The organism is Enterobacter cloacae complex sp. P40C2, assembly GCF_014930695.1.
Classification (GTDB): Bacteria; Pseudomonadota; Gammaproteobacteria; order Enterobacterales; family Enterobacteriaceae; genus Enterobacter; species Enterobacter pasteurii.
Map to the genome: position 1 here is coordinate 230,687 of NZ_JADBRP010000002.1, position 227,396 is coordinate 458,082.

At 56.9% G+C, this 227,396-nt stretch carries 216 protein-coding genes, 2 tRNA genes and 4 pseudogenes (2 of these 222 running past the window's edge); 108 read left to right on the forward strand and 114 right to left on the reverse strand.

Annotated features, from left to right (window positions below):
• Both deoA and deoC read right to left on the reverse strand, forming a co-directional pair.
• Positions 1 to 350: the 5' portion of a thymidine phosphorylase gene (deoA, locus tag IM304_RS06305; protein WP_193354769.1), read on the reverse strand. 973 nt of this gene lie to the left of the window's left edge; 350 of the gene's 1,323 nt are visible here — the first part of the coding sequence; the start codon lies at positions 348 to 350; the stop codon falls past the left edge of the window.
• 99 nt (positions 351 to 449) lie between these two features.
• Positions 450 to 1,229, reverse strand: a complete 780-nt coding sequence (gene deoC / locus IM304_RS06310; RefSeq protein ID WP_218104860.1) for a deoxyribose-phosphate aldolase — start codon at positions 1,227 to 1,229, stop codon at positions 450 to 452.
• A gap of 262 nt (positions 1,230 to 1,491) precedes the next feature.
• Here deoC and IM304_RS06315 point away from each other — a divergent pair, with 262 nt between their 5' ends.
• A complete protein-coding gene (locus tag IM304_RS06315) occupies positions 1,492 to 3,027 on the forward strand; it encodes a YjjI family glycine radical enzyme (RefSeq protein WP_193354770.1) in 1,536 nt (511 codons plus the stop codon).
• Positions 3,002 to 3,862 carry a YjjW family glycine radical enzyme activase gene (locus IM304_RS06320; RefSeq protein WP_193354771.1) on the forward strand — a complete coding sequence of 287 codons (861 nt, stop codon included), beginning with the start codon at positions 3,002 to 3,004 and terminating at the stop codon, positions 3,860 to 3,862. The genes IM304_RS06315 and IM304_RS06320 overlap by 26 nt, the downstream gene beginning before the upstream one ends.
• Here IM304_RS06320 and IM304_RS06325 read toward each other — a convergent pair.
• From IM304_RS06325 to IM304_RS06360, 8 genes are all read right to left on the reverse strand, one after another.
• Positions 3,857 to 4,639, reverse strand: coding sequence for a TatD family hydrolase (locus IM304_RS06325; RefSeq protein ID WP_193354772.1), 783 nt, complete (start codon positions 4,637 to 4,639; stop codon positions 3,857 to 3,859). The two genes, IM304_RS06320 and IM304_RS06325, sit on opposite strands and share 6 nt — an antisense overlap.
• Entirely contained in the window at positions 4,636 to 5,688 is a 1,053-nt protein-coding gene (locus IM304_RS06330) for a patatin family protein (RefSeq protein WP_176608762.1), read from the reverse strand. The genes IM304_RS06325 and IM304_RS06330 overlap by 4 nt, the downstream gene beginning before the upstream one ends.
• Before the next feature lie 122 nt (positions 5,689 to 5,810).
• Positions 5,811 to 5,972, reverse strand: coding sequence for a DUF1328 domain-containing protein (locus tag IM304_RS06335; RefSeq protein WP_003856556.1), 162 nt, complete (start codon positions 5,970 to 5,972; stop codon positions 5,811 to 5,813).
• A gap of 127 nt (positions 5,973 to 6,099) precedes the next feature.
• The gene (gene osmY, locus IM304_RS06340) at positions 6,100 to 6,717 is read right to left on the reverse strand and encodes a molecular chaperone OsmY (protein WP_148421982.1); all 618 of its coding nucleotides are present in this window, start codon (positions 6,715 to 6,717) and stop codon (positions 6,100 to 6,102) included.
• Positions 6,718 to 7,021: 304 nt separating this feature from the next.
• Positions 7,022 to 8,611 carry a peptide chain release factor 3 gene (gene prfC, locus IM304_RS06345; RefSeq protein ID WP_148421984.1) on the reverse strand — a complete coding sequence of 530 codons (1,590 nt, stop codon included), beginning with the start codon at positions 8,609 to 8,611 and terminating at the stop codon, positions 7,022 to 7,024.
• 92 nt (positions 8,612 to 8,703) lie between these two features.
• Positions 8,704 to 9,381 (reverse strand): pyrimidine 5'-nucleotidase, encoded by a 678-nt coding sequence (gene yjjG / locus IM304_RS06350; protein ID WP_193354773.1) that lies wholly within the window; start codon positions 9,379 to 9,381, stop codon positions 8,704 to 8,706.
• A gap of 20 nt (positions 9,382 to 9,401) precedes the next feature.
• Positions 9,402 to 9,845 (reverse strand): ribosomal protein S18-alanine N-acetyltransferase, encoded by a 444-nt coding sequence (gene rimI, locus IM304_RS06355; protein WP_176608765.1) that lies wholly within the window; start codon positions 9,843 to 9,845, stop codon positions 9,402 to 9,404.
• Entirely contained in the window at positions 9,814 to 10,227 is a 414-nt protein-coding gene (locus IM304_RS06360) for a DNA polymerase III subunit psi (RefSeq protein WP_148421989.1), read from the reverse strand. Before IM304_RS06360 ends, rimI begins: the two co-directional genes overlap by 32 nt.
• A 102-nt stretch (positions 10,228 to 10,329) precedes the next feature.
• On the opposite strand from IM304_RS06360, the gene rsmC reads away from it, so the two are divergent.
• Positions 10,330 to 11,358: a 16S rRNA (guanine(1207)-N(2))-methyltransferase RsmC gene (gene rsmC, locus IM304_RS06365; protein ID WP_193354774.1), complete on the forward strand. Its 1,029-nt coding sequence runs from the start codon at positions 10,330 to 10,332 to the stop codon at positions 11,356 to 11,358.
• Positions 11,359 to 11,506: 148 nt separating this feature from the next.
• Positions 11,507 to 11,593 (forward strand) — tRNA-Leu (locus IM304_RS06370).
• 41 nt (positions 11,594 to 11,634) lie between these two features.
• Here the strand turns inward: IM304_RS06370 and IM304_RS06375 are convergent.
• Positions 11,635 to 11,865: a DUF1435 domain-containing protein gene (locus tag IM304_RS06375; RefSeq protein ID WP_176608767.1), complete on the reverse strand. Its 231-nt coding sequence runs from the start codon at positions 11,863 to 11,865 to the stop codon at positions 11,635 to 11,637.
• A gap of 256 nt (positions 11,866 to 12,121) precedes the next feature.
• On the opposite strand from IM304_RS06375, the gene IM304_RS06380 reads away from it, so the two are divergent.
• Complete coding sequence (locus tag IM304_RS06380) at positions 12,122 to 13,186, forward strand: GGDEF domain-containing protein (RefSeq protein WP_193354775.1); 1,065 nt, start codon at positions 12,122 to 12,124, stop codon at positions 13,184 to 13,186.
• Positions 13,187 to 13,281: 95 nt separating this feature from the next.
• Complete coding sequence (gene fhuF / locus IM304_RS06385; protein ID WP_193354776.1) at positions 13,282 to 14,070, forward strand: siderophore-iron reductase FhuF; 789 nt, start codon at positions 13,282 to 13,284, stop codon at positions 14,068 to 14,070.
• A 72-nt stretch (positions 14,071 to 14,142) separates the two neighbouring features.
• Here fhuF and IM304_RS06390 read toward each other — a convergent pair whose 3' ends face one another.
• Positions 14,143 to 15,489, reverse strand: coding sequence for a PTS sugar transporter subunit IIC (locus IM304_RS06390; RefSeq protein WP_148421998.1), 1,347 nt, complete (start codon positions 15,487 to 15,489; stop codon positions 14,143 to 14,145).
• Between the two features lie 328 nt (positions 15,490 to 15,817).
• On the opposite strand from IM304_RS06390, the gene IM304_RS06395 reads away from it, so the two are divergent.
• Positions 15,818 to 16,276, forward strand: coding sequence for a YbaK/EbsC family protein (locus tag IM304_RS06395; RefSeq protein ID WP_148421999.1), 459 nt, complete (start codon positions 15,818 to 15,820; stop codon positions 16,274 to 16,276).
• Positions 16,277 to 16,313: 37 nt separating this feature from the next.
• Here IM304_RS06395 and bglJ read toward each other — a convergent pair whose 3' ends face one another.
• On the reverse strand, positions 16,314 to 16,949 hold the full coding sequence (bglJ, locus tag IM304_RS06400) for a DNA-binding transcriptional activator BglJ (protein ID WP_193354892.1): 636 nt from the start codon (positions 16,947 to 16,949) through the stop codon (positions 16,314 to 16,316).
• A complete protein-coding gene (locus tag IM304_RS06405; RefSeq protein WP_148422001.1) occupies positions 16,946 to 17,683 on the reverse strand; it encodes a LuxR C-terminal-related transcriptional regulator in 738 nt (245 codons plus the stop codon). The genes bglJ and IM304_RS06405 overlap by 4 nt, the downstream gene beginning before the upstream one ends.
• A 389-nt stretch (positions 17,684 to 18,072) precedes the next feature.
• Between IM304_RS06405 and IM304_RS06410 the strand changes: the two genes are divergently transcribed.
• From IM304_RS06410 to IM304_RS06490, 17 genes are all read left to right on the forward strand, one after another.
• A complete protein-coding gene (locus tag IM304_RS06410) occupies positions 18,073 to 18,849 on the forward strand; it encodes a threonine/serine exporter ThrE family protein (protein ID WP_193354777.1) in 777 nt (258 codons plus the stop codon).
• The gene (locus tag IM304_RS06415; protein ID WP_176608772.1) at positions 18,840 to 19,313 is read left to right on the forward strand and encodes a threonine/serine exporter; all 474 of its coding nucleotides are present in this window, start codon (positions 18,840 to 18,842) and stop codon (positions 19,311 to 19,313) included. Before IM304_RS06410 ends, IM304_RS06415 begins: the two co-directional genes overlap by 10 nt.
• 44 nt (positions 19,314 to 19,357) lie before the next feature.
• Positions 19,358 to 19,810, forward strand: a complete 453-nt coding sequence (locus IM304_RS06420; protein ID WP_193354778.1) for a MarR family winged helix-turn-helix transcriptional regulator — start codon at positions 19,358 to 19,360, stop codon at positions 19,808 to 19,810.
• An 84-nt stretch (positions 19,811 to 19,894) separates the two neighbouring features.
• Positions 19,895 to 20,323, forward strand: coding sequence for an organic hydroperoxide resistance protein (locus tag IM304_RS06425; RefSeq protein WP_003856578.1), 429 nt, complete (start codon positions 19,895 to 19,897; stop codon positions 20,321 to 20,323).
• 124 nt (positions 20,324 to 20,447) lie between these two features.
• Complete coding sequence (gene dnaT / locus IM304_RS06430) at positions 20,448 to 20,993, forward strand: primosomal protein DnaT (RefSeq protein WP_193354779.1); 546 nt, start codon at positions 20,448 to 20,450, stop codon at positions 20,991 to 20,993.
• The gene (dnaC, locus tag IM304_RS06435) at positions 20,990 to 21,727 is read left to right on the forward strand and encodes a DNA replication protein DnaC (RefSeq protein ID WP_148422010.1); all 738 of its coding nucleotides are present in this window, start codon (positions 20,990 to 20,992) and stop codon (positions 21,725 to 21,727) included. The genes dnaT and dnaC overlap by 4 nt, the downstream gene beginning before the upstream one ends.
• A gap of 84 nt (positions 21,728 to 21,811) precedes the next feature.
• On the forward strand, positions 21,812 to 22,294 hold the full coding sequence (locus IM304_RS06440) for a DUF2501 domain-containing protein (RefSeq protein WP_193354780.1): 483 nt from the start codon (positions 21,812 to 21,814) through the stop codon (positions 22,292 to 22,294).
• Between the two features lie 267 nt (positions 22,295 to 22,561).
• A complete protein-coding gene (opgB, locus tag IM304_RS06445; protein WP_193354781.1) occupies positions 22,562 to 24,853 on the forward strand; it encodes a phosphatidylglycerol--membrane-oligosaccharide glycerophosphotransferase in 2,292 nt (763 codons plus the stop codon).
• A 179-nt stretch (positions 24,854 to 25,032) separates the two neighbouring features.
• Positions 25,033 to 25,671 carry an EAL domain-containing protein gene (locus IM304_RS06450; protein WP_193354782.1) on the forward strand — a complete coding sequence of 213 codons (639 nt, stop codon included), beginning with the start codon at positions 25,033 to 25,035 and terminating at the stop codon, positions 25,669 to 25,671.
• The gene (locus IM304_RS06455; protein WP_193354783.1) at positions 25,668 to 26,210 is read left to right on the forward strand and encodes a LuxR C-terminal-related transcriptional regulator; all 543 of its coding nucleotides are present in this window, start codon (positions 25,668 to 25,670) and stop codon (positions 26,208 to 26,210) included. The genes IM304_RS06450 and IM304_RS06455 overlap by 4 nt, the downstream gene beginning before the upstream one ends.
• Positions 26,211 to 26,242: 32 nt before the next feature.
• Positions 26,243 to 26,740 (forward strand): spore coat protein U domain-containing protein, encoded by a 498-nt coding sequence (locus IM304_RS06460; protein WP_148422018.1) that lies wholly within the window; start codon positions 26,243 to 26,245, stop codon positions 26,738 to 26,740.
• A gap of 2 nt (positions 26,741 to 26,742) precedes the next feature.
• Entirely contained in the window at positions 26,743 to 27,519 is a 777-nt protein-coding gene (locus tag IM304_RS06465) for a molecular chaperone (protein ID WP_148422020.1), read from the forward strand.
• Positions 27,440 to 29,731 carry a fimbria/pilus outer membrane usher protein gene (locus tag IM304_RS06470; RefSeq protein ID WP_227009527.1) on the forward strand — a complete coding sequence of 764 codons (2,292 nt, stop codon included), beginning with the start codon at positions 27,440 to 27,442 and terminating at the stop codon, positions 29,729 to 29,731. The genes IM304_RS06465 and IM304_RS06470 overlap by 80 nt, the downstream gene beginning before the upstream one ends.
• Positions 29,722 to 30,678 carry a spore coat U domain-containing protein gene (locus tag IM304_RS06475; RefSeq protein WP_193354784.1) on the forward strand — a complete coding sequence of 319 codons (957 nt, stop codon included), beginning with the start codon at positions 29,722 to 29,724 and terminating at the stop codon, positions 30,676 to 30,678. The genes IM304_RS06470 and IM304_RS06475 overlap by 10 nt, the downstream gene beginning before the upstream one ends.
• A gap of 130 nt (positions 30,679 to 30,808) precedes the next feature.
• Positions 30,809 to 31,549, forward strand: a complete 741-nt coding sequence (locus tag IM304_RS06480; RefSeq protein ID WP_193354785.1) for a winged helix-turn-helix domain-containing protein — start codon at positions 30,809 to 30,811, stop codon at positions 31,547 to 31,549.
• Position 31,550: 1 nt separating this feature from the next.
• Complete coding sequence (locus IM304_RS06485) at positions 31,551 to 32,024, forward strand: hypothetical protein (RefSeq protein WP_148422025.1); 474 nt, start codon at positions 31,551 to 31,553, stop codon at positions 32,022 to 32,024.
• A gap of 29 nt (positions 32,025 to 32,053) precedes the next feature.
• On the forward strand, positions 32,054 to 32,560 hold the full coding sequence (locus IM304_RS06490) for a GNAT family N-acetyltransferase (RefSeq protein WP_176608781.1): 507 nt from the start codon (positions 32,054 to 32,056) through the stop codon (positions 32,558 to 32,560).
• A 70-nt stretch (positions 32,561 to 32,630) separates the two neighbouring features.
• Here the strand turns inward: IM304_RS06490 and tsr are convergent, their stop codons facing one another.
• Together tsr and hpaR are read right to left on the reverse strand one after the other, a co-directional pair.
• Positions 32,631 to 34,295, reverse strand: a complete 1,665-nt coding sequence (tsr, locus tag IM304_RS06495) for a methyl-accepting chemotaxis protein (RefSeq protein WP_193354786.1) — start codon at positions 34,293 to 34,295, stop codon at positions 32,631 to 32,633.
• Positions 34,296 to 34,379: 84 nt separating this feature from the next.
• Positions 34,380 to 34,820 carry a homoprotocatechuate degradation operon regulator HpaR gene (hpaR, locus tag IM304_RS06500; RefSeq protein ID WP_148422030.1) on the reverse strand — a complete coding sequence of 147 codons (441 nt, stop codon included), beginning with the start codon at positions 34,818 to 34,820 and terminating at the stop codon, positions 34,380 to 34,382.
• Between the two features lie 268 nt (positions 34,821 to 35,088).
• Between hpaR and hpaG the strand changes: the two genes are divergently transcribed.
• The 13 genes from hpaG (at position 35,089) to yjiA (ending at position 49,054) form a co-directional block, all read left to right on the forward strand.
• Positions 35,089 to 36,366 carry a 4-hydroxyphenylacetate degradation bifunctional isomerase/decarboxylase gene (gene hpaG, locus IM304_RS06505; RefSeq protein ID WP_193354787.1) on the forward strand — a complete coding sequence of 426 codons (1,278 nt, stop codon included), beginning with the start codon at positions 35,089 to 35,091 and terminating at the stop codon, positions 36,364 to 36,366.
• On the forward strand, positions 36,363 to 37,829 hold the full coding sequence (hpaE, locus tag IM304_RS06510; protein WP_176608784.1) for a 5-carboxymethyl-2-hydroxymuconate semialdehyde dehydrogenase: 1,467 nt from the start codon (positions 36,363 to 36,365) through the stop codon (positions 37,827 to 37,829). Before hpaG ends, hpaE begins: the two co-directional genes overlap by 4 nt.
• Before the next feature lie 2 nt (positions 37,830 to 37,831).
• Complete coding sequence (hpaD, locus tag IM304_RS06515; RefSeq protein WP_193354788.1) at positions 37,832 to 38,683, forward strand: 3,4-dihydroxyphenylacetate 2,3-dioxygenase; 852 nt, start codon at positions 37,832 to 37,834, stop codon at positions 38,681 to 38,683.
• A 9-nt stretch (positions 38,684 to 38,692) separates the two neighbouring features.
• The gene (locus IM304_RS06520) at positions 38,693 to 39,073 is read left to right on the forward strand and encodes a 5-carboxymethyl-2-hydroxymuconate Delta-isomerase (protein ID WP_193354789.1); all 381 of its coding nucleotides are present in this window, start codon (positions 38,693 to 38,695) and stop codon (positions 39,071 to 39,073) included.
• A 130-nt stretch (positions 39,074 to 39,203) separates the two neighbouring features.
• On the forward strand, positions 39,204 to 40,007 hold the full coding sequence (gene hpaH, locus IM304_RS06525; RefSeq protein ID WP_193354790.1) for a 2-oxo-hept-4-ene-1,7-dioate hydratase: 804 nt from the start codon (positions 39,204 to 39,206) through the stop codon (positions 40,005 to 40,007).
• A 10-nt stretch (positions 40,008 to 40,017) separates the two neighbouring features.
• Positions 40,018 to 40,812, forward strand: coding sequence for a 4-hydroxy-2-oxoheptanedioate aldolase (gene hpaI / locus IM304_RS06530; RefSeq protein WP_193354791.1), 795 nt, complete (start codon positions 40,018 to 40,020; stop codon positions 40,810 to 40,812).
• A gap of 21 nt (positions 40,813 to 40,833) precedes the next feature.
• On the forward strand, positions 40,834 to 42,177 hold the full coding sequence (hpaX, locus tag IM304_RS06535) for a 4-hydroxyphenylacetate permease (protein ID WP_193354792.1): 1,344 nt from the start codon (positions 40,834 to 40,836) through the stop codon (positions 42,175 to 42,177).
• Positions 42,149 to 43,075, forward strand: coding sequence for a 4-hydroxyphenylacetate catabolism regulatory protein HpaA (gene hpaA / locus IM304_RS06540; protein ID WP_193354793.1), 927 nt, complete (start codon positions 42,149 to 42,151; stop codon positions 43,073 to 43,075). Before hpaX ends, hpaA begins: the two co-directional genes overlap by 29 nt.
• 184 nt (positions 43,076 to 43,259) lie before the next feature.
• Positions 43,260 to 44,822, forward strand: a complete 1,563-nt coding sequence (hpaB, locus tag IM304_RS06545; protein ID WP_148422045.1) for a 4-hydroxyphenylacetate 3-monooxygenase, oxygenase component — start codon at positions 43,260 to 43,262, stop codon at positions 44,820 to 44,822.
• 17 nt (positions 44,823 to 44,839) lie between these two features.
• Positions 44,840 to 45,349, forward strand: a complete 510-nt coding sequence (locus tag IM304_RS06550) for a 4-hydroxyphenylacetate 3-monooxygenase reductase subunit (RefSeq protein ID WP_148422047.1) — start codon at positions 44,840 to 44,842, stop codon at positions 45,347 to 45,349.
• A 283-nt stretch (positions 45,350 to 45,632) separates the two neighbouring features.
• Complete coding sequence (locus IM304_RS06555) at positions 45,633 to 47,786, forward strand: carbon starvation CstA family protein (protein ID WP_193354794.1); 2,154 nt, start codon at positions 45,633 to 45,635, stop codon at positions 47,784 to 47,786.
• Between the two features lie 100 nt (positions 47,787 to 47,886).
• Positions 47,887 to 48,090, forward strand: coding sequence for a YbdD/YjiX family protein (locus tag IM304_RS06560; RefSeq protein ID WP_003856610.1), 204 nt, complete (start codon positions 47,887 to 47,889; stop codon positions 48,088 to 48,090).
• 10 nt (positions 48,091 to 48,100) lie between these two features.
• Positions 48,101 to 49,054, forward strand: coding sequence for a GTPase (gene yjiA, locus IM304_RS06565; RefSeq protein WP_148422050.1), 954 nt, complete (start codon positions 48,101 to 48,103; stop codon positions 49,052 to 49,054).
• Between the two features lie 78 nt (positions 49,055 to 49,132).
• Here the strand turns inward: yjiA and IM304_RS06570 are convergent, their stop codons facing one another.
• Positions 49,133 to 50,491 carry an esterase-like activity of phytase family protein gene (locus tag IM304_RS06570; RefSeq protein WP_193354795.1) on the reverse strand — a complete coding sequence of 453 codons (1,359 nt, stop codon included), beginning with the start codon at positions 50,489 to 50,491 and terminating at the stop codon, positions 49,133 to 49,135.
• Positions 50,492 to 50,902: 411 nt separating this feature from the next.
• Between IM304_RS06570 and IM304_RS06575 the strand changes: the two genes are divergently transcribed.
• Together IM304_RS06575 and IM304_RS06580 are read left to right on the forward strand one after the other, a co-directional pair.
• Entirely contained in the window at positions 50,903 to 51,448 is a 546-nt protein-coding gene (locus IM304_RS06575; RefSeq protein ID WP_193354796.1) for a YfaZ family outer membrane protein, read from the forward strand.
• Positions 51,448 to 51,768, forward strand: a complete 321-nt coding sequence (locus IM304_RS06580) for a hypothetical protein (RefSeq protein ID WP_148422055.1) — start codon at positions 51,448 to 51,450, stop codon at positions 51,766 to 51,768. The genes IM304_RS06575 and IM304_RS06580 overlap by 1 nt, the downstream gene beginning before the upstream one ends.
• Positions 51,769 to 51,815: 47 nt before the next feature.
• Here IM304_RS06580 and IM304_RS06585 read toward each other — a convergent pair whose 3' ends face one another.
• Complete coding sequence (locus IM304_RS06585) at positions 51,816 to 53,186, reverse strand: NAD-dependent succinate-semialdehyde dehydrogenase (RefSeq protein WP_193354797.1); 1,371 nt, start codon at positions 53,184 to 53,186, stop codon at positions 51,816 to 51,818.
• 138 nt (positions 53,187 to 53,324) lie between these two features.
• Between IM304_RS06585 and IM304_RS06590 the strand changes: the two genes are divergently transcribed.
• From IM304_RS06590 to IM304_RS06610, 5 genes and pseudogenes are all read left to right on the forward strand, one after another.
• A complete protein-coding gene (locus tag IM304_RS06590; protein WP_193354798.1) occupies positions 53,325 to 54,077 on the forward strand; it encodes an AraC family transcriptional regulator in 753 nt (250 codons plus the stop codon).
• 38 nt (positions 54,078 to 54,115) lie between these two features.
• Entirely contained in the window at positions 54,116 to 54,763 is a 648-nt protein-coding gene (locus IM304_RS06595) for a LysE family translocator (protein ID WP_193354799.1), read from the forward strand.
• Positions 54,764 to 54,864: 101 nt separating this feature from the next.
• Positions 54,865 to 56,046, forward strand: a pseudogene (locus IM304_RS06600) (restriction endonuclease).
• A gap of 54 nt (positions 56,047 to 56,100) precedes the next feature.
• Positions 56,101 to 56,277 (forward strand): annotated as a pseudogene (locus IM304_RS06605) (type I restriction-modification system subunit M N-terminal domain-containing protein); the annotation flags it as partial.
• Positions 56,267 to 56,677 (forward strand): hypothetical protein, encoded by a 411-nt coding sequence (locus IM304_RS06610; RefSeq protein WP_193354800.1) that lies wholly within the window; start codon positions 56,267 to 56,269, stop codon positions 56,675 to 56,677. The pseudogene IM304_RS06605 and the gene IM304_RS06610, both read left to right, overlap by 11 nt.
• A 59-nt stretch (positions 56,678 to 56,736) precedes the next feature.
• Here IM304_RS06610 and tssD read toward each other — a convergent pair whose 3' ends face one another.
• From tssD to IM304_RS06625, 3 genes are read right to left on the reverse strand one after another with little or no spacing between them, the layout of a single operon-like run.
• The gene (gene tssD / locus IM304_RS06615; RefSeq protein ID WP_193354801.1) at positions 56,737 to 57,228 is read right to left on the reverse strand and encodes a type VI secretion system tube protein TssD; all 492 of its coding nucleotides are present in this window, start codon (positions 57,226 to 57,228) and stop codon (positions 56,737 to 56,739) included.
• The gene (locus tag IM304_RS06620) at positions 57,229 to 57,735 is read right to left on the reverse strand and encodes a hypothetical protein (protein WP_193354802.1); all 507 of its coding nucleotides are present in this window, start codon (positions 57,733 to 57,735) and stop codon (positions 57,229 to 57,231) included.
• Positions 57,735 to 58,097: a tlde1 domain-containing protein gene (locus IM304_RS06625; RefSeq protein ID WP_193354803.1), complete on the reverse strand. Its 363-nt coding sequence runs from the start codon at positions 58,095 to 58,097 to the stop codon at positions 57,735 to 57,737. Before IM304_RS06625 ends, IM304_RS06620 begins: the two co-directional genes overlap by 1 nt.
• A 245-nt stretch (positions 58,098 to 58,342) precedes the next feature.
• Between IM304_RS06625 and IM304_RS06630 the strand changes: the two genes are divergently transcribed.
• Entirely contained in the window at positions 58,343 to 59,614 is a 1,272-nt protein-coding gene (locus IM304_RS06630; protein ID WP_148422062.1) for a DUF445 domain-containing protein, read from the forward strand.
• Here the strand turns inward: IM304_RS06630 and IM304_RS06635 are convergent.
• From IM304_RS06635 to IM304_RS06665, 7 genes are all read right to left on the reverse strand, one after another.
• Complete coding sequence (locus tag IM304_RS06635) at positions 59,611 to 60,687, reverse strand: DUF2955 domain-containing protein (protein ID WP_148422064.1); 1,077 nt, start codon at positions 60,685 to 60,687, stop codon at positions 59,611 to 59,613. The genes IM304_RS06630 and IM304_RS06635 overlap by 4 nt on opposite strands.
• Positions 60,677 to 61,744 (reverse strand): HlyD family secretion protein, encoded by a 1,068-nt coding sequence (locus tag IM304_RS06640; protein ID WP_148422066.1) that lies wholly within the window; start codon positions 61,742 to 61,744, stop codon positions 60,677 to 60,679. The genes IM304_RS06635 and IM304_RS06640 overlap by 11 nt, the downstream gene beginning before the upstream one ends.
• Positions 61,741 to 62,211, reverse strand: coding sequence for a MarR family winged helix-turn-helix transcriptional regulator (locus tag IM304_RS06645; RefSeq protein ID WP_193354804.1), 471 nt, complete (start codon positions 62,209 to 62,211; stop codon positions 61,741 to 61,743). Before IM304_RS06645 ends, IM304_RS06640 begins: the two co-directional genes overlap by 4 nt.
• Positions 62,212 to 62,347: 136 nt before the next feature.
• A complete protein-coding gene (locus IM304_RS06650; RefSeq protein WP_193354805.1) occupies positions 62,348 to 63,043 on the reverse strand; it encodes a helix-turn-helix transcriptional regulator in 696 nt (231 codons plus the stop codon).
• Entirely contained in the window at positions 63,018 to 63,413 is a 396-nt protein-coding gene (locus tag IM304_RS06655) for an amino acid-binding protein (protein WP_193354806.1), read from the reverse strand. The genes IM304_RS06650 and IM304_RS06655 overlap by 26 nt, the downstream gene beginning before the upstream one ends.
• Positions 63,406 to 63,729, reverse strand: a complete 324-nt coding sequence (locus tag IM304_RS06660; RefSeq protein WP_148422074.1) for an antibiotic biosynthesis monooxygenase — start codon at positions 63,727 to 63,729, stop codon at positions 63,406 to 63,408. The genes IM304_RS06655 and IM304_RS06660 overlap by 8 nt, the downstream gene beginning before the upstream one ends.
• Positions 63,730 to 63,861: 132 nt before the next feature.
• Positions 63,862 to 64,341 carry a carboxymuconolactone decarboxylase family protein gene (locus tag IM304_RS06665; protein ID WP_176608798.1) on the reverse strand — a complete coding sequence of 160 codons (480 nt, stop codon included), beginning with the start codon at positions 64,339 to 64,341 and terminating at the stop codon, positions 63,862 to 63,864.
• Between the two features lie 102 nt (positions 64,342 to 64,443).
• On the opposite strand from IM304_RS06665, the gene IM304_RS06670 reads away from it, so the two are divergent.
• Entirely contained in the window at positions 64,444 to 65,832 is a 1,389-nt protein-coding gene (locus tag IM304_RS06670; RefSeq protein ID WP_193354807.1) for a PLP-dependent aminotransferase family protein, read from the forward strand.
• A 40-nt stretch (positions 65,833 to 65,872) separates the two neighbouring features.
• On the opposite strand, the gene IM304_RS06675 is transcribed toward IM304_RS06670, so the two are convergent.
• On the reverse strand, positions 65,873 to 66,034 hold the full coding sequence (locus IM304_RS06675) for a DUF1127 domain-containing protein (protein WP_148422134.1): 162 nt from the start codon (positions 66,032 to 66,034) through the stop codon (positions 65,873 to 65,875).
• Between the two features lie 176 nt (positions 66,035 to 66,210).
• Between IM304_RS06675 and IM304_RS06680 the strand changes: the two genes are divergently transcribed.
• Positions 66,211 to 67,626, forward strand: a complete 1,416-nt coding sequence (locus tag IM304_RS06680; RefSeq protein WP_193354808.1) for a PLP-dependent aminotransferase family protein — start codon at positions 66,211 to 66,213, stop codon at positions 67,624 to 67,626.
• A 63-nt stretch (positions 67,627 to 67,689) separates the two neighbouring features.
• On the opposite strand, the gene foxA is transcribed toward IM304_RS06680, so the two are convergent.
• The 3 genes from foxA to IM304_RS06695 all read right to left on the reverse strand — a co-directional run bounded on the left by foxA (position 67,690) and on the right by IM304_RS06695 (position 71,255).
• Positions 67,690 to 69,798, reverse strand: a complete 2,109-nt coding sequence (foxA, locus tag IM304_RS06685) for a ferrioxamine B receptor FoxA (RefSeq protein WP_193354809.1) — start codon at positions 69,796 to 69,798, stop codon at positions 67,690 to 67,692.
• A 121-nt stretch (positions 69,799 to 69,919) separates the two neighbouring features.
• Positions 69,920 to 70,870 carry a helix-turn-helix transcriptional regulator gene (locus tag IM304_RS06690; protein WP_193354810.1) on the reverse strand — a complete coding sequence of 317 codons (951 nt, stop codon included), beginning with the start codon at positions 70,868 to 70,870 and terminating at the stop codon, positions 69,920 to 69,922.
• A gap of 151 nt (positions 70,871 to 71,021) precedes the next feature.
• Entirely contained in the window at positions 71,022 to 71,255 is a 234-nt protein-coding gene (locus IM304_RS06695) for a DUF2171 domain-containing protein (protein WP_148422084.1), read from the reverse strand.
• Positions 71,256 to 71,483: 228 nt separating this feature from the next.
• On the opposite strand from IM304_RS06695, the gene IM304_RS06700 reads away from it, so the two are divergent.
• Positions 71,484 to 71,669, forward strand: coding sequence for a DUF2767 family protein (locus IM304_RS06700; protein ID WP_148422086.1), 186 nt, complete (start codon positions 71,484 to 71,486; stop codon positions 71,667 to 71,669).
• 38 nt (positions 71,670 to 71,707) lie between these two features.
• Here IM304_RS06700 and IM304_RS06705 read toward each other — a convergent pair whose 3' ends face one another.
• A complete protein-coding gene (locus IM304_RS06705; protein ID WP_193354811.1) occupies positions 71,708 to 72,829 on the reverse strand; it encodes a cupin domain-containing protein in 1,122 nt (373 codons plus the stop codon).
• 132 nt (positions 72,830 to 72,961) lie between these two features.
• Entirely contained in the window at positions 72,962 to 73,564 is a 603-nt protein-coding gene (locus IM304_RS06710; protein ID WP_148422090.1) for an ATP-dependent Clp protease proteolytic subunit, read from the reverse strand.
• A gap of 88 nt (positions 73,565 to 73,652) precedes the next feature.
• Here IM304_RS06710 and IM304_RS06715 point away from each other — a divergent pair, with 88 nt between their 5' ends.
• Entirely contained in the window at positions 73,653 to 74,039 is a 387-nt protein-coding gene (locus IM304_RS06715) for a VOC family protein (protein ID WP_193354812.1), read from the forward strand.
• Positions 74,040 to 74,220: 181 nt separating this feature from the next.
• Positions 74,221 to 74,838: a response regulator transcription factor gene (locus tag IM304_RS06720; protein ID WP_148422094.1), complete on the forward strand. Its 618-nt coding sequence runs from the start codon at positions 74,221 to 74,223 to the stop codon at positions 74,836 to 74,838.
• A 3-nt stretch (positions 74,839 to 74,841) separates the two neighbouring features.
• Here IM304_RS06720 and IM304_RS06725 read toward each other — a convergent pair whose 3' ends face one another.
• Genes IM304_RS06725 through IM304_RS06745 form a run of 5 tightly spaced genes read right to left on the reverse strand, consistent with a single transcriptional unit; the run spans position 74,842 to position 82,059 of the window.
• Entirely contained in the window at positions 74,842 to 80,430 is a 5,589-nt protein-coding gene (locus IM304_RS06725) for an ATP-binding protein (protein ID WP_193354813.1), read from the reverse strand.
• Positions 80,431 to 80,439: 9 nt separating this feature from the next.
• Complete coding sequence (locus tag IM304_RS06730; RefSeq protein ID WP_193354814.1) at positions 80,440 to 80,820, reverse strand: response regulator transcription factor; 381 nt, start codon at positions 80,818 to 80,820, stop codon at positions 80,440 to 80,442.
• Between the two features lie 22 nt (positions 80,821 to 80,842).
• Positions 80,843 to 81,103: a XapX domain-containing protein gene (locus IM304_RS06735; RefSeq protein WP_193354815.1), complete on the reverse strand. Its 261-nt coding sequence runs from the start codon at positions 81,101 to 81,103 to the stop codon at positions 80,843 to 80,845.
• A complete protein-coding gene (locus tag IM304_RS06740; protein WP_193354816.1) occupies positions 81,100 to 81,312 on the reverse strand; it encodes a DUF1427 family protein in 213 nt (70 codons plus the stop codon). The genes IM304_RS06735 and IM304_RS06740 overlap by 4 nt, the downstream gene beginning before the upstream one ends.
• A 60-nt stretch (positions 81,313 to 81,372) precedes the next feature.
• Positions 81,373 to 82,059 (reverse strand): hydrolase, encoded by a 687-nt coding sequence (locus IM304_RS06745; RefSeq protein ID WP_193354817.1) that lies wholly within the window; start codon positions 82,057 to 82,059, stop codon positions 81,373 to 81,375.
• A 217-nt stretch (positions 82,060 to 82,276) separates the two neighbouring features.
• Between IM304_RS06745 and IM304_RS06750 the strand changes: the two genes are divergently transcribed.
• The 5 genes from IM304_RS06750 to IM304_RS22235 all read left to right on the forward strand — a co-directional run bounded on the left by IM304_RS06750 (position 82,277) and on the right by IM304_RS22235 (position 88,390).
• Positions 82,277 to 84,148 (forward strand): amidohydrolase, encoded by a 1,872-nt coding sequence (locus IM304_RS06750; RefSeq protein WP_193354818.1) that lies wholly within the window; start codon positions 82,277 to 82,279, stop codon positions 84,146 to 84,148.
• Entirely contained in the window at positions 84,148 to 84,555 is a 408-nt protein-coding gene (locus tag IM304_RS06755; RefSeq protein ID WP_193354819.1) for a DoxX family protein, read from the forward strand. Before IM304_RS06750 ends, IM304_RS06755 begins: the two co-directional genes overlap by 1 nt.
• A complete protein-coding gene (locus IM304_RS06760) occupies positions 84,552 to 86,171 on the forward strand; it encodes an MFS transporter (protein WP_193354820.1) in 1,620 nt (539 codons plus the stop codon). Before IM304_RS06755 ends, IM304_RS06760 begins: the two co-directional genes overlap by 4 nt.
• 30 nt (positions 86,172 to 86,201) lie before the next feature.
• Entirely contained in the window at positions 86,202 to 87,023 is an 822-nt protein-coding gene (locus tag IM304_RS06765; protein WP_193354821.1) for an alpha/beta fold hydrolase, read from the forward strand.
• Positions 87,024 to 87,148: 125 nt separating this feature from the next.
• The gene (locus IM304_RS22235) at positions 87,149 to 88,390 is read left to right on the forward strand and encodes a hypothetical protein (RefSeq protein ID WP_227009529.1); all 1,242 of its coding nucleotides are present in this window, start codon (positions 87,149 to 87,151) and stop codon (positions 88,388 to 88,390) included.
• A gap of 37 nt (positions 88,391 to 88,427) precedes the next feature.
• Here the strand turns inward: IM304_RS22235 and IM304_RS06775 are convergent, their stop codons facing one another.
• Entirely contained in the window at positions 88,428 to 89,822 is a 1,395-nt protein-coding gene (locus IM304_RS06775) for an MFS transporter (RefSeq protein ID WP_193354822.1), read from the reverse strand.
• Positions 89,823 to 89,872: 50 nt separating this feature from the next.
• Positions 89,873 to 90,961: a cellulase family glycosylhydrolase gene (locus IM304_RS06780; RefSeq protein WP_193354823.1), complete on the reverse strand. Its 1,089-nt coding sequence runs from the start codon at positions 90,959 to 90,961 to the stop codon at positions 89,873 to 89,875.
• 185 nt (positions 90,962 to 91,146) lie between these two features.
• Between IM304_RS06780 and IM304_RS06785 the strand changes: the two genes are divergently transcribed.
• The gene (locus IM304_RS06785; protein ID WP_193354824.1) at positions 91,147 to 92,154 is read left to right on the forward strand and encodes a LacI family DNA-binding transcriptional regulator; all 1,008 of its coding nucleotides are present in this window, start codon (positions 91,147 to 91,149) and stop codon (positions 92,152 to 92,154) included.
• Here the strand turns inward: IM304_RS06785 and fosA are convergent.
• Positions 92,140 to 92,565, reverse strand: coding sequence for a FosA/FosA2 family fosfomycin resistance glutathione transferase (gene fosA / locus IM304_RS06790; RefSeq protein WP_193354895.1), 426 nt, complete (start codon positions 92,563 to 92,565; stop codon positions 92,140 to 92,142). The two genes, IM304_RS06785 and fosA, sit on opposite strands and share 15 nt — an antisense overlap.
• Positions 92,566 to 92,764: 199 nt before the next feature.
• Here fosA and trpS point away from each other — a divergent pair, with 199 nt between their 5' ends.
• From trpS to IM304_RS06815, 5 genes are all read left to right on the forward strand, one after another.
• The gene (gene trpS / locus IM304_RS06795) at positions 92,765 to 93,766 is read left to right on the forward strand and encodes a tryptophan--tRNA ligase (protein ID WP_193354825.1); all 1,002 of its coding nucleotides are present in this window, start codon (positions 92,765 to 92,767) and stop codon (positions 93,764 to 93,766) included.
• A gap of 186 nt (positions 93,767 to 93,952) precedes the next feature.
• On the forward strand, positions 93,953 to 94,636 hold the full coding sequence (locus IM304_RS06800) for a hypothetical protein (RefSeq protein ID WP_193354826.1): 684 nt from the start codon (positions 93,953 to 93,955) through the stop codon (positions 94,634 to 94,636).
• Positions 94,629 to 94,976 (forward strand): hypothetical protein, encoded by a 348-nt coding sequence (locus tag IM304_RS06805; protein WP_193354827.1) that lies wholly within the window; start codon positions 94,629 to 94,631, stop codon positions 94,974 to 94,976. Before IM304_RS06800 ends, IM304_RS06805 begins: the two co-directional genes overlap by 8 nt.
• Positions 94,977 to 94,978: 2 nt before the next feature.
• Positions 94,979 to 95,458, forward strand: a complete 480-nt coding sequence (locus tag IM304_RS06810) for a type VI secretion system tube protein TssD (RefSeq protein WP_193354828.1) — start codon at positions 94,979 to 94,981, stop codon at positions 95,456 to 95,458.
• Positions 95,459 to 95,572: 114 nt separating this feature from the next.
• A complete protein-coding gene (locus tag IM304_RS06815) occupies positions 95,573 to 95,944 on the forward strand; it encodes a hypothetical protein (RefSeq protein WP_193354829.1) in 372 nt (123 codons plus the stop codon).
• Between the two features lie 77 nt (positions 95,945 to 96,021).
• Here the strand turns inward: IM304_RS06815 and IM304_RS06820 are convergent, their stop codons facing one another.
• The gene (locus IM304_RS06820) at positions 96,022 to 96,495 is read right to left on the reverse strand and encodes a SymE family type I addiction module toxin (protein WP_193354830.1); all 474 of its coding nucleotides are present in this window, start codon (positions 96,493 to 96,495) and stop codon (positions 96,022 to 96,024) included.
• 448 nt (positions 96,496 to 96,943) lie between these two features.
• On the opposite strand from IM304_RS06820, the gene IM304_RS06825 reads away from it, so the two are divergent.
• Both IM304_RS06825 and IM304_RS06830 read left to right on the forward strand, forming a co-directional pair.
• Entirely contained in the window at positions 96,944 to 97,957 is a 1,014-nt protein-coding gene (locus IM304_RS06825; protein WP_193354831.1) for an HNH endonuclease domain-containing protein, read from the forward strand.
• Positions 97,957 to 98,556, forward strand: a complete 600-nt coding sequence (locus tag IM304_RS06830) for a bifunctional 2-polyprenyl-6-hydroxyphenol methylase/3-demethylubiquinol 3-O-methyltransferase UbiG (RefSeq protein WP_193354832.1) — start codon at positions 97,957 to 97,959, stop codon at positions 98,554 to 98,556. Before IM304_RS06825 ends, IM304_RS06830 begins: the two co-directional genes overlap by 1 nt.
• A gap of 189 nt (positions 98,557 to 98,745) precedes the next feature.
• Here IM304_RS06830 and IM304_RS06835 read toward each other — a convergent pair whose 3' ends face one another.
• The 5 genes from IM304_RS06835 to IM304_RS06855 all read right to left on the reverse strand — a co-directional run bounded on the left by IM304_RS06835 (position 98,746) and on the right by IM304_RS06855 (position 110,933).
• Complete coding sequence (locus tag IM304_RS06835) at positions 98,746 to 98,970, reverse strand: hypothetical protein (protein WP_227009530.1); 225 nt, start codon at positions 98,968 to 98,970, stop codon at positions 98,746 to 98,748.
• 208 nt (positions 98,971 to 99,178) lie between these two features.
• Positions 99,179 to 105,016, reverse strand: a complete 5,838-nt coding sequence (locus IM304_RS06840) for a DEAD/DEAH box helicase (RefSeq protein WP_193354833.1) — start codon at positions 105,014 to 105,016, stop codon at positions 99,179 to 99,181.
• A 38-nt stretch (positions 105,017 to 105,054) separates the two neighbouring features.
• The gene (locus tag IM304_RS06845) at positions 105,055 to 107,127 is read right to left on the reverse strand and encodes a hypothetical protein (RefSeq protein ID WP_193354834.1); all 2,073 of its coding nucleotides are present in this window, start codon (positions 107,125 to 107,127) and stop codon (positions 105,055 to 105,057) included.
• Between the two features lie 21 nt (positions 107,128 to 107,148).
• Entirely contained in the window at positions 107,149 to 109,701 is a 2,553-nt protein-coding gene (locus tag IM304_RS06850) for a hypothetical protein (RefSeq protein WP_193354835.1), read from the reverse strand.
• A complete protein-coding gene (locus IM304_RS06855; protein WP_193354836.1) occupies positions 109,698 to 110,933 on the reverse strand; it encodes a DNA cytosine methyltransferase in 1,236 nt (411 codons plus the stop codon). The genes IM304_RS06850 and IM304_RS06855 overlap by 4 nt, the downstream gene beginning before the upstream one ends.
• 278 nt (positions 110,934 to 111,211) lie before the next feature.
• On the opposite strand from IM304_RS06855, the gene IM304_RS06860 reads away from it, so the two are divergent.
• Positions 111,212 to 112,222 (forward strand): DUF4917 family protein, encoded by a 1,011-nt coding sequence (locus IM304_RS06860; RefSeq protein ID WP_193354837.1) that lies wholly within the window; start codon positions 111,212 to 111,214, stop codon positions 112,220 to 112,222.
• Between the two features lie 456 nt (positions 112,223 to 112,678).
• Here the strand turns inward: IM304_RS06860 and IM304_RS06865 are convergent.
• The 4 genes from IM304_RS06865 to rraB all read right to left on the reverse strand — a co-directional run bounded on the left by IM304_RS06865 (position 112,679) and on the right by rraB (position 114,853).
• Positions 112,679 to 112,763: transfer RNA gene (locus tag IM304_RS06865), tRNA-Leu, on the reverse strand.
• Between the two features lie 106 nt (positions 112,764 to 112,869).
• Positions 112,870 to 113,592, reverse strand: a complete 723-nt coding sequence (locus IM304_RS06870; RefSeq protein ID WP_193354838.1) for a topoisomerase II — start codon at positions 113,590 to 113,592, stop codon at positions 112,870 to 112,872.
• A gap of 30 nt (positions 113,593 to 113,622) precedes the next feature.
• The gene (gene miaE, locus IM304_RS06875; RefSeq protein ID WP_003862942.1) at positions 113,623 to 114,381 is read right to left on the reverse strand and encodes a tRNA isopentenyl-2-thiomethyl-A-37 hydroxylase MiaE; all 759 of its coding nucleotides are present in this window, start codon (positions 114,379 to 114,381) and stop codon (positions 113,623 to 113,625) included.
• Between the two features lie 46 nt (positions 114,382 to 114,427).
• Entirely contained in the window at positions 114,428 to 114,853 is a 426-nt protein-coding gene (rraB, locus tag IM304_RS06880) for a ribonuclease E inhibitor RraB (protein ID WP_039261087.1), read from the reverse strand.
• 99 nt (positions 114,854 to 114,952) lie between these two features.
• Here rraB and IM304_RS22240 point away from each other — a divergent pair, with 99 nt between their 5' ends.
• The 3 genes from IM304_RS22240 to xynR all read left to right on the forward strand — a co-directional run bounded on the left by IM304_RS22240 (position 114,953) and on the right by xynR (position 116,955).
• A complete protein-coding gene (locus IM304_RS22240) occupies positions 114,953 to 115,048 on the forward strand; it encodes a hypothetical protein (RefSeq protein WP_213014347.1) in 96 nt (31 codons plus the stop codon).
• Positions 115,018 to 116,022 (forward strand): ornithine carbamoyltransferase, encoded by a 1,005-nt coding sequence (gene argF / locus IM304_RS06885; protein ID WP_193354839.1) that lies wholly within the window; start codon positions 115,018 to 115,020, stop codon positions 116,020 to 116,022. Before IM304_RS22240 ends, argF (IM304_RS06885) begins: the two co-directional genes overlap by 31 nt.
• Before the next feature lie 174 nt (positions 116,023 to 116,196).
• A complete protein-coding gene (xynR, locus tag IM304_RS06890) occupies positions 116,197 to 116,955 on the forward strand; it encodes a DNA-binding transcriptional repressor XynR (protein WP_193354840.1) in 759 nt (252 codons plus the stop codon).
• Between the two features lie 4 nt (positions 116,956 to 116,959).
• Here the strand turns inward: xynR and IM304_RS06895 are convergent, their stop codons facing one another.
• The 5 genes from IM304_RS06895 to IM304_RS06915 form a co-directional block, all read right to left on the reverse strand.
• A complete protein-coding gene (locus IM304_RS06895; protein ID WP_193354841.1) occupies positions 116,960 to 118,570 on the reverse strand; it encodes a glycoside hydrolase family 43 protein in 1,611 nt (536 codons plus the stop codon).
• A gap of 11 nt (positions 118,571 to 118,581) precedes the next feature.
• A complete protein-coding gene (locus tag IM304_RS06900; protein ID WP_193354842.1) occupies positions 118,582 to 119,964 on the reverse strand; it encodes an MFS transporter in 1,383 nt (460 codons plus the stop codon).
• Between the two features lie 226 nt (positions 119,965 to 120,190).
• A complete protein-coding gene (yagF, locus tag IM304_RS06905; RefSeq protein ID WP_193354843.1) occupies positions 120,191 to 122,158 on the reverse strand; it encodes a xylonate dehydratase YagF in 1,968 nt (655 codons plus the stop codon).
• A gap of 14 nt (positions 122,159 to 122,172) precedes the next feature.
• Positions 122,173 to 123,081 (reverse strand): 2-keto-3-deoxygluconate aldolase, encoded by a 909-nt coding sequence (gene yagE, locus IM304_RS06910; RefSeq protein ID WP_193354844.1) that lies wholly within the window; start codon positions 123,079 to 123,081, stop codon positions 122,173 to 122,175.
• Between the two features lie 243 nt (positions 123,082 to 123,324).
• Positions 123,325 to 123,777: a YhcH/YjgK/YiaL family protein gene (locus IM304_RS06915; RefSeq protein WP_176608849.1), complete on the reverse strand. Its 453-nt coding sequence runs from the start codon at positions 123,775 to 123,777 to the stop codon at positions 123,325 to 123,327.
• Positions 123,778 to 124,452: 675 nt separating this feature from the next.
• Here IM304_RS06915 and arcA point away from each other — a divergent pair.
• The 5 genes from arcA to IM304_RS06940 all read left to right on the forward strand — a co-directional run bounded on the left by arcA (position 124,453) and on the right by IM304_RS06940 (position 129,751).
• A complete protein-coding gene (gene arcA / locus IM304_RS06920) occupies positions 124,453 to 125,673 on the forward strand; it encodes an arginine deiminase (RefSeq protein WP_193354845.1) in 1,221 nt (406 codons plus the stop codon).
• Between the two features lie 9 nt (positions 125,674 to 125,682).
• Positions 125,683 to 126,594 carry a carbamate kinase gene (gene arcC, locus IM304_RS06925; protein ID WP_193354846.1) on the forward strand — a complete coding sequence of 304 codons (912 nt, stop codon included), beginning with the start codon at positions 125,683 to 125,685 and terminating at the stop codon, positions 126,592 to 126,594.
• 141 nt (positions 126,595 to 126,735) lie between these two features.
• Positions 126,736 to 127,740: an ornithine carbamoyltransferase gene (gene argF / locus IM304_RS06930; protein ID WP_193354847.1), complete on the forward strand. Its 1,005-nt coding sequence runs from the start codon at positions 126,736 to 126,738 to the stop codon at positions 127,738 to 127,740.
• A gap of 47 nt (positions 127,741 to 127,787) precedes the next feature.
• On the forward strand, positions 127,788 to 129,191 hold the full coding sequence (locus IM304_RS06935) for a YfcC family protein (protein WP_193354848.1): 1,404 nt from the start codon (positions 127,788 to 127,790) through the stop codon (positions 129,189 to 129,191).
• Positions 129,192 to 129,271: 80 nt separating this feature from the next.
• Positions 129,272 to 129,751, forward strand: coding sequence for an arginine repressor (locus IM304_RS06940; protein WP_042322591.1), 480 nt, complete (start codon positions 129,272 to 129,274; stop codon positions 129,749 to 129,751).
• Positions 129,752 to 129,754: 3 nt separating this feature from the next.
• Here the strand turns inward: IM304_RS06940 and IM304_RS06945 are convergent.
• Positions 129,755 to 129,872: pseudogene (locus tag IM304_RS06945) on the reverse strand (hypothetical protein).
• Between IM304_RS06945 and IM304_RS06950 the strand changes: the two are divergent.
• From IM304_RS06950 to gbpA, 5 genes are all read left to right on the forward strand, one after another.
• Positions 129,852 to 129,956 carry a pyrBI operon leader peptide gene (locus IM304_RS06950; RefSeq protein WP_176608854.1) on the forward strand — a complete coding sequence of 35 codons (105 nt, stop codon included), beginning with the start codon at positions 129,852 to 129,854 and terminating at the stop codon, positions 129,954 to 129,956. The pseudogene IM304_RS06945 and the gene IM304_RS06950 overlap by 21 nt on opposite strands.
• 34 nt (positions 129,957 to 129,990) lie before the next feature.
• A complete protein-coding gene (gene pyrB / locus IM304_RS06955) occupies positions 129,991 to 130,923 on the forward strand; it encodes an aspartate carbamoyltransferase (RefSeq protein ID WP_148422660.1) in 933 nt (310 codons plus the stop codon).
• Between the two features lie 12 nt (positions 130,924 to 130,935).
• Positions 130,936 to 131,397, forward strand: coding sequence for an aspartate carbamoyltransferase regulatory subunit (pyrI, locus tag IM304_RS06960; RefSeq protein ID WP_014830457.1), 462 nt, complete (start codon positions 130,936 to 130,938; stop codon positions 131,395 to 131,397).
• A 73-nt stretch (positions 131,398 to 131,470) separates the two neighbouring features.
• Positions 131,471 to 131,857: a 2-iminobutanoate/2-iminopropanoate deaminase gene (gene ridA, locus IM304_RS06965; protein ID WP_003863373.1), complete on the forward strand. Its 387-nt coding sequence runs from the start codon at positions 131,471 to 131,473 to the stop codon at positions 131,855 to 131,857.
• Between the two features lie 138 nt (positions 131,858 to 131,995).
• Complete coding sequence (gene gbpA / locus IM304_RS06970; RefSeq protein ID WP_193354849.1) at positions 131,996 to 133,447, forward strand: N-acetylglucosamine-binding protein GbpA; 1,452 nt, start codon at positions 131,996 to 131,998, stop codon at positions 133,445 to 133,447.
• A 137-nt stretch (positions 133,448 to 133,584) separates the two neighbouring features.
• Here the strand turns inward: gbpA and IM304_RS06975 are convergent, their stop codons facing one another.
• Together IM304_RS06975 and mgtA are read right to left on the reverse strand one after the other, a co-directional pair.
• Positions 133,585 to 135,969, reverse strand: coding sequence for a beta-N-acetylhexosaminidase (locus tag IM304_RS06975; RefSeq protein ID WP_193354850.1), 2,385 nt, complete (start codon positions 135,967 to 135,969; stop codon positions 133,585 to 133,587).
• Positions 135,970 to 136,304: 335 nt separating this feature from the next.
• Complete coding sequence (gene mgtA / locus IM304_RS06980) at positions 136,305 to 139,013, reverse strand: magnesium-translocating P-type ATPase (RefSeq protein WP_193354851.1); 2,709 nt, start codon at positions 139,011 to 139,013, stop codon at positions 136,305 to 136,307.
• A 387-nt stretch (positions 139,014 to 139,400) separates the two neighbouring features.
• Between mgtA and treR the strand changes: the two genes are divergently transcribed.
• On the forward strand, positions 139,401 to 140,348 hold the full coding sequence (treR, locus tag IM304_RS06985; RefSeq protein ID WP_193354852.1) for a trehalose operon repressor TreR: 948 nt from the start codon (positions 139,401 to 139,403) through the stop codon (positions 140,346 to 140,348).
• Positions 140,349 to 140,359: 11 nt separating this feature from the next.
• Here the strand turns inward: treR and IM304_RS06990 are convergent.
• Positions 140,360 to 140,590 (reverse strand): annotated as a pseudogene (locus IM304_RS06990) (type VI secretion system tube protein Hcp); the annotation flags it as partial.
• 231 nt (positions 140,591 to 140,821) lie between these two features.
• A complete protein-coding gene (locus IM304_RS06995; RefSeq protein ID WP_193354854.1) occupies positions 140,822 to 141,514 on the reverse strand; it encodes a hypothetical protein in 693 nt (230 codons plus the stop codon).
• Between the two features lie 306 nt (positions 141,515 to 141,820).
• Between IM304_RS06995 and treB the strand changes: the two genes are divergently transcribed.
• From treB to nrdG, 4 genes are all read left to right on the forward strand, one after another.
• Positions 141,821 to 143,239, forward strand: coding sequence for a PTS trehalose transporter subunit IIBC (gene treB / locus IM304_RS07000; protein WP_193354896.1), 1,419 nt, complete (start codon positions 141,821 to 141,823; stop codon positions 143,237 to 143,239).
• Between the two features lie 51 nt (positions 143,240 to 143,290).
• On the forward strand, positions 143,291 to 144,934 hold the full coding sequence (treC, locus tag IM304_RS07005) for an alpha,alpha-phosphotrehalase (protein WP_193354855.1): 1,644 nt from the start codon (positions 143,291 to 143,293) through the stop codon (positions 144,932 to 144,934).
• Positions 144,935 to 145,307: 373 nt separating this feature from the next.
• The gene (gene nrdD / locus IM304_RS07010) at positions 145,308 to 147,446 is read left to right on the forward strand and encodes an anaerobic ribonucleoside-triphosphate reductase (protein ID WP_193354856.1); all 2,139 of its coding nucleotides are present in this window, start codon (positions 145,308 to 145,310) and stop codon (positions 147,444 to 147,446) included.
• 126 nt (positions 147,447 to 147,572) lie between these two features.
• Positions 147,573 to 148,037, forward strand: coding sequence for an anaerobic ribonucleoside-triphosphate reductase-activating protein (gene nrdG, locus IM304_RS07015; RefSeq protein WP_176608862.1), 465 nt, complete (start codon positions 147,573 to 147,575; stop codon positions 148,035 to 148,037).
• A gap of 32 nt (positions 148,038 to 148,069) precedes the next feature.
• On the opposite strand, the gene IM304_RS07020 is transcribed toward nrdG, so the two are convergent.
• The 12 genes from IM304_RS07020 to pmbA all read right to left on the reverse strand — a co-directional run bounded on the left by IM304_RS07020 (position 148,070) and on the right by pmbA (position 158,911).
• A complete protein-coding gene (locus IM304_RS07020) occupies positions 148,070 to 149,980 on the reverse strand; it encodes a transcription antiterminator (RefSeq protein WP_193354857.1) in 1,911 nt (636 codons plus the stop codon).
• A gap of 19 nt (positions 149,981 to 149,999) precedes the next feature.
• Complete coding sequence (locus tag IM304_RS07025) at positions 150,000 to 151,136, reverse strand: lactonase family protein (protein ID WP_193354858.1); 1,137 nt, start codon at positions 151,134 to 151,136, stop codon at positions 150,000 to 150,002.
• Between the two features lie 125 nt (positions 151,137 to 151,261).
• Entirely contained in the window at positions 151,262 to 152,002 is a 741-nt protein-coding gene (locus IM304_RS07030; RefSeq protein WP_193354859.1) for a KDGP aldolase family protein, read from the reverse strand.
• Positions 151,999 to 153,117 (reverse strand): DgaE family pyridoxal phosphate-dependent ammonia lyase, encoded by a 1,119-nt coding sequence (locus tag IM304_RS07035; protein WP_193354860.1) that lies wholly within the window; start codon positions 153,115 to 153,117, stop codon positions 151,999 to 152,001. Before IM304_RS07035 ends, IM304_RS07030 begins: the two co-directional genes overlap by 4 nt.
• Complete coding sequence (locus IM304_RS07040) at positions 153,101 to 154,234, reverse strand: amidohydrolase/deacetylase family metallohydrolase (protein ID WP_193354861.1); 1,134 nt, start codon at positions 154,232 to 154,234, stop codon at positions 153,101 to 153,103. The genes IM304_RS07035 and IM304_RS07040 overlap by 17 nt, the downstream gene beginning before the upstream one ends.
• A 42-nt stretch (positions 154,235 to 154,276) precedes the next feature.
• Complete coding sequence (locus tag IM304_RS07045; protein ID WP_003856081.1) at positions 154,277 to 154,918, reverse strand: DUF4310 family protein; 642 nt, start codon at positions 154,916 to 154,918, stop codon at positions 154,277 to 154,279.
• Between the two features lie 12 nt (positions 154,919 to 154,930).
• Entirely contained in the window at positions 154,931 to 155,707 is a 777-nt protein-coding gene (locus tag IM304_RS07050) for a DUF4311 domain-containing protein (protein WP_006810337.1), read from the reverse strand.
• A gap of 22 nt (positions 155,708 to 155,729) precedes the next feature.
• Positions 155,730 to 156,029 (reverse strand): DUF4312 family protein, encoded by a 300-nt coding sequence (locus IM304_RS07055; protein ID WP_006810338.1) that lies wholly within the window; start codon positions 156,027 to 156,029, stop codon positions 155,730 to 155,732.
• Between the two features lie 2 nt (positions 156,030 to 156,031).
• On the reverse strand, positions 156,032 to 156,394 hold the full coding sequence (locus IM304_RS07060) for an SFCGS family glycine-rich protein (protein WP_006810339.1): 363 nt from the start codon (positions 156,392 to 156,394) through the stop codon (positions 156,032 to 156,034).
• 10 nt (positions 156,395 to 156,404) lie between these two features.
• Positions 156,405 to 156,743 carry a glycine dehydrogenase gene (locus IM304_RS07065; RefSeq protein WP_086527803.1) on the reverse strand — a complete coding sequence of 113 codons (339 nt, stop codon included), beginning with the start codon at positions 156,741 to 156,743 and terminating at the stop codon, positions 156,405 to 156,407.
• Between the two features lie 390 nt (positions 156,744 to 157,133).
• On the reverse strand, positions 157,134 to 157,520 hold the full coding sequence (gene cybC / locus IM304_RS07070) for a cytochrome b562 (protein WP_148421948.1): 387 nt from the start codon (positions 157,518 to 157,520) through the stop codon (positions 157,134 to 157,136).
• 38 nt (positions 157,521 to 157,558) lie between these two features.
• Positions 157,559 to 158,911 (reverse strand): metalloprotease PmbA, encoded by a 1,353-nt coding sequence (gene pmbA, locus IM304_RS07075; RefSeq protein WP_193354862.1) that lies wholly within the window; start codon positions 158,909 to 158,911, stop codon positions 157,559 to 157,561.
• Between the two features lie 95 nt (positions 158,912 to 159,006).
• Between pmbA and yjgA the strand changes: the two genes are divergently transcribed.
• Positions 159,007 to 159,558 (forward strand): ribosome biogenesis factor YjgA, encoded by a 552-nt coding sequence (gene yjgA, locus IM304_RS07080; protein WP_148421944.1) that lies wholly within the window; start codon positions 159,007 to 159,009, stop codon positions 159,556 to 159,558.
• A gap of 89 nt (positions 159,559 to 159,647) precedes the next feature.
• On the opposite strand, the gene mpl is transcribed toward yjgA, so the two are convergent.
• Positions 159,648 to 161,024, reverse strand: coding sequence for a UDP-N-acetylmuramate:L-alanyl-gamma-D-glutamyl-meso-diaminopimelate ligase (gene mpl, locus IM304_RS07085; protein WP_148421942.1), 1,377 nt, complete (start codon positions 161,022 to 161,024; stop codon positions 159,648 to 159,650).
• Between the two features lie 179 nt (positions 161,025 to 161,203).
• Between mpl and fbp the strand changes: the two genes are divergently transcribed.
• Complete coding sequence (gene fbp / locus IM304_RS07090; protein ID WP_148421940.1) at positions 161,204 to 162,202, forward strand: class 1 fructose-bisphosphatase; 999 nt, start codon at positions 161,204 to 161,206, stop codon at positions 162,200 to 162,202.
• A gap of 38 nt (positions 162,203 to 162,240) precedes the next feature.
• On the opposite strand, the gene IM304_RS07095 is transcribed toward fbp, so the two are convergent.
• The 5 genes from IM304_RS07095 to ytfQ all read right to left on the reverse strand — a co-directional run bounded on the left by IM304_RS07095 (position 162,241) and on the right by ytfQ (position 168,508).
• Entirely contained in the window at positions 162,241 to 163,809 is a 1,569-nt protein-coding gene (locus IM304_RS07095) for a methyl-accepting chemotaxis protein (RefSeq protein ID WP_193354863.1), read from the reverse strand.
• A gap of 84 nt (positions 163,810 to 163,893) precedes the next feature.
• Positions 163,894 to 164,895, reverse strand: coding sequence for a galactofuranose ABC transporter, permease protein YjfF (yjfF, locus tag IM304_RS07100; RefSeq protein ID WP_176608872.1), 1,002 nt, complete (start codon positions 164,893 to 164,895; stop codon positions 163,894 to 163,896).
• Complete coding sequence (gene ytfT, locus IM304_RS07105) at positions 164,882 to 165,907, reverse strand: galactofuranose ABC transporter, ATP-binding protein YtfT (protein ID WP_176678660.1); 1,026 nt, start codon at positions 165,905 to 165,907, stop codon at positions 164,882 to 164,884. Before ytfT ends, yjfF begins: the two co-directional genes overlap by 14 nt.
• Positions 165,908 to 165,917: 10 nt before the next feature.
• Positions 165,918 to 167,420 carry a galactofuranose ABC transporter, ATP-binding protein YtfR gene (gene ytfR / locus IM304_RS07110; RefSeq protein ID WP_193354864.1) on the reverse strand — a complete coding sequence of 501 codons (1,503 nt, stop codon included), beginning with the start codon at positions 167,418 to 167,420 and terminating at the stop codon, positions 165,918 to 165,920.
• Between the two features lie 131 nt (positions 167,421 to 167,551).
• A complete protein-coding gene (ytfQ, locus tag IM304_RS07115) occupies positions 167,552 to 168,508 on the reverse strand; it encodes a galactofuranose ABC transporter substrate-binding protein YtfQ (protein WP_193354865.1) in 957 nt (318 codons plus the stop codon).
• A 309-nt stretch (positions 168,509 to 168,817) separates the two neighbouring features.
• Here ytfQ and ppa point away from each other — a divergent pair, with 309 nt between their 5' ends.
• From ppa to IM304_RS07130, 3 genes are all read left to right on the forward strand, one after another.
• Complete coding sequence (gene ppa, locus IM304_RS07120; protein WP_006810347.1) at positions 168,818 to 169,348, forward strand: inorganic diphosphatase; 531 nt, start codon at positions 168,818 to 168,820, stop codon at positions 169,346 to 169,348.
• A 503-nt stretch (positions 169,349 to 169,851) separates the two neighbouring features.
• Positions 169,852 to 170,436 (forward strand): hypothetical protein, encoded by a 585-nt coding sequence (locus IM304_RS07125; RefSeq protein WP_176608876.1) that lies wholly within the window; start codon positions 169,852 to 169,854, stop codon positions 170,434 to 170,436.
• Positions 170,433 to 170,903 (forward strand): hypothetical protein, encoded by a 471-nt coding sequence (locus IM304_RS07130; RefSeq protein ID WP_193354866.1) that lies wholly within the window; start codon positions 170,433 to 170,435, stop codon positions 170,901 to 170,903. The genes IM304_RS07125 and IM304_RS07130 overlap by 4 nt, the downstream gene beginning before the upstream one ends.
• 314 nt (positions 170,904 to 171,217) lie before the next feature.
• Here the strand turns inward: IM304_RS07130 and IM304_RS07135 are convergent, their stop codons facing one another.
• From IM304_RS07135 to tamA, 3 genes are read right to left on the reverse strand one after another with little or no spacing between them, the layout of a single operon-like run.
• Entirely contained in the window at positions 171,218 to 171,562 is a 345-nt protein-coding gene (locus tag IM304_RS07135; protein WP_148421929.1) for a gamma-glutamylcyclotransferase, read from the reverse strand.
• A 2-nt stretch (positions 171,563 to 171,564) separates the two neighbouring features.
• A complete protein-coding gene (tamB, locus tag IM304_RS07140) occupies positions 171,565 to 175,341 on the reverse strand; it encodes an autotransporter assembly complex protein TamB (RefSeq protein WP_193354867.1) in 3,777 nt (1,258 codons plus the stop codon).
• Entirely contained in the window at positions 175,338 to 177,071 is a 1,734-nt protein-coding gene (tamA, locus tag IM304_RS07145; RefSeq protein ID WP_148421926.1) for an autotransporter assembly complex protein TamA, read from the reverse strand. The genes tamB and tamA overlap by 4 nt, the downstream gene beginning before the upstream one ends.
• A 224-nt stretch (positions 177,072 to 177,295) precedes the next feature.
• On the opposite strand from tamA, the gene msrA reads away from it, so the two are divergent.
• On the forward strand, positions 177,296 to 177,937 hold the full coding sequence (gene msrA / locus IM304_RS07150; protein WP_148421924.1) for a peptide-methionine (S)-S-oxide reductase MsrA: 642 nt from the start codon (positions 177,296 to 177,298) through the stop codon (positions 177,935 to 177,937).
• On the opposite strand, the gene IM304_RS07155 is transcribed toward msrA, so the two are convergent.
• A complete protein-coding gene (locus tag IM304_RS07155) occupies positions 177,938 to 178,996 on the reverse strand; it encodes a LacI family DNA-binding transcriptional regulator (RefSeq protein WP_193354868.1) in 1,059 nt (352 codons plus the stop codon).
• Between the two features lie 192 nt (positions 178,997 to 179,188).
• On the opposite strand from IM304_RS07155, the gene IM304_RS07160 reads away from it, so the two are divergent.
• The 6 genes from IM304_RS07160 (at position 179,189) to IM304_RS07185 (ending at position 186,785) form a co-directional block, all read left to right on the forward strand.
• Positions 179,189 to 180,340 (forward strand): Gfo/Idh/MocA family protein, encoded by a 1,152-nt coding sequence (locus IM304_RS07160; protein ID WP_193354869.1) that lies wholly within the window; start codon positions 179,189 to 179,191, stop codon positions 180,338 to 180,340.
• Between the two features lie 15 nt (positions 180,341 to 180,355).
• Positions 180,356 to 181,534: a Gfo/Idh/MocA family protein gene (locus IM304_RS07165; RefSeq protein WP_148421919.1), complete on the forward strand. Its 1,179-nt coding sequence runs from the start codon at positions 180,356 to 180,358 to the stop codon at positions 181,532 to 181,534.
• 2 nt (positions 181,535 to 181,536) lie between these two features.
• Positions 181,537 to 182,604, forward strand: coding sequence for a Gfo/Idh/MocA family protein (locus IM304_RS07170; RefSeq protein WP_193354870.1), 1,068 nt, complete (start codon positions 181,537 to 181,539; stop codon positions 182,602 to 182,604).
• Between the two features lie 9 nt (positions 182,605 to 182,613).
• The gene (locus IM304_RS07175; protein ID WP_193354871.1) at positions 182,614 to 183,666 is read left to right on the forward strand and encodes a Gfo/Idh/MocA family protein; all 1,053 of its coding nucleotides are present in this window, start codon (positions 182,614 to 182,616) and stop codon (positions 183,664 to 183,666) included.
• 39 nt (positions 183,667 to 183,705) lie between these two features.
• Entirely contained in the window at positions 183,706 to 185,253 is a 1,548-nt protein-coding gene (locus IM304_RS07180; RefSeq protein WP_193354872.1) for an MFS transporter, read from the forward strand.
• Between the two features lie 194 nt (positions 185,254 to 185,447).
• Complete coding sequence (locus tag IM304_RS07185; RefSeq protein WP_148421912.1) at positions 185,448 to 186,785, forward strand: hemolysin family protein; 1,338 nt, start codon at positions 185,448 to 185,450, stop codon at positions 186,783 to 186,785.
• 83 nt (positions 186,786 to 186,868) lie between these two features.
• On the opposite strand, the gene IM304_RS07190 is transcribed toward IM304_RS07185, so the two are convergent.
• Both IM304_RS07190 and IM304_RS07195 read right to left on the reverse strand, forming a co-directional pair.
• Positions 186,869 to 187,279, reverse strand: coding sequence for a hypothetical protein (locus tag IM304_RS07190; protein WP_193354873.1), 411 nt, complete (start codon positions 187,277 to 187,279; stop codon positions 186,869 to 186,871).
• 329 nt (positions 187,280 to 187,608) lie between these two features.
• Complete coding sequence (locus IM304_RS07195) at positions 187,609 to 187,815, reverse strand: DUF1107 domain-containing protein (protein WP_003856054.1); 207 nt, start codon at positions 187,813 to 187,815, stop codon at positions 187,609 to 187,611.
• Positions 187,816 to 188,138: 323 nt separating this feature from the next.
• Between IM304_RS07195 and IM304_RS07200 the strand changes: the two genes are divergently transcribed.
• A complete protein-coding gene (locus IM304_RS07200; RefSeq protein ID WP_176608883.1) occupies positions 188,139 to 188,696 on the forward strand; it encodes a YtfJ family protein in 558 nt (185 codons plus the stop codon).
• Here IM304_RS07200 and cysQ read toward each other — a convergent pair.
• Positions 188,690 to 189,430 (reverse strand): 3'(2'),5'-bisphosphate nucleotidase CysQ, encoded by a 741-nt coding sequence (gene cysQ / locus IM304_RS07205; protein WP_148421904.1) that lies wholly within the window; start codon positions 189,428 to 189,430, stop codon positions 188,690 to 188,692. The two genes, IM304_RS07200 and cysQ, sit on opposite strands and share 7 nt — an antisense overlap.
• Positions 189,431 to 189,620: 190 nt before the next feature.
• Between cysQ and IM304_RS07210 the strand changes: the two genes are divergently transcribed.
• Positions 189,621 to 191,564 carry a bifunctional 2',3'-cyclic-nucleotide 2'-phosphodiesterase/3'-nucleotidase gene (locus IM304_RS07210; RefSeq protein ID WP_193354874.1) on the forward strand — a complete coding sequence of 648 codons (1,944 nt, stop codon included), beginning with the start codon at positions 189,621 to 189,623 and terminating at the stop codon, positions 191,562 to 191,564.
• Between the two features lie 75 nt (positions 191,565 to 191,639).
• Here the strand turns inward: IM304_RS07210 and IM304_RS07215 are convergent, their stop codons facing one another.
• The gene (locus IM304_RS07215; RefSeq protein ID WP_148421901.1) at positions 191,640 to 192,020 is read right to left on the reverse strand and encodes a helix-turn-helix domain-containing protein; all 381 of its coding nucleotides are present in this window, start codon (positions 192,018 to 192,020) and stop codon (positions 191,640 to 191,642) included.
• Positions 192,021 to 192,110: 90 nt separating this feature from the next.
• Here IM304_RS07215 and IM304_RS07220 point away from each other — a divergent pair, with 90 nt between their 5' ends.
• The 3 genes from IM304_RS07220 to IM304_RS07230 all read left to right on the forward strand — a co-directional run bounded on the left by IM304_RS07220 (position 192,111) and on the right by IM304_RS07230 (position 194,906).
• Entirely contained in the window at positions 192,111 to 192,959 is an 849-nt protein-coding gene (locus IM304_RS07220) for an SDR family oxidoreductase (protein WP_193354875.1), read from the forward strand.
• 81 nt (positions 192,960 to 193,040) lie between these two features.
• Positions 193,041 to 193,865 (forward strand): AraC family transcriptional regulator, encoded by an 825-nt coding sequence (locus IM304_RS07225; RefSeq protein ID WP_193354876.1) that lies wholly within the window; start codon positions 193,041 to 193,043, stop codon positions 193,863 to 193,865.
• 75 nt (positions 193,866 to 193,940) lie between these two features.
• Entirely contained in the window at positions 193,941 to 194,906 is a 966-nt protein-coding gene (locus IM304_RS07230) for a DMT family transporter (RefSeq protein ID WP_193354897.1), read from the forward strand.
• Between the two features lie 38 nt (positions 194,907 to 194,944).
• On the opposite strand, the gene IM304_RS07235 is transcribed toward IM304_RS07230, so the two are convergent.
• On the reverse strand, positions 194,945 to 196,594 hold the full coding sequence (locus IM304_RS07235; protein ID WP_193354877.1) for a methyl-accepting chemotaxis protein: 1,650 nt from the start codon (positions 196,592 to 196,594) through the stop codon (positions 194,945 to 194,947).
• A gap of 244 nt (positions 196,595 to 196,838) precedes the next feature.
• On the opposite strand from IM304_RS07235, the gene ytfE reads away from it, so the two are divergent.
• Positions 196,839 to 197,501 (forward strand): iron-sulfur cluster repair protein YtfE, encoded by a 663-nt coding sequence (ytfE, locus tag IM304_RS07240; protein ID WP_176608889.1) that lies wholly within the window; start codon positions 196,839 to 196,841, stop codon positions 197,499 to 197,501.
• 84 nt (positions 197,502 to 197,585) lie between these two features.
• Here ytfE and cycA read toward each other — a convergent pair whose 3' ends face one another.
• Together cycA and fklB are read right to left on the reverse strand one after the other, a co-directional pair.
• Positions 197,586 to 198,995 carry a D-serine/D-alanine/glycine transporter gene (gene cycA, locus IM304_RS07245; RefSeq protein ID WP_148421891.1) on the reverse strand — a complete coding sequence of 470 codons (1,410 nt, stop codon included), beginning with the start codon at positions 198,993 to 198,995 and terminating at the stop codon, positions 197,586 to 197,588.
• 314 nt (positions 198,996 to 199,309) lie between these two features.
• Positions 199,310 to 199,930 (reverse strand): FKBP-type peptidyl-prolyl cis-trans isomerase, encoded by a 621-nt coding sequence (fklB, locus tag IM304_RS07250; protein WP_008502892.1) that lies wholly within the window; start codon positions 199,928 to 199,930, stop codon positions 199,310 to 199,312.
• A 231-nt stretch (positions 199,931 to 200,161) separates the two neighbouring features.
• On the opposite strand from fklB, the gene IM304_RS07255 reads away from it, so the two are divergent.
• Positions 200,162 to 200,800, forward strand: a complete 639-nt coding sequence (locus IM304_RS07255; RefSeq protein ID WP_193354878.1) for an OapA family protein — start codon at positions 200,162 to 200,164, stop codon at positions 200,798 to 200,800.
• Between the two features lie 43 nt (positions 200,801 to 200,843).
• On the opposite strand, the gene IM304_RS07260 is transcribed toward IM304_RS07255, so the two are convergent.
• The 5 genes from IM304_RS07260 to rpsF form a co-directional block, all read right to left on the reverse strand.
• Complete coding sequence (locus tag IM304_RS07260; protein WP_148421887.1) at positions 200,844 to 201,773, reverse strand: DMT family transporter; 930 nt, start codon at positions 201,771 to 201,773, stop codon at positions 200,844 to 200,846.
• Between the two features lie 152 nt (positions 201,774 to 201,925).
• Positions 201,926 to 202,375 (reverse strand): 50S ribosomal protein L9, encoded by a 450-nt coding sequence (rplI, locus tag IM304_RS07265; RefSeq protein WP_006810372.1) that lies wholly within the window; start codon positions 202,373 to 202,375, stop codon positions 201,926 to 201,928.
• A 41-nt stretch (positions 202,376 to 202,416) separates the two neighbouring features.
• Positions 202,417 to 202,644: a 30S ribosomal protein S18 gene (gene rpsR / locus IM304_RS07270; RefSeq protein WP_000135199.1), complete on the reverse strand. Its 228-nt coding sequence runs from the start codon at positions 202,642 to 202,644 to the stop codon at positions 202,417 to 202,419.
• Positions 202,645 to 202,648: 4 nt separating this feature from the next.
• Entirely contained in the window at positions 202,649 to 202,963 is a 315-nt protein-coding gene (gene priB / locus IM304_RS07275) for a primosomal replication protein N (protein WP_003856035.1), read from the reverse strand.
• A gap of 6 nt (positions 202,964 to 202,969) precedes the next feature.
• On the reverse strand, positions 202,970 to 203,365 hold the full coding sequence (gene rpsF / locus IM304_RS07280; protein WP_003856034.1) for a 30S ribosomal protein S6: 396 nt from the start codon (positions 203,363 to 203,365) through the stop codon (positions 202,970 to 202,972).
• A 344-nt stretch (positions 203,366 to 203,709) separates the two neighbouring features.
• On the opposite strand from rpsF, the gene yjfY reads away from it, so the two are divergent.
• Entirely contained in the window at positions 203,710 to 203,985 is a 276-nt protein-coding gene (yjfY, locus tag IM304_RS07285; RefSeq protein WP_148421885.1) for a DUF1471 family protein YjfY, read from the forward strand.
• A 132-nt stretch (positions 203,986 to 204,117) separates the two neighbouring features.
• Here the strand turns inward: yjfY and IM304_RS07290 are convergent, their stop codons facing one another.
• Genes IM304_RS07290 through ulaA form a run of 6 tightly spaced genes read right to left on the reverse strand, consistent with a single transcriptional unit; the run spans position 204,118 to position 208,526 of the window.
• Complete coding sequence (locus IM304_RS07290; protein ID WP_193354879.1) at positions 204,118 to 204,804, reverse strand: L-ribulose-5-phosphate 4-epimerase; 687 nt, start codon at positions 204,802 to 204,804, stop codon at positions 204,118 to 204,120.
• Positions 204,797 to 205,657 (reverse strand): L-ribulose-5-phosphate 3-epimerase, encoded by an 861-nt coding sequence (locus IM304_RS07295; RefSeq protein WP_193354880.1) that lies wholly within the window; start codon positions 205,655 to 205,657, stop codon positions 204,797 to 204,799. Before IM304_RS07295 ends, IM304_RS07290 begins: the two co-directional genes overlap by 8 nt.
• A 9-nt stretch (positions 205,658 to 205,666) precedes the next feature.
• Positions 205,667 to 206,317: a 3-keto-L-gulonate-6-phosphate decarboxylase UlaD gene (ulaD, locus tag IM304_RS07300; protein ID WP_028015985.1), complete on the reverse strand. Its 651-nt coding sequence runs from the start codon at positions 206,315 to 206,317 to the stop codon at positions 205,667 to 205,669.
• A gap of 13 nt (positions 206,318 to 206,330) precedes the next feature.
• Positions 206,331 to 206,798 carry a PTS ascorbate transporter subunit IIA gene (ulaC, locus tag IM304_RS07305; RefSeq protein WP_003856024.1) on the reverse strand — a complete coding sequence of 156 codons (468 nt, stop codon included), beginning with the start codon at positions 206,796 to 206,798 and terminating at the stop codon, positions 206,331 to 206,333.
• Positions 206,799 to 206,807: 9 nt separating this feature from the next.
• A complete protein-coding gene (ulaB, locus tag IM304_RS07310) occupies positions 206,808 to 207,113 on the reverse strand; it encodes a PTS ascorbate transporter subunit IIB (protein WP_003856022.1) in 306 nt (101 codons plus the stop codon).
• A gap of 12 nt (positions 207,114 to 207,125) precedes the next feature.
• On the reverse strand, positions 207,126 to 208,526 hold the full coding sequence (ulaA, locus tag IM304_RS07315; protein ID WP_148421881.1) for a PTS ascorbate transporter subunit IIC: 1,401 nt from the start codon (positions 208,524 to 208,526) through the stop codon (positions 207,126 to 207,128).
• 360 nt (positions 208,527 to 208,886) lie between these two features.
• Here ulaA and ulaG point away from each other — a divergent pair, with 360 nt between their 5' ends.
• Both ulaG and ulaR read left to right on the forward strand, forming a co-directional pair.
• A complete protein-coding gene (ulaG, locus tag IM304_RS07320; RefSeq protein WP_023299142.1) occupies positions 208,887 to 209,951 on the forward strand; it encodes an L-ascorbate 6-phosphate lactonase in 1,065 nt (354 codons plus the stop codon).
• Between the two features lie 110 nt (positions 209,952 to 210,061).
• On the forward strand, positions 210,062 to 210,817 hold the full coding sequence (gene ulaR, locus IM304_RS07325; protein ID WP_148421879.1) for an HTH-type transcriptional regulator UlaR: 756 nt from the start codon (positions 210,062 to 210,064) through the stop codon (positions 210,815 to 210,817).
• Here the strand turns inward: ulaR and yjfP are convergent.
• Positions 210,814 to 211,536, reverse strand: coding sequence for an esterase (gene yjfP, locus IM304_RS07330; protein WP_193354881.1), 723 nt, complete (start codon positions 211,534 to 211,536; stop codon positions 210,814 to 210,816). The genes ulaR and yjfP overlap by 4 nt on opposite strands.
• 137 nt (positions 211,537 to 211,673) lie before the next feature.
• On the opposite strand from yjfP, the gene bsmA reads away from it, so the two are divergent.
• The 3 genes from bsmA (at position 211,674) to IM304_RS07345 (ending at position 214,530) form a co-directional block, all read left to right on the forward strand.
• Entirely contained in the window at positions 211,674 to 212,003 is a 330-nt protein-coding gene (gene bsmA / locus IM304_RS07335; RefSeq protein WP_148421875.1) for a biofilm peroxide resistance protein BsmA, read from the forward strand.
• A 148-nt stretch (positions 212,004 to 212,151) separates the two neighbouring features.
• On the forward strand, positions 212,152 to 212,427 hold the full coding sequence (yjfN, locus tag IM304_RS07340) for a DUF1471 family protease activator YjfN (protein WP_148421873.1): 276 nt from the start codon (positions 212,152 to 212,154) through the stop codon (positions 212,425 to 212,427).
• A gap of 171 nt (positions 212,428 to 212,598) precedes the next feature.
• Entirely contained in the window at positions 212,599 to 214,530 is a 1,932-nt protein-coding gene (locus IM304_RS07345; protein WP_193354882.1) for a methyl-accepting chemotaxis protein, read from the forward strand.
• Here the strand turns inward: IM304_RS07345 and IM304_RS07350 are convergent.
• Positions 214,527 to 216,149 (reverse strand): isovaleryl-CoA dehydrogenase, encoded by a 1,623-nt coding sequence (locus IM304_RS07350; protein WP_193354883.1) that lies wholly within the window; start codon positions 216,147 to 216,149, stop codon positions 214,527 to 214,529. The two genes, IM304_RS07345 and IM304_RS07350, sit on opposite strands and share 4 nt — an antisense overlap.
• 195 nt (positions 216,150 to 216,344) lie before the next feature.
• On the opposite strand from IM304_RS07350, the gene IM304_RS07355 reads away from it, so the two are divergent.
• The gene (locus IM304_RS07355; protein ID WP_193354884.1) at positions 216,345 to 217,619 is read left to right on the forward strand and encodes an MFS transporter; all 1,275 of its coding nucleotides are present in this window, start codon (positions 216,345 to 216,347) and stop codon (positions 217,617 to 217,619) included.
• 53 nt (positions 217,620 to 217,672) lie between these two features.
• Here the strand turns inward: IM304_RS07355 and rlmB are convergent, their stop codons facing one another.
• The 10 genes from rlmB to miaA form a co-directional block, all read right to left on the reverse strand.
• Positions 217,673 to 218,407 carry a 23S rRNA (guanosine(2251)-2'-O)-methyltransferase RlmB gene (gene rlmB / locus IM304_RS07360; RefSeq protein WP_148421866.1) on the reverse strand — a complete coding sequence of 245 codons (735 nt, stop codon included), beginning with the start codon at positions 218,405 to 218,407 and terminating at the stop codon, positions 217,673 to 217,675.
• Between the two features lie 65 nt (positions 218,408 to 218,472).
• Positions 218,473 to 220,914, reverse strand: coding sequence for a ribonuclease R (gene rnr / locus IM304_RS07365; protein ID WP_193354885.1), 2,442 nt, complete (start codon positions 220,912 to 220,914; stop codon positions 218,473 to 218,475).
• Positions 220,915 to 220,952: 38 nt separating this feature from the next.
• On the reverse strand, positions 220,953 to 221,378 hold the full coding sequence (gene nsrR / locus IM304_RS07370; protein WP_014882230.1) for a nitric oxide-sensing transcriptional repressor NsrR: 426 nt from the start codon (positions 221,376 to 221,378) through the stop codon (positions 220,953 to 220,955).
• A gap of 201 nt (positions 221,379 to 221,579) precedes the next feature.
• Complete coding sequence (locus tag IM304_RS07375; protein WP_032628076.1) at positions 221,580 to 222,878, reverse strand: adenylosuccinate synthase; 1,299 nt, start codon at positions 222,876 to 222,878, stop codon at positions 221,580 to 221,582.
• Between the two features lie 104 nt (positions 222,879 to 222,982).
• On the reverse strand, positions 222,983 to 223,180 hold the full coding sequence (locus IM304_RS07380; RefSeq protein WP_003855996.1) for a DUF2065 domain-containing protein: 198 nt from the start codon (positions 223,178 to 223,180) through the stop codon (positions 222,983 to 222,985).
• 71 nt (positions 223,181 to 223,251) lie between these two features.
• Positions 223,252 to 224,256, reverse strand: coding sequence for a protease modulator HflC (gene hflC, locus IM304_RS07385; protein ID WP_148421863.1), 1,005 nt, complete (start codon positions 224,254 to 224,256; stop codon positions 223,252 to 223,254).
• A gap of 2 nt (positions 224,257 to 224,258) precedes the next feature.
• On the reverse strand, positions 224,259 to 225,518 hold the full coding sequence (hflK, locus tag IM304_RS07390) for an FtsH protease activity modulator HflK (RefSeq protein WP_176608899.1): 1,260 nt from the start codon (positions 225,516 to 225,518) through the stop codon (positions 224,259 to 224,261).
• A 56-nt stretch (positions 225,519 to 225,574) separates the two neighbouring features.
• Positions 225,575 to 226,855, reverse strand: coding sequence for a ribosome rescue GTPase HflX (gene hflX / locus IM304_RS07395; RefSeq protein ID WP_148421859.1), 1,281 nt, complete (start codon positions 226,853 to 226,855; stop codon positions 225,575 to 225,577).
• A 74-nt stretch (positions 226,856 to 226,929) separates the two neighbouring features.
• Positions 226,930 to 227,241 (reverse strand): RNA chaperone Hfq, encoded by a 312-nt coding sequence (gene hfq, locus IM304_RS07400; protein WP_148421858.1) that lies wholly within the window; start codon positions 227,239 to 227,241, stop codon positions 226,930 to 226,932.
• A gap of 85 nt (positions 227,242 to 227,326) precedes the next feature.
• A protein-coding gene (gene miaA / locus IM304_RS07405) for a tRNA (adenosine(37)-N6)-dimethylallyltransferase MiaA (protein ID WP_148421857.1) crosses the window boundary here: on the reverse strand, positions 227,327 to 227,396 show its 3' end. The gene runs 881 nt beyond the window's last position; only the last 70 of its 951 coding nucleotides appear in the window; its start codon lies beyond the right edge, outside the window; its stop codon occupies positions 227,327 to 227,329.

A 227,396-nucleotide genomic window follows, 5' to 3' on the forward strand; every position in this document is an offset into this window, starting at 1 on the left:
AGGCCACGCCCGGAGATCATCGGGATGTAGCCGCCGCAGGCTGCGACCATAGGGCCAAGCATCAGCGACGTCACGTCACCCACGCCGCCGGTGGAGTGTTTGTCCACAATCGGCCCGTTGAGGTTAAGGCTCTTCCAGTCCAGCACGGTTCCTGAATCTCGCATCGCCATGGTCAGCGACACGCGCTCAGGCATCGACATATCGTGGAAGAAAATGGTCATCGCCAGGGCAGCAATCTGACCTTCAGAGACGGTGTTGTCGCGAATGCCGTTGATAAAGAAGCGGATCTCTTCGTCGCTCAGGGCAAGACCATCACGTTTTTTACGAATAATTTCTTGTGCGAGAAACACGGTAACCCCCATGCGGAATCGGGTGAATTGTGGCGGGCAGCGCCCGCCCTACGTTCCTGTAGGCCGGATAAGCGAATCGCCATCCGGCATTTTTTGCTATTAGTAGCTGCTTGCGCTCTTACCGTCGCCATGGCCCAGCGCTTTCAGCAGGCTCGCCAGCAGGCTGGAGGCGCCGAAGCGGTAGTGGCGGGAGTCCGCCCACTCTGCGCCGAACAGCTCGTCGGCAATCGCCAGGAACTGCTGCGCGTCTTCAGCGGTACGCACGCCGCCCGCGGGTTTGAAGCCAACGGTTTCGGACACGCCCATATCGCGGATCACTTCCATCATGATGCGCGCGCTTTCCGGCGTGGCGTTAACCGGCACTTTACCGGTAGAGGTTTTAATGAAATCAGCCCCGGCTTTGATGGAGATTTCAGACGCTTTACGGATCAGCGCCTCTTCTTTCAGTTCGCCGGTTTCGATGATCACTTTGAGCAGCACATTTGCCGCCGCGCACGCGTCTTTACAGGCCTTCACCAGGTCAAAACCGACCTGCTCGTTGCCGGCGATCAGCGCGCGGTACGGGAACACCACGTCAACTTCGTCTGCGCCGTAAGCAATTGCCGCACGGGTTTCTGCCAGGGCGATCTCGATGTCGTCATTGCCGTGCGGGAAGTTAGTCACGGTTGCAATGCGCACGTCCGGCGTGCCCTGCTCTTTCAGCGTCTTGCGGGCAATCGGAATAAAGCGCGGGTAGATACAAACGGCGGCGGTGTTACCCACTGGCGTTTTCGCCTGATGGCACAGCGCGATGACTTTTTCATTGGTATCGTCATCGTTCAGGGTGGTCAGGTCCATCAGCTTCAACGCGCGCAGGCTGCTTGCAGTTAAATCGGTCATAACATTCTCCAACGGCAGTGCCGTATCAATTTTACCTTGCGGGTCTGTGAGTATTCTAACATTCACCCGCATCCACACTTCGACATTCATCACAGTTAATGAAAACTGCGTGCAAATTTGCATTACTGTAATGAGATCTTCTTCAAACTTTAGCGTACCTGTTGCTGACTAAAGCAGCGATACCCCCTGCCGGATCAAAAGCCCCGCCAGGCTGGCTTCCTACAATTCGTTCACCATCCGCAGAATAATCCAGGAAGTGAACATGCCCGACGCCCTGCAACAACGTTGCCAGCACATTGTGACAAGCCCGGTGTTAACCCCGGAACAAAAACGTCATTTTCTGGCGCTGGAAGCAGAGAACAATCTGCCTTACCCTGCTCTGCCAGAGGCGGCACGCGCCGCGCTGGACGAAGGATTTATCTGCGACATGTTCGAAGGGCATGCGCCCTACAAACCGCGCTACGTGCTTCCGGACTACGCTAAATTCCTGGCAAACGGCTCAGAGTGGCTGGAGCTGGAAGGGGCGAAAGATCTGGATGATGCCCTCTCGCTGCTCGCTATCCTCTACCATCATGTTCCGTCCGTCACATCAATGCCGGTCTATCTGGGCCAGCTCGATGAAATCCTCACTCCGTATGTTAAAATTCTAACACAGGATGAAATCGATAGCCGAATAAAACGTTTCTGGCGCTATCTCGACAGAACCCTGCCTGATGCCTTTATGCATGCCAATATCGGCCCGGCGAATACGCCCGTTACGCATGCCGTTTTGCGAGCGGACGCAGAGCTGAAGCAGGTCGCGCCGAACCTGACCTTTATTTACGACCCGGACGTTACCCCTGACGACCTGCTGCTGAGCGTTGCGAAAAACATTTGCGAGTGCAGTAAACCGCATATTTCCAATGGCCCGCTGAATGATAAAATTTTCACAAAAGGCCGCTATGGCGTGGTGAGCTGCTACAACTCCCTGCCGCTGGCGGGCGGCGGCAGCACGCTGGTGCGCCTTAACCTGAAAGCGATTGCAGAGCACAGCCACTCTCCCGAAGACTTTTTCGCCCGTACCCTGCCGCACTACTGTCAGCAGCAAATGGCGATCGTTAACGCGCGCTGCGATTTTTTATATGAACAATCCGGCTTCTTTGAGAATAGCTTCCTCGTAAAAGAGGGGCTGATTGATGCCGATCGTTTCGTGCCGATGTTCGGCATGTACGGGCTGGCCGAAGCGGTGAACGTGCTGTGCGAAAAAGCAGGTATTGCGGGGCGTTACGGAAAAGACGAGCAGGCCAACGCGCTGGGCTACCGCATCAGTGAACAGCTTGCGGCATTTGTTGAGAACACGCCGGTGAAGCACGGCTGGAAGCACCGCGCGATGCTGCATGCCCAGTCTGGCATCAGTTCTGATTCAGGCACCACGCCGGGGGCGCGCCTGCCTTACGGCGACGAGCCGGATCCCATCAGCCACCTGCTGGCCGTGGCGCCACATCACCAGCACTATCACTCGGGGATCAGCGATATTCTCACCCTGGATGAGACGGTCAAACGCAATCCTCAGGCGGTGGTGCAGCTTTGTCTGGGGGCGTTTCGCGCCGGTATGCGCGAATTTACCGCCAACGTCGCCGGAAACGACCTGGTGCGCGTCACCGGGTATATGGTGCGGCTCTCCGATCTGGAAAAGTACCGGGAGGCCGGTTCTCGCACCAACACCACCTGGCTCGGCGAGGAGGCCGCGCGCAATACCCGCATTCTGGAACGTCAGCCACGCGTGATTAGCCATGAACAGCAGATGCGCTTTAGTTAGTCAGGTTATTCCCTTCTCCTGCGTGGACGGGCCGGGCAGCCGCCTGGCGCTGTTCCTCCAGGGCTGTAACCTGCGCTGCAAAACCTGCCACAACCCGTGGACCATCGGGCGCTGCAACGACTGCGGCGACTGCGTGCCCCGCTGCCCCCACGATGCGCTGACCATTCAGGCCGGGCGCGTCTGGTGGCAGGAGAGCGACTGCCACCAGTGCGACACCTGCCTGCGCCTGTGCCCGCGGCAGGCCACGCCGATGGCGCAACGCTTTAGCGTAGAGGAGATCCTCATCCAGGTTCGCAAGTCCGCGCCTTTTATTGAAGGCGTGACCGTCAGCGGGGGCGAGGCCACCACGCAGCTGCCGTTTGTGGTTGCGCTATTCAGCGCAATGAAGGCCGATCCGGCCCTGCGGCATCTGACGTGTCTGGTGGACAGCAACGGCCTGTTAAGCGAAACCGGCTGGCAAAAGCTGCTGCCGGTGTTTGACGGCGCGATGGTGGATCTGAAGGCCTGGGGCAATGAGCATCACCGCTTTCTGACCGGGCGCGAAAATACGCAAATCAAGCAGAGCATTCGCTGGCTGGCTGAACATCATCGTCTTGCCGAGCTGCGCCTGCTGGCGATCCCCGAACGGTGCGATTATCTGCAAAATCTGCCTTCACTGACCGCGTTTATCCATAGCCTGGGGAATATTCCGGTGCGGATTAACGCCTTTCACGCTCACGGGGTTTACGGGGAGGCGGCGCTCTGGCGGAGCGCCACGCCGGAGGATATCGAGCCGCTGGCGCTAGCCCTGGAACAGCAGCAGATTACGGTGATCCGCCCGGCGCTGTATCTATAGCGTGATGCCGAAGACCGCACGGGTATTTTCCAGCAGCGCGCCGGCAATGACGTCCTCAGGCTCCTGGCGCAGCTCACACAGCACGTCAAAAACGCGCGCCGCCTGCTCCGGGCGGTTCGGCTGGCCCTGAAAACCATTCAGGGGCATGTCGGGCGCATCCGTTTCAAGCAGCAGCGAAGACAGCGGGAGTTGCGCCATCACGTCGCGGGTTTTGCTGGCGCGCGGGTAGGTAATGGTGCCGCCGACGCCAATTTTATAGCCCAGGTCGATAAAACGCTGCGCCTGCTGAAGGCTTCCTGCGAAACCGTGCACGACGCCCCTGCGCGGCAGATCGATGCGCTTCAGGTGCATCGCCAGCCTGTCATGGGTGCGTCGGGAATGGAGGATCACCGGCAGATCGTGACGTTTTGCCAGCCTGAGCTGCGCGTCCAGGATCGTCTGCTGGCGTTCAAAGTGCGGATCCTCGCGATAGAGATCGAGGCCGATCTCACCGACGGCAACCAGCTTCTCACCCGCGGCCTGCAGCGCGGCATCAAGCCTGTCGAGGTGTTCATCAAGATGGTGCTCAATCACGATCGGATGCAGCCCCAGCGCCGCATACAGCGCATCGTGATGGCGGGCGAGCGCCAGCACGGTATCAAACCGCGCCGCTTCAATGGCGGGCACAATTATGGCTTTTACGCCTGCCTGCGCCGCCCGTTCGATGGATGATGCTTCCTCGCCGCTGAACGGCGGAAAATCAAAGTGGCAATGGGTATCAATAAAGCCGTGCCTCACGCCAGATCCTCATTATCGAGTAAGCCATCGTTCGCCTGCGGAGCATCCACCAGCGGCATCGCCACCGCGTCATTGGCCACTACCGCAGGCGGCAAAATAATACGCTTATGCCGGTGAAGCGGCGGCTGGCCGGCCAGCATTTTACCCACCGTCGCGAGGAAGTAGCGACCGCAGAGCCGCCCCGTTTTGTAGTCCATACGCAACGCCGGCAGGCGGCTGCCCAGCGCCATGCTTAGCAGCGGCCTGGGCGGATAAATTTCAAAGATGCGCAGCTTGCCCGGCGGCTTTTCGATAAAGCGCTGCATCGCGCCGTAGGTCGTTTCATGCTGTTTTGCGATATTCACCAACGGCTGCAGGCTGCTGTCGCCCAGCCAGCGCTCCATGCGCTTAAACCACTGCGGGGTGTAATACATCTGCGAAGGCACCGTGCGGATCACCACGATAGTTTTGGCCCCACGCCGCGCGGCCTCCTGCACCGGCACCGCGTCGCTGATGCCGCCATCAAGATAGTTAACTCCCTCCAGCAGCGCGCCGGTACGGTAGAAACCGGGGATCGCGCTTGAGGCGCGAATGATATCCAGCCAGTTCTCTTTCTGCGGCGAAAAATAGCCCGGGGAATAGTCGTCGCCACGGCTGGCGCACATCCAGAACGACTTTCCGGCGTCGAACAGCCGCGACGCGGTATCCATTGCCAGCGGCATCTGACTGGAGGTGGCATCCAGTAACCAGTCGAGATCGATCAGGTTCCCGCCGCGCACGAAGCGCACCGGGTTAAAAAATTCTTTGGACGTGGTGTAGCGCATAATAACTTTGCGCGCGTAGCCGGGCTGGTTGCAGACGTAGGCCGAAAGATTCTGCGCCCCGGCAGAAGTACCAAAATAGAGATCGAACGGGTTGAACTGCGCGCGCATAAATTCGTCGAGCACGCCAGCGGTGAAAATACCGCGCTGACCGCCCCCTTCACAGACCAGCGCAAGCTGGCCTGCATGAAACGGTTTTAACGTCAGCGGCGCAATATTGCCGAGCGTAACGGGAATTCGTTGCCCCACCTCTGCCTTCCTGTTTTCATTATTTTGATAAGACACAGTAACGCACATCCCCGCCACTTCTCAAACGAGAAAAAGCCAGTCACAAGGACTGGCTTTAGTTTGTTTAATCAATATTGCGTTTGCTACGGGCGACGTCGGCCCGTAAACAGGCTGACCAGGAACAGAATAATACCTACGACGAAGACAATTTTAGCTGCCCATGCCGCTGTACCCGCCAGTCCACCAAAGCCCAATGCGGCGGCAATTAACGCGATAACCAGAAAAATAATGCCCCAACGAAACATAAGCCTCTCCTTTACCATAGTTAATGTCGGCCGCTAAACGTGAGCGCTCAGGTCACTCACCGGCGATTTTCCAGAGTCGTTTTTATTTCGCCCGCAGGGCTAAGCCTGACGGGCGAGTGGTGTTGCTTTACTTCGTTTTCAGATCGTTTTTGACGCTTTTCACACCATCAATCGCTTTCGCAATTGACTCAGCACGATCGCTTTGTGCCTGGTTCTCTACCGTACCGGACAGCTGTACCACGCCATCGGTGGTTTCAACTTTCACCATACGGGACGGCACGATGTCGTCAGCTAACAGTTTAGCTTTGATTTCGCTGGTGGTTGCTGCATCCCCGGCATAACCCTTCACCGAAGATTCTTTACTGTCACGTACGTGCAGTTTGTCGCTGACGGAGCTTACGCCTTCAACGCCTTTGGCCACTTTCACGGCCTCTTCAGCCTGGGTCTGGCTTTCAACGAAACCACTCAGGGTGACAACTTTGTTGTCGGTTTTGACGGAAATATCGGTGCTCTTGATGGCTTCATGATCCACCAGTGCGGCTTTCACTTTTGCTGTGATAGAGCTGTCATCCATGAAATTACCGACTTTATTCATAGAGCTATCGATTTTTTCCCCTGCGGTATTAGCGGTGTTTTGCGCTTTATCCATGGTGCTGGTTTCCGCCAGAGCAGAACCGCTTACCAGGACGCTACCTAACGTTACAGCCAGCAGAGTTTTAGAAATCTTCAGTCTTGTCATATTCATCGATTTATTCCTGTGTTTTGCCCGTTATTTGGGCGACATACTTCCCTAAATCTTGGTTTTATATATTGCGAATTAACACACGGGCGAAATGGAGAACCAGTGGACATGCATTGAACAGTTAATTCATCCACGCCCGGTGCTAAACACTGAGTTAAATATAGATCACAATTACGGAGGTGCATTCAGAATTGGGGAAAAAACGAACGAATAGCGAAAAATTGCGTTGAATTAAGAACATTCCGCAAGGGTTTAATAACACAGGGATTAAAGCAGAGCACGGCGGCTGCCGTGCTCTGAGAGGGGATTAATGCTCGCGGGTTTTGCGGAACTGAACGTCAGGATAACGCTCTTGCGTCAGGTTCAGGTTAACCATGGTCGGGGCGATATAGGTCAGGTTGTCGCCGCCGTCCAGCGCCAGCTGAATTTCGTTCTTACGCTTAAATTCTTCGAATTTCTTCACGTCTGAACACTCAACCCAGCGCGCGGTCGCCACGTTCACCGATTCGTAAATCGCTTCCACGTTGTACTCGCTCTTCAGGCGGGCAACGACCACGTCAAACTGCAGCACGCCCACCGCCCCAACGATCAGATCGTTGTTGGCGATTGGCCGGAACACCTGGACTGCCCCCTCTTCGGAAAGCTGTACCAGGCCTTTCAGCAGCTGCTTCTGCTTCAGCGGATCGCGCAGGCGAATGCGGCGGAACAGCTCCGGCGCGAAGTTCGGGATACCGGTGAACTTCATCATCTCGCCCTGCGTGAAGGTATCGCCGATCTGAATGGTGCCGTGGTTGTGCAGGCCAATGATGTCGCCCGGATAGGCTTCTTCCACGTGCGAACGATCGCCCGCCATAAAGGTCAGCGCGTCGGAGATCACCACGTCTTTACCGATACGTACCTGACGCAGCTTCATGCCCTTCTCGTACTTACCGGACACCACGCGCATAAAGGCAACGCGGTCGCGGTGTTTCGGGTCCATGTTGGCCTGAATTTTAAAGACGAAGCCGGAGAACTTCTCTTCCTTCGCTTCCACTTCGCGCGTGTCGGTTTTACGCGGCATCGGCTGCGGCGCCCACTCAACCAGGCCGTCGAGCATATGATCGACGCCGAAGTTACCGAGCGCGGTACCGAAGAAGACCGGGGTGATTTCACCGCTCAGGAACAGCTCTCTGTCGAACTCGTGAGACGCGCCTTTAACCAGCTCAAGCTCGTCGCGCAGCTGCGCGGCCAGCTCTTCACCGACGGCGGCGTCCAGCTCCGGGTTATCCAGACCTTTTACAATGCGCACTTCCTGAATGGTGTGGCCTTTACCGGTCTGGTACAGATAGGTTTCGTCTTTATAGAGGTGGTAAACCCCTTTGAACAGCTTACCGCAGCCGATTGGCCAGGTGATTGGCGCACAGGCAATCTTCAGCTCGTTTTCCACTTCATCCATCAGCTCCATCGGATCGCGGATGTCACGGTCGAGTTTGTTCATAAAGGTGAGGATCGGCGTATCGCGCAGGCGGGTAACTTCCATCAGCTTGCGGGTACGATCTTCAACACCTTTTGCGGCGTCGATCACCATCAGGCAGCAGTCGACCGCCGTCAGGGTACGGTAGGTATCTTCGGAGAAGTCTTCGTGGCCCGGGGTGTCCAGCAGGTTCACCAGGCAGTCGTGATACGGGAACTGCATCACGGAGGTGGTAATCGAAATACCACGCTGCTTTTCCATCTCCATCCAGTCGGATTTTGCGTGCTGGCTGGAGCCACGGCCTTTCACCGTACCGGCGGTCTGGATCGCCTGTCCGAACAGCAATACCTTCTCGGTGATGGTCGTTTTACCGGCATCCGGGTGCGAGATAATGGCAAAAGTGCGGCGTTTGGCCACCTCTTGCAGATAAGGAGACAACGTCATAATCAAATCTTCTTAGGTAAGCGCGGCAGCAGGCCGCGCATCATGGAATACGAAAAATGCGGCTATTTTACCCATCAGCAGGGGGCAGGCAATCATTGTTTACACAGGAGCTGCTCCAGTTCGTTCAATGACGTAACGGTCCAGGTCGGCTCGATGCCTTCCGGCAGCACGCGACCGTGCGCATTCAGCCAGACGGTCGACAGACCCGATCTCATACCACCAAGAATATCAGATTCTGCGGTATCCCCCACCATCAGCACGCGATCGCGGTCAGGATTTCCGGCCTGCGCCAGCGCATAATCGAAAATACGCGGATCCGGCTTCGGTACGCCTACCTCTTCGGAGATCACCAGCGCGTCGAAATGATCGCGCAGGCCGGTGCGCTCAAGGCGGATCTGCTGCAGGGCGGTAAAGCCGTTGGTGATGATCCCGAGCTTCACCTTCCCTTTCAGCGAATCCAGCAGAGAAACGACACCGGGTAGCGGCGCGCAGATATCCGCCATTGCGTTGAGGAAGGCCTCGTTCAGCGCTCCCGGGCTGACCTTCAACCGTTCAGCCCACACGTCAAAACGCTGATGCTGAAGCTGTAACGCGGTGATGGCTCCATTCTGGTAATCCACCCAAAGCGGTTTGTTCACCGCCTGATAGTTCTGAAAATCTTCAGCGGTGAAGGTCACGCTATAGTCGAGAAACATCCGCTGCAGGCCACCGAACGAGTCAAACGTAAACAGCGTTTCGTCGGCGTCAAAGAAAATCCAGTCCCATTTCATCGTTACAACCTTATTTTTCGTTATCCAATCGGCAGAGCCATGATAATGGCGTCTTCACGTCCCTCTGCGGTGGGGTAGTAGTTACGGCGGATTGTCGCCTCGTTGAAGCCTAAGCTTTCATAGAGTGCGATGGCGGCGACATTCGACGCGCGCACCTCCAGCCACAGGGTGAAAACGTCACGGGTCTCAAGCTCGCGAATGAGGTGCTCAAGCAGTTCCCTGCCCAACCCGCGGCGTTGATAAGCAGGATCGACCGCAATATTAAACAGCGTCGCCTCGTCCAGAACGACCTGGGTTATGGCAAACGCGGCCATCGTACCGGCTACGTCCAGGCGGAGATTTAAATAGCGGTCGCCCTGATTGCTGGCAAACGTCTTTTCGCTCCACGGAAAGGCATGGGCGCGCGTTTCAATCGCGAACGCGGTGGACAGGTCAGCCGTCGTGAGGGAAGAAATCGTGTTCATATTCGCAAATTTGTTGCCATAGCGCGCAGCGCGCTTTTGGGTTGGCCTTCAGTTCATCCAGCGCCGGGGAGCTGATCTGGCTCCCTTCGAGGGGTAGCGCATCAACCGTCCCGATTCTCCAGCTGTTACAGCGGCTGTCAGGAGGAAGCATCGCGACGCTTTCGGGCGCCAGCTGTAGTACCTGATCGGCCGTCAACTTCAGGCTGCGAAGGACATCTCCGATAAGGGGGTCATTCAGGGCAGGCAGCGCTTCTGCCACCATCACCAGGCGGACATGCGCAGGGATGGAGATTGCGATTTCGCCGCGCAACGCCGTCGGGCGACGCAAAGCCCACTGGGTGATGCCCAGCTGCTGCAACTGCCAGTCTCGTCGGGATGTCATAGCGAAAACTCCTGTCTCTCAGGCGCGCAAATATAGCAAATGTGTCGAAACTGCGCCATCTACCTACTATAATCCCCGCCTGAGTTTATTGAGGAACAATTCATGTCTGCATTTACCCCGGCAAGTGAAGTCTTGCTGCGTCACAGTGATGATTTCGAAGAAAGCCGTATTCTGTTTGCCGGAGATATGCAGGATGACCTGCCCGCGTGTTTCGACTGTGCTGAAAGCCGTGCCCACACCCAATACTATCACCACTGGCAGGTGCTGAGCCGCCAGATGGGAGAGCGCGCGCGCTTTAGCCTGGCGGCGGAGCAGAGCGATATTGCTGACTGCGACACGCTGATTTACTACTGGCCGAAGAACAAACCGGAAGCCCAGTTCCAGCTGATGAACCTGCTTTCTCTGCTGCCGATCGGCTGCGATATTTTCGTTGTCGGTGAGAACCGCAGCGGCGTGCGCAGCGCGGAGCAGATGCTGGAGGAGTACGCGCCGCTGACCAAAATCGACAGCGCCCGCCGCTGCGGCCTGTATCACGGGCGTCTGGAAAAACAGACCGCCTTTGATGCCAACGCCTTCTGGGACGAGTACCAGCTTGACGGCCTGACCATTAAAACCCTGCCGGGCGTATTCAGCCGGGACGCGCTGGATACCGGCAGCAAGCTGCTGCTTTCTACCCTGACGCCACATACCAAAGGCAAGGTGCTGGACGTGGGCTGCGGCGCGGGCGTGCTTTCAACGGTTCTCGCCAGCCACTCGCCAAAAGTTCGTTTAACCCTGTGTGACGTGAGCGCCCCGGCGGTAGAGGCCAGCCGCGCCACGCTTGCAGCTAACGGCATTGAAGGCGACGTGATTGCCAGCAACGTCTTCTCCGACGTGACCGGCCGCTTTGACATGATCATCTCTAACCCACCGTTCCACGACGGAATGGAGACCAGCCTGGAAGCCGCGCAGGCGCTGATCCGCGGTGCGACCCGCCACCTCAACAGCGGCGGTGAGCTGCGTATCGTGGCAAACGCCTTCCTGGCGTACCCGAAAGTGCTGGATGAGACCTTTGGCTTCCACGAAGTGATCGCCCAGACTGGCCGCTTTAAGGTCTATCGCACGGTTATGACACGCCAGGCGAAAAAGTAAGACTCGCACTGCACCGGCGATGGCTGACGCTGCCATCGCCCATTTTTGCAGCAATCAAAACAACGTGCGCATTTTTCTGTTGACGTAAAGCTGAAAACATCTAGAATGCGCCTCCGTGGTTACGATACTTTTACAGTATCGATGGTATGCGAAGGTGGCGGAATTGGTAGACGCGCTAGCTTCAGGTGTTAGTGTCCTTACGGACGTGGGGGTTCAAGTCCCCCCCCTCGCACCAATTATCTTACCTCCCTTCAGCAGCACCTCTGATTTTCCCTTTTATTTCAAACTCATCATAATCACCAGTATTGCACTGACCAGCGCAACGCATGACGGCAGCAGCACGTAATGCCGTAACTGCTTGTGCCATATCATCGCGGACGTCACCAGCAGTCCTGAAACAATCATTGCTTTCCATACATCAATGGGGAGATCGGCGAACGTCAGGCCACCGATGATGGAGCCGGGCAGCAAAATACCCCACCCACTTCCCAGCGCTTTGCTCAACATGGTTTAACCTCTCGCATCGATAATGATAACCAATATCATATGATAGTAATTATCAATTGTCAGCATGCGAAGCAAGAAATAGCACCGACAATTTGCTTTCCTATAATGACAGAGAATGTGTAAGGTGATAAATTGCCCACCTGTTAACTTCTCATAAAGTTTTTCTGATAATAAAAATTCAATTGAGTTGCATCTAATATTACATAACAACACCTTGCTTCTTGTTTTAATTGAGTTTTAATAAAAACGCACGCATATGACATCACAAACCTGGCGGTCTTTAGTCGATAAGAAATATCAGTTATCTTTACGTTTGTTCTTATTTCTGAATGCCGCATCCGCCCTGTTCTCGGTAACAAACCCGCTGTATTCCGTTCGCGTGTTATCCGTTCCCCTGTTTGCGGTATTTATTTTCAGCTCAGGCTTACTTATCTGGCACTGGAAAAACTGCGCGCGAAAAATAAATATCCCTGTTGTTTCAGGTATTTTCGGGTTTTTATGGGCCTGGCAGATCGTCTCTAAATTTTCGTTAATTACGCACGATCACGCGAATTTTTTAATGATGGCCCTATTAACGGTGCTTTTTATAGGGTCTCTGGCGTTTGCCAGTAATATCAAGGCATTTACGCTCCATTCATTTCCCGCTTTTATTGCCTGCCTGTGGCTTAGCGATTCCGAATACTGGCTGAGAATGGCGTATTCTTTCGCCCTGCCGGTGGTGGCCATCGGCATTCATCACGTTCTTCAGCGGCGCAACGACCGTTTCGCCCAGGAACTCCTCTCCGAACTGCTGGAGGAGCGCGAAACCCTGACCGATCTCAGCATGATGGATCCGCTCACCGGCCTGTATAACCGCCGCGGGCTGCAAAGCCGGCTGGAGAATCTTCCCACCCCGGACAGCGGCGAGCACTTTGTGCTGCTGATGGATATCGACCACTTCAAAGCCTACAACGACCATTACGGCCATATGATGGGCGATCAGGCCTTGATCAGGGTCTCGGCTGCGATCCGCGACGCCGTGCGTTCACGCGATATTGTCGCCCGCTTCGGTGGAGAAGAATTTATGGTGCTGCTCAGTAATATCCCGATTGAGCAAGCGCGGCAGACGGCGGAACGCATCCGGCAGAAGGTGTACGACCTTAAGATCCCGCACATGTTTAATGAAAGCGTCGCCACCAACGTGACCATCAGTATCGGCATCGCCATGTTTGAAGGCGAAGACGTTGAAGGGGCGCTGGCGAAGGCGGATAAAGCCCTCTACGAAGCCAAGCATATGGGACGCAACAGCATATTGCTGAGCGAGGAGCTGCACACCGCCTGACGGCGCGTTCACAGAGCCAGGATAAAAGTCTTGCGCTCGGTTTTATCTATAGTTAGGATTGGCAATCATTATCATTTAGATTTGTAATCCACACTATGGCTACTCGTACCGCACACATCGTTGAGCCCTTACTCTGGCGAGCGCCGCTCTCCGCCGGGGAGACAACGCTTGCGGAAGCCATACGCGAAAAAATTGCCGTTACCCGCGCCCACCTGCTGGATTTCATCAAGCTGGATGAAGCGCCTCCACACCATGCGCTGACGCTGGCGCAGTGGCAGCGCCCTGCAGAGCTTCGCTCGCTGCTGGCAACCTATTCCGACCATATTTACCGTAATCAACCGACGCTTGCGCGGGAAAACAAACCGCTGCTCTCCCTCTGGGCGCAGTGGTACATCGGGCTGATGGTTCCCCCGGTCATGCTGGCATTGTTAACCCAGGAAACCGTGCTCGACCTGTCGTCAGAACATTTTCACGTCGAATTTCATGAAACCGGGCGCGCCGCCTGTTTCTGGATCGACGTCCATGAAGATCCGAGCGCCATTCACCTTTCCGCGCAGGCGCGTATGGAAATGCTGATCGCCAGAGCGCTCGTTCCGGTCGTTGACGCGCTGGAAGCGACGGGCGAGATCAACGGCAAGCTGATCTGGAGTAATACCGGGTATCTTATCCACTGGTATTTAACCGAGATGAAGCCGCTGCTTGGCGACGAGAAAGTGGAGGCGCTGCGCCAGAGCTGTTTCTTTGCCAAACAGCTTTCGGATGGGCGCGATAATCCTCTTTACCGCACCGTGGTCCCGCGCGAGGGGCTTCTGGTCCGTCGCACCTGCTGCCAGCGCTATCGCCTGCCGGATGTACAGCAGTGCGGCGACTGCACGCTGAAATAGTCGGGCGGGAGCGTAATCCCTCTCGTTAAACAACGCTGAAAGCGGCAACCGACGCTGCCGCTTTGCGTTTACTCAGGCAATCTGCTGATTTTCCTCTTCCGCGTTACGCTGTGCTTCTTCCGCTTCCTGCTGGAGGAGCTGTTTCTCGTACACCTTGAAGAACGGGAAGTAGATGATGGCTGAAACGCAGGCCAGCACCAGCACCAGAATAGCGGCACGGAAATCCCAACCCAGCGCCCAGGCTGCACCAACCGGAGCCGGCGCCGTCCACGGCACAACGGAAATCACGCGGCCAATCAGATCGAACTTCATCGCCGCCCACGCCAGCACGGCGTTAACCATCGGCGCCAGCAGGAAAGGAATGAAGAATACCGGGTTCATCACAATCGGCGTACCAAAAATGACCGGTTCATTGATGTTGAAAATGCTTGGCACCACGCTCAGGCGGCCAATCGAGCGCAGGTGCGCGGAGCGGCTGCGCAGGTAGCAGAACACCAGCCCCATCGTCGCCCCTGACCCGCCGATCACGATAAAGAACGTCCAGAAGGCTTCCATGAAGATGTGCGGCAAAGGCAGGCTCGCCGCAAGCGCGGTCTGGTTAGCCCCCAGATTTGTCAGCCAGAACATTTGCAGCATCCCGGATACAATCGCGGCGCCGTGGATCCCGGCAAACCACAGCAGGTGCCCAATCAGCACCGCCAGCAGTATCGCAGGCAGAGAGTCAGCGGCGGACACCAGCGGTTTAAAGATCGACATAATCGCCTGCGGGATCAGCATACCGAACTGCGACTGAATCAGCAGGCTCAGCGGATAGAGCGTCAGCACCACCACCAGCACCGGAATCAGCAGATCAAACGAGTTTTTGATCATCGGTGGAACCTGGTCCGGCAGGCGAATCCCGATGTTGTGTGCTTTCAGGAAGCGCATCATCTCAACGCAGTAGATCGCCACCAGAATCGCGGTAAAAATACCGGTTCCGCCGAGGCTATCAACCGGCAGCGTGCCCTTGGTTTTAGGGGCTGCCACCAGCAGAAACGCCATCAGCGACAGCATCGCGCACATAAACGGATCCAGCTGATGCGTTTTAACGTAATGCTTGCCCAGGTTATAGGCGATGGCCGCGCAGATATAAAGGGACATCACGCCCATCGTCATGTCAAACGGCGTCAGAATTTGGCCTTCAAACTGCTTCGCCATATCCAGCCAGGCGCGAGCAAAGCCCCACGTGGTATCAGGCGAAAAAGGTGGATAAGCAAACACTAACAAGAATGAGCCTACAATCATGAACGGCATCGCCGAGATAAATCCGTCACGAATAGCCATAACATGACGCTGGGAAGAGATCCGCCCGGCAATCGGACTGACGTAATTCTCAACGAAACGGAAAATCAGATTAAACGCAGCATGGTTGGCAGACATATCAGATCTCCTTTCAGACGTTCGTTTCAGGCGTGTTCACGCCACACGCTGTGCCATAAATCCACTTCACAACCTTGCCGGATCGTGTACCAGCGGTACTGCTCAAACGGATTGGTTTCATAATTAGCTCTTATTATTAGATACAGGGGAAGTTACACCCTCAGTATTAATCTCTGCATCACGCTCTGCAACCGGTTACTGTAACCGGTTTCCGTGAATGTGAAGGCGATCCAGAAATCGCCCCTGACGGATATTTGTTACTTAAGGGATATTTACAGCGACTAATTTGTTGTGACAGATTACGCAGGATATTTGTCAGGAGGAATCAATGAGTTTGCAGTCTGTACAGCAGTTTTTTGCCGACAACGCTCCGGATATAGAGATCATTGAGCTTAACCAAAGCACGGCAACCGTTGCGCTGGCTGCGGCAGCGCACAACGTTGAGCCAGGCCAAATTGCCAAGACCCTGTCGCTGAAAATTAAGAATGACGTGATTCTGGTGGTCGCCAAAGGGGATGCGCGTCTGGATAACAAAAAGCTCAAAGAGACATTCGGCGCGAAAGCCCGCATGCTCAGCAGTGATGAAGTGGTTACCCTGACGGGCCATCCTGTCGGCGGCGTCTGCCCTTTCGGACTAGAGAATCCTCTTTCGGTTTATTGTGACATCACGTTAAAACAGTACGCGGAAGTGTTACCCGCAGCGGGTGCCATCCACAGTGCGGTGCGAATATCGCCCGACAGGATGGCGGAACTGACTGCGGCAAAATGGGTGGATGTCTGTATCTGAACGTTGCGCCAGAAGTACTCTGGCGCATCACGCGTTTCTACGAGAATGACGGAACGGTGAGAGCGGAACGACGCACTTCCCGCGCGGGAAGATGCGCGAGGATATCCGCCGCATCCAGTAACCCCACGTCAGAATTGACGCCCAGCTTTACCATCGCGTTAAACTTGTGCGCGCGGATGGTTTTGATATTGCGCTCAAGCTGTGCCGCTATTTCAGGTATCGAATAGCCAGACGACATGTAACGCAGTATTGCCCGCTCCGTTGGGCTCAGCATGCGGTTCTGGTTCACGCACCAGTGATTATAAATATTGTCATTCACCCGATGCGTCTCGCTGAGCAGCATCCCAAGCTCCTCAACCAGCTGCTTCAGCGGAACCGATTTACTGATTATCCCATGCAGCTGGGACGGCGACAGATGGCTCACCAGCCTCGCCTCCATCTCATCCGAAACCAGCACGATACGCTGAACGCCGCCGTGAGTGAAGGTAAGGTCACGCAAGCAGGCCAGACAGTTTCGGCGCTCCTCACGCGCATCGGACAAAGAATAGATTACCGCAAAAAATGAGGTATCAGAGAGCGCCGCTTTAAAGCTGTCGAATCCGCTAAACAGGTGCACCTGATAATGGCGCAGGGCCGGCATCGCAAAAAGATGCTTCAGCCCCACGGCGCTCATTGAGCAGCTTTCGATGACGGCGATATGTCCTGGTGCAGTGGTTTTTTCCATTCCTCAAACTCTCCATAAGCCGACATTAAACTGAGTTCTCGCATTCCCTGGGTACTGCTAATCCAGGCGTACATATCGGCATTGCTGCGAAGCGATAAACGGCGCATGGCACTGTTTTTCTGTGCGCTGATCGTTTTATTACTTTTCTTCAGCAGCGTCGCAATTTGGTTAATTCCCCAGCCCTTGCCTAACAGACGCAAAACCTTGCGTTCAGAGTGGGTGAGCGCAATCATTTGCTCACTCTCTTCTTCAATATCGGGATTTTCCGGCATTAATAGCGTCTGGCTTATTCGCTCAGCGCGTTCGCTGCCCGCGCGAATGGCGTTAATCACGCCTTCAATAGGCTCCATATCCGACAGTAAGGTGCTTTCCGGACGCATAAGTAGCTCAACCGCCAGCGGATAAAGAGGACGAGAGACGAGGAAAATCCAGTGAATATCCCTGTATTGATTCATTAATCCATAATATTGCTCAAGCGTGCCGCGCGGATTACGGTACTCCCCTGAAATATCGGCAATCACAACCCCAGCACGACGCAATTGAAGTAGCGTTAACTCCTGCATGGAACGGCAGTACGTCAACTCAAATTCCGGAAAATGGCGGGCCATTAAGCCACCCAGCCCATTTTGCATAACCGGTACTCTACTAATCACCACTCCGTGTTTACCATTCAATGGCAACATAGACCCTCCATGTCATTAATTCATTATTTAAGAACGAGCTAACCCTACGAGATAAAACATATTTGCATCCCTAAGAACAAAACGGCTTAATACTCGTAAACGATAAAAATGTCATATAGGTTAAGAAACGCCCAATACAGGCTTAATATCGCATAAAGACTATCGAAATTTAATTGAAGTTGCCTTAAAAGATCGAAAATATGAAATTAGAAATACTTAATATATTGCTTTTATAAATCCTTATTTCATATTCATTAGGCAAATAACAAGCCTGTCCCCTCCCGGCGCTGGCCGCGCCACCGATCGCATAAAAGTTGATCTGGCCCAGCGCAATGGGCCCTGCACTTTGTGTTAAAAGTAAGCAATCTCTCTTCTCTTCAGGGCATTACATGCAGGCAGATCGGTCTACGCAGCGGGCTACCACGCGGCTATGTATACAGTGCGGGCTTTTTCTCTTACAGCACGGAGCAGAAAGCGCCCTCGTCGAAGAACTTTCCACGCGCCTTGGGCTGGCGCTGGGGATGGACAGCGTCGAAAGCTCCATCTCGTCAAATGCCATTGTGCTGACCACCATTAAAGACGGGCAGTGCCTCACCTCGACCCGTAAGAATCACGACCGCGGCATTAACATGCACGTCGTAACGGAGGTGCAGCACATCGTGATCCTCGCCGAACATAAGCTGCTCGATCTTCAAGAGATTGAAAAACGTTTCAATCAAATCAAGCCGCTTCGCTACCCGCGCTGGCTGGTTGTGCTGATGGTAGGGCTTTCCTGCGCCTGTTTCTGCAAGCTCAATAACGGCGGCTGGGACGGCGCCGTCGTGACCTTCTTTGCCAGCAGCATCGCGATGTATGTCCGCCAGCTGTTAACGCACAGGCAGTTGCATCCGCAGATTAACTTTTGCATAACGGCCTTTGTGGCGACAACCGTCTCCGGCCTGCTCCTGCGCCAGCCCGTCTTCGCCAGCACGCCTACGGTTGCGATGGCCGCCAGCGTGCTGCTGCTGGTGCCGGGGTTTCCCCTCATCAACGCCGTCGCCGATATGTTTAAAGGCCATATCAACACCGGTCTTGCGCGCTGGGCGATAGCCAGCCTGCTGACGCTGGCGACCTGTATTGGGGTAGTAATGGCCATGACGATGTGGGGGTTACGCGGATGGGCGTAATTGATTTTCTGCTCGCACTGGCGCAGGACATGCTCCTGGCAGCCCTACCCGCCGCGGGATTTGCGATGGTGTTTAACGTCCCACAGCGGGCGTTACCCTGGTGCGCGCTGCTCGGCGCCATTGGTCACGGCTCGCGTATGGCGATGATGACCGCTGGCTTTAATATCGAATGGTCGACGTTTATCGCCGCCATGCTGGTCGGAAGCATTGGTATTCAATGGTCCCGCTGGTATCTGGCACACCCGAAAGTGTTCACCGTGGCGGCAGTCATTCCCATGTTTCCCGGCATTTCGGCCTATACCGCGATGATTTCCGCCGTAAAAATCAGCCACTTTGGCTACAGCGAACCGCAAATGATCCTGCTGCTGAGTAACTTCCTCAAAGCCTCGTCAATCGTGGGCGCGCTCTCCATCGGCCTGTCGATCCCCGGCCTGTGGCTTTACCGCAAGCGTCCACGCGTTTAATAAAATCGCTTGCAATTATATCGCGCACTATCTATATTCATCACATGGACGCAAAAAAGAACGACACCACCGACGCGCTACTGCTGGATAACCAGCTCTGCTTCGCCCTTTATTCGGCGAACCTGGCGCTTAACAAGCTGTACCGGCAGCTGCTGGCACCGCTGAACCTGACCTACCCGCAATACCTGGTGATGCTGGTGCTGTGGGAGCAGGATGATATTACGGTGTCAGACATCGGCGAGCGGCTGTTTCTGGATTCCGCCACGCTAACGCCCCTGCTGAAGCGCCTGGAAAGCGCAGGATTGATCCTCCGCCAGCGTTCCCGTCAGGATGAACGTCAGGTTGCCGTGACCCTGAGCGACGCGGGCCGCAAGCTGCAACAGCAGGCCGTGGCCATCCCACACGCCGTGGGTTGTGCCGCGCAGTGTGATACCGACACCATGCTGGCGCTCAAGCAACAGCTCGAACTGCTTCGCCAGCAGCTGCATCGCGCGTAAGGCTATACTTTATGCGTCTTTATTTACCTTAAAACATCGCGCGCTATTTAATAGCGCACTTAAATACAAGATGAGGAACCTGCCATGTCTTTAGAAAAAGTTGTCTACACTGCCAAAGCCAAAGCAACCGGGGGCCGCGACGGCCGCGCCACTTCTTCCGATGGCGTTCTGGACGTCAAGCTGGGCGTGCCAAAAGAGATGGGCGGCATGGGTGGCGAAGTGACTAACCCTGAACAGCTGTTCGCCGCGGGCTACTCCGCCTGCTTCCTGGGTGCGATGAAGTTCGTTGCGGCACGCGATAAGTTCGCGCTGCCAAAAGACGCCTTTATTGAAGGTGAAGTCGGCATTGGCCCGCTGCCAACCGGTTTTGGTATCGAAGCAAAGCTGAACATCCACGTTGAGGGGATGGACGCAGCGGAAGCCAAAAAGCTGGTGGATGCAGCGCACATTGTCTGCCCTTACTCTAACGCGACGCGCGGCAATATCGACGTGACGCTGAACATCATCGCGTAATCAGCCTCCGTGACTGTAGCCCCGGTGCGCGTAGCGCTACCGGGGAAATCCTCTCCTTTCCTGCCCTCTCTCTGTGCTACCATAACCCTCAATCACGCCCGTAGTAATCAGTTGAGAAAGTGTTATGTCCTCCAGAATTCTGACCACCAGCATTGCTGGCATTGATGCCTTTATGCGCGATCCTCGCGGTGTGTTGACGCACGCCGAAGGCGGCACGCTCGCGGTATTTGCCGACAACGCCCCGGCGTTTTACGCGGTTACGCCGGAACGTCTGGCACAGCTTCTGGATATTGAAGCGCGGCTGTCGCGCCCGGCGAGTGACGTCACGCTGGACAATCAGTTTTTTGATGAACCCACCAGCACCCCGGTAGCCGTTCCGATGGGTAAATTCCCCATGTACGCCGGGTGGCAGCCGGACGCCGATTTTCAGCGCCAGGCGGCACTCTGGGGGATTGCCCTCTCGCAGCCCGCGACGCCGGAAGAGCTGGCGGCCTTTACCGCCTACTGGCAGGCTGAAGGGAAAGTATTCCATCACGTTCAGTGGCAGCAAAAGCTCGCACGAAGCCTGCAAATCAACCGCGCCAGCAGCAACGGCCAGCCAAAGCGTGATATTAATGCCTTTTCAGAACCGGATAAAAAAATCCCTGATGGATTCCGAGGTGCGAAATGAAAAACGTCGGCGACCTGATGAAGCGTTTGCAGAAGATGATGCCAGCCAACGTGAAGCCCGCCTTCACCACGGGCGAAGAGCTGCTGGCGTGGCAAAAAGAGCAGGGTGAAATCCGCGCGGCTGCCCTCGCCCGCGAAAACCGCGCGATGAAAATGCAGCGCACCTTTAACCGCTCGGGCATTCGTCCGCTGCACCAGAACTGCTCCTTCGAGAACTACAAGGTTGAGTCGCAGGGGCAGATGAACGCGCTTAGCCAGGCGCGCCAGTACGTGGACGAATTCGACGGCAACATCGCCAGCTTCATCTTTAGCGGAAAACCCGGCACCGGGAAAAATCACCTCGCGGCCGCTATCTGTAACGAGCTGCTGCTGCGCGGGAAGTCGGTGCTGATTATCACCGTGGCCGATATCATGTCCGCCATGAAGGACACCTTCAGCAACCGCGAAACCAGTGAAGAACAGCTGCTGAACGATCTGAGCAACGTAGACCTGCTGGTCATCGACGAGATCGGCGTCCAGACGGAATCCCGCTACGAAAAAGTGATCATTAACCAGATTGTCGATCGCCGTTCATCGTCAAAACGCCCAACCGGCATGCTGACGAACCACAATATCGACGAGATGACCCGGCTCCTGGGCGAGCGGGTTATGGATCGCATGAAGCTGGGCAATAGCCTGTACGTCATCTTCGACTGGGACAGCTACCGCAGCCGCGTCACCGGCAAAGAGTATTAAGATATTTCCAGGGAATACCGGTGGAGCGGAGGTATATACTGGACTCCCCTCCGGCTCAAAACGGACCTTTTCGGGTAAACCATTATGAAAAAACAGTTACTAATCAGCGTTATTTCTGGCGTTCTGCTGGTGACGGGCGCAGCGCAGGCCGCGTCATGGCAGGAGTCGCTCTCCAGCGCAGCAGGTGAGCTAACCAAACAGAGCAGCGGCACCCAGGGCGGCCTTTCCGCGTCATCCCTCACCAGCCTGCTGGGTAACAGCTCCCAGAGCCTGAGCGCCGGTACGATGAACAACGCGGCGGGTATCCTGGAATACTGCGCGAAGCAGAAGCTGGCTTCCGTAACCGATACCGAAAACATCAAAAATCAGGTGTTGGGTAAGCTTGGCCTGGACACCCAGGAGCAGAAGGCGGACACCAACTATATGGACGGCATTCAGGGCCTGCTGAACGCGCAAAACGGCCAGCAGCTTAACCTCAGCACCCTGGGCAACTCCTCTCTGGCGAAACAGGTGAAAACCAAAGCCTGCGATCTGGTGCTGAAACAGGGCGTTAATTTCCTCTCCTGATCCCCCCTTTCGGCCCCTACACGCCCGGTTTCTCAGGTAAGTTTGAAACCGCGGCGTGAAGCGCGCCTTTTTACGCCTCGCCACCGCCTCAGCATCCGTATGCCACCATGCGACGGCTTTCAAATAAACGATTTTATAAACCAAATCCTAACAACAGCACACTTTCGTGACACTAAAATTGCAGCTATACGACATCGCAATTACATTGTCTTACCCAAAAAATAATCAGTTAGCCGGCCGAGCGTCCGGCATGATGAGGATGTGCTGTTGTCAGAGTTAATGTCCCTTGTCCTTTTTCTGGCTTCGGTTGGCGTTTACGCCTGGAAAGCCGGTCGTCACACCTGGTGGTTTGTTGCCACCCTGGCGGTGCTCGGCATTTTTATTATTTTGAACATTACGCTATATGCCAGCGATTACTTTACCGGCGACGGTATTAACGACGCCGTGCTCTACACCCTCACCAACAGCCTGACCGGCGCGGGCGTTGGTAAGTACATACTTCCCGGTCTGGGACTGGTGGTCGCGCTGGTTGGCATCTTCGCCGCGCTGGCCTGGGTGCTGCGCCGTCGACGCCACCGTCCACATCATCATGGCTACAGCCTGCTGGCGCTGTGTCTGGCGCTGGCCTCCGTCGACGCCAGCCCGGCGTTTCATCAGATTACCGAGCTGGTAAAATCTCAGTCGCGCGATGGCGATCCGGACTTTGCCGCGTATTACAAAGAGCCCTCGAAGAAGATCGACAACCCCAGGCTCAACCTGGTCTATATCTATGGCGAGAGCCTGGAGCGCACCTATTTTGATAACGAGGCTTTCCCGAACCTGACGCCGGAACTGGGCGCGCTGAAGAACGAAGGCCTCGACTTCAGCCACACCATGCAGCTGCCCGGTACGGATTACACCATTGCCGGGATGGTGGCCTCCCAGTGCGGCATTCCCCTGTTTGCCCCGTTTGAAGGAAACGCCTCCGCCTCGATGTCGAGCTTCTTCCCGCAAAACGTTTGTCTTGGCGATATCCTGAAAAACTCGGGCTATGAGAACTACTTTATGCAGGGCGCCAACCTGCGCTTTGCCGGGAAAGACGTGTTCCTGAAGTCCCACGGTTTCGATCATCTTTATGGTTCAGAAGAGCTGAAAACCACCGTGGCCGATCCGGCTTACCGCAACGACTGGGGCTTTTACGACGACACCGTGCTGGATGAAACCTGGAAGAAATTCGAGGAGCTTTCCCGCGCCGGTAAACGCTTTTCGCTGTTTGCGCTGACCGTCGACACGCACCACCCGGATGGCTTCGTCTCGCGCACCTGCAAGCGTCAGCGCTACGACATCGACGGCAAAAACAACACCTCGTTCAGCGCCGTGACCTGTAGCCAGGAGCACATCGCGGCGTTCGTTGAGAAAATCAAAGCATCGCCTTACTTCAAAAATACGGTCATCGTCGTCTCGTCAGACCATCTGGCAATGAAAAACAGCGCCTGGGACGAGCTGAGCAAGCGGGATCGCAGCAACCTGTTCTTTGTGCTGCGCGGCGACCAGCCCCGGCAGGAGGTTATCGCCACCAAACGTAACTCGATGGACAACGGCGCGACGGTGCTGGATATTCTGGGCGGCGATAACTTTATTGGCCTGGGCCGCAGCACGCTGTCGGGGCAATCCCTGTCGGAAATCTTCCTCAACATGAAGGAAAAAATCCTTGCCTGGAAGCCGGACATCATCCGTCTGTGGAACTTCCCGAAAGAGATAAAGGATTTCACCATCGATCGGGATAAAAAAACGATCGCCTTTTCCGGCAGCCATTTCCGCCTGCCGCTGCTGCTGCGGGTGTCAGACAAGCGCGTCGAGCCGCTGCCTGAAAGTGAATACTCTGCGCCACTGCGCTTCCAGCTGGCGGATTTCGCCCCGCGCGATAACTTCGTCTGGGTCGACAGGTGCTACAAAATGGGGCAGCTCTGGTCGCCTCAGCTGTCACTCTCCACCGACTGGTGCGTCTCTCAGGGGCAGCTCGGCGGTGAGCAGACCGTACAACACGTCAGTAAACCAGTGTGGCAGGGTAAAACCGCGTTCAGGGATACGGTTATTGATACCGCCCGCTATCAGCGCAACGTCGATCTGCTGAAGGTCGTCGACAACGATATTCGTTACAAAGCGGACAGCTTCATCTTTAACGTGGCCGGCGCGCCGGAGGAGGTGAAGCAGTTCAGCGGTATTTCACGTCCTGAATCGTGGGGGCGCTGGTCCAACGCGCAGTTGGGCGACGAGGTGAAAATCGAATATAACGAGCCGCTGCCGGAGAAATTCGACCTGGTGATCACCGCCCGGGCATTTGGCCCTAACGCCAATAAGCCCGTACCGGTACGCGTGGGCGATCGGGAGCAGACGCTGACGCTTGGGAACGAGGTCAGCACTCACACGCTGCACTTCGAGAACCCCTCGCGCAGCAATACGCTGGTCATTGTGCCGCCAGACCCGCAGGCCACAAACGAAGGGAATATTCTCGGCCACTCTCCGCGCAGGCTGGGCATTGGCATGGTGGAGATCAAAATCGTCAGTAAAGCTGGCTAATGATGCAGCGCCCGGCCAAAAGCCGGGCGCTTATGAAAATAAATAATCCTATAAAAACCTTATAAATTAGCTAAAAACACCATATTTAAGCCTTTTTATTTTATAAATATCCCGCCAAAGCCGTAATTCATAAAATATGCAGCTCCTTAATACACCGCGGGGAGTGACGCACTTTTATCATGCTAACCGGCTATAAGTTCGAATCCATCCGGGCGCTGCGCAGTGAAATAGTGATTGCGTGGGAGGTATTGTCCACGGCCAAGCCTCACGTCAATCTCGAAGACTACTTTTGCGCGATGCCCGCGACGCAGCGTAAAGCGCATTTCTTTGCGCAGCTTCGTCATGCCATGTTGCGCGAAGAAGGTAAAAAATATTATCTCAACGCGACATCGGATTTGCTGCTGGAAACGGACTTCCTCGACAGGCTGAAAGAAGAAACGCCCCGCCCGGAGAGGCTTGCTATCGAAGTTACCGATCTTCATCGCATCGTACAGCTTGATGACGACAAAAGCCGGGCCCTGCGGGTATGCATCGCCACGCTGCATCAGCGGGGTATCGAAGTGTGGGCTGACGACGTCTGCGAAGATCTCATTCCGGCTCTGCTTGCCAGCCAGATCCGCTTCTGCGGCGTCAAAATTGACAAGCATACTTTCTGGAGCGGCCGCGTCGAGCAGGAAAAGTTTCTGCACCTCACCCGCGAGTGCAAGCGTCTCGCCAGTAAGGTGTTGATAGAGGGTATCGAAACCGCGGGTGATTTCGCGCTGGCCCGCGCCAGCGCGGCCGATTACGGCCAGGGCTACCTGTGGGGCAACTCATGACGCCCTGCATTATCAACGCGGGCTTTCGGGTCATCATCCTGAGCGAAAACGCCTATTTATGCCTTGGGCTCAGGTCGATTATCGCTACCGCCGTCGCCCCACGTCCCGAGATTTACTGGATTAACGACGTTAATCCCGAAGGGCTTCTGCACCTGCAGGAGCACCTCCTGAATACCCGCGCCGGGTCAGACTGGCTGGTCTTTACCGATGCGGCCCGCGTTGATGAGATTACCGCTTTCCTGCGCGGCGAGCGCGTCAGAGTGGTGGCGGACAATCTGACGCTTGCTCAGCTGAGCCGCTGCTTTAGCGACACGACATACTCTTTCGAAAACCTCGCCACGCTCACGTATCAGGAGATGCGGGTTTGCATGCTGTTTCATAAAGGATTCAGCCCGGTTCGTATCGCACAGGTCTTTGGTAAGTCACCTAAAACGATTTACACCCACAAGCGTAACGCGATGAACAAATTTTGCTGCCAGAACCTGGCGGAATTCCATCGAAAACTCTGCCTGCTGGACGCTCAGCTCTCATCTCTGTAATTGCACCGTTAACCACGTTAGGAAATAAGATCATGAGAATTATCCCCACTGTTGTATGTTGTTCGGTTCTCCTGCTTCCTGCCGCTGCGATCGCAGCAGACAGCACCGCAAGCGCGACGATGCACGTCTCGCTCGAGGTGGTTAAATCCTGTACCCTCAACGCCAACGACCTTAACTTCTCGCGCCACGGTTCGGATGAAACCAGTGAAATACAGGCCAAAACCCAGGTCGATATCGTCTGTACCAACGGTACGCCGTTCACGCTCTCCGCGACCAGCAATGATAGCAGCGAAAACGGCACCTTCTGGCTGAAGCCGGATAACGGCGAAACGGGCGCCCAGAAAATTGCCTGGAAACTGTTTGCTGACGAGGGCAAACAGACGCAAATCACCGGCACTGACGGGCTCACCGATACCGGCAACGGTATGAAACAGGAAGAGACGCTGTACGGTGTTATTGATGCAGGCGCCCTGACGGCCGCGCAGGCGGGCACCTATAGCGACGATATCACCTTAAACCTGGTGTACTGATCGTGCGACGCTATCTTCCCTGCTTCATTATCTGGCTCATGATGCTGGCGCTGCTGTCACGCTACGCGCTGGCCGCCACGCTTCAGGTCGCCCCTGTAACGCTCGATCTCCAGAGCGGGCAAAGAGCAACGGCCGTTTACCTCACTAACAGCGGGAAATCGGCCATCCATGCGCAGATACGGGTGTACGAGTGGAGCCAGAAAAACGGCAAAGACGTCCTGGCCGCCACCGAGGAGGTGGTCAGCAGCCCGGCGATGACCTCGCTGGCGCCGGGCCAGCAGCAGCTGGTGCGTATTATCGTCATGCGCCCGGGCCTGAATGAACAGGAGCAAAGCTACCGGCTGGTCATCGATGAGCTGCCGGATGCAGCGGCCCGCGCGGCCAGCCCCAACGCGGTGCATTTCCTGCTGCGCTACTCAATTCCGGTCTTCATTGCCGGAAACCAGACAGCGCCCGTCAGCCGCGATGCCCTGAGCTGCGAACAGGCGGATACCCCGGCGACTATCCGCTGCTATAACGCCGGAAACAGCCATATTCGCCTTAGCCACCTTCAGGCCCTGACGGCCAGCGGGCAGGCTGTGGCCTCGATTAAAGGCCTGGCGGGCTACGTACTGCCGGGACAGACCGCCCTTCTGACATTCAGACACGCTCCACGCCATACGCTCAGCGCGCTACGCGCCTACATCAATGACGATCACAATGCCAGCCAGATACCTCTGCGCCCGCTTGCCGCTCGCGCTCCTGCTTTGGCTACCGCTCATGCTGTCAGCCCGGGCTGAATCCACCGCTGACACCGTGCAATGGCTGGCCATCACCGTGAACCACGCCCCGCGTGGCGAGCTGTGGGCCTGCCGGGTAGCGGGTGACGCGTTGTGGATTAGCCGCAGCGACATGCAAAAACTGGGGCTTCGCGCCCCGGATAACCACAACGAGTGGATTGAACTGACGTCCCTGCCGGATCTCAGGGTCAGCCTCGATTTACTTTCTCAGCAGGTGTCAATTACCGCCGGAGCGAAGGCGCTCGCGGGGCAACAGCACCTGGCTTTCGGGAGGCCACCCTCGCCGTACCGCTATCCAGAGGCACAGCCCATCAGCGCGCTGACGCTCGGCTACGCGCTCTATGCCAGCGAGTCAGAGGGGAAACGACAGCTTAACGCCCAGACCATGCTGACCGCCTCCGGAATGCTGCCCGGCACCTTCAGCAGCAGCTTTTCCAGCCATGCCGGAGAGGAAAACAGCGCGGGACGGCCCGCCCACACGCGTCTTGAAACCCGCTGGCAGCGGGACAACACGGACTCGCTCACCAGCCTGGCGCTGGGGGACAGTATCACCACCGGCACCCGCTGGAGCCGACAGGTACGCTTTGGCGGCCTGCACTGGGCGCGTAATTTTGAGCTGAATCCCCAGCTCAACACCGAACCGCGCAGCCGCTACAGCGACACGGCCGTCCTGCCCTCAACGGTCGATCTTTACATCGATGGGCTTAAGCAGAGCAGCCAGCGCGTAACGCCGGGGGATTTTCTGCTGGATACCCTGCCCTCTTTTACCGGCAGCGGGCAGGCGCAGGTGGTCATTACCGACATCAACGGCCAGCGGCGCACCGTCCAGCTCGATCTGTACGGCGTGCCGGGAATGCTGGCGGAAGGGCTGAGCAGTGGCTCACTCGATATCGGCTGGATGCGGCAAAACTACGCCCTGCGCTCCAATGACTATGCCGCCTCGCCTATGCTCGACGCCGGCTGGCGTTATGGCGTGAATAACCAGCTAACGATGGCGCTGCATACGGAACAGCAGCGAAAGCTGCGTAACGCGGGAGTCGGCGCGGACTGGCTGATCTCCCCGGCTACGGGCATCCTCAGCCCGCACATCGCCCTAAGCGACAGCCCCTACGGTAAGGGAATGCAGTGGGGTCTTGGCTGGCAGTGGAGCGGTAACGGGACGGGCATTTCCGCCAGCACCGTTCGTACCGATGCCGCGTTCGCCGATAACGCTCGCATGAGCGGTGCCGTCCCCGTCAGACGCAGCGATAGCGTCTGGGTAAGCCACGCCGTTCCCCACGTCGGTACGCTGGGTGCGGGCTGGGTTCAACAACATTTCCAGGGCAATACCCAGCGCTACCTCAACGCTTCCTGGACCGTCTCGCTGCCGGCCCACCTCTCCAGCACGCTGAGCTACACGCGCTCGTTTACGGACTCGTCGAGTAACGTTCAGCTTATGCTCTCCGTTCCGTTTGGCCATCATGACACGCTTTCCGCTCAGGCTAGCCGGGAGTCCCCGCGCATGGATTATCGCCATCAGCCAGACAATCAGGCTGGCGGCTGGTCCTGGCAGCTGGGACAGGGCTTTGGCAAAAATCGGGAAAGGTATGCAGACGTGGGCTACCTTGGCCGCGCCGGAGAGTGGCACGCCGGGCTGGAGCAGGGCGCTAACACAGGCAGCCAGTACGCCTCCGCCGAAGGCAGCGTAACGCTGCTGGACCACAGCCTGCACGCGCTGCGCTACAACCAGCAGGGACTGGCGCTGGTCTCCACGCGCGGTATCGGCCACGTGCCGGTGATGCTGGAAAACCGCCGGGCAGGCGAAACCGATGAGCGCGGGTACCTTCTGCTGACCGACCTGCCCCGCTATCACAACAGTAAAGTCACCATCGATCCGCTGGATCTGCCCCCCGACGCGATCGCGCCCGTCACCGACATGTATGCCAGGCCGGGCAACGGCAGCGCGGTGAAAGTCGATTTTAACGTCCATTACGCCGTGACGGTTCAGGCCCGGCTGGTGGACGCGCGTCGCCGGCCGCTGCCGCTGGGCAGCGTCGTGTCAACGCCGCACGGCGCCACCATCGTGGGACGCGACGGGTTTATCTGGCTTGAAGATCCGCCCCTGCCCGGTGAGCTGGTGGTGAAAACCGGTGAGGGCGAGTGCCGGGTCACGCTTCCGGCCCCGCGCGCCGCGTCAACCGTAATGAATATTGGAGAACAGCCGTGTCATTAAAAGCGTCGTTACTGCTGCTGCCCGTGCTTTCCATGAAGGCGATGGCGGCGGCATGCTGGATAACCTCGCCCGCCGTCATCAACTTTGGCAATGTCGTGGCGGGCAACGCTGCCTCGACCAGCACCGAGGTAAAATTTAGCTGTCAGGCCGACAACTACGGCACGGCAGAGTATATCAACGTCTGCCTGAGCAGCATTGACGCCCCGCCCTTTCAGATGCTCTCGCTGGGCGACGGGAACGGTAAACAATATACGCTGCTGTTTCGCCTGCTTAACGGCATCGCGCGCGCCCAGGAGCTGGGTCCCGCCAGCAGCGGAAATCTCATCCAGCAGACCGTCATGGCGCAAAGCAATGCCAGCGTCAGCGGCAGCTTTCCGCTTATCGCCACCCTTCCGGCGGGGCAGAGCCAGCTCCCCGCGACCCGCTATTACAACTACAACATGAATCTGCGCATCGCCTGGCACAGCGCCACCCGCCGGGACGCCCTGCAAAGCTGTGCAGACGGCTCCGCGGAGGGGGAACAGGTGCAGGGCGGGAGCAATGCCCAGGCCGAAATCAGCGAAGGGTGCTACATAGAGCGCGTCACCCCGCTCAACTTCGGCACCTTAACCAGCGCCGCCACGCTGCGCCCGACGCGCTCCACGGCAACCCTCACCACGCGCTGTCCGGCCGGAACCGCATTCACGCTCGCCATGGGAAAAGGCAATCATGCCAGCGGCGATCGGCGGCAGCTTTGCAACGATGAGGGACAGTGCCTGCGCTATACGCTCTGGCAGGATGCCGCGGCCACGCAACGCTGGGGCGATAAAAGCAGCGGCGATGCGCTGCAGGTCACCAACCCCGCCGGCGGCACGCAGAACTTCACCGTTTACGGAGAAGTACCGGCCCAGCCCCTGAGCGGTACGGGGGAGTTTATTGACGACGTGATAATTACGCTGACTTATTAAACGACACAAAAAACCGTCTGGATCAATGTTATCGGTAACAATGGCGCTAAAATAACCAGCAGTTCCGCTTAGGAAGGCGTAATGCCTTCTCTTTTTTAATTAATTATCTCTGTCTGCATTACAACAAATTATGAAATACCTGCTCGCTGATGCCCTCGTTTACAACGACGAGGACGGTACCGTTACTCCCGTTAATGCGCCGGAAGAGGATGCGCAGCTCCTCACCTGTACGGCCAATACCATCCTGAAGCTGCTGGTAAAGCATCATGGTAACGTCATCGAACGGGAAACGTTTCTCCGTGAGGTCTGGGATAAGCGCGGGCTTCAGGGATCCAACAACTCGTTAAACCAGTACATCAGCATCCTGCGCAAAATGCTGGCCAGCCTGCTTCCCGACGCGCTGTTTATCGTTACGGTGCCTAAAACGGGCTTTATGCTCTGCGCGGACGTCACGGTAACGGCGCTGGAAGAGGAGTCCCCGGCGGCCGAAACGGCGAAACCCGCCTGTCGCATTCGGCCTGAACTGCTGTTCTGCGGCGCGCTCACGCTCGCTATCGTCGCGCTGTGCGTCTGGATAACGGCCGTCAAGCCAGAAGCCCCGCAGAGCGAAATCCATTTGCTCACCCATATCGGCGCGTGTCCGGTCTACACCTTTACGCCGCTGGCAGACGTGTTTCACGGGAGGGCGGTTGCGCTGGCGCAAACCCTTCAGCGAGACGGTCATTTGCCGTGCCTGAAAAATTCAATCTTCTACATGCACATTCAGAGAACGCTGTTCTACGGTCACGAAGGGCGGCTGGTGCTATCCCAATGCTCCCTTGCCCGGGGTAAAGCCAGCGCCTGCCGGACGCTTTTCTATTACGAGTGGTGATATGAGACAGAAAAAAGTTTGGCTAATACTGGTACTCAACCTGTTGCTTCTGGGCTCCGCGCTGGCGTGGTACTTTTACACGCCTCCGCTCTCGGTGGCCTGCGATGGAAACCTGACGTTCTCCGACAAACGTGACAGCCATGCCTTCACGTTTGACGGCGAGGTTATTATGCGTTTTCAACCCGATAAAACGGGCTACATTACGCTAAACGGTAACGTTGAGAACGCCCCCCAGAGCTGGGAAGTGTCTCGTCAGGAGATGTTTAAGTGGCGCCAGGTGGAGGGAGAACTGTATGAAATCGTCATTCAAAAAGTGGAGCGCTTTAGCCATGACGCCATGCCGCCGGGAGTATTTGAAAAGTATGTCGCCGGCCTGACGCTGGGGAAAAAAAGGCTCCTGACGATAGAGCGCACGCCCCAGGGCGCGCTGGTCATTAGCAATTTTTATTCGCCCGTGCTGATCTGCTCAGTGTAGCGTCGGCCGCTCAGGCTATACTTCCAGCCATGAACATTCGCATTCGCCCCACTTTTGTCAACGACGTTGCCGCCCTGCCCGCCATCGAGCGCGCGGCGGGCCGGCGTTTTCGCGACTATCCGGCGCTGGCCTGGCTGGCCGAAGGCGACGTTATTTCCGTTGAAGTGCACCTCGGTTACGTCGCGCGCGGACTAAGCTGGCTGGCGCTGGCAGACGATCGCCCCGTGGGCTTTATCCTCGCAGAAGCCCATCCAACGTCGCTGTTTATTGAGGAACTTTCGGTCGATCTGGACTGGCAGGGAAAAGGGGCTGGACGCCAGCTCATCGCTCGTGCCGCCGCCCATGCCCGCAGCCTCGGCCTGCGTTCGCTGACGCTAACAACCTTTTGCGAGGTACCGTGGAATGCGCCATTTTATGCCCGGCTGGGCTTTGAAAGGGTGACGACGCTGACGCCAGAGCTGCGCCAGAAAAGGGAAGAAGAGACCGCGCACGGGTTAGCGTCAGACGACCGCTGCGCCATGCGCCTGCCTCTCTAATATCGCCCGGTAGCGCTGCGCTTACCGGGCCTCGGGCACACTCAAACCGTCACCGGCGTAACGCGCGGCGTCAGAACGTTTCCCAGTTATCGCCCGCGTCCGCGGTAGCCGGTTTACGCGCCACTACCGGTGCCGCAACGCTTTTCGCGGAAGCGAACTCGCGCGCTTTCTGCTGCTCCTGCTGAATGCGGAACACCGCCACGGCCTGCGTCAGACGGCTCGCCTGCTCTTCCAGCGCCGCTGCCGCAGCAGCAGACTCCTCTACCAGCGAGGCGTTCTGCTGGGTCACGCGATCCATCTCCGCTACCGCCAGGCCGACCTGGTCGATACCGCGGCTCTGCTCGTCAGACGCAGACGCAATCTCGCCCATGATGTCCGTCACGCGAGTGACCGCATTCACGATTTCACCCATGGTTTCACCGGCGCTTTCCACCAGCGTAGACCCCACTTCGACACGGCCCACGGAGTCTTCAATCAGGCTCTTGATTTCACGGGCGGCCTGGGCGCTGCGCTGCGCCAGGTTACGCACTTCACCCGCAACAACCGCAAAGCCGCGGCCCTGCTCGCCCGCACGCGCCGCTTCTACCGCCGCGTTCAGCGCCAGGATGTTGGTCTGGAAGGCAATACCGTCGATCACGCTGATAATATCGGCGATTTTCTGCGAGCTGCCGGCGATATCACGCATGGTTTGCACCACGTTATCCACTACCTTCCCGCCTTTCTGCGCGGTTTCGGATGCGCTCAGCGCCAGGTTGCTCGCCTGACGGGCGTTCTCGGCGTTTTGCTTCACGGTCGCGGTCAGCTGCTCCATGCTGGCTGCGGTCTCTTCCAGCGACGCCGCCTGCTGCTCGGTACGGGAAGAGAGATCGTTATTGCCCATCGAGATTTCGCTCGCGCCGCTGTAAATGGCGTTCGCGCCGTTACGCACGTCGCCCACGGTGCGGACCAGCTCGCCCTGCATGTGGCGCAGGGAGTCGGCCAGCTCACCCATCTCGTTGGTGCCTTCCACGTCGATGGGCTTCACCAGGTCGCCGCTGGCGATATGGCGAATGCTGTCGATCAGACGGGTCATCGGAGAAATGAGCGCCTGACGAATGCCGAGCCAGACGGCTACAATCACCACCAGCACCGCAATCAGTACGCTAATCAGCACCCAGATAGCCTGGTGATAAGAGCTGTTGCTGTCTTCAACCGCGGTCTGATACAGCGCGTCGTTCTGCTGCAGATAGCTGACGTACTGCTTCTCAAAGCCATCCTGATAGCTCTGGGTCGGCTGGTCGAAGAACTCGTTGATTTTGCCGGCACCCAGCAGCTGGATCAGCTCAGCCAGCGCGCCGTGGTAGATATCGTAGTTACGTTTAATTTCAAGCGCCGCAGCGTCGCTCTGGCGCGGATCGCGCGGCAGCGCTTCGTAATCCGCCCAGTTTTTTTCCGCCTGCTTCAGAGACGCGGAGGCAATCTGCATCAGCTCGGCGACGGTTGAGCCGCTGCCGATATTGTTCTGATCCATCATGTAGCGGATACCCGCGCGGTTCAGGGTATTACGGGTTTGCAGCAGCGCCACCCAGCTGCCGTTCAGGGTGGACTGCTGCTGGCGAATGGTTTGCAGGATGGTGAAATTCTCTTTGTCGTGCTTCAGGGCATTGAAGAAAAGACCACCGGACGTGAGTTGTAAAAGGCCAAATATCGCTAAAACCAGCATTAAGCTGGTGACAATCTTGATACGGTTTAACATGTTTTCGTTTTCCTCAGACAGATAACAGAATTTTCGGCCTGGTAAGGGAAAACTTTACGAAAATCATCCTGGAATTTAGGGTTTTTACTCTTCGTCCCGCGCGGCAATATGCCGGTTTCCGAGTTCAATAAACTCCTCCAGCAGCGCCGTCAGCTGCTTCATCTTCTCCGGCGTATACTCCGCCTCAATCTGCTGGTACGCCTCTTCCACCTGTGCCTGAGCACGCTGGTACAGCGCGTTACCCTCTCTGGTGAGCGACACGTACAGCTTGCGCTGGTCGTTCACCGGCTTTAAGCGCAGCACCAGGCCGTCGCGCTCCATGCGCGTCAGAATGCCGGTCAGGCTCGGGCGCAAAATGCAGGTGCGAAACGCCAGGTCGTGAAAATCCATGGAGGGATGCTCGGCCAGCACGCGCACAATACGCCACTGCTGCTCGGTCAGGTTATGCCGCTTCACAATCGGGCGGAAGTAGCCCATCGCCGCTTCCCGCGCCTGCAGCAGCGCGATGGTTAATGAATCATGCATAGCCTTCCCCTCACATCATTAACAAGTAAACAATCCAAAAAAGACGTTTTTATAAACAACACGTTTTAAGTCAAAAAGTCTAACAGAATCAGCGCCATTTTTTTAACACATTAATTTTATTAGTTTTTAATCCTTATATGTAAATTTATTGTTATTCATATCACAAATTATTCACTTCTGATTGCGAAACGAACAGCAAAAGCATAAAACCAGATCATTAACATATTAATGAAATCCAAACCGGTCATCCGGCCCGAGGAGTATGTCAATGAAAGGTACCGTTTTTGCCGTGGCGCTGAACCACCGAAGCCAGCGAGAAGCCTGGGCTGACGCCTTTGAAAAAGCCCCCTACAACGCGCCGCCACAAACGGCGGTATGGTTTATCAAGCCGCACAACACCGCGATCCGCGCAGGCGAACCGATCCCCTTCCCGCAGGGCGAAACGGTGCTAAGCGGCGCGACGGTCGCGCTGGTGGTGGGTAAAACCGCCAGCAGGGTACGGGTGGAGGATGCCGGAGCGTACATCGCGGGATATGCGCTGGCCAACGAGGTGAGCCTGCCGGAAGAGAGCTTCTACCGCCCGGCCATCAAGGCCAAATGCCGGGACGGGTTTTGCCCGACTGGCGAGCTGGCTGCCGTCGGCAACGTCGATAACCTGACCATCGTCACCGAAATCAACGGCCGTGAAGCGGATCGCTGGAGCACCGCCGATCTGCACCGCGGCGCCGCCGAACTGCTGAGCGCCCTGAGCGAGTTTGCCACCCTGAACCCCGGGGATGCGATATTGCTCGGCACCCCGCAAAACCGCGTTGAGATCCGCCCGGGCGATCGGGTACGCATTCTGGCAGAAGGTTTCCCGCCGCTGGAAAACCCGGTGGTTGATGAACGCGACGTCGCCCTCGCGCAAAGCGCGCGCCCGCACCCCACGCTGTTTGCCCTCGGCCTGAACTATGCCGATCACGCCAGCGAACTGGACTTCAGGCCGCCGACCGAGCCGCTGGTGTTTATCAAAGCGCCGAACACCTTCAACGGCGACAGCCAGACCTCGGTGCGCCCGAACGGCGTTGAATACATGCATTACGAAGCGGAGCTGGTGGTGGTCATCGGCAAAACCGCGCGCAAGGTCAGCGAAGCCGAGGCGATGGACTATGTTGCGGGCTATACGGTCTGCAACGACTACGCCATCCGCGACTACCTGGAAAACTACTACCGCCCGAACCTGCGGGTAAAAAGCCGCGACGGGCTGACGCCCATTTCCCCCAACATCGTGCCGAAAGCGGCGATCCCCGACCCGCACAGCCTCACCCTGCGCACCTTCGTCAACGGCGAGCTGCGTCAGGAAGGCACCACCGCAGATCTCATTTTCAGCATCCCGTACCTGATTGCGTACCTGAGCGATTTCATGACCCTGCAGCCGGGCGACATGATTGCCACCGGCACGCCGAAGGGGCTGTCCAACGTGGTACCGGGCGATGAGGTGGTGGTGGAAGTGGAGGGCGTGGGCCGCCTGGTGAACCGCATTGTCAGCGAGGAGACAACAAAATGAAAAAGATTAACCACTGGATCAACGGTAAAAACGTCGCCGGAAGCGAGTACTTCCACACCACGAATCCGGCCTCCGGCGAGGTATTAGCGGAAGTGGCCTCCGGCGGTGAAGCCGAGGTTCATCAGGCCGTAGCCGCCGCCAAAGAGGCGTTCCCGAAATGGGCCAACCTGCCGATGAAGGAGCGCGCGCGCCTGATGCGTCGCCTGGGCGATCTGATTGACCAGAACGTGCCGGACATTGCCGCGATGGAAACCGCCGATACCGGCCTGCCGATCCACCAGACCAAAAACGTGCTGATCCCCCGCGCCTCGCACAACTTCGAGTTCTTCGCCGAGGTGTGCCAGCAGATGAACGGCAAAACCTACCCGGTCGACGACAAGATGCTTAACTACACCCTCGTGCAGCCGGTGGGCGTCTGCGCGCTGGTGTCGCCGTGGAACGTGCCGTTTATGACCGCCACCTGGAAGGTCGCCCCCTGCCTCGCGCTGGGCAATACCGCGGTGCTGAAGATGTCTGAACTCTCCCCGCTGACCGCCGACCGTCTGGGCGAGCTGGCGCTGGAGGCGGGCATTCCGGCGGGGGTGCTGAACGTGGTTCAGGGCTACGGCGCGACGGCAGGCGATGCGCTGGTGCGCCATCACGACGTGCGGGCCGTCTCCTTCACCGGCGGCACCGCCACCGGGCGCAACATCATGAAAAACGCCGGGCTGAAGAAATACTCCATGGAGCTGGGCGGCAAATCCCCGGTGCTGATTTTTGAGGATGCGGACATCGAGCGCGCGCTGGACGCCGCCCTGTTCACCATCTTCTCCATCAACGGCGAGCGCTGCACCGCGGGCTCGCGCATCTTCATCCAGCAGAGTATCTACCCGGAATTCGTGAAGCGCTTCGCCGAGCGCGCCAGCCGCCTGCGCGTGGGCGATCCGACCGATCCCAACACCCAGATTGGCGCGCTGATTAGCAAGCCACACTGGGAGAAAGTCTCCGGCTATATCCGCCTTGGCATTGAGGAGGGCGCGACCCTGCTGGCGGGCGGCCCGGACAAGCCGACCGATCTGCCCGCGCACCTGAAGGGGGGTAACTTCCTGCGTCCGACCGTGCTGGCGGACGTCGACAACCGCATGCGCGTGGCGCAGGAGGAGATCTTCGGGCCGGTGGCCTGCCTGCTGCCGTTCAGGGACGAAGCGGAAGGCCTGCGCCTTGCCAACGACGTGGAGTACGGCCTGGCGTCGTACATCTGGACCCAGGACGTCAGCAAGGTGCTGCGCCTGGCGCGCAGTATCGAAGCGGGCATGGTGTTCGTGAATACCCAGAACGTGCGCGACCTGCGCCAGCCGTTTGGCGGCGTGAAGGCCTCCGGCACCGGGCGCGAAGGCGGCGAGTACAGCTTTGAAGTCTTCGCGGAGATGAAGAACGTCTGCATCTCCATGGGCGACCATCCGATTCCAAAATGGGGGATCTGACAATGGGCAAGTTAGCGTTAGCGGCGAAAATTACCCACGTACCGTCGATGTATCTTTCTGAACTGCCGGGAAAAAACCACGGCTGCCGCCAGTCGGCCATCGACGGGCATAAGGAGATTAGCAAGCGCTGCCGCGAGCTGGGCGTGGACACCATCATCGTGTTCGACACCCACTGGCTGGTGAACAGCGCGTACCACATCAACTGTGCGGACCATTTTTCAGGCGTCTACACCAGCAACGAGCTGCCGCACTTTATCCGCGACATGGCCTACGACTACGACGGCAACCCGGAGCTGGGCCAGCTGATCGCCGACGAGGCGGTCAAGCTCGGCGTGCGCGCCAAAGCGCACAACATTCCGAGCCTCAAGCTGGAATACGGCACGCTGGTGCCGATGCGCTACATGAACGCGGATAAGCACTTCAGGGTGGTCTCCATCTCGGCGTTCTGCACGGTTCACGACTTCGCCGACAGCCGCAGGCTGGGCGAGGCCATCGTCAGCGCCATTGAGAAATACGACGGCACCGTGGCGGTGCTCGCCAGCGGCTCGCTGTCGCACCGCTTTATCGACGACCAGCGGGCGGAGGAAGGGATGAACAGCTACACCCGCGAGTTCGACCGCCAGATGGACGAGCGGGTAGTGAAGCTGTGGCGCGAGGGCCAGTTTAAGGAGTTTTGCAGCATGCTGCCGGAGTACGCCGACTACTGCTACGGCGAGGGCAACATGCACGACACGGTGATGCTGCTGGGCATGCTCGGCTGGGACAACTACGACGGCAAGGTGGAGTTCCTCACCGAGCTGTTCGCCAGCTCCGGCACCGGCCAGGTCAACGCCGTTTTCCCGCTGCCCGCATAAGGAGCCACCATGCCGCACTTTATAGCCGAATGTACCGACAACATCCGCGAGCAGGCTGACCTGCCGGGGCTGTTCGCCAAAGTGAACGAGGCGCTGGCCGCCACCGGCATTTTCCCCATCGGCGGTATCCGCAGCCGCGCCCACTGGCTGGATACCTGGCAGATGGCCGACGGCAGGCACGATTACGCCTTTGTCCATATGACGCTGAAGATTGGCGCCGGACGCAGCCTGGAGAGCCGCGAGGCCGTGGGGGAGATGCTGTTTGCGCTGATCAAAGCGCATTTTGCCGACCTCATGGCCGCCCGCTATCTGGCGCTGTCGTTTGAGCTCGACGAACTGCACCCGACGCTCAATTACAAACAAAACAACGTGCACGCGCTGTTTACGTAACACGCTCGATCGATCCCCTCTCCCTTTGGGAGAGGGTTAGGGTGAGGGGATACCTCTGCGGCCCGATGCCCTCACCCCGTCCCTCTCCCGTCGGGAGAGGGAGAAACCAAACCTAAAACAGGATATCGCCATGCTCGATAAACACACCCATACCCTGATCGCCCACCGCCTGCATCAGGCGGAGCAGTCCCGGGAGCAGATCCGCGCGATCTCGCTGGAGTACCCGGAGATCACGATTGAAGACGCCTACGCCGTACAGCGCGAATGGGTGAGCCTGAAGATCGCCGAAGGCCGCGTGCTGAAGGGCCACAAGATCGGCCTCACCTCGAAAGCGATGCAGGCCAGCTCGCAGATTAGCGAGCCGGACTACGGCGCGCTGCTGGACGACATGTTCTTCCACGACGGCAGCGACATCCCCGTCGATCGCTTTATCGTTCCGCGCATCGAGGTGGAGCTGGCGTTCGTGCTGGCCAAGCCGCTGCGCGGCCCGAACTGCACCATCTTCGACGTCTACAACGCCACGGATTACGTCATTCCCGCGCTGGAGCTGATCGACGCCCGCTGCCACAACGTCGACCCGGAGACACGGCGCCCGCGCAAGGTGTTCGACACTATTTCCGATAACGCCGCCAACGCGGGCGTGATCCTCGGCGGCCGCCCGATTAAGCCCGACGCGCTGGATCTGCGCTGGATCTCCGCCCTGCTCTACCGCAACGGCGTCATCGAAGAGACCGGCGTCGCCGCGGGGGTGCTCAACCACCCGGCCAACGGCGTGGCGTGGCTGGCGAACAAGCTTGCGCCGTACGACGTGCAGCTTGAGCCGGGGCAGATCATCCTCGGCGGCTCCTTTACCCGCCCGGTGCCCGCCAGCAGAGGCGACACCTTCCACGTGGACTACGGCAATATGGGCTCCATCAGCTGCCGCTTTGTGTAAGGAGACATTCATGCAAAACGCATTCAAAGCGGCGCTGCAGGCAGGCCGCCCGCAAATCGGCTTATGGCTGGGACTGACCAGCAGCTACAGCGCCGAGCTGCTGGCCGGAGCAGGCTTCGACTGGCTGCTTATTGACGGCGAGCACGCGCCGAACAGCGTGCAGACCGTGTTAACCCAGCTGCAGGCCATCGCCCCTTATCCAAGCCAGCCGGTGGTGCGCCCGTCGTGGAACGATCCGGTGCAGATCAAACAGCTGCTGGACGTGGGGGCGCAAACCCTGCTGGTGCCGATGGTACAAAACGCCGAGGAGGCCCGTCTGGCGGTCCGTTCCACGCGCTATCCGCCCGCGGGCATTCGCGGCGTCGGCAGCGCCCTGGCGCGGGCCTCGCGCTGGAACCGCATCCCGGACTACCTGCACCAGGCCAACGACGCCATGTGCGTGCTGGTGCAAATCGAAACCCGCGAGGCGCTGAAAAACCTGCCGCAGATCCTGGACGTGGACGGCGTCGACGGGGTGTTTATCGGCCCGGCGGATCTGAGCGCCGACATGGGCTATGCCGGTAATCCGCAGCACCCGGAAGTGCAGGCGGCCATTGAACAGGCGATCGCGCAGATCCTCGGCGCAGGGAAAGCGCCCGGGATCCTGATGGCCAACGAGCTGCTGGCCAAACGCTATCTCGAACTCGGCGCGCTGTTCGTTGCGGTCGGCGTGGATACCACCCTGCTCGCGCGCGGCGCCGAAGCGCTGGCAGCCCGCTTTACCGACGTCACCACAGCAGTTGATAACAATAAATCCGTCTACTAAACGTACGATGTGGAGCGCAACATGACGACCTCAACCCTGCAAAACAAAGCTGTTGAACATCGCGTTATAAATAAGCTGTTCCGTCGTTTAATCGTGTTTCTCTTTATCCTGTTTGTTTTTTCGTTTCTCGACCGCATCAACATCGGCTTTGCCGGGCTGACGATGGGCAAGGATCTGGGCCTCACCTCGACCATGTTTGGCCTGGCCGCGACGCTCTTTTACGTCACCTACGTGCTGTGCGGGATCCCGAGCAACATCATGCTGGCGAAGATCGGCGCGCGCCGCTGGATCGCCGGGATCATGGTGGTGTGGGGCATCGCCTCCACCTGTACCATGTTCGCCACCAGCCCGGAAACGCTTTACGTGCTGCGTATGCTGGTGGGCATTGCCGAAGCCGGTTTCCTGCCGGGGATCCTGGTCTATCTCACCTGGTGGTTCCCCGCGTATCACCGCGCCCGCGCCAACGCGCTGTTTATGATCGCCATGCCGGTAACCATGATGCTCGGCTCGATCCTCTCCGGGTACATCCTGGCGATGGACGGGCTGTGGAACCTGAAGGGCTGGCAGTGGCTGTTTCTGCTGGAAGGACTGCCGTCGGTGGTGCTCGGCGTGGTGACCTGGTTCTACCTCAACGACACGCCGGATGAGGCTACCTGGCTGGATGATGACGAAAAGCAGGCGCTGAAAACGATGATCGCCCGCGAGCAGGAAATGGCGATTGCGCACGCCGCCACGCCGCGCTCGACGCTTCGCGAGGTACTGACGCCCGCCGTGCTGCTCTACACCCTGGCCTACTTCTGTCTGACCAACACGTTAAGCGCCATCAACATCTGGACGCCGCAGATCCTGCAAAGCTTCAACACCGGCAGCAGCAATATCACCATCGGCCTGCTGGCGGCGATCCCGCAGTTTTGCACCATCCTCGGGATGATCTGGTGGAGCCGCCGCTCCGACAGGCTGAAAGAGCGAAAAAAGCACACCATCCTGCCGTACCTGTTTGCGGCGGCAGGCTGGATGCTGGCCTCGGCGACCGATCACAGCCTGATCCAGCTCCTTGGCATCATCATGGCCTCAACCGGATCGTTTACCGCCATGGCGATATTCTGGACCACGCCGGATCGGGTTATCAGCCTGCAGTCACGCGCGGTAGCCCTGGCGGTGATCAACGCCATCGGTAACGTGGGTTCCGCCGTCAGCCCGTTGCTGATTGGGATCCTGCGCGATGCGACCGGCAGCTTCAGTTCAGGGCTGTGGTTCGTGGCCGGGCTGCTGCTGGTGGGCGCGCTGGTGCTGACGCGCATCCCGATGACGCAGCGGGATCAACAGAGGAACGATCATGTGCCAGAGCCCCATCGCCAACATTGATATCAGCAAGGAGTACGACGAAAGTCTGGGCACCGACGATGTGCACTATCAGTCGTTCGCCCGCATGGCGGCCTTTTTTGGCCGCGACATGCAGGCGCATCGTCACGACCAGTACTTCCAGATGCACTTTCTCGATACCGGGCAGATTGAGCTCCAGCTCGACGATCATCGCTACTCGGTGCAGGCGCCGCTGTTCGTCCTCACGCCGCCGTCGGTGCCGCACGCGTTTATCACCGAATCCGACAGCGACGGCCACGTGCTGACGGTGCAGGAAGATCTGATCTGGCCGCTGCTGGAGGTGCTCTACCCCGGCACGCGGGAAGCGTTCGGCCTGCCGGGGATTTGCCTCTCGATGGCCGACAAGCCTGACGAGCTGGCGGCGCTCAGGCACTACTGGCAGCTGATCGCGCGGGAATCCACCTCCCAGCTGCCGGGGCGTGAGCACACGCTGGTCCTGCTGGCGCAGGCGGTGTTTACCCTGCTGCTGCGCAACGCGAAGCTCGACGACCACGCTTCAGGCGGAATGCGCGGCGAGCTGAAGCTGTTCCAGCGCTTTAACCAACTCATTGATACCCACTATCACCTGCACTGGACGGTGCCGGAATACGCCAGCGAGCTGCACCTCACCGAATCCCGGCTGACGGACATCTGCCGCCGCTTCGCCAACCGCTCACCAAAACGGCTGATCTTCGACCGCCAGCTGCGGGAGGCCAGGCGCCTGCTGCTGTTTTCCGACAGCGCGGTCAGCGAAATAGCCTGGCAGCTGGGGTTTAAGGATCCGGCCTATTTCGCCCGTTTTTTCAATCGCCTGACCGGGTGCTCGCCAAGCGCGTATCGGGCGCAGAAAGTACCGGTTTCCCCTCACCCCGGCCCTCTCCCCAAGGGGGAGAGGGTGTAATTGTTCCCTCTCCCCTTTGGGGAGAGGGTTAGGGTGAGGGGACAACGATCACAAATCCCCTCACCACCCGAAAAGTACCCGCCGTTGTCCCAATCGTCCCTTCACGGTCCGCCCTTCTCACGCTTCAATTAAACAACAAAAACAAAACATAAATTTAACAAACATCTTCCGATACGAGGTCCCTATGAAGCCTGAAGAGTTCCGCGCCGATGCCAAACGTCCGTTAACGGGTGAAGAGTATTTAAAAAGCCTGCAGGACGGTCGTGAGATTTACATCTACGGCGAGCGCGTCAAAGACGTTACCACCCATCCGGCATTCCGCAACGCGGCGGCCTCCATCGCGCAGATGTACGACGCCCTGCACAAGCCGGACATGCAGGATACGCTCTGCTGGGGCACCGACACCGGCAGCGGCGGCTATACCCATAAGTTCTTCCGCGTGGCGAAAAGCGCCGACGACCTGCGCCAGCAGCGCGACGCCATCGCCGAGTGGTCGCGCCTGAGCTACGGCTGGATGGGCCGCACGCCGGACTATAAAGCCGCGTTCGGCTGCGCGCTCGGCGCTAACCCGGCCTTCTACGGCCAGTTCGAGCAGAACGCCCGCAGCTGGTACACCCGCATTCAGGAAACCGGCCTGTACTTCAACCACGCCATCGTTAACCCGCCGATTGACCGCCATAAGCCGGCGGACGAGGTGAAGGACGTCTACATCAAGCTGGAGAAAGAGACCGACGCCGGGATTATCGTCAGCGGCGCAAAAGTGGTGGCCACCAACTCGGCGCTGACCCACTACAACATGATCGGCTTCGGCTCCGCGCAGGTGATGGGCGAAAACCCGGACTTCGCGCTGATGTTCGTCGCGCCAATGGACGCCGAGGGCGTGAAGCTGATCTCCCGCGCCTCTTACGAAATGGTGGCAGGCGCCACCGGCTCCCCGTACGACTATCCGCTCTCCAGCCGCTTCGACGAGAACGACGCGATCCTGGTGATGGATCACGTGCTGATCCCATGGGAAAACGTGCTGATCTACCGTGATTTCGACCGCTGCCGCCGCTGGACGATGGAAGGGGGCTTCGCCCGCATGTACCCGCTTCAGGCCTGCGTGCGTCTGGCGGTGAAGCTCGACTTTATCACCGCCCTGTTGAAGAAATCGCTGGAGTGCACCGGCACCCTCGAGTTCCGCGGCGTGCAGGCGGATCTGGGCGAAGTGGTCGCCTGGCGCAACATGTTCTGGGCGCTGAGCGACTCCATGTGCTCCGAAGCCACGCCGTGGGTCAACGGCGCGTACCTGCCCGATCACGCGGCGCTGCAGACCTACCGCGTAATGGCGCCAATGGCCTACGCGAAGATCAAGAACATCATCGAGCGCAACGTCACCTCCGGGCTGATCTACCTGCCGTCCAGCGCGCGGGATCTGAACAACCCGCAGATCGACCAGTACCTGGCGAAATACGTGCGCGGCTCCAACGGCATGGATCACGTCGAGCGCATCAAGATTTTGAAGCTGATGTGGGATGCCATCGGCAGCGAGTTTGGCGGCCGTCACGAGCTGTACGAAATCAACTACTCCGGGAGCCAGGACGAAATTCGCCTTCAGTGCCTGCGCCAGGCGCAGAGCTCGGGCAACATGGACAAGATGATGGCGATGGTCGACCGCTGCATGTCCGAGTACGACCAGCACGGCTGGACCGTACCGCACCTGCACAACAACACCGATATCAACATGCTGGATAAGCTGCTGAAATAACGCAGCGGGAGGTTTCAATGCAATCAGAAGAACGCCTGCGTTTTCGCGACGCGATGGCCAGCCTGTCGGCGGCGGTCAACGTCATCACCACCGAGGGTGAGGCCGGTCGCTGCGGCATTACCGCCACCGCCGTCTGTTCCGTTACGGACACGCCGCCGTCGCTGATGGTGTGCATCAACGCCAGCAGCGCCATGAACCCGGTCTTTCAGGGCAACGGCAAGCTGTGCGTTAACGTGCTGAACCACGAGCAGGAGATCATGGCCCGCCACTTTGCCGGGATGACGGGCATGGCAATGGAGGAGCGCTTTGCCCTCTCCTGCTGGCAGAAAGGCCCGCTGGCGCAGCCGGTACTGAAAGGGGCGCTGGCAAGCCTGGAAGGGGAGATAGCCCAGGTGCAAACTATCGGCACCCATCTGGTTTACCTCGTTGAAATTAAGAACATCATCCTCAGCGGCGAGGGGCACGGCCTGATCTACTTCAGGCGCCGTTTCCATCCGGTGATGCTGGAGATGGAAGCCGCGGTGTAATGCCGTTGCGCAAAAAACGCTGAGGTTCCGCACGGGTGTGGGCGGCCACGCCCGGCAGTGCTGGATTATTCTTAGTGATCTCAATCACATATTTCCCTCCACTGAGGGCGAGTCCTGACCACTCGCCCTCGCTTTTGACCGCTCACGCATCGCTTTCAACCACTCACCCATTTACCGTCCTTTACGCGCGCGAGGATCTGGCACGATCGCTCCAGCATTAATCAATACCTCCTCACAACGAACCCTGACCCTTTTTTCTTTACATAAAAAACCAGGTCTTACTATGGATACTAAAAAACTACTGAAGCACGTGCCCTGGGCCTTACTCGGGATCCTCGGCGCTTTCTGTCTGGCGGTTGTCGCATTACGCCGGGGCGAGCACGTAAGCGCCCTGTGGATCGTGGTCGCGTCGGTTTCCGTCTACCTTGTGGCTTATCGCTACTACAGCTTATACATCGCGCAGAAGGTCATGAAGCTCGACCCGACGCGCGCTACCCCGGCGGTCATTAACAATGACGGCCTGAACTACGTGCCAACCAACCGCTACGTGCTGTTTGGCCACCACTTTGCCGCCATTGCAGGCGCTGGCCCGCTGGTCGGCCCGGTGCTGGCCGCGCAGATGGGCTACCTGCCGGGTACGCTCTGGCTGCTGGCGGGCGTGGTGCTAGCGGGGGCGGTGCAGGACTTTATGGTGCTGTTTATCTCCTCGCGCCGTAACGGCTCGTCGCTGGGTGAGATGATCAAAGAAGAGATGGGCCGCGTGCCGGGCACTATCGCCCTGTTTGGCTGCTTCCTGATTATGATCATCATCCTGGCGGTGCTGGCGTTAATCGTGGTGAAAGCGCTGGCCGAAAGCCCGTGGGGCGTCTTTACCGTCTGCTCTACCGTACCGATTGCGCTGTTCATGGGCATCTACATGCGCTTCCTGCGCCCTGGCCGCGTGGGCGAGGTGTCGGTTATCGGTATCGTGCTGCTGGTCGCCTCTATCTACTTCGGCGGCGTGATTGCGCACGACCCGTACTGGGGCCCGGCGCTGACCTTTAAGGACACCACCATCACCTTCGCGCTGATCGGTTACGCGTTCATCTCTGCCCTTCTGCCGGTGTGGCTGATTCTGGCACCGCGCGACTACCTGGCGACCTTCCTGAAAATCGGCGTAATCGTCGGGCTGGCAATCGGTATTGTGATCATCAACCCGGAGCTGAAAATGCCGGCGGTGACCCAGTACATTGACGGCACCGGCCCGCTGTGGAAAGGCGCCCTGTTCCCGTTCCTGTTTATTACTATCGCCTGCGGCGCCGTGTCTGGCTTCCACGCGCTGATCGCCTCCGGCACCACGCCGAAGCTGATGGCCAACGAAACCGACGCGCGCTTCATCGGTTACGGCGCGATGCTGATGGAGTCCTTCGTGGCGATCATGGCGCTGGTTGCGGCATCTATTATCGAGCCAGGCCTGTACTTCGCGATGAACACGCCGCCGGCGGGTCTGGGCATCACCATGCCAAACCTGCATGAAATGGGCGGCGAAAATACCGCAATGATTATGGCCCAGCTGAAAGAGGCCAGCGTACACGCGGCGGCGACCGTCAGCTCCTGGGGCTTTGTGATCTCGCCTGAGCAGATCATGCAGACCGCGAAAGACATCGGCGAACCGTCCGTGCTGAACCGCGCAGGTGGCGCACCGACGCTGGCGGTGGGTATCGCTCACGTGTTCCATAAAGTGCTGCCGTGGGCGGACATGGGCTTCTGGTACCACTTCGGTATTCTGTTCGAAGCGCTGTTCATCCTCACCGCGCTGGATGCCGGTACCCGCGCGGGCCGCTTCATGCTGCAGGACCTGCTGGGTAACTTCGTGCCGTTCCTGAAGAAAACCGACTCTCTGGTGGCGGGCGTTCTCGGTACGGCGGGCTGCGTCGGCCTGTGGGGCTACCTGCTGTATCAGGGCGTTGTTGACCCGCTCGGCGGCGTTAAGAGCCTGTGGCCGCTGTTCGGCATCTCTAACCAGATGCTGGCGGCAGTGGCGCTGGTGCTTGGTACCGTTGTGCTGGTGAAGATGAAGCGCACCAAATACATCTGGGTCACCGTGGTGCCTGCGCTGTGGCTGCTGCTCTGCACCACCTGGGCGCTGGGTCTGAAGCTGTTCAGCAGCAACCCGCAGCTGGAAGGCTTCTTCTACATGGCTAACCAGTACAAGGAGAAGATCGCCGCAGGCGGCGCGGATCTGACCGCGCAGCAGATTGCCAACATGAACCATATCGTGGTGAACAACTACACCAACGCGGGCCTGAGCATTCTGTTCCTGGTGGTGGTGTACAGCATCATCTTCTACGGCATCAAAACCTGGATGAAGGTGCGTAACGCTGATGGTCGTACGGATAAAGAGACCCCGTACGTGCCGGTGCCGGAAGGCGGCGTGAAGACCTCTTCCCACCATTAATCCGCAATCCTCCCCCTCTCCCTTTGGGAGAGGGCTGGGGTGAGGAGAACACAAGCCCAGCGGACTCACATCGCCGGGCTTTTTCTTATCAGGACCCGTTATGTTTGGTAACTTAGGCGAAGCAAAAAAATACCTCGGTCAGGCGGCGAAAATGCTGATTGGCATTCCGGACTATGACAACTACGTTGAGCATATGAAGACCAACCATCCGGATAAGCCGTACATGACCTACACCGAATTCTTCCGCGAGCGTCAGGAAGCGCGCTACGGCGGAAGTGGAGAAGGCGGCGTCCGCTGCTGCTAAAGGAGAGACCATGACCCCGATTGCCGTTACCCTGCTGACCGGTTTTCTCGGCGCCGGTAAAACCACCCTGCTGCGCCACATTCTGAACGAGCAGCACGGCTTTAAAATCGCCGTCATTGAAAACGAGTTCGGCGAAGTCTCCGTTGACGACCAGCTGATTGGCGATCGCGCCACCCAGATCAAAACCTTGACCAACGGCTGCATCTGCTGCACCCGCTCCAGCGAGCTGGAAAATGCCCTGCTGGACCTGCTCGACAGCCGCGATCGCGGTGAAATCGACTTTGACCGTCTGGTGATCGAGTGCACCGGCATGGCCGACCCTGGCCCGATCGTTCAGACCTTTTTCTCCCACGATATTCTTTGCCAGCGCTACCTGCTGGACGGCGTCATCGCCCTGGTCGATGCGGCCCACGCCGACGAGCAGATGAACCAGTTCACCATCGCCCAGTCCCAGGTGGGCTACGCCGACCGCATCCTGCTGACCAAAACCGACGTGGCGGGCGACAGCGTTAAGCTGCGCGAGCGCCTGACGCGCATTAACTCCCGCGCGCCGATTTACACCGTGACGCACGGCGATATCGACCTGTCCCGGCTGTTCAACACTAACGGCTTTATGCTGGAAGAGAATATCACCGCGAAACCGCGCTTCCACTTTATGTCCGACAAGCAAAACGACGTGGCGTCGATCGTGGTGGAGCTGGACTACCCGGTAGATATCGGCGAGGTCTCCCGCGTGATGGAGAACCTGCTGCTGTCGTTTGCGGATAAGCTGCTGCGCTATAAGGGCATGCTGTGGATCGACGGCGAACCAAACCGCCTGCTGTTCCAGGGCGTGCAGCGCCTCTACAGCGCCGACTGGGATCGTCCGTGGGGCGAGGAAACGCCGCACAGCGTGATGGTGTTTATCGGAATCCAGCTGCCGGAAGAAGAAATTCGGGCGGCGTTTGCGGGGCTGAAGAAATAACCTCTCCGTTTAACTACGCGCACCGAACAATCCCCTCTCCCTTTGGGAGAGGGTTAGGGTGAGGGGTAAGAGATAAACTTATTTCAACGCCTCCGGCAGCGTCACAATCCACAGCTCGCTGTCTGATTCCGGTTTCTTCAGCGGCTTCACGCTGAGGGTCGTTTCCACCGGCTTATCATCCAGCGTCAGCGCACCCTGCGCGTTCACCCGATAATCCTTGAGCTTCTTGCCCTCGACCGGCTTTTGCATCGCCACCTTCACGCCAAAGTCGTTATCGTTCGCCACCGCCAGCGTTTTACCGTCAATCAGCGCCAGCCCTTCGGCCTTTTCCTGCTGCCAGCCCAGCGCGCGCAGGTCGACCACCTGCGTTTTTTTAGCAAGCGTAATGCCGCGCTGCGCCAGCGTTTTCGCGTCATCAAACTCCGGGTACTCGCCCGGCCTGTCGAACGCCGTCAGGTCGCTCGCGTTGCGCAAATCGACCCTGTAGATGAGGTTGCGCATCGCGTCGTTTTTATCTTCGCCCTGTTCAATCAGCAGGACAGAGTGGTCATCCAGCGCCACGATGTCGCCAATTTTGGCGTCGCTGTTCTTACCGTAAACTTCACTGTCGACGGGGTAGCCGTACATCGCGGTTTTGCCGGTCGCCGGATCGAAGCTCACCAGACGCGTAAACAGCGCCTGCTTTTTGCTCTTACCGTCGATATCCAGCGTGCTTTGCACGGCGGCGATAATACGCCCGTCCGGCATCCGGGTTAGCCCTTCAAAGCCCCGGTTTGCCTGACGCCATTTGATAACGTTGGGCAAACCGCCCGCAATGGATTTCTCCCCTTCTGCCGCCTGCGGGCCGTGGATCGCCAGAATTTTACCCTTGCTGTCGATGTTGATCAGGAACGGGCCGTACTCGTCGCACAGCCAGTAGCCGCCCTTCCCGTCCGGCGTGATGCCTTCCGTATCCAGCCCGCGGTTGTCGCCCTTGAGCACCTTTAAAGCGTCGCTGTACGCCACTTCATTGGTCGAGCCAATCACGCCGTTTTCCAGCGGCAGGCCGTTAATCTCGCCTTTATCGTCATGCAGCGGGCGCGCATCCACGGCCTCCGCTTTGCCGTTTTGCACGCGAATCGTCATCAGCAGCGGGGCGAAATCCGGCGTCACGAAGATCTTGGCGTCGTTTTTCCCCACCTTTGGCGAATCCGCATTGGGGCCGCGATCGGTGACGGTCGCGAAGGTCAGGGTATCGCCCTGCCTGCCGGTGAACAGCAAGCCTGAACCAATCCCCACCGGAAGCCCGTTCGGAAACGCGCCGGCAAACGCACCGCTGTATTTTACGTGCGAGCCGTCGGGAAAGCTGACGACGTAGCGCTCAGCGGTTGGCTGTGCCGCCAGGCCAGAGAAAGAGAGCGCACAGCCGATAAGCACAGGAATGATTTTTCTTTTCATATTGTTAGCATCCATAAAGTGAAGCCAACAACGTAATGAAGAAACGTGTCAGAAAAATGACATGGCGGGCGCACGGATCCGTCCGAAAGGGTGTATATCAATCACCAGAAATGTAAACCTCTGTCTTTATCTGTGACAGTTGAAATACTTTTGGAAATTATTAGAAACCCAATTAATTCACCCTGAATGACTATTTGCGCCTCGTTCATTCACCGTTTAGCCAGAAATATAAACTTTACCTAAACGCGAATTTATTGCGCATTGACGACAGGCCAAACAAACATTCATGCAACATTTAAGATTCAATAAATATACATAATCAGCATAAAACCGCGATATGCATCACATTTGCAGTCATAAACATCGCTTGTTAAGGTGCCCTCAGATTAATTTGATGACGAGGGCATACTCATGAAAAAACTTAACGTTCTGATCCTTTCCGCACTGACCGCCGTATCGGGCTCCGCGCTGGCCATGGGCGGCAGCATCGAGCAGGGTAAAAACTTTACCAACCTGAACGTGGAAATGGGTAAATCCACCTCCGGTCTGTACACCGAAGGCAACTGGCTGAAAAACACCGATGACGGCACCCAGACCGGCGGCGTGGGCGCAGGCTACAACGTCGAAGTCGGCCCGGTGATTCTGAACGCTGGCGCGAAGGCTATCTACATCGGCCCGAAAAAAGGTGATAACGGCGTGGCGTTCCCCATCGGCGGCGGCGTGAACGTTGCCCTGACCGACAGCATCCGCGTGTTTGGTGAAGGTTACGTTGCGCCGGACGGCCTGAACAACAGCGTGAAGAACTACGTTGAAGCCAACGGCGGCGTTAGCTGGACTCCGATCAAACCGGTAACGCTGAAGGTGGGCTACCGCCACGTGAGCGTTGACGGTAAAGACGGCCGTCCAAACCACACGCTGATCGACGGCGCCTACGTGGGCGGTGGAGTGAGTTTCTGATGAAACCCCGCATAGCCGCGCTTTGTGTTTTAAGCATCACGGTCATGCTTGCCGGTTGTGTCCAGTACAAATGGGTTAAGCCAGGCGTCAGTGATGCTGAGATGAATAAGAAGCTCACGGAATGCGAAGCGCAGGCGCTTATCGATCTGCCCCCGGATAACGTCGTGACCGGTTCAAGCTCGGAAAAAACGGACAAGAAGCATAAGAAAAAGGATGTTTCAACGAGCTACACGGTGGAAGACGCGAATGAATATCGCCGGGATACGCTCGTTGACAGCTGCATGTTCAAAAGCGGCTGGGACAAGATTGAAGTGCAATAAATTTCCTGAAAAAAACCTGCCGGATGGCAGGTTTTTTTATTACCGCGTTACTTGCGCACCACCACCAGCTTCTGGTTCACAAACTCTTTGATCCCCAGATCCGACAGCTCGCGTCCGTAGCCGGAACGCTTCACGCCGCCGAACGGCAGCTCGGGCGCGGTGTCGGTGAGCCAGTTGATGTAGACCATCCCCGTCTCAATGCGCGACGCCATCTTCTTCGCCCGCTCGATGTCCTGGCTGAATACCGCCCCGCCCAGACCGTAGTGGGAGTCGTTCGCCAGGGCGACCGCCTCGTCGTCATTTTTCACCACATAGATCTGCGCCACCGGGCCGAAGAACTCTTCGAAATACGCCGGGTTGTCGCGCGAGATGTGGGTCAGGATCGTTGGTTCGAAGAAGCTCCCGTCGCGCTGTACCGGCCTGCCGCCGTAGTGCAGCGTCGCCCCGTTTTTCACCGCTTCGTCGACCTGTTTGGTCAGCGTTTCAAGCGCGTCTTTAGACGATAGCGGCCCCAGCGTGGTGCTTTCATCCAGCGGATCGCCAATCTTCACCTGCTTAAACGCCTCGGTGAATTTGCTCAGGAACGCGTCGGCAATGTTTTCGTGCAGGATAAAGCGCTTCGCCGCGGTACAGACCTGTCCGGCATTGTTGAGCCGCGCGCTAACGCCTGTCTTGACGGCTTTCTCCAGGTCGGCATCGTCCAGCACCACGAACACGTCGTTACCGCCCAGTTCGAGGGTCGATTTTTTAATGTGCTTCGCTGCCTGCGCTGCCACCACGCTCCCCGCTTTTTCGGAACCCGTGAGCGCCGCCCCCTGTACGCGATCGTCGGCGATAATGTTCGCCACCTGTTCAGACGAGATAAACAGGTTGGTCCACGCCCCTTCCGGCGCGCCCGCTTCACGCACCAGCTGCGCAAAGGTCTCGGCACAGTGCGGTACGATGCTGGCGTGCTTGGCCAGAACCGGGTTACCCGCCGCCAGGTTTGGCGCCAGAACGCGCATCAGCTGGTAATACGGGAAGTTCCACGGCTCGACGGCCATCACCACACCGATGGGGTGATGCTCAACCCACGCTTCTCCGAGTTCGGACTGATACTTCACCGGGACAAGGAACTGCTTCGCGTTGTCGGCGTAATAGCGGGCGATTTGCGCGCACAGCTTCACTTCGCCACGGCTTTGTTCGATGAGCTTACCCATCTCCTGGCTGGCAATCTTCGCCAGATCCTCCGCGCGCTCGTCAATCAGATCGGCTAGCTTATGCAGCACCGGCAGACGCTGGCTTATATCGCCCTTCGCCCAGTCGGAATGATAGAGCGCATCGGCTGCCTTCAGCGCCGCCTCAACGTCTGCGTCAGTGTGGGAGGGATATTCTTTGACGAGCTGGTTAGTGGCAGGATTTACTGTCTGGTAAGCCATATCGAATCTCCTTGTTTTACCGCTTAGGGTTTTAAGCGTAGTCAACATGACTGGCGATGGAGGTAAAGTTGGGTATATACGGAGGGTTCTTAGTGGGGCACGGGCATGGTATAAAAAACGTACCCGACAGGAGCGCCTATGACCCATACCCGACACGTCCGCCAGAACTTTAACCGCACCCCGGGCCTTGAGCTGCGCAGCACGTGGCAGAGCACCGTGGCGTATAAACGTCATTGTCATCCCCAGCTCTCGATTGGTGCGATAGTGGAAGGCCAGACCTGCTGCGTGTGTCATGACAGAGAGTACATCCTTCATCCCGGGGACCTCATTGCGATCCCGGCCTATGCGCCGCACAGCTGCAATCCCGTCGCCGGGCAACCGCGCAGCTACCATATGCTCTATATCGACATGGACTTTCCGCTGGCAGAACAGGTCATTCGCGACCGCACGCTATTTGCGCTTTACCTGAACGTTGTTGAGAACATGTCGGCTAACTCCCTGAACGCGCTGATTTCTGCCCTTCCGCGCTGCGCCAGCCGCACGGGTGAGCTACGTTCAACCAGCCAGCACGTTCAGCAGGCTCTGCTTTCCGACCTTGCCGCACCGCCCTCGCTTGATGACCTTGCCCAACGCTTCTCGCTCCGCAAGGAGACGCTGATCCGCACCTTCAGGCAGGACACCGGCCTGACGCCGGGCAGCTTTCTCAACATTTCCCGCGTGGAGTACGCCAAAGCGCGGCTGCGCGCCGGGGACAATATCGCCGACGTTGGCTATCAGAGCGGCTTTGCCGACCAGAGCCATTTCCACAAGACCTTCGTCAGCTATACCGCCGCCACGCCGCGCCAGTACGCCACGGGCCGATCAATATCAGACAATAATCAGGATAAGTAACATCGTAAGGTGGCCTCAGTTAATGCAACGAGGTCACTATGGAAACGTTCTTCCCTTCCGCTTTTTTCGCCCTGGCGCTGGCGCATTTTGTTGCCCTGCTAAGCCCGGGTCCCGATTTTTTCCTGCTGGTGGGCTACGCGGCGCGCTACCGGCTGCGCGGCAGCGCTGGACTGTGCTTCGGCATCGCCGCGGGCAACGGGCTGTATATCCTGCTGGTGATTATCGGCTGGAGCGCGCTGCGCCAGTTTACGTGGCTGTTTATGCTTATCGAACTTTCCGGCGCGCTGTACCTGCTGTGGATCGGCTCGCACCTGGTACGCAGCCGCCCGCAAGCGCTGGTGCTGAATGAAACCCACCAGCGCTTTCCCTCGCTGCGCAAGCAGATCCTGCTGGGGCTCGGCTCGGCGCTGTTAAATCCAAAGAACGCCCTGTTCTATCTGGCGCTGATGACGGCGCTGCTGGGGCCGAACGTCACGCTGCTTCAGCAGGCGACCTGCGGCGTCTGGATGGTGATGGTGGTGCTGGCATGGGATCTGGCGCTGGTGTCGCTGATGGGGCTACCCGCGGTGCAGCAGAAGCTCAGCCGCTCGCTGTGGCTGATTGAGCGCACGGCAGGGGTAGTGCTGATGGCGTTTGGCGGGTGGGTGCTGTGGCGGCTGCTATCAAATAGTGTTTTGCCTATATAGAAATCAACGACTTCATTGCCTTACAAAATAAGTGACTTAGCTATTAGTATTTCTTCCCTGACGTGGCAAGCTAAAGTCACAGCAATCGTTAAGGGAACAACGTGAAAAATTACAAAGTCATCACGCCACTTTTTCCAACCTATGCGCAGGTTCAGGCAATGATGAAAGCCGTCTCCGGCTATTCAGTAAATTCCGTACGTAACATGATCAATGCAATACATGAACAAACCGGCACGCCGCAAAAGCCGGTCGACTGGTCCGAACCCGATATGTGGATCAACGAACGCCTGAAAGGCGAAGATGCCGAGATCGCGCTGAAAATCTGGAACCAGGATAACCACATCCTCAATCCCCGTCATAGTTACGGTAGTTATTTGTTTCTAAACTCTTCTGTCTTCGAACTGATGGAAACGACGCCGAAAGATACATGGGAACCCACCCAGCGCGGGCATCAATTCCTGAATGATGATGACACCACACTACGCGCGCTGGACGATAAAGAAGGGTTACTGCAACTTCTTGAACTGCTTGCTGGACGTGAAATGTCCCGTCGTGCTGACTTACTCCCGGAATGGCAGGCTTTTTTACATCAGCATTCAAAGTTCGCTTCAACCAGTTCTGTCAAAAGCACCCTCTACTCGAGACTCTGTAACCTGATCGATCGCGATATGGTCGCCCGGGAAGGGATGAGTTACTACATCACCGATAGAGGCCGGGCATGGCTGGCGAATGCCTTACCAGCCCGCAAAGCCGATCCGCGAAAAGAACTTCTGGAAGCTGTTAAGCGCTACAACCAGCAGCAAAAAGAGCAGCTTCGCGAACAAATCAGCACCATGAATCCCTACAAGTTTGAGCATTTGATTGGTCAACTTCTGGAGGCAATGGGTTATGAACAGGTGGAAGTGACCAAAGCATCGGGCGATAAGGGTGTCGACGTCGTCGGCAGAGTACAGGTGGGCATTACTACCATTACGGAAGTAGTGCAGGTTAAGCGTATGCAGAGCAACATAACCCGTCCTGTTATCGACCAGTTACGTGGGGCATTGCCTTAACACAGCGCGATCCGGGGCACGCTCATCACCACGGGCCGTTTTGCCGGGAACTGTGAAAAAGCGGCTCTGCATCCCGGAGCGGCTCCTATTACCCTGATTGATGGTGACCGTCTCCTTGAACTGCTGATAGAGAATAATGTCGGCATACGTCGCAGCAATGCGATCGAACTGCTGGACGTGGACATGCAGCTTTTTGATGAACTGGAAGAGGGATTAAAAGGCGAAATTTAGCGTCTTAATCGCTACAATAGACGCCAAATTTTTCCTGATTGAGTTCATTATGGCCAAAAAGCCAAAGCAAAGAAAGGCTTTGAAGACACTTTATGGGATACCGCGAACCAGCTTCGCGGTAGCGTTGAATCCTCCGAGTACAGGCACGTGGTACTGAGCCTCGTGTTCCTGAAATTTATTAGTGATAAATTTGAGTCTCATCGTAAGAAAATGTTCGCCGATGAAGAGCAAAAAATGTTGCAACGGTAAAAAAATTAGCTGGAATGATTTTTTCTATGATGAAGACCGTTATCCCATCTTTTTAAAAAAAACTGATAAAATTACGCATCCTGTCGCAATTCTTATAACTGTTAAACAAGCACAGAAACACATTAATATGGAAAGAGGCAGTTTCTGCTCCCTCAAAGGAGAGTTATGTACATTGGAGCATGAAGATAAAAGCAAAGAGTTCTTCGCTCCTGGTTTAACCTGTAACGATACGACCTTTTTTGAAAACCTCGAAGCTAAAGACGAGATTATAGTCATCGGTAAAGTACGTCCAAGAATAAAACAATGGGGTGAAGGGAAAATCTTTAAAAACTTAAATATTAATGTTTTCAATAAAAAACAAATTACACGGTTAAAAGATTGAAATACAGCAGAAATTTCCCCCCGGCTACGGGAAACCGTCCCTCTCCCGTAGCCAGTTAATCAAGCCCCTAACCGGTAATCCCAGTCGTCCGAATGAATAACGTTACCGTCACGGTAATGCCAGGTAATCTTTTCATAACGAAGCGAAACGAGCTCAAGATGCCCTTGTTTTTCATGGTAAGTATCTTTCACGTCATGCATCACTGAAAATACCGTAACGACCTTCACCGCTTCCAGCATTATCGTAAAATAGGTTTCTTCTTGCCCGGCATCATTGATTCTATACAGGTCGATAGCCGCTTTCCTGAGCGTGCCACCCGTGCTCAATGCTTTGTACAGGTGAACGCTAGAGGCATCAATTTCCTTCTCGATTAGAAATGGACGATGCTGCCGCTTGCTTAACGCTCTGCCATTATGCAGATCAGAGTTATAGCTTACGTTATGATAGAGGCCTAAAACCTCAATCTGATTTTCACGATCTTTAACTCTCACGCTGCCTTTTATGATATTACCCACTTCGTCAGTTAATGACATATATCCTGGAATGGCCATTTAAATATCCTTATCGAATGGAACAGAGTGTTCAATGGTTTCGATCATAACGGCGAGACATCTTTTACCCTCTGTGGTTTTAACCTTAAACATCTCTCTTATTGAATCGACAAAAAGCTTATTGCTCTCTGCTTCCGTCTCCGGGAAATTAGCGAAAGCACAGATTTGGTCAATAGAGAGCAACGGTTTATCGTCTTTTAAGATTGCCAACACACCCGCTGGATTATGTGGAATAGCTTCTGAAAGCGCCGCCTTTAGATCTTCAGCCGTACTGGCATCCACACCAGGTTCAAGTGCACTCGCTACGGCTAACCATGCACGGGAACCTTTACTTATCTCCGGGATGACAAGATTCCACCATTCCGACTCACCGCTATCATTTGAATCCAGTTCCATTACAACTGAACTGGCACCTTTATCATTTATCATTTGCAAAATCTGTTCAGGTCCATGGACCTTAGCAAATAAATACATGGGGAAAAAGATAAATACAATGAGATATTTCATCACCTCACCACCAGTATTGTGTCACCCGAATCATAAATCATATGTCGTTTATCCTGACCGTTCATAATGATGCAGCCTGCAGATGCTGACCCCGGTGGCTGGCCTTTCTTATCGCCATGGATTTGAAAATGATTCCTACCAAAAGTATTGGTCCCCGCTATAGGTTCAAGGATAATTGCCTCTGCGCTTTTGTGATTATTCCACCCGGCAATAAAATAAATACCTCTTGGTATAGGGCCTCTGTTTCGTTGTCGTTCGCATTCTGGTTTATCTTTCGATTCGCCAGCACCGCTATAGCAGTTAGCAACAAACTCGCCATTGTGACTTAATACCCCTGTTGATACTTTATATTCCCATGTCATTAATACCCCCCCCTTTCACGAATAGTTCTTTATCTTATGACTAACAAGAGAGTTAAAATTACCTCAACGGTCACAAAATCTTATGCCCAGGAATAGAGGAGCACAAAAAACATAGAAAAATTAATAATAAATAATTTCAATGCATATATTTTTAATATAATAGCGACCTGTTTACTCAAAGAAGACATCTTCCTCCCTTAACGCCAGCTTTGCACTTTTGGTTCACTTACCTCTATCCTTAACCCATGGAAAAAATAGCTGAACTCAAACGCGCCAAGCTGCTGGCGCTGTCGCTGCTGCTGATTGCCGTCGCGGCGTTTATCACCACCCTCTTCCTGCCGCAAACCTTCTGGGTGCGCGGCGTGAAGGCCATTGCCGAGGCGGCGATGGTCGGCGCGCTGGCGGACTGGTTCGCGGTTGTCGCGCTGTTTCGCCGGGTGCCCATTCCGTTTATCTCGCGCCATACGGCGATTATTCCGCGCAATAAGGACCGTATCGGCGATAACCTCGGCCAGTTCGTGCAGGAGAAGTTTCTCGACACGCAGTCCCTTGTTGCCCTCATCCGCCGCTATGAGCCCGCGCAGATGATTGGCACCTGGTTCAGCCAGCCCGATAACGCCCGGCGCGTGGGGCAGCATCTGGTGCAGGTGATGAGCGGTTTTCTGGAACTGACCGACGACGGGCGCATTCAGCGCCTGCTCAAGCGCGCGGTGCATAAGGCTATCGACAAGGTCGATCTCACCGAAACCAGCGCCGTCATGCTGGAGAGCATGACCAAAAACAACCGCCATCAGGTGCTGCTGGACGCCATCATTAACCGGCTGATTACCCTGATCCAGCGGGAAAGCACGCGGGAATTTATTTCCGACCAGATCGTCCACTGGCTTAAGACCGAGCATCCGCGCAAGGCGATGGTGCTGCCCACCGAGTGGCTGGGCGACCAGAGCGCCGAGATGGTGTCAAACGCGGTAAATACCCTGCTGGACGACATCAGCCACGATCGCACACACCAGATCCGTCAGGCGTTCGACCGCGCCACCATCAGGCTCATCGACAATCTGAAAAACGATCCGGAGATGACGGCAAAAGCCGAAAACATTAAGCACTACCTGAAAAATGACGAGGCCTTTAACCGCTATCTGGGGGAGATGTGGGCCGACCTGCGCCAGTGGCTGAAAAATGACATGCAGAGCGACGACTCCCGCGTGAAGCAGCGCATCGCCAGCGCCGGGCTATGGTTTGGCGAAACGCTGACCAACGACGCCAGCCTGCGCGCGTCCCTGAACGAACATCTGGAGCAGGCCGCGCACCGCGTGGCGCCGGATTTCGCCGCGTTCCTGACGCGACATATCAGCGACACGGTGAAAAGCTGGGACGCCAAAGACATGTCGCGTCAGATTGAGCTCAACATCGGTAAAGATCTTCAGTTCATTCGCGTTAACGGCACCCTGGTGGGCGGAACGATCGGTCTGATCCTGTTTCTGCTCTCGCAACTGCCCGCCGTACTGGGGCATTAATCCGCTTTTGGCGGCGCGATAACGTAGCGCGTCGCCTCGAAGCGGTTGAGGATCAGGTGCACCAGAAAGACCATCGTCAGCGTGACCACCAGCGCGAAGGTGACGGAGGTGATGCGGTACAGATCGCTGAACACCAGGTCGCTGTCCGGGTGCATGTTCTGCCCGAACATAATGCCGATGGTGGTAATACTGGCGAAGCCCACACCGGCGCCAACCTTCTCCATTACGTGCAGACGCGCGCCAAAGGCCAGCCCAAGGCCAATCAGCGGCATCATCAGCAGCATGTGGCTGCTGTGATCGTACAGAATAAGCTGGACGACAAGGATATAAAGACACCCCAGCACCACCCCAACCACGCGCCAGATGGAGCTGATAACCGAGCCGCGATAGTGCATCGGGAACAGAATCAGAATGCCCGCCATCAGCGCCGACAGGGAATCGCTTAAATCGCTAATCTGAAACACCACGAAAATCAGCGTCGCCACGGTGCCGGAGAGCAGCGACTCGTGGCGCACGCGGGCGTCGTTTTTCTCGATCAGCGGCGGCGGCTTGCGCGGCTCCACGTCCGGCAGCAGGTAATTCATCAGCGCGCTCAGGCACACCGCCATCACGCTCGCTTCAATGTTGGAGAATAAAAGCGTGTGCCAGCTGGTCGTGGGATAGCTCATAAAGTTGAGCATCACGCTCTGGCACACCACCCCCATCGAACCGAACAGGAACAGCGGCCCCTTGCTCATAAAGCGAAACCGCATCACGTACAGGGCAAATACCACCAGCGTCATGATGACCGGCCACTGCGACAGATAGCCGATGATAAGCACCATCTCCACGCAGTTTAGCGAAGCGCTGAACACAAACTGCTTCGCCACGTGGCGATTAAACACCGGCACCAGCGACAGCAGCATGATCGGATAAACCACAAAAAACACGCCGTAGCTGGTGTTGTAGAAGCTCGAAACGCTGAGCGCAATCATCCCGGCAAAGACGATGCGCAGGGTCTGGCGAAAGTCGTTTGCCGTATAGACGATGTTGCCGTGCGGGGTAAAGACCCGCGCCAGAGTGCTAATAGACATAGTGAAGCAGGCTCACCAGATGAATTTGCATCCCGGAGAAGAAGCGCGCAAACGGCCCTTCGCTGTTGTAGAGCTGTACGGTAGCGCGCGCGCCGGTCGGCAGCGGCTTCGGTATGGCCTCGTCCAGCGCCACGTGAATGCGCATACGCTGAGCGTCACGCACCCAGCGGTTGGAGGTTTCCGGCTGTGACAGCTGGCCGTTAACGGCCTCCTGTCCGGCGAGGATCCCCGCGTCGCTGCTGGTGACGTGGGCGCGGAACACCTGCCCCGGGAAGGCGTCAAACACCACGGCGGCATCGGTGCCCTGGTGGGTATGGCGCAGGCTTTTCTCGCGGAAATCGGCCACGATATCCGTCTGCGTGTTCACCAGCGCCAGCGCGGCCGAACCGGACGAGGCGTAAAAGCCGGGGCTTAACTGCAGGTTACTGACCGTACCGTCCGCCCCGGCGTAGACCTTCGTCCAGCCCAGATTCAGCTCCGCCTCCTCCAGCGCGTTACGGTATTTTTGCAGCGTCACGTTGCGGTGCTCATCCCGCTCCCCGCGCTGAATGCGCAGGTTATGGATGTTGGCCTGAATCGCGCTGACGGACTGCTCGCTGCTCTGCCAGGCGGTGCGGACTTTGTCCAGATCCGCCTGCGAAACGTTCTGCATCGTGCTCAGCTTCCGGTAGCGGTCGAAGGTCACCTTATCGTTACGCGCCGTCAGCACGGCGGTTTTCAGGCTGGCCTGCGCGGCGGCAATCTGCGCGTCCAGCTGCGCGTTAGACAGGCGGGCCTGCTCCAGCGCGATGCGCGCCGCGTCGACCCGGTTGCGAAACGGCGTGTCGTCGAGCTCAAACAGCAGATCGCCTCTCTTCACCTGGCTGTTGTTATGGACATGGACCGCCGCCACATAGCCGGAGACGCGCGCCGACACTGGCGTCACCACGCGCATCACGGTGGAGTCCGGCGTCAGCGGGATCCAGATATCCGCGACGATAAAGTAGACAAACATCAGCAGGAAAGAGGCAATACTCACCCTTACCCAGCGGGCAAACTTTTGTTCAGGAGTCATTATTTTTCGGTCTTGTTTTCTTCTTCGCGGATTGTCCGCAAATTGCAGGCGATTTGATTTAACGTGGCGCTGAAGATATCGATATGTTCCGGCGCGATGTTTTGCGATACGCGCGCCTGAAGCGTCTCGATCACCCGAGTGAGCCGTTGAAGAATGGCCTTTCCTTCGGGCGTCAGCGTCAGCAGCCGGATGCGCCTGTCGTATGGCGAGACGGTGCGCAGCAGGTAGCCCTGCTTTTCCAGCTGCGTCAGCGTGCGCATCAGCGGGGGCAGTTCAATACCCTGCACCTCCGCCAGCTCGCTGACCGAGACGTTATCCCCAAGCTGATGAAGCTGCATCATCACCGTCCAGCTCGACTGGGTTAACCCGGTGTCGAGAATGGCGTCGTCGATCACCGCGCGCCACTGACGCACGATCATCGCCATCCGCATGCCCATCGGCCTGCGGCTAAACAGATCGTCTTCACTCATGGGGAGTTCCTCTCGTATTACCCCAACACGATAATAGTTATCAGGGTAAGTATCAAGAAACGAGAATCTAAAGCGCAGGAATTGCGAAAGGCTGGCTGCCTCTCCTGTGGGTGAGGGGATCGGGCTGCAATGGCGTTTAGCGGCTAAAGTACTTCCTGACGGCCGCCTTCCCTGCGCCCGTAACCACCACCTCCCTGTAGCCCGCCACCCGCTGGATCCACCCTTTGCTTTCCAGATGCATGAGCAGCGCCGCCCCCGCCTCTCCGCCCAGATGAAACCGCCGCTCGCTCCAGTCCAGGCAGGCGCAGCAGGCTTTCCGGCGCGGATGCGCGCTTAACGGAACGCCGAGCTTCAGGAACTGCTCCCGGCCATACAGCGTCAGCGCGGAGCCGTCCGCCTCAAGCCAGCCTTCCGCCTGCATGAACTCATAGATCTGCACCGCCACCGTTCCGGCAAGATGGTCGTAGCAGGTCCTGGCTTCACGCAGGGCTTTTGGCGCGGAGGTTTCCGGCGGCGTAATGCGGCTCCAGGAGAGCCCCATCATCTGCTCGACCAGCGCCGCCACGTCGTGCCCCGCCAGACGATAATAGCGATGCCGCCCCTGCGACAGGCAGGTAATCAGCCTCCCTTCCACCAGCCGGGCGAGGTGCCCGCTGGCGGTCGACGGCGCCACGTCGGCGGCAGCGCTCAGCTCCGTGGCGGTCCAGGCCCGTCCGTCCATCAGCGCGCAGAGCATCTTCACGCGCGACGGATCGGCCATGGCTGCCGCCACCGCGGCAATGGCCCGCTCCAGCGCCGCGCTGCCGTCAGGAGGTAAGCTCGTCTTTAACATTCGTTGCCCAGGGTTCGGTGATCTCTGCGGCCAGCTTATCATCATCCGTCAGCAGAATAAGGTGATTCGCATGGTCGCTGTACTGGGTAAGGACAGACACGCCCCGTGCGGCCAGCGCGGCAGCCAGCTCGCCCAGCTCGCCGGGTCGCTCCTGCTTGAGTTTTCTGATTACCGGTTTACGTACGGCCAGCACGGAAAACCCACCCTCAGCCAGCACGCGGCGGGCTTTTTCACCATCCTCCACCAGAAAATGAGCATCGGTGCCGAATACGCCGCCGCCTTCCAGCCCCACGCCGTTGCGCCCCAGAAGTTGCCCAAAGCGCGCCAGCTCGCCGGGAGCAGCGTTAAACACGACATGAACGTCATACATCCGCGTGCCCTCCGGTTTCGGAGGCGTACTCCCGCGTGACCTGCGCCACCCGAATACGGTAGTACGCAAAAATCGACTCCCGCCCTTCGGCCTGCGCGGCCTGATGAAAGACGTTCTGCTTCCAGCTGCGGACAGCCGCTTCATCCCGCCACCAGGAGAGCGAGAGGATTTTGCCGTCGGTGGTCAGGCTCTGGAAACGTTCGATATCGATAAACCCGTCGATACCCGCCAGCAGCGGCTTGAGCTCAGCGGCCAGCTGCAGGTAACGCGCCTGATGGACGGGGTTGGCTTTGGCTTCGAAAAGGACTGCGATCATGGTTGTCTCTCCGTTGTGAGGTTACGAAGAGCATGCGGGAACAGAATGGGCGATGCTTCGGCAGGGAGCGAAATGTGGTGGCGCGGCGCTTATCGGTCTACGGCAGGCCCGGTAAGCGCCGCGTTATTGTGATTATTCCAGGTTAGCCTTGTTCAGCCCGTAAGCCGCATCCAGCGAGCCGGGCGCCATGCGCGACGTAATGCCCAGACGGTTCCAGGCGTTGATCGCTGCGATGGCGAAGTTCAGCTCCGAAATCTCCACGTCCGAGAAGTGCTCCGCCACGCTGCGGTACAACGCGTCGCTCACGCCGTGAACGCCAATCTGGGTCAGCGCTTCGGTGAAGGCCAGCGCGGCTTTCTCGCGGGCGCTGAACAGCGGGGATTCGCGCCAGGCCGCCAGATGGTACAGGCGCAGCTCGCGCTCGCCGGCGATTTTTGCCTCTTTCGAGTGCATATCCAGGCAGAAGGTACAGCCGTTCAGCTGCGACACGCGAATGTCGATCAGGTGCTTCAGCGCCGGGTCGATGGAGGTTTTCGCCACCTCCATGCTCAGGGCGGAGAGGGCGTTGGCGAGGGCAGGTGTGGCTTTATGGTGGTTTACGCGGGTGCTCATTGTCTTTCCTCTGTATTGTGCGGTTTATGTCGCGCGATGAGGCAAATCTACGCCGTTCATGACATAGTAAAAAGATACAAAAAGCGTGAAATGAGGTAGGACATGAAGCCAGGCTATCACGACATCTATGCCCGCTATCGCGACAACATCACGCGCGGCGTGCTGAAGCCCGGCGATAAGGTGCCTGCCATCCGCGTGCTGGCTGAGGAGCTGAAGGTGGCGCGCAAAACCGTCGAAACGGCCTATGCCATCCTGACGGGCGAAGGGTACCTGGTAAGCCAGGGCGCCCGCGGCACGCGGGTAAACCCGGATCTCCTGCTTCCGGCTACACCCGCTCCGGCGGAGCAGACCACCGGCACGCTCCCGGCATCGCTTATCAGCCAGCGCGAGCGGGCCGGCTTTCTGCGCCCCGGCATTCCCGCGCTCGACAGCTTCCCGTACAAAAAATGGCTGCTGCTGGCGGGCCAGGCGACGCGCGCCATGCGTCAGGATGAAATGCTCAACCCGCCGGTGTCGGGCTGGTACCCGCTGCGCGAGGCGATCGCCCGCTATCTGAATATCTCCCGCGGGCTCTCCTGCACCGCCGACCAGGTGCTGATCACCAGCGGCTACAGCGGCAGCCTGCGCCTGATCCTCGACGCGCTTGCGAGCCGCAGCGACAAGGTGGTATTTGAAGATCCGGGCTATTTTATGGGCCAGCAGCTGCTCAGGCGGATCGTGCCGCGTCTGCACACCGTGCCGGTCGATCGCAGCGGGATCGACACGGAATACCTGCTCCGTCACCATCGCGACGCCCGCTTTGCCATCGTCACCCCGTCGCACCAGAGCCCGCTGGCGGTAACGCTCTCCCTGCCGCGTAAACAGCAGCTGCTCGACTGGGCTTCGCAGAACGAGGCGTGGATTATTGAAGACGATTACGACGGGGAGTTTCACTACACCCGCAAGGTGCTGCCGTCGCTGAAAAGCCTCGACCGGCATGACCGGGTGATCTTTATGGGCACCTTCAGTAAAACCATTATGCCGTCGCTGCGCATAGGCTACGTGGTCATGCCCGCGCGCACCGTTAGCGCTTTTACCGACTGCGCGGAAATCACCACCAGCGGCCAGCCGGTACTGACGCAAAAGATCCTCACCGCGTTTCTCAACGAGGGGCATTTTTTCCGGCATCTTAAGAAGATGCGCGCCCTCTACCAGACCCGGCGCGACTGGATGATTGCCGCCCTGCGTGAGGTATATGGCGACCTGTTCTTCACCGAGCAAAACGACGGTGGGATGCACATTGTGGCGTTTCTCAGCACAGGAAGCCGTGACCGGGAGGTGGCGCGCTGCTGGCAGGCACACCAGCTACAGGTGAACGCGCTATCCGAGTGGTATTGCGGGTCGGGAAAACGCTACGGGCTGGTAATGGGCTATAACAACGTGCGGTCGTATCAGGAGGCGGTTGAGCTGCTGGAGAGGCCGAAACGGCAGACGCTTGCACTACTGGGCTGAGCCTTGCCCGGTGGCGCTACGCTTGCCGGGCATTAACGGGTCAGAAATCATGCCGCGACAGCCCCACGTCCCTGAGCTGCTCGTCGCTCATTTTACTCAAAATGCGGCGGGTACGATTAATCCGGTACCAGTTACGCAGCGTTTTCGCGATCCAGACAAACGCGATAAAAGGTTGCCTTGCGCGGTTCTCGTTAAATTCCATCATGCTCTCCTCACTGTGCCAGTGAGGCTATCATCGTGCAAATCAGCCCGTGCAATACAGATTCAAAAACACCTTTTGTTTAACATACAGATCCGCTAAAACGGTATCTGCATGCCGTTTGTAACGGCAATCTGTACTGGTTTATTAAACTGTATGGTAATAACAAAGGATACAGCATGACGCGCTACCAGCATCTGGCCAATCTTCTGGCGGAACGCATCGAGCAAGGGCTGTACCGCAGCGGCGAACGTCTGCCGTCGGTGCGCGCGCTGAGCCAGGAGCACGGCGTAAGTATCAGCACCATACAGCAGGCCTATCACATCCTTGAAAACCTCCAGCTCATCACGCCCCGGCCGCGTTCCGGCTATTTTGTTTCAACACGGAAGGCTCAGCCACCCGTACCGGCGATGACGCGCCCGGTGCAGCGCCCCGTGGACGTTACCCAGTGGGATGAGGTGATGATGCTGCTGGACGCCCGCGCCGATAAAGAGATGATCTCCTTCGGCGGCGGCTCGCCGGACGTTAACCAGCCGAGCCTGAAGCCGCTCTGGCGCGAGATGAGCCGCATTGCGCAGCACAATCCGGGCGAGATGCTGAGCTATGACGTGCTCGACGGGCGCCTGGAGCTGCGCGAGCAGATCGCCCGCCTGATGCTGGACGGCGGCTCCACCGTGGCGGCAAACGAGATTGTGATCACCAACGGCTGCCACGGCGCGCTGTCTATCGCCCTGCTGTCGATCTGCAAGCCGGGAGATATCGTGGCGGTCGAGTCCCCGTCGTTTCACGGCACTATGCAGATGCTGCGCGGCTTCGACATCAAGGCGATTGAAATTCCTACCGATCCTGAAACCGGCATCAGCATCGAAGCCCTGGAGCTGGCGCTGGAGCAGTGGCCGATCAAGGCGGCGATCCTGGTGCCCAACTGCAATAACCCGCTCGGCTTTATCATGCCTGAAGCGCGGAAAAAGCAGGTGCTGACGCTCGCCCAGCGGCACGATATTGTGATTGTTGAGGACGATATCTACGGCGAGCTGGCCGCAGAGTACCCGCGTCCGCGCACCATTCACGCCATGGATATCGACGGCCGCGTGATCCTGTGTAGCTCATTTACCAAGACCGTGGCGCCGGGGCTGCGCGTCGGCTGGATTGTTCCGGGCCGTTATTACGACCGGGTGATGCACATGAAGTATGCCGCCGGCGGATTCAACGTGCCGGGTACGCAGATGGCGGTGGCGGCCTTTATTCGCGACGGGCATTACCATCGCCACGTGCGGCGTATGCGCCAGATTTATCAGCAAAATATGGAAACCTATACCTGCTGGGTGCGGCAATATTTTCCGGCAGAGATATGCGTCACGCGGCCTCAGGGAAGCTTCCTGCTTTGGGTCGAGCTGCCGGAGAAGGTAGATATGGTGTGCGTGAGCAAGCAGCTGTGCCGCCTGAAGATCCAGGCGGCGGCCGGGTCGCTGTTTTCCGCCTCCGGCAAGTACCGCAACTGCCTGCGCATCAACGTGGCGTTACCGCCTTCGGAAAAGCATCGCGAGGCGTTGAGGAAAATGGGGGAAGCGATTGTGATTGCGATGGAGGAGTAGCGCGGCCTGATGCCCTCACCCCGGCCCTCTCCCACGGGGAGAGGGCGAAAAGGGGCTAACGCCTCAGAACGTCCAGGAAACGCTGCCCACAATGCTGCGTTCTGCGCCAAAGTAGCAGTACGAAAGCGAGTTACACGCCGCCACGTAGCTTTTGTCCGTGAGGTTATTGACGTTTAGCTGCGCGCTCACGCCCTTCAGCCCCACCTTCGACAGATCGTAGCCCACCACCATATCCACCAGCGTATAGGACGGCAGCGTGTGGGTGTTCTGGCGATCGCTGGTAATACCGTTTACGTAGCGCACGCCGGAGCCGACGGTCAGGCCGTCCAGCGGACCGGTTTTAACGCCGTAGATCAGCCAGGCGGAGGCCATATTGCGCGGGGCATAGACGGCGCGCTTGCCCTCCTCTTCCGGGCTGCTCTTCTTATAGCGAATATCGGTATACGTATACGCCGCCTGCACGCGCAGGCTGTCGGTCAGCTGACCAATCGCCTCCAGCTCAACGCCTTCGGACTCGATTTCACCGATGGAACGATACGGATCGGTCGGCTCCTCTTTGGTGGCGATGTTCTTCTGGTTGATGCGGAACACCGAGGCGCTGAACTGGCTGTTCATCCCCTCCGGCTCGTACTTCACGCCCGCTTCCCACTGCCTGCCCTTCATCGGGTCAAGGATCTTACCCTGCTCGTCGGCAAAGCTGGTCGGCGTAAAGGCGGTAGAGTAGCTCACGTACGGCGCAACGCCGTTATCAAACAGATACAGCAGCGCCGCGCGGCTGCTGAAGTTGTTCTTGTCCAGATCGCTGCGGGTATGGTTGAAGTTGTCGATATTCGACACGCTCACCTGGTCGTACCGTCCGCCCAGCGTCAGGCGCCAGCGGTCAATGGACATCTGATCCTGAAGGTAATACCCGGTCTGGCGCAGCTTGTGCTTTTCCCGGCTGTACTGGGTGATGTAGTCGGGCTTCGCGCCGTACGCCGGATGGAAGGCGTCGATCGGCGGGAAGCCGCCGTAGTAGCCCGTCACGTTGTTGGTGCGATCCTGATAATCCATGCCGATCAGCACCCGGTGGTTCACCGCCCCGGTGTCGAAGCTGCCGTCCACCTGGTTATCCAGGGTGATGGCGTTCATCTTCTCGTCAGAGCCGGAGTAGCCCCGGTTCAGTTCGCTGTCGTTCAGCCAGCCCGCGGCATACACCTGATTCAGCTCCACTTTGGTATGCAGGTAGCGCAGCTTCTGGCGCACTGACCAGCCGCTATCGAACATATGCTCGAAGCTGTAGCCCACCATATTCTCGCGGCGATCGTATTTGTCGTAATCGTCTTCCCCTTCATAGAAGGTGTTGGCGATCTTCCTGCCATGGTGCGGCACGACGGTGCCTTCATACGGCAGACCGGAGTGGCTACCGCCTTCCGGATCCCGGTGCAGGTAGGCCATCAAATCCAGACGGGTGCTGTCGGTGATGCGCCAGGTCAGGCTCGGCATCAGCGCGTAACGCTCCTCCTTCAGCGGGTCGAACTGGGAATCGGCGTAGCGGGTCATGCCGCTGAGGCGCGCCGCCACGCGGTCGTTATCGTCCAGCGGGCCGGTGACGTCAAACATCGCCCCGCGCTGGTCGTTATTCCCGGCAAAGAGCTTGATCTCCCCGCCCGGATCGAACGACGGCTTACGGGAGGTCAGCGCCACGATCCCGCCGGGGGATGAACGGCCATACAGCACGGAGGCCGGGCCGCGGACCACCTCAACGTTTTCCAGGAACCACGGATCGACCACCAGCGAGCTGTGGGAATTGGTGTCCCCCATCATCTTCAGGCCGTCGAGGTAGATATTATCCAGGCTGCCGTCAGAGAAGCCGCGCAGCACGATGTAGTCGAAGCGGTTTGAGGCCCCAATCTGGTTGCTGTACACGCCCGGCGTATAGCTCACCGCCTGACGCACGCTGGTGGCCCCCTGCTCTTCAAACTGCTCGCGGGTGACGACAGAGACCGACTGCGGGGTTTCAATATCCGGCGTTTCAATTTTGGTGGCGGCAGACTGCATCTGCGAGGTGACCACAACGGTTTCGGTTTTTTGGGCATCCTGTGCCAGCAAAGGAAAAGCGACGCTACCGGTAACCCATCCCACCAGCAGTGCCAGACGCGACTTAGCAAACATGATCCTCTCCAAAGGCATTTCTTATTGTTAATAAGAATTATTACCTTTTTCATTCCGCAAACGGCTATGCGCGCCGCCAGGTTTCGTATGCGCGATGGCAAACCGCACGGATCGCGTTCGCAGGAACAGGAAAAATGGGTTAGCGCGGCTGGCGCACTTCGCCGGGAGAGACGCCGTAGCGGCGACGAAACGCGGTCGAGAAATTGGTGGCATGCTGGTAGCCGGACATCCACGCCGCCTGCTGCACGCTGTAGCCTTCAAGAAGGTAGCGGCGCGCCAGCGAAAGGCGGCAGTCGCGCAGGTAATCAAATACCGTACAGCCGTAGCGCTGACGAAACTTGCTGCGCAGGCTGCTCTGGCTCATTGCCGCTAGGGCGGCCAGTTCGGCAAGGGTGTGATTCAGTTCGGGCGACTGTTCCAGCATGCTCCGCACGCGTTCCAGACGCGCATGCTCTGGTCGGCACAGGCCATGCTGCTGGCGCTGGCTCAGGCCGTGTCCCAGCAGCTGATACATCAGCCCTTCCAGAAGCAACCTCCGGGAGAGCGCACTTACCCCCTGCCGTTGCGCATGCTCAATGCCGGAAAGCACGTGGTCCGGCACCTGCCAGACAAACCCCGGAATCTTCTGGTTTTGCCATTCCAGAAGCAGCGACTCCAGCAGCCCTTCACGTCTGGCATCGGAAGGGTAGACGCCGAACGACAGCGTCTTCAGGGTGCAGTCGGCATCGTGTCGCGCGCCCATCACCTGCTCTTCGCTGAGGCGGGCGCTGAACGCCATCCCGGATCGCACCACGTATTCATCATCCCCGAGCGTGAGCGTGACGCATCCCTCCAGCACCACCAGCATATAGAGCGGGCTGCTGTGGCGGGAGGTGGTTTCGTAGGGCTGCAGTACGTGAACGTCGGAATGGGTCAGGGAAATCCCTGAGGAGAGCGTCATCTCCTCCACATCGCCGCGGAGCACCGGGCTGGTGGCCTGCGTCTCCTTGAGCTGCGGAAAATGGTAGTCGATACCGTAGCGCTCGCCAAATACCTCAAAATCCGCCACAAGGTAAAGGCGTTTCGCTGGGGTATTTGCATTCTGGCGCATCGTGAGGGGCCTGCATCGGATAAAAGACGAAGGGAAACAGTACCATTCATTTATCGTGGCGGCAATGCGGCGTTTTTTAATGCGGGTTTAATAGCACAAAGCCCCGGCCTGAGCCGGAGCCTGATAATATATTTTCAGGAAAGAAATATATTTATGCTTCCTGCCATTCAGCAAAGACTGCTTTATGGTCTTTGGTCAGAATAACTTTATTATCATCCACTTTGTCGACCCAGCCGAGCGGAATATAGTGATGCTTGCCGCCGGATTCAGGATCGCTTTTCGCAAGCTTAATGCGCTCGCCGTCCAGATGGTCCACAACGCCCACATGCGTACCGCAGCTGGCTACAACCTGGGTATGATCCTTAATTGCGCTTTTATCTACCATGTTGATTCTCCTGTTTCGGTTATATGGCTGTTGCACGTCATTAACTGTAGCGTATAAAAATCTGCTTGCGGCCTGTATTAGCATTTTGAAACATCATTGACATAACCACTTATTCAGTCTATTTAGCGATTCCTAATTCCGCCGTCCCTAATAAGAATTAGATGAATTATTTCCGGCTCGTTATTTCTCTTTCATAATTTAATTAACGCAAACCACGAGGAGGCATTTATGGCGATTCGTAATAATCGGGCTGAAATTTCACAGGCCCTTGGTGAAGCGGTATTAGATATTGTCCAAAAAGGGCATGAAGTGTCGCGGGAAAATCTGGCGCAGGCGATGAAGATCAAAGCCGAAAAAGAACGCGATGATGAACGGCTTCTGAACTACTGGAAAGCCTGCAATATGCTGGTCTGAACAACGCGGCGTTTAGCGAGGCTAAACGCCGCCCTTCGTCACTCGTCGAAGTACCAGTAGCCCTGGTTAATCAATCCTGTCAGCTCTTCCACAAACGCCGGATTATTCAGTGCATCGCCCAGCTCGGCCTGGCCCAGCTCGGTGTAGCGGCACAGCGCATCCGCGCCCTTCGCGTCCACCGTTTCCAGCTGCTCGCTGTTGATGAAGAAGCTGCCGTTGATGTTCAGCACGCGCAGGCCGCTCAGGCGAGACAGCGTTTCGCCGCCCTGCAGCGCATCCAGCACCTCTTCCGGCGCATACGGCGGTTCAGCGGCGGCGATATCCAGCTCGTGGCGCGGCGTGGAGACGAAGCTGCCAAACCATTTCGTGAAATCTTCGGTTTTGCCGATCGTGTCGATCATCATCTGGCGAATGCGATCCAGCTCGTACTGCTCCACGCGCCCGGGATGTTCGCGACAGGTCAGATCCGGATCGCTGTAGTGTTCCCCGCCCAGATCGTTTTCCAGCACGTAGTCGGCGAAGCTGCTGATCAGATCCCGGCCGTTTGGCCCGCGGAAGCCGACGGAGTAGTTGAGCGCGGTCTCATGGGTAAAGCCGTCGTGCGGGAATCCAGGTGGGATATAGAGGATATCGCCCGGCTCAAGATCTTCGTCGATGATCGGCTCGAACGGATCCACGTGCAGCAGCGCCGGATGCGGGCAGAACTGGCGCATCGGCAGCTTGTCGCCCACGCGCCAGCGGCGGCTGCCCATTCCCTGAATGATAAACACATCGTACTGATCGATATGCGGCCCTACGCCGCCGCCCGGGACGGAGAAGGAGATCATCAGGTCGTCCAGACGCCAGTCCGGCAGCACGCGGAACGGGCGTACCAGCTCCGCCGCAGGCATATGCCAGTGGTTCACCGCCTGCGCCAGCAGTGACCAGCCGGTCTCGCCGAGATGGTCAAAATGCTCAAACGGGCCGTTGCTCGCCTGCCACTTGCCGTTAGCATGGCTCACCAGGCGGCTATCCACTTCCGGCTCCATCGCCAGCCCAGCCAGCTCGTCCGGGGTAATCGGGTCGACAAAGTTCGGGAAGGCATTTTTCAGCACAACGGGTTGTTTTTGCCAGTATTTCTCGAGAAATTCCGGCCAGTTCAGGTTCAGTTGATACGCCATGGTCAGCACCAGTGAGAGGGGAAACAGGCGCGATTATAGGCAAGAAGGCAGAGGGGGAACTTGTCGTGGGTCAAACGCGGGCGCGTAGGTCAGGTAAGGCAACGCCCCACCCGACGCACGCGCGGGCCAAACTTAGTCCAGGTTCAGCTCGTCATAATGGGTGATCAGCTTGCCGACGATGCCGTAGTCCAGCGCTTCTGCCGGAGACATCCAGAAGTTACGGTCGGTGTCTTTTTTCACTTTTTCCAGCGGCTGGCCGGTAGCGTCAGCGATCAGCTTGTTCACGCGATCCAGCATGCGGATGATCTCACGCGCTTCGATCTCAATGTCCGACGCCTGGCCGCGCACGCCGCCCAGCGGCTGGTGGATCATAAAGCGGGTATTCGGCAGAGAGTAGCGGTGCTCTTTTTTCGCCGCCAGGAAGATGGTGATCCCGGCGCTCGCCACCCAGCCGGTGCCAATCACGTGCACTTCCGGACGGATGAACTTGATGAAGTCGTGGATGGTGTCGCCCGCTTCCACGTGGCCGCCCTGGCTGTTGATGTACAGCTTGATCGGATCGTTGCTCACGCTTTGCAGCAGGATCATCTGGGTGATGACCTTCTGCGCCAGCTCCTGGTTGATCTCACCGGAGATAACAATCGAACGGGACTCAAGCAGCTTTTGCTGTAGCGCGCCCGCGCCGTTTGACCCTTCCGCTTTTTCCTTGTCGCTTTCTTTCAGTGTGTAGTGCATTGTTATGTCCTCAGCATTTAGCGCTCAAAACCAGAGTGTAGCCTGTTTTACCGGTGAAAGTCCTCACAGACAAATAACGAGGGATCTTATGAATATTGCACACGTCGCTCTCTGGACCCGCAGCCTCGGGGCACAGGTTCAGTTCTGGGAAACGGTGTTTGGCGGCCGCAGTAACGAACGCTACGTCAGTCAAAACCGCCCGGGGTTTGAATCCCATTTTATTACGCTGGATAACGGGCCGACCATTGAGCTGATGACGCTGCCGGACCTGCCCGGCGCGCCGGCGCACCCGGAGTTCATCGGCTGGGCGCATATCGCCATTAACGTAGGCAGCAGGGCGCAGGTGGACAGCATGGCAGAGCGGGCGCAGGCAAACGGCACGCTGCTCAGCGCCCCGCGCATGACCGGTGACGGTTTTTATGAAGCGGTGATTGCCGATCCGGACGGCAACCGCATTGAGCTGGTCGGTGCATAAAATCAGCGTTTCGTTCCTTAACCGCCCCGCCATGGCTCGCTATACTTCATATGGTTATCATATTGTTAAATGATAATGATATTTAATGTGTTAAGATGAAAGTCAGCATAAACAGTCCCTTACGCAAACGTCGGGGGCTGTTTTTATTCTCGATGATTTACTGATCGCACCGGGGCGGTGAATGGAACACATTGTTTATGTGGTTGATGACGATGACACTGTCAGGCAGTCCGTGGTCGGGCTGCTGGAATCAGCAGATTTACGCGCCCTTGGCTTCTCTTCCGCAGAAGCCTTCCTGAACCATCCCTTTGAGGAGCTGCCCTCCTGCGTGATCCTGGACATGCAGATGCCGACAATCACTGGGTTTGACGTGGCGGACGCGCTGAAGGCCAGCGGGCGGGAAATACCGATTATCTTTCTCACCGGCCACGGCACCATTCCGATGTCCGTCCGGGCGATTAAAGGCGGAGCCTACGAGTTTCTCACCAAGCCCGTTGAGTCCGGCGCGCTGATTGATTCCATCGAATCCGCGCTCAGGCTGGCGGAACACAACGCCGTGCGCAACAAAGAGCATTTCGCCCTGAAGCAGCGGCACAGCTCCCTCACCCCGCGCGAACACGAGGTGCTGACGCTTGCGATTAGCGGCATGCTGAACAAGCAGATTGCCGCCGAGCTTGGCGTCAGTGAGATCACGGTTAAGGTCCATCGCCGCCGCGTGATGGAGAAGATGCAGGTGCGATCCGTCGCGGAGCTGGTCAGGGCCGTTGAGCGCCTGACCAAGGGACAGCCGACGGAGTAGCCGCTACGCCTCCTGCGCGGCAAGCGGCAGCGTAAAGGCAAACACGGTGCCGTGCGGCTCCCGCCGACGCGCGCTCAGCTTCCCGCAGTGGCGCTCAATGATGCTGGCGCTGATGGTCAGCCCCATCCCCATGCCCTGCGCTTTGGTGGAATAGAACGAGTCAAAGATCTTCTCCAGCCGCTCTGGCTCAATACCGCTGCCGGTATCCGCTATTTCCACGAGCACCCTCCCCTCCGCATTGCCGGTAGCGGTAGCGATGGCGATGGTGCAAGGGCGATCTTTCACTTCGGCCATCGCTTCTACCGCATTCATCACCAGGTTAAGCAGCACCTGCTGGATCTGCACGCTGTCGCCGGTGATAAAGCTGTCCTGCGCCTGCAAAAGGTAATCAACGCTTATGTGTCGCTGCTCAAGCTCGCTGCGCGACAGCGCGATGATATGGTGGATCAGGTAGTGCAGATCGATGCGCGAGAAGGTCGGATCCTGCTTGCGCGTCAGGGACTGGATGCTGCGGATGATCTCCCCCGCCCGCGCCCCTTCCGCGGCGATCTCCTCCAGCCCTTCGCGGACCTTATCCAGCCGGGCGGGCTCGCGGCTGAGCCAGCGCAGGCTCGCCCCGGCGTTCGAGACGATCGACATCAGCGGCTGGTTGATCTCGTGGGCGATGGAGGAGGTCAGCTGCCCGACGGTGGTGGCCCGGGACACCCGCGCCAGATCCGCCTGCGCGACCCGCATCGCATCCTCCGCGGCGCGCTGGCTGGTGATGTCGGTGATGATGCCGTAATACTCGTTCACTTCGCTGCCCACGCCCACCGGGTCGCCAATCCCGAGAATATAGCGGGTGGATCCGTCGGTACGCTTAACGCGAAACTCCGCCCGCATGGAGAGCCCGTCACGCACGCTTCCGGTGACGAGTGCGCTGATGCGGGCGTAGTCGTCCTCGTGAACGAAGGTTAAAAACTCCGCCATGGAGATCATTTTCTGCATCTCAGGCAGGCCGAGGATGCGGGCGTACTCCTCGGAGATAAACATCAGATCCTGCTCCAGCTCCCAGCGCCAGCTGCCGGTGTGGCTGATCTGCTCGCCCAGCATCAGCGAGGTCTGGCTGGATCGCAGCTCTTTCTCCACCCGTCGGCGCTGGATGTTTTCCGCCAGCAGCTCGGCGTACAGGCGCGCCGTCTCCAGCGAGACCGCCGCCTGCGCCCCCAGCAGGCTCACCACGCGGGAGTGCTCGGCGGTAAAGACCTCCGGCATGAGGCGATTTTCCAGGTAGAGCACGCCCACCAGCCGCGCCTGTTTGAACATCGGAACGCACATGACGGCCGCCCCCGAGGTCACCAGATAGGGATCCTGGCTGAAGGGGTGAAACTCCTCCGGCTTGCCGGTGCGGATCTCCTGCCCGGTGCGGATCACCGCCGCCAGCACCGACAGCGGCATATCGGTCGCCATCGGGGCTTCCTTCAGGATCCGCACCCGTACCCCCTCGGTGCTGGTCCAGGCGCTGGCCTCGATCTCCGGGATATGGTTGTCGCTCACGCGCAGCAGCAGGCCGCGCTGAGCACCGGCCCGTTCAAGCAGCAGCGTCATCAGGTTTTCAATCAGCCGCTCAAGGTTAATTTCTTCAGACAGCGCGCGCGACGCCTTGATCACGCTTTGCAGATCGCGGATCGTCTCATTCTGCGCAAACGCCACCGTGTCGTAGGCGCTGGCCTGCGCGGAGTTCAGCAGGTGCGGGAAATCCTGCTCAAGCTGACGCACTTTTGCCTGCGCCCCGGTGCGGCCCCAGGCGGCGATCGCCCCGCGGAAGTGGGCGTCCGAGGCGGTCGGATAGCCGCAGGCAAGGGCAAAGCGCCCTGCCAGCTCGTGGGCCAGCGCGTTCAGGGGGTTAAAGCCGCCTTCCCGCGAGAGGCGCACCGCCTTCTCATACTGCTCAAGCGCAATGCTGTTCATGCCGTCCAGGCGCACGATTTCGGCATAAATCAGCGCCTCTTTGTCGGCAAAGGTGCCCGGATTAATGCGCGCCCAGAGGGCGATTTTGTCGTAGTGGGCGTGAATGCTGCGGCGGTGATTTGCCGAGAAGGTCTCCGGCGTCAGCTGTCTGGAAAGCGACAGGGCGCTGTAGAGATGGTAATCCAGCAGGTGAATGTGCCCCGGCGCAGACCACGCGAACCAGCCCGCCTGCTCCAGCTCCGCCTGCGCGGCGGCATACTCCCCGCAGGTGAAGTGCGCCATGCCGCGATACAGCCAGTACCAGAACAGCATGGTCGAGGTATGCTCCGGGGCCTGCTCCGGCGAGGCGGGGAGCAGTGCTTCAGGCAGTACCTGTGACGCGCTCCAGGTGCCGATGGTTGGCGTGCGCAGAAACTCAACGTAGCCGCGCTGGAGCATAAAAATTGTTTCCACGTCCTGGAAGTGGGTTTTGCGCACAAACGCCAGGCCGCGATCGATGCTGGTCAGCACCCCGTCCAGGTGATCGCCCCGCGAGAGGAAGTTGATCACCTGGTGGCAGGCCGCAAAGCAGGCCACCGTCATATCGCCGTGGGTCACGGCGGCGGTAAAGCACGCCTTTGCACACTCGATGGTGAAGGACAGCGGCTGGGTCCAGACGCTGAGCTGGTCGAGCGGCAGCAGGGTTTTGGCTTCAAACGCATCGTAGCCGTGGCGATTGACCAGCTCGCGGGCCAGGGTGCCGTACTGGAACCCGAGGCGGTACTCGGCGTAGCGTTGACCAATCAACACCCCAAACCAGGCCATTGCCGTGGTGGAGGCGCCGGTAATGCCGTGGTCGAGGGTCAGGTGCATCATGCGGCAGAGCAGCAAAAAGTGCAGGCGCGGGCAGATAAAGCTGGCGCAAATGCTGGCGCTGTAGAGCAGGTTCATCACCGCTTCGGTTTGCGGGTTATCCATCTGCGAGAGCTGAACAAAAAGATTTTGCGGCGCGTCGCCCGCGCGGTTGCAGAAGCGCTCCCAGGCCTCGTCACACTCGACGTCTTCCGGATAGTGGCTGATCTGGATGCCAAAAATCCCCAGCCAGCACAGCGCCGCCTCCAGCGCCAGGCGGCTGTCCGACTGTCTTATGTACACTTCCACCAGCAGGTTAGCCGCCAGCGCTTTTTCGGTCAGCCCGCCGGGGCAGCCGAGGATGGCGTCACACAGCTCGCGGGTTCGCGCCAGATGGCCGAGCGCAAATTCGCAGCCCGCCTCTTCGATATCGAGCATAAAATCTGACACTGCCCCGGCGTTGCCCAGCGCCCTGGCGGTCTGAATGTAGCTCAGCGCCGAAGGGTAATCGCCCGTGCGCTTCGCACGCCGCGCGGCCAGCAGGCTCAGCTCGCGGAACATCTGGCGCTGCGGCGCGGGCTGAATGCTGTCCAGGGCTGCCGTCACGTGGTGTACCGCGCGGAACAGGAGTTCGTTGCCCGCCGCCTGCCGCGCGGCCTCGGCCAGCAGGCTGGCGGTGGTCAGGTGCAGGTGACTTTTCTCACCCTGATCCAGCAGGGCGAAAGCGGCCTCCTGAACCCGATCGTGGGTGAAGGCGTACTCTTTTTCCGTCAGCACAATCAGCTGCGCTATCACCGCCGGGTGCAGGGCGTAACGAATTTCCGCGACCGACATCCCGACCACGCGGCACATCATTTCCAGCTCCCCCGTGCCGCCGAGACAGGCAATGCTGCCCAGCAGGCGACGCGTTTCGTCGGGCATCTCTTCGAGCTTTTCCAGCACCAGGGTAACGACGTTCTCGGTGTAATGCCGGGCGCGGATCGCCTGCAGATCGTACTGCCATTTATCCTGATACTTGTTGTGGACCACCAGCCCGTCATCAACAATGCGGCGGAAAAACTCATGCACGAACAGCGGGTTGCCGCCGGTTTTTTCGTGGATCAGCGTGGCGAGGTCGGTCGTCGCCGCGCTGCGGGTGCGAAACACCGTCGCCAGCCAGCGCGCCACCGCTTTAACCGAGAGCGCCTGCGGGACAATTTCCGTCGCGCGTTGCGCCGCCTCCGGCAGGCTCGCCAGCTGCTGCTGTAGCGCCGGGTCGGACAACGAATCAATATCGCGGTGCGCCGCCACCACCAGCAGCGGAATAACGCCGCAGTTCATCAGCAGGTGCTTCAGCGTATGCAGGCTGGCGGCGTCGCTCCACTGGAGATCGTCGAGCACCAGCACCAGCGGACAGCCCTGGGAGGCAAAGGTTTTGACCAGCACCAGCACCATATGGCTAAAGCGCGCCCGGGCATCAATGGAAAACGTATCCGCCGAAAAGCGGGGTTTACTCTCCAGCAGCAGGCCCAGCTCGGGCACCAGGCTGACCGCCAGCGCTTCATACCCCTCAAGGGCGCGCGAGAGGCGGATTTTCCACTTCGCCACCTCTTCAGCGGGCAGCCCGAGCAGGTGCAGCGTCAGGGTGCGAAACGCCGAGCTTAATACGCCGTAGGGCAACGTCGGCGAAAACTGATCGACCTTGCCCACCGCCAGCAGCACCCTGCGCTGCTGCAGCGTTTTTAGCGCCGTGGCGATGATGGAGGATTTACCGATCCCCGACGGCCCGCCGATCGTCACCAGCTCCGGCACAATGTTTTGCCCCACCCGCTCAAACGCGGCGATAACGTCGTTTGCCTGCGGATGCGCCGCAAACAGGGAGTCCGCCAGATGGATCGCCGGCGTCCGGTCCTGCTGGCCGGGCGCAAAGGCGACGATCTCGCCTTCGGAGGTTAACGTCGCCTGACAGCGTCGAAGATCGGCAATCAGCCCGTCGACCGTCTGGTAGCGGTTATCGGGATTCTTCTCCAGCAGCTTGAGGATGATGGTCGACAGCATGCCGGGCACGTCCGGGCGCATCACGGCGGGAGAAAGTGGCTCAGAGGCAATGTGGTAATGCGCCCAGTTGGTCTGCTCCTCCGCGGCCAGCTCAAACGGCAGGCGTCCGGTCAGCAGCTCATAAAGCACGATGCCCAGGCTGTAGAGATCGCTGCGGCAATCAACGGCGCGCCGGGTACGGGTGGTGTGCTCCGGAGACATATAGGCGGGCGTACCGCCCGAGACGGCCAGCCGGGTCTGGGAAAAAGCCCCGGAGATACTGCCTGAAAGGCCGAAGCTGCCCAGACGACAGCTGGAATCGTGATGAACGAAGATGGTGCCGGGTTTGATATCGCCGTGGATCAGGTTTTGCAGGTGCATCTGGCGCAGCGGCGCGCAGATCTGGATCGCCAGCTCGATAAACCGCGCGATCCCCGAGATCGCCCTGCCCGCGCGTCGCGCCAGCAGCTCGAAGGAAAACGGGGCATACACCAGCGCGAAGCGCCCCCGGTACTGGGTGGAGGCCACGGCGCGGATGGCCCAGCCGTCCTGGAGATGGTCTCGCAGCGCAAACTCATTTTTGAGCAGCCGGGTGGCCCGCTCTTCCTCTTCGTCGCTGACCGCGGTGGCAATGATAAAGGAGCCGCCAGAGTGAGGATGCCGCGCGTGCATCCAGGAGATCCCTCCCTCCTGCGCCAGCACGGTAAAAATCACATCCTCTTTAAGGACAAAAACCCGCCCTTCATGGAAATTTCCCTGGGCGGGCCAGAATGCAGGCAGCTCGTTTTCGTTCATCCGCGATCCTTATTGTCGGCGGGCCAGCTCCCGCTGAATATGATCCAGCAGAATATCGATGTTAATGGGCTTACGCAAAAATGCAGCGGCGCCCATATCAAGAGCGTACCGCTGCATATTTTCATCAGCATGACCGGAGATAAAGAGCACGGGGGGAGGCGGGGCGGCCAGCAGCCGCAGCTTTTCAAACAGCTCCAGGCCGCTCATGCCCCGCAGCTTGATATCGGCGATCACCAGCGACGCGCCGGACAGGGCGAACGGGTGGCTCAGAAACACCTCTGCCGAATCAAACGTATCGGTCACATACCCTTCCGACTCCAGGAGGTTACTCAGCCCGCTGCGGACAGAACGTTCGTCATCGATGATGGCAATGCGCCACGGCAGCGTCATGCTGTTATTCCTCAGAAAATCATTAAACGTCGCGGTTTTCCTTCACGGGCGCGGAAGGCGCCGTGCCGCTGATTTTTGACACACACTCGTGACGAAACCAGGCGAGGGTCAGCGGTTCGCGACTCAGTACCCGACGCCCAACCGGGATCAGCTGTTCGCCGACCAGCATGCCAAACAGGCCAAGCAGGGCGACAACCGGCGGTGCCGGAGAATGGACGTTGAGCAGAGCGTAAAGTACCCCAGCCACCACACCGCACACCAGCGAAATTATCCAGGCCTTCATGACGACTCTCCTGCCGGATGGTGAACCACCGCCGGAACGCTCGCCATGCTGTCGCGGGCCAGCAGATGGCGCGTCGCCTGTTCACCCGCCAGCATCCCCAGCAGGCCAACCAGCGCCAGCGCGGGCGGCGCGGGGGAGCGTACCTTCAGCGCGGCATACATCAGGCCGATCAGCACGCCTGCCGCAAGGGATATCAACCCTGTACTCATAGAGAACTCCAGAAAGCAGTCAGTGGCAGGCCGGATGAGGGACCAGCCTGCCGCCGGGGCTTAGCGGGCCGGGACCGGCGCTAAGGTACGGTGCTCGCTCTTCTGGCGAGACGGAGATTTGTGCACCATGGTGTAAGCGTAATCAACGCCCATACCGTACGCGCCGGAGTGCTCGCGAACGATATCCATCACCGCGGTGTAGGTCTCTTTACGCGCCCAGTCGCGCTGCCACTCCAGCATCACCTGCTGCCAGGTCACCGGGATCACGCCCGCCTGGATCATGCGCTGCATCGCAAAGTCGTGAGCTTCTTTGGAGGTGCCGCCGGACGCGTCCGCCACCATATAAATTTCGTAGTCGCCTTCCAGCATCGCGCACAGGGCGAAGCTGTTGTTGCACACTTCGGTCCACAGGCCGGCAACCACCACCTTCTTCTTGCCGCTGGCCTTCAGCGCGTCGCGCACCTTCTGGTCGTCCCAGGAGTTCATGGAGGTACGCTCCAGGATATCCTGGCCCGGGAACACGTCCAGCAGCTCCGGGTAGGTGTTACCGGAGAAGCTTTCGGTCTCAACGGTGGTGATGATGGTCGGGATGTTGAACACTTTTGCCGCTTTCGCCAGCGCCACGGTATTGTTTTTCAGCACCTGACGGTCAATAGACTGCACGCCAAACGCCATCTGTGGCTGGTGGTCGATGAAAATAATCTGACAGTTCGCAGGGGTTAACACTTCGAGCTTTGAAGAGGTCATAGCATTTTCCAGTGGTTAAGGGTGAAATCGCCGCGAGCGCCGCGACGATAAAATCACCTTCATCCTGCGGTTTTTCGTCCCTGCGCGTAATTATCTCTTCGTATAGTTAACCTTAGGTATAGTTATACTTTGGTATACCTATCCTATTGTATAACTGGATCTTTGCCGAAACCGGTTCCCATAATCCTGACCATTCCCCTCTCAGTCAGGAGCAGTTATGGTTACCCTCGGTAAAGCCGATCTCATTCTGGTTAACGGCCAGTTTCACACCGTCGATCGCGAGAACCCTGTCGCGGAAGCCGTTGCCGTGCGCGACGGAAAATTTCTGGAAGTGGGTACCGTCGCCGAGGTGATGCAACACCACTGCGACGGCACTAAGGTGGTAGACTTAAAAGGCCACACCGCCATCCCCGGCCTGAACGACTCGCACCTGCACCTGATCCGCGGCGGGCTGAACTACAACCTCGAGCTGCGCTGGGAAGGCGTGCCGTCTCTGGCCGATGCCCTGCGAATGCTGAAAGAGCAGGCCCTGCGCACGCCGTCGCCCCAGTGGGTGCGCGTGGTGGGCGGCTGGACCGAGTTCCAGTTCGCCGAGCGCCGCATGCCGACCCTGGACGAGATCAACAGCGCCGCGCCGGATACCCCGGTCTTTATCCTGCACCTGTACGACCGCGCCCTGCTCAACCGTGCCGCGCTGAAGGTGGTCGGCTACACCAGAGACACGCCCAACCCGCCGGGCGGCGAGATCCAGCGCGACGCCAACGGCAACCCGACCGGGATGCTGATTGCCCGTCCGAACGCCATGATCCTCTACGCCACGCTGGCGAAAGGGCCAAAGCTGCCGCTGGAGCAGCAGGTTAACTCCACCCGCCAGTTCATGCGCGAGCTGAACCGACTGGGGCTGACCAGCGCCATCGACGCGGGCGGCGGCTTCCAGAACTACCCGGAAGATTACGAGGTGATTGCCGAGCTGCACGAGAAGAAGCAGATGACCATCCGCATCGCCTACAACCTGTTTACCCAGCGTCCGGGCCACGAGCTGGAAGACTTTGAAAAATGGACCGACATGCTCACGCCGGGCCAGGGAAGCGACTTCTTCCGCCACAACGGCGCGGGCGAGATGCTGGTCTTCTCCGCCGCCGATTTTGAAGACTTCCTCGAGCCGCGCCCGGACCTCGCGCCGGGCATGGAGGACGAGCTGGAGCGCGTGGTGCGCCATCTGGTGGAGCACCGCTGGCCGTTCCGCCTGCACGCCACCTACAACGAATCCATCAGCCGCATGCTGGACGTGTTCGAGAAGGTGAACCGCGACATTCCGTTCAACGGCCTGCACTGGTTCTTCGACCATGCGGAAACCGTCACCCAGGCCAACATCGACCGCATCAAAGCGCTCGGTGGCGGCATTGCCGTGCAGCACCGCATGGCCTTCCAGGGCGAATACTTCGCCGAGCGTTACGGCATCGAAGCCACCCGCCATACGCCGCCGGTGGCGAAAATGCTCGAAACCGGCGTGCCGGTGGGCTTAGGCACCGACGCCACCCGCGTGGCGAGCTACAACCCGTGGACCGCGCTCTACTGGCTGGTCTCCGGCCGTACCGTCGGCGGGATGCAGATGTACGATCACAGCGCCCGTCTGGATCGCGACACCGCCCTGATGCTCTGGACCCAGGGCAGCGCGTGGTTCTCCAGCGAACAAAACCAGAAGGGGCAGATCAAGGTTGGCCAGCTCGCCGACCTGGCGGTGCTGAGCAAAGACTACTTCCGCGTGCCGGAAGAGGAGATCAAGGGCATCGAGTCCGTCCTGACGGTGGTCAACGGCGACATCGTCTACGCCGCAGGCAGCTTTGGCCCGCTGGCCCCGCCGGCCATTCCGGTTCTGCCCGAGTGGTCCCCGGTGGTGAAGGTGCCGGGCCACTACCGCAGCGCGCCGCCGCAGGCCGCACGCGTGGGCTTGAGTGCGGTTCACCACTGCAGCGGCCCGTGCGGCGTGCACAGCCACCAGCACGATTTTGCCCGCACGTCAGCAATGCCGGTGTCCGACGATAACGCTTTCTGGGGGGCGCTGGGCTGCAGCTGCTTTGCATTCTGATGAAAAACACCTTTACCCCGCCCCGGGTCGACCTGGGGCTGTTTTTCCTGCGTCTGACCGGCAGCCTGCTGCTGCTGTACGTTCACGGCCTGCCGAAGGTGCTGCACTTCAGCGAAGAGCTGACGCGCATTGAGGATCCGTTCGGCTTCGGGCCGTATGCGAGCCTGATCCCGGCGATTGTCGCCGAGGTGATTTGCCCGCTGTTTATCATTGCGGGCGTCTACACCCGCCTGGCGTGCCTGCCGATTATCGCCGTGCTGCTGGTGGCGATGCTGGTGGTACACCCGGACTGGTCGATTGCCGAAGGGCAATTTGGCTGGCTGCTGCTGATTATTTTCACCACCCTTGCCCTCACCGGGCCGGGCCAGTGGCGCGTGCAGCGTAAGGCTGCGGAGAGGTTCGCATGACCCAGGTTAACGACGTTCGCGACGCCCACGTTGAGCCAGCGCCCGCACCGACGGTTTCCCCCTGGCAGCCGCTGAGCCAGCCGGTGTTCCGCATGCTGTGGATCGCCACGGTGGTCTCTAACGTCGGCTCATGGATGAGCGACGTCGGCGTCAACTGGAGCATGCTGACCCTGAGCGCCGATCCGCTGAATATCGCGCTGGTACAGGCGGCCAGCAGCCTGCCGATGTTCCTCTTCGCCCTGCCCTCAGGCGTGATGGCGGACATCGTCGACCGACGTAAATACCTGCTCTTCTCCCAGCTGTGGGTGTTCATCGCCGCCGCCGGGCTGACGGTGCTCTCCTTCACCGGACACGTTACCCCCACCGTTCTGCTGGTGGCGACGTTTCTGCTGAGCGTGGGGGCAGCGATGAGCTCGCCGCCGTTCCAGGCCGTGGTGCCCGATCTGGTGAGCAAGCCGGAGCTGGGCGCCGCCGTGGCGCTGAACTCGCTTGGGGTAAACATCAGCCGGGCGATTGGCCCCGCGCTGGGCGGTTTTCTGCTGTCGCTCGCCGGGCCGTGGATGGTGTTTGCCCTGAACGCGCTCTCCGTGGTCGGCGTGGCGTGGGTGCTCTGGCGCTGGCGTCCGGCACCGTCCGTACAGCGCCTGCCGCCGGAGCACTTCTTCTCGGCGGTGCGCTCCGGCATTCGCTACGTGCACGCCGCGCCGGTGCTGCGCAACGTGCTGGTGCGTACCGTGGCCTTCTTCGTTTTCGGCAGCGCAGGCTGGGCCCTGCTGCCGCTGGTGGCGCGCCGCGAGCTGGGCTTAGGCCCGGCGGGCTACGGCGTGATGCTGGCCTGCATTGGCCTGGGGGCGATTGCCGGGGCGATCCTGCTGCCGCGGCTGCGCCAGCGGCTGAACGCCGACCGGCTGATGGTGGCCGCCAGCCTGACGTTTGCCCTCACCATGCTGGCGCTGGCGTTCGTGCGCCACTTCTGGCTGCTCAACCTGTTTGAGTTTTTCACCGGCTTCGCGTGGATTGCGGTGCTGTCGACCCTCAACCTCGGCGCGCAGCGCAGCGCCGCCCGCTGGGTGAAGGCCCGCGCGCTGGCGGTGTATCTGACGGTGTTCTTCGGCTCGATGACCGCAGGCAGCGCCATCTGGGGACAGATCGCTTCGCAGTTCGGCACCCCGACCTCGCTGGTGGTCGCCACGCTGGGGATGGTGCTGGCAAGCGCGACGGCGTTCCGCTGGAAGCTGGAGAAAGATCCTGATTTAAATCTCGACCTGAGCGGCCAGCCGCTGGACGGCGTGGAGATCGACCTGCCGAACGAGCGCGGCCCGGTGCTGGTGTCGCACGAGTACATCATCGACCCGCACAACGCGAAAGCGTTTTTGCAGGCGGTGCACGAGCTGCGCCGGGTACGCCGCCGCGCCGGAGCGATGAGCTGGGCGGTGTACGAAGATATTGAGCGCCCCGGACTGTTTATCGAGACCTTCCTGATGGGCTCGTGGATTGAGCATCTGCGCAAGCAGGAGCGCCACACCATGAATGACCTCCTGCTGCAGAGCCGCGTTCTGGCTTTTCATCAGGGCACAACATCACCGGCCATTCGCTACCTGGTCGCGCCGGTATAACCATAACCATCACCTGTACAGGAACACACTATGGCAACGTTTAAGGCAAAAGACGGCACGCAGATTTACTACAAAGATTGCGGCGCGGGCAAACCGGTTCTCTTCAGCCACGGCTGGCCGCTGGACGGCGACATGTGGGACAGCCAGCTGAACTACCTGGCCGAGCGCGGCTTCCGCGCCATCGCCTTTGACCGTCGCGGCTTTGGCCGCTCGGATCAGCCGTGGAACGGCTACGACTACGATACCTTTGCGTCCGACATCAACGACCTGATCACCACCCTGGACCTGCAGGACGTGACGCTGGTGGGCTTCTCCATGGGCGGCGGCGACGTGACCCGCTACATCAACAACTACGGCAGCGCGCGCGTGGCCGGTCTGGCGCTGTTGGGCGCGGTCACGCCGATCTTCGGCAAATCAGACTCCTTCCCGCAGGGCGTGGATCAGAGCGTGTTCGACGGCATTCGCGACGGGCTGCGTAAAGATCGCGCCCAGTTCATCAGCGACTTCGCCACGCCGTTCTACGGCACCAACGCCGGGCAGACCGTCTCTGCCGGTGCCCTGACCCAGACGCTGAACATCGCCCTGCTGGCGTCCCTTAAGGGCACCATCGACTGCGTGACCGCCTTCGCCGAAACCGACTTCCGCCCGGATATGGCGAAAATCGACGTGCCGACGCTGGTGATCCACGGCAGCAACGACCAGATCGTGCCGTTTGAAAGCACCGGCAAGCTGGCGGCGGAGATGATCAAAAACGCCACGCTGAAGGTGTACGACAACGCGCCGCACGGCTTCGCGCTGACCCACCAGGACCAGCTCAACGAAGATCTGCTGGCGTTTGTGAAGTCGCTGTAATGTCCCGGGGCTGACGCCAGCAGGCGTCAGCCTGAATATGCGCTTCCCGGCATACTAAATTTGAGCGTAGAACTCCCTCTCCCTTGTGACTAGTATTCCTTCATTTCAAAGGGAGACTACATAAGATGAATATCCAGTTTCATAAGCGGCTAACCCGAAAGTTTATCTTCGCTATTTTAACATCCTCTTCATTTGTCACAGCCTGTACATTTAGCGTTATATGGTTCTATCTTGCGAATATTGACCGGCTTGATATTTTATACGATGCGTTGAGCGTGAGTAGCGCAGTAGGAATAATATTTGGATTTACCCTTGTATCACTAATTGGCTTCAGCCTTGTCATTTTTATCTCATCTTTCCTTGCTTACTTAATTTACACCGCACATGAGAAAGAGTTTGTTAAATACGAAGGTTTGACACATAGTTTTACCTCAGTCTGTTTTGGTAATAGCTTTGTGATGTGCGTTGTGCTTATCGGAGCGTTTTGCTTACAATTTTTTCTGGATATAAATGGTTTTATCGTTCTTGCCTTAGCGGTAGCCATAATACTGGCCGCATCGTATGGCTTATGCTACAAGCTTATGTTCAACGTTCAGTCATATAAGGATGTTGATAATACGCGTGATGTAAAATATTTGCAGAAAAACGCCGTCAGGAACTGGCTGCCTCTGTTATTGATTGCCCCTGCTTTTACACAAATCTTCCCGCTCATTTTTATCGCGGGCCAGCTAGATTTTAACGAAGAAAGTAATACATTATTACAGGTTATCATTTTTCTTGCGCTCTCGGTCGCGATGATTATTGTAGGCATTTTCCCCGGAATGATCCTGATAAATGAGAAGAAAAACAAAAGTATATTGCAAATAATCATTTATACACTAATCATTATTCCTGTCAGCATGCTTGTCCTGACAATGATTTTCCGCCCCACCCCCAATATGATCATTAACATGACCTTGAACCTTTCCGGCATAAGCGACTGGCGCACGCATCAATATTACATAGATACTCATACTCACCCGCCAGCGATGTTTGATGGTTTAACATGGAACACACGTTACTATAAAGATATACCTTCGAGATTCTTTATCACCGGCGTAAACATTTTCTCGCTTGGAAATATTCAGCTTATTTGCCCTACGCAAATCAATCATGCCAGATCGCTGAGCCTGAAAACTACGCCAGACAATTTTGACGAATATGACCTTCGCATAAAACGATTAAAAAACACCGCTATGAAATGTATCCCGTTTAAGAAAGATGAGATACACCAATGGGATTCGCCTATAGCTGAGCCTGTTTATTTTCAGAAAATAAAATCTACCGGTGATAGCCTTTTATTAAAGTTGCTTCATGATATCAAGTAGCTTGTTAAGAAACGCCCGCAGCGCGGGCGCTACTTAATCAATTCACCGTAAGCGTAGGCTCATGCTTCTGCTCAGGCTGACCGCGTTGCATAACGCCGTGCTCGCGCTCCGCCAGCAGCCGACAAATCTCCGCATGCTTCTCCTCGGTAAAGGTGAAGCGCGACATAAAGCCCATGCGGATCACCGACCCAATCGCCGGCAGCAGGCAAATCCCGAAGAACAGCCCCGACAGCACGCCTTCGCTCTGGAGTTGCGCCTGCGGCACGTAGCCGATCATCGTCAGAAACACGCCGATTAACCCACCGCCTACCGCCACCGACATCTTGCCGGTAAAGGTCTGCCCGGAGAAGGTGATCGCCGCGCAGCGCTTGTGGGTGTGATACTCCGCGTACTCGATGGTGTCGGCAATCATCGACGAGGTGAGGATGTTGGTCATCATTACGAACAGCGTGCTCAGGCCGAGCAGAATAAACAGCATCGTCACCTGCTGATAGCCGATGAACCACATCACCACGCGCACCGCCACGTCCAGCCCGCAGAGGATCATAAACAGCTTCCGCTTCTGCATACGGCGCGTCAGCATCGGGGCGACCAGGCACAGCACCGCCGCCACAATCCCCATCACGCCAATCGCCATCTGCAGGCTGCCGTCGCCCAGGTTGTTGATAAAGAAGTAGATATACAGCCCGCCCGCCACGTTGTGGAACACGCAGAAGAAAAACGACAGCAGGACGATAAACAGCGGCTTGTTCTGGCGCAGGTTGTGGAAGGTGTCGCGGATGGTCACCTTTTCCGGGCTCGGCGGCACGCGCTCTTTAATCTGCATAAAGCCGTTGAGCATCAGCGGCAGGCCCATCAGCATCATCACCAGCGCCGCCATAAAGTAGCCTTTATCATTGCTGTACTGGGCGAAAAACGCCGCCAGCTTCGGGAAGAAGATGTTGGCGCAGGCGATCCCCGCGTTCACCCCCAGCATCGCCGCCGTCACCGCGCGGGTGCGCTGGGCGGAGTCGTTGGTCATCACCGACGACATCGACCAGAACGGGATATCGGAGATGGCGTAAAGCGTCCCCCACAGGATATACGTCACCCCGGCGTAGAGGATTTTGGTGGTCATGTCTGCTTCGATTTTATAGAACGACAGCAGCGTGACGCCGGTGATCAGCAGCGGCGCGATCAGCAAAAAGTGGCGAAACTTGCCGAACCGGCTGTTAATGGTGTCCATAATGCTGGCAAACAGCGGATCGTGAACCGCGTCCCACGCGCGGGCAATCAGGAAGATGGTGCTCGCCGCCAGCGCCGAGATCCCCAGCACGTCGGTGTAAAAATAGTTAATAAACGAACCCACTAAACCAAAGCTAAAACACTGGCCTAATCCATAGCCAAAATAAGACCACAGCTCGCGAGACGGTATTTTCATTGTCGTTGCCATTGATATATGCCTGCCTGGTTGCCCGGCGGTGGACCGCCGGGTCGATATTATTAGCCTTGTGCCTGCGGGGCGATCTTGCGCAGCTGCTGCATCAGAGCGATTTCACGGCGCGAGAACGGAATGCCGTTCTCCTCGAACACGTCGTGGAACCAGAGGCGGCAGTAGTCTGTGGACTCCTTCATCACCACCGGCCACGGCAGCCACGTCTGGGTTTTGCCGCGCACCAGCCCCCACTGGTACGGCGCGACCTTCGCCGCGTATATCAGCGGAAGCTGCTCCTCGATGGTGCTACCCACGTGGCGCGCCAGCCATTCGGTGCAGAACAGCGGCCGACCAAGCTTTTGCAGCTGCTGGATAATCGCCGTCATCCGGCCGGTGTGGGTGTAGGCGTGGAAGCTCACCACGTCCGAGAGCGCCAGCGCGGTCTGGTCCAGCGGATGCCGGAAGAACGTCTCGCCCTCCTCCTCCGGCGGCAGGCGCCACGCGCAAACGGTGAGCGGCTGGGTCGGGTCCTCTTCACGCACCCACTGGAACGCCAGCTTCATCAGTTCGTGAGCGCAGGTCTCCAGCTTCGCGTCGTACTGCACCTCCTGCGTGCCCGTCGCGAAAATGCCGCGGTTGCCCGGCTCGTTATAGAGATCCCACAGCAGCACGCGCTTATCGTCGCGGAACTGGCGGACAACGTCGCGGATATAGCGCTCAATCTGCGGCCAGCAGTCAGGATCGCACACCTTGTCGCGCCCCGGACTCGCCGCCGCCTGACTGTTGTGCTTGCCCGGTACCGGCGGCTTTTGCGGGCCGAGGTACGGCTCGTCGCCGGAGAAGCCGCAGTCGTCCATCAGGGTTAGCATGGTGCTGAAGCCGCGACCGTCGGCAATCGTCAAAAAGCGGTCGATGCGCGCCATCAGCCCGTCGCGGTCGTGCTCCCAGACGATAAACGGCAGGTTGATGCGCAGGGTGTTGTAGCCCGCCTCCGCCGCCCAGCCCAGCTCGCGCTCGATGGTGGAGGCATCGAAGGTCTCTGCCTGCCAGATATCGGTCCAGTTCACCGCCGTCGACGGCAGATAGTTAAACCCGCACAGCCAGCCCTTTTGCTGGTACCACGCCTGTGCCTGCTCCCTGCTCCACTGCTCTTTCATTACGCGTCCTCTTGCTGATAATATTTAGCTAATAAATATTAGCTGCGGGTTAAATGCGCAAATCACGGCGCTCAGAAAAGCGACGGTACTCACAAAGTTCACGCTTCGATGAATGAGAAACGTGATCGACGGCGCTAAAGCGTGCGGTTAGGGTATGATGCGAAATCGCGAAAGGGAGAGGACGGATGAAGCGAAAAACGAAGGTAACGATGAACGATATTGCGCGGGCGGCAGGGGTATCGCAGGCGACGGTATCGCTGGTGCTTAACCAGTCCCGCAACATCAAGCTCAGCGACGACACCCGCCAGCGGGTGATTAACGTGGCCACCGAGCTCGGCTACGACCGCCTCCCCGCCGTTCACGCCCCGCGCAACCAGGAAGAGATCGCCCTGCTGGTGAGCTCCATGCAGAGCTTCGACCCGTTTATCGACGCCATCAGCCAGGCGCGGGAAGCGGCGTGGCGCAATGAAACGTTGCTCACCGTCTACGACTACGGCGACGACATCGAGCTGGCGCTGAACATCATCCGCCAGCTGGAGAAGCGCAACTGCATCGGGATTATTCTCGCCTCTCCGGTCACCACGCTGGTGGACATGACGGCGTTCCAGGACTGCACCCGCATCCCGCTGGTGCTGCTCAACCAGCGCGACCCCGGCTCGCCGCTGCTGCCGTCGTTTATCCCGGACGACTACGCCAACGCCTTCCAGGTGACTAAACACCTCATCGCCTGCGGGGCCACGCGCATCGCCCACATCACCGGCGAGAGCTGGATGGAGGCCTCGCGCCAGCGTCTGGCGGGCTACCAGGCGGCGCTGCAGCAGTCCGGACTCGCGTGCGACGACAGCCTGGTGCGCCAGACCAACTGGCAGTTCAGCGAGTCCTTTACCGCCACCACCTCCCTGCTGGCGCTGGCCGAGCGCCCGGACGCCATCTTCTGCGCCAGCGACTGGCTGGCGATTGGCTGCTATCAGGCGCTGGCGGTGAACGGCGTGCGTATCCCGCAGGATATGCTGCTGGCGGGCTACGACGACCAGAAGATCTCCGAGCAGCTCACCCCGCCGCTGACCAGTATCCAGCTGCCCTACAGCGAGCTGGGACGGCTGGCGGTGGAGTACCTGTGCAATCAGGAAGATGCCGCCACGCACGTGACGCTGGCGGGCAGGCTGAAGGTACGCGCCTCAAGCCTCGTCTGAGGTAAACACCATGCCCGCATACGGCTTCTCGCGACACGCCGCCAGCCGCGCGGCGAGGCTGCCCACGTGCAGCTCCAGCTTGTGCCCGTCCGGGTCGAGAAAATAGAACGACGCCCCCTCGCTTTTGTTCTGCTTCCAGACGGTGACGCCCGCCTGCTCGAGCCTTTGCGAGAACGGTTCAAAATCCTCTTTCGCCACGGTAAACGCGTAGTGGGTGTAGTCGCTCTCCTGCGGCGGCACATACTGCCGCGCCTCGTCGTACGACAGGCAGACCCACAGATCGCCGCAGGTGAGATAGGCCCCGGTATTCCAGCGGGCGTGCAGCGTCAGGCCCAGCAGCTCGTGCCAGAAGGTGACGCTTTTTTGCAGGTCGCTGACCGCGAGGGTCAGGTGGTTGAGAGATTGCAGCATGACGTGCCCTTTTGTTTTTCGCGCCGGACGTGGTACGGTAAAGAGATGAACATAAACCACGCCGTGCTCACCGTAAACCGCTGGTGGCTGCCTTCTTAAAGGCGGCACGGAGTAGTTTTCCCCATTTTCAGATAGCCGCCGAAAGGCGGCTTTCTCACATCTAAGACACCTTTCGGCATTACAACGTTAAGGAGTCTTTATGAACGCACCAACCATCCTCACCGGCGACCGTCCAACCGGCCCGCTGCACCTTGGCCACTTCATCGGATCGCTGCGCCAGCGCGTGGCGCTGCAGCAGACGCACAACCAGTTTGTGCTGATTGCCGACCTGCAGGGGCTGACCGACAACGGCAGTAACCCGCAGAAGATCCGCGACAACATCCCCGAAGTGCTGGCCGACTACCTCGCTGCGGGCATCGACCCGAACCTGACTACCATCTGCCTGCAGTCCGCCCTGCCCGCCCTCGCCGAGCTGACGATGCTGTATATGAACATCGTCACCGTTGCCCGCGTGGAGCGTAACCCGACGGTGAAAAACGAGATTGCGCAGAAGGGCTTTGCCCGCTCTCTGCCGGTCGGGTTTATGGCCTACCCCATCAGCCAGGCGGCGGACATCACCGCGTTTAAGGCCGGGTGCGTGCCCGTCGGCGACGACCAGCTGCCGATGATTGAGCAGACCAACGAGATTGTGCACAAGATGAACAGCCTGTTGCCCGCTCCGGTGCTGCGCCACTGTAAGGCGATGCTGAGCGACACCAGCCGCCTGCCCGGCATCGACGGCAGCGCCAAGATGTCGAAATCGCTCGGCAACACGCTGCACCTGTCGGCCAGCGAAGAGGCCATCCACCGTGCGGTCAGCGCCATGTACACCGACCCGAACCACCTGAAGGTAGGCGACCCGGGGCAGATTGAGGGGAACGTGGTGTTTACGTACCTCGACGCGTTTCATCCGGACAAGGACAAAGTGGCGGCGATGAAGGCGCACTATCAGGCGGGCGGGCTGGGTGACCGGGCGTGTAAGAACGAGCTGGAGGCGTGCCTGCAGGAGCTGATTGCGCCGATGCGGGAGCGGAGGGCGATGTATATGCGTGACAGGGGCGAGTTAATGGCGATGCTGAAGCGCGGGACCGAACGGGCGCAGGGGGTGACGCAGGCGACGTTGAGGGAGGTGAAGGTTGGGCTGGGGGTGCCGGTGTTTTGAATAGATGAAGTGATTGAGGCTGGGCGGCGGAGTGCGTGGTGTTAGCACAAAGCCGCTTATTATCTCATTTAATATAATATTAATTCCGCCAATAATTCTTAATTCGTCGTTTAGATATAATTAATTGCTTTATCTATATTAATATCACATTGATATTACACTTTATAATACATTTAAAGGGATACTATGGCTGATGTAGAAGATATAGCCCGGAGATTATGCAACATAATCGCTTCTCCTGATACAGTTACTGGGCTTATAAATGGAGGGCTATCTGTACCGCTAGATTATGGATATCTAGTTTATGGAATTTTTGACACGGATACCAGGTATGCTCGTGAAACTCAACGTATAAGAATGATGACTGCCATAAAAAACGGCATTTTGAATTACGAGAACATTGTCAATGCAGTTAAAATTATTTTTAAAGAATTCAATAGATATTTAACCGAGGATGAGCAGGATAAAATATACAGATCTGTAATGACTTCAATTGCAGGTAGAATATCAACCAATATTATTGCATCAACAATCGCAAAGCATGTTATTGAAAAAACGTCCTTCACGTTCGTTGTTTTCAAAGGGAAAAATAACCCAATCACGGCACTGAGCACACTCCTTTTGTTTGGGGGAATGGCTGAACGATCAATAAGAACATCTGACAGACTCAAAGCAGAAGCCCCAGAAGTATATCAACTTCTGAGACCAAGAGACTATGACTTACTTTATTTTCTGTTCGCTGATGCCGTCCAGCCTTTCGTAGATGCTATCCATGCAGGTTATTCAGAAGGAAAACCTGTATTTAATCAAATCATGAAGAAAGTTAATGAAAAACTAACTGCACACACTACGGCAGGCGCGTATGAGTAAGTTTATCGCCCCAATTATAAACCTGCTTCTTTGCTCATATTTAGTATTAGCCTATATCCTTAGCTGGGTTGAATTCGAAACCTGGCATGATAAAACAATCGCCTTTTGCATCATTACCCTAAGTGCCTACCTTATTTCATTAGTAATGAATAAATTACTACCAGGAAAGATACATATTTTGGGCGGGATCCTGGATGTGTTATCAGGTCCCTTACTTATCATCGGTGCATTTGCTTGTATAGCTGTCCTTGAACCATGGCCTCTGAAAGTTATTGGCTTATTCATATGGGTCGTGGCGATGTTGCGCCTACCTTCTTTTGTAAAAATAGATGAGGAATAATCATGTCAAATCCAGCATATCTTTGGTTAACCGATGCTAATGGCTCACCAGTCGTAGGAGGTTCCATGGTGTCCGGTCGGCTAGGCGCTATTGAATTAAAGGCGGTCGCTCATCACCTCACCATTCCTGTGAGTGGAAATACAGGCCGACTAACAGGAACTCGTGTACATACACCGATTGCCGTTCAGAAAGAGTTTGATAAAACAACACCCGTTCTCTTCAGGGCACTATGTGAAAATCAAACATTAAAATCGGCTACGATAAAAATGTATCAAATTGATGATGCAGGAATCGAGAGAGAATATTTCAACATTATACTGGAGAATGTAAAAATCACGGGTATCACACCAAATCTGTTCCCGGGTTCTGGAACAGGAACGCATACAGAGACGATCGAGCTAAGATATGAGGCAATCACCTGGAAACACTGTGATGGGAATATAATTTACAGAGATGCCTGGAATCATATGGCAATAGCTTAAATCGACTCATAATTTCGCGGGCCGATATAACTTTGTTCTTGTTGGTCCGCACAAGCGGAGCGCTGCCGGGAAGAGCTAGCGATTATTTCCATCGCTTAAAAGGAGAACATCTTTATGGAACCCACTCTCTCACAAGTCATTGAGGTTGTTCGGAACTCCTCAGGCGAGCACCGTAAACCTATCGATAGCAAAACCTGGATTGAGGCCGATTTGCATATTTGCGGTATGGATGGCGAAGACCTACTGGAAGACTGCGAAAAAGCGTTTGGCGTTCAGCTTGCCACAGGAGAAGATGGCTATAGGAAAACGTTCTCTCTTGCTGATAACGAGTATCTGTTTACGGGTGAAGGCATAGATTTTTTTGGCATCTGTCGGTTTATACGCTGGGTACGTGGCATACCCGAACCTGTGATACGCGATTTAACCGTTGGCGAACTTCATACTGTGCTGGTTAAGGCTGTGAAAGAACAGGTAAAGCACGAGTGATTTTTACTTAAAACGGGCATGGGATGACATGCCCGTATCGTTTTATTGCTCCAGGAATAGAAGGCAGGAGGCCAGAACTACTCAGGCATCGCTTGCCCGATTCCCCGCTTCACAACGGGTATATCCCCCGTATCATTCAACGCGCCCGGAAACGTTTTTAACCACTGCACGACTTTCTGCTTATTTATATTCACCACGCTCATACCCTCCAGGCACCCCCATAATTCTCTTGTATGCTGCGGCGTAATCACAATGCAGTCTTTCATGGCACGGATTTTCACCGGCATACCGTTGATAAAGCCTGCGCGGGTTAACCAGTCGCCGCCCAGAAGAAGGTATTTCATGTCTATGCGCGCATAAAGTTCGCAGCAGGCGGCACTGTCCTGCGGCGTTTCGGCGCGGGGATGGACGGGCGCCGCGTTGGTCTGGTTGCCGTGAAGACGGCGGGCGCTGTTTTTGCGTACCAGCTCGCGGTTTTCAATCATGCCGGTGAAAGCGTCTGATTCTGTTTTGCAAACAGTAAACTCTGGCTTAAAATTCGTCGCAGCCATATACAACTCCTATCAAGTTGGTTGTGGTTAGCGGTATGGGGGTGTTGCAGCACCTTCATATCGCGAATTCCTCGTTAAATTTTCTTTGATACTTCCTTTGCCGTTCGGCGTAATTTCTGGGGCTCATTATACAGGGCTGAATATAAATACAGCGGTTTGATGTGGGGTAAATTTGGAATTTGCGAGGGGGATTCAGGAAATAGGGTTTTAATTCGAGAGATGACAACGCTTCGGCTGGAAATCACTTCAACTCACCTCCTCCAGATATCTGTTCGTCCGCACACCTGGCGCTAATGCCGCATCGGTTGCCTCCACACCTTTCTCACATATCTCTCAAAAATTCATCAAACCTATAGATTAACGATTTACATCACCCTGATTTTGTTATGTGATCCTGTTACAGGCTTTAGTAACGCCCTGCCCAGCCAACCGTAACAGGACTTCATCGATGGAATTTTATCAGGCCGATCCGACGCTTGAGAACTACTGGCGTGGTGTGATCCTCTTTGGAAGGAACGTCGCATCTTACAAATTTGCGCTGGCGTCAGCGTTGTATGAAGTGGATAAGACGGGCAGCGATTTGATTACGCTCGATCAGCTTGCCGTACCGTTCAGCCGCTATCTTTGCGAGCACCTGAAGCACGCGCCAAAACAGATCACCTCCCGCAGCAGCCAATTTCTGGAAACCTGCCTGAAGTTCAACAGAGGTGAAATCACCCACGCTCAGCTCATTGAAGCGACGGTGCGCCTTGGCTTTAACAACGTGATTGATGCCTTTCACTACGTGAACCAGGGCGAGATCGATAAACGTTTTTTCCTTGATGAGCGCAAAACCAACAACGGGATCCGCCTGACGGATAACTTTTATTTACTGGGCGAAAGCCTGCAGTATAAAAACCTCGCCTTTGAAACCAATGCTCGCTGGAACCTGGTGGAACAGGCCTGGTCTATGGGGATTTCACGTAACCTTGTGGGCGTGGAGTTTGACGAAGATAATCAGATGCTGTTCACGAGGGTAAATGCGCGGCGCGTAGACATCACCAGCTGTCGCGACAGCCTGAATGGATACCAGAAAGGACGATGTTTTTACTGCTTTAAACCCATCAGTCTGGTACCGGGAGATGCAGAACTGGCGGACGTCGACCACTTTATTCCCTGGGCTGCCCGCCATGAAGTGAGCAATATTAACGGCGTATGGAACTTAGTGCTGGCCTGCCGGTGTTGTAACCGTGGCGTTGAAGGCAAATCTGCACGCATTCCCGAGCTCAGGCTCCTGCAGCGGTTACACACACGCAATGAGTATTTTATTCAGAGCAAACTGCCGTTACATGAGACGATTGTTCTACAGACAGGGCAGCGTCCTGAAGCACGGAGAAGCTTTCTTCAGCGTAACTGGCAGGCCGCGCTGGACAAACTTATCCATACCTGGAAACCCAACTCGGAAGGCGAGGCAACGTTTTAATGACACTTCACTACTACCAGAACCACGCGCAGGATTTCTTCGATGGCACGGTCAATGTTGATATGACCCCGCTTTACGAGGCCTTTACCCAACACCTGCCTCACGGTGCCCGGGTTCTGGATGCGGGCTGCGGTTCGGGCCGGGACGCAAAAGCATTTCATGAGAGGGGTTATCTGGTGGACGCTTTTGATGCCTCTTCCGCGATGGTGGAGCTGGCAAAGCAACATACCGGGTTACCCGTGCAGTTGATGACGTTTTCAGAGATTGAGGGTAAAGCGCAGTACGATGGGATCTGGTGCTGTGCCTCTTTGTTGCATGTCCCCTCTTCTGAGTTGCCTACGGTGATGCAGAAGCTTGCGGATGCGCTTAAGCCTGGCGGCGTCTGGTACGTGTCCTTTAAGTATGGCAACGGTGAGCGGGTGCAGGGTGAAAGACGGTTTACGGACCTGGATGAAGAGGGGTTGCGGGAGCTGCTGAAGGCGGTTCCGAGCGTATATATAAATAAACTGTGGACCACAAAGGATAATCGCCCAGAGAGGAATGAAATATGGTTGAATGTAATATTAAGTAAAAGTACCTTTTTAAGAAGATCTTCTTAAATTTTTGGAAAAAACATTACTGATTTTGGGCTGAGATGATCAAAGTGGTATGACTTAGCGGATCTTAACCATATCATTACAACATTGATATGGTTATCGACGAAAATTTTAATGAGGATGGCGCTTTTCAGTAAAGATGAACAAGATAACCATGACAGCGATAAAAGCATTAGTACTAAACTTACTATTTCATGCTAATTCCCAAGGTAAATCCCTACGGTTAAATACTGGTTTGAGAACACCCTCATTTCTCAATTGTTGAGCGGCCCAACGGATGTCATATTGCCACGTATATAATATATCCCCAGCATCCTTTAACTCTTTTTCATAATTATCCCATACATATTTTGAGACTTCCCGCGGCCAAGCACTTCCACCCCGCCCCTGAAGACACTCAATGATCCATTGTTTCATTCTATCCCTTGTTACCATCATAACTCCTTATCTTTACCCATTAATCAATACACATTTACACTAACATCATCAATTTCAGATACAAGACAAATTGGCTCAAGCACTTAATGTTTCCTTGAGATAAAAGAGGAGGACAGCGCTTTCGGATACAAAAGCGCCTTAGGCCAAAAAACATCAACCGGTAAATAGCAGCATGATTGTTAACATTTTAACTCCGTTTAAGGTTCGCCAGCGCACGCAGCGGCCGTCTTTCCAGTTCAAACGTATCAATGAACAGAAGAGGCGACTCCCCGTCAGCCAATCCAAAAGAATTAATCAGTGCATCGCGTTTGTCATCTCTCCATTGCCATAAAGGATGCGTTACGGCCGCTCTCCAAAGCTCTTTCCCGTCCTGCATTTCGATAAGCACAGGTAACGAATAATCTTTTAACAATTTGATTGTTGCTGGTCGTAGAGCCTCTACGTCTTCCGCTAATTGGAACGCTCTTTCTCTCCATCCTTTCATCTCTGGCTGATTCCAGTCTGCGGCATTCAGACCACATGCGAATTTGGGCATAACCATCGCCCGTAGATAGGCCATACCTAAACGCCAGTCGAGCAAGCCGTGATATTGCCGATTGCCATAGCGCTGTATGCACTTGTAACACGCGGTTTGGCATTGAATCGGGTGATCTTTGTTTAAAAAATCAATCATCGGCCAGTTGTCATTCTCTTCGAGAATCTCATGTAATAACTTGACTATCAGCGGTAAGCCGTCTGCAGTTGCTGGTTCGGCAAGCCGTCTGCATAATCCTGAGCCGTTGATTAACGCGTCGGCGATTTGCAATCTGGGTTTACCAAGATGCAGTCGGGGTTCAAGCATTTCAAATTCATCTGGCGAAACATCGAGATAGAGTGCTGCCTTATGCGTTAAGATCTGGGTCGCGCTGATAGCCGCCGCGCGCGTAGGCAAATTCATGTACTCGCCGTATCTGGCGACCATATCCAGATTAAGGCGAGTATTGAATTCTGTTATTTCAAGATGAAGAGACTCCGTCTCTTTACTTGATACAAGCCCAAAGCTTTTTTTCTCGCCACGAAACTGCCAGCGCGGGTTATTGTGCGATTTTAGCCAGTCTGAGTCGATAGCCTGATCGCCTTTAACTGACGGGCAATAAGTTGAAAAGGGCATTGGTGCTTTTTGATCGTACACCAAGTCAACATTAAATCGTTCACCTTCCTTTTCCCCATTAATGGGACCATCGTTGAGCCGTAGAATGGTCACTTCGCCGCGTTGAACAGTGAAGGAATCGCATTTTGTTGGAACGCCTTCATGTAACACTGTCGCTGTGGTTTTCAACGACATGCGGATAAAATTTTCCATATCGTCTTTGGGTTTGAAATCCGTACGAAAAGCGGCTGGCGTGATATAAAGCCTGAATTCGTCAGGACTGATAGGCGTGCAGCAATCCTCGCAATTAATGTTGTTTTCAGGTTTATGTAGCTCTAGCTTGGCGGAACCACATGCCGGGCAAACTGCTACATGGCTACAAGACTCCAGCCACGAGCCTACCGTCGAGAGATTCGATATGCGATTGTACTGGACCTGCGGCTCTTGGTAATTACCTGTGAAGCCTATTACCTCATGCTTTTTCTTATCCTTGATTAATACTGAGCCTGGAGCATACTCGAAAACTGCGAGATCAAGATCGCGATCCATCGTCGACCATTCGTATTCTTCTTGTGCATTCAGACCTTTTGTTTTACGCAATCCCAAATAAAGGTTGCGCACCCGAGTCGGCATTCCATACATCGGCAATTTACCATGTTCGGCCAGGAAACGTGCAAGCCCCATATCCTCTTCAGGGATATAAATTTTCAGCTCAGCGATTTCATCAATTATTTTCCCCGCATTTAACAATAAATTAAGCCGTTGTTTTTGCTCTGGATCGAACGTTGCTGCGTTAATAAAGCGATCATATATATTCTGCGTTGCTTTCAACGCTCCCAGCAATCGTTCAGCCCAATTAGTTTCATCGCTATGATAGTAATCATGCGTAGAAACATATTCGCCATGAATATCAGGCGGAACGAGTTTATCCCCAGGGAAAGCTGTACCGTTTTTATGATCCTCTTCACGTAAAAGATTAAATGCAGCTCTAAGCCATACTTTCCGCATAAGTCTTAATGGAATGGCATCATGATCTACCGCCAGAAAAGGTGGCGGCGGTGGATCTCCGGTGATTGCATGAGGATGAGCGAAATAGTAAGCATCATGAGTTCGTCCGCGACAAAATGTGATAACGAAAGAAAAAGCTTGGCCACGTCGCCCAGCTCGACCGACGCGCTGCTGGTAGTTAAACCGCTGAGGTGGCATGTTGGCTTGATAAACCGACTGAAGTGAACCGATATCAATTCCGACTTCCATTGTCGTGGTAACGGCAAGCATGTCTATTTCCGAATCAAGCTTTTCAAGTTCACTCATCTTATCGACAAAAATCCCCTTGAACTTACGCAAACGATCGGAGAAATCATCCGTCTGTCCCGTTAATTCTTCGACGTTCAGCCGGAAACGTTTAACTCCATCTCGCTCTCCACGTACAATGCGCTTACCGAGAAAGTTTTCCTCCCAAAGATCTTCGACAATTCCGCTAGGTTCAAGGTCGAGTTTATTCACACAACGGGTACAATATTTAAATCCTAGATGTAAGTGAATTCGCCCACAATTTCCACATTGCCAGTAATGATCGCCTGGTTTACTTATTTTGAGGAACAACTTACCGATATTGATTAGTCCTGCTTTATGATCAAGCAGAGAAAGTTTATTTAAGATGTTCGTTAAACCATCTTGATACCCGCCATCACCGAACAAGGCTCTGGCGACGCGCTTAACCCTCTCTTTTTCAACATCTTTCCCAACATACCAATCACGTGTACGACTTGCATCGAAATATTTATTCTCTTTAATACGATAGGCACCTGAAAATACCCTTAGCCAGGCATCAATTTCCGGCATATCATCTTTATCTGAGATGCACGGGTATGCCAACCCTGTTTCTTCCAGAGCGAAAAAAGTATTGGCAAAAATAACATCATCTATCAATTCAGATTGATCGTAGGATATTTTTGTTTTTATTTTCATTCGTTCATGAGCAGGAAGCCTTTCACTGAACCTAATATCCCCTCCTTCTTTTATGAAATTTGTATGCCAAACAGAATTATCATTCTCATCTGAATCAGAACGATATTTATAGGGCGATATACCTAGCCCGATGAGCTCAGACGTGATTCTTCCGATTGAGTCACCTTCAGACTCAAGTAATTTGTCGATTTTTATCCGTCGATATTTACAAAGCTCAGTAATTCCATCTTGACTTTTTTGAAGGTCATGCAGTCTGATATACTCATCGTAATCTCCAGATTGTTTGGCTTTGGCTTTCCAGTCTTCAATATCCTCGTCTGAAATATACCTCCTTTCAGCCTCGTTAATCATTGCTCTGGAAGCGGCAACCAAAATTTCCCTGCGTAAATCGCGTAAGTGCAACCGTTCGATTTCCAGCGCCATTGATGCCGCATCCTGTCGACTGTCGGAGAAAACGATACTCTTTGCTTCCGCGCCGATTGCATGGAGTAATTCAAATAGCTCAGTTGCTACCAGTTGGGATGATTTCGTCACACCAGTGCGAAATGCGCGAATGGGCGATCTGGAACGATTGCTGGCAGGTCGACTGGAATAGTCAATCCCACAGTTAGGGCAGCAGAAAGGCTGAGCAGAAGGATTCTTCGCTGGCTCGCCTTTTTTAGGTTTAACAGGATTTTGGAAATAGAGATACCCGCGAACCGCGTCAGTATTCGTCGATGTTTCCTGCCCAATGGTCACAATGCCTGTAACAGGATTAAGCGCCGCTTTTTCCCAGACATCCCACCCTTTTTCGCAGCCTATAGGAGGCCGCCCGGCTATATCGACAGGCCAAAAAACCGCAAACTCCTCCAGCGTCATATCATCGTAATATTCAGCACCGGGACGTTCGGGAAGATTTTCCAGATTGGTCGCCGAAGGTAATAATTCGATTGTTTTACCGTGATTCTGCCCCTTCTGACCACCGAGCAGTAAATCACCGCATGCTTCGCAGTATAGCATTTCAAATAAACGACGACCGCGATCTCCACCCGGGGCCGAAGGCGCGTGAGACAGGCCTCGTTCCATACAAAAATCAGCAAATTTTGCCTTTTGTTCTCCCGGTGCTACTGAGGCGAAGAAACCTTCAATATTTCTGACGAATGTATGTACGCGAAAAGCTGGTGTGACGTTCGCGAGTTGCTCACAATCCATCCCGGATTCCGGCAGTGCGCGTACCAGCATTAATCCGCGTAATGCTAATTCCAATTCATCTTGTTTATCCGTCTCTTCCTTCAGAAAAATCTTATCAATGATGAGTCCCGGCGGCATCGCTCGCGGCGACTCGCTGCCTTCTTCAATACAAGCGTTGGTCAGCAGGGCAGCTGCTTTCTCCGCTGCTTGTTTAATGCCTTGCACATCATTTTGTGCTTTCACGCCCAAAGCTTGGAAGACATTTGACAAAGCTTTACTAAGCGCGTCCGTCATGTTCAGATTGCGAACAACATTTCCCTGCCCCTCAAGGGCAACACGCATCAATGCGGCGAAAGGCCGCACGGCGATTTTTCCTTCTGGTTTCGATGGTATATAAGGTTTTCCCTGAATGACGCAGTTACGCCAAAAATCAGGCTCATCGCTACCGGGATCGAAAGAATCGCGGCAAGTACCGAAGGGCGAAAATAGATCGCGTAGGTATTTCCGTGATTGCTCTCCATCCACACCTTCCATCGGCAGTGATGCTGAAGACGCGAGTAAACGCAGTTTGTAACGATGTTTCGGGTCGTCAAGCCCGAGTCTTACAATCAGCGACTTAATCAACATCGCGGTTTCAGTTCCAGCGGAACCACGTAATAAATGCAGCTCGTCAAATACCAAATAGAAGTATGCGTCGTTGTTATTCATCAACCATTCGCGAGTAGCATCAAATATACCGTCTTCAACTTCGCGCGAAAGCATTGCCCCTAGCATTGAGGCGTTAGTGACGAGAACGTCAGGTGGGGCAGCCTGCATATCCCAGCGAGACATCATTTCCCCACCGTCTGTCGAAGGGAATATATATCGGGTCTTTTCCGAAGGGTTTTCTTTTTCGTCGAATGCGCGCGCAGCCTGCTGATCGCTATCAATTCGCTTCAACGCCTTACGTAATTTTTCAAGATTACGAGCACGGCGACTTTTTTCCGATTTGACTCCGGAAAGACGTGGGTGGTTGGCATAGCCAGTAATTGGTGTTGCGCTAGTATATTGCCCAAAGAAAATTCGATTCCTAGCGAAGCGATGCTCCATCACTTTCCGCGCGTTATCTGAATCTAATGTTTTACGTAAACGCGCCATTTGATCTTCAACCAGGGCGTTCATCGGGTACAGCACCAGAGCTCTGACTGCCGCCTGACGTTTTTCTCCTTCGCGACGAGAAACCCAGCTTGTTTTTTCATCGTTCCACCATCGATTTTGCAGATAACCGTCGCAAGGGGCCGCCCAGCTAACAGCTTCATTCGATAGTGCGGCCAGTATAGGCAACATAAAACTTTCCGTTTTTCCTGAACCTGTTCCCGATGTAACAATACCGGGGCAACCAGGAGAAATACCACGCTCCAGCATTTGAGTCTGGTGGCTATATGGCGCATGGACCGAACGACGCGGCCAGACTTCATCACCAGGTTTTGAATCGAACAGGCCGGATAACGCTAATTCGACGAACGCCTTACGGCCTTTGCGAGATAAACTGTTTAGCGGCCCACCTTCCATCTCGGCCAGAGCTTCAAGCGTTTTATCAGAAGACTCATATCGTAAAACAGGCTCAATGTAGGGCTCCGCAGCAAATTCTCCACTGCTATTCAAAAGATTACGTCTTGAAGCCGAAACTGAAGGATCGGCAATACGAAAGCTGGTTTCTATATATGAAATGAAGAAATCCTGAATACGGCGAAAGCCGCCAATAGGGTCTAACATGATTTCCTTCTCCTGTAATTTATTGAGCGTACATTTCGTTATTCTTTAATTTCGGCGTATAAATCTATTAAATTTTCCTGATACATCGATTTGTTTTGAGCATCAAGCAGCCCGACTTCATGCGCTGTTCTCATCGCCCGTAGTGTATATGCCAGATCCAAACGTCCAGCTGACATTTCATCCGCAATAGCGAGTCTGTCCGGGAGAGAGCCTTGCGATGCCGGGCCGGGATCCAGCTCGCTATGATTTTCTGAAGAAAGATGTAAAGGGGATAACGCAATCGCATTCCGAATGACAACATTTTCCATTCGCAGGCGAAGATGTTGTTCCTTCATTTTCTCCGTTTCTTCACAATCTTCGTTTTCAATCGTGCCGCAAATCAGAAAGCGTCGGGGGAAATCACCACCGTACAATTGTTCTTTCAGTGCTGGCAACCAGAAACGCGCAGCGGAACATTCGACACGCTCAATGACGGCGAGGATCGTTCTGGGATAAGAAGACTCACTCAACAATAAACCCTGGTAAAGCGGCGTCGCCAGATGATTTCCTGCACGAACCCAAAGATCCCCACAGGAAATCATCGTCGGATCGGCAACCAATCGGATGGAGCGGCCTGAAGAAATTAGCGATTCGGCAATAGCAAGGAAGTCTTGTGTTTCTGGGCCATATAGCAACGGACACTCACCAGCCAACATCAACGCAAGAAATTGCGTCATGAGTATCTTTCCATCGGGTGTCAGTAACTTGTTCTCTCTAACGCTATGACCGAATTCTTCACAGGATATTACTCTTGCTTGCGCTGGAAGGCGTACTTCGGGGATTGCTGAGTAAGCCATTCGACGAGCCTTCTCGGCAATGGCGATATCCATTTTTTCGAGTTCATTTTTTGCCTGAGCAGTACATTCTTTGACATCGGTTAAAGATGCCAAACATGATTTATGCTCGCTGATCAGGGTAGTGAGTATCTGATGCTGATTTGCGTTCTGAGCACATAACTCAGCGCAAGCGTCTTTCAAACGGCTAATTTCGTTTTCAAGATACTCTTTTTCCTGTTTGAGCGTTCGTTCTAAGTCCGCTTGCTTTTTTGCAAAATCAATCTGCAGTTTTTCTTCTTCGAGCTGTCGTAATTGTGCAATCTCCTCTTCAAGCTCGCATTTCCTTGTCTTCACAAAAACAGACATTTCCGTTTCAATAACTTCACGACGTCGCAGTCGTTCAGTAGAAAACTCTTTATCAAGCGATCTATACTGTTCGGCACGCAACGCGACTCGCTCTTCTTCCGCGATTTTTTGTATCTGATGCTCGAGAAGCTGGGCGATATACTGGTCCTTCAAGACGGCTTCTGTAAACTGACGAGTCAACGAATCCTCTTCTTCCAGTTTCTTAGCCAACTCTCCTGCCCGGAGCGTTTGAGCTGCAGCCAGAAGGTCATTGACTCCAGAAGTTAATTTTCCGTTTTGCTCATTTGTGTGCACCCGAAGCCATGAAGCAATTGCTGCTGTCGAATCAGCGCAGGAAAGTATTTGAATAACGTTTTCGATGTACTGCTTATCCGGCGTCCAGTCATGGATATAAGCAGGTGACGCATCGACATCAGGCATATAAAACAATTTTCCGCTTTCAGATATGCCAGATACGGAAATTACGACACCTCCATGAAAATCATATTCATATACGTTCTGGCTTTTAGACAGGATCAGACAACCTGATTTCGACTCAGCTAGATTTGCCAAAATCAGGCCATCCGCGCCAAAACGAATAGCCCATAATCCCGGCTCGCCATCTGTTGTTATACCATCGAAACTCAGTTGGCGACGCGTTTCCAATAGTGTCTGGCCAGAAGATAAATCATAATAAGGATAAATACGGCGGGCATGTTTCGCCTGTGCTCTGTTGCGAGTGCCAGGCCCAACATGAAAAGCGGCCCAATCTCCCTTACGAAGCGACAAAGCCACAGCCTCGTTAAACTCAACTTCTCCCGTGCGAGGAAACAGTTTCTTAGGGTTATCGATCGAACGCCAACCAACAGGCGTTTCCTGTGCAATAGCTTTAAGGTAAGACTGATAATTTCTGCGATCAAATTGACCAAGATACCAAGGGATTTTGCCCATATTTAATTTTCCTTATTATCCCTACGTCAGCTTTAGCTGACCATTTCGCCATATCAGACGCACTTTTCCCCCGGAATGGCGACTGGCGGAGATTATGCTGCTCAAATCACCCTCGCCGTTTGGAGAAAGGGAATAGAAACATCCCGGTAGCAGTGACTCTAACCAGAGGAAAGAGACATCATCAACAGGATATGCGTAGCCGGAGTCAAACGGACCTCCGTTTCTAAGCGTATAACGCCGTATTCCCGCAGCTAGTGCGTCGGGAAGGCCGCAATCATTGATAAGACATAGCAGATGATTTTTGGTGACGCGTTCAAAAATGGGTTCCCGATTTTTTGCGCCAGCGGCGATAATAGCTGCAGTTCTAGAAAGATAATGTGTTGTTTTTCTTCCGGAAACAACTCGATAGATATCATGATCCCGTCCGCCAGGGTGAATATGAAGTGACAGCGAAGCAGACTCTTTATCCTTGGAACCATGCTGCTGAAATCTTCCTGAACGCCAGTTCCAGATCGCCACTGACTCGTGTAATTCAGCGGAGCGTTCCGTTGTGACCAGTGAAAGAGGTAATGTATCGGGTGATGATGGGATTTCGATAAGCGGCCATCCTAGACGCTGGGATAACGAATCCGGATTAGCGAGTGCGGCCCCAAATACAGGGGGCGACCAGAGGCTTACGCCGCGACGACGGAAACTTTCTCCGCCCAGTCCGGCGACCGCTTTTTTAAAATCATCGATCAGACTGGCACAGACCGCACCTTCCACAACCACAAGAGAATTTTCTCCATTGCGAATATGAAGCAATGAAGGTTTAACCAGCGTCCATGCCCGACCTTTCCACCCAGAACGCAGGCGTGGCTCGATCAGACCTGCATTTTGTAAACAACGAATCAAATGCCATACGTTGATATTACCGTCCACATGTCTGAGAAGCGCAAATAACTCAGCTTCTTCCCAACCGCTGGCTCCGCTGGCGTAAATCACCTCCAAAAGATGATCGCAGCATTCTTCGCTATCTTCCCACTGAAATTTTTCTTCGAAATTAAACGCCGGCAACTTAAGTGAAGACGTCGACCAGTCACAAAACGGCTCAAACCGGTATCTTGCGCTTTCGCCTAAAGTCGGGTGCGGTACGGCACGAGTGAAAAAACGCGCGCGCCGGCGCCACGGCGGCGTTTTCTCACCTGTATCAAGGGTTGGCTCGATGAAAATTTCACCGTTAAGCGGTACAGAAGAAATCAAACGACCATCTATTACAGAAACGTTTGTCCTTGCATCAACATTCCCGGATGCATATATTCTGTAGCTTCGCGTATCTGACTCAACAAAAGGCAAAAATGCAGGTAATCCTAGCCATCCGCCAGGGACGCGTATTCCCCCATATAGCTGAGGGCGGATAACGTCGTCATCCTGAATACTCGAAGAGGAGCTTATTGAGCGGAATATATCCACCGCTGAAAATCTGTTCAGCGCCTGCGCCGTTAAAATCCACTCGTCTTCTGTAATATATCCATTAAGGCGCTTACTTATTTGTACAGAGTGTTTACTGGATAAAGCGATATGAAAACGTTGAGAATCTACGTCGGGGGACGATGTCGCTCTCCAGCGCCCGTGTCCGATTTCATAAAAAAAGAGTAAGCCTACCTGCGTTGCTTTCCCCAGATTTCCGCTGTTTGCGGCGTCGCGAGCGATAAGGGCTTCGGATAACGTAGAATGAAAAACCCTTTCGTCACTCTCGCCTGCGACGCTGAAATAGCACCGCGAACCGTCGAAGTCGAGGTACATATCAATGATAGTTTGGTGAGTCATTACACAGGACGATATCTGCACTGCTCGTTGGCGCAAGCGCCAGAAGGGCATATCGAACAGTGCGCGACGTCCCAATAACCACGCGTCTCTGAATTCAGTGAAAGCCTCCTTCAGCGCATGAGAAACACCCTGTCTTTGAATAAAAATTTGAAAGTACTCGATTAACTGGCGCGGGTTAGCGGCGGCTTGCGGATAGCTCTCAAGACATTCGCTCATCAGCCGCAGATCGGCTTTATTCGGGAATGCTAGTCGCAAGGTGTGACCGATCTGGACCCAGCCATCCCGTGGCGGCAAGATAAGACGCCTGTAGGGTTCGCCTTCCTGAATACGGTGCCTAAGCCATTCGGCCAATGCCTCCCACATCTTGTTAATGCCGGATAAGTTTTGAAAACTATGAGTGACCTGCAGCCAGTTCTGTAATTTCAGGCGAAAATCATTACGTTCGTCCTGCGCGTCGAATTGACTGCTGATAAGCAGCGTCATGATAAGATAAGTAAAATATCCGGGCGATCGACGAGTCGACTTTTCCATCATACCGCTTTCCAGGCGCTGCGGCAGATCCCGTATTTTCGACATACATTTTCGAAACGCTTCTTCAGCTTCATCCGCGCTAACCCCGCTTTCGGCGAATGCCGCCGCGAGCGTCGTCGGCGTAACTTCAAACCAGCGAATATCCTGCGCGTCGCCGTCAGCGCGGAACCGGAGAAAATAATCAATCAGTTTACTTTCCCAACCATCAGGCGTAACGGGCGGCGTCCAATTCATTCGCGAATATCCTCCGTCCGATGGGTACTAGTTCGGACAGCCATAGCCAGTGGCTCCAAAATACGCTCGGCCAGAAAACGGACGGAAGGAACGGCGAGGCCGTCACCGATCACTTTAAACGCCGATTGATAAGCCGCCGGAAGAATAAAATCATCCGGCAAACCCATCAACGCCCCCGCTTCTTTGACCGATAACAAACGCGTTTTCACCTGGTTGCCCTTAACAACAATAATACGCGGACGTGAAGCCCCGCCTTTTGGTGTTCTAAGACAACCAAGAACGGGCGAGAACGTAATTTCGGTCCGTTGCCTGTTGACACCTTTTTCTTTGCGCATGCGTAAATAAAGGCTGCCTACAATTGCCACGCCAGATGCCTGCGCCTTCGCCAGACGCGACAGATTCGCCGGTGCCATCATACCGATCAGCCGTTGTGTTTCATCGAAAGAATGCCAAAGCGCGTTATCATCCTCAAAATCAATTAAGTCATCTAATTCCTTCGTTCTTGCTCCTGGCATATTGCCTGGCGACCACCAGACCCAGTCATTGCGGTCATCCTTTATAAGCGCTTCGCAGGCTCGAATGAGCGAAGGAGAATGCCATTGCGGCAAAGGTTCTTCTGAAACCAAACATTCGGGAATGGAAACATGGCGACTAATCGCCACAAGAAATACGCGGGGCCTGGACTGTGGAAGAAAATGCTTCGCATCAATGATCATTGCGCCATATCGGTAGCCAGTTTTACTTAACTGATGACATATAGCAGCGAAATGGCTACCTTGATTCAGCGTTAGCAACCCAAGAACATTTTCAAGAACAAGAATCGGCGGCTTACGGTTTTCCTCGCTGAGCCTGCTTATTAAATCGAGGAACGGCCATACTGCGCCGGAACGCGTGGTCTCATCCGCGCTGGAATCTCTTTCGCCAATCCCCAGGCCATTGCCGGCCAGCGATAAATCCTGGCAGGGAAATGAGGCCCAGCTTAAATCGGCATGAAGTGGCAGTTCATCGGGGGCTACTTCGCGTACATCACGCATGTCGAAATGTTCGTCGCCCCAGTTGTCGATGTATGTCGATGCTTTTACCGGGTCCATATCGTTGGCAAACAGACATTGCCAATGTTTTCCCAGCCCAGCCCTGGCCATACCGCCCCCCGCAAAAAACTCATAGAAACTGAATCCCGCTTCGTGAAGTTCCGTTAAATGATTGTCTCTCGTGACGGCTTTAGTGCTCATGACCTGACCATAAAATAGTATTCCTTAATCGGGGCATCGATCATTTTCCTGAAAGGGATATTCTTATCTAGATAGTCTATAAAATCATGAAGATAATATCTATATGGATAAATGTGCTGGCTATGTAGCAAAGTATTGAACTGACTGAAAACAAAGACAATTCCCCCCTTCAGTTAGTGAGATTGTTGAAATGATGACGAAAAAATTCAAACAGTTAGACTTGCGCTGTAAAATGTTTGTTATTTAAAAAAAATTCACTATCGGAGAGGATAGCTAAAATGTCGTTTTCCATTCTTTCTTGGTCTGAGCTAGCACCACAATACGATGGGACTATTTTACTGGGCAACGGCGCAAGCATCGCCGTTAGTCCTCGTTTTGCATATGGATCTCTGTTTGAACATGTAACGCAAAGAGAGAGCCTAGAGGCAGATGTACGCAGACTTTTTGACTTTTTTAAAACTAAAGATTTCGAACTTATTCTGCGTATTGTTTGGCAGGCGTCTAACGTCAATAAATCTTTAGAAATTGAGGATGACCGCACCCATGAGGCCTACCTCCGAATCCGTGAATCCCTCATTGAGGCTGTAAGGGATGTGCATCCTGAGCATGATGAAATTAATGAACAACTGCCATATATTTACGAGTTTCTAAAAAAATTCAACACGGTTATTTCGCTTAACTATGACCTGATCGTCTACTGGGCAATGACATATGGCTTGGATATCAAAGATCATCATCGATTTAAGGACTGCTTTCTTGCCAGAGGTCTTTTTGAGCAGGATTGGCAGCGGTTAAGAGGAATGCTTGGAGATGAACAGTCTAATACGCTTGTTTTTTATCCGCATGGCAGTCTCATATTGTGTCGAAATCGCATTGAACAGGAGAGTAAAATTCATATCCAGAAGGCGGGTTTACTTGAGTCGATTCTGAAACGTTGGCAAAGCGAGGAAGTCGTTCCGCTGTTTGTGAGCGAAGGGACGCATGAACAAAAAGTAAACTCGATTCAAAGCAGTTTCTATCTATCAACGGTTTACCGGGAAGTTCTCGCAGAACAACGTGAGAATCTTGTGATTTTAGGCTGGGGAATGGGCGAGCATGATATACATCTGCTAAAACGAATGGCAGGAACGGGTATAAAGCGAGTCGCGGTATCTGTTTTCAGAAGAGACCAAGCATATTGCAATAGAGCTAATCAATTAATCAAAGATAATCTTGGGCAAAAAACTATGATAGAGTTTTTTGACACTGAAAGTCCGGGCTGCTGGAATCAGCTACCAGAAATTTTATGAGGGGCTCTAACGGTTAACAATGTGGGGACATAGTTCAGGCGGCGCGTTATTAGCGCTATGTTCTTTTAACTATTTAATTAGAATAAATTTCTCATTTTATCAATTGGATAGTTCAGTAATTCGTTATGAACGTCCCGACACTGGATGGGTAGTAATTTCACTTTTGCTTACACTGAGCTTTCGTTAAGCCAGTCCCCGTTAAGTTCAGAACCGCAGGCTCAATTGGACTGACCTCACCTTGGTAACAATCAGGGCCATGATGGCATTCCTTCCATATGCTGCTGTGAGTATATAAGCATTATCGAACCAGCATATATTCGGCTCTATACTCACAAGCTTGTTGATGTAGAGTAACTAAGATTGACGTCGGTTGACTGAAAAGCGGGGCGAAGCCTTGCGGACACTGGATTTTAGAAGCAAAAAAGCCGCCCTTAAGCGACTTTAATTTGCATCTTATGGTGCCGAAGGCCGGACTCGAACCGGCACGTATTTCTACGGTTGATTTTGAATCAACTGCGTCTACCGATTTCGCCACTTCGGCACTGAAGGGGATGCGGAAACGTTGTGGATTATACCTGTCGCGCGCCGCCATGCAAGCGACGACGCGCTAAACCTGCGCTAAGTGCCCAAAAAACCAGCGCCCTTCGTCACTCCAGCTCAGACACCGCCAGCCGAATCACCCTCGCCGCCTTCTGCTCCGGCAGCGCCAGCACCTTGGCCCACATCTCCTGCACCATATCGCAGGAGAGCTTCTCTTTGCCCGCCGCCTTCTCCGGTGTCTGCAGCAGCTGGATGTCCTCGCCGTACTTGTCGGCAAGTTGCTTCATAATCGGTCTCACATCCTCGACAGCCGCCTCGCGCTCGGCCGGAGTCACGGTGTGGCTGTTTTTGCCGTAGGCCGCGCGCATCATGTCGGCGTCGGCCTGCATGCGCCGCGCCATCAGGTCTTTATCCAGCATGCGCATCGGGTTGATGCCGCCCTTCACCATCGGGTAGAGGAAGCGGAAGCAGGCGTCGTCGCTCACCTTCTGGATGGCGGCGGTCTGCTCCATGTTGATGGTCATGTAGTTCACCACGTTGGCGTCCGGGGCGTTCTGCAGGCGCGACATCTGCAGATGCAGGATCTGCGGCTGGATGGTGTCGATAATCTGCTGCTCCGGCTCGCCCGCTTTTTGCAAGGCGGCCATCTGGTCGAGGATACGCTGATGCAGCGCGGGCTCCTGCTCCTTAATCACCTGCCAGGCGGGCATCGCGTTGAGGGCGTTGTCCATCTGCCGTTCCGGGGCTCGCTGCCTGTCGAAAAACACCCAGAAAGCCACGGCGGCAGCCGCAATGACGACAATCACAATACGGGTCCACGTTTTATTCATCTCGCATCCTTATCCTTGAGTTATGCCGGTTTACACCGGCACGCCGCTGTGGAAGCGAAACTCGTTGTCCGGTGTCGAGATAAGTGTGGCTTCAATTTCGCCAAAAAGCTTTATCCGCGGTGAGATATCGTCGTCGCTCACCTGCTGGGCCAGCGTCAGGTAGTCCTGATAATGGCGCGCTTCCGAGCGCAGCAGCGAGAGATAGAACTTCTGCAGGTCGTCGTCGAGGAACGGGGCCAGCGCGGCGAAGCGTTCGCAGGAGCGGGCTTCGATGTAGGCGCCGCAGATGAGCTTGTCGATCAGCGTCAGCGGTTCGTGGGTGCGCACTTCCTTCAGCATCCCTTTGGCGTAGCGGCTGGCGGTGATTTTGACGTACGGAATGTCGCGGGCCAGCATCGCCTCGCGCACCTGCCAAAAGTGGTGCAGCTCCTCTTTAATCAGCAGCACCATGCTGTCGATGAGCGCCTGGCCCCACGGGTCGTCGGTTTTGGGCATCACGCTTTTGCCAATCTGCCTGTGCAGGGCGATGAAGTCCGGCTCCGGGCCGTCGCGGAAGGTGAACTGTTCGTAGGGCTTGAGCCAGTCGAGCAGCGCGTCGGCACCGCTTTCGTCGGCGACGTATTTACGCACTAGCAGCAGAGCAGTCTGGGCGGCCTTGAGCTCGCACACCATGTGGTCGGTGAGCAGCAGCGGCAGGTTCGCCGGGTCGCGGGCTTTATCAATCCATGCTTGCGGGGTCGGGCACTGGAGGAAGTTGAGTACGGGGGCGAGTATCTGCGGGTAATCCATGGTTCTGCCTTGAAAAAGCGGTGGCGCGCGCCACCGCCTGAAACGCTTAGTGACGCACGCCGTCGTCGTCTTCGTCGACGAAATCTTCGTCGTCGCCTTCTTCGCCGTCTTCACCGTTCGGATCTTCGAAGTAGGTTCCCCAGCCGTCGTATTCCACTTCAAACTTCTCGGCCAGGTTCATCAGCTGTTCTACCTGCGCGTCGATCAGCTCCGCCTTCAGCGCGCCTTCGCTCAGGATGTCGCAGCAGATGACGGTATCGCCCTCTTCCACTTCCAGCTCTTCCGGCTCGGTTACTTCGTAGCCCAGCTTGAAGGCCTCTACCGCCAGTTTTTCCAGCGCGTCGAAATCATCCGCAGAGAAATGGTGCTCGATGGTGTACAGCGCGTCCGGATCGCTACCGTCTTCCAGCAGCTCTTCAATAATCAGACGCGTTTCTTCGCGTTGCTCTTCCAGGTGTTCCGGGTTTGCCATGGCTCAATCCTCTTTAAAGTGCGGCAGATACTTCTATTTTCACACACGGACGGGTTTGCCTCCACCTTTGTTGGAAAGATTTGTGAAACGGGGTTGCAAATGAATAATTACACATATAAAGTGAATTTTAATTCAATAAGTGGCGTTCGCCATGTGAGGATAAAATGTCTGATCTGTACAAGAAACACTTTCTGAAATTGCTCGACTTTACCCCTGCACAGTTCAATTCTCTGCTGACTCTTGCCGCACAGCTCAAAGCCGATAAGAAAAATGGCAAGGAAGTACAGAAGCTTACCGGTAAAAACATCGCGCTCATCTTCGAAAAAGACTCAACCCGTACACGATGCTCTTTCGAAGTTGCCGCATTTGACCAGGGCGCGCGCGTTACCTATTTAGGGCCGAGCGGCAGCCAGATTGGGCATAAAGAGTCAATTAAGGACACCGCGCGCGTGCTCGGGCGGATGTACGACGGCATTCAGTATCGCGGTCACGGCCAGGAAGTGGTTGAGACGCTGGCGCAGTACGCGGGCGTGCCGGTGTGGAACGGGCTGACCAACGAGTTCCACCCGACACAGCTGCTGGCGGACCTGCTGACCATGCAGGAGCACCTGCCGGGCAAGGCGTTTAACGAGATGACGCTGGTCTACGCGGGCGACGCGCGCAACAACATGGGCAACTCGATGCTGGAAGCGGCGGCGCTGACCGGGCTGGATCTGCGTCTGGTGGCTCCGAAGGCCTGCTGGCCGGAAGAGAGCCTTGTGGCGGAGTGCAGCGCGCTGGCCCAGAAGCACGGCGGCAAAATCACCCTGACGGAAGACGTGGCGGCGGGCGTGAAGGGCGCGGACTTTATCTATACCGACGTGTGGGTGTCGATGGGCGAAGCCAAAGAGAAGTGGGCGGAGCGTATCGCGCTGCTGCGCGGGTATCAGGTGAACGCGCAGATGATGGCGCTCACCGGCAACCCGGACGTGAAGTTCCTGCACTGTCTGCCCGCGTTCCATGACGACCAGACTACCCTCGGCAAGCAGATGGCGAAAGAGTTCGATCTGCACGGCGGGATGGAAGTGACGGACGAGGTGTTTGAGTCGGCGGCGAGCATCGTGTTTGACCAGGCGGAAAACCGGATGCATACGATTAAGGCGGTGATGGTGGCGACGCTTGGGGAGTGATTGGGTCCTCTGCGCGCTGGTGCCCTCACCCCGGCCCTCTCCCACAGGGAGAGGGGGAAAACACTAAAAAACGACAACCTTGTTGTCGTTTTTGCTTTTACCTCCATTTCATTGATTTTTCACCCTGAAAAAGGTACGTTTTCGCCTTAATTCCAGCGTGGACATACCAGCATTATGCCGATTATTCAGTCTGTTGAACGTGCGTTGCAGATCCTCGACCTGTTCAACGAGCAGGCCACCGAGCTTAAGATCACCGACATCAGCAAACTGATGGGGCTGAGCAAGAGTACCCTCCACTCGCTGCTGAAAACCCTGCAGCTTCATGGCTATATCGATCAGAACCCGGAGAACGGCAAGTATCGCCTCGGCATGAAGCTGGTCGAGCGCGGTCATTTTGTCGTGGGCTCCATCGATATTCGGCAGAAGGCGAAAGGCTGGCTGACGGAGCTGTCCCAGCGGACCGGGCAGACCACCCATCTGGGGATCCTGGACGGGCGTGAAGGGGTTTATATCGAGAAGATCGAAGGCAAGCTGGCCGCCATCGCCTATTCGCGCATTGGCCGCCGCCTGCCGGTTCACGCCACCGCCATCGGCAAGGTGTTAATTGCCTGGCTGGGCGAGGCCGAGCTGAACGCCCTGCTGGAGGGCTATCAGTACACTACCTTTACGCCCGCCACCCTCGCCTCTCGCGAAGCCTTACTGAGCGCCCTGGCGCAGACCCGCGAGCAGGGTTTTGCCCTGGACCGCGAAGAGAACGAGCAGGGCGTGCGCTGCGTGGCGGTGCCGGTGTGGAACCACGAGTCCCGCGTGATTGCCGCCCTGAGCCTGTCGACGCTGACCTCCCGCGTGGACGATGCAGAGCTGGCTAATTTCCGCGAGCAGCTTCAGCAGGCCGGGCTCCAGCTCTCACGCGCGCTGGGCTACCCGGCCTGAGCCGTCAGGCCGGCTCGTAGGTGAAGTAGTCGAAGTCCGCGTGACAGCCGTCGCCGCTGATGTCCTCGCAGTGCAGCCCCACAAACGCGCCGGTGAAGAAGCCGCGCCCACCGATGTAGTCGTCCGACAGCTTCCACGCCTCATACGTTACCGGCACGGCGTGCCACGTCTCGCCGTCGAACGAGTAGCTGTAGCGGTAGGCCAGCGTATCCACATCCACCCGCAGCCAGACGCTCTCCGCACTCTCCGGCACCGGAATGGGCTGCTCGTGCAGCGGCCACGACGGCACGTTGTGGTCGAGCTGAATCACCTTAATCGTTCTCCCCTGCCCCTCCTCGTAGTCCACAAAGCAGTAGCTCCAGTTTTTGCTGTTGTAGTAGCAGGTCAGCCCCGCGCTTTGCTGGAAGTGGACCGGCGAGAACTGCATCCGCGTTTCTGAGCGGAAGGCGAAGTGCTGCCAGCGGCGCGCCACGGTCGACTGGGTAAAGGTCGAGTTGAGCGAGTCGTTGCCGTAGAGCCGTAAGTAGCCCGGCCGCGCGGTGAGCGAGCCGAGGGTGTCGTCGAACGGAATGCGCAGGGTCTGCAGCTCCGGGTCAAGCGAACTGGCGTCGAAATCGTCCCGCCAGATGCCCGGAACGGCAGCAGGCTGCTCCGCCACCTGCGGGCCTTTTACGGCCAGCTGCGCGTGCTTGCCGCCTTCCACGTACGGCCAGCCGTCGCGCCACTCAATGCGGGCGATGCCGGTCTCGCGCCCCAGCGGGCAGTAGCCGCGTCCGCCGGAGGCCAGCAGCGGCACGCCGGGCAGGCGCAGCGGGCGGCTGGTGAGGTAGGCCATGTACCATTCCCCGGTGTGGGTCTGCAGCAGCGAGCCGTGGCCGCTCTTCTGCAGCGGGTTCTCCGGCAGGTGCCAGCTGGTCATCATCGTCACCTCCGGGTGCAGCTCGTACGGCCCGTCGATGGTTTTTGAACGCAGCACCACGACGGCGTGCTCGTAGCTGGTGCCGCCCTCGGCGACCATCAGGTAGTACCATCCCGCGTGGCGGTACAGGTGCGCGCCTTCGGTGTAGCAGAGCGGCGTGCCGGTAAACAAGGTTTTGCGCTCGGGCGAGAGGGTGCCGGTCTGCGGGTCAAACTCCTGCAACACGATGGTGTTGTGCGGGTTGCTGTGGTGGCGCGGCCCCCACGGGCGGTAGAGGTAGTACTTACGGCCATCGTCGTCGTGGAACAGAGACGGGTCAAACCCGCCGTTGCCCATCGGGATTGGCTCGCTCCACGGCCCCTCAATGGAGGGCGCGGTAACGAGAAAGTTGCGGCCGTTTTTCCACGGCGAGTCGACAATCTTCACGTCGGTGTAGAGCAGCCAGAATCTGCCGTCGGCGTAGCTCAGGCACGGCGCCCAGATGCCGCCGGAGTCCGGGTTGCCCTTCATGTCCAGCATCGACACGCGGTCCAGCGGGGTGCTGACCAGCGACCAGTTTTTCAGGTCGCGGGAGTGATAGATGCGCACGCCGGGGAACCACTCGAAGGTCGAGGTGGCGATGTAGTAGTCCTCGCCCTGGCGGCAGAGGGACGGGTCCGGGTTGAAGCCGGTGAGTATCGGGTTAGTGATTTCCATATTGCCTCCGGTTAATGGGATGCGGCTGTCGCAGCGTCGGGAACGGCCTCGCCCTGCGCCGCGCGGTGCCTGATCAGCTGCTGGCTGATGGCCTCCACGCGGGCATCGGTGAGCTTATAGAACGACAGCATGATGAACATGCCCGCGTAGAGCACCACCGGCACCACGCAGAACAGAATTTTGATGGTGGTGAGCACCTCGACCGGCTGCACGCTGCTGCTGGCGGAGTAGTTGACGTACGCGAGGATCCAGCCCACCACCGCCCCGCCAATCGCCAGGCCAATCTTCAGGCTGAACAGGTAGGTGGAGAACACCAGCCCGTCGAGGCGGCGCCCACTGCGGCTCTCCTCGTAGTCCACCACGTCAGAGGCCATCAGCCACTGCAGCGGCGTGGTGGTGTTAAAGACAAACAGGAACAGGATGTTGAGGGCGAAAATCAGCGCGATGTGCTCCGCCGGGGTGACGAAAATAAGCAGGCTGATCAGCGAGTAGGCGACGATGATCCACTTGAAGGCGGTAACGCGGTCGAAGCGCCCCAGCAGACGGGAGGAGCAGAGCGAGCCGAACATGGTGGCGAGGCTACCGTAGAGTAAGAACTGGGTCGCCATCTCCGGGTGATCCATCACGTATTTCACGAAGTAGAGCGTGGCCCCGCCGCGCACCACGTTGGAGCAGGTCGCCATCATCTTGAACGCGCACATGATCCGCCACTGGCCGTTGCCCAGCAGCAGCTTAAGGTCTTTCGCCACCGACGAGCCCGGCTGCACCTCAAAGGTGTAGCGTTCTTTGGTGGTAAAGAAGCAGACGTAGAGCAGCACCACGCCGCTCAGCCCCAGCACGCACATGGCGCCGAAATAGCCCACCTGCTCGTTCCCTTTGCCGATGATGCTCACCAGCGGCAGCGCGATGCCGCTGATGGCGAGCGAGCCCGCCGCCGCCAGGAAGAAGCGCCAGGACTGCAGGGCGTGACGCTCTTTCGGGTCGGCGGTAATGACGCCCGGCATGGCGCAGTACGGGACGTTAACGAAGGTGTAGACCAGGGTCAGGAGAATGTAGGTCACGCAGGCGTAGATGATTTTGCCCTGCGCGGAGAAGTCCGGCGTGTAGAAGGTCAGCACGCAGACGATGCCGAACGGGATGGCGCCCCACAGCAGGAACGGGCGGAACTGGCCGTGCCGCGTGCGGGTGCGGTCCACCAGCAGCCCCATCAGCGGGTCGGTCACGGCGTCAAGCACGCGGGAGACCAAAAACAGCGTGCCCATAATGCCCGCCGACAGGCCAAACACGTCGGTATAAAAGTAGGCCAGCAGGAACATCGTGGCCTGCCAGACGAAGCCGCAGGCGGTGTCACCCAGCCCGTAGCCAATTTTGTCCTTCATGGTTAATTGCGTCATCAGAATTACACCCTTATGTAGTGTGCTGAATTACAACATCGTGTAGGAGGAGTGTAATGAGCTGTTCAATTAACCAGCAATGGTCATATCTTATTTATGAATTACGTTATTTTGCTTTTGTGACGCCAACGATATATCGCAAATTATTGTTTATATTGGAAAATAACAGAAACAAAAAAGCCGCCCGCGGAATATTTTCCGCAGACGGGTTTATCTCAAAAAATAATTAAATGCCGAGCGCTTTTTTACCGGCGTTAATTACCTCAATGATTTTGTCGGTGTCATAAATACAGCCTTTCCAGGTGCCGCCGCTCACCGACTGCAGCGCCGCCCACAGGCGGGTATCGTCCGGCAAAAAATCGTGAGCGTGCAGGTCCGGGTGCGTCTGCCGCACTGCCAGCTCGCGCGCGCCCTCTTCCGGCGTCAGCGGGTTTTCCGCGGTACCGATAAAGTTGACGCAGCCCGTTAACGTCAGGCGATCCACGGCAATCTCAATGATGTCGTTATCGCGCAGCTTGCCAATCGGCCCGCCCGCCAGCGCCTCCGGGGAGACGTGGCCGAAGCAGGCGCCCGTCGACACGCCCGAGAAGCGCGCATCGGTGATTAACGACACCGTCTTGCCCCACGAGATATGCTTCAGCGCCGAGGTGAGCTGGTAGGTCTCTTCCATGCCGGTGCCGGACGGCCCGCCGCCGATCACCACCATGATATCGCCCTGCTTAATCTCTTCCCGCTTGATGGCCTTGATCGCCTGCGCTTCCGAGACAAACACCCGCACCCGGCCGGTGTGGCGGTAAACGCCATCTTCGCCCACCACCGACGGGTCGATCGCCGTGGCCTTGATCACCGATCCTTCCGGCGCGATGTTGCCCGTCGGGAAGCAGACCGTCGAGGTCAGCCCTCTCGCTTTTGCCTTCTCGGGCGGGAGGATCACGTCGTCCGGATCCACGCCGTCCTGCTCGTGCAGGCACTGGCGGAAGCGCGCCCGGCGCTCGGATGCCTGCCACCAGTCGAGGTTCTCGCCGACCGTCTGGCCGGTGACGGTCATTGCATCAAGATGCAGCAGGCCGAGATCGCGCAGGTGGAGCATCACCTCCGGCACGCCGCCCGCGAGGAACGCGCGCACGGTCGGATGATAGTCCGGGCCGTTGGGCAGCACGCTCACCAGGCGCGGCACCCTGCGGTTGACGCGCGTCCAGTGCTCAACGTCCGGAATAGTGCAGCCCGCCGCGTGGGCGATGGCCGGGATGTGCAGCAGTAGATTGGTGGAGCCGCCGAACGCCGCGTGGATCGCCATCGCGTTTTCGATGGCTTTGTCGGTGAGGATATCGCGCGTGGCGATGCCGCGGTTATCCAGCTCGCTCACCGCCCGCGCCGACTGGCGGGCGATCTCCAGCCACACCGCCTGCCCGGACGGCGCCAGCGCGGAGTGCGGCAGCGCCAGGCCCAGCGCCTCCGCCACCACCTGCGAGGTGCCCGCCGTGCCGAGGAACTGACATCCGCCGCCCGGCGACGCGCAGGCGCGACAGCCCAGCTCGGCGGCCTCCTGCAGGGAGAGTTCGTGGTTGGCGAAGCGCGCGCCGATGGTCTGCACCTTGCCCGCGTCTTCCCCCACGGTCGGCGGCAGCGTCGCCCCGCCCGGCACCAGAATGGTCGGCAGATCGTGCATCGCGGCCAGGGCAATCATGGTGGCGGGCAGTCCTTTATCGCAGGTCGCCACGCCGATCACCGCCCGGCGCGTCGGCAGGGAGCGGATCAGGCGGCGAAACACGATCGCCGCGTCGTTGCGGTACGGCAGGGAATCAAACATGCCGTGCGTGCCCTGCGAGCGACCGTCGCACGGATCGCTGACAAAAGCCGCAAACGGGATCCCGCCGTTGCGCGTGATCTCCTTCGCCGCCGCCTGCATCTGCATGCCGATCTCCCAGTGCCCGGTGTGGTAGCCCAGCGCAACCGGGCGTCCGTCTCCGGCGCGGATGCCGCCCTGGGTGCCGATAATCAGCACCTCTTTGCCGGTCAGCTTGTTGGCGTCCCAGCCCATCCCGGCGTTCTGGGTCATGCCGAACAGGTTGCCGCTGGGGGATTCCATCAGCATCTGCGGGGTCAGCGGCAGCGCGCCCTGCGGCCCCGCCGCGTGGGTGATCACCGCATAAAACGCATCGTCCTGCGGGGTGTAAATGTTCTCGATGGTCATGGTTATCGTCCGGCTCAGCAGAGCTTGAGCTGTTGCAGCAGGGTTTTCAGCTGCGCCTTACGCGGCTCGTCCAGCGCGGAGGCGGGCGGCAGCACGTGGGTAGAAACCGGGCGGCCGCAAAGCACTATCGCCTCTTTAATGACGTTCACAAACGGCGTATCCAGCTGATACATCTGCGGTATTTGCAGTAAGGTCTGATGATACTCAGCCGCTTTCGCCACGTCTTTATCCCGCCAGGCTTTCAGAAGATTCACCGACACCTGCGGGGCAAAGTTGCCGCTGGCCGAAATCGCCCCGTCGCCGCCGAGCAGCAGGGTATTAAACAGATGATCGTCGTAGCCGCACAGCACGGTGAAGTGCGGATGGGCGGCTTTGACGGTGTGGATCATGCTGCGCAGGTGGGCGACGGAGTCGATGGTGTCTTTGATGCCGATAATGTTGCTGCGCGAGTCGGCGAGGGCTTTCACCAGCGCCGGGGTCAGATCCTGCCCGGTCAGCGCCGGGAAGTTATAGAGCATCACCGGCAGCGTGACGCTGTCGGCCACCTGCTCGAAGTAGCGGATCAGGTTCGCTTCAGACACCTTCCAGTAGTAGGGGTTGATCACCACGATACCGTCCGCCCCCGCCTGCTGGGCGTGCTGGCTCAGCGCAATGGTTTCCCGGGCGTTGGTGCCGCCGGTGCCGATCAGCACCGGCACCCGACGATCGACGTGTTCAATAGCAAAGCGGGCAATGGTTTTGCGCTCTTCGGCGCTGAGCTGGGAGAACTCGCCGCCGCTGCCCAGGAAGAACAGGCCGTCCACGCCTGCGGCGATCAGATCGTCGATCAGCGCGGCGGTGCCCTGCTTATCGAGCTGGCCGTCGGCGGTAAAGATGGTGGAGACAGGGGGAATGATTCCCGTGAACAACGCGGACTGCGGCATGAGATCTCCTTGCTGAATCATTTTGTTCTACATTATAGAACAGCGTTCATTAATTTAACGATCATACTATGACGCAGAAAAAGCGCAGGTAAATGAGAGATGAGGAGGGAGTGCGGGAAGTTTAAGCTGGATCACATATTAGAGGGTGCGGTCTGTTGCCCTCACCCCGGCCCTCTCCCACGGGGAGAGGGTGTAAAAGTCCCCTCTCCCCTTTGGGGAGAGGGTTAGGGTGAGGGGTAAGGGTTACTCCACCAGCATCTTAACAACCACTTTCCTGACCTTAGCAGGCGCCCCCACCGCGCACAGCGGCTTATGCACCTCGCCCGGCCAGAACACCACGAAATCCCCTTCGCTCAGCACCACGGTTTTCTCCTGCTCGCCTTCCGGCAGGAACGCGATGTCTTTGTCCGCCAGCCAGTCGGTGTCCGGGGTGCCGTGCGGCAACGTACTGAACGTCATCCCTTCCTGACCTTTGAGCACAATCTGAATGTCCAGATAGCGCGCGTGGTACTCCGCGCGGCGCTCGGCAAACGGCTGGGTCATGTCTTCCGATACCAGATAAAACAGGCTGTTGCCGCTGATGTCGTGCTTGCCGATCGGCGTGGCGTCGGTGACGTGTGCCTTAACGTGCTCAATGGCCTGACGCAGCTCGACCGGCAGCCAGGACTGAAGATGATGAATGTTGCCAATAATCATGGTTGAATCCTCAAAGTAAAACATCGTTTCATTTTCATCTTTTATACGAGGATTGTCTCGTTCACACCAGCCCTTTTTAGGCAAGTTTTGCGCGAGCGCATGTTTATCGGTAAATGTGTTAATCCTATGTTAATTACACACCGGCATTTATGCAGCGGTTATGCATAACCTCATTCGGTGCGTTTTACGTGCCCGGCATAATCAGCTGAAATACAACGTTAATTCACAAAACCTGCTGCCGCATCACACTTTATCACTTCGATTATTTTCTTTATAACTCCATATTTATTTATTGATTTTTCTTAAGTCAAAAATAGTTAACCGGCATTTCTGCATAACCATTCTTTATCCATGATTTTATCGTTTAAAATCAAATGCATGACTAAGCATTTCAAAGTATTTAATTCTACAAAATAATAACAACCTAAAATAATGCCAGCGGATCCTGCTTAGCTATTCATCTTTCCATAATATGAAATTAATCATTATCTGATGCGAATCATGCAAATGAAAACAAACCTCTTAATATCCGTTTTCGCGTGAGCGGCATCACAATACGGATTATTTAACCGCCTACTATGAATCACGAAATCAATTGAGCTTAGCCGCCATGGAATTAAATACATCACATGGCGCATGCCCTTTTTATTCTGAAAAAAAGAAAAAGGAATAATTATGGAAAAGCATTACGTCGGTTCTGAAATTGGTCAATTGCGTAGCGTTATGCTGCACCGCCCTAATTTAAGCCTGAAGCGCTTAACGCCATCAAACTGTCAGGAGCTTTTATTTGACGACGTGCTCTCGGTTGAGCGGGCGGGTGAGGAACATGACATTTTCGCAAACACGCTGCGCGAGCAGGGTGTGGAAGTCCTGCTGTTGACCGACATTCTGACACAAACCATTGATATTGCAGAGGCTAAGGCCTGGCTGCTGGAGACGCAAATCTCCGACTACCGCCTCGGGCCAACCTTTGCCGGCGACGTCCGCGGCTGGCTGGCGGATATGCCGCACCGGGAACTGGCGCGCAGATTAAGCGGCGGATTAACCTACGGCGAAATTCCGGCAGCCATTAAAAATATGGTGGTGGATACCCACTCGGCGAATGATTTTATTATGAAGCCGCTGCCGAACCATTTATTTACCCGCGATACCTCGTGCTGGATTTATAACGGCGTCTCCATTAACCCGATGGCCAAACCGGCCCGCCAGCGTGAAACGAATAACCTGCGGGCAATATATCGCTGGCACCCGGCGTTTGCCGACGGCGATTTTATTAAGTACTTCGGCGACGAGAATATTAATTATGACCACGCCACCTTAGAGGGCGGCGACGTATTAGTGATTGGCCGCGGCGCGGTATTAATTGGCATGTCTGAACGCACCACCCCGCAGGGCGTGGAGTTTCTCGCCAACAGCCTGTTCAAACACCGCCAGGCCGAGCGCGTGATTGCCGTTGAGCTACCGAAGCACCGCTCCTGCATGCACCTCGACACCGTGATGACCCACATCGACGTGGATACCTTCTCCGTCTACCCGGAAGTGGTGCGCAAGGACGCCCAGTGCTGGACGCTCACCCCGGACGGACGCGGCGGCCTGCTCCGCACCCAGGAAACCGACCTGCTGCACGCCATCGAGAAGGCGCTCGGCATTAATCAGGTGCGCCTGATCACCACCGGCGGCGACGCCTTTGAGGCCGAGCGCGAGCAGTGGAACGACGCCAACAACGTGCTCACCATTCGCCCGGGCGTGGTGATCGGCTACGAGCGCAACGTCTGGACCAACGAGAAGTACGACAAGGCGGGTATCACCGTGCTGCCCATCCCGGGCGACGAGCTGGGACGCGGTCGCGGCGGCGCGCGCTGCATGAGCTGCCCGCTGGAACGCGACGGAATTTAAGGAGCCATCATGGAACGAAAACCCACTCTGGTTGTGGCCCTGGGCGGCAACGCGCTGCTCAGGCGCGGCGAACCGCTGGAAGCCGACATCCAGCGCCAGAACATCGAGCTGGCCGCCCGCACCATCGCCGGGCTGACTGAACAGTGGCGCGTGGTACTGGTGCACGGCAACGGGCCGCAGGTCGGGCTGCTGGCGCTGCAGAACAGCGCCTACGACAAGGTCGCCCCCTACCCGCTGGACGTTCTCGGCGCGGAAAGCCAGGGAATGATCGGCTACATGCTCCAGCAGGCGCTGAAAAACAACCTGCCGCAGCGCGAGGTGAGCGTCCTGCTCACGCAGGTGGAGGTGGACGCCGCCGACCCGGCCTTCAGCAACCCGACCAAGTACATCGGCCCGGTGTACAGCGAAGCGCAGGCGAAAGCGCTGGCCGCGGAGAAAGGCTGGGTGTTTAAGGCCGACGGCGGCTTCTTCCGCCGCGTGGTGCCCTCTCCGCAGCCGAAGCGCATCGTTGAGCGCGACGCCATCGCGGCGCTTATTCAGCGCGACCACCTGGTGATCTGCAACGGCGGCGGCGGCGTGCCGGTGGTGGAAAACGCCAACGGCTACCGCGGCATTGAGGCGGTAATCGACAAAGACCTCTCCGCCGCCCTGCTGGCGCGCCAGATTGAGGCGGATGCCCTGCTGATTTTGACCGATGCCGACGCGGTGTATATCGACTGGGGCAAACCGACCCAGCGCCCGCTGGCGCAGGTCACGCCGGAGCTGCTCAGGGGCATGCACTTCGACGCCGGCTCGATGGGGCCGAAGGTCGCCGCCTGCCGCGAGTTTGTTGAGGCCTGCAATGGGATAGCCGGGATCGGCGCGCTGGCCGACGGCGCGGAGATCCTCGCGGGCGAGAAAGGCACGTTGATTCGTAACTGAATTACTTCGCACCTCGCCCCTCACCCCTGCCCTCTCCCCAAAGGGGAGAGGGAGCAAACCATCCCCTCGCCCCTTTGGGGAGAGGGTTAGGGTGAGCGGTAAGGAAAGGTCTTAGACATTAATTTTAAAAAGGATTCCCCCATGACCATTAACCTGAAAAACCGCAACTTCCTCAAGCTGCTGGACTACACCCCGGCAGAGATCCAGTACCTGATCGACCTCGCCATCGAGCTGAAGGCGGCCAAAAAAGCCGGGCGCGAGAAGCAAACCCTGGTCGGGAAAAACATCGCCCTGATCTTTGAAAAAACCTCCACCCGCACCCGCTGCGCCTTTGAAGTGGGCGCGTTTGATCAGGGCGCGCAGGTCACCTACCTCGGCCCAAGCGGATCGCAGATTGGCCATAAAGAGTCGATGAAAGACACCGCCCGCGTGCTGGGCAGGATGTACGACGGCATCGAATACCGCGGCTACGGCCAGGCCATCGTCGAAGAGCTGGGCGAGTACGCGGGCGTGCCGGTGTGGAACGGCCTGACCGACGAGTTCCACCCCACCCAAATACTCGCCGACCTGATGACCATGCTGGAGCATGCGCCGGGCAAAGCCCTGCCGGAGCTGAGCTTTGCCTATCTCGGCGACGCGCGGAACAACATGGGCAACTCGCTGATGGTCGGCGCGGCCAAGATGGGCATGGATATCCGCCTGGTGGCGCCGAAATCCTTCTGGCCGGAAGCGGGTCTGGTCGAGCAGTGCCGCGCCATCGCCAAAGAAACCGGCGCGCGCATCACCCTTACCGACGACGTGGAGGAAGGCGTGAAGGGGGCCGATTTCCTCTACACCGACGTGTGGGTCTCCATGGGCGAGCCGAAGGAGGCCTGGGCCGAGCGCGTCAGCCTGATGAAGCCGTATCAAATCAACGCGGGCGTGATGAAGGCCACCGGCAACCCGAACGTCAAGTTTATGCACTGCCTGCCGGCGTTTCACAACGAGCACACCAAAGTGGGCCGCGAGATCGAGATGGCCTACGGCCTGAAGGGGCTGGAGGTGACGGAAGAGGTGTTCGAATCACCGAACTCCATCGTCTTCGACGAAGCGGAGAACCGCATGCACACCATTAAGGCGGTCATGGTGGCGACACTCGGCGACTAATCACCGCCCGGCGCGCCGTTGGGTGCGCCGGGTTTCAGGAGAACATCATGGGCAAGTTCAAGTTTCCCTCCGCTTATACCATCCTCTTTGTGCTGATTGCCGTGGTTGCCGCGCTGACGTGGATTGTTCCGGCGGGGCAGTACCATATGGCAATGAACGAGGCGCTCGGCAAGGACGTGCCGGTTGCCGGCACCTACGCGCACGTGGCGGCGCACCCGCAGGGTCTGGTTTCGGTGCTGATGGCCCCGATTGCCGGGCTATACGATCCGGAGTCCGGCCAGGCCGGGGCCATCGACGTGGCGCTGTTTATCCTGATCATCGGGGGATTTCTCGGGATCGTCACCAGAACCGGGGCGATTGACGCCGGGATCGAGCGCGTCACCACCCGGCTGCGCGGCCGCGAGGAGTGGATGATCCCGATCCTGATGGCGCTGTTTGCCGCAGGCGGCACGATCTACGGCATGGCCGAGGAGTCGCTGCCGTTCTACACCCTGCTGGTGCCGGTAATGCTGGCCGCCCGTTTCGATCCGGTTGTCGCGGCCTCCACCGTGCTGCTCGGCGCGGGGATCGGCACGCTCGGCTCCACCATCAACCCGTTCGCCACGGTGATCGCCGCCAACGCCGCCGGGATCCCCTTCACCAACGGGATCGCCCTGCGCGTGGCGCTGCTGGTCATCGGCTGGGTCATCTGCGTGGCGTGGGTAATGCGTTACGCCCGCAAGGTGCGCCAGGATCCGTCGCTGTCGATCGTGGCGGATAAGCAGGAGGAGAACCGCGCCCACTTCCTCGGCAACAGGGGCGAGCAGACGCTGGAATTTACCCCGGTGCGCAAAATCATCCTCGTGATTTTCGCTCTCGCCTTCGCGGTGATGATTTACGGCGTGGCGGTGCTGGGCTGGTGGATGGCGGAGATCTCCGCGGTGTTTCTCGCCAGCGCCATCATCGTGGGGCTTATCGCCCGCATGAGCGAAGAGGAGCTGACCTCAACCTTTATCAACGGCGCGCGAGATTTGCTGGGCGTCGCGCTGATTATCGGCATCGCGCGCGGTATCGTAGTGATCATGGATAAGGGCATGATTACCCACACCATTTTGCACAGCGCCGAGGGGCTGGTGACCGGGTTGTCGACGGTGGCGTTCATCAACGTGATGTACTGGCTGGAGGTGGTGCTGTCGTTTCTTGTGCCTTCTTCGTCCGGCCTGGCCGTTCTGACGATGCCGATCATGGCGCCCCTTGCCGATTTCGCTAACGTCAACCGCGACCTGGTGGTTACGGCTTACCAGTCGGCGTCCGGCATCGTTAACCTTGTCACTCCTACCTCTGCCGTTGTGATGGGCGGGCTGGCTATCGCCCGCGTGCCCTACGTGCGTTATCTGAAGTGGGTCGCGCCGCTGCTGGGGATATTAACGGTGGTGATTATGGTGGCGTTGAGCCTGGGTGCCTTGTTGTGATTTGCCGGATGGCGCTGCGCGTATCCGGCCTGCGGATCGGTGCGGTGCCACCGGTTATTTCGGGAACTGATATGAGAACTATGATGGATTACGAAGAGTACTCTCCCAAAGAGCAACTACAGCTAACGGTCTGCCAGCGTCTGATCGCGGAAAAGAGCTATCTCTCTCAGGAGGAGATCCGCCGCGACCTGCAGGAGCATGGTTTTGAGACCATCAGCCAGTCCACCGTTTCACGTCTGCTCAAGCTGCTTGGCGTCATAAAAATTCGCAATGCTAAAGGGCTAAAGATTTATTCGCTGAATCCACAGCTGCGCCCTGCCCCCGACGCGGCGCGCACCGTCTCGGAAATGGTGGTAAGCGTGGAGCACAATAGCGAATTTATCCTTATCCATACCGTGGCCGGATATGGCCGCGCGGTGGCGCGTATTCTGGATTATCACCAGTTACCGGAAATATTAGGCGTGGTGGCCGGAAGCAGTATTGTCTGGGTCGCCCCCCGGGTAGTGAAGCGCACCGCGCTGGTGCATAAGCAAATTAATTATTTACTCAGAACGCATTAATATTCACAAAGAACCGTTTGCTTTGAGTAAAGCGTGCATTAAATCGCTTGATCCGAAAAGCGAGCTGCGTATAATGCCCGACAATTTGCCGGGAGGAAGCATGGTCAAGCGTGTACGACATAACGTCTTACCGCGTCTGAAATCAGACGCTGGCCTGCCGTTTTTCTTCCCGTTGCGTAATCTATTCCCAGAGCCCCTCATTTGAGGGGCTTTTTTTTGCCCGGCGTCAGGAGATAAACATGAATCCGCTTTATCAAAAACACATCATTTCCATAAACGACCTCAGCCGCGAAGAGCTGGAACTGGTTCTGGAAACCGCGGCAAAACTGAAGGCCAATCCGCAACCGGAGCTGCTGAAGCACAAGGTGATTGCGAGCTGCTTCTTCGAAGCCTCGACCCGCACCCGCCTCTCCTTTGAAACCTCCATGCACCGCCTGGGCGCGAGCGTGGTGGGCTTCTCGGACAGCAGCAACACGTCGCTGGGCAAAAAAGGCGAGACCCTGGCGGATACCATTTCAGTGATCGGCACCTACGTTGACGCGATTGTGATGCGCCACCCGCAGGAGGGCGCGGCGCGCCTGGCAACCGAATTTTCCGGCGGCATTCCGGTGCTGAACGCCGGTGACGGTGCCAACCAGCACCCGACCCAGACCCTGCTGGATCTGTTCACCATACAGGAGACCCAGGGCACGCTGGAGAACCTGAACATCGCCATGGTCGGCGACCTGAAGTATGGCCGCACCGTCCACTCCCTGACCCAGGCGCTGGCGAAATTTAACGGCAACCGCTTCTTCTTCATCGCCCCGGACGCGCTGGCGATGCCGCAGTACATTCTCGACATGCTGGACGAGAAAGGCATTCAGTGGAGCCTGCACGCCAGCATCGAAGAGGTGGTGGGCAACGTGGATATTCTCTACATGACCCGCGTGCAGAAAGAGCGTCTGGATCCGTCCGAATACGCCAACGTGAAGGCGCAGTTCGTGCTGCGCGCCAGCGACCTCGACGGCGCGCGCGACAACATGAAGGTGCTGCACCCGCTGCCGCGGATCGATGAGATCGCCACCGACGTGGACAAAACGCCGCACGCCTGGTACTTCCAGCAGGCCGGGAACGGCATCTTCGCCCGCCAGGCGTTACTGGCACTGGTTCTGAATCGCGAATTAGCTCTGTAAGGGGAAACGACCATGACACACGATAACAAACTCCAGGTTGAAGCCATCAAGCGCGGCACCGTGATTGACCACATCCCTGCGCAGGTGGGCTTTAAGCTGCTGACGCTGTTCAAGCTGACCGAAACCGACCAGCGCATCACCATCGGCCTGAACCTGCCGTCCGGTGAAATGGGCCGTAAGGATCTGATCAAAATCGAGAATACCTTCCTGACCGACGAGCAGGTTAACCAGCTGTCGCTGTACGCGCCGGACGCGACGGTTAACCGCATCGACGATTACGACGTGGTGGGTAAATCCCGTCCGAGCCTGCCGGAACGCATTGAGAGCGTGCTGGTCTGCCCGAACAGCAACTGCATTAGCCACGCCGAGCCGGTTTCCTCCAGTTTTGCAGTGAAAAAACGCGCCGATGACATTGCGCTCAAATGCAAATACTGCGAAAAAGAGTTTTCTCATTATGTGGTGCTGGCCAACTAATTGAGGTTGGTAATGAAATCCCGGCTGTTATAATGGCCGGGAACATTCTTAACGCTGTAATTCTGGAGAAAAAATGAGCAAAGTACTCGCGACGGAAAATGCACCAGCGGCCATCGGCCCTTACGTTCAGGGCGTTGATCTGGGCAGCATGATCATCACTTCTGGCCAGATCCCGGTGAATCCAAAAACCGGTGAAGTGCCGGCAGACGTGGCGGCGCAGGCGCGTCAGTCGCTGGAAAACGTGCAGGCGATCGTTGAATCCGCCGGCCTGAAGGTGGGCGATATCGTCAAAACCACCGTTTTCGTAAAAGATCTGAACGATTTCGCCACCGTTAACGCTACCTACGAAGCGTTCTTCACCGAACATAACGCCACCTTCCCGGCGCGCTCCTGCGTGGAAGTCGCCCGTCTGCCAAAAGACGTGAAAATTGAAATTGAAGCGATCGCCGTACGTCGTTAATTCATTTCAATAAATAAAGGGTAGCTCAGGCTGCCCTTTATTATTTTGGCTATTTTTACTCTCGACATTCAATGACGCCATACGCGGTCCATTAATAAACTGCAATTGCTTTGTTATCTTCTTTTAAATGGACTAAGAATGAAAATTTCAAAAATTGCGTTGGCGATCGCAACATTAACCGTCGCCTCTTCCGCACTCGCGCATGGATATATTGAATCACCCGCCAGCCGCGCTTATATGTGTAAGCTCGGTCAAAATATTGACTGCGGTTCCGTACAGTACGAACCGCAGAGCGTGGAGAAAAGCTCCGGTTTCCCGACAGGGGCGATGCCGCCTGACGGCCAGCTTGCCAGCGCGGGGATTGCCAATTACTCCCAGCTGGATAAGCAGAGCCTGAACGCATGGACGAAAAACCCTATAACCGCGGGCCCGCATGAGTTTGTCTGGTATCACACCGCGCCGCACAAAACCACCAACTGGCGTTATTACATTACCAAACAAAACTGGGATCCAAATAAGCCCCTGACCCGCGCTCAGTTTGAATTAACGCCGTTCTGTACCATTAATGGAAATGGCCAGGCGCCAGCAATGCGTCAGGCGATGAAATGTAATGTGCCGTCACGTACCGGCTATCAGGTTATTTATGGCGTCTGGGAAATTGCGGATACGTCTAATAGTTTCTACCAGGCCATTGACGTTGATTTCGGTAACGGAGGCAACGTAACGCCGGATGAAAATACAGGTATCGAATCTGAGTGGAGCAAAACGCTCAGCGGCCAGATTGCGGGTAATAACCTGAACGTCGGCGATAAGGTCATTGCCCGCTTCTTCGACGCGCACGGTGAAGTGACTTCCCTGCGCACCGAACTGACGATTGCCACTGCCGCTCAGGGTGATGCCAACCAGTGGTCTTACGATCTGGCGCAGAAAATTAACACCGCTCACGGCGATATCCGCGTCGGGGTGAAGGATGAAGCGGGCGAAATTAGCCCGGTTCACGGCGCGAACAGCGTATTCGTCAAAGATGGCAGCACCCTGCAATCCGTTGCGATTTCATACGAAGAGCAGAAGGCGGACGTCAATGAAACCATCGCCGTTACCGACTTGCACTACAGCAAAATCGAGAACGGCAGCGCGACCGTGACCTTCCACGTGAATACCCACGGCAACGTCGATTTCGAAGCCCACGTCATGAACCATCACGGCGCGGAAAAAGGGTATCTGAAGCAGGAGATGAACAACGCCAATCAGGACGTCACCATGACGCTGACCGGCGTTGAAGCGGGTCACCACATGCTGAAGTACTACGCCACCAATAAAGACGGCACCCTGTTTGCGCAGGACGTACTGAACCTGATGCTGGAAAGCGATGCCGCGGCGGACACCGGCGGCCAGCACGACTTTATCTTCCCGGATAATATCGCGTCCTACAAAGCGGGTACCGTGGTGCTGCAGCCTAAAGACGGTAAGACCTACGAATGTAAGCCATTCCCGTACAGCGGCTACTGCGTGCAGTGGAGCAAGTATGCGACCCAGTTTGAGCCGGGCACAGGTTCACACTGGAAAGAGGCGTGGGTTATTAAGCACTGAGTCGTCTGAGCCCCTCACCCTAACCCTCTCCCCAAAGGGGAGAGGGAACCGATCGAGCCTTCTCTTCATCGGTGAGAGGGGAACGATAGAGCCCCTCGCCCCTTTGGGGAGAGGGGTTGGGGTGAGGGGGTTCTTTACTACTGATTCCGCGTCGCTCTGAGCAGCGTCTCCAGCGGATACACCGCCGCAATCACTACCTCATCCTGAATCTTCGCCGCGTTATCCAGCTCGCTCTGAATCGACGCGATCTCCTTATCGTCCAGCGTCCCCTGACGCGCCACCAGATCGGTGAGCCTCAGGCCAATCGACGCCAGCTTGTCCACCTCCTGAATCACCGGCTTGATCGCCTTCAGCTGATAGCTGTTTTCGCTTAACGCCAGCGCGTCGCTGGTGTTGTTCTGCCAGCGGTTAAACACGTGGCGCAGCGCGTCGGCGCTTTCCGTGTCTTCCGCGTCGCTCACCAGACGGTCCGCCCATTTGCTCATCTGACGCACGGTGGCGCTTTCGGCGTTCAGCGCATCGGCGAGCCTGTTTAGCGGTTCAAACTGATGGTAGTTTCCGGCCTGGAATTTGAGGTGCTGGCGGGTGTAATACTGGGCCGGCTCAAGCGACTGGGCGAGGATTTGCAGCGGCAGCGTATCGGCGTTATTGGCCAGGCGCGTGAACTGCACCTGCTGCTGGGTATGCTGCTGCAGCCCGACCGATACCGTCGACCAGCTGTCCATCGCCTGCAGGCGGGTATACATGTTGTCGACGTCGTTTACGTCCTTCGCCGACCATAGCCGCTCCGCCACCGCAAAGGCGCGCGGCCACAGGCGGATATCCAGCACCGGCGCGACCACGTTTTCTGCCCACAGCGCGGCTTCACCGCCGAGCAGGTTGGCCTCATTCGCCACGTCCGGCACCACCGGCGGGATGCCTTTTGGCACCTCGCTCAGGCGCGTGCCGCTAATCGGGTAGCGGGCATTGCCCACCAGGAAATAGCCGCTCAGCTTATCGTTCTCAACGGAGACGACCGGGCGCGTTTCGCCCATCCAGGTGTCGACGGTAAACGTCACCTGGTTGTCATCACGCCATTCGATATCCTGCACCGCGCGACGCGACTTCCCGGCAAAATCGATAAACCCGCGCCACCCCGACTCCCCTTTCACCAGCGTGAAGCTGCCCTCTACCGGCTTGCCCTTCAGCCGCGGCATGGAGAAGGCCCAGCTCTGAACGCTGTCGGTGTCGGCTATCACATCCACGCCGTTCAGCCCCTGCGGGACAATTTCATTGCGATAGTGATAGGCGGTGGACTGAGGCTGGTCGAGATAGAAGCCCGTTGAGAGAATGCCCCTGTAGCCGTTCTGCGCCACCTGCCCCAGCGCGTCCTGCCCCTGCCAGGACTGGATCAGAATGCTTTTCGGCAGGTCAGGATGGTAGATCTCATCCCAGCCGACCATCTGCCGGTGATGCTTCTCGAGGATCGTCTCCAGCCTGCGGTTAAAGTGAGCCTGCAGCGCGTGGCTGTCCGCCAGCCTGTTATCGCGCATGAACTGCTGAATGGCCGGATTCGCTTTCCACTGGCTGTCGTCGACCTCATCGCCGCCGATGTGCAGATACGGATCCGGGAAGATCGCCGCCAGCTCGCTGACCATCGCGTCGGCAAAGGCGTAGGTTGCCGCTTTGGTGGGATCCAGCACCGGCTTCAGCACGCCCCAGTGGCGCTCCATTTCGTACGGCCCCGGCGCGCTCATCAGCTCCGGGTATGCCACGGCAATCGCCGAGGCGTGGCCCGGCATGTCGATCTCCGGCACCACGCGGATGCCGCGCACGGTAGCGTAACGCACCACCTCGCGCATCTGTTCCGGCGTGTAGAACAGCCCGTCGCTGGCAAGCTGGGTCAGCTTAGGGTAACGCTTCGAACTGAAGCGCCAGCCCTGATCGTCGGTCAGATGCCAGTGCAGAACGTTAAGCTTGGCCGCCGCCATGCCGTCAATCTGGCGTTTGATATCCGGGAGCGGGATGAAGTGGCGCGCCGAATCAAGCAGCAGCCCGCGCCACGGGAAGCGCGGGGAATCTTCAATCGTGACCCACGGCAGCGAGGTGTTTTCCGCCCCGTTCTGAATGAGCTGGAGCAGCGTTTCCATGGCGCGCAGCGCGCCGAAGCGGGTGTTGGCGGAGATAGTTACGCCACTGGCATCCACCGTCAGCCTGTAGCTTTCGTCGCTGTCCGGCAGCGGCTGCGGCTTGACCTTTTTGACGATAGCGATGCGGATGGTTGGCTTTTCCGGCTTGTCGGCCTGCGGCTGCAGGGTCCAGCCGGTTTGCAGGGCGATGCGCTGGCGCAGGCGGTCCACCGCCTCACCCAGATCGTCGCCGCTGACGCTGACGGAAACGTTGTTGCTCAGCACCAGCGCGCCCTGGGTTGTCGGGCGTTCGACCTTCGCAGGCCAGGGCATCAGGGGAAGATCGCCTGCCGGGGCGGCAAACGCGGAGGCGCCGAGCATTAGCCCGGCGGTTAAGAGAGCGTACCGTAACATGAATGTTCCTTATCTGACGGGCCAAATATACCCGTCATACTTCAAGTTGCCTGTGCGTTGGCTGCACTCGTTCACCCCGGTCACTTACTTATGTAAGCTCCCGGGGATTCACTCCCTTGCCGCCTTCATGCAACTCGAATTATTTAGGGTATAAAGGCAAAACATTCTGTTAACATGCGCTCAATTTGTCGTCAAGCGAATGCGCCGACGGAGATCACAGGTTGTTGAATTTGGGAGAAAAGCCAGTCCCCTCACCCCGGCCCTCTCCCCAAAGGGGCGAGGGTGTAATCATCCCCTCTCCCTTCCAGGGAGAGGGTCAGGGTGAGGGTATGTTTTTACTGCCACCCGTACCGGCGCGCATAGAATCCTTTCACCAGCTGCGTCAGCACCATATAGCCCGCGAGGATCGCCACCAGCCACGGGAAGTAGCTCAGCGGCAGCGCCTGGAGCTGCAGATAGCTCGCTAGCGGTGAGAACGGCAGCGCGATCCCAAGCGCCATCACAACCCCGGTCATGATAATCAGCGGCCAGGCGGCACGGCTCTGGATGAACGGAATGCGGCGGGTGCGGATCATATGCACAATCAGCGTCTGCGACAGCAGCCCCACCACGAACCAGCCGGACTGGAACAGGGTCTGGTGTTCCGCAGTGTTGGCGTGGAACACAAACCACATCAGGCAGAAGGTCAGGATGTCGAAGATCGAGCTGATCGGGCCAAAGAACAGCATAAAGCGCACCAGATCGGCGGGGTTCCAGCGCTGCGGCTTCTGGATCTGCTCGTCATCGACGTTATCAAACGGGATCGCCACCTGGGACACGTCGTACATCAGGTTCTGGATCAGCAGGTGCAGCGGCAGCATCGGCAGGAACGGCAGAAACGCGCTCGCCACCAGCACGCTGAAGACGTTACCGAAGTTGGAGCTGGCGGTCATCTTGATGTACTTGAGCATGTTGGCGAAGGTCCGACGCCCTTCGATCACGCCCTCCTCCAGCACCATCAGGCTCTTTTCCAGCAGGATGATGTCTGCCGCTTCACGGGCGATGTCCACCGCCCCGTCCACGGAAATACCGATATCCGCCGCACGCAGGGCGGGCGCGTCGTTGATGCCGTCGCCCATAAAGCCCACCACGTGCCCTTCCCGACGCAGCAGGGTGACGATGCGCTCTTTGTGCATCGGCGTCAGGCGGGCAAACAGCGTGGTGCGCAGGGCAAGCTGCGCCAGCTGGTCGTCTGAGAGCGATTCGATATCGCTTCCCACCACCACGTCGCCCGCGTCCAGCCCCACCTCGTGACACACTTTGGCGGCCACCAGCTCGCTGTCGCCGGTGAGGATTTTCACGGTGATACCGCTCGCCTTCAGCGCCTTCAGCGCGGGGGCGGTGGTCTCTTTCGGCGGATCGAGGAATGCGATGTAACCTTCGAGGATCAAATCGGATTCGTCGATACGCTGATAGTCACCTTCCCGCGCGGGCAGAAACTTGCTCGCCACCGCCACCACGCGCAGCCCCTGACGGTTCAGGTTATCGGTAACGCGTTTGATGCGGCGCAGCATGGTCTCGTCCAGCGGCACGATCTCCCCGTTATGGCGCACCTGCGTTGAAACGTTCAGGATCTCCTGCAACGCCCCTTTGCAGATCAGCTGATGCACGTCCGGCTGTTCGCTTACCACCACCGACATGCGGCGGCGCTCAAAGTCGAACGGGATCTCGTCGACTTTCTGCCAGCGGCCGGAGAGCATGCGGGCCGACTCTTCATCCACGCCTTCCAGCACCGCCACGTCGAGCAGGTTTTTCAGCCCGGTCTGGTAGTGGCTGTTCAGCCACGCGCTGTACAGCACGCGCTCGCTGGTCTTTCCGGCGATGTCGGTATGGTTCTCCAGCACGATTTTGTCCTGGGTCAGCGTGCCGGTTTTATCGGTGCAGAGAATGTCCATCGCGCCAAAGTTCTGAATGGCGTCGAGGTGTTTGACGATCACCTTCTGTTTAGAGAGTTTTACCGCCCCGCGCGCCAGCGTGGAGGTGACAATCATCGGCAGCATTTCCGGCGTCAGGCCGACGGCCACGGAGAGCGCAAACAGCGCCGCTTCCCACCAGTCGCCTTTGGTGTAGCCGTTGATCAGCAGCACGATCGGCGTCATGACCATCATAAAGCGGATCAGCAGCATGCTGACGCGGCCAATGCCCTTCTGAAACGCGTTCGGCTCGCTCTCCTGCTCGCTGACGCGTCCGGCAAGCTGTCCAAACCAGGTATTGCCGCCGGTGGCGGTAACAATCGCCTGCGCGGTGCCGCTGACCACCGTGGTGCCCATAAAGCACAGGGTGTCGCACTCGAGCGGGTTCATCTGCTGCGGATCGCGGGAGCGCGCCACCTTCTCAACGGGCAGAGATTCTCCGGTGAGCGAAGCCTGCGCCACGAACAGATCGCGCGCCTGGATGATGCGCAAATCCGCCGGGATCATGTCCCCGGCCGCCAGCTTCACCAGATCGCCCGGCACCAGCTGGTCAATGGGCAGTTCAACCCAGGCGTTTTCACCGAGTTCGTTAATCACGCGCGAGACCGTCGCGGTGTTGCTGACCATCGCCTTCAGGGCATCCGCGGCTTTGGTGGAGCGCGCTTCCTGAATAAAGTTGAGCAGCGTGGAGATACCCACCATCAGGGCAATAACGCCGGCGGCGAACAGATCTTCGGTAGCGTAAGAGATGATGCCCAGCACCGTCAGCAGCAGGTTGAACGGGTTGCGGTAGCAGAGCCACAGGTGCACCCACCACGGAGAGGGCTTTTGCGCCGGGATCTGGTTGTCGCCGTGCACGGCACGAATTTTTTCAACTTCGGATGCGTTCAGCCCTTCCGGGTGTCCGCCAAAGGCGCGCCAGACTTCGTTTTCATCCATCGCCGCCACGTTAAGGCAGCGCTCGGTCAGGGAGGCGGGAATTGTCGCTCCCGCGATATTTTTGCCGTTCGGCAGCGGATCGCGCGCAATCAGGCGATGCGGCAGATGGCGGCTCAGCTGTGCAAACAGCTGCCGGGTGATATTTTTCAGCATAGTCATTCCCCCGCATCCGCAATGGCGGACGCAGTCTTTCCCGCAGGCGTGGCAAAGCCGCACCTGTCAGGCACTTAAATTTTCAAGCAGGAACGTATGAACGTTGCTGCCTCACGCCGGTGAGACAGCAAAAGGCTGGCTTACCGGAAAGAAGGTTTTCTCCTGGTCAGGAGAGGTGTGGGATCGGGATCCATGTCGCCTCCGGTAAGTAAAAAGTAGGGTGTCGGCACGCAGTATAGCGATTTAACCATACCGTTTGTGTTTAATCGGGCGGTATTATAACGCCCTGCAAATAAACCAAACGTAAACCAGACTTTGCCCATGGCGAATTCGCAGGATAGCATTAGGCTCAACTGACTATTTTATCGTTGTTACAGGGAATACAGCATGCAGAACCGCCTTACGATTAAAGACATCGCGCGTTTAAGCGGCGTGGGGAAATCGACCGTCTCACGCGTGCTGAACAACGAAAGCGGCGTCAGCGAGCGTACGCGCGAGCGCGTTGAGGCGGTCATGAATCAGCACGGTTTCTCCCCTTCCCGCTCCGCGCGCGCCATGCGCGGGCAGAGCGATAAAGTGGTCGCCATTATCGTCTCGCGTCTGGATTCTCTCTCCGAAAACCTCGCCGTGCAGACCATGCTGCCCGCCTTTTACGAGCAGGGTTATGATCCGATCATGATGGAGAGCAAATTCTCGCCGCAGATGGTGGTGGAGCATCTCGGTATGCTTCAGCGACGCAACATTGATGGCGTGGTGCTGTTCGGCTTTACCGGCCTTAAAGAGGATGTCCTCAAGCCCTGGCAGCCGTCACTGGTGCTGCTGGCGCGCGACGCCAGCGGGTTTGCTTCTGTCTGTTACGATGACGAAGGGGCGATTGTGATCCTGATGCAGCGCCTGTATGAGCAGGGCCATCGCTATATCAGTTATCTCGGCGTGCCGCATGCCGACGTCACGACCGGCAAGCGTCGTCATGAGGCGTACCTGGCGTTTTGTAAAAAACATAACCTGCCCGCCGTGGCCGCGCTGCCCGGGCTGGGCATGAAGCAGGGATATGAGCAGGTCGCCAGCGTGCTGACCCCGCAGACCACGGCCCTGGTGTGCGCCACGGATACCCTGGCGCTGGGTGCGAGCAAATATTTGCAGGAGCAGCGCATCGGGGAACTGCAGTTAGCGAGCGTGGGAAACACGCCGCTGATGAAGTTCTTACACCCCGAGATTATCAGCGTCGATCCGGGCTACGCCGAGTCAGGCCGACAGGCGGCCGCGCAGCTGATAGAGCAGATCAACGGGCGCGCTGAGCCGCGCCAGATCGTTATTCCTGCCCTTCTCTCTTAGTCCTTTCGCTTTCATGCGCAACAGCGATCGTTCCATGAATCATGGTACAGGATATTGCCTTCGGTATACTTCCAGGTAATTGCCTCATAGCGCAGCTCCAGCGTTTCCAGGTGGGTACTGGTCATACTGCCGGGGGAGAGATACGGCGCTACCGTTGTGAACTTGACGTTTTCCAGAATAATATTGAAATACTCAGCCTCAATCCCAGACTCAAGAATACGGTACATTTTAATTGTCGACTTCGCCTTATTAGTGGTTATCTGTATTGAAATGTTTGGCCTTTTACCATTTCACATAGCAGCCAAAAACAATCATGACCACAATGAAGAAAAGACCAATTGGCCAGACAGGGCTGCCGGGGAAGAAATGGGCCTGTATCAGGGCAAACAGGATTGTTAACGCGGCCGGGCCGTAAACCGAAAATATAATTCGCGCCTGCCAGCGTAAAAAACGTTTGATGTAATTCATCATTGTTATCTGATCAACCTGGTGATGATATCCGCAATGTCGTCATCAGATGCCCATTGCGCACGTGTCGCGCCCGTCCTGCGAAACACAGGCTCAATGAGAAAATAAAGCATTTCAAGCCCTTGAGCATAAAGTGCCGAGTACCAGGCGGGAAATTCAACGTGCAGACGATACGCGCTATCCGCGGCTTGCTGTACTACCCCATACAGCCAAATAAAAGCAATACCTCGGGAAGCCCATCTTCCGGCAATGGCGCTTAATTCGAGGCTGATATTTAATCCAAGGCGAACGCAGGCGGCAACGGCTAATGTAAACCCGGCACCGGTAAGGCTAACCGCAGCGATGTGGACATTTACAGCCATTAGCCGCTGTTTAATATACTCTAACTGTTCAGGATTTTTGTATTTGAAAACTTCCTCAAAATACAGTCTAAGCATTTCATAGACTACATCCACACCGCTTACTAATTTATAAACGGCATCTCTGAAGCGTAGGTCTTCGCTCTTCTGTCTCAGGCAAACATCATTGTATTCATCAGTGAAACATGAGGCGTAATACAACAGCCGAGTGGCGCCTTCCCCTATCATATTCACCTGTGTTTTGACGTTCTGGCCGACCGCAGTAACAGCATGGTCGAGTTTAAGCGCAAGTATTTTACTGGCCTGTAAATAACTGACGATCTCGTTGTTCCCGTACATTATTGCTCTACGTTTATTTCAGTATATGAAGACAAGCTTATGCCTGAAACCGACTGTAAAGTTCCGGCCAGATCATGTTTAAGATCTTCCCTGTATTTTTAAGATATTGACCTGATATTTTTTAAACACCCTTGAGAAGAAATTGATAAAAACTGCGAGTGAAATGCAATCCAGTGTGCCCTCACACAGCGGATTATTGTGATCTTCGCCTGATTTCGGGAACGTTCCCATTTTCGCCGTCGCGCTCAGGGAGTAGGCTTGCGTTCAGGTCATTCATCCCTTCACCATCTGTCATGAGGTTTCATGATGAGTAAAGTCAAACAAGCCGATATCGATCGGTTGATCGTCCTGGTAGGCGGCCGTGAAAACATTGCCACCGTCAGCCACTGCATTACCCGCCTGCGCTTCGTGCTGAACGATCCGGCTAAAGCTAACCCAAAAGCCATTGAAGAGCTTTCAATGGTCAAAGGCTGCTTCACCAACGCCGGGCAGTTCCAGGTGGTGATTGGTACCGAAGTGGGCGATTACTATCAGGCTCTGCTGGCGACGACCGGGCACGCTTCCGCCGACAAAGAGCAGGCGAAGAAGGCCGCGCGTCAGAATATGAAGTGGCACGAGCAGCTTATCTCCCACTTCGCAGAGATCTTCTTCCCGCTGCTGCCGGCGCTGATCAGCGGGGGCTTAATTTTAGGCTTCCGCAACGTCATCGGCGATGTGCCGATGAGCGACGGCAAAACCCTGGCGCAGATGTACCCGGCGCTGCAAAGCATCTATGACTTCCTGTGGCTGATTGGCGAAGCGATCTTCTTCTACCTGCCCGTCGGGATCTGCTGGTCAGCGGTGCGCAAAATGGGCGGAACGCCGATTCTTGGCATCGTGCTCGGCGTCACGCTGGTCTCTCCGCAGTTAATGAACGCTTACTTACTTGGTCAGCAGGTGCCTGAGGTGTGGAACTTCGGCCTGTTTACCATCGCCAAAGTGGGCTATCAGGCGCAGGTGATCCCCGCGCTGCTGGCCGGGCTGGCGCTGGGCTTTATTGAGACGCGCCTGAAGCGCATCGTGCCGGACTACCTTTATCTGGTGGTGGTGCCGGTCTGCTCGCTGATCCTGGCGGTATTTCTGGCGCACGCCTTTATCGGTCCGTTTGGCCGCATGATTGGTGACGGCGTGGCCTTCGCGGTGCGTCACCTGATGACCGGCAGCTTCGCGCCGGTTGGGGCCGCGCTGTTTGGCTTCCTGTATGCCCCGCTGGTGATCACCGGCGTGCACCAGACGACGCTGGCGATCGATATGCAGATGATCCAGAGCCTGGGCGGCACGCCGGTCTGGCCGATTATCGCCCTGTCTAATATCGCGCAGGCCTCCGCGGTTACCGGCATCATCATCGTCAGCCGTAAGCACAACGAGCGTGAGATCTCCGTTCCGGCAGCTATCTCCGCTTACCTCGGCGTTACCGAACCGGCGATGTACGGTATCAATCTGAAATATCGCTTCCCGATGCTCTGCGCGATGATCGGCTCTGGCCTGGCGGGTTTGCTGTGCGGCCTGAACAACGTGATGGCGAACGGGATTGGCGTGGGCGGCCTGCCGGGAATCCTCTCCATTCAGCCCGCGTTCTGGCAGGTGTTTGCGCTGGCAATGGCGGTGGCGATTATCGTCCCAATGGCGCTGACTACCGTGGTCTACCAGCGTAAGTTCCGTCAGGGCACGCTGCAGATTGTTTAATTCCCTCTTTTGGGGCGCAGTTGCGCCCCTTCGCATTTGCAGGAACGTACTATGAATACCCTTCCTCACTGGTGGCAAAACGGCGTCATCTATCAGATTTACCCAAAGAGTTTCCAGGACACCACCGGCAGCGGCACGGGCGATCTGCGCGGCGTGACGCAGCGCCTGGACTACCTGAAAACCCTCGGCATTGACGCCATCTGGCTGACGCCGTTTTATATCTCGCCGCAGGTGGATAACGGCTACGACGTGGCGAACTACATCGCCATCGACCCGACCTACGGCACGCTGGACGACTTTGACGAGCTGGTCGCCCAGGCGCACGCGCGCGGCATCCGCATCGTGCTGGATATGGTGTTTAACCACACCTCCACGCAGCACGCCTGGTTCCGCGAATCGCTGAACAAAGCGAGCCCGTACCGCCAGTTCTATATCTGGCGCGACGGCACGCCGGACGAGCTTCCCAATAACTGGCGCTCCAAGTTTGGCGGCAACGCCTGGCGCTGGCACGCCGAAAGCGAGCAGTATTACCTGCACCTGTTCGCGCCGGAGCAGGCGGACCTCAACTGGGAGAACCCGGAGGTGCGCGCCGAACTGAAAAAGGTGTGCGAGTTCTGGGCCGATCGCGGCGTGGACGGTTTACGTCTCGACGTGATTAACCTGATTTCGAAAGATTGGTCCTTCCCGGACGATCCCTTCGGCGATGGTCGTCGCTTCTACACCGACGGGCCGCGCATCCATGAATTTCTTCAGGAGATGAGCCGCGACGTCTTTACCCCGCGTAACCTGATGACGGTAGGCGAAATGTCCTCCACCTCGCTGGAAAACTGCCAGCAGTATGCGTCTCTGGACGGGCGCGAGCTGTCGATGACCTTCAACTTCCACCACCTGAAGGTGGATTACCCCGGCGGCGAAAAATGGACGAAGGCGAAGCCGGACTTCGTGGCGCTGAAGACCCTCTTTAACCACTGGCAGCAGGGGATGCACAACAAGGCGTGGAACGCGCTGTTCTGGTGTAACCACGATCAGCCGCGCATCGTGTCGCGCTTTGGCGACGAAGGGGAACACCGCGTGGCGGCGGCGAAAATGCTCGGCATGGTGCTGCACGGCATGCAGGGCACGCCCTATATCTATCAGGGCGAAGAGCTGGGCATGACCAATCCGCACTTCAGCCGCATCACCGACTACCGCGACGTGGAAAGCCTGAACATGTTTGCCGAACTGCGCGCAAACGGCCGCGATGCGGAGGAGCTACTGGCGATTCTGGCATGTAAATCCCGCGATAATGGCCGCACGCCGATGCAGTGGGACGCCTCGCACAATGCGGGCTTTACCGGGGGCGAGCCGTGGATTGGCGTTTGCGATAATTACGAGACGGTGAACGCCCGGGCCGCGCTGGACGACCCGGACTCGGTGTTTTACACCTATCAGTCGCTCATCAGGCTGCGCAAAACCCTGCCGGTGCTGACGTGGGGAGACTATGAAGATTTGCTCCCGACACACCCTTCCCTGTGGTGCTACCGCCGCCGGTGGCAGGGACAAACGCTGATAGTGGTGGCAAACCTGAGCGGCGCATCTCAGGAATGGCACGCAGACGCTCCGGGCGGCGAGGCGCGGATCGTGATGAGTAACTACCCTGCCCCCTATGCGTCTTCGCTCCGTCCGTTTGAAGCCGTGTGGTGGTTACAGGAGTAACTTCCCCGCCGGGCGCCCGTCGCGCCCGGCTTATTTTGCTGTTTTTGTTGAATAATTAAGCAAAATTTTGCCTCTGCGCATTTACAATCGCTCCAGCGCCCGCCGTTTGTACTCTCGTCTTTTTACTTTGTTCTGAATCAAAAAAATCGCAAACATGTTTGATGCAAATCACTATATGTAGCACTTAAAATGCATCCCGACCCAACATATTGTATCTATCGTCTACAATTCCAACAACAAGACGGCGCTTACGCTGGCCGGAATTGTGGATAACACGAACCGGGAACGCGGGAAGTCTTTGGCGTGCCGAGCAATAAGCCCGGTGAATACTTCCCCACCTCTGTGGATAACCTGTTTTTAAAATGGAGTGATCATGACACCGCATGTGATGAAACGTGATGGCTGTAAAGTGCCGTTTAAATCAGAGCGCATCAAAGAAGCCATTCTGCGTGCAGCTAAAGCAGCGGGAGTCGATGACGCAGATTACTGCGCCACCGTCGCAGAAGTCGTTAGCAGCCAGATGCATGAACGCAGCCAGGTGGATATCAACGAGATCCAGACTGCGGTAGAAAACCAGCTGATGTCTGGCCCCTACAAGCAGCTGGCGCGCGCCTACATTGAGTACCGTCACGACCGTGACGTCCAGCGCGAGAAGCGCGGTCGCCTGAACCAGGAGATCCGCGGCCTGGTGGAGCAGACCAACTCCTCGCTGCTCAATGAAAACGCGAATAAAGACAGCAAGGTAATCCCGACCCAGCGCGACCTGCTGGCCGGTATCGTCGCCAAGCACTATGCGCGCCAGCATCTGCTGCCGCGCGACGTGGTATCGGCGCACGAGCGCGGTGAAATCCACTACCACGATCTCGACTACTCGCCGTTCTTCCCGATGTTCAACTGCATGCTGATCGACCTGAAGGGCATGCTGACCCGCGGCTTTAAAATGGGTAACGCCGAGATTGAACCGCCAAAATCCATCTCCACCGCGACGGCGGTCACGGCGCAGATCATCGCCCAGGTCGCGAGCCACATTTACGGCGGCACCACCATCAACCGCATCGATGAAGTGCTGGCCCCGTTCGTGGCCGAGAGCTTTAACAAGCACCGTAAAACGGCGGAAGAGTGGCAGATCCCGGACGCCGACGGTTACGCCCGCTCCCGCACGGAGAAAGAGTGCTACGACGCCTTCCAGTCGCTGGAATACGAAGTGAACACGCTGCACACCGCCAACGGCCAGACGCCGTTTGTGACCTTTGGCTTTGGTCTCGGCACCAGCTGGGAATCGCGCCTTATTCAGCAGTCCATCCTGCGCAACCGTATTTCAGGCCTGGGTAAAAACCGCAAAACGGCGGTATTCCCGAAACTGGTCTTCGCCATCCGCGACGGGCTGAACCACAAGTTTGGCGATCCGAACTACGACATTAAACAGCTGGCGCTGGAGTGCGCGAGCAAGCGCATGTACCCGGACATTCTGAACTACGACCAGGTGGTGAAGGTCACCGGCTCGTTCAAAACGCCAATGGGCTGCCGCAGCTTCCTCGGCGTGTACGAAGATGAGAACGGCGAGCAGATCCACGACGGGCGAAACAACCTGGGCGTAATCAGCCTTAACCTGCCGCGCATCGCGCTGGAGGCGAAAGGTAATGAAGAGGCCTTCTGGACGCTGCTGGACGAGCGTTTACAGCTGGCGCGTAAGGCGCTGATGACCCGCATTGCGCGCCTTGAAGGGGTGAAAGCCCGCGTCGCGCCAATCCTTTATATGGAAGGGGCCTGCGGCGTGCGCCTGAAGGCGGACGATGACGTTGCTGAGATCTTCAAAAACGGCCGCGCGTCGATCTCGCTGGGCTATATCGGTATTCACGAAACCATTAACGCGCTGTTTGGCGACAGGCACATTTACGACAGCGATACCCTGCGCGAGAAAGGCATCGCGATTGTGCAGCGCCTGCGTGATGCGGTGGACCAGTGGAAAGACGAAACCGGCTACGGTTTTAGCCTGTACAGTACGCCGAGCGAAAACCTGTGCGATCGCTTCTGCCGTCTGGATACCGCCGAGTTCGGGATTGTGGAAGGGGTGACCGACAAAGGGTACTACACCAACAGCTTCCATCTCGACGTTGAGAAGAAGGTGAACCCGTACGACAAGATCGACTTCGAAGCGGCCTACCCGCCGATCGCCAGCGGCGGCTTCATCTGCTACGGCGAGTACCCGAACATTCAGCACAACCTGAAGGCGCTGGAAGACGTGTGGGATTACAGCTACCAGCACGTGCCGTACTACGGGACCAACACGCCAATCGACGAGTGCTACGAGTGCGGCTTTACCGGCGAGTTTGAGTGCACCAGCAAAGGCTTTACCTGCCCGAAATGCGGTAACCACGATGCGGCCCGCGTTTCCGTGACCCGCCGCGTGTGCGGCTATCTCGGCAGTCCGGACGCGCGTCCGTTTAACGCCGGCAAGCAGGAAGAGGTGAAGCGCCGCGTGAAGCATTTAGGGAATGGGCAGATCGGGTAATTTTTTTGCCGGGTTCTCCCCCTCACCCCAGCCCTCTCCCCAAAGGGGAGAGGGTGTAATCGTCCCCTCTCCCCTTTGGGGAGAGGGTTAGGGTGAGGGTTAAAGGCATCACATCAGGCTAACGCTATGAACTATCACCAGTACTACCCCGTCGACATCGTCAACGGCCCCGGCACCCGCTGCACGCTCTTTGTATCGGGCTGCATTCACGAGTGCCCCGGCTGCTACAACAAAAGCACCTGGCGCTTAAATTCCGGCATGCCGTTCACCGCTGAAATGGAAGACCGCATCATCAGCGACCTGAACGACACGCGCATCAAACGTCAGGGGATTTCGCTCTCCGGCGGCGACCCGCTGCATCCGCAAAACGTGCCGGATATTCTGAAGCTGGTGAAACGCATTCGCCGCGAATGCGCGGGAAAAGATATCTGGGTCTGGACGGGCTATAAGCTGGATGAACTGAATGCTGCACAACGAGAAGTGGTGGATCTGATTAACGTGCTGGTCGACGGCAAGTTCGTGCAGGATTTAAAAGATCCCATGCTGATCTGGCGAGGCAGCAGTAACCAGGTTGTGCATCATCTGCGTTAATTAATAGCGGATAGCCTCTATCCGCTTTTTTCTCAAAACCGGCTCAAACTCTCCACGGCCTCAGCCTTAAACGCCGCAAAATCCTGGCACTGGCACAGGCGCGCCATCGCGCGTTCACGCAGGAAGGTGACGAAGATGTCGTAAATGGCCATCGCCTCTTCGTATTCACTCCTGCTAATCGCAAGCAGGAAAATCACATGGGCTGTTTCATCTCCCCACTGAATGCCCTGCGGCGCCAGCACCGTGTAGACCACCGTTTTTTGCGCCAGCAGGCCGAGGGAGTGCGGCAGCGCGATGCCGTCGCCAAGCATGGTGCTGACGATGGCCTCACGCTCGATGACCGAATCCAGAAACTCCGCCCCGACAAAGCCCTCGCGTTCGAGCTGCTCGCACAGTTCGCGGAACAGGGTTTGCTGGTCGACGGGCTTGTCGATAATGCGGAAATGGGCCGCGTCGAAGTATTTCTCCAGCATCCACGGACGGGTTCTGTCCACCAGCACCAGCTTGCCGATCTGCTCCAGCTGATAGTCGGTCGGGAACGGCGCGATCGTCACCACCGGTTTGGATTTCTCGCTCACGCGGGCGGTGGAAATAACAAAGTCCTCGACGACGGTATCCGCCTGCTCGTACTCGCGCAGGGTGAGCGTACGCGCAATCTCAATCTGCGGGTATTTACGCTGGAGCACCGCCTCGATCATCCGCACCATCGCGTTTCCGGCGTCGCACACCAGCAGCACCCGCGGCTGGCGCTGGTAGCCAATGTTGTAGTGACGCTCCAGCCCGACGCCGATGTGCAGCACCAGGAAGCCAATCTCGTTTTCGCTGATCGCGTACGGGGTATATTTCCCCCAGCTCGACACGGCCGCGAGGGTCATGTCCCACGCCATCGGATAGTGCTGCTTGATGTTATCCAGCAGCGGATTGGGGATCATGATTTGATACCGCACGCGGGTGATCATGGTTTTGATGTGCGTGAGCAGATCCGCGTGCAGCTGTTCGTCGCTGAGCAGGTTGTAGTTATAGTGGGTATTGATGTAGCGCAGGATGTAGTTGACCAGCGCCTCATCGTCGTCGGCGTTAATCGCGCTTGGGGCGATCTCCTGGATCTGCCGCGCCGCAATGTGCACGCACAGCCAGCTCTCTTCCGAAGGTGAAAGCGCTTTGTCCGCCAGCTGCTGGATGGACGCCGCGATAGCTTTCGCCGCCTCGCGCACGTTGTCCTCCACGTCTTCCGCCTGAAATTCCGGCAGCGGGTAACCTTCGCTGATGCGCCGCACCGACACCGCGCAGTACAGGCGCAGGAACAGCTCGCCTTCGTCGGTCAGGCGAATGTGATGGCGGGTCAGCGCGTCGTGCAGTACGGGCACCATCTTTTCCGCCACGCCCGCGTTGAGCGCTACCTCGGTAACCAGCGGGTTCAGGCTGTCCTGCTGCGCCAGCTCCCACAGGAGGTCGGTCAGGCAGGCGCGGATCGCCATCTCGCGGCCAAACAGCTTCATGCCGTGGCGCGGGCGGGTTTCCAGCGTCAGGTTGTACCGGTGGAACCACTCGCGTACCTCCACCATGTCGCTCTGCAGCGTGGCGCGGCTGACAAACCACTCGTCCGCCAGGTCCTCCAGCTTAAGGGAAAACGCCGAGGTCAGAAAACGCACCACCAGATAGTGCACGCGCTCCGGCCCGGTTCGCGGAACGCGCAGCGCGCGCGGGTGCGATGCCTGTAGCTGCTGGTAACGTTCAGCATCATCAATTTTAAGCTGATAGCCGTTGCCCCGGCTCAGGATGAACTGCGCGCCGTGGCTCGCCAGCAGCGCGTTCAGGGCGGTGATATCCGCCCGGACGGTTCGCGTGGAGACCGACAGCCGCTGCGCCAGCTCGTCCTGCGGCAGCGTCTCGTTTTGCAACAGATCGAAAAGTTGCGCTAAACGTTGGTTCGGAAATCGCACGTCGTCGTCCTCTTACTGCTCAGGGTGAAATAACCATCTGGGATGGGCTGCCGACCGGGGTGTAGTCTGGCTCAACGCTCAGCCTGCCGTCCTGCGCCACGCGGAAGCGGGTAATGTTGTCGCTGCGCTGGTTCATGACGTACAGCCAGCGCCCCTGCTTATCGAGCGTCAGGGTTCGCGGATAGTCACCGCGCGTCCAGACATCGTCCTGGTGCGTCAGCGTCCCCTCCGCCGTTACGGTAAAGTGCCCGATGCTGTTATGCAAACGGTTAGCGACATACAGCTGTTTACCATCGGCGCTTAACGCCAGCCCGGCGGCAAAGCTGGTGCCCTTGTAACCGTCCGGCAGGGCTGAAACCGTTTTACCTTCTTTGAGCCTGCCGCTGCTGTCCAGCGCATAATGGGTGAGCGTAGAGGCTTCTTCGTTAATCAGCCACAGAGCGTCTCCCTTCGGCGTAAAGACAAAGTGGCGCGGCCCGGCACCTTTTGATGAGGCGCTGATAAACGGCGGATCGTTCGGCGTCAGCTTGCCGCTTCGATCGTCAAAGCGGTACTGGTAGATGCGATCCAGCCCCAGATCGGTAGAAAACACATACTTCCCGCTCGGATCGGCAGCGATCATGTGCGCGTGGGGGCCGTTATGATCGCTGATGGCAAAGCTGCCCTCAACGGCAGCTTCAGGCTTCGCCGCCCCCGGTTCGCCCCGATCCTGATGCGTGTCCGTGGCCTCACCCAGGCTGCCGTCTGCGTTGACGGGCAGCACCGCGATCGATCCGCTGACGTAGTTCGCCACCAGCAGGTGCTGGCCGTTCGGCGTTAGCGACAGGTACACCGGCCCCGCACCGCCGGAGGAGACCTGATTCAGCTCGCTCAGCTCGCCGTTATCGCCCACGCGCAGCGCCTGCACCACGCCCTGCTCCACCTCGCTTGCCAGATACAGCGTTTTGCCGTCGTGAGAGACGGTCAGCTGCGCCGCGTTCGGGAGCCTGCTCACCAGCGTTTTATCGCCGAGCGCGCCGGTGTTCGGGTCGACGGTAAAGCGGTACAGCCCCTCGCCGTTGGGGTTATAGGTGCCGACCCAGGCGTACTGCGGCTGGGCGATAGCGGCAGTGGCAAGCAACGAGAGTGAAGCGACAAGCAGGTTTTGGGTGTGCATGGTGGCTCCTTTGGGGTTGTGCGGTTTGTTCCCCCTCACCCTAACCCTCTCCCCAAAGGGGAGAGGGGACGATTACACCCTCTCCCCTTTGGGGAGAGGGCCGGGGTGAGGGGTAAGGTTTTGTTTTACTTTACCAGCTTCTTCGTCATCGCAAGCAGCGTACGCACGTCTTCCGGACGCGTATCGCCGCTGTCTTTGTCGATAATCGAGCTGTAGATATGCGGAATGATTTTGCTCACGCCCGAGTCCAGCGCGATCTGCAGGATCTCCTCGAAGTTATCCAGATCGATTCCCCCGGTCGGCTCCAGCCAGAAGTCGTGACGAGCGCAGGCTTCCGCCACCGCTTTGTACTCGTCACGGCACTTGAGGCCGCCCATCGGGAAGTATTTGATCGAGCTGCCGCCGAAATCCTTCAGCAGGGCAATCGCCGTTTCAACCGGCACAATGCCGTCCGGTGCCGCGCTGCTCAGCGGGCCGGTGGAGATTTTTACCATCCCGACGGTGCCGGTCGGTGAGACCAGTCCGTTGACCACGGACTCATTCTGCCCCAGCAGCGCGCGGCTGGTGGCCACGCCGGTGAAAACCTGGTTAACGTGCTGCGGCTGAACCTGGCGGGAGATTTCGCTCACCATCGCCGACTGGTTCGGATCGCCCGCGCCCAGCCCTACGGAAAGCGCATTATCAATCAGCGCCGCGTACTCACGCATATCAGCGACCGCGCTCGCCACGTCAGGATAGTTTTTGGAGAGCACGCCCACCAGCACATGGCCTTCCGCCGCCTCGTAAATGGCGCTGGCGTTGGCTTTCGAGCCTGCCAGCACGTTCAGGCAGACGCGGTCACGGTAAAAATTGGGGGTCCGTTTCATGCTTTTTTCTCCTGTCCTAATACTTCGCTAATGCGGCGGTACACGATGTTCAGCTGGTCAGCGCTCACGCTGCGCACGTCCGCTTCGATGATCCCTTCGTTGGCCTTGTAGCCACGGAAGTAAATGGCGTATTCACCCTGCTTCAGCTGCGCGACAAGGTCGCCGGTGCCGACGCCGGTGGTCGCTTCGTCAAACTTAATCTCGGTGCGCGCGATGTCGCGACCGGCGCTGTCCCAGACCACGCGCGCGGTAACGCCGTTCAGGGTGTTGAGCGCGTCGATAAACGGCGTCATTTTTGCCACCATCTCCGCCCCGCTCTCTTTGGTTGCCGTCAGGTAGTGTTCGATGGCGCAGGTCAGGCCAAGGATGCCCTCTTTACCCACCTTCATGGCGCGGCCAATGCCCGCCGTCTGACGCTTCACCCATTCAACATATTGAGTTTTGCCGATCACCAGCCCGCTGGTTGGCCCTTCGATCGCCTTCGCGCCGCTGTAGATCACCAGATCGGCGCCGGAGCGGTAGTACACGTGCAGATCTTCTTCCGCTGCCGCATCGACGATCAGCGGGAGATCGTGCTTGCGCGCCACGACCGCCGCCTGCTCAACGCTGAGCATGCTTTTCTGCACGCAGTGGTGCGATTTGATATAGAGGATCGCCGCGGTGCGCGGGGTGATCGCCGCCGCCAGCTGATCGGCGGAGCATTCGTTGGCGTAGCCCGCCTCCACCAGCCTGCCGCCGCCCAGCGCCACCATGGTGCCCACCGGCGCGCCGAAGTTTACGTTGTGGCCTTTCGGCAGCACGATCTCGTTGTTTTCAATCGGGGTGACGTGCAGGTTTTCCAGCAGCCAGTCGCTGTCCTTCACCAGCACTGCCGCCACGGACTGGGCAATGCCCGCCGATGCGCAGGAGACCACCGTCGCGCCCTCCACGTCCAGCAGCTTCGCAATGTATTCGCCGGTTTTGTTAACCAGATCCTTCATCTCGAAGTAGTGATTCATGCCGTCCATCGCCGCCTGCACCACCTCCGGGCGCGGCGTGGAGACGCCCAGCGCCGTCATGCGGCCAGAGGTGTTAATAACCTGCTTTAAGTGGTACTTCTCATAAATCGAAGGCATGTTCCGTGCTCCCTTGTTCGGTCATGTAGCCCTTGCCCGCGCGGATCGCGGCAAGCGGCACCAGAATGTGTTCAGCCTGCAGGCTGTCGTTTTCAGCATCCGTCAGCACCGTCGGCTGGCGCTTAACGGTGAACAGCGTCAGGTCGGCGTCGAGGCCGGGTTCGATACGCCCTTTGCGCGTCAGGCGCAGGCCGTCGGCGGCATTCGCGGTGACGCAGTCAATCACCTGCGGCAATGACATGCCGACGGCGAGGAATTTTGACATCACGCTCGAAAGCGAGCCGACCGGGCCGTTAATGCGGTTGCGGCAGTAGATATCCGAGCTGATGGTGTGCGGCAGAATACCCATCGCGATGGCGCGTTTCGCCACCTCAAAGCTGAAGCTCGCCGTGCCGTGGCCAACGTCCAGGCGCACGCCGCGCTTCAGGGCGGAGGTGATGGAGGCGCGCAGCTCGCCGGAGGGCGTCAGAATGCGGTTGGGCTTGCCGTTGTAGCAGTGGGTAATGATGTCGCCCGAGCTTAACAGCTCGGCAATTTCGTCGAGGTTCGGCGGATTGTTGCCGATGTGCACCATCAGCGGCAGGTCGCCGTTCTCTTTCTGAATGGCCTTCGCGCGCTCCAGCGGGGTAATACCGTTTTCCCCCACCACGCTGCTGCTCATGCGCGCCTTCAGGCCGACGATAAAATCAGGATGGCGCTTCACCGCCTGCCTCACGGCATCGGCATCAATATTCGCCATATTGGCCAGCTCGTTCTGGGCAATCAGCCCCACGCGGGAGATATTCAGCAGGGCAAAGACCTCGGTTGAGGCTTTGCGGGTAATTTCATAGAAATCGTCCACGTCGTCGGCACCGGTACTGCCCGCGTCCACCACGGTGGTGACGCCGGTGGCAATGCCGACGCTGTCCGGTTCGTCGTGGTAAATGGGGGAGTTCGGGTAGCAGTGAACGTGGGAGTCAATCCAGCCCGCGCTGACGAACACGTTACCGTTAAGCTCAACCGTTTTGCGGGCGGGAGCGTCAATTTCGCCTGTCGCGGCGATCTTCCCGTCCTGAATGGCGATATCGGTCAGGGTATCGTCGGCAAGGCGCGCACGGCGCAGGAGTAAATCAAACATAAGGTTCTCCTGATAAATCGGGCGCCGGAGCGCCCGCGGGTATTAAAGGGCGACCGGGAACAGCCAGCCCAAAATCATTGCGCCGAGGATGGCGCCACCGGTGATCGGCTTCTGCCAGATGTAGAACAGCAGCGCACCCACCAGGGAGCCGACGCCGATAGGAATGGAGGCCGTCATGGCGCTGAGGATAATCAGCGGACCGAGGAAGCGGCCGGAAGCGTTGCCCGCGCCCATCATCACGTCTGCACCGTAGGTAGAGTTACTCTGGTTGATGGTGAACTTACGCGCCAGGATGATGACGTAGCCAATCGCCAGGCCAATCACCAGGCCGGTAATCAGCGAGGCAATGAAGTTAGTCACCGGGAACATGATCCCCGCGCCCAGCAGCAGCGCCGGTACGCCGAGCCCCACGCCGGTCTGGATCGCCCCGCCGATGTCGAGGATCCCCACCAGCGATCCTTCGATAATACGGGCGAACAGGAAGCTCGCGCCGAACGCGGCCACCGCGCCGTACACGCCGGTATCAATCCCCGCCTTCAGCATCGCCACGAAGGCCACTTCGTTAAACGCGCCGATGCCGTAGAGGTAGTACATGTGCGTCCCGGCAAACACGCCGGAGGAGAGCAGGCCAACGAAGATCGGGAACGACCAGTCGGCATACCAAAAACCTTTATTCTGTTCCATTGGAGGCTCCTGTTATTTACCGCTGAGCGAGTTGTGGATCATGTCGAGCCAGTTCGGCACCGTCAGATGGAAGGATTCGATCATCTTCATGTCGAAGCCGCGGAAGAAGCCGCTCAGCACGAACAGCAGAACGATGGCCGCCATCATCACCTTGGTAACGTGGTTCCAGCCGCTCTCTTCCACGCCTTTACCGATCAGGATCCCCAGCACCAGGCCCGGTACGGCGTTACCCATAATCAGCTGCGCCGCGCCGCCGAAGATGGTGGCCCAGAAGCCCGATTTTTTACCCGCGTCGATGGCCGCCAGCCAGAAGATCACCGGCATTACGGTGTTCACCAGCAGGTTCGCCGCCGGCACCAGCACCTTCACGGCGGTGACCTGAAGCGCGGCCGGAACGGAGGAGGCGGTAAGGTTAAGGAAGGTCACGACAATCATGCCGATGATGCCGCAGGCAATTGCCATTTTGCGGGGATCGTGCAGCGTTTCGCCGACGTTACGGTTTTTGATCATCAGTGCGGCAGCACCCCAGTTTGGGATGATGCGGTGGTCAACGTCCTGTGTGAAGGCGCCAGCGGCCACGGAAGAGGCCCAGGCGTTAAAGAAGAAGCCTAACCCAAAGGAGAAGTGGGACGCCGGATCCCCTTCGCAGGAGTTCAGCTCCCCCAACGTACGAAACGCGCCCATACCCTGAGTGGTAGGCGCATGAAACATGCGTGCAGCCCCGGCTCCAACACCGACGCCAACCAGGCCGCCAATGATGAGCGATTTTATTAATATAATTAAGAACATCAGTCTGCCCTTTTATGAATAATCAGCGTTGCGTGACGAAGTCCACCTGGTCGAGATTGATGGCGGTCACGTTGACGGTCACATCCAGCTCCACGCTGTAGGTGCGTCTTTCCCGGCGCAAAAAGAAGAACAGAAAGGCTTCTTTTCGCACCGCTTCTTGCGCCTGAACGACCTGCACATCCTGTGGCTCAATACGCAGTAAGATATGCGGTGAGGCTTTCATCACCGCAGCCTGAACGTGGTTGAGCGCGTCGGCAAAGGCGCGCGCTTTGGCGTCGCCCTTCCCCTTCACCCTCACCGTGGTTGTGAACTGTTCTTTCATGCTTATGCGCCGTATTTCTTCTGCCACGCCTGTACCAGACGCTCGCCCAGCTCTTCTTTATCCATAAAGCCAAAGCCCAGCACGTTGCAGCCTTCGTTGATGGCGGTCACGCCCTCATCCACGGAACGCATGCCGTACTTAGCCTTGTAGCCGTATTTGGTCTGGGCGGTGATGGCGCCCGCGCCGCCGCTGCCGCAGAACGAGATACCGAAGGTGGCGTTTTCCGCCTTCATTACGTCACCCAGCTTCATGTCCGCGGCCATGCCCGGTACGACAACCGCGCGCCCACCGGCTTTCTCCACGCCGGCAGCCACTTTCTGACCTTTGCCCAGGCGATCGCCAATCACGACTGTAATCTGTTCCATGTGTTGCTCCTTAAAGGTTGTCTTTCGCGACTTCGAAGTGAACGGAGAGCAGCCAGGCCTCTTCATCAGGAAGGTTGCCAAACTGCGCCACCACTTCACGGGCGAGCCGCATTGAATCGGGTGAAATTTCGTCGAACAGCTCTGCTTCAACCTCCGGCAACGGCTCGCCGGTCACGGACCGGTGCGCCATTGCGCGAACGTGGGAGGTCAGCATCTGCTCCTGTACTGCATTGGGGATGATGTTGTGCCGGGCCAGCAGGGCATAAACCTGCTGTAGCATGGTGTTCGCGAGCTGTTCAGTCTGCACCGCCTGTTCCCCAACGTCGTTCATTACCGCTCCGTTAATCACTCGTCTTACCCCGTTAATGGCTCTGGAATAAAACTAACGTTGGGAGGGAAGGGTTTGTAGCGAGTTGTTTTCCACTTCAAAGTGGAAAGGCGAGCAGCGGCAGTGATCTGTGCCACATAAATGCGGTGAATCTGGATAAAACGCTGTATTTGCGTGATGAATATCACGCTATTACGCGGCAATGGACAGGCCAGCGAAGTGGAAAAGATTACGAGCCGACTCGTAGAAATGTGACGTGTATAAGGTTTTCTTATGGGGATCCGTTTTCGAAACGGCTCGCCTGAAGTGACAGCGCGGATGGAGTGTCGCTCCGGCAAGTAGGGAGCAAAGATGCGGGGGCGCTAACTGCGCCCCCGCATACGGGAAAGAACGTACAGCTCAGGCACCCAATTAACGATATTTTTTGTGATAGGTATTGCGCGTGGTGGCAAACTGTTCCGCTGCCGCCTGGGCTTCCTTCACCTTGCCTTCGTTAGCCAGCTTCAGCGCACCGTCGATCTGGCCGACCAGCACGTCAAAACCGTGACGGTAGTCTTTCATCTCGGCGCTGTCCGCCGCTTTGCTTTCCAGCTTCGGCGGCGTCGCCTTTTGCGCGTCCAGCGCCGCTTCGCGCATTTTGGTCAGGGCGTCTTTCATGTCCGCCGCATTGTCCGTTTTCTGCACAACCTTCAGGTTTTCGCTGAGAATATCCATATTGTCTTCGAGATCGGCAGCAAACGCGGACGAGCCAAGAACCAGCGTTGAAGCCGCGACGATCGCTAACAGGTGTTTACGCATTGCTCACTTCCTTTTTTATTATTAACAAAACGCTATCTTTATTGACCCGCAATTTTCATTTCGGGCAGAAGAACTGAACCACACTGTATATTGCTGCGTGTTTCAATATCGTTACCGACCGTAACGATGTTGCGCCACATGTCCTTCAGGTTACCCGCGATGGTGATTTCGCTCACCGGATACTGAATTTCGCCGTTTTCCACCCAGAAGCCCGCCGCGCCGCGCGAGTAGTCGCCGGTGATGCCGCTTACGCCCTGCCCCATCAGCTCGGTCACCACCAGACCAGTGCCCATCTCTTTCAGCATCTGCTCAAAGCTCAGGCCCTGGCCGGCAATGCGCCAGTTGTGGATGCCGCCCGCGTGACCGGTGCTTTTCAGCCCCAGCTTGCGCGCGGAGTAGTTGGTCAGCAGCCACTGGGTCAGAATACCGTCCTTAACAATGTCGCGACGTTCGGTGCGAACGCCTTCGCTGTCGAACGGCGTGGAGGCCAGCCCTTTCAGCAGGTGCGGATGCTCTTCGATGGTCAGCCATTCCGGCAGGATCTGCTTGCCCAGCGAGTCGAGCAGGAAGGTCGATTTACGGTACACCGAGCCACCGGCAATAGCGCCCACCAGATGGCCAAACAGGCCGGTCGCCACTTCGTTGGCAAAAATGACCGGGGCCTTCATGGTGGAAAGCTTACGCGGCGACAGGCGTGACAGCGTGCGTTCGGCACACTCTTTACCCACCCACTCAGGAGACTGCAAATCCCCCAGCGCGCGGCCGATGGTATAGGCGTAATCACGCTCCATGTCGCCGTTCTCTTCGGCGATCACGCAGCTGGAAAGCGAGTGACGGGTAGAGCAGTAGCCCTGCAGCATGCCATGTGAGTTGCCGAAGACTTTGATGCCGTAGTGGCTGTTGAAGCTGCCGCCTTCGGTATTGGTGATGCGTTTATCCGCCTGCAAAGACGCCTGTTCGGCGCGCGCGGCCAGCTCGATGGCTTCATCCGGGGTCACTTCCGCCGGGTGGAACAGATCGAGATCCGGCGCATCAAACGCCAGCAGCTCTTTATCGGCCACGCCAGCGTAAGGATCCGGGGAGGTGTAACGGGCGATATCCAGCGCCGCCTGCACCGTACGGGCGATGGCATCCGGGCTGAGATCGGTAGACGAGGCGCTGCCTTTGCGATTCTGGTGATAAACGGTGATCCCCAGCGCGCCATCGCTGTTGAATTCTACATTCTCCACTTCGCCATAGCGGGTGCTCACGCTAATGCCGGTGGTTTTGCTGACCGCCACTTCGGCGCCATCTGATTTACCTGAAGCGAGCGTCAGCGCGGTGGAGACGGCTTCTTCCAGGATCTTACGCTGCGCTTCAACTTGTGAGGTTACTTTCATCGCAAATGCCATACTGTAAGAGAGAGTTAAGTGAAGTCTAACAGAGAACCGTTTTTCAGTGCGCGTCTTAACTGGTAACATTAGCCTCTTTTTTTAAGGAGCCTGACATGACTAAGCAGCCCGAAGACTGGCTCGACGACGTTCCCGGTGATGACATCGAAGACGAAGATGATGAGATCATCTGGGTCAGTAAAAGTGAAATTAAACGTGACGCCGAAGAGTTAAAACAGCTTGGCGCAGAGATGGTCGATCTGGGTAAAAACGCGCTGGATAAGATCCCGCTCGACCAGGATCTGCGTGATGCCATTGAACTGGCACAGAAAATCAAGAAGGAAGGGCGTCGCCGCCAGCTTCAGCTTATCGGTAAACTGCTGCGTCAGCGCGACGTTGAGCCGATCCGTCAGGCGCTGGACAAGCTGAAAAACCGCCACAACCAGCAGGTTGCGCTGTTCCATAAGCTGGAGCAGATCCGCGATCGTCTGATTGAACAGGGCGATGACGCCGTACCTGAAGTGCTGAACCTGTGGCCGGATGCCGACCGCCAGCAGCTGCGTTCGCTTATCCGTAACGCGAAGAAAGAGAAAGAAGGGAATAAGCCGCCGAAGTCTGCGCGTCTGATTTTCCAGTATCTGCGCGAGCTGTCCGAGAACGGCGAATAATCTGTTCCCCTCACCCTGACCCTCTCCCCTTTGGGGAGAGGGAAATTGAACACCCTCTCACCAAAGGGGAGAGGGCTGGAGTGAGGGGCTTACTCTGCTACCGCTTCCGCTTTCTTCGCCAGACCGTCCAGCAGTTTCTGATGAATACCACCAAACCCGCCGTTGCTCATCACCAGAATGTGATCGCCAGGCTGAGCCGCTTTCACCACCATATCCGCTAATACATCCACGTCCGCACTCCAGTGCGCAGGCTGAATGCAGGCGTCGGCCACTTCAGCCACCTGCCACGGAATATGCTGCGGCTGCAGCAGGAAGACTTCGTCGGCACGCCCCAGGGACGGCGCGAGATCGTCTTTGCAGATACCCATTTTCATGGTGTTTGAACGCGGTTCCAGCACCGCCAGAATGCGCGCGGTGCCGCCAACCTTGCCGCGTAACGCCGCAAGCGTCGCCAGAATAGCGGTTGGGTGGTGCGCGAAATCGTCATACACCGTCACCCCGTGGGCTTCGCCGCGCAGCTCCAGACGGCGGCGGGCGTTGATAAACGTCCCCAGTGCATTGGCGGCATCTGCAGGCAGTACGCCCACATGACGCGCCGCAGCGATCGCCATCAGGCCGTTGTGCATGTTGTGCTCGCCCACCAGGCTCCACTTCACCTCACCCACTTTCTCACCGTCGAGCAGCACTTCCCACTCGGATGCATCCGCGTTGAGCTTTTTCGCCTGCCAGTGGCCCTGCTCGCCCACCAGCTCCTGCTCGCTCCAGCATCCCATCGCCATGGTCTGCTTCAGGTTGATATCGTTCTCCGGCAGGATGATGCGCCCCTGACCCGGAACAATGCGCACCAGATGGTGGAACTGTTTCTGAATCGCCTTCAGGTCGTCAAAGATGTCAGCGTGATCGAACTCAAGGTTGTTGAGGATCAGCGTGCGCGGGCAGTAATGCACAAATTTGGAACGCTTGTCGAAGAATGCGCAGTCGTATTCGTCCGCTTCTATCACAAAGAACGGGCTGTCACCCAGACGCGCGGAGACGTCGAAATTCCCCGGCACGCCGCCGATCACAAAGCCCGGCTTGTAGCCGCAGGCTTCGAGGATCCAGGTTGCCATTCCGGCGGTAGTGGTTTTGCCGTGCGTACCGGCAACGGCGATAACCCAGCGGTCGCGCAGGACGAAATCATGCAGCCACTGCGGGCCAGACATGTACGGAATATTGCGTTCCAGCACCGCCTCAACGCATGGATTTCCACGGGTCATGGCGTTACCCACGATCACCAGATCCGGCTGCGGCTCCAGCTGGCTGGCGTCATATCCCTGAATCAGAGAGATACCCTGCTTCTCCAGCAGCGTGCTCATCGGCGGATACACATTGGCGTCCGAACCCGTCACTTCATGGCCCAGCGAGCGCGCCAGCATTGCCAGTCCGCCCATGAAAGTGCCACAAATCCCCAATATATGAATGCGCATACGTCACTATCCTTCTTCAATGTGGCGCACATTTTACCCGCATGTCAGCGGCTGTGAAACGCATTTCAGGTAAATCCGTATTTTGCTGGCGCGATTCACCTCTGCGCTAATATTTGAATGTTTGTTAAGATTGTTGGACATCAACCGCTTTACTCAACATAAGATGCAGGGAAAGTGTTATGAAAACGTTAGGTGAATTTATTGTCGAAAAGCAGCACGAGTTCTCTCATGCTACGGGTGAGCTCACTGCTTTGCTGTCGGCAATAAAGCTGGGCGCTAAGATCATCCACCGTGATATCAACAAGGCCGGTCTGGTCGATATCCTGGGTGCCAGCGGTGCCGAGAACGTTCAGGGTGAGGTTCAGCAGAAACTCGACCTGTTCGCCAATGAAAAACTAAAAGCAGCACTGCGCGCGCGCGACATCGTTGCGGGTATCGCCTCTGAAGAAGAAGATGAAATCGTCGTTTTCGAAGGGTGTGAACACGCAAAATACGTTGTTCTGATGGATCCCCTGGACGGCTCCTCCAACATCGACGTTAACGTTTCTGTCGGTACCATTTTCTCTATCTACCGCCGCGTCACGCCTGTTGGCACGCCGGTGACGGAAGAAGACTTCCTGCAACCGGGCAGCAATCAGGTCGCGGCCGGTTACGTGGTATATGGCTCGTCCACCATGCTGGTGTACACCACCGGATGCGGCGTTCACGCCTTTACCTACGATCCGTCGCTGGGCGTCTTCTGTCTGAGCCAGGAGCGTATGCGCTTCCCGGAGAAGGGCAACACCTACTCCATCAACGAAGGCAACTACATCAGATTCCCGAACGGCGTGAAGAAGTACATCAAATTCTGCCAGGAAGAAGATAAGGCTACCCAGCGCCCGTACACCTCCCGCTATATCGGCTCGCTGGTGGCGGATTTTCACCGTAACCTGCTGAAGGGCGGCATTTACCTTTACCCAAGCACCGCAAGCCACCCGGACGGGAAGCTGCGTCTGCTGTATGAATGCAACCCGATGGCGTTCCTGGCCGAACAGGCGGGTGGCAAGGCGAGCGACGGTAAAGAGCGTATTCTGGATATCGTGCCGGAAAGCCTGCACCAGCGCCGTTCGTTCTTCGTCGGCAATGACCATATGGTTGATGACGTAGAACGCATGATCCGCGAATACCCGGACGCGTAATATGCCAAAAGGGGAGCCGGGAAGGCTCCCCTTTTTCGTTATGCCGTTTGCGCCGTGAGCCTGAAAGAGGCCATGGCTTCCATCAGCTCGCGCGACTGCGCTTCCAGCGAGCGCGTGGCGGCGGTAGATTGCTGCACCAGCGCCGCGTTTTGCTGGGCGGTTTCATCCATCTGATTGACGGCAATATTCACCTGCTCAATACCCCGGCTCTGCTCCTGAGACGCGGTCGCAATTTCACGCATCAGCTTTGTCATTCGCAGCACTTCGGTGGCGATCTCGTCCATCGTCTCGCCGGCCTGCTGCGCCAGCTCGCTGCCTTCGTTCACGTGGGTCTGCGAATCACTGATAAGCGAGCGGATCTCTTTTGCGGCGTCGGCGCTGCGGCTGGCGAGGTTACGCACTTCGCCCGCCACGACCGCGAAACCGCGCCCCTGCTCGCCCGCGCGCGCCGCTTCAACGGAGGCGTTCAGCGCCAGAATGTTGGTCTGGAACGCGATGCCGTCAATCACGCTCAGGATGTCGGCGATGCGTGCCGAGCTGCCGGAGATATCGCGCATCTTCTCAATCACGTAGCACACCATTTCACTGCCGCGATCGGCGGTATCGGACACCGACTTCGCCAGCTGGTGCGCCTGCCCGGCGTTGTCGGCGTTGAGTTTCACCGTGGCGGTGATCTCTTCCATGCTGGCGGCGGTCTGCTCCAGCGAGGTGGCGGTGGATTCCGTGCGTACGGCAAGATCCCGGTTTCCCGCCGTCAGCTCGCGGCTGCCGGTATCAATCTGCGAGCTGGCGTCGCGCACCCGCAGCACGGAGTCCATCAGCGACCGGCGCATCGCTTCGATCGCCGCGTTAAGGCGATTAAACTCCTGGCTCGCCGGGGCGTTCAGCGCGTGGGTTAAATCTCCGGCCGCCACGTGCTCCAGCTGGGCAATCGAGGCGGAAAGCGGCCTGAGCAGCATGTGGCGCAGCGCCAGCCAGGCCAGCACGATAATGCCCGCCGTCAGCAGCGCCGCGACAACGATCAGGATAAGCACCCGCGTTTTGCTCGCCTGAACGGCGCTCACTTCCGCTTTGCCGCGCGCCTCGCTCCACGCCTGGAACGCCTGCATGTCGTTATCAAACCGCTTCGCCACCGGGATCAGCTTATTTTCCAGCAGATCGTAATAGCTGTCCGCGCTTTGCTCGTTCAGGGCTTTCAGCATCGGGTCAATACCCTGCTGGTTATAGGCCGCCAGGCTCGCGGCCACGTTATCCAGCAGCGTTTGCCCCCGTTCATCCGCTACGCCACCGTCGATCGTGCCCTTCAGCGTTTTCCGCGCCTGCGCCACTTCCTGATTAATGGTTTTGACCGCTTTTGCAGCATCGTCCAGCATGCCGATCTCCATCATGCGGACGGCCTGCCCCGCTTCGTTGCGCGCGCGCAGGATCAGGGTGTAGCCAGCGTTCAGCTGCACCATCTGTTCCCCCTGAAGGTGGTTGATGCGCTGGAGCGATGAGGAGCTTTGCGTGAGGGCATAAATGCCGATGCCGCTGACGGCCAGCAGCAGAAGGGTCATAACGGCCAGTAAAGAGAGCAAGCCGGTACGAATCGATAGCGTTTTAAGCATGATGTTATTTCCGGTAGCGAGATATTTCTGGGCATAAAGAAAGAGTATCGGCCGCTACCGGAATTTGTTTAGACTTTCAGCATGTTATCGCTCTGTTACTGATGTGTTCACACGGGTAACAGGCGAGCTCTGGCGGTTCTCCCAGAGCACCGTCAGGCCGCGCTGGAGCGCGATAAAAATAAACAGCAGGATGCCGATGGCGATTTTGGTCCACCAGGAGCTGAGCGTGCCGTCGAAGTTAATGTAGGTCTGGATCAGCCCCTGGATCGCCACGCCAAACAGCGTGCCGAGCACCGTTCCCACCCCGCCGCTGAGCAGCGTGCCGCCAATCACCACCGAGGCAATCGCGTCCAGCTCGACGCCCACCCCCGCCAGCGCATAGCCCGCCTGGGTGTAGATCGAGAACACGATACCCGCCAGCGTCGCCAGCCCGGTCGAGAGCATGTAGATGCGGATGGTGGTGCTGCGCGTCGACACCCCCATCAGGTTCGCTGACGTAGCGCTGCCGCCGATGGCGTAAACCTGATTACCAAACCGGGTACGGCGGGCAAGCAAGATGCCGATCGCCACGACGCCCAGCATCAGCAGCCCCATCGCGCTCAGTCGACCGCCGCCGGGGATTTTCCACGCCAGGCTGGAGAGCGTGTCGTAGATAGGATGGTTAATCGGAATCGACTCCTCCGACACCAGATAGCTAACGCCGCGCAGGAAGAACATCCCGGCGAGGGTGATGATAAACGCCGGGATTTTCAGCGCGTCGATTAAAAGCCCCATAAAGGCGCCGAACGCGCAGCCCATAGCCAGCACCAGCGGGAAGGCCAGCAGCGGCGAGATCCCCCAGTAGCCAATCGCTTTGGCAAGGAACACGCCGGTAAAGGCGATCACCGACCCGACGGAGAGATCGATCCCACCGGAGAGGATCACAAACGTCATGCCGACGGCGATAATCCCAAGAAACGCGTTATCGGTAAGAATGTTGCAAATCACCCGCGTTGAGGCAAAGCCCGGAAACTGGGTCAGGCAGTAAAGGTAGCCCAGCACGAACACGCCCAGCGTGATCGTTAACGGTAAATTACGTTTTATCATGACCGCGGATCCCCTTAATGAGAGTGATAAAGCGCGGCGACTGCACGATAAGTACAATAAGCACCACGACCGCCTTGACGACCTGATTAAGCTCCGGCTGGAACCCGGAGAGCAAAATCCCGGTGTTCATGCCCTGAATAATCAGCGCCCCCACCACCGAGAGCAGGAGGTTGAAACGCCCGCCCATCAGCGACCCGCCGCCGATAACCACCGCGAGGATCGCGTCCAGCTCCAGCCAGAGTCCGGCGTTGTTGGCATCCGCCCCGCGAATATCTGCCGCCACGATCACCCCGGCAATTGCGGCACAGACGCCGCTCAGCACGTAGGTCAGCATCACCATCAGCCGTGTATTTACCCCGGCGTTTTTCGCGGCCCGGATGTTAATCCCGACCGCTTCGATGAACATGCCAAGCGCCGTTTTGCGGGTGAAAAGCCAGAACACCACCAGCGTTACCAGGGCGACAATCACCGGCGTCGGGAAGAACAGAAAATTACCGCTGCCGATCCACGCCAGGCCCGGAGAGTTAAAGGTGACGATCTGCCCGGAGGTGATAAGCTGCGCCACGCCGCGTCCGGCCACCATCAAAATCAACGTCGCGACAAACGGCTGGATCTTGAGAACCGCGACCAGAATGCCGTTCCACAGCCCGGCCAGTACTCCAGAGCCCAGCGCGGCGAGCAGCACTACCGGCAGGCTGTGCCCGGCGACGGTCATCGAGGCGGCGGTAGCGCCCGCTATCGCCATTACGGCGCCAACGGAGAGGTCAATGCCGCCGGTGGCAATCACCAGCGTCATCCCAATCGCCAGCAGCGCCACGGGCGCGGCACGGTTTAAGATGTCGACAGGGCTGCCAAACAGGCGGCCATCCTGCACGACGATCTGAAAGAAGTGCGGAGCCACCAGGCTATCCACCAGCAGCACCAGCAGCAGCGCCGCGATTTGCGGGGTGCCGGTCGGCCAGCTGAAGCGGCGCTTCGCTTCGCCGGTTTGCGAAAGAGAACGGGACATCACATGTGACTCCTTACGCCGCGATGGCATTCATGATCGCCGGAACGGACAGTTCATCCAGCGGGATCTCCGCCACCTGCCTGCGATCGCGCATGATGATGACGCGATCGGCATAGCCAACCAGCTCCTCCAGCTCCGACGAGATGACCAGCAGCGCCAGGCCGTCGGCGCACAGCGTTTCGATAAGCCGGATGATTTCGGCGTGCGCGCCCACGTCGATGCCGCGCGTTGGCTCGTCGAGGATCAGGAACTGCGGTTTGGTCAGCAGCCAGCGAGAAAGCAGCACCTTCTGCTGGTTGCCGCCCGACAAAAACTCGATGGGCTGCTCAGCGCTCGGGGTACGAATGCCGAGCTGTCGGATAAAGCGCTCGGCAATGGCGTTCTGCTCCTTACGCGGGATCGGCCGCAGCCAGCCGCGCTGGGCCTGCAGGGCCAGAATAATATTTTCGCGCACCGAGGCGGCCGCAATAATGCCGTCCGTTTTCCTGTCTTCCGGGCAGAAGCCCACTCCCAGACACGACGCCTTATGCGGCGAACGCAGCGTTTGCGGTTTGCCTTTGATCAGCGCCGTTCCGCTGTCGGCGGGTTTGATCCCGAAGATCACCTCGGCGGTTTCGGTGCGACCAGAGCCTAACAGCCCCGCCAGCCCCACAATTTCACCGGGGCGCACCTCCAGGTTAAACGGTGCGATAGTGCCTTTTTTGCCGTAGTCGTGAAACGCGGCGACCGGTTTTTCGCTCAGCAGCGTCCGGCCCGCGCGCTGGAGCGCGTTGGCCTCCAGCTCCCGGCCCAGCATCATTTTAACCAGCTCAATCTGCGGCAGCTCGCGGGTTTCGCGGCAGCCAACAAAGCTGCCGTTGCGCAGCACCGTAATGCGATCGCTTACCTCGTAGACCTGATCGAGAAAATGGGTAACGAAAATCAGGCTCACGCCCTGATTGCGCAGCTGGCGCATCAGGGTAAAAAGCATTTCCACTTCCTGGGTATCGAGGCTGGCGGTGGGTTCATCAAGGATCAGCACTTTCGCCGAGAGATCGATGGCGCGGCAGATCGCGACGATCTGCTGCATCGCCACGGAAAAGCGGTTAAGCGGCTCGCGCACGTCGAGGGAGAAGCCGTAAGATTCCATCAGCTTCGCCGCGCGGGCTTCCATCTCCTTGCGGCGCAGCAGCCCAAAGCGCCTGGGCTCGCGGCCAATAAACAGGTTATCCGCCACCGACATGTTCGGCAGCAGGTTCACTTCCTGGTAGACCGTTCCGATCCCCAGCTGCTGCGCGTGGGCAGTATTTTTTGGCGAAATGGCGTTGCCTTCCAGCCAGATGGTGCCGCGATCGGCGTAATACACCCCGGTCAGGGCTTTGATCAGCGTCGATTTCCCCGCGCCGTTTTCGCCGAGCAACGCCATGATCTCCCCGCGCCGCAGGCTGAAATCAACGTTATCCAGCGCCTTAACGCCCGGGAAGAATTTACTCAGGCCCTCCGTGCGGAGGATTTCCTGGTGTTGTTCAGTGGTCATGGTTTTCCCCCTCACCCTGACCCTCTCCCCGGAGGGGAGAGGGGACTATTCGTGCCAGTCTTTAATTTTCTGCCCAAACTGCCCTTTTCCCTCTCCCCTCCGGGGAGAGGGCTAGGGTGAGGGGGCTGAGCTTAGTAGCCCATATTTTTCTTCTTCTCTAACTCTTCTTTTGCCGTATCCGGCAGGTAGAGCGTGGATTTGGTGACCGTCACTTTTTCAGGCATCGAGCCGTCTTTCTTGAATTTCTCCAGCGCATCGAATGCCGGGCCCGCCATGTTTGGCGTCAGCTCGACGCTGGCGTTCGCTTCACCGTCAATCATCGCTTTATAGATGTCCGGCACGCCGTCGATAGAGCCGGTGAGAATATCTTTGCCCGGCTTCAGGCCCGCTTCTTTGATGGCCTGGATAGCGCCGATGGCCATGTCGTCGTTGTGGGCGTAAACCATGCAGATGTTTTTGCCGTTATTTTCAGCTTTGATGAAGCTCTCCATAACCTCTTTGCCCTTGCTGCGGGTGAAGTCGCCGGACTGAGAGCGGACGATCTTAATATTTGGCGCGCTGGCGATAGCCTCCGCAAAGCCTTTCTTACGGTCGATAGCCACGCTCGCGCCGACGGTGCCCTGCAGCTCAACCACGTTACACGGCTTGCCATCCACCTGCTTCACCAGCCATTCACCAATCAGCTTGCCTTCGAGAACGTTATCTGCGGTGACGGTGGTCATATAGAGAGATTTGTCTTTTACGTCGATGGAACGGTCAAGCAGGAAGACTGGAATTTCAGCATCTTTGGCTTCCTTCAGAACCGGCTCCCAGCCCGTGGCGACAACCGGGGCGATAAAGATCGCATCCACGCCCTGGGCGATAAAGGAGCGTACCGCTTTAATCTGGTTCTCTTGCTTTTGCTGACCATCGGCGATTTTCAGCGTAATACCGCGTTTTTCAGCTTCACTTTTCGCCACGTTAGTTTCAGCGGCGCGCCAGCCGGATTCAGATCCGACCTGCGAAAATCCAACGGTTAACGGTGCGGCCATCGCCATAGACGACATGGCTGCCGAAACTGCTGTAACAAGAAGTAAGCGCTTCCACATATGAACGTCCTCGTAGGGTAGGTTATTGTTGGTTAAAAGATGTTCCGCGGTTGAACTATAGCCAATCGAATATGTTACGGATTGCGTTACATCACACTTCAGAAAAGTGAATAAAACGTTAATCACAAGTTTGTAATCGCTTTCATTTCAACATTTAAAATGCGGCTGAGTTTATGGATTATCCTGTCATGGAATCGGTCCGAAAAGTGACGGGAGGAGGGAGAGAAGACGAAAACAGGCGGAGACTTTCAGCGCCAGTTGGCTATAATACTTGCCACTTGTTTACCATCCATTTTAAAGGACACCGACATGAGCTTACTCAACGTCCCAGCGGGTAAAGAACTGCCAGAAGACATCTACGTGGTTATCGAAATCCCGGCCAACGCAGATCCAATCAAATACGAAATCGACAAAGACACCGGTGCGCTGTTCGTTGACCGTTTCATGTCTACCGCCATGTTCTATCCATGCAACTACGGCTACATCAACCACACCCTGTCTCTGGACGGTGACCCGGTTGACGTGCTGGTCCCAACGCCGTACCCACTGCAGCCAGGTTCCGTCATTCGCTGCCGCCCGGTTGGCGTGCTGAAAATGACCGACGAAGCGGGTGAAGATGCGAAACTGGTTGCCGTACCGCACACCAAGCTGAGCAAAGAGTACGATCACATTAAAGATGTGAACGACCTGCCAGAGCTGCTGAAAGCGCAGATCGCCCACTTCTTCGAGCACTACAAAGACCTCGAAAAAGGCAAATGGGTTAAAGTTGAAGGTTGGGATAACGCAGAAGCTGCGAAAGCAGAAATCATCGCGTCTTTCGAACGCGCTGCTAAGAAGTAATTCTTACCGCTGATGCTAAGCCCCGCGCGCCGGGGCTTTTTTATGGCTGGCGCCTGGCTTAAGGTGAAGCGCGTTCATCACTACATCAGGAAAGACCATACTGGCACTGCTTTCCCTGATAATACGCATCGACACCTCCAGAGTCATACAAAATATAATTCATACGATGCGAATGAAGTTGCGCTCTTAAAACAGCCACATACCAGCAGAAAGATATACGAGAAAAAATTACGAAGCATGCTCGACGTTAAAAATATTACAAAAAATTCATTTCACTTTTTTTGTGATACTTCCCACGTAACTTCTCCAAAGAGCACAGCGTAAGTATCGACTGTGGTATCAGAAGCAGGACAGGCCCGCTAAGAATAATCTTAATTTTGGGAGTGTAAATAGTAAAACTGAAGAGAGCCCTATCATAAATGGTGGGAAATAGTTGAATGAATGTGTCATGAGTAACATACTGTTTTAATAATACATACAGCTTTCTCTTCCACAGGTTCACTATGTCATCCATTAACATTGATGTTGCCCGTCCTACTGGGATTTATTTTATCATTGAACGGCTGTATTCCCGTGATGGCCTTATGCCTTCTTTTGGGGAAATCAGCCCCTCTTTAACGCAGGTACACCGTACTGTCATTCAGCTAAAACGTAAGCAAGACATGTTCATGGATGGCGTTAAGGTTACGCCTAAAGATATAACCCTTTGGCAACAGATAAAATACCTTACGGGTTCAAAAGTCACGACTAAAGATACAGAAACGCTAGTGTATACCACCGATTTTATCGGCTCCCTTGTTGCCACAACACCGTTAGGCAATATTGAGCTTGAAAATATTCCTCGTTTCCTCACAACAGAGTCTATCCACTCCCTGCCACAGGCGGTGAGTTATGGTCGTGATCCCATACCACACGTTCTACTTTATGGTCGTAAGGATATTGTCTTTTTTATGGATAATGGTGGAAAAGGTACGCCAACCGCTATTGCAAAATATAATCATAATACGCGTGATCTTGCCATAATCAAAGATCAGCTAGAAGCCAGTAAAACAATGAAAGAACTGCTCTCAAAAGGAGCAAGACTATGAGTAATAAAAGTCATATTGTAAGTTTAATCATCCTTATTATTGCCGCTTTTATCTTCGGCAGAAGCACGTATATTGATTATCTGGCATGGTATTACGGGAGCAATGATTTACTATTTAAAGAAATCACCCCCTCATTAGTATCCAGTTTATTTAACGGCCTTTATTTCGCTTTGTCAGCATGTATCATTTACGGGTTACTCACTCTTTTAAAAAGAATCCCCAAAAATATCGTAGTTTCTTGTCTGCTTCAGTTCTGTATTAACATTGGGCTATATACCCTTTTCGTTGCAGTAGACAGAGGATATAGTAAATTGCATACATTGGGCCCGGGTGCTACTGACATTACCTACGGCTATTTTTTAGGGGCGTTGCTGACGAGCACTCTCCTGACCGTCGCGATCGTGAGCGTAATACATGCTAAGTTTCTTTCTTCGAAGCATAAAGATGGGCTACATAAAGGCATTTGACTGCTACGGCAAAGACAGCAAAGGGCAGTATCTCTGCATCATGGCGTTCCAGCTTGCCTGGTTTATGTGTTACTTATGGATCCCTTATCGAAGCGATTATGCGATTCTGCTGTTTTTACTGTTCTTTCTGCCCGTCATTTCAAGCAATACGCGGTGCATAAACTACTATGGCCGTTCACGCTCGCTGTGTTTGTTATGGCTTATTGCCCCGTACATCATGCTGTTCGTTCCTCTGTTTTTAACCCGGCGCAGGGATACAGAACAGAGCTGAATGAATAAAAAACAACGCCACCTTACGGTGGCGTTGTCGTTTTTCAGTACTGGTCTCTGTCTAACCAGTTACCGCTTTCAATCAGCCTTAACCCGTCAACCGAACGCTGGTACACGTACATCCATGCACTGCCGTAAGGCGTCTGGATCAGCTGGCGAGCGTATTCACCGCCCCTGGTGCGCAAGGCATCAAGTTCGGCCAGCGTAGCATTATCAATACGATAAACTTCACCCTGTACCGTTCCGTTCCCCGGAACCGCGCCTGGATAGTGGCCCAGACTGTACAACTGGTAGTTTTCGATTGTGTAATTTCCCAGCAACTGGGCGTTGGTCATCCAGTGGCTGTTGCCTTGCTTGGTTCGTAAACTGCCGTAAACAAATATTCGCATTGCTAAAACTCAAACTGATAGAGCAGATCAAGTGCCTGGTCTACGCCGGACACTGCTTCCAGATATAGCTTAGGCATCAGGCGATAACGTAACGTGAGTGTAGCCAGCGAGTCAAAGATCCCCACGCCATATTTTACCTGCAGGCCCGGCAGAACATAGCCGCTGACCACTACCTGCGAAGAGTCACCCACGCCCTGAGTGTCCAGCGCCAGATTGCTTACGCCAAACGTCTCGCCGATTTTACCCACAACCTGACCACTTTGTGCAACCCCCAGACCCACTAACATTGACGTCATTGCCGCGCCATCGCCCTGCTGGCTATCCAGACCCTGACCGCGCAGCAGGTACGAGAGCGCTTCCTGTTGCGACATGGCCGGGTCTGAGAAGATTTCAGCCTTAGGTTCGTCGGCGGAGCCGGTAACGCGCACGCCCGCAATCACGTCATCTTCGGTGGCGTCCGGGTTACGAATCGCCTCGATGTTAAGGACCGGCTGATCCGGCGGACCGGAGAACAGCAGCTCGCCTTTACGCACAATCAAATCCTGGCCGTAGGCATGGAAGCGCCCTTCAGGAATATTGATTTGCCCGTTCAGGCCAAGCCCCTGCTGATCCTGCGCCACTTTCAGATCGCCCGTGAGCCTCGCCTTCAGCCCAAACGCGTCCAGACGCACGTTATTCCCCACGTGCACGATAAGATTACTATTGATCGGTATGCCGGCGCTCTTCTGTTCAAGAGGTTTCAGATTTTCATCGAGCATCACTTCATCACTGGAGACGCCGACCGCGCTTTCCGGCACCTCGTGCACGACGATGCGCGCCCACGGCACGTCAACGCGGCCATCCAGCGTGAAGAGACTTGGCGTCGCCTCAAAGACCACGTCTGGCGACACGTCCAGCCGCACCATCGGCGGTACCGTGATGCGAACCCTGCTGCCCTTGGCCGCAATACGGGCGCGCCAGTTGTCGAGCTGGCTCCAGTCTGCGTCACCGCTCAGGTTAATTTGCCCCTGCTGCGTCAGCACTGAACCGCTGAGGGTTGAGCTCTGGCCGTTAAAGTTCATCGCAAGCTGGCTTGGCTGCATATCGAACGGCATAAAGTTACCGTCGATATCCACACCGTTTAACCGCATCTGGCCGAACAGCTGCGGGCTTTGCGCATCCCCCGCCAGGCGCAGGTTGGCGCTGAGCATCCCCGCCGCCTTTTCCCCGCGCGAGAAAATCGGGTTCACCATCGCCAGGTTGAAGTTGCGAATATTGACGCTGCCGCCGAGATTGCGTCGGCCCTGCGGATCGGTGATTTGCACCTGTCCGTCAAGCTGGCCGTTGTTGGTCAGGCGGATTAGCCATCCCAGCTCTGCGCGGTTGTTACGCAGGTCGGCATTCAGGTTCAGGGTGTCGAACGCCACGGGCAGCGGCGCGTCATTGACCTCCTGCGTCACCTTCACGTTACGCCCGGAGAGCGTAACGCTACCCTGCGGTAGCCCCTCTTTGGTGGTGTCCCACGCCACGTCCGCTTTACCGCTAAAGACGCCGCTGGCCTGAGTGGTTTCCGGCATAAACGGTTTCAGCATTGCCAGGTCGAAACGGTTGAGGTTGATCTGCGCGCGCCCTTCTGCCCCCGCATCAATGGTCTGCGGCACGCACAGCTCGGCATTCGGGTTGGTCCAGCAGTGTGGCCCAATGCTGATCTTTTGCTCCGCATTGCGATAGTCCAGCGCGACAGAGCGTGACAGCACCAGCGGCCCTACCGGCGTGCTGAAGCGGGTGTTATCCAGCACGCCTTTCCAGCGCGTCGCTTCACGGTCAAAACTGCCTGCCAGGTGGAGCTGGCCGGAGACCGGCTCGCCCTGCACGCGCAGCTGGAGATCGTGCTGCTTTTCGTTACCTTTGGCCGCCAGCGTCACCAGGCTGATGTTCACGTCAGGCAGGGAGATACGCTCCACGCGCAGGTCCAGGTTTCCGCCAATCTGATCGGTGGACTTCACGTCGCCGTCGACCCGTACGCGGGCGATAGAGAGCTCCTGCCAGCGCAGGTTATTGGCGGTGATGTCTGCCAGCAGCTGCGGCGCTTCAACCGTACCGCGAACCTTCACTAACCCCTTCGCCGTGCCGCCCAGCCCGGGCAGGGCGTTATCAAGATTCGGCGCGTCAATGGTGGCATCCAGATTCAGGTCTTTTACCCCCAGCTCGCCCTTAATGTCCGCCGTGTTGCGGCCGAGCGCCACGTGCAGGCCCGGGATCACCCACTGGAGATAGCTGTTGCCCTTAACCGAACCTTCGACCTTAACCTTGTTCTGCTTCACGTTGCCGGTAAGCCTGATCTCCGGCACGTCCATCTGCCAGGTGCCGCCGTACAGGCTGCCGCGGGTTTTGATCAGACCATCCAGTTTTGACGGCCAGTCCGGCACCTCTTTGGCGGTGTTGATGCCGGTCAGCTTCAGCTCGCCGCGCCAGCTGATCGCCTGCTGCCAGTCGAGCAGCGCGGTCAGCTCGGTTTTCCCTTCCAGCGCCGCCACGGTCAGCTTGTCGAGGTTAACCTGCAGCTCGTTGCCCTTCGCATCGAGGGTGATATCGGCGGGAGGTACACCCTGCCCCTTCACTGCCGTACGGAACGACAGCGTGTAGTCGGTCATTTTGCCGCTTAGCTTCAGCTTCAGATCGTCGGCCTGGAACTGTTTTTCGCCGGTGAACGGCCAGTAAAGCTGCTTGCTGACGAGCTCAAGATTGAGCGGTAAACCGGCCTCCGCCAGCCGGGTTTGTCCCCGCAGCACCATATCCACCGGGCCGGAGAGGTTTACGCCGAACTCCAGCTTGTCGCGCAGCGCACCGCCAACCTTCACCTTCACCTTCTCGCCCTTCAGCGGATCGACGTTCAGGGCGCTGTTAAGCGTGATATCCACCGGCCAGCTGTCGCGCAGCAGCGCGTTGCCGGAGGCGTTCACCGAGCCCTGGTTAGTGTCGATATCCAGCGCGTCGAGCTTCATGTTGCCGTCGATGCTGCTGACCTTAAGCAGCATGTTATAGACCGTCAGATCGGTATCCCCGGTAAGACGCAGCTGCTCGCCCCTGAACGATTCGATATTGAGATTCAGCGGCAGATGCACGTCGGTCATCTCCGGCAGAACCGGTTTCGAGAAGAGCGCTTTCAGGGTTTCACCCAGCGGTTTTTCTTCCGGCTGCGGGTTCTGGATCTTCGGCTCAACGATCTCTTCCTGCGCCACGTCAGCGACCTTCGGCAGCGCAATCAGCAGCCCCTGCAGGGAGGTTGGCGTCAGGGTGAGGTTTTTCTCCTGCCAGCGCAGGCCGGAGGTGAAGTCCATCACGGACACCGTCGTATCGTCGATTTTGATATTGACGTTGTCCAGCGCCACCCGACTGAGCGCGATTGGGTACGGCGTGGAGAGATTAAGCGGGCCGCTATCCTCTTCCTCGACCGGCGCAGACTTTGGCATTTTCTCGGAATCTATCGCCACGTTAACGTCTTTTAACGACAGATCGTTTACGCACAATTGACTATCCCGCAGGCAGCCCAGCTTCACCGCCAGATGAAACTCACCGGCGTTTACCGCCACGCCGGGCTGTTCGTAACGGATATTTTTCAGCCGCAGATCGCGCCAGCCGCCCGTCACCTGACCGATTTCAAGCCCCGGCACCCAGCGGTTCGCGGCGTTAAACAGCAGGTGCAGGCCGGTGGTAGTGCCCACCAGAAACGCCACCGCACCAAGCAGCAATACGATAAAAATCAGCACTCCGAGGCTTATCTTCTTCCATAAACTCATAATTCAGGCCCCAGACCGATGTAAAACTGTAAACCGTGTTCGTCTTTGTCACCCACCGGAACGGCGAAATCGAGCTTGATCGGCCCGACCGGTGACTGCCAGCGCACGCCCACACCCGCGCCGGTTTTGAAATCGCTGCGGCGGATGTCGTTCACCGCTTCACCACCGTCGACAAACATGGCGCCCCACCATTTGCCGCTGACGTTGTACTGGTACTCCAGCGAGCCGGTCGCCAGCTTAGATGCCCCGGTCAGCTGCCCTTTTTCGTTTTCAGGCGAGATCGATTTGTACTTATACCCGCGAATGCTGCGGTCGCCCCCGGCGAAGAAGCGCAGATCCGGCGGAACGCGCTCAAAGTCGCCGGTTTCAATCCAGCCGAGGTTGCCGCGAACCACGAAGCGGTGTTTGTCGTACAGGGTGCGGATCCAGACGTTCTGCGCCTGTACCACCGAGAAGTCCACGTCCGAACCCCAGGCCGTATTGGAATAATCAATGGAGTAGCGCTGCGAATCGCCCCAGGTTGGCATCAGGCCGCCGCGCGAGCGGGTACGGCTGATCATCACCCCCGGATAAAGCAGCATGGTGGTGTTGGTGACGTTTGCCTGGGTAAAGTGGTCGAGGCTCCAGCGCAGGTTGATGGCGCGCTGCCAGCCGCTGGAGAGATCCCAGAAGCGGGATACCGCAAGCGTCGTCGAGTCCTGCTCGGTATCGTTCAAATCGGTGCGCTTAAAGCCGCCCTGAAGCAGGTAATACTGCTCAAGCGGGTTTTTCAGCAGCGGCATTTTATAGCTGAAGTCCAGCTGCTGCTCGGGTGCCGAGAGGCTGACGCTGGTGGTCAGGCTGTGGCCGTAGGAGTTCATCCACGGTTTTCGCCACTGGGCTTTCACCCGTGGGCCGACATCCGTGGAGTAGCCGACACCGGTCTCAATGGTGTTCTCGGTGCGCGGAGAGACCACGCCATGCAGCGGTAAGACCTTCGTTTTACGGGACTTCTCAAACTCCGGCGCCACCACCACCGAGTTAAACCAGCCGGTGGCGGACAAACGACGGTTAAGCTCGCCCAGATCGCTGGACTGGTAGTAGTCGCCCTTTTTGAACGGCACCAGGTTTTGCAGATACTCTTCGCGGATCTGCGAGCCTTCGAAGGTTACGTCGCCAAACCGATAGCGCTCGCCGCTGTCGTAATCGATATCCCAGAACGCCTGACGCCGCTCCAGCGCGACGCCCAGCTGGCTTTTATTGAACTGGCTGTCGAAGTAGCCTTTGCGCAGCGAGACGCTGGTGAGCGACTTTTTAAAGCGGTCGTAATCACCGTGATTCAGGACGGTGCCCACTTTCGGGCGGGTGCTGAGCAGGTCGAGATAATCCCGATCCGTACGCGCACCGCCGCGCAGCACCACGTTTGTGCCGCCAATTAAAACGGGTTCGCCCGGCGAAACGCGGGCAATCAGCACCTGCCGCCCTTTAGCCGGCGGCGGGCGTAAATCGAAATCGATGGTGGGCTCGTAATACCCCAGCGCCTTTAGGCCCTCACGGATGGCGTCATCCACGCGCGCGCGAAAACGCCGGTCCGGCGTCACTTCGTCGCTCTGGATGGTGGAAAGCTGCGCACGCACGTTTTTTTCCAGCGCCCCGGATAGCCCCTCAACCTGCAAACGGACATTCGCCGCGCTGGCAATCCCGCTTGTCAGCATTAAACTGACCAAACATAACTGGCGGATCTTTGTCACGTTTTCTCCTGAATATCCCTGTTTCCACCCTGGAAGCAAATGCAGTGCCGCTCCGCGGCAAAATACGGCCTGGTGGCCAAAAACCCAAATAACGGGTTGAAAAAGGGTGTAACACCCAAATATTTCTTATGATTAAATCTAGACTCATTCATCGCATTTATTGTGTTCAATTAAACGCGTCGTGACAACCTTAACCGAAACAACGCCACCCGGGAGGCCCCACCGTGAGTTTATTCGATAAAAAGCATCTGGTATCACAGGCCGATGCGTTACCGGGACGCAACACCCCTATGCCCGTGGCGACATTACACGCCGTAAACAACCATTCAATGACAAACGTTCCTGATGGAATGGAGATCGCCCTGTTCGCCATGGGCTGCTTCTGGGGCGTGGAACGCCTCTTCTGGCAGCTGCCGGGCGTGTACAGCACCGCGGCGGGCTATACCGGAGGGTATACGCCTAACCCAACCTATCGCGAAGTCTGTTCCGGTGAGACCGGCCATGCCGAAGCGGTCCGCGTGGTGTATGACCCGGGCGTCATCAGCTATGAACAGCTGCTCCAGGTGTTCTGGGAAAACCATGACCCGGCGCAGGGCATGCGTCAGGGTAACGATCACGGCACCCAGTACCGCTCGGCCATCTATCCGCTCACCCCCGAGCAGGAGGCCGCCGCCCGTGCCAGCCTGACGCGCTTCCAGGAAGCGATGCAGGCAGCGGGTGATAAACGCCAGGTGACGACCGAAATCGCCACCGCAAAACCGTTCTACTATGCCGAGGACGACCACCAGCAGTATCTGCATAAAAATCCGTACGGCTACTGCGGCATTGGCGGCATCGGCGTTTGCCTGCCGCCGCAGCAGGCCTGACTACCGATCCAGCGCCACGCGAGCCGCGTGGCGCGTGGCGTTGCTCACCGAACCGTAATCCAGCACTTTCCCCTGCAACAGCAGGTTAAAGACCGGCGCCTGCGGCCGGTTGAGCCGCGTCTGCACCAAATGCACCGCCTCTATACCCAGCTCCCGGCAGGGCACCGCAATCCCCGTAATCGGCTTTTCCAGCCGGTTGGCTAAGTTCCATGCAAAATCGGTGGTGATGATGGAGATATCTTCCGGCACGCGCAGCCCGTGGCGCCGGAGCGCCCTGAGCACGCCCTCCGTCATGCTGGTGCTGTTGGGAAAAATCACCTCGGGCCACTGCGCTCTGTCGTGGCCTGACAGCCATGCGTCAAGCTCGCGTTCAGCCTCCTCCGCCGTAAACCACTCCGTGACCAGCAGATCCCGCTGCGGCTCAAACGCCACGTGAAAATACCGGTACGCCTCTTTTATGCCGTCCAGCCGCGCATAGAGCGTGTCCCGCCGCAAGCAGGTGATGGTCAGCACCCGCCGGTGCCCCTGCTCGAAGAGATACTGCATGGTGGTAAAGCCAATCGCGCGGTGATCGGGGGAAACAGAATCCAGCACCCGATCCCGGTCGACGGAATTAATTAATACGCAGGGTTTATTCAGCGTACTGGCCAGCTTAAATATGGTGGAATCATCCGTACCAATGATAATGATCGCGTTAATATTTTTATGGCTGGCTTTTTCCATAAATAATTTCACATCCGCATGCTGTTCCTCTAATCCGCAATAGCTGATCCAGACATTGTGCGGCGCGCTGGCTTCGGCAATACCTTTGGTCACTTCCAGATAAAAAATATCCCCGCGCCCCTGAAAGGTTCTTTCGGGAGCAAATACCGCGATGCCGTTAATTAAGAGCCGCCCGCTCGCCATCGATTCCAGCACGCCAAGCTCCCGCGCGGTGCGGACAATCGCCTCCCGGGCCCTGTCGCTGGTGTAAGACTTGCCGCTTAACACTCTGGAAACCGTGCTCACGGAATACCCCGTCAGGGAGGCGATCTCCTCCATTTTTAACCTGCCCGGCATAGTGTGACCTCGCTCTCAATCAGTTTTTGCAAATATTTGCAGAAACAGCGCATTGATTTTAAAACTAAATTTCAAAACGGTTAGAGTTTACTTATTGACCTTGCGAGTATTCTCACAAAAACACATTGTCGCTGCGGCTCGCCTTTCCTATTTTTCGGTCATCACGCTTTTTGGCTGAAATTAAGGTGAGACATGGAGAAGGTACGTTTTGGCATTATTGGTGTAGGTAATATCGGTACGGTTCACGCGCGCTATTTACTGGCCGGTACCGTCAGCGACGCCTGCCTGACCGCGGTGTGCGATAACGCGGTGGATAAGCATCCCGCCATTCGTCAGCTGGTTGGCACCCTTCCGCTGTTCAGTGACGCGCAGGAGATGCTCCAGAGCGGGCTTATTGATGCGGTTATTGTCGCTACGCCGCATTACGACCATCCGCGCCTGTCGATGCTGGCGATGCGTCACGGCGTTCATACCCTGTGCGAGAAGCCGGCAGGCGTTTATACCGCGCAGGTGCAGGAGATGAACGCCTGCGCCCGCGAGTGCGACGTGGTGTTCGGCATCATGTATAACCAGCGGCCCAACCCGCTGTATCAGAAAGTGAAAGATCTGATCGACAGCGGCGAGCTGGGCGAGATCCGCCGCTCCAACTGGATCATCACCAACTGGTATCGCTCGCAAAGTTATTACAACTCCGGCGGCTGGCGCGCCACCTGGAAAGGCGAAGGCGGCGGCGTGCTGCTCAATCAGGATCCGCATCAGCTCGATCTGTGGCAGTGGCTGGTGGGCATGCCGGTTCGTCTGCGCGCGTTTTGCCAGTTCGGCAAGCATCGCGATATCGAAGTGGAAGACGAGGTCACCGCCTATGCGGAGTACGCCAACGGCGCGACCGGCGTGTTCATCACCACCGTCGCGGAAACGCCGGGTACCAACCGCCTGGAGATCGTGGGCGATCGCGGCAAAGTCGTCGTTGAGGAAGGGAAACTGCGCTACTGGCGGCTGCGCGAATCGGAAACCGCGTTTAACGCCCGCTGGCAGAATGGCTTTGGCGAGCCGGAATGCTGGGAAGTCACCCTCCCCGTAGCCCCTGAATACAGCGAGCATCACGTTATCACCGCCAACTTCTGCGCCGCCGTGCTGCGCGGCGAACCGCTAATTGCGCCGGGTCTGGACGGCATTCGCGGCTTAACGCTCTCAAACGCCATGCACCATTCGACCTGGACCGACGACTGGGTTGAGCTGCCGCTGAATGAAAAACAGTATCTGCGCCTGCTTCAGCAGCGCATCAGCACCTCTGTAGATAAAGGGGCCGCCAGCATCACGCTGGACGCCTCGGGCACCTGGTAACGCCGGAGAAAATCGATGCTAAACGTCGCCATTGTGGGAACGGGCAACATTGCCCATAACCATATTCAGGGTTATTTGCAGTTTGGACAGCGCTGCCGGATTGTCGCGCTGGTTGATATCTACCCGGAGAAAGCGGAGGAGAAAAAAGCGCGCTACGGCCTGACGGAGGCCCGCGTGTACGCCAGCCATCAGCAGATGCTGGAAGAAACGGTCGCGCTGGACATCGTTGACGTCTGCACCCCGCCCTATGTTCATGCGGAAATCAGCATTGATGCGCTGCGTGCGGGCTGCCATGTGCTGTGTGAAAAACCGATGGCCGCCTCGCTGGAGGAGTGCGACGCGATGATCGCCGCACAGCAGGCCAGCGGAAAAATGCTCTCGGTTATTGCCCAGAACCGCTTCACCGATGCCTTCTGGCGCTTAAAAGCGGCGGTGGATTCCGGCCTCGCCGGGAAGATCTGCCATGCGCAGGTAGATTCGTTCTGGTGGCGCGGGCACTGCTACTACGACCTGTGGTGGCGCGGCACGTGGGAAAAAGAGGGGGGCGGCTGCACGCTTAACCACGCGGTGCACCACATTGACGCCATTCAGTGGATGCTCGGTTTTCCGTCTGAGGTGGTGGCGATGATGAGCAACGTGGCCCACGATAACGCCGAGGTGGAAGATCTTAGCGCCGCGATATTTAAATACCCCAGCGGCGCGCTCACGCAGCTTACGGCTTCGGTGGTGCACCACGGCGAAGATCAGAAAATCATTATTCAGGGCGATAAGGCGCGCATCTCCGCGCCGTGGCAGGCTTTTGCCAGCGTAAGCGCCGACAACGGGTTCCCGCAGGAGACCAGCGACGCTGAACGCGAAGCGCGGCTAAACGCCGTGTTTCAGGAGACACCCAGGCTCGCATGGACGCTCCACGCCGGGCAGATTAACGACCTGCTCCAGAGCATTGAGCGCGGCACGGCCCCGCTGGTGGACGGCGTGCAGGGTAAGCGCTCGCTGGAGCTGATAACCGCAATTTACAAGTCGGCCATCACCCGCAGTATCGTCGCCTTACCCATCCGCAGCGATGACCCGTTCTACCTGACCGGCGGCATTAATGCCCTCGCCCCCCGTTTTTATGAAAAATCCGCAAGCGTCACCAGCTTCAGCGAAGTGGGCGCTATCCCTCTGGGTAAAGATCTGGATCGAGGACTGTAACCATGAACAAAAATGACGGAATGAACTACGCGCCGGTCGGTAAACCGCAGCCGGTGGTGCAGGCGGGTGAATTTGTGTTTGCCGCCGCCGCACTCGACCACGGGCATATCTACGGCATGTGTAATGGCCTGATTGAAGCAGGCGCCACGCTGAAGTGGGTGTACGATCCCGACCCGGCCAACGTGGATAAATTTATCCAGCAGTACCCGCAGGCGAAAGTCGCGGAGTCGCTGGAGGTGATACTCAACGACGACGAGGTGCGTCTGGTCGCGGGTGCCGCCATCCCCTCCGAACGCTGCGCGCTGGGGCTGAAGGCAATGGCGGCGGGCAAAGACTACTTCACGGACAAAGCGCCGCTCACCACGCTGGAACAGCTGGCCGATGCCAAAGCGATGGTGGAGAAAACCGGGAGAAAATACGCGGTCTACTACAGCGAGCGCCTGCACGTGGAAAGCGCGGTCTTTGCCGGGCAGCTGGTGCAGCAGGGGGCGATTGGTCGCGTGGTGCAAACCCTTGGCACGGGGCCGCACCGGGAAGGCACGGGCCGACCGGCGTGGTTTTACGATCGTCGCTACTTTGGCGGCATCCTGTGCGATATCGGCAGCCACCAGATCGAGCAGTTCCTGTTTTTTACCGGCAACAGCGATGCCCGCATGGTGGCCAGCCAGGTGCGCAACGTTAACCACCCGCAGCATCCGGCCTTCGAAGATTTTGGCGACGCCATGATTAAAGGGGCAAACGGCGCCAGCGGCTATTTCCGCTGCGACTGGTTCACCCCAGACGGGCTCTCCACCTGGGGCGATGGTCGCCTGACGCTGCTCGGTACCGACGGCTATATCGAGATCCGCAAGTACGTCGATCTTACCCGTGGCGAGCAGGATGTGGTCTACCTCGTCAATAAAGAGGGCGAGTTCCGCTATCCGGTCGCCGGGCAGGTCGGGTTCCCGTACTTTGGCGCCCTGATCCTCGACTGCCTGCACCGCACCGAAAATGCCATGACCCAGGCTCACGCGTTCAAGGCGGCCGAGCTGTGCGTGAAGGCGCAAATGCTCGCCAATGCGGCCGGGTAAGGGGGCGAGATGACAAACCTCAACGCGGCGATTATCGGCGCCGGGGCCATTCACGGCTGCCACGTGAATGCCCTGAGGCAACTCCCCAACGTGGCCCTGCGCGCGCTGGTAGACACTGACAGCGTCAGAGGACTGACGCTGGCGATGAACTATCGGTGCCGCTTTTATCAGGATTACCGGGAAATGCTGCTGGATGACGGCATCGATGTGGTGCATATCTGCACGCCCCACTTCGAACATAAAAATATGATTCTGGCGGCGCTGGCCGCCGGGAAGCATGTTTTTTGTGAAAAACCGGTGGGCATGAACAGCAGCGAGCTTGCGGATATTGCCTCTGCCGCCGCGCAGGCGCCCGGCAGGCTCGGCGTTTGCTACCAGAACCGGCTCAACCCTACCAGCCTGCGCATTCGCAAGGAGCTGGCGGAGGGCGGGCTGGGCAGGATGTTAAGTATCAAGGCCGTACTCACCTGGTCCCGCTCTGGCGCGTACTACACGGAAAGCCCGTGGCGTGGAAAGCTGGCAACGGAAGGCGGAAGCCTGCTGATCAACCAGGCTATCCATACTCTCGACCTGATGCAGTGGTTCGGCGGTGGCGTGACGCGGCTGAAGGGGGTGGTCGACTGCGGTGAGCTGGCCGACGTCACGGAAGGGGAAGACAGCGCGATGGCCACGCTGCACTTCGCCAACGGGGCCCGCGGCCTGTTTTATGCCAGCAACTGTCACACCGCGGACTCCCCCCTCTGGCTGGAGATCCGCTGCGAACGCGGCTCGCTGTTGCTTAACGACAACACCCTCTGGCGCATAACGCCCGACGAGAGGTTTCGTCTTGAAAGCGATGCTTCTCCCGACGGCACGGCGAAAAGTTACTGGGGATTAGGACACCAGCAGGCCATTCGCCGTTTTTATCACGCCATTCATCACCCGGAGAATACGGATTTTATCGATATCCGTACCGCCGGAATATCACTCAGGCTCGTGGAGGCTTTTTATCGATCGTCTCAGCTAAGGCAATGGATTGATATTAATAATCAGAACGTCACGTGTAGTCCAGCAGTGAAATAAAAAAACAACCTCTACATCTACCCTACACTGGATATTATTATGATTAAACCAACTGAACGCAGAGTGGGTTATGGCGTGGCGCTTGGCTACGGCATAACCGACCTCTTTGGCGGAGGCGCTTTCGCCATTATCGGCACCTGGCTGCTATTTTTTTATACCACCTACTGCGGATTATCCGTCGTAGAAGCGGGTTCTATATTTGCCATAGCCCGCGTCATTGATGCGTTATTAAGCCCGATAATGGGGTATATCACCGATAATTTCGGCGATACCTGGCTTGGGCGTAAATTTGGCCGTCGCCGCTTCTTCTTATTACTCAGCTCCCCGCTCATGTTTCTGTATGCCCTGCTGTGGCTGACGGATATGGGCTACTGGTATTACCTGGGCACCTACCTTTCTATCGAGCTGCTGTCGGCGATGGTGCTGGTGCCGTGGGAGACCCTCGCCGCTGAAATGACCAACCGCTATGAAGAGCGCAGCCGCCTGTCCGGCGTACGTATGATCTGCTCCCAGCTGGGCGGTTTTCTTGCGGTGTCGGTCCCCGGCGTAATTATGCAGTTTACCGGCAAGGATAATTCATTTACCTATACGCTGACCGGGCTGATATTTTCCTGCGTCTTTTGTATTGCGGTATTTATTACCTGGTACACCACCTGGGAAGCAAAAGACGTGCATCAGGAGTCGGACTTTAAGGTGGATACCCGACGCAGCAGCGGAATAGGGAATCACCTGAAATATCTGGTTCTGGATCTCTTTTCGTCATTCCGTATTCGCGCGTTCCGCCTGCATATTCTGATATATATTTTTTCCTTCACCGCTATGGACGTATTTGGTTCAGTATTTACCTATTACGTAGTCTATTGCCTGAGTCAGGACGCGGCAGCGGTGTCCGGCTGGCTGAGTATTGCGGCGTTTGCCTCCGTGCCGGGCACGTACGGATTTATGCTGCTATTGAACAGGCTCAACATAACCCCTTCCGCCGCGCTGCGCCTCTCGTATGGCTGCATCTTTCTGGTGCTGGCGTTCCTGTTTACGGTCTATCTCACTGAAACACAGGTGCCGACGCTGCTGTTCTCCGCCGTCTTTATCCTGCTGGGTGCCGCCCGATCCGGCCTTTATTACATCCCGTGGAATATTTACAGCTTTATCCCGGATATCGACGAAATCGTCACGCAGCAGCGCCGGGAAGGCATTTTTGCCGGCGTGATGGTGCTGACGCGCAAAAGCACCGTCGCGATTGCCATCATGATTATCGGCCTGGTGTTGCAGGAGTCCGGCTTTGTGAAAGGCAGCGGCGCGCAGCCTGAAAGCGCCCTCGGAGCGATAATCGGCCTGATGATTTTTGCCACCGCCGCGCTGCTGGCCGTGAGCTTTTTCACTACCTATAAATTCAAGCTGAACCGTGAAACGCACAAGGTGCTGCTCAAGGAGATCGCCCGTCGGAAGCTTGGCGGCGATTACCGCGACTGTGACGCCAACACCCGCGTGGTCATAAAGCAGCTTACGGGCTATGAGTACGATCAGGTCTGGGGCGGCGAAGCTACCCGCCAGGCGGTGGGAGATGTTAGCTTATCCCCCGTAAAATAACGCCCTTGCGCCGGATCGGCCCTGTGCCGGTCCGGCTTTTTTTGTCGAAAACGTGACCTCTGGCAGATTTACATCTCTTTACGCTATACTACCGCTGAAATAATCGGCTCAACGCTACGAGCTGAGTTCAATGTGTCTTCACACGAATGGTATCAACTCCCCTTCTGAGGATCTGGCGTTACGCCGGATAAACTATGTTAAACAGTATTTTAGTAATACTTTGTCTCATTGCCGTCAGCGCATTTTTCTCGATATCTGAGATCTCGCTGGCCGCCTCCCGTAAAATCAAACTGAAGCTGCTTGCCGACGAGGGCAACATCAACGCATCACGCATTCTGAAAATGCAGGAAAATCCCGGCATGTTCTTTACCGTGGTGCAGATTGGCCTGAACGCGGTCGCCATTCTTGGCGGTATCGTGGGCGATGCAGCATTCTCCCCGGCGTTTTATAGCCTCTTCGTTAACTACATGTCAGCAGAGCTGGCCGAGCAGCTGAGCTTCATCCTTTCCTTCTCGCTGGTCACCGGTTTGTTCATTTTGTTCGCGGACCTGACCCCGAAACGCATCGGTATGATTGCGCCAGAAGCCGTGGCTTTGCGTATCATCAACCCGATGCGCTTCTGTCTGTACGTCTTCCGCCCGCTGGTGTGGTTCTTTAACGGCCTGGCAAACGTCATTTTCCGCATCTTCAAGCTGCCGATGGTGCGTAAGGACGACATCACCTCCGACGATATTTATGCAGTGGTGGAAGCCGGCGCGCTGGCCGGCGTGCTGCGCAAGCAGGAACACGAACTCATTGAGAACGTATTCGAACTGGAATCCCGTACCGTTCCCTCTTCCATGACCGGCCGTGAAAACATCATCTGGTTCGATCTGCATGAAGATGAGCAGAGCCTGAAGACCAAGGTGGCGCAGCATCCGCACTCCAAGTTCCTGGTCTGTAACGAAGATATTGACCATATCATCGGCTATGTTGACTCCAAAGACCTGCTGAACCGCGTGCTGGCGAACCAGAGCCTGGCGCTGAACAGCGGCGTGCAGATCCGCAACACCCTCATTGTGCCGGATACCCTGACGCTCTCCGAAGCGCTGGAAAGTTTCAAAACCGCCGGGGAAGACTTTGCGGTGATCATGAATGAGTACGCGCTGGTGGTAGGTATTATTACCCTCAACGACGTCATGACGACGCTGATGGGCGACCTGGTCGGCCAGGGGCTGGAAGAGCAAATTGTGCAGCGTGACGAGAACTCATGGCTGATCGACGGCGGTACGCCGATTGAAGACGTGATGCGCGTGCTGGATATCGACGAGTTCCCGCAGTCGGGAAACTACGAGACCATCGGCGGCTTTATGATGTTTATGCTGCGTAAAATCCCGAAACGCACCGACTCGGTGAAGTTCTCAGGCTACAAGTTTGAAGTGGTGGATATCGATAACTACCGCATCGACCAGCTGCTGGTGACGCGTATTGACAGCAAACCGACCGTGCTGGTGCCGAAACTGCCGGACGCGGAAGAGAAGGTGTCGGCGTAATCTTTGAAGGGCAGCGATGAGCTGCCCTTTCTATTTAAAAACGTAAGCTGTCGTTTATTTAACTAACATGATTTTTTAAGTCATTAGAAGGGGGATGAGTTGAGATAAATAAAGACGGAGCCTGCAATATTTTTAAATTTAAAAATATCCCCACTTACTTTAAGGAAGATAGATCTGTCTTCAATGCTAATCTTTACGCCAGGATCGGTGGTAACAAGAAAAGGTTCATAACCGTTTTTAACGTCTTCTAAAAAAACCTCATCGGTCTTCCGTGCTGAATAAACATAATATTTGTAAACGAAAGCAGTCGTCGCACCCGCGCTGCTTTCCGTAACGTACAGCATAGACGTATCCGCTACGGTATGCCGATAAACTATTGTCTGTTCCAGGTAAAAATAGTCTCCAGACATGCGCCAAAGTCCATATCCTATAATAGCTAACATAGATAATACGAATATGTTCTTATTTTTAAAAACCTGATCACGATGCATCATATTTCCAGTCCTTTTCCATGCGCAACGGCTTCTCTTCTCAGCCAACAATAAAAGATCGGCTATTTACTACACGCTTATAAAAGTAGAGGGATACTCTTTATGCCATGGATAATAAGACCAATAACGATCCAGGATTTTAATGTTTTATATCAATTTTTAAGTACTGAAAAAGATTTTAAGATTAACTTCATCAATTCACAGTTATACCCGTTGAGACCAATAACGCCAGGTCAAAACTCCCGGCTTTAGGGTATGCCTCTCAACTGGCCCCACAAACATCAACGGCTCCCATCGGGAGCCGTCTTTTTAACTACTGCATAGCACGTTGGTTAAGCCATCTCAGTTTGCAGACGCATAACCTGGCGGTTGACTTCGGACATCACAGACAGGTGCTGTTTGTCCTTCACTTTCGGGATAAGGATTTTCCCCTTATCGAACTCAAAAGCGCCAACATCCTTGATGTACAACCGTCCACGGAACAGGATCTTCACGTACTTCGCCACCTGAAGCGGGTTGTAGCGTTGGAAAATTTTCATTCTTGTATCTCCTGCGAATCATACGCTCTTGCGGTGCCACAATCGGCCCGACTGTCCTGAGCGCAAATTTTGATGCCCAATGACTATAGACCAGAACCTCGTACTTACCCAGTGTGCATAAGTTTATTTACCGTTTGATTACAATTATTCAGAATAATCTTTGCAAACCGTGATGCAGAGCAGTATATGCCGTCGTTTTTGCATGGATATGTGCGTTCGCCCGCAAACTGGCATCGGGATTGCGGGAAAAGCCCATTGATCGCACTTATGATTAAAGCGCATGACCAAGTGGTCGGATCACCTGCTCACAATAAGGAAACACCATGACCCTACGTAACATCCTGGCAGCAGCTTGCCTGTTGCTGCCTCTGATGGCATCCGCACATAACATTGAAAAAGGACAACGCGTTCCGCCCGTCGGCATTGCTGACCGGGGAGAATTGATTCTCGACAATGATAAGTTTAGCTATAAAGCCTGGAATAGCGCGCAGCTCGCGGGCAAAGTGAGAGTTGTACAACATATTGCCGGTCGTACATCCGCAAAAGAGAAAAACGCGACACTCGTGGAGGCGATCAAGTCAGCAAAATTCCCTCACGACCGCTATCAGACCACCACCATCGTGAACACCGACGATGCCATTCCCGGCTCCGGGATGTTTGTGCGTTCAAGCCTGGAGAGCAATAAGAAGCTCTATCCGTGGTCGCAGTTTATTGTCGACAGCAACGGCGTGACGCGTAAGGCCTGGCAGCTGGAAGAAGAGAGTTCAGCGGTTATCGTGCTGGATAAAGAGGGCCGCGTAGCGTGGGTCAAAGACGGCGCGCTGACCCAGGATGAGGTGCAGCAGGTGGTTGCCCTGCTGCACAAGCTGCTGGCTCAGTAAAGTGATACCCGGAAGCCCGGGTTCAGGAATGACTCGCGCGGGGTGTAGTCCAGCGGCTTGCCCTGCCAGTCATGCACATGCGCACCGGCCGCAGCGGCAACGGCATGGCCCGCTGCGGTATCCCAGACGTTCGTTGGCCCAAAACGGGGGTACAGCTGCGCCTGCCCTTCCGCCACCAGGCAGAACTTCAGCGACGAGCCAATCGACGTGGTCTGATGTTCGCCCAGCTGCTGTAGGTACTCCTCCAGCTCGCTGTCGCTGTGCGAGCGGCTGATCACCACCAGCGGTGGACGCGCGTCGCGCACCTGAATCTGCTTACGCACCCCGCACTCTTCCTTCCAGGCCTTGCCTTCCGCCGCGCTGTACATCACCTTCATCACCGGAGCGTAAACCACGCCGAGCACCGCTTTCCCGTTTTCAATCAGGGCGATGTTCACGGTAAATTCACCGTTACGCTTGATGAACTCTTTGGTGCCGTCGAGCGGATCCACCAGCCAGTAACGCTGCCAGTGCTGACGTTCGTCCCAGCTCTGGGGCGCTTCTTCGGAAAGGACCGGGATGTCCGGCGTCAGCGCCTGTAAGCCTTTCAGGATCACCGCATGCGCCGCGATATCCGCCGCCGTAACCGGAGAGTCGTCCGCCTTGCTGACAACGTCCATCGGCTGCGCACCGTCGTACACCTGCATAATGGCATCACCCGCATCCCGTGCGAGCTGACAAATCTTATCTAACATTCTCCACCTCTTCGTTAACGCAGTGGGCATAACTTATTGTTTTAGTTATATCGTAATGTGAACAATTCCGCTATCTGTGAAGCAATTCTGGTTTCAGGGGCCTTTTTTCTGGCAGCATTCACACTTCTGTAAGCAATAAAATATACATACATATTCTTTTGTGGCCTGGATCGAAAAAAGGACTCCTCAGATGATTAAGTTTAGCGCAACGCTCCTGGCAACGCTGATTGCGGCAGGCGTTCAGGCAGCGACGGTGGATCTCCGCATTCTGGAAACCACCGATCTGCACGGCAACATGATGGACTTCGATTACTACAAAGATACCCCAACCGAAAAATTCGGCCTGGTACGCACGGCAAGCCTGATTAACGCCGCTCGCGGTGAGGTAAAAAACAGCGTGCTGGTGGACAACGGCGATTTGATACAGGGCAGCCCGCTCGGCGATTACATGGCGGCGAAGGGGCTGAAGAAAGGTGAGATCCACCCGGTCTATAAGGCGATGAATACGCTGGACTATGCCGTCGGCAACCTGGGCAATCACGAATTTAATTACGGGCTTAAATACCTGCACGACGCGCTGGCCGGGGCTAAATTCCCGTATGTTAACGCCAATATCATCGACGTTAAAACCCAGAAGCCGCTGTTTACCCCTTATCTGATTAAAGAGACCGACGCCGTCGATCGGGACGGTAAAAAACAGACGCTGAAAATCGGCTATATCGGCTTTGTACCACCGCAGATCATGACGTGGGATAAAGCCAACCTCGACGGTAAAGTGACCGTCAACGATATTACCGAAACCGCGCGTAAGTACGTCCCGGAGATGCGCGCGAAAGGCGCAGACCTGGTGGTGGTTGTCGCCCACTCGGGCCTCTCCGCCGATCCGTATCAGGCGATGGCCGAAAACTCCGTTTACTACCTCAGCCAGGTGCCGGGCGTCGATGCGATCCTGTTCGGCCACGCCCACGCGGTCTTCCCGGGCAAAGATTTCGCCGGTATCAAAGGCGCAGACATCGAAAAAGGCACGCTCAACGGCGTACCGTCCGTGATGCCGGGCATGTGGGGCGATCATCTTGGCGTGGTGGATCTGGTGCTGAATAACGACGGCGGAAGCTGGAAAGTCACGCAGTCGAAAGCGCAAGCGCGTCCGATTTATGACGTCGCCGCGAAAAAATCCCTGGCCGCAGAGGATAAACCGCTGGTCGAGGTGCTGAAGCACGATCACGACGCCACGCGTGAATTTGTCAGCAAGCCGATCGGTAAATCAGCCGACAATATGTACAGCTTCCTGGCGCTGGTTCAGGATGACCCGACCGTGCAGGTGGTAAACATGGCGCAGAAAGCCTACGCCGAACACTTTATTCAGGGCGACCCGGACCTGGCAAAACTGCCGGTGCTGTCTGCCGCCGCGCCGTTCAAGGTGGGCGGCCGCAAGAACGATCCGGCCAGCTACGTTGAGGTGGAAAAAGGCCAGCTGACCTTCCGCAACGCCGCCGACCTCTACCTTTATCCCAACACCCTCGTCGTGGTGAAGGCCACGGGGAAAGAGGTGAAGGAGTGGCTGGAGTGCTCCGCCGGGCAGTTTAACCAGATCGACCCGCACAGCAGCAAGCCGCAGTCGCTGATTAACTGGGACGGCTTCCGCACCTACAACTTCGACGTGATCGACGGCGTGGAGTATCAGATTGATGTAACCCAGCCCGCCAGATATGACGGCGAGTGCCAGACGATAAACCCGCAGGCGGAGCGCATCAAAAACCTGACCTTCAACGGTAAGGCTATTGACTCGAATGCGACCTTCCTGGTGGTGACCAATAACTATCGCGCCTATGGCGGTAAGTTCGCCGGAACGGGCGACAGCCATATCGCCTTTGCGTCCCCGGATGAGAACCGCTCGGTGCTGGCGGCGTGGATCGGCGCAGAGTCTAAAAAAGCGGGTGAAATTCATCCGGCGGTGGATAACAACTGGCGTCTGGCGCCCATCCACAGCGACACAACGCTGGATATTCGCTTTGAGACCTCACCGTCCGATAAGGCAGCCGCGTTTATTCAGGATAAAGCCCAGTATCCGATGAAAAAGGTCGCGACGGATGACGTTGGCTTTGCGATTTATCAGGTGGATTTGAGCAGGTAAAAGCAAAACGGCAACGCACGTTGCCGTTTTTAACGTTTGTTCCCTCTCCCGCGGGAGAGGGTCAGGCTGAGGGTATCAGGCCGCGCGCTCGTCCCGGTTCGCCAGCACCTGCGGCGTATTCACCTCAATCCAGTCCGCCAGCGCGGCCACTTTCTCGCTTACCTCAACGCCCAGCGGCGTCAGGCTATACTCCACATGCGGCGGCACGACCGGATACGAGACGCGATCGACAAATCCGTCCTGCTCCAGCGCCTGAAGCGACTGGGCCAGCATCTTCTCGCTGACGCCGCCCATCTTGCGGCGCAAGTCGCTGAAGCGGTGCGTGCCCTCGCGTAATGCCACCAGGATCAGCACGCCCCAGCGGCTGGTTACGTGTTTGAGCACGTCCCGGGAGGGGCACTGTTCGGCAAAAAGATTCCCGTCACGCATTTGCTCGGTGAGCGTTGGTATCGTCATTTTAATACTTACCTTTTTGTACGTACTTACTAAAAGTTAGTTATGGTGCTAGTGTGCCACAACAACAGACAAACACGAAGGAGATTCATCATGATCGCAATTACCGGCGTTACCGGCCAGCTTGGCAAACTCGTTATTGAACAGCTTCTGAAAACCGTTCCGGCCAGCCAGATTGTGGCTATCGTGCGTAACCCGGCGAAAGCCGACGCGTTGAGTCAGCAGGGGCTCGACGTGCGTCAGGCGGACTACACCGATGAAGCCGCCTTCACCACCGCGCTGAACGGCGTGGATAAACTGCTGCTCATCTCCTCCAGCGAAGTGGGCCAGCGCGCCGTACAGCATCAGAACGTGATTAACGCTGCCAAAGCGGCAGGCGTGAAGTTCATCGCCTACACCAGCCTGCTGCACGCGGATAACTCCCCGCTGGGCCTGCACGCAGAGCACGTTGAAACCGAAAATGCGCTGGCGGCCTCCGGCGTGCCTTATGCCCTGCTGCGCAACGGCTGGTATACCGAAAACTATCTGGCGAGCGCGCCGCCAGCCCTGGAACACGGCGTGTTTATTGGCGCGGCGGGTGACGGCAAAATAGCCTCCGCGACCCGTGCGGATTACGCGGCGGCAGCGGCGAAAGTCATTTCTGAAGAGGGCCATGCAGGCAAGGTCTACGAGCTGGCGGGCGACCACGGCTGGACGCTGAGCGAGCTGGCGGCGGAACTGAGCAAGCAGAGCGGCAAGCCGGTGGCTTATCAGAACCTGAGCGAAGCGGATTTCGCCGCTGCGCTGAAGGGCGCTGGCCTGCCTGCCGGGCTGGCGGATATGCTGGCGGACTCCGACACGGGCGCGTCCAGAGGCGGCCTGTTTGACGACAGCCATACCCTGAGCAGGCTGATTGGCCGTCCGACGACGCCGCTGGCGGAAAGCATCAAAGCCATTCTGTAATTGTTAAGAATCGGTTATTTTTTGTGGCATCCCCCTGGGTCATCTCTGATAATAAAGCGATGACCCACAAGGAGGCTCACCGTGCAAGGCGTACCGGAACAGTTTACTGATGAGAGAGACAGCGCGCGCTTTCGCCATCTGGCGCAGCTGCCCGGTCTTGAGCTTTATCATGCCCATATTTCTGACTACGCCTTCGAGCCCCATACCCATGAAGCGTTCGGCATCGGCACCATCGAAACCGGTGCCGAGCGCTTTCGCTATCGCGGGACCCAGCATCTCGCCGCTGAAAAATCCGTTGTCACCATGAACCCGGACGAGATCCACACCGGAGAGTCAGCAACCGAGGGCGGCTGGCGCTATCGGATGGTCTATCTCGAACCCGATCTGCTGGAGGAGGTCACCGGCCTGCGCCACTGGTGGTTTAGCGACGTAACCCGCCATGACCCGCTGCGCTCGCAGCAAATTGGCCAGCTGATTTACGGCCTGTGGCATACGGACGATCCGCTGGCACAGAAGGGGTTATTGCTGGATTTGATTCAGGCTTTTCAGCCGCTGGCCCACCATGCGCCAGTCGTTAACGAAGGCGCGCACCGCTTCGAACGCGTTCGCGACTATCTGCACGATAACTATATGCGCTCGCTCACCCTGGACGAGCTGGCCAACGTCGTCTCGCTCAGCCCGTACCATTTTCAGCGTCAGTTCAAAGCCCATTTTCACGTCACCCCGCATCAGATGCTGATGGCCATTCGCCTGTGGCGCGCCAAAGCGTTCCTTACGCACGGCATGCCTGCCGCCGAAGTGGCCGCCGCAACGGGGCTGACCGATCAGTCGCACCTGACCCGCGCCTTTACCCGCCGCTACGGCATTACGCCCGTGCGCTACCAGAAGCAGGTTGCCAGGCGCTGATGCGCAATCTCATACAATACGCGCGCGCGTCCGCCTCCTACACTGGTTACAAAATGAATCACTGTGGATGAGAAGATGATTAGCGGCGTGTTGTATGCCCTGCTTGCGGGTTTAATGTGGGGGCTGATTTTCGTAGGCCCGCTGATTGTGCCGGAGTACCCGGCGATATTGCAGTCTACCGGACGCTATCTGGCGCTGGGGCTGATTGCCGTGCCGCTGGCGTGGCTGGGACGCGCGCGCTTGCGTCAGCTTGGTCGTCAGGACTGGATCACCGCGCTGGCGCTGACCATGACGGGTAATCTTATCTACTACGTCTGTCTGGCGAGCGCCATTCAGCGCACCGGCGCGCCGGTTTCCACCATGATTATCGGTACGCTGCCGGTCGTGATCCCGGTTTTCGCGAACCTGCTTTACAGCCAGCGTGACGGCAGGCTGGCGTGGTCAAAAATGGCGCCGGCGCTGGCCTGCACCGCTGTGGGGCTGGTGTGCGTTAATATCGCCGAGCTGCGCCACGGTCTGGAGGATTTCAGCTTGTGGCGCTACGGTTCGGGTATCCTGTTAGCGTTCATCTCGGTGGCGTGCTGGGCCTGGTATGCCCTGCGCAACGCGCGCTGGCTGCGGGAGAACCCGGACAAACACCCGATGATGTGGGCCACGGCGCAGGCGCTGGTGACGCTCCCCGTCTCGTTAGTGGGCTATGTCGGCGCGTGTATCTGGCTGGGCAGCCAGCAGCCGGCGTTTACCCTGCCCTTTGGGCCGCGCCCGTGGGTGTTCGTCGGGCTGATGGTCGCCATTGCCGTGCTGTGTTCATGGGTAGGCGCGCTGTGCTGGAACGTGGCCAGCCAGAAGCTGCCGACGGTGATCTTAGGGCCGCTGATTGTCTTCGAAACCCTGGCCGGGCTGCTCTATACCTTCCTGATGCGCCAGAGCGTGCCGCCGCTGTTAACGGCCTGCGGGATCGCGCTGCTGGTCCTTGGGGTGGTGATTGCGGTGAGAGCGAAGCCGGAAAAACCGAGGGTCGTTCCGGCTTCGGAGACGTAATTTTTGCCGGGTGGCGCGAACGCCTACCCGGCACTGGGTTAAAACGTTTCCCAGTTCGCTTCAGACGCCGACGCTACGGGCTGCGCCCTGGCTGCAACGCTTTTCACCGGGGCTGCCTTCACCGCCTGGCTGCGGGTGATTTTAAATACCGCCACCGCTTCGTTCAGGCGCGCCGCCTGGTCTTCCAGCGCTGCCGCCGCTGCCGCAGATTCCTCCACCAGCGAGGCGTTCTGCTGGGTGACGCGATCCATCTCCGCCACGGCCTGACCTACCTGGTCGATACCGCGGCTCTGCTCGTCGGACGCAGAGGCAATCTCGCCCATAATGTCCGTTACGCGCGTAACCGCACTGACGATTTCCGCCATCGTCGCGCCCGCCTCATTCACCAGCTGAGAGCCTGCGTTTACGCGCTCGCCAGAATCGTCGATTAGCGCTTTGATCTCTTTCGCCGCCTGAGCGCTGCGCTGGGCCAGAGTACGCACTTCGCCCGCAACCACCGCAAAGCCGCGGCCCTGTTCGCCCGCGCGCGCGGCTTCTACCGCCGCGTTCAGCGCCAGGATGTTGGTCTGGAAGGCAATGCCGTCGATCACGTTGGTGATCTGCGCTATTTTGCTGGAGCTGGTGGCGATTTCATCCATTGTGCGCACCACGCCTTCCACCACGTTTCCACCCTTCTTCGCGGTGGAAGAGGCATCCAGCGCCAGGCGGGAAGCCTGACGCGCGTTATCGGCGTTTTGCTTCACGGTAGCGGTCAGCTGCTCCATGCTGGCGGCGGTTTCTTCCAGCGACGCGGCCTGCTGCTCGGTACGGGAAGAGAGATCGTTACTGCCGGCAGAAATTTCACCCGCGCCGGTGTAGATGGTGTCTGCGCCTTCACGCACCACGCCCACCGTGTTGGCCAGCGCGGTTTGCATCTCCTGGACGTTACGCGCCAGGATCGCCATTTCGTTTTTCCCCTCAGCCTGAACCGGCTGGGTTAAATCCCCTGCTGCAATGGCGCGGATGTGATTAATCACCTCTTCCAGCGGCAGCAGCAGCACGCGGCGCATCGCAATCCAGCTGGAAATAATCACCGCGATCACCAGCAGCATCACCGCAGAAAGAATCCACAGAATGCGCCTGTAGTCGCTTTCATTGTCCTTGATGCCTTTCGCGGTAAGCGCGGCCTGCGCCTCACGCCACTCGTGATAGACCTTCTGCATCGCGGTCTGTTTCTGCTCCGCATTTTGCTTGAACATATCTTCCAGATTACCCTGGCCCAGCAGGACGTTCATTTGCGTCAGCGTGGCGGAGTAAATGCGGTACTGTTCTTCCAGCCTGTCGGCCAGGCGCTCATCCAGCCCCGGGGTTTCCGGCAGCGCGTAGTAGGTATCGTAGTGGGCCTGCGCGTCGGCCAGCAGGTTTTTCGTGGTATTCACCAGCTCGTTCAGCTGGCCGCCGTTAATTTGGGAAGCCATGCTGCTTTGCAGGCGCAGCATGCCGCGGTTCAGGGTGACGCGCGCCTGGTTCAGGCTAATCCATGCATCGGTAAACTCCGCCACGTTCTGGCTGGAAATCTGAGAAACGGTGAAGTTCTCTTTATCGTTATTGAGCGCGTTGATGAAAATGCCGGCGGAGATCAGTTGCATAATGCCGAGCACAAGCAGCACCGAAATCAGAAGAGTAATCACTTTTATACGTTTAAACATGCGTTGCCTTTTTATATGCAGGTTTGTCTGACGTGTATCTATCGGCACGCGCAGCGGGTTGTTTACTGTTTCTCCACCTTTAAAAACTTTCTAAAGCCCTTTTCTGCATTCAATCAGCAGCTTAAAAGCGCTCTTTTTTTTGTGAGCGCCCTCTCATTTTTACCCTTGCCACTAAAGGGTTATAGTATCGGCTTAAAGATGCATTTAAAATGCATCTTATATTCCTGATGATGAGGTAACGACTATGGCCTTCCGCGATCAACCCCTGGGCGAGCTGGCGCTCTCCATCCCTCGCGCTTCTGCGCTGTTCCGCAAATACGACATGGATTACTGCTGCGGCGGTAAGCAAACGCTGGCGCGTGCAGCGTCGCGTAAAGAGCTGGACGTGGAGGCTATCGAAGCGGAGCTGGCGCTGCTGGCCGAACAGCCTGTCGATAAAGACTGGCGCACCGCGCCGCTTGCTGAAATCATCGACCATATCATCGTGCGTTACCACGATCGTCACCGCGAACAGCTGCCGGAGCTGATTTTGCAGGCGACCAAAGTCGAGCGCGTTCACGCCGACAAACCCTCCGTACCGCGCGGTCTGGCAAAATACCTGACCATGCTGCACGAAGAACTTTCCAGCCACATGATGAAAGAAGAGCAGATCCTCTTCCCGATGATTAAACAGGGAATGGGTAGCCAGGCGATGGGGCCTATAAGCGTGATGGAAAGCGAGCATGATGACGCCGGCGAACTGCTGGAAGTGATTAAACACACCACCAATAACGTCACCCCGCCGCCAGAAGCGTGCACCACCTGGAAAGCGCTGTACAACGGCATTAACGAGACGATCGACGATCTGATGGAACACATCAGTCTTGAGAATAACGTTCTGTTCCCGCGCGCACTGGCCGGGGAATAAAAAAGGCCGCTGCGGCCTGATGCCCCCTCCCACGGAGAGAGGGAGCAAAAACTAAAAACGGCAACCGACGTTGCCGTTTTGCTTTTACCTTACGCCCGCCATACGTTTCTTACCGATAAACAGCCAGCCCAGCCCCAGCGCGATAAACCACAGCGGGGTGACGATCAGCGCCTGACGGGTATCTTCTTCCAGCGTCAGCAGCACCAGCACGAAGACGAAGAACGCCATGCATACCCAGCACATCAGCTTGCCCAGCGGCATCTTGTAGATCGACTTCTCATGCAGGTGTGGACGCTGTTTGCGGTACACCAGGTACGAGCACAGGATGATGGTCCAGACGAACATGAACAGGATCGCAGAGACCGTGGTAATCATGGTGAATGCGCCAATCACGCTCGGGTTGACGTAGAGCATCACCACGCCGCCCAGCAGGCAAATGCAGGAGAAGGTCAGCCCTTTCGCCGGTACCGCGCGTTTAGAGAGTTTGGCGAACGCGCTCGGGGCAACGCCTTCCTGCGCCAGGCCGAACAGCATTCGGCTGGTGGAGAACACGCCGCTGTTCGCCGATGAAGCCGCGGAGGTCAGCACCACAAAGTTAATCAGGCTCGCCGCCGCCGGCAGGCCGACCAGCACGAACAGCTCGACGAACGGGCTCTTCGTTGGCACTACCGAACTCCACGGCGTCACGGACATGATGATAATCAGCGCGAACACGTAGAACATGATGATACGCAGCGGAATGGAGTTGATCGCGCGCGGCAGGGATTTCTCCGGATCTTTGGTTTCCGCCGCCGTGGTACCGACCAGCTCAATGCCGACAAACGCGAATACCGCAATCTGGAACCCGGCAAAGAAGCCGCTAATGCCTTTCGGGAACCAGCCGCCGTCATTCCACAGATGGGCAAACGACGCCTGAACGCCGGTTGGCGACTGGAAGTGCGTCAGCACCATCACCAGCCCGACGACAATCAGCGCGATGATGGCGACGATTTTGATCATCGCGAACCAGAACTCCATTTCACCGAACATTTTAACGGTGGCGAGGTTGAGGCTCAGCAGCAGGACAATCACCGCCAGCGAGGCCACCCAGTCCGACAGGCCGGGGAACCAGAACTGTGCGTAAGCCGTAATGGCAACGACGTCCGCCATACCGGTAACGACCCAGCAGAACCAGTAGGTCCAGCCGGTAAAATAGCCCGCCCACGGGCCGAGCAGATCCGACGCGAAATCGCTGAAGGATTTGTATTCGAGATTCGAGAGCAGCAGTTCGCCCATTGCGCGCATCACGAAAAAGAGCATAAAGCCGATGATCATATAAACGAAGATGATCGACGGCCCGGCAAGACTGATGGTTTTGCCCGAGCCCATAAACAGCCCGGTGCCGATGGCGCCCCCAATGGCAATAAGCTGAATGTGACGGTTTGTGAGATTACGCCGTAGCGACTGTTCAGATGTCGCCTCTTCTGCGGCGGCGACTTTGACCTGATCTACCATGTTATATTTTCCTGTTTATGCCTGTCTGTGTTGTTAAGGCTCTGTTGGCCTTTAAATACGCCAAATAAATGACGGTCCCTTTGTAAGGGCTTATCGATAGTAGGTAAGAATCGGCGGGATGAATACTATGAATTGAATATTATGTTAATAATATGTTGAAAGTGAGTGTCATATCACTCATACAGCGCGAAACAGCTCACAAAAATACACGCAACAGTTTCGTTTGCAACATAAAATGTTGATTCCGTCGTAACTATAGGTTTTATCGCTATTTTCCTCTCCCCGTGCGGAGAGAGGAAAATAAGAAAAGCCGATTACAGGATTTCCAGCAGCTCGACTTCAAACACCAGGGTGCTGAACGGCGGAATGGACGCGCCAGCGCCGCGCTCGCCGTAAGCCAGGTTATGAGGGATGGTCAGTTCCCATTTGGAGCCCACTGGCATCAGGGTTAATGCTTCGATCCAGCCAGCGATAACGCCGTTAACCGGGAACTCAGCCGGTTCGCCGCGCGCTACGGAGCTGTCGAACACGGTACCGTCAATCAGCTTACCGGTGTAGTGGACGCGAACGTGGTCGGTACGAGCCGGGATTGCGCCGTCACCCTGGTTGATCACGCGGAACTGCAGGCCAGACTCGGTGCTGTTCACGCCTTCACGCTCGCGGTTCTCTTCCAGATATTTCACGCCTTCTGCCGCCATCTCCTCGAAACGCGCGCGACGTACGGCGTCAGCACGTTCGTGGATTTCACGCAGCGCACGGTGCACAACGTCTACCGGCACGGCTGGCTGCTTGCCTTCCAGCGCATCAGCGATACCCGCCACCAGCGCTTCCGGTAACAGACCTTCCAGGCCGGATTCGCTCAGCTGCTGTCCTACCTGCAAGCCGATGCCGTAGCTTGCCTGCGCTTCGATAGTGTCAAAAGTCGGGGTGGTCATGGGTTTTCCTTCCATCACATTTAAAGTAGCGGGCAGCATATCAGCCATGCCCTTATGGGTAAAACTTTGTCTTAAGTAAAGGTGACAAACTGCGGCGAAACGGAAACAATAGTAGCCGTCAGGATTTTCCCGAATATATGTCACGAAAGCTGGCTTTGTTACGCCCATCAGGCAGTTAGCAAACTACACTTCTCAGGACAGGATAAAAAGACGCGGAGCAGGAGGAGAGCCATGCCCGGGCGATTTGAACTGAAACCTACCCTGGCGAAAATCTGGCATGCGCCGGATAACTTTCGCATCATGGACCCGCTGCCGCCTTTGCACCGCAGGGGCATTATCATTGGCGCGCTGCTGATCGTCATCGGCTTCCTGCTTCCTTCCGGCGGTGACAGCGGTGATACCGCGCCGGTTAGCCGGAATGCCGAGCTGGATATTCAGTCGCAAAGCCGGCCGCAGCCCGATTCACAGCCGATGCAGACGCAGCTGGTTACGCCATCTAACGATCCGGGCCAGGTTGCGCCAGTTGAGCCTGAGCCCGTTCAGGACGATCAGGAGCAGGCCGCCGCCCCTTCTGAACCGCAGGCTCAACAGCCTACCGGCATCGAGCAGCAGTGGCGCTCGTATCGCGTCGAGTCGGGGAAAACCCTTGCCCAACTGTTCCGCGACCATAATCTGCCCGCGACGGACGTGTATGCCATGGCGCAAGTCGAAGGGGCAGGCAAGCCGCTCAGCAACCTGCAAAATGGTCAGATGGTGCAGATCCGCCAGAATGCCAGCGGCGTGGTGACCGGGCTGACGATTGATACCGGGAACGGTCAGCAGGTGCTGTTTACCCGCCAGCCGGACGGCAGCTTTATCAGAGCACGGTAGTTTGCAGGCCGGGTAAGGCAAAGCCGTTACCCGGCGAAAATTCTCAGGCGTTCCGCTTATTTACCCACCATATCCCCGAACAGACCAGCACCAGCGCAATCGCGTATTTGATGTCCAGAATGTTTTCGCCGAGAAAAATGGCGGAGAGCACCGTCCCTGCCACAGGGATGACAAAGTTGAACGGGGCAATCATGCTTACGCGGTTCACCTTAAGCAGCGCGCTCCACAGGGCGAACGCCACCGATGAAAGCAGCGTCAGATAGCCCAGCACGGCGGCTGCCTTCATGCTGTGCACTTCCAGCGTCCCGCCCGTAGCATAGCCTCCCGCAACCAGTGCCGCCCCGCCTATCCCCAGCTGCCAGCCGGTCATTACCGTCGGGTCAACGGTCTGGGAGATCCGCTTTCCGTAAAGCGTGGCGGCAGAGAGAATAAAGGCCGCCAGCACCACGAAACCGTCACCTTGCCAGACAAACTGGAAATCACTTAACCCGCTGTGGAAGTTTACCAGCATCACCCCGGCAAACCCGAGAATGCAGCCCAGCGTTTTGTTATAGCTGAGCTTGTCGTTGTGATAGATAAAGTGCGCCAGCAGCACGCTGAAGAAGGTGCCGGTGGCGTTCATGATGGAGCCATTCACGCCCGTCGTGTAGGCAAGGCCAATATAAAAGAAGGTGTACTGAATGGTGGTCTGGGTCAGCCCGAGGATCGTTAGCTGGCCAAACTGCGTGGGGGTGAGCCTGCCAATCGGTTTTCGCTGGGCCAGGGCAAACAGCAGCAGTAGCGCACCGGCAAACAGAAAACGGTATCCGGCAAACACCACCTTGGACGGGATATCATCGGTCGCGATCTGAAAGAGTTCATAGCCACTTTTTATGGCCGGGTACGAGCTACCCCAAAGCAGACAGCAGAGCGTGGCGCAGGCATAGGCCACATTTCGACGGGCAAAGACGGGCGTGGGTAGAGCGGTGTCCATGACTAATCTCATAAATAAAATTGCGTTTCAATTTATTATCAGAGAATGCGTCAGGAATAGCGACCTTACAAGAGCAAAAGATGATGCAGGGTCACGCTAAAAAGCAAAACGCCGGCACAGGGCCGGCGCTTCGACGTGAGCAGAGTAAAAAATTACTCAGCTACAACGTTAACAACCAGTTTAGCGAACACTTCGCTGTGAACCTGGAAGTCAACTTCGTGCTCACCAGTGGTACGCAGAACGCCGTTCGGCATGCGAACTTCGCTCTTAGCCACTTTAACGCCTGCTGCAGTTACTGCATCAGCGATATCGCGGGTACCGATGGAACCGAACAGTTTACCTTCGTCGCCAGCTTTAGACGCGATAGTAACGGTGCCCAGTGCGTTGATTGCTTCAGCGCGAGCGTTAGCAGCCGCCAGAACGTCAGCCAGTTTGGCTTCCAGTTCAGCACGACGTGCTTCGAAAAACTCTACGTTTTTCTTAGTAGCTGGAACAGCTTTACCCTGTGGTACCAGGAAGTTACGAGCGTAACCCGCTTTAACGTTTACCTGATCACCCAGGCTGCCCAGGTTTGCTACTTTATCAAGCAGAATAACTTGCATTACCTTATCCTCTTAAAGTCGTATTAATGGACCGTGCCCGATTACTGATGACGATCAGTGTACGGCAGCAGAGACAGGTAGCGAGCGCGTTTGATAGCGCGAGCCAGCTGACGCTGATATTTTGCACGAGTACCGGTGATACGGCTTGGGACAATCTTACCGCTTTCGGTGATGTAGTTTTTCAGCGTTGCGATATCTTTATAGTCGATCTCTTGAACGCCTTCCGCGGTGAAACGGCAGAACTTGCGACGACGGAAATAACGTGCCATATGGCTAGTCTCCAGAATCTATCAAATCAATCTGCTCGGCATGCAGAACCATTTTGCTCAGACCGTTCTTTGCCTTGTGGCAAGAAATGAACCCCTGAACGATTACTGCGCTACCGACCGTTAAACTGTGAGTAATGGCCTGGTTTTCGTGTCCGCTAATAATTACGGGCATTTGGCACCACGCCTGCCGGTGAAACCCGGCTTCCTCTTGCACAGAACGATGCTCAAGCACGAACTGGCAATGCGGAATTCCTGATGGACTGACCTTTCGAAGGGGGGTCCTGCACACGGTACCGGACAACACCAGACGGTTGGTCATCAGAAATTACTCTTCAGAATCCCCAGCATCAGAATCATCTGCGGTTTCGTTTGCGAAATCATCGCGACGTTCACGACGCTCGTCTTTCGCTTTAACCATCGGAGATGCTTCGGTAACTGCGTGCTTAGTACGCATAACCATGCTGCGGATAACGGCATCGTTGAAGCGGAAGGTAGTTTCCAGCTCATCGATCACTTCCTGCGGAGCTTCAACGTTCATCAGAACGTAGTGAGCTTTGTGCAGTTTGTTGATCGGGTAAGCCAGCTGACGGCGGCCCCAGTCTTCCAGACGGTGGATCGTGCCTTCTGCACCAGTGATGGCAGCAGAGTAACGCTCGATCATGCCCGGAACCTGTTCGCTCTGGTCAGGGTGGACCATAAAAACGATTTCGTAATGACGCATCGAATTGCTCCTTACGGATTATTCAGCCTCCTGTCTGGGTCAGCCGAGGCCCGGGGAGGCAAGGAACGTGTTAAAGGTCGGCTGAAAAATTGACGCGTCATAATACTTGCGCCCCCCGGGAAACTCAAGCTGATTGCACAAATAATTCGCACAAAGCGCGAAGCGGGTCTAAGTAGGTGATTTAAAATCGCTCATATCTGAAACGCTGCTTTTTTGAACAACACCATCAGAAATGGTCACTCATCCCTGACAGAGAAGCGATTACACTTTAAGCAAAGACCATATAAACCGGGAAGGAGAGCAGCAACCGTATTACCGCAGCATGCAGTCGTGGAGCGCAAATCATGAAAAACATCGCAATCGCCATTATGGCTGCGCTTTTGCTCAGTGCAAACGCGATGGCAGCCATCAGGATAGACAGCCAGCAGGCCAGAAACATGGATGATGTGCAGAGCTTAGGCGTAATTTACATCAATCATAACTTCGCCACCGAAAGTGAAGCAGATCGGGCGCTTAATGAAGAAACCGACGCCCGGGGCGCAAAATACTATCACGTCATGCTGACGCGTGAGCCCGGCAGCAACGGCAATATGCACGCCAGTGCAGATATTTACCAATAACGCTTTATCGCCAGCACCAGGAAAGCCAACGAGACAGAGCAACAACCAGCCAGCCCCCTGCACGGGGGCTTTTTTATGAATGGCTCCGGAATACCACCGGTTACAGCTGTTTCGGTATCCCAGAGCGCATATTTACTTCTGCCCGTAATAGGCATTCGGGCCGTGCTTACGCGTGAAATGCTTGTTCATCAAATAATCATCAATGCCCTGAAGCTGTGGATTAATGCCGCGGGCAATCCACGCCATTCTTGCCACCTCTTCCATCACCACCGCGTTATGCACGGCGTCGTGCGCATCCTTACCCCAGGAGAACGGACCGTGCTGGTACACCACAATACCCGGCGTATGCAGCGGTTCCGTCTCACCCAGCGTTTCGATAATTACCCTACCGGTGTTGAGCTCGTACTCGCCTTCTACCTCAGCCTGCGTTAGTGCTCGCGTGCACGGAATGTCTCCGAAGAAGTAGTCCGCGTGCGTCGTGCCCAGCGCCGGGATGGCCAGGCCAGCCTGCGCCCAGGCCGTGGCGTGCGTAGAATGCGTGTGCACGACACCGCCCAGCGACGGATAACGCTGGTAGAGCGCCAGATGGGTAGCCGTATCCGAAGAAGGACGCCATTTGCCCTCAATCACGTTTCCTTCGAGGTCAACCACCACCATATCGTCTGCTTTCATGGCGTCATATGCCACGCCGCTCGGCTTAATCACCACCAGCCCCTGCTCGCGATCGATGGCGCTCACGTTGCCCCAGGTGAACGTCACCAGACCATAGCGAGGAAGATCCATATTGGCCTCAAAGACCTGCTGCTTCAGCTTACGCATGTTCCGCCTCCAGTAAGCCCGCCCGCGCCATGCGCTCGCGCACCCAGTCCCGGGCTTTCGCCACTTCCGCCGCCGGATCGTCCGAGGTTTCGCTCCACATCTCAATCAGGTAAGGCCCGCAATAACCTGTCTGTTTGAGCGTCTCAAAGCAACGTTCGAAATCCACTACCCCGGTGCCGAACGGCACATTTTTAAACACGCCGGGACGGGTATCTTTGACGTGCACCGCCACGATATGCCCGACGCCCGCCTGTAGCTCCATCTGCACGTCGTTATCCCATGCCGACAGGTTGCCGATATCCGGATAGAGCTGGAACCATGGGTTATTAAGATAGTGCGCGTAGCCCAGCGCCTTACTGATGGAGTTCATCAACGGGTAGTCCATGATCTCCATTGCCAGCGTCACCTGCGCGCGGCTTGCCATGTCGACGCTCTCTTTCAGGCCATCACGAAAACGACGCCGCGTTTCGTCGTTGGCCTCCTGATAGTAAACATCGTAACCCGCCAGCTGGATCACGCGGATGCCGACATCCTGCGCAAAGCGGATAGCTTTCCGCATGATCTCCAGCCCCTGCGCGCGCGCGGCATCATCTTCGCTGCCGAGAGGAAAGCGGCGATGAGCGCTCAGGCACATGGACGGCACGCGCACGCCGGTCTCGGCAATGGCGCTCACCAGCGCCAGACGCTGTTCGCGGCTCCAGTCCAGGCGCGAAAGGCGCTCGTCCGTCTCATCCACGGACATTTCGACAAAATCAAAGCCCAGCCGCTTCGCCAGCTGTAGCCGCTCCAGCCAGCACTCCCCCGCCGGGAGTGCCTTTTCATAGATGCCAAGCGGGACCTGTTTTGACAACATACCCGCTCCTTAGCCCCAAAGCTGAGCGATTGAGCGTTTGAACTGGCGCGCCGCTTCCACCGGAGACGCCGCGTCGCGAATGCTACGACCGGCAATAAAGACGTGAATTGGAATCCCCTTGAACAGCGGCAGATCTTCCAGCGCCAGGCCACCGGTTACGGTCACTTTGAAGCCCATATCGGCCAGGCGTTTAATCGCGCTGATATCGGCTTCGCCCCACGCCACGCCGGCGGCCTGCGCATCACGGCTGCGGTGATAAACCACCTGCTGGATGCCCGCCTCGCGCCACTCCTGCGCCTGCTCCCAGGTCCAGAAACCGGTCAGTTCAATCTGCACGTCGCCGTTGAACTCTTTTGCCACGTCCAGCGCGCCTTTGGCCGTGTTGATATCCGCGCAGCAGATGACGGTGACCCAGTCGGCGTTGGCTTCAAAACACATGCGTGAGAGAATTTTGCCCGCATCGGCGATTTTGGCATCCGCCAGCACGATTTTGTGCGGATAGAGCGCTTTCAGGTCGCGAACCGCGCGAACGCCCTCGCCCACGCACAGAATGGTACCCACTTCGATAATATCCACCTCTTCCGCAATCAGGCGGGTGGTTTCGTAGGCGTGAGACAGAGTCTGGTTATCCAGCGCGACCTGCAACATTGGTAATGACATTTTCAATTCCCTCTTAAACTGCCGCCGCAGTGGCGTTATCAATTAAATCCAGCACGTCCTGCGCGGTACGGCAGGCGCGTAAACGGTCAAAATTAGCTTCATCATCAAACAGGTTAACAATCTGCATGATGCCCACCTCCTGGTGGGTATTGGCATCTACGGCCGCCATGGTGATCAGGATGTCGACCGGGTCGTTATCTTCGTGGTTGAACACCAGCGGGGTTTTCAGCGTCACCAGCGCAAAGCCGGTTTTCTTGACTCCCTCTTCCGGACGGCCATGCGGCATTGCGAGGCCCGGGGCAATCACAAAGTACGGGCCGTGCTGCGCCACGCCATCCAGAATGGCCTGGTAATAACGCGGCTCGACAACGTCCGCCTTGACCAGCAGATCCACGCTCAGCTTCACCGCTTCCTGCCAGGTGCTGGCTTCGGCCTGTAGAAGAATGGAGTTATTCTCTGCCAGCGAATCACGTAGCTTCATGTGTCGCCCTCACTTCACGTCTTGTGGGAAGTGTTCTTTGATCACTTCCAGCAGTTTTGGCCCGAAATCCGCAGGCGACAGCATGTTGCGCACGCCTACCACATATTTGTTGCCCGACACGCTGATCTCACCGGCAATGTGAGTTGAAGCGATAATGATGTCCGCGCCGTTCAGTTCACTTTTGTATTCACCCACTGCGCAGCTGTTCACCGTGTGGTCAATGTTTGACTGGGTTAAAAACTGGTCCACTTTCATTTTCATGATCATGGAGCTTCCTTGCCCATTGCCACACACAGCCAGGATACGTACGGTCATAATCGAAACTCCTTAGTGAGCAGAAACTTCTGCTGTTTGTTTTTCCGCATCTTCTTCAGCCCGCAGCGAACGGCCAGCGAAGAACATATAAGTCAGTGCAATCAGGATGATGACGGTCATAAAGGCCAGCCCGACGGAGGCAAAGCCCTGCATCATTGGCGGTGCCAGAATTGACCAGTCCGCCATGCCCATCCAGGCGCTCATACCGGTGAGCTTGACCGCCCACACGCAACCAAAGATTTCAACCATGCCCATGACCAGGCAGATCTTGAGCGCAGCGCGCCAGCCGCCGAAGTGGTTAGCAAACACGCCGATAGTGGCGTTGGAGAAGAACATCGGGATAAAGCCTGGAATAATCAGGATGGAGGAGCCGCAGCCCACCAGGATGCCAACTGCAATCAGCTGGCCAATGGTGCCCCACATGAACCCCCACACGACGGCGTTTGGCGCAAAGCTATAGATAGCCGCACAGTCAATCGCCAGCACCGCGCCAGGGATCAGGCGCTGAGAGATACCGTTGAACGCTTCAGACAGCTCGGCGACGAACATACGCACGCCCTGAGTGATGATGAAAATGGCCACGGCAAAAGAGAAACCGGTTTGCAGGATATAGACCGTCCAGTGGGTTTTACCCGCCATCGCCTGCACCACGTCAATGCCGAAGGAGAGGAGAATGGCCCCGAAGAAGATAGTCATTACAATCGCCGTTGAGACGATGTTGTCGTGGAAGATGTTCAGCCAGCCCGGCAGCTTGAGGTCTTCAACGCTCTCCTCTTTTTTGCCCAGATACGGCGCTACTTTATAAGCTATCCAGGAGGCGAACTGCTGCTGGTGACCGATGGAGAAGCCGCAGCCGTCAGTGACCTCCTGCGTTGGCTTGTACATCATGTTGGAGGTAATGCCCCAGTAAAGTGAGACCAGCACAGCGGTGCAGATAACCGTGGTCCACATTGGGTAGCCAAAGATATAGAGCGAAACCGCAATCAGCCCCGCCTGCTGGAACATGATGTGCCCGGTGAGCATGATGGTGCGAATACCGGTGATGCGCCGCAGGAGCACATAAATGATGTTCAGCGCCAGCGCCAGCAGTACCGCATATCCAACCCAGCTGTACGCATCCCCCATGCGATCGATAGTGGCCATCATGGACGCGTAGGTATCAGAGATGGCGCCGTTAATGCCGTACACCTCCGACATTTTGGCAACCACCGGCTTAAAGGTGCTGGTCAGAATGCCAGACCCCGCCTGCAGCAGCATAAAACCAATGATGGTTTTGATGGTGCCTTTGATAATCACGCTGACGCTTTTGCGCAGCAGGATGTACCCCAGGCACGTCACGATACCCAGCAACAGCGGGGCGTTGGTCATTACCTGATTAAAGAAAACGGTAAAGACGTTGTAGAGGATCTCCATAACTCTCTCCAGAAAATGAGAACACGCGGGGCAATCCCTGCGTGGTTGGTGCCTTCACTCTATTAATCACAAATAATCACCACAAGATTGCATTTGATTATTTGTGACGTATCACGCAATTTATTTCCATGGTATCAGTAATGATTTTCACTACCGATTAAAGAACATTAATTAATTCTTAAAATTCAGCATATTAATGATAATTAGAGGTTATCTTAACAATGCTAAGACGTTTTTTCTGTGATGCAGTGAGGGGAATTTTCCGCAAGATAGTCATTGCAAACCGATTCAAACAGTGCCAGCATTAATCACAACACGTCACAATATGATTATTTTTGATTAAAAGCAGGAGCTAAACCGATGAGTAAAGTGAAAACCATCACCCGTGAGTCATGGATTCTGAGCACCTTTCCGGAGTGGGGTAGCTGGCTGAACGAAGAGATTGAGCAGGAACAGGTTGCTCCCGGCACGTTTGCAATGTGGTGGCTGGGCTGCACCGGTATCTGGCTGAAATCTGAAGGCGGCGCCAATATTTGCGTCGATTTCTGGTGCGGCACCGGTAAACAGAGCCACGGCAATCCGCTGATGAAAAAAGGCCACCAGATGCAGCGCATGGCCGGCGTGGAAAAACTTCAGCCGAACCTGCGTACCACGCCGTTTGTTCTTGATCCTTTTGCCATTCGCCAGATCGATGCCGTTCTTTCTACCCACGATCATAACGATCACATTGATGTGAACGTGGCGGCAGCGGTAATGCAAAACTGCGCTGACGACGTGCCGTTTATCGGGCCGCAGACGTGCGTGGATTTATGGATTGGCTGGGGAGTGCCAAAAGAGCGCTGCATCGTGATGAAACCTGGCGACGTGGTCAAAATCAAAGACGTTGAAATTCATGCGCTGGATGCCTTCGACCGCACTGCGCTGATTACCCTGCCCGCCGACCAGAAAGCCGCCGGCGTACTGCCAGACGGCATGGACGAGCGTGCGGTGAACTACCTGTTCAAAACCCCTGGCGGTTCCCTGTATCACAGCGGCGACTCTCATTACTCCAACTATTACGCGAAGCACGGTAACGAGCATCAGATTGACGTGGCGCTCGGCTCTTACGGGGAAAACCCGCGCGGTATTACCGACAAAATGACCAGCGCGGATATGCTGCGCATGGCGGAAGCGCTGAATACCAAGGTGGTGATCCCGTTCCACCACGATATCTGGTCGAATTTCCAGGCCGATCCGCAAGAGATCCGCGTTCTGTGGGAGATGAAAAAAGATCGCCTCAAGTATGGCTTCAAGCCGTTTATCTGGCAGGTTGGCGGCAAGTTCACCTGGCCGCTGGACAAAGACAATCTTGAGTACCACTACCCGCGTGGCTTCGATGATTGCTTTACCATTGAGCCAGATCTGCCGTTCAAGTCCTTCCTCTGATTGTGAAGCAAAATCGCCAGACCCTGTGTCTGGCGATGTCGTATTTCTTTTAGTAATTTCACGCTATTTCAAATATCATCTTTTCAAATCAATTCTTATCGGAATAGCTCATGACGGAAGCGCAACGGCATCAAATTTTACTGGAACTCCTGGCGCAAACCGGGTTTATCACCGTCGAGAAAGTGATCGAACGTTTAGGGATCTCCCCCGCCACCGCGCGGCGGGACATCAACAAGCTGGATGAGAGCGGCAAGCTGAAAAAAGTCCGCAACGGCGCAGAGGCCATTAGCCAGCAGCGTCCACGCTGGACGCCGATGAACATCCACCAGGCGCAGAATCACGATGAAAAGGTGCGGATTGCCCGGGCAGCGTCACAGCTGGTGAACCCCGGTGAAAGCGTCGTGATCAACTGTGGCTCAACGGCATTTCTGCTGGGTCGGGAGATGTGCGGCAAGCCGGTGCAAATCATTACCAACTATCTGCCGCTGGCCAACTATCTCATTGACCAGGAACATGAAAGCGTGGTGATCATGGGCGGCCAGTACAACAAGAGTCAGTCTATTACCCTCAGCCCGCAGGACAGTGAAAACAGCCTCTACGCCGGGCACTGGATGTTTACCAGCGGCAAGGGGCTGACCGCAGAAGGCCTCTATAAGACGGATATGCTCACCGCCATGGCGGAACAGAATATGCTTAACGTGGTGGGCAAGCTGGTGGTGCTGGTGGACAGCAGCAAGGTCGGTGAGCGCGCCGGGATGCTTTTCAGCCGCGCCGAGCAAATCAGCATGGTGATCACCGGCAAAAACGCCAACCCTGATATCCTCAGCAAGCTTGAGGATCAGGGCGTTAAGGTGCTTCGCGTCTAAAGATGCTGGCGGAAAAATGCGACGGTCGCCTCCAGCGCAGCGGGCGTAATGCGGTGCCGGACGCCGGCTCCCCACAGGCAGGTCAGATTGCCATCCAGCCCTTCGCGCTGTAGCGCCTGCTGCAGACGGAACGTCTCGCCGGGCGGGACCACGTCGTCGGCATCGCCATGCCACAGCAGCAGCGGGCGATCGGCCAGCTGCGGGAGCGCATGGCTGACGTCCCACTCGGATAGCAAAGCCTCAATCTCCTGAGGCGCCTGTGGCGGGAACAGCGTCTTTACCAGTGAGGTAAAATAACCCGACCCCATCAGGCACGCCACGGACGTCACTTCAGGATGTCTGGCCATGATCCCCAGCGCCGTCATTCCGCCCATCGATGCGCCCGCTACCGCCAGCCGTTTCCCCTCCACCAGCCCGCCCGACAGGAGCGCGTCGCGCAGCCCGGCGAACTCGGTCAAGCTGCCGTGCAGCGTTTGCCAGAACAGCCCCTGCCGCGCCTGTTCATCACCCGTAAAGCGGGCGCCATGATTTGGCGCATCGGGCATGACCACACGAAAACCGGCCTGCGCCAGCGCTACGGCAAAATAGCTGTAGACCAGCTTAGAGGAGAGAAAGCCGTGATAAAAAACCACCGTCGGCAACGGTTGTTCAGCTTTACCTGTCGGGAATGCATGGAGGATTTCATGGTCACCAAGGCGCCGGGTTTCAATTTCAATCATTGTCGATCCTGAACTGATGAATGATTCATAATGTTGAGAGCTGGATTACGGTTTCGCGATATTTTCATTCGAAATCTACGCCCCAGATAACACTTCGGGAACATTCCCCCAAAACTAAATTCGCAGACAACTACACTATGGCTATCAGGAAAAGAGACAGGTTTATGCGCAGGCTTACCGCTTTATTGCTGGTCTCACTGCTTAGCGGATGTTCCGTACTGCAGGGTACGCCAGAACCGGCTCCACCGGTTACCGATCGTCCTCAGGAAATTCGTCGTAACCAGACGGAAGGATTACAACGTCTGGGTTCCGTCTCCGCGATGGTTCGCGGTTCCCCGGATGATGCAGAAGACGCAATCGAAGCACAGGCCGTCGCCGCAAAAGCAGATTATTACGTCATCACGATGATTGATGAAACCATTATTACGGGACAGTGGTACGCACAGGGGATTTTGTACCGCAGGTAAGCATCATCATTTAAACGACTTTTACACTGCTTTGCGTCCGTAGACATTTTCCTGTCCACAATAAACTCCATGCCAGCAACAATGGAAATGAGTTTATTCGCGAAGGATTGCCCGGCGGATACCGGAGACACGTGAAAAGGAGCTGACGATGAAACGAACCCTTGCCTTAACGACGTTATTACTTTCAGCAGGCCTGCTGAGCACCACGGCGCAGTCAGCCGAATTTGCCAGCGCTGATTGTGTCACTGGCCTGAACGAAATTGGTCAGATCTCCGTGACGAATATTACGGGGAGCCCGCAGGACGTTGAACGTGTCGTGGCCCTGAAGGCGGACGAACAGGGCGCCTCCTGGTATCGCATCGTCCAGATGCAGGAAGACCGCCATATTAACCACTGGCGGGTCCAGGCCATTCTTTATGCATAACTTCCTCCCGATAAAAGCCACTTAATTTTAGTGGCTTTTCATATTTGCAAATTTTTTATCCTCTCTGAAACCAAATAAAAACAACCATGTAACATTTAGTTACATTAAAGTGATAAACGTTCGCTTCGCTCTGCCGTTGAACAGCCATACCTTTTCAATGATGAGCAATTTATGATCACTTTCTTCCACCGGGCGGGCCTAGGCACGAAGCTATCGCTGCTGACAGGCGCGGGTGTCGCCACGCTTTTTTTGCTGTTCACCTTTCTTCTCAGCCACAAAGCCAGCCAGCAGCTCGAAGATTTAGCGGTTGAAGACCTGCATAATCAGTCTACCGGCATGGTGGATATGGTGCAGATGTTCAACACCAGCCTGAGCGAAGAGGTCGAAAGCTATACTCGCCTGTTCACCACCTTTTTGCCGCAGCCGCTGAATAGCGACGGCAGCCAGAGCCGGACCATCAACGGGCTTACCGTTCCCCTGCTCAAAGGTGGGGAAACGGAACTACACGAGAACAATACGCTTTCTGATGACTTCCTGAGCCGTACGGGGGCCATTTCGACGCTGTTTGTCCGCAGCGGTAATGACTTTATCCGCGTGGCCACGTCGCTGCGCAAAGAGAATGGGGAGCGCGCGATCGGAACCGTGCTCGACGCCACCGGCCCGGCGTTCGCGGCGGTAACCAAAGGGGAAGTCTATCGTGGGCTGGCGCTGCTGTTCGGTAAGCGCTACATCACACAGTACCAGCCCGTTAAGGATCCGCAAGGCCAGGTTATCGGGATTATCTTTGTCGGCGTGGACATCACCCATTCGTGGAACGTCATGCGCGAGAAAATCCTGAACCGTCGTCTGGGCGAGAGCGGTCGCTTCTTTGTACTGGACCGCAGCAATGGCAAAACGCGCGGACAGTACCTGTTCCACGCCACCGAAGAGGGTAAGCTGCCGAACTGGGACGCCGCCACACAGCAGCAGCTTCTGGGTGATAAACCCGGCACGCTGGAACGCGTGAGCGCGGATGGCCGTACGCTAAAAGTCGCCTATACGCCGCTGCCGGGCTGGAACTGGACCATCGTGGGTGAAGTGGATAAAGCCGTGCTGCTTTCAAGCGTGACGACCCTGCGCGATCGCTTCCTGCTGGCGGGCGTGGCGCTGTCTGCACTCTTCGCTGGCCTGTTCGTTCTCATCATTCGCTGGATGCTGACCCGCCCGCTGCGCGGGGTAATCGATCTTGCCCGCCAGTATGCCGCAGGCGATCTTCGCGCCAGCCTGCCGGTAACGCGTCAGGATGAGGTCGGCCAGCTGGTTGACGCCATCAACGGCATCGGGGATGGCCTGCAAAAAATTGTGCTGCAGGTCCGCGAGGCCGCCGGCGAGATCCATCAGGGCACTAACGCGCTGGCCTCAGACACTGGCGAGATTTCTGAGCAAATCAACAAGCAGGCCAGCAGCGTTGAGGAAACGTCTGCCAGCATGGAGCAATTAGCCGCGACCGTGCAGCAAAACGCCGCCAACATGGAGCAAACGCAGCAGCTGGTGGGAGAAACTTCGCGGGCGGTACACCACGGTGGACAGACGGTAACGCATGCCGTATCCACCATGGATGATATTCGCGACGCATCGAAACGTATCGAAGACATCACCCGCGTGATTGAGTCCATCGCTTTCCAGACCAATATTCTGGCACTCAATGCGGCGGTTGAAGCGGCGCGGGCAGGCGAACACGGCAAGGGCTTTGCCGTGGTGGCGCAGGAGGTGCGTGCCCTGGCGGCGCGCAGCGCCAATGCGGTGAAGGAGATTGAGCAGCTGATTGGCGACACGCTGAACAAGGTGAGCGAAGGCCATGCGCTGTCTGAACAGACGCGCCTGGCGATGGACTCGATCATTGTCCATATCGATAACATCAGCCAGCTCGTTACCGAGATCAACCACGCGTCCCGCGAACAGTCTGCGGGGATTGGTCAGGTGAATCTGGCGATGACGCACATCGGGGAGGCATCGCATATTAACGCCGATCGCATCTCACGCAGCGAGCAGACGGCGCAAACGCTGCGCGAGAAGGGCTCCCACCTCACCAGGCTGGTAAGCTTGTTCCAGCTGAAGGGTTAACCGACTCTGCCCGTGGCGCGCAGCAGCAGGTCATTTTGCACCTGCTCGCTCAACAGCGTTCCGCCCCGGGCATCCAGCATCATGCGGCACCACGCCTGCGCCACGGGCGGCGATGCGTGCCGCAGCATCTGACTTCCGGCGCCGAGTAAAAAGAGCTGCTGGACGATCTCCCTGCCCTGCGCCTCCTGCGGTTTACGCAGCTTCTGCTGCAGCTGCCGCCAGCTGCGATCGAAGTGTCTGTCCTGGCCTTTCACCTGCGCAAAATCGTCGGTGAGCAGCTCGAGAATGCCCGGCTGCTTCGCCAGCACGCGCAGGACGTCCAGGCACATAATATTGCCTGAACCTTCCCAGATGCTGTTAACCGGCATTTCACGGTACAGCCGCGGCAGTTCGCTCTCTTCGCAATAGCCTGCGCCGCCCAGCACCTCCATCGCTTCCGCCACAAAGGGGATACCCGCTTTGCAGACGCTGTATTTAGCCGCCGGAGTGAAAAGCCGCGCCCATGCGGCTTCCTGCGCGTTTTCACGTTTGTCCCACGCGCGGGCCAGGCGGAACAGCAGCGCCGTGTGTCCCTCCAGCACCAGCGCCATACGGCCTAGCACCTCGCGCATCAGCGGCTGATCGACAAGGTTTTTACCGAAGGTCTGGCGCTGATGGGCATGATAAAGCGCCACCGAGAGCGCCCTGCGCATCAGTCCGTGGCTGCCCAGCGCGCAGTCAAAGCGCGTCAGCCCGCCCATCTTCAGGATTTGCCGGACGCCTTCGCCCTCTTCGCCCAGCAGCCAGCCGGAAGCATCAAGGAACTCCGCCTCACTGCTGGCGTTCGAGCGGTTGCCGAGCTTATCCTTCAGACGCTCCAGGCGAACGGCATTACGCTGGCCGTCAGGCAGAAAACGCGGGACAAAAAAGCAGGATAAACCGCCTTTCGCCTGCGCCAACACCAGGTGCGCATCGCTCTGCGGCACGGAGAAAAACCATTTGTGGCCCACCAGCCGGTAACTGCCATCGCTGCATTTTTCTGCTTTGGTGGTATTGCTGAGCACGTCCGAGCCGCCCTGCTTTTCCGTCATCCCCATACCTATCAGCAGGCCGCGCTTTTGGGCGCCCGGCGCAAGATGGGGATCGTAGCGATCGCTCATCAGCGGCGTAATCCAGTCATGAAAGAGCGCGGGCAGCGACTGCTGCAACAGCGGCGTGGCGGCAAAGGTCATGGTCACCGGGCATAACGTCCCGGCCTCCACCTGAGCATGAAGCACGAAGCGCGCGGCCCTGGCGACGAAAGATCCTTTTCGCGCCGCCTCCTCCCACGCCAGGTTGTGGACCCGGTTAGCGCAAAGCCCCTGCATCAGAAGATGCCATGCCGGATGAAAGCGAACGTCATCCAGCCGCTCTCCCGTAGCGTCATAACGCAGCAGTTCAGGCGGGTTAACGTTCGCCAGCCTGCCCAGCTCCAGCGACTCCGCCGTGCCCAGCTGCTGTCCGATGCTGGCAAGAAGCTCCATATCCCATTCAGCCCCTTCGCGCGCAACCGCATCGCGCAGGGCGCAGTCAGAGAGAAAAAGGTTACTGTTCGAAAGCGGCGCGGGTTGATTAAAAACGGTATGCGTCTGCCAGTGCATGCTGTCTCCCTCCTTTCATTGGCAATTAGCGTAAGTATGGACAGAGCGCGTGAACGCTGCATGGGAGGGGGGTCACACGATGGCGATCGCACTGATATCATTCGTGAATTAGCTCACAGAACATAAGAATAAACTATTTCATTACTCCGCTTATGTTGAATAATTTATTCTTAACCCGTCGTTGTGAGGATCGTTATGCAACAGGATGCGCACAAGCGTGCATTAATTGCAGGCTCCATTGGTAACTTCATCGAGTGGTATGAATTTGCGGTGTACGGTTTTCTGGCAACCGTTATTGCGAAAAATTTCTTCCAGCTTGAAGGGGAAGCGGGACTGACGAGCCTGATCCTCACCTGGGCCTCGTTCGCCATCGCCTTCTTCTTCCGCCCGCTAGGGGCGGTGGTGTTTGGCCGTACTGGCGACCGGATCGGCCGTAAACCGACGCTGATTATCGTGCTGGTGCTGATGACGCTCGCCACCGCCGCCATCGGTATTGTGCCGGTCTACGCCAGCATCGGGATTGCCGCGCCGCTGATCGTTACGCTGCTGCGTATTCTGCAAGGTCTGTTCGCGGGCGGTGAGTATGGCGGTGCGGTTTCGTTGATGACGGAGTTCGCTCCGCGCGGCAAGCGCGGCCTTTACGGCGCCTGGCAATCCTTCACCGTAGCGCTCGGACTGTTAGCGGGCGCAGGCATTGTCGCTTTGCTTTCCGCCCTCCTCACACCCGAAGCCCTGCACGACTGGGGCTGGCGGATCCCGTTCTTCCTGGCGCTGCCGATGGGTGCGGTCGCGCTATGGCTGCGGGTGAGCATGGAAGAGACGCCAAGCTTCGTGCAGCAGCAGGAAAAACCGGTTATTGCACGGGCCAGCACCGCCGCCACCTTCAAAACCATCCTGATGGGCATTGGACGCGTCATGGTCTGGTCTGCGGCGGGGTATACCTATCTGGTGATTATGCCGACCTATCTGCAATCGGCGCTGCACACCGGGTTTAACCAGGCGCTGCTGATTGCGGTGATTTCTAATGTTGGCTTTGCGCTCACCATCATTCCGTCGGGAATGCTCAGCGACAAAATCGGGCGGCGTACGGTAATGGTTATCGCCACGGTGCTGCTGCTGATCCTCGCCCTGCCGCTGCTGAAAATACTGCAGGCGGAGTCCAGCACGCTGGCGGTCAAAGCGATTGTGGTGTTGATTGCGGGAGGTCTGGTGGGGATGCTGGCAGGCCCGGGGCCGGCAATGCTGTCTGAAATGTTCCCGACGCGCGTGCGCTATACCGGGCTGGGGCTGGCCTATTCCCTGTCGAACGCGATCTTCTCGGGCTGTGCGGGGCTAATCATTACCGGGCTGATTGAAGAGACGGGGAATCTGGATATTCCGGCGTATTACGTAATGGCAACGGCGGTGGTGAGCATTTTCGCGCTGATGACGTTGAGGAAGGATGACCATTTGCGGTCGCTGGAGGAGTGACCGTCTGGTGCCCTCACTCCAGCCCTCTCCACAGGGAGAGGGCGAATGGCTGTTTATGCTCCGCGCTGGCGCACCGCTTCAAACAGGCAGATGCCCGTCGCAACGGAAACGTTCAGGGACGACACGCTGCCCGCCATCGGGATGCTGATTAGCTCGTCGCAGTGCTCGCGCGTCAGACGGCGCATACCTTCGCCTTCAGCACCCATCACCAGCGCCAGACGGCCGGTCATTTTGCTCTGATACAGGGTGTGATCCGCTTCACCGGCGGTGCCGACGATCCAGATGTTCTCTTCCTGCAACAGACGCATGGTGCGCGCCAGGTTGGTGACGCGGATCAGCGGCACGTTTTCCGCCGCGCCGCAGGCTACTTTTTTAGCGGTCGCATTCAGCTGTGCGGAGCGATCTTTCGGCACAATCACCGCATGCACCCCTGCCGCATCCGCGCTACGCAGGCACGCGCCAAGGTTATGGGGATCGGTTACGCCATCGAGGATCAGGAAGAACGGGTTCTCCAGCCCGGCGATCAGATCCGGCAGATCGTTTTCCTGATACTGACGACCCGGCTTCACGCGCGCGATGATGCCCTGGTGCACCGCGCCTTCGCTTTTCTCATCCAGATACTGGCGGTTCGCCAGCTGGATCACCACGCCCTGCGCTTCCAGCGCGTGGATCAGCGGCATCAGACGCTTATCTTCACGCCCTTTCAGAATAAATACTTCCTGAAAACGCTCTGGTGCGCGCTCCAGCAGGGCCTGCACCGCGTGGATGCCGTAAATCATTTCACTCATTGATGGTTCTCGTAATAAATATTTCCCCTCTCCCCTGGGGGAGAGGGTCAGGTTGAGGGGAGGATTTACTCCGCCTGCTGTTTCTTCGCCGCGCGCTTCGCTTTGGTCGCGGCCGCTATTTTTTGGGTCTTAGTCGACGGTTTTTTCGCTTTACGGACATCTTTCTTCGCCGCCTTTGGCTTCTGCTTCTTCTCGCCACGGAAGGCGCTGTCCGGCTCAAAGTTCACGCGCTTACCCGCCTGACGGCGCTTGCCGCCCGCTTTGCCGTTGCCGCCTTTCTTCGCCTTTTCGCGCTCGGTTTTGCCGACGTTACGCGGCGCACGCTCGCTGGAGATGAGGCTGAAGTCGATTTTACGGTCGTCCATATTGACGGCTTCGACCTTCACTTCCACACGATCGCCCAGACGGTAGGTCTGGCCGCCAGATTCGCCGATCAGGCGCTGGCCAACCTGGTCAAAGCGGTAGTAATCATTATCGAGGCTGGAAACGTGCACCAGGCCGTCGATAAACAGCTCATCCAGACGCACGAAGAAACCAAAGCCGGTGACGCTGGCAATCACGCCCTTAAAGACGTTACCTACCTGATCCAGCATAAAGTCACACTTCAGCCAGTCCGCCACGTCGCGCGTGGCTTCATCGGCACGGCGCTCGGTCATGGAACAGTGCTGGCCCAGCTGCAGCATCTCTTCCACGGAGTAGTGATACCCCCCGGTTTCGGTCGTGTTGCCTTTGTGGCCCTGCTCATGCGCCAGCAGATACTTGATCGCACGGTGCAGCGACAGATCCGGATAACGGCGGATCGGCGAGGTAAAGTGCGCGTAAGACTGTAGCGCCAGGCCAAAGTGACCGCGGTTTTCCGGATCGTAAATCGCCTGCTTCATGGAGCGCAACAGCATGGTTTGCAGCATTTCCGCGTCAGGACGATCGCTGATGGACTCCAGCAGCTCGGCGTAATCGCGTGGCTCAGGCTTATTACCGCCCGGCAGTTCCAGACCGAGCTCGGCCAGTACGGAGCGGAACGAGGTAACGGCTTCCGTGGTCGGCTTATCGTGAATACGGAACAGCGCAGGCTCTTTGGCTTTCTCAACGAAACGTGCCGCCGAGATGTTCGCCAGGATCATACACTCTTCAATCAGCTTGTGGGCATCGTTACGCTGGGTCTGTTCGATACGCTCGATGCGACGCTCGGCATTGAAGATAAACTTCGCCTCTTCGCTCTCAAACGAGATCCCACCGCGCTCTTCGCGCGCCTGATCCAGCGTTTTGTACAGGTTATGCAGCTCTTCAATATGTTTGACCAGCGGCGCGTACTGTTCGCGCAGGTCACGGTCGCCCTGCAGCATATGCCAGACCTTGGTGTAGGTCAGGCGCGCATGGGAACTCATGACCGCTTCGTAGAACTTGTATCCGGTCAGGCGTCCCTTGCTGGAGATGGTCATTTCACAAACCATACACAGGCGATCAACCTGCGGGTTCAGGGAACACAGACCGTTGGAAAGCACTTCCGGCAGCATCGGCACAACCTGAGACGGGAAGTAAACCGACGTGCCGCGGCTGCGCGCTTCATTATCCAGCGGCGTATGCGGGCGAACGTAATAGCTCACGTCAGCGATGGCTACCCACAGGCGCCAGCCGCCACCGCGTTTTTTCTCGCAGTACACGGCGTCATCAAAGTCGCGGGCGTCTTCACCATCAATGGTGACCAGCGGCAGATCGCGTAAATCCACGCGGCCTGCTTTGGACTCTTCCGGCACTTCTTCACGCAGGTTTTCGATCTGGTCTTCAACCGCTTTCGGCCAGACGTACGGAATTTCATGGGTGCGCAGCGCCATATCAACGGCCATGCCGGTGCCCATGTTATCGCCCAGCACTTCGACGATTTTACCTACCGCTTTGGTACGGCGGGTCGGCCGCTGGGTAAGTTCAACCACCACCACAAAGCCCATACGCGCGCCCATCACCTCTTCAGGCGGGATCAGGATGTCGAAGCTCAGACGGCTGTCGTCCGGCACAACAAAGCCTACGCCCGCATCGGTAAAGTAGCGGCCCACAATCTGACTGGTTTTCGGCACCAGCACGCGGACCACGCGCGCTTCACGGCGGCCCTTACGGTCTGCACCCAGCGGCTGCGCCAGGATCTGGTCGCCGTGGATACACATTTTCATCTGTTCGGATGAGAGGTACAGATCGTCCTTACGGCCTTCCACACGCAGGAAGCCAAAGCCATCGCGGTGACCAATAACGGTGCCTTTCAGCAGGTCGAGGCGTTCCGGCAGCGCGTAGCACTGGCGACGGGTAAAGACCAGCTGCCCGTCGCGCTCCATGGCGCGCAGGCGGCGGCGAAGGGCTTCAATTTGCTCTTCACCTTCAATGTTTAATTCAGCGGCAAGTTCTTCACGATTGGCGGGTTTTTCGCGTTTTGTTAAGTGTTCAATGATGAACTCGCGGCTGGGGATAGGATTCGCGTATTTTTCTGCTTCGCGTTCCTGGAAAGGATCTTGTGACATGTCGGTTCCTCCGTTGTCAGCTCCGGTGGAAATTTTCTTCATTCCACCAGCAATAATTTATAAAGCGGTTGATTCTCTTCAACCAAATCGGCCAGCGTGTAGTTATCCAGTTCCTTGAGAAAACTTTGCACGGCCTTTGAAAGCGCCTGTTTCAGGCGACAGGCGGGCGTAATGTGGCAGAACTCGCTGCTACAGTTCACCAGAGATAGCGGCTCCAGCTCACGTACCACATCGCCGATACGAATACTCTGTGCCGGTTTACCGAGACGGATCCCTCCATTCTTCCCGCGGACGGCAGCAACGTATCCGGCACGACTAAGTTGATTGATTATTTTGACCATATGATTACGGGATACACCATACACCTCTGTGACTTCAGAGATACTGGTCATCTTCCCATCGGGTAACGACGCCATGTAAATCAGCGCGCGTAAGCCGTAATCGGTGAAACTTGTTAACTGCACATCAACCTCAGGAAAAAGGGAAAACGCGGTTAAACCGCAGAGATATTCATTAATGATGATAAACCAGCCAGATAGGTAGCGGCTAATTTATTTGAACTGAAAGGGGGAAGGAGAACGAAAAAGCCGGATGCGCGTTGCATATCCGGCCTGAGATAGTTTTTTCAGGCCCGGCAGGCGCAGCGCCGCCGGGCGAAACCATCATTATGCGTCGAACGGATCGCGCAGGATCATCGTTTCAGTACGATCCGGGCCGGTGGAAATAATATCGATCGGCACTTCGGTCAGTTCTTCAATACGCTTAATGTAATCCAGCGCGGCTTTTGGCAGGCCACTACGCTCTTTCACGCCGAAGGTGGTCTCAGACCAGCCCGGCATGGTTTCGTAGATTGGCTCGATGCCTTCCCAGTCGTCAGCAGCCAGCGGAGTGGTAGTCACTTCACGGCCATCCGGCATACGGTAGCCTACGCAGATTTTCACTTCTTTCAGGCCGTCCAGCACGTCCAGCTTGGTCAGGCAGAAGCCAGACAGGGAGTTGATCTGCACTGCGCGACGCACGGCAACGGCGTCCAGCCAGCCGGTACGACGACGACGACCGGTGGTCGCGCCAAATTCGTTACCCTGCTTGCACAGGAACTCGCCGGTTTCATCAAACAGTTCGGTCGGGAATGGACCTGCACCCACGCGAGTGGAGTAAGCTTTGATGATACCCAGAACGTAATCCACATAACGTGGGCCCAGGCCGGAGCCGGTTGCCACGCCACCGGCGGTGGTGTTAGAGGAGGTTACGTACGGATAGGTACCGTGGTCGATGTCCAGCAGCGTACCCTGCGCACCTTCAAACATGACGAAATCGCCACGCTTACGCGCCTGGTCCAGCAGATCGGACACATCAACAACCATACCGGTCAGAATGTCTGCGATCGCCATGACGTCATCCAGCACTTTCTGGTAGTCAACAGCGTCAGCTTTGTAAAAGTTCACCAGCTGGAAGTTGTGATATTCCATCACTTCTTTCAGTTTTTCAGCGAAGGTGGCTTTGTCGAACAGATCGCCCACGCGCAGACCGCGGCGTGCAACTTTATCTTCGTAAGCCGGACCGATACCACGACCGGTGGTGCCGATAGCTTTCGCGCCACGCGCCTTTTCACGCGCAACGTCCAGCGCCACGTGATAATCCAGGATCAGCGGGCAGGCTTCGGAGAGCAGCAGACGCTCACGAACAGGGATACCACGGTCTTCCAGACCTTTCATCTCTTTCATCAGCGCAGCTGGAGACAGCACAACGCCGTTACCGATGATGCTGGTGACGTTTTCGCGAAGAATGCCTGATGGAATAAGATGGAGGACGGTTTTTTCACCGTTGATTACGAGAGTATGGCCTGCGTTGTGACCGCCCTGGTAGCGTACAACATATTTAGCCCGTTCAGTCAGAAGATCGACAATCTTCCCTTTACCTTCGTCACCCCATTGGGTGCCCAGTACGACGACGTTGTTACCCATTTTTTTCAAAATCACCGTTTGCTTAAAAATGGATTCTACCATCGCTTTTTCAGATATACAGCACTTTTTGACCCTAAAATATGCCAGTTACGGTTAGTTTTTGATCAGCCAATCGTTTTCCTCAACATGTAGTAGATAACGATACCGGCAACCACAAGACCGCCGCCGAAACGACGCAAAATATTGTCCGGCAGCTGGCTCATTGTTGCGATCATTCGACGCCACGCGCGGGGATAAAGCATCGGGCCGAGACCTTCCAGCACCAGAACCAAGGCCAGAGCGAGCCAGATCGTTGAATTCATTTTTCATCCTTATAAAAGAAAACCACCGCTCCTGACGAAGCGGTGGTTTGAATACTCAAACGAGACTGAGTTTATCGCGTTGCGTTGGATGGCGTCTTCATATAACGGAAGAAATCGCTGTCCGGGCTGAGCACCATCACATCCTGGTTGCTCTTGAAGCTATTCTCATAAGCTCGCAGGCTACGGATAAAGGCGTAGAAGTCAGGATCCTGGCTGAATGCATCAGCAAACAGTTTCGCCGCTTCGGCATCACCTTCACCGCGCAGGATACGGCCCTGACGCTCAGATTCCGCCAGCGTCTTGGTCACTTCATAGTCCGCTGCCGCGCGCAGTTTTTCCGCTTCTTCCTGACCCTGTGAACGGTGACGACGGGCTACCGCCTCACGCTCGGCGCGCATACGGTTGTAAATAGCCTCAGACACTTCCGCCGGCAGGTTGATCTGCTTGATACGCACGTCGACCACTTCAATACCCAGCGCCGCCATACTGTTCGGGTTGATCACCGGCACTTTACCGTTGGTTTCAGCCTGAACGCGTTCAGCCGCTTTAGCAATCGCATCATCCGCTGCTGGCGTTTCCACTTCGTCTTCCGTGCCCGCGGTACCGGAGTTCAGCGCATCGCGCACTTCCAGCGTCAGTCGGCCACGGGAGTCGGTCACGATGTCTTTCACATCCAGACGACCAATCTCGGAACGCAGACGGTCAGAGAACTTACGCTTTAGCAGCACTTCCGCCTGAGAAACGTCGCCGCCGCCTGTTGCCAGGAAGTAGCGGCTGAAATCGCTGATACGCCATTTAATATAGGAATCAACGATCAGGTCTTTCTTCTCTTTAGTCACAAAACGGTCGGCCTGGTTATCCATGGTCTGGATACGCGCGTCGAGCGTTTTAACAGACTGAATGAAAGGCACCTTGAAGTGCAGGCCCGGCTCGTAAATCACCGGACGCTTGTCGCCGTCACGCACGACGCTGCTGAACTGGAACTTGATCCCACGCTCGCCCTCTTTCACCACAAAGATCGAGGTATAAAGCACGACAAGTACGATGACGACGATCGCAATAACTGACTTACGCATCCTTATTCCCCCTGACGCTGGTAGTCGTTACGCTGCGCGTTAGCACGGCGTTGGTCCATAATGTCACCATCGTTCGAAGAAGGCGTTGTGTTCGCGCTGGCGCTGCCAGACGAGGCTGGCGGCAGACGCAGCAGGTTGTTCGCACCGCTGTTATCTTTCGCGGCTGGCGCAGAACCGCCTTTCAGCATCTGATCCAGCGGCAGAACCATCAGGTTTCCGCCCTTGCTGTCGTTAACCAGCACTTTGCGGGTGTGGCTCAGCACTTTTTCCATGGTCTCGATATAAAGACGCTCGCGGGTGATTTCCGGAGCCGCTTTATATTCCGGCAGGATACGCGCGAAGCGAGCCACTTCACCCTGCGCTTCCAGGATGGTCTGGGTCTTATACGCACGCGCCTCTTCCAGAATACGCTGCGCCTGACCGTTAGCACGCGGCTGAACTTCGTTGGTGTACGCTTCCGCTTCACGGATGTACTGCTGTTCGTTTTCACGCGCAGCAATCGCATCGTCAAACGCGGCCTTCACCTCTTCCGGCGGACGAGCAGCCTGGAAGTTGACGTCCAGCAGGGTGATACCCATGTTGTATGGACGGATGGTCTCTTCCAGCTCGCGCTGGGTATCGCTACGAATAACGGTACGACCTTCGGTCAGGATACGGTCCATGGTGTATTTACCGATCACGCCACGCAGGGCGCTGTCGGTCGCCTGACGCAGGCTGTCATCCGCACTGGTCACGCTAAACAGATAACGCTCAGGATCCGTCACGCGGTACTGCACGTTCATCTCAACGCGCACCACGTTTTCGTCAGACGTCAGCATCACGCCGGAAGCTGCCAGTTCGCGAACGGACTCCACGTTTACCGCGGTCACGTTGTCAATGAAGGTCGGCTTCCAGTTCAGGCCCGGCTCAACCAGATGGCTGAACTTACCGAAACGGGTTACCACGCCGCGCTCTGCTTCTTTAATGGTGTAGAACCCGCTGGCTGCCCAGATGATTACCACCGCAGCGGCCACAATGCCGACTACGCGGCCACCCATAGGCGGGCGCGAACTCTGAGTGGAATTCCCACCCGAGCCAGAACCTTTTCCTCCGCCGAGGCCACCAAGCTTTTTGCTCAGTTTGCGGAAGATATCATCCAGATCCGGTGGCCCCTGCTCGCGACCACCTTTGTTGCCATTTCCCCCAGAGTTGCCGCCTTGATTATTGCTGCTTCCCCACGGGTCGCGGTCTTGTCCGTTATTACCGGGCTGATTCCACGCCATGTATATGCTCCATATTTGTTATGCAAGGGCGAATTATTCAGGCTTCCCCTTTCTGATCAGACGATATAGTCCGCCAGCGCAGGTTCTTGTTTACAGAGGCGACGCCAGTCAACGATCGGCATACGCACCTGCATCCCCACGCTGCCGTCATCCTCCATCCACTCTTTTTCTATCGCCTGAAGCTGATAAAACCGGCTGCGCAGCCTGCCTTCCTGTGGCGGCAGTCGCAGCGTGTGCTGAGCTACCTCACCGGAAAGACGTTCTGTCAAAGCCTGGAAAAGCAGTGGCACACCAATCCCGGACTGCGCAGACAGCCAGACCCGAATCGGTTTGTTCTCTTCATCTCGGTCGATACGCGGTTCGAAATCGTCCAGCATATCGATCTTGTTCATTACCAACAGCGTGGGAATGTCGTGGGCGTCGATCTCTTCGAGCACCACATTCACCGCGTCGATGTTTTCCTGCACGCGTACGTCTGCTGCATCAATCACGTGCAGCAGCAGGGTTGCCTGACGCGTCTCCTGCAACGTCGCTTTAAACGCCGCGACGAGATCGTGCGGCAGATGGCGGATAAACCCTACGGTATCCGCCAGCACCGTTTCACCGACGTCAGCTACGTCAATCCGGCGCAGCGTGGGGTCCAGGGTCGCAAACAGCTGGTCTGCTGCATAAACCCGGGCCTCGGTTATCTGGTTAAACAGGGTGGATTTACCGGCGTTGGTATAGCCCACCAGCGACACCGTCGGGATGTCCGCTTTGGTTCGCGCACGACGCCCCTGCTCGCGCTGTTTCTCTACACGTTCCAGACGTGAAAGGATCTGGGTAATACGGCCACGCAGCAAACGGCGGTCGGTTTCGAGCTGGGTTTCACCCGGGCCGCGCAAACCAATCCCGCCTTTTTGTCTTTCAAGGTGTGTCCAGCCACGCACCAGACGCGTCGCCAGATGGCGCAGCTGCGCCAGCTCAACCTGCAGCTTACCCTCGTGGGTACGCGCACGCTGAGCAAAAATATCTAAGATCAATCCCGTGCGATCGATAACACGGCATTCGCAGAGAGCTTCCAGGTTACGTTCCTGAGCCGGAGACAGCGCATGATCAAACAGCACAACGGATGCGCCGGTTGCTTTTACGGCATCCGCAATTTCTACTGCTTTACCTTCACCAACAAAATACTTCGGGTGCGGCGCTTTACGGCTACCGGTAATCACCTGCATTGCTTCGACACCGGCGGAAGAGACCAGAGATTCAAACTCCTGGAGATCTTCCATATCTTTGTCTTGCGAAAAATAGATGTGTACCAGCACCGCCTGCTCACCGGCGTCATAACGGTCAAACAAGCGTAAACCTCTCTAAAAAGATCAGCGGGGAACGCAGGATCCCTGGCTCCCCGTGTGGATAACAGTACGAAACCTTATTCGGTCTCGTCGCTGTCCTGCGCAGGAGAAGAAGAACCCTGCGCGTTGCTGCCATGATGGTAGTTACTACCAGTGCCGCCGCCAGCGTTATTGCTGTGATGAGATACCGGACGGGACGGAACAACAGTAGAAATAGCGTGCTTATAGACCATCTGACTGACCGTGTTTTTTAACAGGATCACGAACTGATCGAAAGACTCAATCTGACCTTGCAGCTTAATACCATTCACCAAATAAATAGAAACTGGAACACGTTCCCGACGCAATGCGTTCAGGAACGGATCTTGTAAAGATTGCCCCTTAGCCATTCTATCTTTTCCTTATATGCTTGTTTTGTACTTAGAACCTTGCGATTCTGAAAAATTGCGCACGATACGCCTCAATTGTACACATTCAGTGAGCGATATCACCAATAACCTCAATCACTTCGTTTAACGCCTGTTGCGGTTTTTCGCTGTCTAAC

Excerpts from the sequence above, each read along its gene's own strand:
- IM304_RS07290 (WP_193354879.1), bottom strand. The coding sequence starts at position 204,804 with ATGCGTAAGCTGAAGCAGCAGGTCTTTGAGGCCAATATGGATCTTCCT.
- fklB (WP_008502892.1), bottom strand. The coding sequence starts at position 199,930 with ATGACCACCCCGACTTTTGACACTATCGAAGCGCAGGCAAGCTACGGC.
- hpaD (WP_193354788.1), top strand. The coding sequence starts at position 37,832 with ATGGGCAAGTTAGCGTTAGCGGCGAAAATTACCCACGTACCGTCGATG.
- ulaB (WP_003856022.1), bottom strand. The coding sequence starts at position 207,113 with ATGACCGTACGTATCCTGGCTGTGTGTGGCAATGGGCAAGGAAGCTCC.
- IM304_RS06660 (WP_148422074.1), bottom strand. The coding sequence starts at position 63,729 with ATGATCGCAGTCCTTTTCGAAGCCAAAGCCAACCCCGTCCATCAGGCG.
- IM304_RS07255 (WP_193354878.1), top strand. The coding sequence starts at position 200,162 with ATGCCCGGGCGATTTGAACTGAAACCTACCCTGGCGAAAATCTGGCAT.
- IM304_RS06695 (WP_148422084.1), bottom strand. The coding sequence starts at position 71,255 with ATGGTAGATAAAAGCGCAATTAAGGATCATACCCAGGTTGTAGCCAGC.
- miaE (WP_003862942.1), bottom strand. The coding sequence starts at position 114,381 with ATGGATTACCCGCAGATACTCGCCCCCGTACTCAACTTCCTCCAGTGC.
- IM304_RS06650 (WP_193354805.1), bottom strand. The coding sequence starts at position 63,043 with ATGTTAAAGACGAGCTTACCTCCTGACGGCAGCGCGGCGCTGGAGCGG.
- IM304_RS06715 (WP_193354812.1), top strand. The coding sequence starts at position 73,653 with ATGAATATTGCACACGTCGCTCTCTGGACCCGCAGCCTCGGGGCACAG.
- IM304_RS07345 (WP_193354882.1), top strand. The coding sequence starts at position 212,599 with ATGATCACTTTCTTCCACCGGGCGGGCCTAGGCACGAAGCTATCGCTG.
- dnaT (WP_193354779.1), top strand. The coding sequence starts at position 20,448 with ATGTCCTCCAGAATTCTGACCACCAGCATTGCTGGCATTGATGCCTTT.
- yjjG (WP_193354773.1), bottom strand. The coding sequence starts at position 9,381 with ATGAAATGGGACTGGATTTTCTTTGACGCCGACGAAACGCTGTTTACG.
- IM304_RS06755 (WP_193354819.1), top strand. The coding sequence starts at position 84,148 with ATGAAAAACACCTTTACCCCGCCCCGGGTCGACCTGGGGCTGTTTTTC.
- IM304_RS07190 (WP_193354873.1), bottom strand. The coding sequence starts at position 187,279 with ATGATGCATCGTGATCAGGTTTTTAAAAATAAGAACATATTCGTATTA.
- IM304_RS06720 (WP_148422094.1), top strand. The coding sequence starts at position 74,221 with ATGGAACACATTGTTTATGTGGTTGATGACGATGACACTGTCAGGCAG.
- IM304_RS06460 (WP_148422018.1), top strand. The coding sequence starts at position 26,243 with ATGAGAATTATCCCCACTGTTGTATGTTGTTCGGTTCTCCTGCTTCCT.
- IM304_RS06735 (WP_193354815.1), bottom strand. The coding sequence starts at position 81,103 with ATGAAGGCCTGGATAATTTCGCTGGTGTGCGGTGTGGTGGCTGGGGTA.
- IM304_RS06320 (WP_193354771.1), top strand. The coding sequence starts at position 3,002 with ATGAACAGCAGATGCGCTTTAGTTAGTCAGGTTATTCCCTTCTCCTGC.
- IM304_RS06850 (WP_193354835.1), bottom strand. The coding sequence starts at position 109,701 with ATGAATTGGACGCCGCCCGTTACGCCTGATGGTTGGGAAAGTAAACTG.
- IM304_RS06825 (WP_193354831.1), top strand. The coding sequence starts at position 96,944 with ATGGAATTTTATCAGGCCGATCCGACGCTTGAGAACTACTGGCGTGGT.
- treB (WP_193354896.1), top strand. The coding sequence starts at position 141,821 with ATGAGTAAAGTCAAACAAGCCGATATCGATCGGTTGATCGTCCTGGTA.
- hflK (WP_176608899.1), bottom strand. The coding sequence starts at position 225,518 with ATGGCGTGGAATCAGCCCGGTAATAACGGACAAGACCGCGACCCGTGG.
- nrdD (WP_193354856.1), top strand. The coding sequence starts at position 145,308 with ATGACACCGCATGTGATGAAACGTGATGGCTGTAAAGTGCCGTTTAAA.
- IM304_RS07040 (WP_193354861.1), bottom strand. The coding sequence starts at position 154,234 with ATGTTTGATTTACTCCTGCGCCGTGCGCGCCTTGCCGACGATACCCTG.
- priB (WP_003856035.1), bottom strand. The coding sequence starts at position 202,963 with ATGACCAACCGTCTGGTGTTGTCCGGTACCGTGTGCAGGACCCCCCTT.
- IM304_RS06655 (WP_193354806.1), bottom strand. The coding sequence starts at position 63,413 with ATGTATGACGTTCATGTCGTGTTTAACGCTGCTCCCGGCGAGCTGGCG.
- IM304_RS22240 (WP_213014347.1), top strand. The coding sequence starts at position 114,953 with ATGAATAATTACACATATAAAGTGAATTTTAATTCAATAAGTGGCGTT.
- IM304_RS07125 (WP_176608876.1), top strand. The coding sequence starts at position 169,852 with ATGTCATCCATTAACATTGATGTTGCCCGTCCTACTGGGATTTATTTT.
- IM304_RS06590 (WP_193354798.1), top strand. The coding sequence starts at position 53,325 with ATGACCCATACCCGACACGTCCGCCAGAACTTTAACCGCACCCCGGGC.
- tsr (WP_193354786.1), bottom strand. The coding sequence starts at position 34,295 with ATGTTAAACCGTATCAAGATTGTCACCAGCTTAATGCTGGTTTTAGCG.
- fbp (WP_148421940.1), top strand. The coding sequence starts at position 161,204 with ATGAAAACGTTAGGTGAATTTATTGTCGAAAAGCAGCACGAGTTCTCT.
- IM304_RS07185 (WP_148421912.1), top strand. The coding sequence starts at position 185,448 with ATGTTAAACAGTATTTTAGTAATACTTTGTCTCATTGCCGTCAGCGCA.
- IM304_RS06630 (WP_148422062.1), top strand. The coding sequence starts at position 58,343 with ATGGAAAAAATAGCTGAACTCAAACGCGCCAAGCTGCTGGCGCTGTCG.
- IM304_RS06420 (WP_193354778.1), top strand. The coding sequence starts at position 19,358 with ATGGACGCAAAAAAGAACGACACCACCGACGCGCTACTGCTGGATAAC.
- arcC (WP_193354846.1), top strand. The coding sequence starts at position 125,683 with ATGGAACGAAAACCCACTCTGGTTGTGGCCCTGGGCGGCAACGCGCTG.
- IM304_RS06840 (WP_193354833.1), bottom strand. The coding sequence starts at position 105,016 with ATGTTAGACCCTATTGGCGGCTTTCGCCGTATTCAGGATTTCTTCATT.
- treR (WP_193354852.1), top strand. The coding sequence starts at position 139,401 with ATGCAGAACCGCCTTACGATTAAAGACATCGCGCGTTTAAGCGGCGTG.
- IM304_RS06805 (WP_193354827.1), top strand. The coding sequence starts at position 94,629 with ATGAGTAAGTTTATCGCCCCAATTATAAACCTGCTTCTTTGCTCATAT.
- IM304_RS06645 (WP_193354804.1), bottom strand. The coding sequence starts at position 62,211 with ATGAGTGAAGACGATCTGTTTAGCCGCAGGCCGATGGGCATGCGGATG.
- hpaG (WP_193354787.1), top strand. The coding sequence starts at position 35,089 with ATGAAAGGTACCGTTTTTGCCGTGGCGCTGAACCACCGAAGCCAGCGA.
- IM304_RS06490 (WP_176608781.1), top strand. The coding sequence starts at position 32,054 with ATGAACATTCGCATTCGCCCCACTTTTGTCAACGACGTTGCCGCCCTG.
- IM304_RS07220 (WP_193354875.1), top strand. The coding sequence starts at position 192,111 with ATGATCGCAATTACCGGCGTTACCGGCCAGCTTGGCAAACTCGTTATT.
- IM304_RS06625 (WP_193354803.1), bottom strand. The coding sequence starts at position 58,097 with ATGACATGGGAATATAAAGTATCAACAGGGGTATTAAGTCACAATGGC.
- bglJ (WP_193354892.1), bottom strand. The coding sequence starts at position 16,949 with ATGAGCGCCGTGGGGCTGAAGCATCTTTTTGCGATGCCGGCCCTGCGC.
- IM304_RS07375 (WP_032628076.1), bottom strand. The coding sequence starts at position 222,878 with ATGGGTAACAACGTCGTCGTACTGGGCACCCAATGGGGTGACGAAGGT.
- IM304_RS22235 (WP_227009529.1), top strand. The coding sequence starts at position 87,149 with ATGAATATCCAGTTTCATAAGCGGCTAACCCGAAAGTTTATCTTCGCT.
- IM304_RS06940 (WP_042322591.1), top strand. The coding sequence starts at position 129,272 with ATGATGGATTACGAAGAGTACTCTCCCAAAGAGCAACTACAGCTAACG.
- IM304_RS06760 (WP_193354820.1), top strand. The coding sequence starts at position 84,552 with ATGACCCAGGTTAACGACGTTCGCGACGCCCACGTTGAGCCAGCGCCC.
- IM304_RS06845 (WP_193354834.1), bottom strand. The coding sequence starts at position 107,127 with ATGGGCAAAATCCCTTGGTATCTTGGTCAATTTGATCGCAGAAATTAT.
- IM304_RS06785 (WP_193354824.1), top strand. The coding sequence starts at position 91,147 with ATGAAGCGAAAAACGAAGGTAACGATGAACGATATTGCGCGGGCGGCA.
- IM304_RS06975 (WP_193354850.1), bottom strand. The coding sequence starts at position 135,969 with ATGTTACGGTACGCTCTCTTAACCGCCGGGCTAATGCTCGGCGCCTCC.
- ytfR (WP_193354864.1), bottom strand. The coding sequence starts at position 167,420 with ATGACCACTGAACAACACCAGGAAATCCTCCGCACGGAGGGCCTGAGT.
- IM304_RS06455 (WP_193354783.1), top strand. The coding sequence starts at position 25,668 with ATGACGCCCTGCATTATCAACGCGGGCTTTCGGGTCATCATCCTGAGC.
- rpsF (WP_003856034.1), bottom strand. The coding sequence starts at position 203,365 with ATGCGTCATTACGAAATCGTTTTTATGGTCCACCCTGACCAGAGCGAA.
- fhuF (WP_193354776.1), top strand. The coding sequence starts at position 13,282 with ATGGCTACTCGTACCGCACACATCGTTGAGCCCTTACTCTGGCGAGCG.
- IM304_RS07295 (WP_193354880.1), bottom strand. The coding sequence starts at position 205,657 with ATGTTGTCAAAACAGGTCCCGCTTGGCATCTATGAAAAGGCACTCCCG.
- IM304_RS07380 (WP_003855996.1), bottom strand. The coding sequence starts at position 223,180 with ATGAATTCAACGATCTGGCTCGCTCTGGCCTTGGTTCTGGTGCTGGAA.
- IM304_RS06575 (WP_193354796.1), top strand. The coding sequence starts at position 50,903 with ATGAAAAAACTTAACGTTCTGATCCTTTCCGCACTGACCGCCGTATCG.
- IM304_RS06610 (WP_193354800.1), top strand. The coding sequence starts at position 56,267 with ATGAAGAGCAAAAAATGTTGCAACGGTAAAAAAATTAGCTGGAATGAT.
- IM304_RS06425 (WP_003856578.1), top strand. The coding sequence starts at position 19,895 with ATGTCTTTAGAAAAAGTTGTCTACACTGCCAAAGCCAAAGCAACCGGG.
- IM304_RS06995 (WP_193354854.1), bottom strand. The coding sequence starts at position 141,514 with ATGTACGGGAACAACGAGATCGTCAGTTATTTACAGGCCAGTAAAATA.
- IM304_RS06470 (WP_227009527.1), top strand. The coding sequence starts at position 27,440 with ATGCCAGCCAGATACCTCTGCGCCCGCTTGCCGCTCGCGCTCCTGCTT.
- IM304_RS06870 (WP_193354838.1), bottom strand. The coding sequence starts at position 113,592 with ATGAATAAAACGTGGACCCGTATTGTGATTGTCGTCATTGCGGCTGCC.
- foxA (WP_193354809.1), bottom strand. The coding sequence starts at position 69,798 with ATGCCTTTGGAGAGGATCATGTTTGCTAAGTCGCGTCTGGCACTGCTG.
- IM304_RS06360 (WP_148421989.1), bottom strand. The coding sequence starts at position 10,227 with ATGACATCCCGACGAGACTGGCAGTTGCAGCAGCTGGGCATCACCCAG.
- pyrI (WP_014830457.1), top strand. The coding sequence starts at position 130,936 with ATGACACACGATAACAAACTCCAGGTTGAAGCCATCAAGCGCGGCACC.
- IM304_RS07135 (WP_148421929.1), bottom strand. The coding sequence starts at position 171,562 with ATGCGAATATTTGTTTACGGCAGTTTACGAACCAAGCAAGGCAACAGC.
- trpS (WP_193354825.1), top strand. The coding sequence starts at position 92,765 with ATGAACGCACCAACCATCCTCACCGGCGACCGTCCAACCGGCCCGCTG.
- IM304_RS06390 (WP_148421998.1), bottom strand. The coding sequence starts at position 15,489 with ATGTCTGCCAACCATGCTGCGTTTAATCTGATTTTCCGTTTCGTTGAG.
- IM304_RS06675 (WP_148422134.1), bottom strand. The coding sequence starts at position 66,034 with ATGGAATTTAACGAGAACCGCGCAAGGCAACCTTTTATCGCGTTTGTC.
- osmY (WP_148421982.1), bottom strand. The coding sequence starts at position 6,717 with ATGAATATGACAAGACTGAAGATTTCTAAAACTCTGCTGGCTGTAACG.
- IM304_RS06860 (WP_193354837.1), top strand. The coding sequence starts at position 111,212 with ATGTCGTTTTCCATTCTTTCTTGGTCTGAGCTAGCACCACAATACGAT.
- IM304_RS06680 (WP_193354808.1), top strand. The coding sequence starts at position 66,211 with ATGACGCGCTACCAGCATCTGGCCAATCTTCTGGCGGAACGCATCGAG.
- cysQ (WP_148421904.1), bottom strand. The coding sequence starts at position 189,430 with ATGTTAGATAAGATTTGTCAGCTCGCACGGGATGCGGGTGATGCCATT.
- IM304_RS06380 (WP_193354775.1), top strand. The coding sequence starts at position 12,122 with ATGACATCACAAACCTGGCGGTCTTTAGTCGATAAGAAATATCAGTTA.
- IM304_RS07130 (WP_193354866.1), top strand. The coding sequence starts at position 170,433 with ATGAGTAATAAAAGTCATATTGTAAGTTTAATCATCCTTATTATTGCC.
- yjfF (WP_176608872.1), bottom strand. The coding sequence starts at position 164,895 with ATGATAAAACGTAATTTACCGTTAACGATCACGCTGGGCGTGTTCGTG.
- IM304_RS06740 (WP_193354816.1), bottom strand. The coding sequence starts at position 81,312 with ATGAGTACAGGGTTGATATCCCTTGCGGCAGGCGTGCTGATCGGCCTG.
- IM304_RS06765 (WP_193354821.1), top strand. The coding sequence starts at position 86,202 with ATGGCAACGTTTAAGGCAAAAGACGGCACGCAGATTTACTACAAAGAT.
- IM304_RS07175 (WP_193354871.1), top strand. The coding sequence starts at position 182,614 with ATGACAAACCTCAACGCGGCGATTATCGGCGCCGGGGCCATTCACGGC.
- cybC (WP_148421948.1), bottom strand. The coding sequence starts at position 157,520 with ATGCGTAAACACCTGTTAGCGATCGTCGCGGCTTCAACGCTGGTTCTT.
- hpaA (WP_193354793.1), top strand. The coding sequence starts at position 42,149 with ATGTGCCAGAGCCCCATCGCCAACATTGATATCAGCAAGGAGTACGAC.
- IM304_RS06750 (WP_193354818.1), top strand. The coding sequence starts at position 82,277 with ATGGTTACCCTCGGTAAAGCCGATCTCATTCTGGTTAACGGCCAGTTT.
- IM304_RS06780 (WP_193354823.1), bottom strand. The coding sequence starts at position 90,961 with ATGAAAGAGCAGTGGAGCAGGGAGCAGGCACAGGCGTGGTACCAGCAA.
- ulaC (WP_003856024.1), bottom strand. The coding sequence starts at position 206,798 with ATGAAGCTACGTGATTCGCTGGCAGAGAATAACTCCATTCTTCTACAG.
- mgtA (WP_193354851.1), bottom strand. The coding sequence starts at position 139,013 with ATGCTGAAAAATATCACCCGGCAGCTGTTTGCACAGCTGAGCCGCCAT.
- IM304_RS07055 (WP_006810338.1), bottom strand. The coding sequence starts at position 156,029 with ATGAAAGAACAGTTCACAACCACGGTGAGGGTGAAGGGGAAGGGCGAC.
- IM304_RS06485 (WP_148422025.1), top strand. The coding sequence starts at position 31,551 with ATGAGACAGAAAAAAGTTTGGCTAATACTGGTACTCAACCTGTTGCTT.
- IM304_RS06820 (WP_193354830.1), bottom strand. The coding sequence starts at position 96,495 with ATGGCTGCGACGAATTTTAAGCCAGAGTTTACTGTTTGCAAAACAGAA.
- ulaA (WP_148421881.1), bottom strand. The coding sequence starts at position 208,526 with ATGGAGATCCTCTACAACGTCTTTACCGTTTTCTTTAATCAGGTAATG.
- IM304_RS06335 (WP_003856556.1), bottom strand. The coding sequence starts at position 5,972 with ATGTTTCGTTGGGGCATTATTTTTCTGGTTATCGCGTTAATTGCCGCC.
- rlmB (WP_148421866.1), bottom strand. The coding sequence starts at position 218,407 with ATGAGTGAAATGATTTACGGCATCCACGCGGTGCAGGCCCTGCTGGAG.
- tamB (WP_193354867.1), bottom strand. The coding sequence starts at position 175,341 with ATGAGTTTATGGAAGAAGATAAGCCTCGGAGTGCTGATTTTTATCGTA.
- arcA (WP_193354845.1), top strand. The coding sequence starts at position 124,453 with ATGGAAAAGCATTACGTCGGTTCTGAAATTGGTCAATTGCGTAGCGTT.
- yjfN (WP_148421873.1), top strand. The coding sequence starts at position 212,152 with ATGAAACGAACCCTTGCCTTAACGACGTTATTACTTTCAGCAGGCCTG.
- IM304_RS07165 (WP_148421919.1), top strand. The coding sequence starts at position 180,356 with ATGCTAAACGTCGCCATTGTGGGAACGGGCAACATTGCCCATAACCAT.
- IM304_RS07050 (WP_006810337.1), bottom strand. The coding sequence starts at position 155,707 with ATGTTCTTAATTATATTAATAAAATCGCTCATCATTGGCGGCCTGGTT.
- IM304_RS06520 (WP_193354789.1), top strand. The coding sequence starts at position 38,693 with ATGCCGCACTTTATAGCCGAATGTACCGACAACATCCGCGAGCAGGCT.
- hpaI (WP_193354791.1), top strand. The coding sequence starts at position 40,018 with ATGCAAAACGCATTCAAAGCGGCGCTGCAGGCAGGCCGCCCGCAAATC.
- IM304_RS06450 (WP_193354782.1), top strand. The coding sequence starts at position 25,033 with ATGCTAACCGGCTATAAGTTCGAATCCATCCGGGCGCTGCGCAGTGAA.
- yagF (WP_193354843.1), bottom strand. The coding sequence starts at position 122,158 with ATGACCATCGAGAACATTTACACCCCGCAGGACGATGCGTTTTATGCG.
- IM304_RS07260 (WP_148421887.1), bottom strand. The coding sequence starts at position 201,773 with ATGGACACCGCTCTACCCACGCCCGTCTTTGCCCGTCGAAATGTGGCC.
- IM304_RS06560 (WP_003856610.1), top strand. The coding sequence starts at position 47,887 with ATGTTTGGTAACTTAGGCGAAGCAAAAAAATACCTCGGTCAGGCGGCG.
- yjfP (WP_193354881.1), bottom strand. The coding sequence starts at position 211,536 with ATGATTGAAATTGAAACCCGGCGCCTTGGTGACCATGAAATCCTCCAT.
- fosA (WP_193354895.1), bottom strand. The coding sequence starts at position 92,565 with ATGCTGCAATCTCTCAACCACCTGACCCTCGCGGTCAGCGACCTGCAA.
- rpsR (WP_000135199.1), bottom strand. The coding sequence starts at position 202,644 with ATGGCACGTTATTTCCGTCGTCGCAAGTTCTGCCGTTTCACCGCGGAA.
- prfC (WP_148421984.1), bottom strand. The coding sequence starts at position 8,611 with ATGACGTTGTCTCCTTATCTGCAAGAGGTGGCCAAACGCCGCACTTTT.
- IM304_RS06595 (WP_193354799.1), top strand. The coding sequence starts at position 54,116 with ATGGAAACGTTCTTCCCTTCCGCTTTTTTCGCCCTGGCGCTGGCGCAT.
- IM304_RS07180 (WP_193354872.1), top strand. The coding sequence starts at position 183,706 with ATGATTAAACCAACTGAACGCAGAGTGGGTTATGGCGTGGCGCTTGGC.
- yjiA (WP_148422050.1), top strand. The coding sequence starts at position 48,101 with ATGACCCCGATTGCCGTTACCCTGCTGACCGGTTTTCTCGGCGCCGGT.
- IM304_RS06315 (WP_193354770.1), top strand. The coding sequence starts at position 1,492 with ATGCCCGACGCCCTGCAACAACGTTGCCAGCACATTGTGACAAGCCCG.
- IM304_RS07025 (WP_193354858.1), bottom strand. The coding sequence starts at position 151,136 with ATGCACACCCAAAACCTGCTTGTCGCTTCACTCTCGTTGCTTGCCACT.
- ytfQ (WP_193354865.1), bottom strand. The coding sequence starts at position 168,508 with ATGTGGAAGCGCTTACTTCTTGTTACAGCAGTTTCGGCAGCCATGTCG.
- hflC (WP_148421863.1), bottom strand. The coding sequence starts at position 224,256 with ATGCGTAAGTCAGTTATTGCGATCGTCGTCATCGTACTTGTCGTGCTT.
- IM304_RS07210 (WP_193354874.1), top strand. The coding sequence starts at position 189,621 with ATGATTAAGTTTAGCGCAACGCTCCTGGCAACGCTGATTGCGGCAGGC.
- IM304_RS07035 (WP_193354860.1), bottom strand. The coding sequence starts at position 153,117 with ATGCCTTCGATTTATGAGAAGTACCACTTAAAGCAGGTTATTAACACC.
- IM304_RS07215 (WP_148421901.1), bottom strand. The coding sequence starts at position 192,020 with ATGACGATACCAACGCTCACCGAGCAAATGCGTGACGGGAATCTTTTT.
- IM304_RS06775 (WP_193354822.1), bottom strand. The coding sequence starts at position 89,822 with ATGGCAACGACAATGAAAATACCGTCTCGCGAGCTGTGGTCTTATTTT.
- IM304_RS06395 (WP_148421999.1), top strand. The coding sequence starts at position 15,818 with ATGAGTTTGCAGTCTGTACAGCAGTTTTTTGCCGACAACGCTCCGGAT.
- hpaH (WP_193354790.1), top strand. The coding sequence starts at position 39,204 with ATGCTCGATAAACACACCCATACCCTGATCGCCCACCGCCTGCATCAG.
- IM304_RS06855 (WP_193354836.1), bottom strand. The coding sequence starts at position 110,933 with ATGAGCACTAAAGCCGTCACGAGAGACAATCATTTAACGGAACTTCAC.
- rplI (WP_006810372.1), bottom strand. The coding sequence starts at position 202,375 with ATGCAAGTTATTCTGCTTGATAAAGTAGCAAACCTGGGCAGCCTGGGT.
- argF (WP_193354839.1), top strand. The coding sequence starts at position 115,018 with ATGTCTGATCTGTACAAGAAACACTTTCTGAAATTGCTCGACTTTACC.
- IM304_RS06635 (WP_148422064.1), bottom strand. The coding sequence starts at position 60,687 with ATGTCTATTAGCACTCTGGCGCGGGTCTTTACCCCGCACGGCAACATC.
- IM304_RS07170 (WP_193354870.1), top strand. The coding sequence starts at position 181,537 with ATGAACAAAAATGACGGAATGAACTACGCGCCGGTCGGTAAACCGCAG.
- IM304_RS06480 (WP_193354785.1), top strand. The coding sequence starts at position 30,809 with ATGAAATACCTGCTCGCTGATGCCCTCGTTTACAACGACGAGGACGGT.
- treC (WP_193354855.1), top strand. The coding sequence starts at position 143,291 with ATGAATACCCTTCCTCACTGGTGGCAAAACGGCGTCATCTATCAGATT.
- dnaC (WP_148422010.1), top strand. The coding sequence starts at position 20,990 with ATGAAAAACGTCGGCGACCTGATGAAGCGTTTGCAGAAGATGATGCCA.
- IM304_RS06730 (WP_193354814.1), bottom strand. The coding sequence starts at position 80,820 with ATGACGCTGCCGTGGCGCATTGCCATCATCGATGACGAACGTTCTGTC.
- IM304_RS07200 (WP_176608883.1), top strand. The coding sequence starts at position 188,139 with ATGACCCTACGTAACATCCTGGCAGCAGCTTGCCTGTTGCTGCCTCTG.
- IM304_RS06815 (WP_193354829.1), top strand. The coding sequence starts at position 95,573 with ATGGAACCCACTCTCTCACAAGTCATTGAGGTTGTTCGGAACTCCTCA.
- deoC (WP_218104860.1), bottom strand. The coding sequence starts at position 1,229 with ATGACCGATTTAACTGCAAGCAGCCTGCGCGCGTTGAAGCTGATGGAC.
- rnr (WP_193354885.1), bottom strand. The coding sequence starts at position 220,914 with ATGTCACAAGATCCTTTCCAGGAACGCGAAGCAGAAAAATACGCGAAT.
- IM304_RS06620 (WP_193354802.1), bottom strand. The coding sequence starts at position 57,735 with ATGAAATATCTCATTGTATTTATCTTTTTCCCCATGTATTTATTTGCT.
- ulaR (WP_148421879.1), top strand. The coding sequence starts at position 210,062 with ATGACGGAAGCGCAACGGCATCAAATTTTACTGGAACTCCTGGCGCAA.
- rsmC (WP_193354774.1), top strand. The coding sequence starts at position 10,330 with ATGTCTGCATTTACCCCGGCAAGTGAAGTCTTGCTGCGTCACAGTGAT.
- argF (WP_193354847.1), top strand. The coding sequence starts at position 126,736 with ATGACCATTAACCTGAAAAACCGCAACTTCCTCAAGCTGCTGGACTAC.
- ulaG (WP_023299142.1), top strand. The coding sequence starts at position 208,887 with ATGAGTAAAGTGAAAACCATCACCCGTGAGTCATGGATTCTGAGCACC.
- IM304_RS07355 (WP_193354884.1), top strand. The coding sequence starts at position 216,345 with ATGCAACAGGATGCGCACAAGCGTGCATTAATTGCAGGCTCCATTGGT.
- hpaB (WP_148422045.1), top strand. The coding sequence starts at position 43,260 with ATGAAGCCTGAAGAGTTCCGCGCCGATGCCAAACGTCCGTTAACGGGT.
- IM304_RS06950 (WP_176608854.1), top strand. The coding sequence starts at position 129,852 with ATGGTCAAGCGTGTACGACATAACGTCTTACCGCGTCTGAAATCAGAC.
- IM304_RS07095 (WP_193354863.1), bottom strand. The coding sequence starts at position 163,809 with ATGCTTAAAACGCTATCGATTCGTACCGGCTTGCTCTCTTTACTGGCC.
- IM304_RS06700 (WP_148422086.1), top strand. The coding sequence starts at position 71,484 with ATGGCGATTCGTAATAATCGGGCTGAAATTTCACAGGCCCTTGGTGAA.
- ulaD (WP_028015985.1), bottom strand. The coding sequence starts at position 206,317 with ATGTCATTACCAATGTTGCAGGTCGCGCTGGATAACCAGACTCTGTCT.
- IM304_RS06580 (WP_148422055.1), top strand. The coding sequence starts at position 51,448 with ATGAAACCCCGCATAGCCGCGCTTTGTGTTTTAAGCATCACGGTCATG.
- IM304_RS06835 (WP_227009530.1), bottom strand. The coding sequence starts at position 98,970 with ATGAAACAATGGATCATTGAGTGTCTTCAGGGGCGGGGTGGAAGTGCT.
- IM304_RS06555 (WP_193354794.1), top strand. The coding sequence starts at position 45,633 with ATGGATACTAAAAAACTACTGAAGCACGTGCCCTGGGCCTTACTCGGG.
- IM304_RS07235 (WP_193354877.1), bottom strand. The coding sequence starts at position 196,594 with ATGTTTAAACGTATAAAAGTGATTACTCTTCTGATTTCGGTGCTGCTT.
- nrdG (WP_176608862.1), top strand. The coding sequence starts at position 147,573 with ATGAACTATCACCAGTACTACCCCGTCGACATCGTCAACGGCCCCGGC.
- IM304_RS07045 (WP_003856081.1), bottom strand. The coding sequence starts at position 154,918 with ATGGAACAGAATAAAGGTTTTTGGTATGCCGACTGGTCGTTCCCGATC.
- gbpA (WP_193354849.1), top strand. The coding sequence starts at position 131,996 with ATGAAAATTTCAAAAATTGCGTTGGCGATCGCAACATTAACCGTCGCC.
- rimI (WP_176608765.1), bottom strand. The coding sequence starts at position 9,845 with ATGAACACGATTTCTTCCCTCACGACGGCTGACCTGTCCACCGCGTTC.
- bsmA (WP_148421875.1), top strand. The coding sequence starts at position 211,674 with ATGGCTATCAGGAAAAGAGACAGGTTTATGCGCAGGCTTACCGCTTTA.
- IM304_RS06810 (WP_193354828.1), top strand. The coding sequence starts at position 94,979 with ATGTCAAATCCAGCATATCTTTGGTTAACCGATGCTAATGGCTCACCA.
- IM304_RS06900 (WP_193354842.1), bottom strand. The coding sequence starts at position 119,964 with ATGACGCAATTAACCATGAAGGACAAAATTGGCTACGGGCTGGGTGAC.
- IM304_RS06415 (WP_176608772.1), top strand. The coding sequence starts at position 18,840 with ATGGGCGTAATTGATTTTCTGCTCGCACTGGCGCAGGACATGCTCCTG.
- IM304_RS07350 (WP_193354883.1), bottom strand. The coding sequence starts at position 216,149 with ATGCACTGGCAGACGCATACCGTTTTTAATCAACCCGCGCCGCTTTCG.
- IM304_RS07030 (WP_193354859.1), bottom strand. The coding sequence starts at position 152,002 with ATGAAACGGACCCCCAATTTTTACCGTGACCGCGTCTGCCTGAACGTG.
- IM304_RS06440 (WP_193354780.1), top strand. The coding sequence starts at position 21,812 with ATGAAAAAACAGTTACTAATCAGCGTTATTTCTGGCGTTCTGCTGGTG.
- xynR (WP_193354840.1), top strand. The coding sequence starts at position 116,197 with ATGCCGATTATTCAGTCTGTTGAACGTGCGTTGCAGATCCTCGACCTG.
- IM304_RS07155 (WP_193354868.1), bottom strand. The coding sequence starts at position 178,996 with ATGCCGGGCAGGTTAAAAATGGAGGAGATCGCCTCCCTGACGGGGTAT.
- IM304_RS06405 (WP_148422001.1), bottom strand. The coding sequence starts at position 17,683 with ATGTTGCCATTGAATGGTAAACACGGAGTGGTGATTAGTAGAGTACCG.
- IM304_RS07160 (WP_193354869.1), top strand. The coding sequence starts at position 179,189 with ATGGAGAAGGTACGTTTTGGCATTATTGGTGTAGGTAATATCGGTACG.
- IM304_RS06800 (WP_193354826.1), top strand. The coding sequence starts at position 93,953 with ATGGCTGATGTAGAAGATATAGCCCGGAGATTATGCAACATAATCGCT.
- IM304_RS06690 (WP_193354810.1), bottom strand. The coding sequence starts at position 70,870 with ATGCGCCAGAATGCAAATACCCCAGCGAAACGCCTTTACCTTGTGGCG.
- yagE (WP_193354844.1), bottom strand. The coding sequence starts at position 123,081 with ATGCCGCAGTCCGCGTTGTTCACGGGAATCATTCCCCCTGTCTCCACC.
- hfq (WP_148421858.1), bottom strand. The coding sequence starts at position 227,241 with ATGGCTAAGGGGCAATCTTTACAAGATCCGTTCCTGAACGCATTGCGT.
- cycA (WP_148421891.1), bottom strand. The coding sequence starts at position 198,995 with ATGGTAGATCAGGTCAAAGTCGCCGCCGCAGAAGAGGCGACATCTGAA.
- yjgA (WP_148421944.1), top strand. The coding sequence starts at position 159,007 with ATGACTAAGCAGCCCGAAGACTGGCTCGACGACGTTCCCGGTGATGAC.
- IM304_RS06585 (WP_193354797.1), bottom strand. The coding sequence starts at position 53,186 with ATGGCTTACCAGACAGTAAATCCTGCCACTAACCAGCTCGTCAAAGAA.
- IM304_RS07060 (WP_006810339.1), bottom strand. The coding sequence starts at position 156,394 with ATGGAACAGATTACAGTCGTGATTGGCGATCGCCTGGGCAAAGGTCAG.
- ytfE (WP_176608889.1), top strand. The coding sequence starts at position 196,839 with ATGGCCTTCCGCGATCAACCCCTGGGCGAGCTGGCGCTCTCCATCCCT.
- hpaX (WP_193354792.1), top strand. The coding sequence starts at position 40,834 with ATGACGACCTCAACCCTGCAAAACAAAGCTGTTGAACATCGCGTTATA.
- ridA (WP_003863373.1), top strand. The coding sequence starts at position 131,471 with ATGAGCAAAGTACTCGCGACGGAAAATGCACCAGCGGCCATCGGCCCT.
- IM304_RS06570 (WP_193354795.1), bottom strand. The coding sequence starts at position 50,491 with ATGAAAAGAAAAATCATTCCTGTGCTTATCGGCTGTGCGCTCTCTTTC.
- yjfY (WP_148421885.1), top strand. The coding sequence starts at position 203,710 with ATGAAAAACATCGCAATCGCCATTATGGCTGCGCTTTTGCTCAGTGCA.
- IM304_RS06710 (WP_148422090.1), bottom strand. The coding sequence starts at position 73,564 with ATGCACTACACACTGAAAGAAAGCGACAAGGAAAAAGCGGAAGGGTCA.
- hpaE (WP_176608784.1), top strand. The coding sequence starts at position 36,363 with ATGAAAAAGATTAACCACTGGATCAACGGTAAAAACGTCGCCGGAAGC.
- IM304_RS06895 (WP_193354841.1), bottom strand. The coding sequence starts at position 118,570 with ATGGAAATCACTAACCCGATACTCACCGGCTTCAACCCGGACCCGTCC.
- IM304_RS06830 (WP_193354832.1), top strand. The coding sequence starts at position 97,957 with ATGACACTTCACTACTACCAGAACCACGCGCAGGATTTCTTCGATGGC.
- mpl (WP_148421942.1), bottom strand. The coding sequence starts at position 161,024 with ATGCGCATTCATATATTGGGGATTTGTGGCACTTTCATGGGCGGACTG.
- rraB (WP_039261087.1), bottom strand. The coding sequence starts at position 114,853 with ATGGCAAACCCGGAACACCTGGAAGAGCAACGCGAAGAAACGCGTCTG.
- IM304_RS06935 (WP_193354848.1), top strand. The coding sequence starts at position 127,788 with ATGGGCAAGTTCAAGTTTCCCTCCGCTTATACCATCCTCTTTGTGCTG.
- IM304_RS06550 (WP_148422047.1), top strand. The coding sequence starts at position 44,840 with ATGCAATCAGAAGAACGCCTGCGTTTTCGCGACGCGATGGCCAGCCTG.
- IM304_RS06665 (WP_176608798.1), bottom strand. The coding sequence starts at position 64,341 with ATGAGCACCCGCGTAAACCACCATAAAGCCACACCTGCCCTCGCCAAC.
- IM304_RS07230 (WP_193354897.1), top strand. The coding sequence starts at position 193,941 with ATGATTAGCGGCGTGTTGTATGCCCTGCTTGCGGGTTTAATGTGGGGG.
- IM304_RS06375 (WP_176608767.1), bottom strand. The coding sequence starts at position 11,865 with ATGTTGAGCAAAGCGCTGGGAAGTGGGTGGGGTATTTTGCTGCCCGGC.
- IM304_RS06915 (WP_176608849.1), bottom strand. The coding sequence starts at position 123,777 with ATGATTATTGGCAACATTCATCATCTTCAGTCCTGGCTGCCGGTCGAG.
- hpaR (WP_148422030.1), bottom strand. The coding sequence starts at position 34,820 with ATGCATGATTCATTAACCATCGCGCTGCTGCAGGCGCGGGAAGCGGCG.
- IM304_RS06410 (WP_193354777.1), top strand. The coding sequence starts at position 18,073 with ATGCAGGCAGATCGGTCTACGCAGCGGGCTACCACGCGGCTATGTATA.
- IM304_RS06670 (WP_193354807.1), top strand. The coding sequence starts at position 64,444 with ATGAAGCCAGGCTATCACGACATCTATGCCCGCTATCGCGACAACATC.
- tssD (WP_193354801.1), bottom strand. The coding sequence starts at position 57,228 with ATGGCCATTCCAGGATATATGTCATTAACTGACGAAGTGGGTAATATC.
- IM304_RS07195 (WP_003856054.1), bottom strand. The coding sequence starts at position 187,815 with ATGAAAATTTTCCAACGCTACAACCCGCTTCAGGTGGCGAAGTACGTG.
- ppa (WP_006810347.1), top strand. The coding sequence starts at position 168,818 with ATGAGCTTACTCAACGTCCCAGCGGGTAAAGAACTGCCAGAAGACATC.
- IM304_RS06745 (WP_193354817.1), bottom strand. The coding sequence starts at position 82,059 with ATGACCTCTTCAAAGCTCGAAGTGTTAACCCCTGCGAACTGTCAGATT.
- IM304_RS06705 (WP_193354811.1), bottom strand. The coding sequence starts at position 72,829 with ATGGCGTATCAACTGAACCTGAACTGGCCGGAATTTCTCGAGAAATAC.
- IM304_RS06725 (WP_193354813.1), bottom strand. The coding sequence starts at position 80,430 with ATGAACGAAAACGAGCTGCCTGCATTCTGGCCCGCCCAGGGAAATTTC.
- pmbA (WP_193354862.1), bottom strand. The coding sequence starts at position 158,911 with ATGGCATTTGCGATGAAAGTAACCTCACAAGTTGAAGCGCAGCGTAAG.
- pyrB (WP_148422660.1), top strand. The coding sequence starts at position 129,991 with ATGAATCCGCTTTATCAAAAACACATCATTTCCATAAACGACCTCAGC.